We start from the raw sequence: 230,686 nt of genomic DNA, 5'->3' as shown, positions 1-230,686 counted from the left end.
ACTCATGGACTCAATAGGTTTTATACCGGATGGTAAACTTGAAACCAGTGACGTCTTGACGGCTTTAAGCGGCACCAAAGGAGTGTGGCTAGGCAAATCAGAATACGATGGAAAGGTCATGGCTATTTCCTATCCGTTGAAATCCGGTAATGAATTAGTTGGGGCGCTCAGATTTATAACTTCTCTCGGAGAGATTGACAAGACCATCAATAAAATATATATAATCTTTATCAGCATTGGTATTACTGCAATCCTTGCAGCAGGACTCGTCAGCGTTATACTTGCCAGAGGTATAGTTCTCCCTCTTAAAGCTGTTACAAAAGCTGCAGAAAAAATGGCTAAGGGAAATTTAAAAACAAGAATAGATACCGGGCGGGAAGATGAGATTGGTATATTGGCGGGAACTTTAAATTATATGGCAGAGGAGATACTAAAAAAAGAACAATTTAAAAATGAATTTATTTCTTCTATTTCACACGAACTAAGAACGCCGCTTACTTCCATAAAGGGTTGGGTAATTACTCTCAATACTGATGAACTGCAAGATAGGAATATATTGAAAGATGGTTTGAAAATAATTGAAAATGAGAGTGAAAGACTAACTGCCATGGTTGAGGAATTACTTGATTTCTCAAGGTTAGCTTCAGGTAAGATAAAATTAAGTACGGGCGTTGAGGATGCTTCAAAAATAGTAAGATATATAGAAAAATATATGGCTCCCCGCGCAGAAAGAGAAGGACTTCAGTTTATAGTTGAATGTTCACAGGAGCCCCTGCTGGCAAAACTTGATAAGGACAGAATAAAACAGGTCTTGATAAACTTGTTGGATAACGCTTTCAAATTTACTCCTGCTGGCGGCAGAGTTATGCTAAGGGCCTTCAGCAAAGAAGGCTGGATTATCTTATGTGTAACAGATAACGGAACCGGAATAGATGAGGTGGACTTGCCTAGGGTAAGAGAAAAATTCTATAAGGGCAAAAACATAAAATCCCATACCGGTATCGGTCTTTCAATTTGTGATGAAATAGTAAAGCTTCATGACGGAGAGCTTAAAATAGAAAGTAAGCTTAATGAGGGAACGTGCATCTCTGTTAAGCTGCCCATTGAAGAAGCTATTGAAGGAGTTGAATAAAATGGATTTGAAAAGGTTCCACATAATTTTAATTGTATTGATTGTACTTTTTTTACCGGGCTGCAATAAGATTTACTTAAATGTTGAAGAAAAAATTGCTACACCCACGATAGAAAAGTTGCCTATCCATGGAACCTGGGAGGTTCAAAAATTCATTCCAATAGACAGTACAACCGTTCCTGAAAACAACGAGAACTATTCAGGTGAAATTGCTGTTTTTGATAATAGTATTGCCTTGCTTGGTAAAGAAAGCATTACTTCTCCAGAATATAAAATCAAGAGTGTATCAGCAGAAAAATATTTTCTATACAAATATAAGGTGGATGCAGTTAAGCTTGGTATAAAGGAAAAAAACGTTAAGGTGGTCACTGTCAGCTCAAATGCACAGTCCTTCCACGATTTTATTAAAATTGACGAAAATTCATTGTTGGTATATGAAAATCATGGTTTTTTATATGTCAGCAAGGTCTCAGACTTAGTAGACTACGGCGTCTTGCCTAGTATTACCGACGGTGGCGCAAGCAGCGGCGGAAACTCAGCTGCAAATCAGGATTCTCTGTTAAGATCAGGTGTCTTTATTGGATTACGTACACCGGGCCCTGACAAAGAAACTGGCAGCAGTTATAGAACTTTATGGATTGCTTCTAAGGACAGAGAAATTAGGCCCATATTTGAGGTGAAACAACTTCTTGTACCCAGGAGAAAAGGATTCTGGGAGATTGGCTATTTGCCAAAGGCAGAGACAGGATTACCTAATGGAGCACTTTATTCTCATTCATTAGTTGATGATAATTCTTATAACAATTCAGATAACAATAATTCACTTAAGGAAGACGGTAAAAGGGATATCCTTTTCGTAGGAAATGATTATATTGGAACGGAATACAGGTATTCAGACCCGGTGACTTTAAAAGAGAGGTCCAGATTCCAAGTTCTGCCCATTGATAATATTAGAAGCGGAATGGGAATAAGCATCTTAGATATTGCTGGCGAAGAGGGTCTGAATGTGCTTACCCGTTCAAGCCAGGCTTATATTATGTCACTGGATAAAAGTAAATCCGAGCTTCTAGAAAAGCAACCTGCAGCCGATAACTTTTCACTTTCCCGCCGCAACGGACAATGGATTGTCACAGGCAGACTAAATTATGTAGCGCCTATAAATAATAGAACCTCCGAAGACTTTAATATTTATCTTATGCCCCCTCAAAAGCTTATTAGTTACGATACCTTGAAACATCCATGGAATTATATAAAAGAAATGGCACCGGAAGCAATAGATGTTTATACATCACCAAACAATGACTTAGCAATAATAGTCACAAGAACTTCTATTGATATTTACACCATAGATAAGGAAAGATTGTCGGAGAAGCCAGTCCAAAATATAAAACTTAAGAAAGATGAATCTGTAGTTATGGCTGAATGGGCTGTTGGAGGTTATATGGAAAAATGGGAAAAAGTAATAAAGTCCAGGGCTAACAATTCTCAAGTTAATTTTAGAAAATAAAGTAAAGTGGTATCAAATACAGATACCACTTTACTTTATTCTAATGCCTACTGCTAATTGTAATTATACACTTTCTTTACAGTTCTAACAGCATTGTATACCTTATTCTTGGCTGAACTTTCCGTTAAATTCATTATTCTTCCGATATCCTTAAATTTTAAGTCATGGAAGAACCTCATTACCAGCATTTCTTTTACTTCAACGGGCAGGTTTTGTGTTAAAGTCATAAATTCATCCCTCACTAATATGTTGTCATAGCCTATTTCGTGAACTGCTTCGTTGTCCACAATATCATCAAGTTTCACTTTATTATTTTTTCTATAATAATCAATTATTGTGTTATTTGCTATTTTTATTATCCAATATTTACTTTTATTAACATCACAAATTTCATCTCTATGTTTGTATATCTTTATAAATACTTCAGAGAGCAAGTCCTCAGCTATCCAGTAATTTTTCACCTTAGAAAAAATATATCTGAAGGACATTTGATAGTATTTTCTGTAGAGCTCCTCGAATAGCTCCTCTTTTACGTCATTCATCTTTCCCGCTTCCTCCAACATTTTCATCAATTATTAATTTATAAAACACCTAATCCTTCCTCATCGCCAATGATGCCAAAGCTTTTTTTCCCATCCCTTATAAACATTAATCTTTTAGCTTGCTTTATATAAATTATAATCTTCAGCTGACCTTAAGTTTTTACATTACAGTTACATAAAAGTTACAAAATAGTTAAATTGATTTTTATCTTCAATATCTTAATTTATCACTTCTATGAAAAGTCTCTCAAACTAATAGCTTGAGGAAACATACACCATAAAAGATGTAAAAAAGATTAAAGGCCTTAGCTTATTCTAATGAATAGCTCAAGGCCTTTCTTAATTATTCTACTAAATTATAGTACCCCATTACTTTTCAAATCTCTCACATCAGTTACGAAATGGTAGCTCTCCCTATTTGTAGCCTGCCAAAACTGTTGTTTTCCACTATTGCATTCCTTGCAAAAGAATTGCTTAAAGTTAATTCGTTAGCACTAATATATTTACATTCGCTTATCGAAGTATCTTAATGCGAATAATTCTATGGCATTACGCAAGCCAATGAATAATATGCCATAAATTAAAACGCGATTTAAAGTAAGGGTTATTTGAGCATTAGAAATTATTAATAGCGCTTCTCCCACAGCTAAAAATACTATCAAAATATAGTTTAAATAATTCGCTGCATTATTCGCTTTGTTCTGGATAAATTGCCAGCGTTCGTCTTTCATATAATCAACTTCTTTTTTAGCTTTCCATAGATAAAGAAAAAGAGTAATGCCGGTACCAAAAATAAGGAAAAATAAAATAGTGATTTGTTCATTCATGATTTTAACCCTCCTTGTATTCAAAAACTTCATTTATTGGAACATTAAAAACTTCTGCGATTTTGAAAGCTAATTCTAAGGATGGAGTATATTTATACTTCTCAATTGATATAACCGCTTGGCGGGAAATTCCTACCTTTTCAGCTAAATCAGCTTGTGTCCAATCACGCTCTGCTCTCAAAACCTTAATTCGATTATGTATCAAGGTATTGCCTCCTTAACAAAATGTAATCACTTGTTTACATCTATATTGTAATCTTCTCATTACATTTTGTCAACAGAGGAATACCTTCCTCATACAGTAATTTTACTTATAAAAATAGCTCTAGACAATCCATACGAATATCTAGAGCTATGATCTTATTTACTTATTTTTCGAGTGATAAAAAGCTATATACTTATCACTCCAGTTTTTAAGACTGTTTAAAACTTCTGTAAATTCCTTTCCCATATCACTGAGCTCATATTCTACCTTGGGAGGAATTTGAGCGTAAACGGTTCTAGTAATCATGCCATATTCTTCTAAAGTACGTAATTGTTTTGTAAGTGTTGCTTGTGTCATTTCTGGCAGCTGTCTCTGTAATTCATTAAATCTAAGTTTGTTTTCACTTAAATGATGTAGAATAATTAATGCCCATTTTCCTGATAATATCTTTTGAGCAGTGGCATAGGGGCATTTTCCGAATAACTCTTCTTGGGTTAACATATATCCTCCTCAATAGTATCTTTTTAGATACTATGTATTATAAATAATCGTACTTGTTGTAATTAATGTAAGCAAATATAATGTGTGTATACTTAATTATATCACTAAAATTTGCGATGAACAAATAAAACCTATATGGAGGGATAAACTATGAAAATATTAGTAACGGGTGCAACAGGAAAACTGGGATCAAAGGTTGTAGAAACCTTATTGAAGGTTGTGGCGGCAAGTGATCTTGCTGTTAGTGTTCGTAACCCAGAGAAAGCAGAAGGATTAAAGAATAGAGGAGTTGAGGTTAGACAAGGTGATTTCGACCATCCTGAAACACTAACTACCGCCTTTGCAGGAGTCGACAGGCTATTGATTATTTCAGCTGATGGTGATAACGAAACAAGAATCAGACAGCATACAAATGCAGTAGCTGCAGCTAAACAGGCTAATGTTAAGTTCATTGCTTATACAAGTTTAGGAAATGCAAGTGAGAGCTCATTGTTCCTTGCTCCAGTACATCGTGCAACAGAAGAGGCCATTCTGAAAACTGGAATCCCTTATTGCTTCCTAAGAAATAACTGGTACTTGGAAAACGAGATTGGAAGCATTCAAGGAGTACTGGCAGCTGCGCCTTGGGTAACCTCTGCAGGAACTGGCAAGGTAGGCTGGGCACTTCAGCAGGATTACGCAGAGGCTGCTGCAGCCGTGCTTTCAGGAAGTGGATTCGAGAATACAATATATGAACTTTCGGGAGAACCTATAACTCAAGAAGAATTGGCAGCTGCACTTGGATCTGTATTAGGAAAGGAAGTAGTAGTTCATCAGGTGGATGATGCTGCTTATGCTGACGCCATGAAAAGTGCTGGAGTACCAGATTTCGTTGTCCCTATGCTTGTTGACATACAGAAAGCCATTCGGGATGGAGCACTCGATATAGAGAGCGGCGATTTTGAAAAATTGCTTGGTCGTAAAGTAACTCCAATCGGCGAAGCTCTTGCACAAATTGTCAGTGGGCTCTCAAATAAATAGAGTAATCCTAATTATATACCGGCCTTCCTGATATTGGAGGCCGGTACTATAGTTAATATGATAATAAAGTAAAGATGAAGAATGAATTAATAGATTACAGGTTTATATCCAAGAATCCTTACTTCCTTATTCCAACTTTCAAGTTTTTTATTTAAAAGAAATTTCTTCAAAGACATTAGGAGATGATTGAAAATCATCTCCTTGCCTTAAAATTAGTTATACACCCTCATTTTTTTCGCCAGTCATTGGATTTATTTTTACATAAACGATTTTTTTAATAGTATTTTCAGAAAGATAGTATTTTTCAGCTAAGTCGCTTATTGAGGAACCATCTTTATGCTCTTTCCTAATAGTATCATTTCTGATAGAAAGATTGCGTCTATACCCAGAATTATCTCCCCATTTTTTCTTCGTTCCTTCAGCCTTAGGTATATATAGATATTCTCCTTGAATATACTTTTGAACCTCATCCATCAATTCTTTTGGCAAGATTTGTATTGCGTTTTTATATTTCAACCTTATTTCCTACTTATCCCTAAAATAGATTTCAAATTCTTCTACAGATTTAAAATCCAATAACTTTATCTGATTGTTCCTCATTAGTGAAACCAAGTCCTTTTCAAACTTATCAATTGCCATAAGAATTTGTTCATTGTCTTTTTGAGAAGTCAATTCTAATAAATCCAATCCAAATATATCCTTGAAATACTTACCGTACTCTACAAAAGCATTTCTATCGTCATACCATATACCCTCTTCGACTTTTGCAACAAACTGGCCCACTTCTTCTTGGATGTATGAAAAGAGCTCATATAATTTATAATAATCCTTTTGACTAACAGCAAGCTTACATTTATTAATACTTTTCTTCAATTCCTCATAGTATCCTGTAAAAAGTGTTTCAAATAACTCATTTTGTTTATTTTCTTTCTTCATAGCAAGCAGTAGTTCCCTTGTATTTTCAGCAAGACTTAATGAATTTAAATAGATTTCTTCACTAGAAGTTGAAAAAATTATATCATTTACTAGAACTTTATAATTCTTAGGTAATCTTTCTAGTTTTAAAGAATCCCTCAAAACAGAGCCATTTCCATTTTTATAATACTCCCTGTTTGCAAAGCCCAATGCATTTGCAATTTTATTGAGTAATTTTCCTGCTTCTAGCCTTACACTACTCATACTATCTTTGTACTTATACATATTATAAAGATAGATATAGCTCTCATTAAAGTATTCATAAGCTTTATTTACTAAAGCTTCATCATACTTGCCACTTAATACAGTTTTAAGACTATCTTTCATGTTTTCAAATCTATTAAGGGCTTCTTCATCGGAATAATAAATAACTTCTGTATCCAAAAGTAAATATCCTTGGGGACTATCCATGGCAGCATTGGCAATCAATCGTTCCCAGCTTATGGGAAACAAGTCATAGCTTACATCCTCTACAATGAATTGAGTCGAAAGGTTTTTTCCTCTCTCATTTTTAGGAATGAAATAAAACTGTATTCCCAAATTCTCATCTTCATCCGCCTTATCATTTCCATAAACTACAAGCAGCAAAATATCCTTCTTATACTCGTTCAAAATTTTATTTTTTACTATTTCTAATATCTTTTTATCTCTTTTCACAATAAAACCTCCTGATTATTTGCATCTTTTGAAATATTTAACGGATCCATTTATTTCATAATTTAATTATATATACAAAATCATATTAATTATATAGATAGTTCCTTTCTAGGTAATAATATACACACCTTATTAATAAATGTTTAATTCTAAATACACATATGGAGAAAATTTATACGCTGCTGGCATGTTGCAGTGTTTAACGGTAGAATAGGAGGGCTTGGAATATTGCAGTTGAACGAGGGAAAGCGGCAGGTTATAATATTGTAGATATGGGAGCAATTTATATTACTTTAGTATCTATCACTATGATGAACGCCTTTAATATTTACTCTAAAGGTATGAAATAAAAACACAAAACATAAATGAAGAGGTTTTTTATGCGTATTAGCAAGAGACTAACAGCACTGATATTTGTTTTACTTGTACTAAGTTTAGCAGGTTGTTCCTCTAGCACTTCTGCTGTAAAAATTAAATCAAGCAAAGATATTACTTTCTTCGTAGCAACAGATGTGCACTATCTCGCCGAAAGTTTAACAGATAAGGGTGAAGCTTATCAGAAATTTATTAGCAGCGATGGACGTCAATTAAATTATATTAGTGAAATAGTTGATGCCTTCTCTAATGATATCAAGAAGAAAAAAGCAGACGTTCTTATTGTCAGTGGTGATTTAACTACCAATGGGGAGAAGAAAAGCCATCTGGAATTTGCAAAAAAGCTTAAGAAAATTGAAGAAGGCGGCACCTCAGTGTTTGTTATACCAGGTAATCATGATATAATGAACCCTTTCGCTAGAGGTTTTAAAGACAGTAACCAATATGTGGTTGATTACATAAATGAAAAAAACTTTGAGAAAATTTATAAAGACTTTGGCTACAATGAGGCTATCTCCAGGGATACTAATACATTAAGCTATCTGGCATCACCCTCAGAGGATGTATGGCTGTTGATGCTGGATACTGCTCAGTATAAGGATAACCTAGAAAAAAATAGACCGGGACTTGATGGTGAAATTAATCCTGGAACCCTTGAATGGATAAAGAAATGTAGTGATTTAGCAAAGAAGAACAATGCACAGATTATTGCAGTTATGCATCATAATTTAATTGATCATAGCGAGTCAATTAAAGAGGGATTTACAATAAATAATAGCACTGCAGTGTTACAGCTGTTTAAAAACTGCGGCATAAAGCTTGTTTTATCAGGACATACTCATCAGCAGGATATAAAATCCTATAGCAAAGATAAATATAAAGTTTATGATGTCGTAACTAGCGCCCTTGTAGTCTATCCACAAAAATATGGCGTACTTAAATATTCACCAAAGGATGGCTTTGACTACAGCACCTCGTCTGTTGATGTTGAGGGCTGGGCAAAAGAACATGCTGTAAAAGATGAAAATCTCAATAATTTCAAAGTATATTCTGAGGAATATTATAAAGCTGCTCTGTATCACAACACAATTAACCGTTTTTTAATGGATGATAGCGCTACATCTGATGAAGCAAAGCTGATGGCTGAAACTTCAGCTCTTATAAGAACAAAATATCTTGGAGACACATCAATGTTTGATAAACAGGTAATTATGAATTCGCAGGGCTATAAGCTGCTTACAGAATTCGGAGCGCAGAAAAATCTGACGAGAATGCTTAATAGCGATAATACAGGTAATAACCGATTGCAGATTCCTGTTCCGTAATCGGTTATAGGTGACATAAATTCTGTGGTTTTGCTTTAGCTTTATCCGTTCATTTTGAATACGCTATTTCTGACACTTTATTACCTCAAATTAGGTAAAATTTGAACAAAAACATTTGGTTAACTGAATTTGCTATAACTGATTAATACTTGGGTTATTAAAATTTGCCCATGCTAAATTACTGTCAATGCATCTAGCCATTCTGTAAGCTATTGGTTTAAATCCACACTTCGGCCAAAATGTTGAGGATGCAAGGTTGGTTATTCTCCAATCTGTTATTATACTGTTATATCCCTTTTCTTTCATAATCCTATAGCCTTCATTCATCAACTTTTTACCAACACCATTTCCCATTTGGGAATAGTAAGTGCCCGCAATACTTAACTCTACCCCCTCATCAGGGGTCATCAAATCTGGAGTACTTGGCCAATATGCTTGAAATCCTAATCCCTTCATTTCTTTTTCAGCAATAAAGATCATTGCGTCGTTCTCCTCTACCGTACGCTTATACCCATTCTTTATGTCTGTTACAACTTCTGGCAAGGCAGGTTCAAAGGTCGGTGCTGAATTTTGATAGGATTGGATTATACTAGACATATTACCCATAATTTCACTATCTATTTTATTAGCAACTCTAATTTCTACATCAGATACATTATCAAAAGGCTTGTAATCCTCCATGCTCATTACCCCATGTACTTGTTGGATAAAAAAGCTTAATTTAAGGAATGCCTCATAATACACCTGATTTCCAAGAGGTATTATAGTATAGTGCATAAAGCAACCTTGTTCAAGCCATAGATTAGCAACCTTCGCATAGAGATGCCTTATAAGCTCAGAGGATTGATCCAATCTGATTGCAATCCCCTCATAGGGAACCCATACATGCCTGCCTCTTCTATTATCAATCTTTATCTCTCCCATTATATAACCTACTAGTTTATCATTAGCAAATGATCCTATCCCAATGACTTTACTATTAGCAAACATTTTTTCAAATGAATCTGTTATATATTTTGTATTAAGGCAACTGTTCTTCAGCAAGGGAAACACTTTACTCTCAAGGCTTTGCCTATTTATTAGCAAATCAACCATTGCAGGTATATCATCAATAGTAATTAATCTGAATTCATATTTGCTCATTTCTACCTCCAAATCCAATTTATATTATATTACATATTTTAACATAACAATTTACTATTAACTATGCAAAAAACAATTCATTACTGTTTTTACCACCTGGGATTGTAATGAAAACATACACCAAAGTGGATATTGGTTTATAGTGGAAAGTGTAAAATATATGCCCCAAAAAGAGCTTTTATATTTCATTATTCTTATTAATAAGCTTCCGTAGCAGCTTCAATTAATCTAACAGCATTCTCAAGCCCGTTTTCTTCTTGCATTTTTTTAGCCAAATCCTTAACACAATCATGTATCTCACTGTAATTAGCTTTTAACTCATTGATTGCGCTAATCAGCCTTTCTTCACTCAATTTGCTTGCCTTAATTGGCATTACACTTACCTTCAGTTTATATAGGTGTTCAGCAAAAGCAAATTGATCAAGTACATGAGGAACTGAAATGGTTGGAATGCCATAAAGTAGCGACGAAGCGGATGTACCAAAACCACAGTGATGAATTACACAATAACCTTGTTTAAACAACCAACTATGAGGAATTGAGCCAGCACTAATTATTGTTTCAGGAAGTTTATAATCAGTTAATGTTTTGTTAAAACCTTGAATAATAGCCCGCATTCCTGTTTTTTGAAAAGCACCTACAAATATATCTAGTTTTTCTTTTTCCTCCTTGCTCTCAAAAGACATTGCTCCAAGCGCAAGTATGATTGGCTTATCCCCTGCACTTAAGAACGCTTTTAGCCTTTCTTCAGGTTGATAGCTGTTATCATTATCGTACCAATAACCTACAATCTTATTTCTTTTATCCCAATATGGATTTTGCTCTACAATATAACGGCTAATCGGGATTAAATTAAGCTTCGGAGACATAACTTCGTCCATTGACTTAACCTTTGGTAAATTATATAGTTTTCTAATTTTGTTATAAGGTTTAACAATTTGAGGATTTATGAGTGCGCCGAACACTTTATCACGTAAGTTTTTCTTCCTATTTATTTCAGGAATCATCTCCGTTTGCAAAGTCACGTTAATGGTTTCAAGGCCTAATGCTTCTGCTTCAGTTGCTCCCATCTGACTGTGGGAAACTATCACAAGGTCTTTGTTCTTGCAATTTTCATATATATCTTTTGAAGAGTTTTCAACGATATTAAAAACAAACTTCATGGTTTTTAGCATACTGAATACTGGATTTTTTGTACGACCACGAATTATAGCGGCTTCGTATTCAATATCAATGTCAGGCCCTATTGGGGTGAATTCAATCTTTGCACTTGTTACAAGTTTTCTCCAACAAGGATGCGTACCGATCGTCACCTTATGTCCCTCTTTGATTAAAGCCTGTGCAAGATAAATATAGGGCTGAATATCCCCTCTTGTTCCCATCGTAAAAATAACTATATTTTTCAAGTTCACTCCCCCTTAAAACTTCAATGGTTACAAAGCTGTTGATTGAGCTTATATACTTCTTTTCTATTATAACAGATTTTGGAAGTCAATCATTGCTTAAATGCAGTATTTTAAAAAGCAGTCTTAGGTAAGTAGTTCTAATCTAAAACATAATCTTTATATAAATCATTTAAGGATTAAGATTAAATTCCTTGGTCTTGATATAGAAGTTAAAAGCAAAGAAAAAAGTGCCCTATCACTAAGATTAGCACCTTCTTCTTAACATATTTAGTTTTTAAAAATCTTTTGTAAAATTTTTAACTAGTAGATAAGTTGGAGTTTCTAAACCAGTAACAATTTGATATGCTGAATTAATCTAAATAAAAATACATTCCTATAGTGACAACTAGTGTAATCAACGCTGAAAAAATTACTGAGAACGCTTTTTGATATGGGCGTTTTCCAATCTCACAACTCTTTTCAATTTGATCAAGTTTTTTTCCCTCGGTAAAAGCAATGATTTCTCTGTATGTTTGAACATCGTGAGTTTTCTTTTGCTTTTCAACACTTAGTGCATAATACATTGTAATGCCAAATAGCACTAACCAGATTGCAACTCCAATAAAATTTAAGTAACGAAATAGTGGAACCACCAATACTACGGTTGCCATAAGTAGTATAGTAAAGATCATGCCGTCACGGTTAAATTTTTTAATGTCCACTTTGATATTCCTCCTGCTTACATTCTATCGGTTGAATCGTATTCATGCTATCAAACCTATTTTACATCACTACTTTTTAGTATGTAAAATGTATTTTACATGCCATTTATTATAACATATTTTGTAAATATAGTTATACTTGTGGTACGGCTCAGCGTAACACTTTCAAGTGAGGTTATTACACTTTTTAACTATAGGGATTAAGAACCATAGCTTTCCGTCATTCTTGTATCTGTCTCAAACTTCTACAGCCTAATTATATATACCATATATTAATTCTGTATCTTCTGAAGCTTCAACACCTACATATCCATTCCCCAAATCATAGTTTCCCATCTTGTAACATACTCCATTCTATCATTCCGATCACTTAACGGTATTAGCTTAAACTTACATCTAAGTTTAATATATTTATAAAGATATACCTAACCCCTTTAGTACTAATAACTGTAAATTATTGATTTCATTTATAACTTTCCAAAACTCTCTATGTGAATATAGTGCAACACCAAACTGCTTATAAGGAACCACTTATAATTGCCTCTAATCCCTATGTGTTTTTATCATATCATCAAAATTTGACTTATCTCCAAATAACCCGTAGTAAAAAAGTTTATTTATTCCAACAATATAGTCACGGTTTGCATCGTGCTTTCCCGGATTTAAAAGCGGTGTTATTGCTGAAATATAAGCTATTACTGCTTCTGTTGGTATGCTCGCATCTATATCGCCTTCTTTTTTTCCCTGCTCAAAGAAATCAAAAACAAAGGGCATAACATTTTTAGCTTTCTCGCTATAAAGCTGCTGCATCATGGGGTCCTCCCAAGCCTCTTTACTGAAAACATCCGTTGCAAAGAGGGACTGTTTTTCCTCAGCCATTCCAAATAGCTTCTCTAACTTTTTAGCAAAAGGAATTTGTTCTTTTAATATTTTCTCCCCAACTGAAACAATGTTACTAATATATCTTTGCAATACCTCACGAGCTAATGCCTCTTTACTTCCAAAATAATTAAAAATTGTAACCTTGGATACATTCGCTTTTTTTGCAATATCCACTACGCTGGTGTTTGCAATTCCATTATGAAAAAATAAATCCTGTGCCGCACTCAGTATTACCTCTTTCTTTTCTTCCGTTCTTTTTTCATATCCGTTCACAACTTTCTCTCCTACTCCATATGTTTATTAATCTAATATCAACTAATCATAGTATACCACATTTTTGAACCACATCAATACTTTTAGTTCATAATGTATTGACAAGCTTATTTAGGAGTGATATTCTGAACTCATAATAGCATTTTAGTTCAAAATATCACTAGGAGGGGTTTTCAATGAATATTATTGAAGTTAATAATCTGACCAAAAACTATGGAACTGCACGAGGTATCAATAATATATCTTTTAATGTTGAAGAAGGTGAAATTTTTGGTTTCATTGGTCCAAATGGTGCCGGAAAGTCTACTACAATCAGGACTTTATTATCACTCATATATCCAACCAGCGGCAGCGCTAAAATATTCGGTAAAGACTGTATAAAATATGGCGCTGAGATTAAAAGGGAAATAGGTTATTTGCCATCTGAAGTATTCTATTATGACAAGATGAAGGTTATAGATCTTTTGAAATACTCTGCTAGTTTCTATAAAAAAGATTGCAGTAAAAGAATGAAAGAATTAGCTGAAATAATGGACTTGGATTTGAATAAAAAAATTGATGATTTATCCTATGGAAATAGAAAGAAGGTGGGTATCGTCCAAGGTTTATTACATGAACCAAAGCTTGTGATCCTTGATGAACCTACCGGAGGGTTAGATCCATTAATGCAGCAAAGGTTCTTTGACCTTCTTCAGGAAGAGAATAGAAAAGGCACGACTATTTTATTTTCATCACATATTCTAAGTGAAGTACAGAGAATGTGCAACCGCGTAGCAATCATCAAAGAAGGAAAAATTATCCACATTCAGAAGATTAATACCTTAAGAGAAAACAGCTACAAAAGAATCAAATTAGAAACGCCGGTAAGGGTAAGCAGTGAATATTTTAGACTCAGTGGTGTAACTAACATAGAGGTACAAGGTAACACAATTGATTTCTTATTCAAGGGTGATCTAAATGTAATCCTTAAAAAACTTTCAGAATTAAGAGTCTCTAATTTACTTATAGAGGAGCCAAGCCTTGAAGAAATCTTCATGCATTATTACGGAAAGGAGAATTAAGAAGCTATGAATATATTTTGGCGTGAAATAAAAGCATTCAGTAAGTTTACCACTATATGGACCGTTGCAATATCTGCTTGGATTATTATACTCTCATTATTTTTCCCAGCATTTTATGATAACGCGGCTGTAATAACAAAGGCTCTTGAAAGCTATCCAGAAGCAGTTCGCAATCTACTTGGGCTTTCACCAGACAGTTTATCCAGCTTTTTAGGTTTTTACACCTTTGTATTTAATGGTGTAGTGGAACTTGGAATTATACAGGCTGTGATTTTAGGAGCTTCTGTTATTTTTAAAGAAGTAAGCGGAAAGACAGCGGACTTTCTTTTTACAAGGCCAGCAACGCGAAGACAAATTATCACCTCAAAGTTGGGTGCCTCCTGCATCTCTCTACTTATTACAACTATAGTTTGCTTTTTAATCTCCAGTTTAATGGCAGTATTTATGTCACAGGATACTGTAAACTTTAGATTGCTGTTTATGGTTTCTATTACGCTATTTTTTATTCAACTATTATTTATGATTATTGGAACCTTATTAGCAGTGGTATTTGTTAAAATGAAATCTGCTGCTGCTCTTGCTATTGGTGCTTTGTTAATTAATCAAATACTGTTTAGTATATTTAAGCCTATTTTAGGAGAGAAAGCAGTAAGATATATCATTCCAATAAAATATTTTAACAGTGAATATATAATAAAAAATGTATCTTATGAAGTTTCATTTATTATTATTACATTCCTGCTGATTATAGCTGGAGTAATATTAAGCCTAATTATCTATGAGAAAAAAGATGTACATGCTGCTTAATAGTTTAATTTTAGATTATAGCAATTAAAAGTAATTTAAAAAACAAGGAGGTCTCAATATGAATATATTTGTCAGAGAGCTAAAAGCACATAGAAAATCCCTAATTATATGGTGCATTGGCGCATTTTATATGGTTGCAGCAAGTATGTGGAAATTCGGAGCTGAATATAGTTCAAATCAATCCCTGAATGAACTTATTTCTCAATTGCCTGAAGCAGTGCGAGTTATACTTGGGATACGGGGTTCCTTTGATCTATCAACTGCCGGTGGATATTATGGACTATTATATTATTACCTTGTGCTCATGGCAACAATTCATTCAGCTATGATTGGAGCCAGCATTATATCAAAGGAAGAACAGAATAAAACAACAGAATTCATAGTTGCAAAACCTGTTACAAGAAATGAAATCATCACTTCAAAGCTGTTAGCAGGTTTTACAAATATCTTTATATTTAATATGGTTACGACCCTCTCTTCATTAATCATGTTGGAATATTACAACAAAGGTCAATCAATTACTAAAGAAATTATTATGTTAATGATTGGAATGTTTATTTTACAGTTAATATTTTTACTTGTTGGAACAGCATCCGCAGCAATCAGTAAAAATCCAAAGATGTCTTCGGTCGCAGCACTTACCATACTGCTAATTACATTGATGCTTGCAAAGATAATTGATATGAACAGCAAACTTGATGGCCTGAAATATTTCACCCCAATTAAATACTTTGAGGCAGAGCAACTACTCCTGCAAGGAGGTTTTAAGCCGATTTTTTTAGTTCTGTGTGTTGTGATTATAGCAATATTATTTAGCTCACCCTATGTCTTTTACAAAAAAAGAGATTTGAATGTATAGTCATAATATAAAATAGAGCCACCAAGTCCTAATCTGTGAAATATGTCAACTTATCGAAAAGCTTCTTGATTTTAATTCCATATTTAGGTAATATTGAATTAATACTTAGGTATATTTATAATGAACTCACAATTATATGTTTTTATTGAGGAGGTATCTTACAATGAATATTATAGAAGAAGTTAAAGGTTTATACCAGATCATTGAACTTAAACCGTTTCGAAAAACAGAAGGTGTGATTTTTGATCTTTTCCCAATGGACAGTATTTCACATATTGATTCCATTGATCGTGTACTTCATAACCATAGTGCAGTTTCTCCTGGACCTGTTGGTTCTGTCTCATATCCGTGGTACATGCACCCTCATCAAGATGATAACCTTTTAGTTCTTCATGGAAAACGTGAAGTTGACATTTATAACAAAGTACATGGCAAAGTGGAACATTTTACTGTATATCCAGACAAAATTTTAAAAGGTGGTAAGCTAATATACACTGGTGGTGCTATGCTTGTCTGGCCTGCAGGGGTCTTTCATCGCATTGTCAGCGGTGAAGACGGTTCCGCATCTATAAATCTGGCTGTTCATCATGAAGGTTTTGATATACGAAGCAATTTTAACATCTATGATTTAAACACAGAGACCGGAGAATATCACTTGATTCGTGAAGGATACAAGGATCAAGTATAGTAATATACTTGAGGTATACCCAATTCAATATGAGCTAAATCCATAATTCTTTTTAATGCACAGTTAATTCTCTTACAAATGTATCAAGGACTTACTTTATGACAGTAAGTCCTTTTTTATTAAGTCTATACTAGTAATATAAATAAAATTTTTAAAAACTTACCTAATTATACTACCCTAATACTTTTCAAACCTCTCTACATCAACTACAAAGATAGTGGCTCTCCCTATTGTTAACTTGCTAGAACTATTGTTTTCTACTTGTTGTTTTCTTTGCGAATTGTTTGCTATTATTTGGATAGCTGTATGAAGTTCATGATTTTCCACACCGGAAAGAAGCGTTGTATTTCCTAATTTCAAAAAGCCTCCAGTGGTGCTCATTTTAGTTATTCTGAGATTGTTATCACTAAATTCATCTAATATTCTGTTTACATCCTCATCGTGAACAATTGCAATTATAAGCTTCAAGGCAATTCCTCCTTATACTTCATTAAGGCTTTTAGCCCATATATTCGTGTTAATTTATTACAATTAACAACTTATTTATGTTACAGAGTTGTTAAAATCTGACAACTTAATAATAACACAAAGCTGCCTATTTGTTAATATTTCATTATGTTAAATAACTGTTACAAGCCAATGAGCAGCAAAGGTATAAAAAACATATCTCCCAGCAATTAAATAGCAATCCTTAAAAATTGGACCCTAGGACCCTATTCTAAATTCATTAACTTATTATACTATTTATTAGGGTATTACTTACCTTTACTCCCTTAATTTATACTTTTAAGGTTATATATAAAAATAGGGTCCCATAGGTCCAATCCCATTTGAACCTTTGATTTTCCTTGATTTAGCATAGGACCATTGCTTGGACCCTAAAATTTTTTTATGGTCCTATGGTCCCATGGCTTATTGGACCCTTGAGGACCAATTTTTAATTAGGGTCCTATTCTAAGCCCCCATTGTCTGACCTTACAAAGGCTCTTTGCTTACCGTATAGCTTTCCAAAATGGAGCCTGCCTCTATTTTTTGTATAGGGCTCCCAGCCTTCTATTTTTCGTATAATATAATTTATTTCCCGGGCCCTATAGGAGTCTATATCCTTATAATCTCCGTATAAAAGCTCCACGTATATTTCTGAAGCGCATACCTTGGTTCTAGGCACAGTGCCTTCTTCTGCTTCTCCAAAGTCAGTGCCATGAATGTAGCGTCTTCTTGCTCCAATATCCATATCGCCCCAGTTTATAGGCAAACCCAGCTCTAAATACTCTCTTATAGCTCCCTCCATGTTACTCTGCTCAGTATGGAGTTCCTGCACCTCACTGGCAAGATATTCAAGTTCTTCATTTAAAAACAGCTCTTCCCCCTGTTTCCAAAGTTCAAAAGCCTCAGCCCAAATCTGATCTATCTCAGTCTGATTCATAGAAAGCCAAAGATTCTTTTTGCGTTTTGAAGCATTAACTATCACAGGCCAAAATCTTCTGTTTCCTGTTTTGTCCTTTAAAAAATTATAGTCATTGGTGGTGCCAAAAAACACGCACTGCCTTGGAAACTTGGTTACTCTTCTGCCATAGGCTTCCCTGTAGCTGTCGTCGCATTTTGAAAGGAACTGCTTAACTGCCTCAGCTTCAGCCTTTCTGGTGGCCGAAAGCTCAGCAAGCTCAATAAGCCAGGCATTTTGAAGCTGCTCATAGGCTTCCTTGCCCTGCACTGTGGTAAAGGAATCAGAAAACCAGGACTGCCCTAAAAGTCTTATAATATGGCTTTTTCCTATGCCCTGTTTTCCAACTAAAACAAGCATGTTATCAAACTTTATACCAGGCTTAAAAACCCTGGCTACTGCAGCTACTAAAGCCTTTCTTGTTACAGTTCTTACATACTTATTGTCCTCTGCTCCCAAATAATCCATTAAAAGCGTATCTAGCCTGGGAGTGCCGTCCCAGGTTAAGGAGTTTATATAATCCCTTATTGGGTGATACTTGTTTTTCTCCTCAATAATTAACACCCCATCTAAAATTTTATTTGGCGAGCTTATATCATAGACCTTTTCTAAGTACTGCCTTAAGGCTGCATCATCCCTGTCTGAAAATATATCTCCCTCGCTTTTATTCTCCAGCTTATGCCAAGGCACGTCTCCTCTTAGCATTGTTGAATGTGAAAATTCATTTAAAGCTATCTTTCCTTTTATATAGGGATCATTTTCAAGAATTAAAACTATATTGGTTATGGTTGGCTTGTAGTTTCCTCTGTTGTCTGTCTCAAGCTTTTTAAGCCAAGCCACCTCAAGAGCTACCTCCTCTTCTACTACTTGAAAATCCTGTCTAACTAGCTTAAGCCTTTCCTGCCCAAGAGTAATTTTTACTGCCTCCAGCTCCTGCACAAAGCGAAGCATCGCAGCATAGGAAGGCGGCTTTGCTGAAGAAGCCTTCTCCTCCATGCCTTCATCTAGGTGTCCAAATTTATGAATTCTCACTAAATCAAAGGCATTGCACAGCTTGCCTCCTGCAGGATCTGTTGAATGATGAGAGTAGGCAAATTTACCTTCCTCATAAATTATTAGTCCTCCCCAGGTTGAGCCTTTCATATAGGTATACCTGCTTTGCTCCAAGGTTTTCTCATAAACCTCAGGAAGAAATTTATCTATAGCTTCAGGTACATTATAGGTGCAGCAAAAGGCTCCCACAAAGCCCTTTTTATCTCTTGGATTGCCTTGCTTGTCTTTAAGTCTTTTAATTTTGCTCTTTAATCTTGAAGCTTCAGGCCAAAGACTTCTATTCCTCCAATCTTCATAGCTTGCAAGTATGTCCTCAGGCTTCAACCACTTATCATCCTTAAATTCAAACTCAAATAAGCCGTCCTTGCTGGTAGAGGGCCAGTACATTAGCCTTGAAGGCTCATAGGTAGTGTCATCAAAATAATCAATGCCAATATCCTTAGCAACCTTTCTTGCCACAGCCTCATATTCCTCAGGAGTAACAGCTCTTTCTAAGGGAATAACCAACCTAAGCCTTGGCTTATCCTTTACATGCTTGTGAGTTGAATAAATGCAGCAGGCATAATTAAAGCTGTCAGCTAGAAGTCTCCAAAACCCTTCCTGAGCAAAATCTGCATCCAAAGTAAGCAGTGTCCTATTTAAAACACTGCAGCTGTTTCTTTTTCTATCCTTTAAGGTGCCTCCAACAAAGCCCCCAACATCTTTAATAGCATCCTGCTCCTTTTTAGGAAGGCTTCTATACTGCTCAGCGGTTTCATGGGTATAGGTGGTTTCACTTAGCCTTTCTAAAAGCTCAGACCACTTAAGCTCCTTGTTTATCCACACAGCTTCTTTTCTGCTCTTGCCTTCTGCTATAGCTATAATTCCATCATAATTTATGTTTATCATGCTTATCCTCCTTTGCTTATTTATTTTCTATAGTACTTGCTTTCAAAGGCCTCTGCGGTTAAATGCAGCCCCTTGGCCCAAGCTATTGGCTCAGCCATAGTTTCCTGCACCTCTTCAAGGGAGCCAAAATTCTCCGGCACCTCTAAAACCACCTCGTCATGAATATGCATAACAATTTTATAGCCATTCTCATAAAGCCTAAGCATTGCCTCTGCCAGACAATCTCTAGCTATAGCCTGCACTATATTTTCTACAAGCTTTCCTCCATAGGTCTTTAAGGTTGTCCAGAGCTTATTTGTTTGATCTATGCCCTCATAGGTAATTATGTATTTATTAAAATCAAAATCTAATTTAAGCCTTGCATTTATGTAGGAAAGCTTTCTGCCCGAGGGAAGCTTAATAAAAAGAATTCCCCTCTCAAAGAAAAATTCAAGCTTGTGCTGAAGCTTAACTGCTCTTCTTTGTTCTACTGCAGTAACTGCAGCCATTTCCACCTGCTGCCAAAGCTTAACTATATTTTTATTTGCACCCCTCCAGGCTGTAACAAGCTCTATAAGCTCTCTTTCCTTCAAGCCCATTTTTAAAGCCCCCATATTTATAAGAGCCCCCTTGCTTCCCTGATAGCCCAGCGCCAGTTCAGCTATTTTTCCCTTCTGCCTTAAAGCACTGTCTTTTCCAATAGACTCTATAGGCACCTTAAACATTTTTGCAGCAGAAGCCTCATATATCTTTCCATGAGCTTTAAAAACTTCTATTCTCCACTGCTCACCTGCAAGCCAAGCTATTATTCTAGCTTCAATAGCACTAAAATCCGCAGCTATAAATCTTGCCCCCTCCTCAGGCACAAAAGCTGTTCTTACAAGCTGAGACAACACCTGTGAGGAGCTGCCGGTTAAGCCTTCAAGTGCTTCAGTATTACCCTTTATTAACAGGTTTCTTGCCAAATCCAGCTCATCCATTTTGTTCTGAGGCAGGTTTTGCACCTGAACCAGCCTTCCTGCCCATCTGCCAGTTCTGTTTGCACCATAAAACTGAAACAAGCCTCGTACTCTGCCATCACTGCACATAGCTCTTTTCATTGCTTCATACTTTTTAATTGAAGTTTTGGAAAGCTCCTGCCTTAAACTCAAAACCCTTTTAGCTCTAGCGCTATTTTCCTGCTCCAAAAGCTCCTCAACCGCTTCCTTATTTAAAGAATCTGCCTTTAGCCCCTCATTGTCATAAAGCCATTTCTTAAGCTGAGCTGCACTGTTTGGATTTTTTACACCAGTTAATTCTATTAGCTCCTTTTCAATGCTCTCAGCATTTAAGGCATTGCAGCTTAAGGCCTTTTCTAAAAGTTCCTTGTCCACTTTTACCCCATAATCATTTATATGCTGGTCTAAAACCCAAAGCCTTTGCTCCTTATCTGTTATTTCATAGCTTTCAAGCTGCTTTCTAAGGCTTCTTTCCACCTCTACATCCTGCCTGCAGTAGCCTTTAAACTTCTCCCAGCTTTCTCTATCCTCAGCTTGAAGGCTTAAGCTTTTTCTAGCTGTACCATAATACTTAATAAGCTTTTTTCCTTCCGAAAGCTTCTGCTCCTTAAGCTTTAAAACCTGAGCTGCTGCCTCCAAGCTTGCTGGCAGACCAAGGCTTAGTGCCATTACCTGAGTGCATCTCCACTGCTCAGGAGGCATATCCGTTTTTAAATACCAGCTAAGACAGGTGCGCTCAAAATTTGCATTAAAGGCTGTTTTAATTACCTTTGGATCTACAAGTGCCTTTTTAACTTTTTCAGGAAGCTCTTCTCCGCTTTTTAAATCAATAACCTTTACTTCCTCTTCCTCAAAGGCATAGCCAAAAAGCAAAATCTCAAAGTCTTCATTCTGCACATAGGAATAGACCCCGCATTTTGCAAGGTCCAATCCTGAACAGGTTTCTATATCTATTGCTAAAACTCTTCTACCTTCTACCATGGCTTATCACCATCCTCTGCTCCAAAATCTTCTTCAGCACTAAAGCTTGTACCAATCGGTTCGCCATCTTCAAGCTTTTGAACATTTATAAGGCCGCAGCCAACACCCTTGTTGTCATTCCAGTTGAAGGGATAAAAGTTTATGGATACCCTTCCATAGCAGCCAGAATAAACTTCCTCTTCCTCCTTAATTTCAACAAGTTTTTTGTTTACAACCTCAGGCTTTCTCCTAGAAACAGCATTAAGAAAGTAGTGTCCTCTATAATCCTCATAATTAGGTTTTTCCAAATCCCCATCTCTTAAGGGAGTTTTTAAGTTGCTTGGCATCTCATATCCCCATAGTGAAATATCTGCTCTCTTTGCAGCCTCCACCGCCAAATTTATTTTGCTTACAGTTTCAATATCAGTTTTAGGAATAAGTATGCATACACTGTACTTCTGTTCCTCTCCAGGCATCATAGCCTTTGGAGAAAATAAATTCACATAATCCATTCTTATCTTTTTTGTTACTACTTTTATCATTTTCATCTAAAGCACCTCTCTAATTTTTAATAGCTCCTCGTTTAATAAATATGCAGCTTTTAGAGAGATTTCAAATCTGATGAAAAATTTTTTTAAAATTAAGCTAAGCTTAATAAATAATGTTGAATTCACGCAGGTTATTTGTTCTCTAGGAAAACGTTCGCTGCACATATAAGACTAAGACTTCTTTTATATAACTCTGCTAAAATTTTTAAACTCGCTTCGCTCAAACAGTAAAAATTTCTTAACGCAGAATTATATAAAAAAAGTCAAGTCTTATTGATGTTCGCTCAATGTTTTCTACGAGAACAAATAACCTGCTTACTTCAACATATTTATTAAACCTAACCAAAAAATTAGGCTCTGTTTAAGAACAGTGTTGATATGGAATAGGAACTTCCTCGTAGAAATCATTGAGCGAAGCCTAGAAAGTCTTAGCTTTCCGGCTTTAAAGGTCCGTTAAGAGCCGGCTACTGTTTAAAGCGAAGCGAGTTTAGTCGGCTTAGGACTTTTAAACAAAGGAAAGCTTAGAATTTCTTGCATAGCGAACGGTTTCCTAGAGGAAGTTCCTATTCAAAAATCAACACTGTTCTTAAACGTAACCTTATTTTAAAGTTTTAAAGTTATTCAGTAAGAGATAGCTTTTTTACAGAAGCTCTTTCTATTAGTTCTACACTTAACATTACATCTTCTAAGGGCTTGTTTGGATTTTCTACTCTGCTAATAAGCTGTTCAACAGCCTTTTCACCAATGCTCTGCTTTGGAACATCTATAGTGGTTAAATTTGTATAAATTAACTCTGAAATGTTATCAAAACCAACGATGCTGACATCTTCTGGAACTGATATGTTCATTTCAGTTAAAGCTTTTATAAAAGTAAGAGCTGTATTATCATTTACACAAATCCAAGCAGTAGGAAAATCTTTATTTTTAATAGAAGAAGAAAGCTTGTTTTTCAAGTAGTCAGTTTGGATATATTCTGCTTCCAGCCATAAATATTCATCCTTAACAGGAAGCTTAAAGTCCTTCATGTATTTTAAATAGGCATCAAATCTTTCTGTAAAGCTGTAGGCAGATATGGAGTTGCTTATAAAGCCTATATTTCTATGCCCGTTAGTATAAATGTGCTTCATTAATTTATAAATTCCTAGTTTGTTTGAAATATTAATATAATCACAATCTACTTCTTCGCTAAAATGGTCTACTACTACAAAAGGAATCTTTGAGGATTTTATCTTTTTTAGTAAAGTGTCGCTTATTGTGCCTGCAATAATAAAACCATCAGCTGTATAAGGCATAATTGATAATATAGTTTCGGCTTTTTCTTCTTTGCTGCCATCAATGCTTACTACGCTTAATTTTATATTGTTTTTGCTGCAATACTTACTTATGCCTGAGAATACCTGAGACCAAAAGGTTACATCGGATAAAAAACTGCTGCGGCATAGCAAGGTTATGTTTTTAACTGATATTTCAGCAGCCTGCTGAACTTTTTTATAACCCATTTCTGTTGCAAGGTTAAATATCTTAGCTCTTAGCTCATCGCTTACTCCTGGGGCTCCTCTTAATGCTTTAGAAACAGTGTTTTGAGATACATTTAAAATAGAAGAAATACTTTCCAAGGTTACTTTACTCATCTTAATCACCACACCCTAATTATTCATGATAATATTATCCTATATAGATAAAACAAATATAACTCTATATTAGGTTATTTATTTTATTTATAACACAACTGTTTTAGAGTTAATAATAAGTTAATTTTAACCTAAACAACAAGAAAGGTCAAGAAAAATACAGAGTTCGACAGAACAATTTTGTACAGCAGGAATATAGATTTAAAATCGAGTTTTTACAAAGGTGAAATAGTTTACAAAATTTAAAAAAATATTAAAAATTCTATTGAAATTTACGTTAAATGAGGTTATAATTTAATCATAGAAACGAGTTAAAACTAACAAATATGAAGGTTAAAAAATATAAAAAATAACCTTAGGTTTAGCGAGTTTTGAGTTAAATTATATTAAAATAGGGGGAAAAAACTATGAAGAGTAAAAAGTTATTAAGTCTAGTGCTTGTAGCAGCAATTTCTACTTCGTTGTTAGCTGGCTGTAAAAAAGCAAATCCAACAACAACTGAAGAGGGAAAACCTAAAATTTCAATAACTTTGATGGCAGGTCCTAAGAAACCTGACACTTGGCTTCAAAAAGAAGTGGGAAACAAGTTAAATGCTGAACTTGACTTTATCATGCTTCCAGGCTGGGAAGAAAAAAATACTAAGACTAATCTTTTAATGCAGGATAATGACAAGAGACCTGATGTACTGTGGTATAACGGAATGGGAACGGAGTACAAACAGTGGAAGGAAGCAGGACTTCTTGTAGATTTGATGCCTCTTTTAAAGCAAACTAAAGATAAGAATATGCTTAAAAAGTTTACACCAGAAATGTTATTCCCGTATTATGAAAACGGCAAATTATATAGGATTCCTACTGATATAAATGGAAACGGTTCAACAATGAGTACTTTTGTAAGAAAAGACTGGTTGGATAAATTAGGCTTAAAAGTGCCAACAACTCTTGATGAGTTTATAAATGTTGCAAGAGCATTTACTAAGAATGACCCTGATGGAAATGGAAAGGCAGATACATACGGATTTGGAGGACAAAACTCAGGTTCAGTGGATTGGAGAGCTTTTGCACCAGTATTCTATGCTTATGGTTATGCTCCTGATTTCTTTGGTAAATATAAAGACGGTACAGTAAAGTTTGGCGCAACTGTTCCAGAAACTAAACAAGCTTTACAGACACTAAGAGATATGTATAAAGAAGGTTTAATTGAGCCTACTGTATTTACTGGAAGCGATATTGGACAAATAATATCTAAAAATAAGATTGGATTGTTCTACAGCTGGCAGGGCTTTTATAGTCCAGATGATGGAACAAACAAAGCTTTAAAGGCTAATGTTCCAAATGCTGAGCTTTTACCAATAGATCCAATCAAAGGACCTGAAGGCTTAAGCGGAGATTATCCAGAACCACCAGGATCATGGTGTTATATAAGTGTAACAAATCATCCTAAAAATCCTCAAACTGTAGTAAACGTTCTTGACAAGATGATGACAAAAGAAATTGGTATGCTTAACGAGTATGGTGAAGAAGGAAAGCACTATAAGATGGAAAATGGTCAGGCTAAGAGACTTATATCCGAGGAAGAGAAGAATAATCTTGGATTAGGCTCACTTGGTTGGATTTGGTTCGGACCAAAGCTTGTTCCAGATCTTCCACAAATGGCTAAGCTTGCAGAAGCTAGAGTTAAGTCAGCTGATGCTACTAGAGATAGAATTCACCACTTCAGCATGAGCGTTAGAGACAATATGCCTACTTACATGAAGCATGCAACTGAAATTGATGATATGGCTAACGAAATATTCATTGGTATTATCACTGGTCAAAAAGATATAAAGGAATATGACAAATTTATCGATGCATACTACAACAAATTTGAAGGAAAACAAATTGAAAAGGAAGCTACAGAGCTTTACAGCAAGGAAAAGGGAGCTTTCGAAGACTTTAAAAAGGTTTATGAAAAAGAGTTAAAAGTTAACTAGTACTAAGGAAGTATTTTTATTGGAGCCTTTGTTTCAATAAAAATACTTCTTCTATAGATAAGTGACGCATTCCTGGTTATTTGCAATATTATTTTTCAATATTAAGGATGTGAATTGATAATGGGTGAAATTAACGCAACTATAAATAGCGATCCAATAAAGAAAACTCCTAATTCTAAATCGTTAAAAAAGCTGTGGGCTAATATATGTAAGCATAAATACTTATATTTATTAATACTTCCGGGTGTAATACATCTAATAATCTTTAGATATATAACCATGTATGGTTCAGTTATTGCCTTTAAAGATTACAATATGTTTAAAGGTATTATGGACAGCCCTTGGGTTGGGCTTAAAAACTTTAGGGATTTGTTTAATACTCCTAAGTTCCCGCTTGTTATGAAAAATACAGTAATAATAAGTTTGCTTAAAATGTTTTTCGGATTTCCTGCGCCAATAATACTTGCTCTACTTTTAAATGAGCTTAAGAATCTAAAATTCAAAAAACTAACTCAAACAATAGTGTATTTGCCACACTTTGTATCTTGGGTTGTTTTCGCTGGTATAATAAGAACTTTTCTTAATCCAGTTGATGGTTTTGTAAATGAAATAATAAGATCCTTTGGAGGGGCTTCTTTTGACTTTCTTGGAAGCAAGGAAAGCTTTAGAAGTATACTTGTAATTACTGATATCTACAAAGGCATAGGTTGGGGAACCATCATATACATGGCGGCACTAGCTGGTGTTGATCAAGAGCTATATGAGGCTGCCAAAATTGATGGAGCTAATTTATTCCAAAGAATGCTGCATATAACTCTTCCGTGCATAAAACCGGTAATAATGACCTTGTTTATACTTGGACTTGGTGGAGTGCTCAATGCTGGTTTTGAACAGATATTCCTTTTATACAATGATATGGTAATGCCGGTGGCGGATATTATTGATACTTACGTATATAGAAAGGGTATTAAAGAAGCGGCTTACAGTTTAGGTGCAGCTGCAGGTATGTTTAAATCGTTAATAGCATTGGTATTGATTATAGCAACTAATAAAATCGCTAATAAAGTTGGCGAAGAAGGCGTATGGTAGGAGGTGAGTATATATGGCAATTAAAGAATCGCGTAGTGAAAGAACCTTTCATGTAGTAAATGTTGTTTTGATGGCAAGTTTAATAATACTTATGATTTATCCATTTTGGTATGTTATTATGTACTCCCTTAGTACACCACACTTAGCAATAAGCGGTGGTGCCTTCATGAAGCCTAAAGGATTTACAGTAGATGCTTATAAAATGGTTTTAAGAAACAAGTCTATATTATCTGGCCTTAAGACTTCCTTTATAGTAACAGCAGGTGGAGCTGGACTTGGAACATTAATAGCAGCAATGACTGCTTATCCACTATCTAAAAAGGATATGCCGGGAAGAAAAATCTTCACTTACCTATTCCTTTTTACAATGTTCTTCGGTGGAGGATTAGTTCCTGAATATATACTTTTAAAGAAGCTTCATATGCTGGATACTTATTGGGCATTGTTTTTGCCAGGCTGTGTAAGCGTATGGAATATACTTGTTATAAAAAACTTTTATAAAGGTATTCCAGAAAGCTTGGAGGAATCAGCTAAAATTGATGGAGCCTCTGATTTGGTAGTATTTTTTAGGATAATAATGCCGCTATCAAAACCTATCCTAGCCACTATATCCCTATTCTTGGCAGTAGGTTTTTGGAACGACTTCTTTACTTCAATAATGTATATCTTTGATAGGGATAAATGGTCACTTCAGGCGGTTTTAAGAGAAATTATAACAAATACTCAAGAAGCTATGACCAGACAAGGTATAACTGTTAGAAATGAAAACGCAGCGGATGTTTCTCAAAAAACCCTTACCATGGCAACTATTATGGTATCAACTATACCAATATTAGTAGTGTATCCATTTGTACAAAAGTACTTTGTAAAAGGTACTATGGTAGGTTCTGTAAAGGGTTAATAGTTAGGTATAAAATCCTATAGGGTTTTAAATTCAACTATTAACTTATACATGTCCTAAAAAGGCTTAAAGCTGCCTGTTTTATGACATGTATAAGTTAAGTTTCACAATTAAAACCTTATATAGCGAAATAAGTATTACTAAAAGGGGAAAGTACATTATGTCAAAATATAAAATAATAGGGCAATCAATTCCAAATATACCGTGGGAGGAGAAACCAGCTGGCTGCAAGGATGTAGTATGGCGTTATAGTCAAAATCCTATAATTCCAAGAGATCTTTTACCTACCTCAAACAGTATATTTAACAGTGCGGTAGTTCCTTTTGAAGGTGAATTTGCAGGAGTTTTCAGATGTGATGATAAGCGCAGAGAAATGCTTGTGCATAGTGGAAAAAGTAAAGACGGAATTAACTGGAACATAGATGAAAAACCAATTAAGTTTAAATGTGATAATGAAGAAATTGGAAACTTTGTATATGCTTACGATCCTCGTGTATGTTTTATAGAGGATAGATATTATGTTACATGGTGCAATGGCTACCATGGACCAACTATTGGAGTTGCATATACCTATGATTTTAAAGAGTTTCATCAGCTAGAAAATGCATTCCTTCCATATAACAGGAATGGTGTACTATTTCCTAGAAAGATTAATGGAAAATATGCAATGTTAAGCAGACCAAGCGACACAGGCCATACAGCTTTTGGTGATATATTCTACAGTGAAAGTCCAGACATGGAGTACTGGGGACACCATAGACATGTTATGGGCAAAAGAGGCAGCTGGCAAAGCACCAAGATAGGTGCAGGTCCAGTTCCAATAGAAACCTCCGAAGGCTGGCTGCTTATATATCATGGCGTGTTAACTTCCTGTAATGGTTATGTCTACAGTGCAGGAGCTGCACTATTGGATATTAATGAACCATGGAAGGTTCTATATAGAACTGAACCATATATAATATCCCCTCAAACCATATACGAATGTGTTGGTGATGTGCCAAACGTAGTATTCCCATGCGCTGCACTTGCAGATGCTGATACAGGAAAAATTGCAATCTACTATGGTGCTGCAGATACTGTAACAGGCTTGGCATATACTCATGTTGATGAGCTTATAGACTTTATTAAAAATAATTCTAAGCTATAAAAGTATATAATTTTTTCTAAAAAAATAAGACTGACAATCACTATTGTCAGTCTTATACTGCAATTAACACAGTTAATGCTATGGAGTTGATTAGAGATGGATAAAATACTTGTTGAAGAATATAGAGGCGACATACTTGAATGTGTTCATAGAGGGCATATTTGCGGTATATCAGATGATGGAATTAAATATTCAGTAGGAGATATGGAGTTTTTAACCTTTTTCAGATCTTCTGCTAAGCCTATTCAAGCTATTCCTATAGTTAAGGAAGGGCTTTATGAAAAATATGGCTTTACAGATAGAGAACTTGCAGTGATGACAGCTTCACACAGGGCAGAACCTTTTCATGTTGAAGCAATAGAAAGTATCATTGTTAAATTAGGTATAAATGAAGAAGCTTTAATATGCCTTCCAACCTATCCTTTAGGGGAGGCTGCAAAAGAAAATTTAATAAGAGAAAATAAAAGCAGAAGACGTATTTATCACAACTGTTCAGGAAAACATCTTGGAATTATAACTCTCTGCCTTGGGCTTGGAATTGATATTGGCAACTATTTTGAAATTGGTAGTGCAGCTCAAGAAGAAATACTTAATTATATTTCTTTAATGACGGAATATCCTAAGGAAAATATAAAAATAGGTGTAGATGGATGTGGAGTGCCAGTGTTTGCAGTTCCGCTGAAGCATCTAGCAAAGGCTTATTTAAAAATGGCTTGCCCAGACTTGATTGAGGACATAGAGGTAAGGAAAGCTGTTGAGAAGATTACAAGGGTTATGAATGAAAACTATGAGATGGTTGCCGGAACTGATAGGATATGTTCTATTTTGCTTATGGATAAAAATATAGTTGCAAAAGGCGGGGCAAAAGGAGTATATTGCTTTGCTCTTAGAGAGGAAAGGCTGGGATTTGCCATCAAGGTTATGGATGGTGCAGAAGAACAGTGGCCTTTTATAGTGATTTCCATACTTGAGCAGATTGGATATAAAAATAAGGAAACTATAAAAAGGCTAAAAGAAAGCTTTCCAGCAGATATAAAAAATGATAACAAAAGAGTAGTAGGAACTAATAAAACCATATTTAATATGTTTGAAAAATAAAGAATTTCTTGTAAAATTAAAACAGAATGGAGAACAGCTATGAGCAGCGAGACGGCGACGAATCTGAAAAATAAAGAATATAAGGTTATGGCTTATCTAACAGATAACACTGAATGGCAGGAGCATGACATTGAGGCAGATAAGCTTACCCATATCAACTACGCCTTTGCCCATATTAGAGAAGGTGTTGTTGTTGGAAATCTTCAAAAGATAAATATTTTAAACAGCATAAAGAAAAAAAATCCACACCTTAAAACTGTTATTTCTATTGGTGGCTGGAGTGCAGACGGATTTTCAGATGCAGCTTTAAATGATGAAAGCAGAAAAGTATTTGCAGACAGTGCAATTAAATTTATGCTAGAAAATAATTTTGATGGCATTGATCTTGACTGGGAGTACCCATGCTGGGATCAAGCGGGAATAAAAGCAAGACCAGAAGATAAGGTGAACTTTACTCTTATGCTAAAGAGCCTGCGTGAAAAACTTGATTTACTAGAGAGTAAAAGTGGTAACCACTACATATTAAGCATCGCAATTGGAGCGGCAGAAGAAATAATAAATGATGTGGAAATGAATGTTATACATAAGTATTTGGATTTTATTAATCTTATGACCTATGACATGAGAGGAAGTTTTACAAATATTACAGGTCATCATACAAATTTATTTTCTCCTACTTTTGATTCAAATGGAATAAGTGGAGATAAAGCTTCTCAAAAGCTTTTGAGCCTTGGAGTTCCAAAAGAAAAAGTAATCTTAGGTGCAGCTTTTTATTCTCGTATATGGAAGGGTGTAACTGGAGAAGGTACAGGCTTAAATCAGCTTGCAGAAAGTACAGGAGGGACAACTTGTAATTATAAGGATATGCTTGAAAGCTATTTAAAGGATGACAGCTTTAAAAGATATTGGGATGACAGCTCAAAGGCTCCATATCTTTTTGACGGCAGCACCTTTGTATCCTATGATGATGAAGAGTCTTTAACCTATAAGGCTAATTACATAAGGTATGAAGACTTGGGAGGAATAATGTTTTGGGAATATTCCCTAGACAACAGCGGCAAGCTTTTAAATCAAATTTATAAGGTATTAAATAAAAGCTCGAAGGAGAATATAGCTTAATTTTAAGGAGTGATGGAGTTATGATTCAAAAATGGTTTGAAGAAGCAAAGCTAGGTATATTCATACACTGGGGTATATATGCGGTAAAAGGTGTATCAGAATCCTGGTCCTTTTATCACAACCGTATATCCTACGAGGATTATATGAAGCAATGCGAAGGTTTTACAGCACAAAATTACGATCCTAAAAAATGGGCGGAATTATTTAAAAAGATTGGTGCAAGATATTCTGTTATTACTACAAAGCACCATGATGGAGTAGCCCTTTGGGATACAAAGCTAAGCGATTTGAATGTTATAAATAAAACCCCTGCTAAGAGAGATTTAATAGAGCCTTGGGTAGATGCAATGAGAGAGCAGGGAATAAAAGTTGGCTTATATTTCTCTCACTTAGATTGGTCTCATCCAGATTATGCTTCAATATACAGGGAAGATGAAAGAGAAAATTTAGATAAGCTTGCTAGAAATAAATATACTCACCCAAGCGGAGCAGAAAACCCTGAGGCTTGGGAAAGATTTTTGAAATTCCACAGAGGTCAGCTAAAAGAGCTTATGACAAACTTTGCACCTGTTGATTTATTATGGTTTGACGGAGACTGGGAAAAAAGTTCTGAGCAGTGGAAAATGCCGGAGCTAAGAGAATTTTTACATAGCTTAAACCCAAATGTAGTTTTAAACTCAAGAATGTGGGGACTAGGAGACTATAAGACTCCAGAGCAGGGAATACCAATTGTCAGACCTAAAGGACCATGGGAATTCTGCGTAACCGTAAATGATTCTTGGGGCTATCAACATAGGGATAAAAACTATAAATCAGTTAGGCAGCTTATTAGAATGTTTGCAGAGTGCATAGGCATGGGAGGCAATATGCTTCTAGACATAGGACCTATGGAGGATGGAACTATTGACCAAGAGCAAGAAAGCAGGTTATTAGGTCTTGGAGAATGGATTAATGCGCATGAGGAAGCTATTTTTGGAACTGAAGCAGGACTTCCAGCAGGTCATTTTTATGGACCATCTACTGTTTCAAAGGATAGAAAAACTTTATATCTTTTCTGCTTTGATAGACCTTACGATGACATTGCAGTTAAGGGTTTAAGAAATAAAATAAAAAGAATATCAACTGTTGGAAGCAATATAGAACTTAAGCATGAAAGCATGGGGGGAGCACCATGGCTTAATATTCCAGGAATCCTTTGGATAAACGTACCTGAAGAGGCAATAGATAAAAACAGCACTGTTATAAAAATTGAGCTTGAAGAAGAACTGGATTTGTATCGCGGCGAAGGACATAATATTGAATTGAATTAGAGAGGCAGTGATTTTATGGGATATAGCGGGGTGCCAGAACCAATTATAAATTTTTCTCCAAAGCACTATATATGCTTAAAAGCAACTGAGAAACCAAACATAGATGGCAGGCTTGATAAAACCTTTTGGGAAAAGGCTTCATGGAGTGAGGAATTTGTTGATATTGAGGGAGCTTTAAAACCAAAGCCAGGTAAAAAAACTAGATTTAAAATGCTGTGGGATGAGGAAAACCTATACTTTGGTGCTGAATTAGAAGAGGACAAGATATGGGCTACACTAACTGAAAGAGATTGTGTAATTTTCCAAGATAACGACTTTGAAATATTTATTGACCCGGATGGTGATACCCATAACTATTACGAGTTTGAAATGAATGCATTAAATACAATCTGGGATCTTCTTCTTACTAAGCCCTATAGAGATAACGGAAAGCCTGTTAACAGCTTTGATATAAGAGGAATAAAAACTGCAGTACATATAAAGGGTGAGTTAAATAACCCGGCAGCAGAAAACATAAGCTGGAGTGTTGAAGTTTCAATGCCTTGGACTGTACTGAGGGAATGTGCAGAAGAAACGAGAGCACCAAAGCCTTTAGAATACTGGAGAATAAATTTTTCAAGAGTTCAGTGGAGAACAGAGCTTAAGGATGGAAAATATGTTAAGTGCATTAATCCTGAAACTGGAAGACCCTACCCTGAAGACAATTGGGTGTGGTCGCCAACAGGTCTTATAAACATGCATTATCCAGAGCTTTGGGGCTTCGTAGTGTTTGCAGAGGAACCAACTGAGTTTAGAATGAATCCTGACGAGAATATAAAGTGGGAGCTAAGAAAGCTATACTACCGTCAAAGAAATTATTATGCTGAGCATGGAAGCTACTGCACAAGCTTTGAGAAGTTAAAGGGAGAAGACAATTTCAGTATAATACCTCATATTGAAACAACAAGCAGTTTGTTTCAAATATCTGCAAAGTCCTTTGATGGAAAAAGCAGAATATGCATTAAGGAAGACGGCTATACCTGGAAGGAGTGATTAAGTTGGCTAATATGTTTGACCTAGATGATAAATATGTTGAAAATATTGAACAAAAATTTAACCTTAAGAGAAGCATAGCTAAGGAAAGAGAAAAAGAGCTTTTTTCTATTTTCAACGAAGACCTTACAGAGGAAGAAAAATTTGCTTTAAAGTTTTTATTTGCCTATATGCCATTAAATGATATGGCAGACAATAATGGAGAATTTTTTCTAAACCATGTTAGAAAAATCCTGAGCATAAGAGATAAAATGCCATGGGGAAAAAAGATACCAGGAAATTCTTTTATACATTTTGTTCTTCCCTATAGAATTAACAATGAAAATATAGAAAACTTTGTAGATGTAATATTTGATGAGCTCTATACAAGAATTAAGGATTTATCCATGTATGATGCAATTGCAGAAATCAATCATTGGTGTCATGAAAAAGCTACATATATAGGCAGTGATATTAGAACAATTTCTCCCTTAACCCTTATGAGAACAGCTATTGGAAGATGTGGAGAGCAGTCTACCCTATTAGTTGCTGCATTAAGAAGCTTATGTATACCTGCTAGGCAATGCTATACACCACGCTGGGCACACTGTGATTCAAATCATGCCTGGGTAGAGGCTTGGGCAGAGGATAATTGGTATTTCCTTGGAGCTTGCGAACCAGAACCAAAGCTTAATATGGGATGGTTTAGCGGACCAGCAAGGCGTGCAATGCTAGTTAATACTCGTGTTGCAGGAAATTATCCAGGACCTGAGGAAATTACCTTGGCTCATGAATGGTTTACAGAAATAAATTTATTAGATAATTATGCTCCAAATAAAACAATAACCGTAAAAGTAGTAGACGAAGAAGAAAAGCCTGTACAAGGAGCTACAGTTAATTTTGAGCTTTATAATACTGGACAATTCTATCCTATTTTAAAGCTTACTACTGACTCTAAGGGCGAGGCTTCAGTGACAACAGGCTATGGAGATATAATGCTTCATGCTTATAAGGGAAATAATTGGGGCTTTAACAAGATAAGCGTTAAAGACGGTGAAAGCTTTGAGGTGCTTCTATCTAACAAGCTTCCAGAGGACGGTGTTTTGGAATTTAAAATGGTACCTCCTCCAGAAAGGCACGAAGCAGAAACACAAGCTACTGAGGAAGAAAGAAAAAATAATGATTTAAGACTAAAAGAAGAAGATAGAATAAGAACTGCCTTTGAAAACACCTTTGTTTCTGAAGCTGAAGCAAAGGAGCTTGCAGCAGAGTTAAAGCTTTCAGAGGATAGAGTATGGAAGGTTTTAAAGAATGCCAAAGGAAATAGTCACGAGATTGCAGAATTTTTAAAGGAAGAAACAAAAAAGTTTGGAGAATGGCCTTTAAAGCTTCTTGAAAGTCTTAAAGAAAAAGATCCAACAGATACCTTTAGACCAGTGCTTAAGGATCACCTTATACATTCCCTGCCTTTAAAAGATGATTATTCAGAGGAAATATTTATCCCTTATATAATGTGTCCTCGTGTTAACTATGAGATGTTAGGTGCATATAAGGAATTTTTCCAAGGAAACTTTACAGCTAAAGAAATAAAAAGCTTTAAGTCAAATCCTTCTTTGCTTGTAAAATGGGTAAAAACTAATATAGAAGTTTTAAATGACTGCAATTACTATATTGGTTATGCGGCACCAAAGGGAAGCTTTGAACTAAAAAAAGCTGACACTCCATCAAGGCACATATTGTTTGTTGCTATGGCAAGAAGCTTTGGAATTCCTTCAAGACTAGAGCCATCAGACAAGAGACCGCAGTATCTTGAAAATGGACAGTGGAAGGATGCAGATTTTGAAAGGGTAGTGGATGAAACTGGACATAGACCAGCAGGAACTATAAAATTAAAGCTTGATTCAGCTGAAGCTCAAAAGCCTGAGTATTATGGGAACTTTTCTATTGCAAGATTTGAAGACGGAGTATTTAAAACTTTGGACTACTATGAAAAAGAGTTTAGCCTCTTTGAAAAGGGCATAGAAGTGATAGAAGGAAAGTATAGGCTTACTTCTGCAGTAAGGCTTACAGATGGTACTGTGCTAGTAAGATTTACCTTCTTTACTGTAAAAGAAAACGAAAACAGTACTATAGAGCTAACATACCTTGAAGAAAACAACGAAATAAATATCTATGGACAACTTCCGGAAAACTATGAGCTTATAGCAATGGATGGAAGAAAAGAAGATATAAATGAAAACCTTAAGGAAAAAGGTGCTGTAGTAGCCTTTATTGATCCTGACAGAGAGCCTACAAAGCATATTTTAAGAGAGCTCAAGGAGCTAGCTAATGAGTTTAACAGCTGGGGTGGAAAGATATATCTTATTATAGCAGAGGATAAATTAACTTCCTCCTTCAACCCTAACAGCTATAAAGAGCTGCCTTTAAATACTAGCTTTGCTGTGGACAAAGCTTATGCTAAGCTTGATAGCTTCACAAAGGCACTTAATAGCGATATTCCAAGAAAATATCCATTAGTGTTTGCTTTAGACAATAGTGGAGCTATAACTTATAAGTCTGCTGGCTATAAGCTAGGCATTGCCAGCGATTTAATAAAAACCTTAAAAGCTTAAATAATAAGAGTTGTCTCATAAAAAGAGGCAACTCTGCATTTATAAATCTCCAATATATATTATTTTATGGGAGGATAATTATGTTTATATTACCAACACCAAAAGAAATGAAAACAAAAGATGGGGTTTTCTACCTTGAAAGCGATACAGAAATTATTCTGCATAGTTCTTGTAGTTTTGAAAATCTTGAAATAGCAAAATTGCTGCAAAGGGAAATAGAAGAAGCTGTTGGCTTTAAGGCAAAAATAAACAAAGCCTTTAAAAGCCAGAAGGGGTCAATTTTTTTAAAGAAAACAGAGAAAGACGAAGAAGAAAGCTATTCAATTGATATAACAGAAGAGGGTATTACAATTAATGGTCAAGGCGATGCAGGAATTTTATACGGCATACAGACATTGCGTCAAATAATAAGACAGCAGGGCTGTGAGTTAAGCTGCCTGACTATAGAGGATTCACCATACTTTAAGTATAGAGGATACTATCATGATGTAACAAGAGGAAAGGTGCCAACACTGGAAACACTTAAAGAGCTTGCAGATAGATTAGCGTTTTATAAGATAAATCAGCTTCAATTATATATAGAGCATACTTTTGCTTTTAAAAATCTTAGCGAGGCTTGGACAGGAAAAGATCCGCTTACTGCAGAGGAAATACTTGAGTTAGATGCCTACTGCAAAAAAATAAACATAGAGCTTGTGCCATCAATAGCTACCTTTGGACACTTGTATGAAGTGTTATCCACTAAATCCTATGAGCATTTATGCGAGCTTGAAGACAGCTATGGCAAAGCTTACAGCTGGCATAAGAGACAAGCGCATCATACTCTAGATGTTTCAAATGAAGGCAGTATAAAGCTTGTAGAAGAAATGCTAAGTGAATTTGTTCCTTTGTTCAGCTCAGACAAATTCAATATATGCTGCGACGAGACCTTTGATTTAGGCAGGGGTAAAACTCAAAAGCTTGGTGAAGAGGTTGGAACAGGAAGATTATATATAGATTTTCTTAAAAAAGTAATAAAAGCTGTTAAGGGATATGATAAGACTGTTATGTTCTGGAGCGATATAATTCTTAAGTATCCTGAATACTTAAAGGAAATACCTGAGGATGCAATTTACCTTAACTGGGCCTATCATGCTGGAGTTGTGGAGAATGATACAAAAGCAATAGCTGAGGCTGGAGGAAAACAATATGTATGTCCAGGTGTAGGCGGCTGGAACATGCTTATGAATGCTCTAGATAATGCTTTTGAAAATATAAGAAAAATGGTAAGCTTCGGAAGAAAATATAACGCACTTGGAGTGTTAAACACTGACTGGGGCGATTATGGGCATGTAAACCTGCTTTCAAACTCCATGCCTGGAATGATATATGGTGCTGCATTATCCTGGAATCCAGATGAAAGCAAAACTATCAGTGAAATAGATGAAGCTATTTCTGTACTGGAGTTTGGCAGAAGCAATAAAAATATTGTAGCTCTTATGAGAGAGCTTTCAAGAGTTGATATGGGAAAGTGGGCACATGTAGTATGGTGGAGAGAATATAAGCTTGATGAGAGTGGACAATTGGAAAGACAAATGAAAACTCTTGCAGATATAAAAGATGAAACAAGCATAAAGGCCTATCATAAAGCCCTGCAGCTTGAGAAAGAAATAAGAAAGGCTGCTGAATTTGCAGCTCCAAACAGACGATTGGATATAGAAGAAATACTTGTTTCAGCAAAAGCTATAGCGCTAATGCATGGCTGCTTCCTTGCAATGAAAAAGTATGAGCTAGGCTGCAGCGATACACAGCTTTTAATGGATAATAGTGTTTTAGCTGCAAAATTAGAACACTGGTTTGTAGAATACAGCAAGGTTTGGAGAAAGAGAAACAAGGAAAGTGAATTGTTTAGAATTAAAGAAGAAATACAGTTCATATGCAGCCAGCTAAGAAGCCATCAAGAAAACTAATACTGTAGAAAATAATATAGGGGCTGTCTCAAAATAGGGTTAGCATAAAATTACCGCTGAAATATATAAAATATGCTTAGTGAGCTGACCGCTGTGCAAGAAGGTCTAAGCTTTGCTAAATGCTCATACAGCATATCTCATATATTTCAGCTGCTTTTGTGCTAAACCGCATTTTGAGACAGCCGCTTTATTTTAGTTAAGAGTGGGGTGGACAAGATTGAATTATAAGATTATACCTGAGATTAAAAGTGTAGCTATTAGAGAAGGCAGTGTAAGTTTAAAGGATTTCTACGCTGAAAAGGAATTAGTCGAGCTGGTACCTGCTGCTACGCAAATATTAGATGAAGCAGGTGTTGGAGATGGACAAAAACCTGTAGTCGGCAGTATAAAAACCATGCCTGAAGAGGCTTATGGTATATCAATAGACTGCGATAAAATAGAAATAAAAGCTTCTAATGCCAAGGGTATATTTTATGGGGTCATAACCCTTGCTGAGCTCTCAAAGCTTAATGATGGAATGCTTGGCTGCTGTGATATATACGACGAACCCAGCATGTCTATAAGGGCAGCTTCCGATGATATATCAAGAGGTCAAATTTCAACCCTTGAAAACTTTAAAGCTATAGTAAGAAAAATGGCACAGTATAAATATAATGTTTATATGCCTTATATAGAGGATGTATTTGCTTTTTCCTGTGAGCCTGAATCTGGCAAGTATTCTGATGCTGTAAAGCCTGAGGAATGGAAGGAAATAGTCAGCTATGCAGATAAATATTTTATTTCTGTAAGGCCTATCGTAAATATGCTTGGACATTGGAACAAAAACAGCAAACTAGAGGCTTTTAATAATGTGATGCTTAAGATTCCCGGAAAGCCTAACGACGGTATTACATCTGTTCTTGATCCTGTTAACCCAAAGGTTAGATTAATGCTTTCAAAAATGCTTGATGAAGTTGTAGAAACCTTTGGAAAGGGACCAATACATGTAGGAGGGGATGAACCCTGCGAGCTTACAGAGGCCTATGGAAAAGCTGAAGGTGGAAGGTTATTTGTAGAACACTATAGATGGCTTTCTGAGGAACTTAAAAAACGCGGCTGCACAATGCTTATGTATGCAGATATGTTTGCACCTCCTTGGGGTGATTATTCTGTATGCATAGAAAAAGCTTTAGAGCTTCCGGAAGGCACTACCTTTGTTTTTTGGGATTATGGTGTTCGTGACAGCTATCCCTATGTTGAAAAGCTAAATGACCTGAAGCTTAATATACTTGTTTCTCCAGGAACTTGGAGCTGGAATACTCTATCTCCGCAGCTTAAGGTTTGCTGGCAGAATACTAAAGGCCTTTTAAAGTCAGCTGACGGAAAATCTAAGGGAATAGTTATGTCAAGCTGGAACGATGGAGGAGATGGGCTAAGAGAAGCTAACTGGCCAGCTATTGCTATAGGAGCTTTATTTGGCTGGAGCAATAATTCAAACATGACCTTTGAAGAATTTATGCTTTCATTTTATAAATCATTTTTTGGATTGCCTGAGGTTAAGCTTGATAAACTTCTTCCTAAGTATCAGTTTGATGAAGGCATGAACACTGACAGCTATTGCGAGCTAAAAAAGGAATTTTGGAAGGATGCAAGAAAGCCCCCAGCAACAAAGCTTAAGCAGCTTGCACCAGAATTGCTTGAAAAACTAACTGAAACAAAGCAGTATATTGACAGCCTGAAGCCTGTCTGCAATCTTGATGCTTTTGAAGCACTTAGCTTTTGCTTAGAGCGTCAAATATACGTTTTAAAAAAGCTTATAGTTTTAAAAGCTGAAGCCTATAAAAGCAGAGAAGAGGCCTTAAGTCAAATAGATAGTCTAAAAAAGCTTTCCTGCTGCACCAAAGAGCTTAGAGAAAAACACAAAGAGTTTTGGCACAAGAGCAATAGAAAATCTGAATGGGGCTATGTAGAGGATATGTACATGGATTTGGAAGAATCCTATAATTCTTTAATAAGATACTGCAGGCATTCAAAGAGACTTTTAGAAAATAAATATTTGCTTGAGGAATAACAAAAGGCATACTAAAAAAAGAGCGTAAACAGACTTGTGCAAGACATGTATGTTTACGCTCTTATATTATTTTTAAAGCAGTTATCTTGTTATTTCAACAATAAATTTATTTCTCTCTCCTGGATATATACTCTCAGAGTATTCAATAATAGAACCGTCTTCAAGGTATCCATAGGAGGATAGCAAATGTATAGGAGAACCGTCATTAATTTTTAACAGCCTGCTTGTTTCTTTATCTGAAAGCTTTGCTTCTATTTCACGTACTACCTTTTTGGTATAAATGTTATTTTCTTCAAAAACCTCATAAAGAGAACGCTTTTCAAAATCGTACATTATAAGGTTAGGTATTTTACTATAAGGTATGTAGACTGTAGTTAAAAGAATAGGCTTTTTATCTTCATTCTCTCCAATATATGCATACCTAAGTCTGGTGAGTTTGATGACCTTAGCTCCTTCTTCAATGCCAAGCTTATTTACCAAAGAGTCAGGACAAATTTTAATGGATATTTCTAATACCTTAGTTTCTGGAATCAATCCCTTATTAGACATCTCTCTATTGTAGCTTTCAATAAAACGGGTATTTTCCTGAAGGATTTTAGGCTTTGTAACAAAAGTACCCTTACCTTTTATCCTTCTTAAGTAACCCTGTGAAACTAATGTGTTTAATCCCTGCCTCACAGTAGGGCGGCTCATGTTGAACATATTGCTTAACTCAACTTCTGTAGGAATTAAATCGCCTTCTTTTAGCTTGTTAGCCTTTATAAGCTCCAGTATGTAGTTTTGTATCTTATGGTACAAAGGTGTATTTGTTTTTGATTCCATATGCTCGCTCATTAAAATCTTCCTTCTATAAGTATTTTAAAGTTTATTGGTTAATCATAAAGGTTACAGCTCCGTAGTCTTTGTTTTTCATGGTCTTAAAGCTTTGCGCCGCATCAGTTGTTTTTACCAGGTCTAGAGTATAGCAGAACTCTGTAATGCCTGAAAGGTCCATCTTAAAGTTTGTTTCCCAGGTGTTAGTCATAATCCAGGAATAAATATCTCTTTTATTATTTTCCTTGTTATTGTCGCAAAGCAATATTGGGTGATGCTTTAACTCACCCATATAAACAAGAGGTGCGTCCTTAGTATTAATCAATATAGTGTTTTCTTTTCCTTGGTAAACTAAACCGCTGCTTATAAGGTAATATTCCATACAAGTGCCTGGAATTTGGTCAATGCCCGGCCTCATAGCTGCATCACTCTTATCTATATATAATTCTGACTCAAGAGTATTTAAGGTCAGCGGCAAGTAAATGCTTTCTATATCAGTAGACAAGGTCTTGGCAATTTTATACTTAAACTCCAGCCTTGGCAGAGTATTATAAAGCTTTATAACTACTGAGCTAAAATAAGTTCCCTCTAGTTCATAAATAAGCTCCACTGTTGTAAATATTTCGCCACTATCTATGATTTTTATATCAACCAGTTCGCCAATATGCTTTTTTGCATGAAGACCTCTTATGTTTCTGCCTAAAAGTCTTCTTTCTTCATATACATTTGTTCTAATTTTAGTATTTTCGTATATTGGGGTAAAGAATTTAGCATCGCCTTCCTTCAGCATTTCTACCTTGTCAACCTTATTATAGAAGGAAGTTACACCCTTGCCTATCTCATAGCTTATTTTAAAATAAGGATTTTCTATTTCATAAGGAAGCTTATAGCTTTTTGCATCATAATTATTGACAATATCCTTTACTCTCTCTGATCCAATATAAGCTACTCTGGAATTAATCACTTCCGGTTTTGCAGCAGCTTCCTCATAAGTATAAATTTTTTCTTCATTAGCCTCAAAGGTATCAATAAAGCTAATTAAAACTCCTCTAGGATGTGAAGACATTTGAACCTTCATCTCATGTCCTGTGCTTTCACAAACTACCTTTACCCCTTTGTAGCCCCAAACCTCTATATAGAATTCTACTATTTGCTCGCCTTTTTCCTGTGAGGCATTTATTGCTTTTATCTTGCCATTTAAATCATAGTATCTAAGCTTGTCACCTCTGCTGTGCATAATACGATTAAGGTTTTTAGCAGAAGCCTCGTGTGCTTTTGAGGCATAGCTTGTTTTTCTAATATCCAGGTTTTGCACCATTGTATCATAAGGATTTGTAATAGTAGCTGAATGTCCCCAAGTATGCTCTGCATATAGCAGTAAATTATCTTCAGCCTGTCTTACTAAATCTTTTCTTGCTGCATGACCTTGGCTATCAAGCCTATCGCACAAGTGATACATTCTTTGAGCTTCTCTATAATGCTTAACTGCATAAGGGGTGCTGGCTATTCCATTTGCCCACCAGTCATTGAGATCGCCTTTGTAAACAGGCACATCCTTTAGTTGTCCTTTAATTTTATCATAAAATTCCTGAATAGTTACCATTTCAAGACGCACTTCATGGCCATAAACTTCATTAAACTCTGTAATAGTTCTTATAATATCTGTGTTTGGAGGCGCATTATCACTAAACACTCCTGATACACAAGCAGGAATGAAATTGTAGGCATAACCATTTTCTTCGCAGGACTCCAAGTATTTGCATATGTTATCTTTAAGAGTCTCTATATGAGATTTTGGCTTAGCAGCTTTTCCTAGGTAATTCTCTGTCATAAAATTAGTGTTTTTATTATAAATTAAACCTAAAGCGTTACCTAAATTATAATGCTCTCCGCTGAACACAAGAAGCCTTTTGCCTTCTTTGTTTTCCCAGTAGTAAGGTTTTTGATTTTGATAAAGCGGATACATTCCATGATGGGTATGAATGTTTGTAAACAGAAATTCTATACCATTATCTAAAAGCACATCAAGAGAGCCTAGAGATATTCCATTTACGTCTGCATTCATAGCAGCCTTAACCGCTATTCCCTGAGCTTTAAAGTGTTCCACCATTTCCTTAGTTCTTTTGTTAAGTACCTTTTTATCTACCAAATCAGTAAAGTTAAGATAAGTCGCTGAAAGGCCTATGTTATTGGACTTGATCATTTCATAAAAGTCCTGCTTTTCTTCTTCTGTAGCTTCTTCTAGAAATCTTTCCACGCAGTAATAGGTCTCGCAGTTCCATTTAAAAGCTTTATCTACAGAGCCAGTTTCGTGGCCTTTTTTTGCAACTTTAACTGCTGATTTAATGTAATCGATATGATTATAAATTATTTTTTCCTGCAAATCTGTGTAGCCTATGTCTGTATGAGAATGATGCAGGATATACATTGTCCATTTTTTGTTTAGCATAATATTCTCCCCCTGAATTAACTTGCATTATAAGTAAATTATATGACGGATTTCACCATATATAAATACATATACGTACTAAAACTTGAAATATGTATTTACATATTATAATATATAAAATATATTTAGGTTTACATTAGGAGGGTGAAAATGATCAGAAAATATAATAACTATGATAAATATCCTGAAGTAACAGTAAAAGGCTATGATAAGGCTTCTTGGGAAGGCTACGACAATATATTAAAGGAAATAAAAAACTCTCTTTCAGCTTTTAAAAAAGAAAAAACTATATTGGTATTAGATTTTTATCCAGGGGTTAGGGAAGAAGAAGTATTAAAAGCTTTTTCAAAGCTTAATCCTGCTCTAACAATTAAAGCAGAAAGCTGTACTTACAGTGAAGATATAATAAACAGCCTTATAAAAGACAACTTAACAGAAGATAGGGTTTTTGGAGTGCTTACCACTAAAAAGCTGCAGGATTTTTTTATACAAGAAAAAATTGAGGAAGCCAGAAAAACTATAGATAGTTTAAAGGAAGGCTTAGTTTTAATTTATGGTGTAGGTGCATCATTAATAACTAAAGGAGATATACTTGCATACTTTGATTTGGCCAGATGGGAAATCCAACTTAGATTTAGAGCTGGTATGCCAAATTGGAAAGCTGATAACTGTAAAGCTCCTATACTTTCTAAATATAAAAGAGGCTACTTTGTAGAATGGAGATTGGCTGACAGGCATAAAAAGGCTATATTTTCCGACATAGACTATTTAGTAGATACAAATCAAAAAGATAATCCTAAAATGGCAACAGGAGAAGCTGTTAGAGAAGGACTTAAGCAAGTAGCTGAAAGACCCTTTAGAGTTGTACCTTATTTTGACCCAGGTGTTTGGGGCGGTCAATGGATGAAAGAGGTATGCAGCTTAGATAAGGAAGCATCAAACTTTGCTTGGAGCTTTGACGGAGTGCCTGAGGAAAACAGCTTATATTTAAGATATGGAGATGTAAGAATAGAAATTCCTTCAATAGATGCTGTATTTTTTCAGCCCCAAAAGCTTCTAGGAGACAAGGTGCATGCAAGATTCGGAACAGAATTTCCTATAAGATTTGACTTTTTAGATACTATGGGCGGAGGTAATCTGTCTCTTCAAGTTCATCCGCTTACAGAATATATTCAAGAAAATTTTGGCATGCATTATACGCAAGATGAAAGCTATTATATATTAGACTGCGAAGAAGATGCTTGTGTATATTTGGGAGTTAAGGAAGGCATTAATAAAAATGAAATGCTTGAGGACCTAAAAAAAGCAGAGAAGGGTGAAATTTCATTTCCAGACCATAAATATATTAATAAGTTTCCTGCAAAAAAACACGACCATTTTTTAATCCCCGCAGGTACAATACACTGTTCCGGAAAAAATGCCATGGTTTTAGAGATAAGTTCAACCCCTTATATATTTACCTTCAAGCTTTGGGACTGGGACAGAGTTGGTTTAGATGGACTTCCAAGACCAATCCACCTTCAGCATGGAGAAAAAGTTATTCAGTGGGATAGAGCTACAACATGGGTTCAAAATAATCTGGTAGATAAAGTAGAGCTTTTGAAAGAAGAAGAAGGAATAAGAATTGAAAAAACCGGATTGCATGAAAGAGAGTTTATAGAAACCATAAGACACTGGTTTTCAAAACCTGTACTACATGAAACCCATGGAAGCGTTAATGTGTTAAACCTTGTAGAAGGTGCAGAAGCTCTAGTGGAAAGTCCTTCTGGAAAATTTGAACCTTTTATAGTGCACTACGCAGAAACCTTTATAATTCCTGCAAGCGTAGAGGAATATACAATAAGACCTTATGGAAAAGCTGAAGGGGAAGAGATTGGGACTATAAAGGCTTATGTTAGGTAGGAAAAGAAATAAAATTTGCAGTATATATAAGCAACGAAATAGTGTAAAATTGAACTGATGGATAATTATTACTTTAAAGCAAGATAAAATAAGGGGGAAGGTAGTTTTGAAGAAAAAGTTGCTTATAATTTGTATTGCAATACTTATTTCACTATCAGTAATTAAAACAGACGTGTTTGCTTACAGCACTGTTTACTATAACAACCAAATAATTAAGGTTGCTCTTATTAGTCTTAGTTCGCAAAGCCTAAGCTTGACTGTTAATGGTGAGTACAGCTTAAATAATGAGGTGCTGCCAAGTGGGACAAGTATAACTGTTCAGCTTTCTGAAGGTAAACTTAAAATTGGAGACAAGGCATATGATACAATAACGCTTACTCCTAACGTTAGCAGCAACTTTATAGCTATAAATAAAGGTACTGAAATTAGAAGATATCGTGGGACTTTATTATTGAAAATTAAGGATGGAAAGATATATCCTATTAACACAGTAAACATAGAGGATTATTTAAAAGGCGTAGTAGGCTATGAAATGTCAGATTACTTTCAAATAGAGGCTTTAAAGGCTCAGGCAATTGCTTCTAGAACTTATGGTGTGTACAAGATTAATAAAGCTTCAGAGTTTGATGTTACAGATGAACAAGGACATCAGGTTTATAAAGGCTTTAATCCTGCCTTTAAAAATGTGGAACAAGCTGTAGAGCAAACAAAAGGGGAAATTTTGTTTTATAACGGTTATGTGCTTGCAGAAGCTTTATTCTCAGCAAATCATGGGGGATATTCAGAAGATGCCGTAAATGTTTGGGGAAATCCGGTAGAATATCTTAAATCAAAAAAAGATGATTATGACGACTACACAAAGTATGAGAACTCTAAGAGCTATGATTGGACAGCGACCTTTAATTCACAGCAGTTAAGCAGCCTAATTAATAAGTATCTTAAAACTGAAAACAATGAGTTTGTAAGAATGAGGATAGAAACAATGGGCTTTTATGTAAGCGGCAGAGTCAGCAAGCTTGAAATTGAATATTTAGACTCAGCTAAAAATGCGCAGCTTTTAACACTTTCAAGATATGATGCTAAAACCTTCTTTGGTGTTAATAGCAGCATGTATACTGTAAGCTTTGACAGCGTTAATAACAGCTATACTTTAACGGGACACGGTTCTGGACATGGATTAGGAATGAGCCAGATTGGAGCTCTAAACAGAGCTCGAGGTGGACAAACTTATAAGCAAATATTGACCTTCTATTACACTGGAGCAGTTGTAGATAAACGCTCAGCTAGCATTTCATCTGCTGCCATAAGTGCAGAGGCACTTCTTACAAGTCAGAATCTTAATGTAGAGGTCAAAGGTCAGGGAGGTTCCAGTGCATCTTACCAGTACAAATATGTAATAGAAAGAGACGGTCAAGTTGAAGCTGTAATTGATTATAGCGAAAATTCTACCTTGTCGTATCAAATAAATAAAATAGGAAACTATATTATAACTGTATTTCTAAAGGATGCTATGTCACAGGATGATTATGATGATAAGAGAACCTTATCCTTTAGCGCAACTGGCTTTGGTGATGTAAATACAGACAAAACAGTGGATATATATGACTTGGTTTCAATCTCTAAAAAACTGGATACAGTTAAGGACAATAATTCACAGTGGGATATGAAGCTGGATTTAGAAAGCGATGGAATAATAAACATGCGGGATTTGGCCAAGGCTGCGAAGAGTTATAATGTTAAATATTAATGAAGTGCAGTTAAAAAAGAAGCCCGCGAGGGCTTCTTTTTACTGGTTAAACAGCTTTTGTTTTATTTTTTAGCTTTAGAAATAGCTTATAGTATATTAAATAAAATAGTATTAATCCTATTAATGAACCGCTAAAATCTATAAGTACATCGCTTACCATGGAAGTTCTTCCAGGGACAAAATATTGATGAAACTCATCTATTACAGAATAAAATAGGCATATAAAAAGTATATAAACGATACTCTCTTTTCCTTTTTTATTAAAAACCAAGAAAGCGTTGCTGAGCAATATAGCTAATACTATATATTCAAAAGCATGAGCATATTTCCTGATAATTAAGTTAAGCTTAAATGTTTTCGATTGTTCAGCTTTAATAGATGCTTTAGGTTTGTTTTGCTGAGCTGGGGCATTAGTATTTGTAGCTTTTTGATAATAATTTGTTATTTGAAGACTTTTCTGATTGGACACTTTGGTGGACATACTAGACATATAAAATATAAAACCCATCCAAAATATGCATATTAAGATAGACAATTTCTTCATTGCTTATCACCTCACTATAATGGACCGCTAGCTACTGGATTTGTTTTATGGAAGAATAAATTGGGAGTAAATGTGGATAAATTTTCACTCGTACTCTTATATTAAATTACTCAGCTAGTGTAAGCTTTGCTTCTTGATCTAATATATGCCACCAGGTCTTGCCAGGATTTAATGGTACTATATTACCCTTTTCGTCCTTAAATACAGTTTGGGATTTGAGGTCTGATCTTGACCAGCTAACCTTTACTGCCTTTCCGTTACTTATAATATATCCATTACCCTGTCCTATAAGGTCAGCATCCAGATTAGGAGAGTTAACTCGTGATCTGTAATTTACATTCTGAATAACTACATTCTTTACTGCTATTGGCTTCGTATCCTCTTTATTCACTGAAGGCACATTATTCATGGCTTTATAGTATAGTCCATCCTTAAAGGTATATGAAGTAGTATAAGCCCCATTGAATCTTATAGATGCACTATTTGCAACAGAAGAGGAAATATTGTCCCAAAAACTCTTATCAAACTTTAAATTTGAAGAAGCAGGCTTAGCATAACCTTTTTTATTAGCAAGAGTTATTAGTTTCTCGGAAGAAGTATAAAGTCCATGCTCTCGAACCTTAATTGAAGGGTCTCTCCAGTAGTAGGAACCGTTAAACATTTCATTCATGGACATAAGATTTTCATTCTTTATTCTCTCATCAGCATCGCTGCTTCCACCACAATGACCAAAAGGAAGGTTGTACTCATAGGCTATATCAATGAAATACGTCCGTACACTTCTGACAGGTCCTATTTTAGGAGCGCTTTCCTTTTGAAATAAAGCAAAAAATCTTGTTACACCACCTTCGCTCATGAGTTCAAAAACAATATCCGCAGAGTTGAGTCCAGACTGTGGTCTTGCAGCAGGAGAATTTTCTACTGAAGTTAAAAATGGTACATTACTTAGTACTTCTTTATTTACCTCCTCTCCCGTATATGGAGCATAGTACTTTTGCTCTGAGGAGGTAACAGACTTAGGGTTTGTATCTTCTTGTGTGGTACTTGGTGTAGCGTCAGGCTTCACTGTACTTGCTTTTTTGCTTGAACAGCCAGTAAGCAGCACAACTACAGAAATTGCAGCACATAGTATATTCTTACTTCTCAATATTAATCATCCTTTCCAGAAATTATATGTTAATTTTATAGGAGGATGAACATTTTTGCAAATTAAAAAACATGGATGATAATGCATCCATGTTTTTTTAGATTCTATTTCTTATAAAAGTCTCTTATTGTTTGACAAACAAAATCAACTTCTGCTTCAGTAATTTCAGGATAAATAGGGAGTGCTAAAATCTTCTCCGAAGCTTTTTCAGAAACAGGGAAATCGCCTTTTTTATAGCCTAGATAGCTAAAGCACTTTTGAAGATGTAGTGGAACTGGATAGTAAATACTATATCCAATTTCATTCTTCTTAAGAGCCTCTGCAAGCTCGTCTCTTCTTTCAGCTAGTATATTAAATACATAGTAAACTGGCTTCTGATCCCCTTTGATTCCAGGAATTTTTATTCCTTCTATATCCTTTAATCTATCCTTATACCAGTTAGCGATGGTTTCTCTTTTAGCAATAGCTTCATTTATATATTTTAGCTTAACAGATAATACGGCAGCTTGGATTGTATCAAGTCTTGAGTTGTATCCAATATAATCATAGTGATACTTCTTTGATGCGCCGTGAACTCTGTAAATCTTAGTAAGCTTAGCAAGTTCGTCATCATTAGTTACTATCATTCCGCCATCGCCATAAGCACCTAGAGTTTTAGTTGGGAAGAAAGAGAATATACCCATATCTCCTACAGTTCCAGAATGATTATACTCTGAACCGTTTCCCTTCCATCTCATTCCAAAAGCTTCGGCAGCATCTTCTAAAACCTTAAGGTTATGTTGCTTTGATATAGCCATGATTGTATCCATATCAGACATTTGATCAAAAAGATGAATAGGAATTATACCAGCAGTTTTATCAGTAATTCTATCCTCTATTTTGTTCACATCTATATTAAAGGTTTCTTCATCAATATCTACAAATACTGGAACAGCTCCATGCTTTGCAATACAGGATGTAGAAGCGAGGAAAGTAAATGGAGAAGTTATTACTTCCTTTCCATGTTTAAAACCAAGTATATCAGAAGCTATAACTAAAGCATCTGTACCGGAAGCTACGCCAATGGCGTGCTTTGCTCCAGTAAAGGCTTCTACAGCCTTTTCGAAATTAACAACTTCTTTTCCAAGTGTTGAGATTCCGTTTTCAATTACGCTAGCTATAGCAGCATCAAATTCTAATTTTTTGTCGGTATACTCTCTTGTGGAAGTGTAGAAATTAACCTTCATCCTCTTAGCCCCTTCCCTTAATAATTTCTATACATTTGATAACCTCTGAAACGACATATTCTGCATCCTCATCAGATAGTGTGGAGTAAAGCGGAAGAGTAATCTCATTTGCATACTGAGCATAAGCATTAGGGTAATCCTCTATCGAATAGCCTAAGTTTTTATATAAACTGAACATAGGAAGAGGCATAAAGTGAACGTTAGTTGCAATACCCTTTTCGGCAACGGTTTGAATTAACTCATCTCTTTGAGCTTCTGTAAAGCCGCAAATTCTAAGTGGATAAAGGTGGTAAGAAGTTTCTGCGTCTTCATCTTTATTGAAAGGCAAAATTGCCCAGTCATACTTTGTAAGGGCTTTGTTATATATGCTAAATAATTCAGCTCTTCTAGCAAGCATAGGCTCATAACGTTCAAGTTGAACCAAGCCAATTGCAGCCTGTATATCGGTCATATTACATTTAAAACCATCAACAACTATATCATACTTCCAAGCTCCAGCCTTCATCTTGGATAAAGCATCTTTTGTTTGGCCATGTAATGAAGTGACCTTGAATTCTCTATATAAATCTTCTTTGCCAGCAAAGGTATTATTGTTAAAGGTAATAGCACCGCCCTCAGCAGTAGTGTAGTTCTTAACTGCATGGAAGGAGAATACATGGAAATCACATTGACCTCCAACCTTTTTGCCTTTATAGGATGCGCCGAAGGAGTGAGCAGAATCAGATATAAGAACTATATCCTCTCTACCTTGTTCCTTTAAAACAGCCTTTATAGCATCATAATCAACAGGCTCACCTGCAAAATCTACAGTTATAACAGCCTTTGTTTTAGGAGTTATAGCTGCGGCAAGCTTTTGTTCATCTATAAAAAAGCTGTCCTTTTTAGTATCAACAAACGTTGGTTTAATCCCTCTATGTACTATAATATTTGCTGTAGCAGCATAAGTATAAGTAGTAGTAATAACTTCATCACCCTCGCCAATTCCAAGAACTTTTAATATAAGCTCCATACCAGCTGTAGCACTGGAAAGCATTACTGAATAATTTGCATCACAGTATTTTGCAACCTCCTGCTCAAGTTTAGCAACCTTGGGACCAGAAGTTATCCATCCAGACTTTAAAACCTCAACAACTGCATCAATCTCAGCTTGAGTAATATCTGGTGGAGAAAATGGAATATTTTTAGGCATTTTAAATCCATCCTTTCCTTTTTCAAATCAATTTAGCATTCAATGACAATTGAAGTATACAATAAAATATTTTAGCACAATATGAAATACTTCACAAATAAGATGCCGAAGAAAAATAGCGAGATTTGACTGTATATGATAATTATTAGAAGAAAAGACGATGAATATTCATCGTCTTTAAATAGTCTATTTACTTACAGGGGCTATATCTTCATATATATAATTATGCAACTGTTCACGTGTCGCTTTCATATCTGCAACTAAGTACCAAACATCATTTATTGTCTTTCCGCTAGAGTATCCGTCTACAGGGAAACGAGCCTGGTCAAGATTTCTAATTCCTGAGGTAAGTAAACTAGTACCTGTAGAAACAATATCCATAGATGTCATACTAGTTTCTACATATGGTAGAAGCTGAGAAACTATCTGAGGGTATTTTGAAACACCCGCTGAGCTAATCTTTTGAAATATTGCATCAAGAACTCTACGTTGTCTATCACTTCTTTCATAATCACCATTACCAACAGCTCTTATTCTGGCATACCCAACCGCTTGTCTTCCGTTTAGAACCTGACTCCCAGTTTTAGTAACAGGCTTGAAGGTAGATTTAGATACTTGAGCAACCTCGTCCATGTTAAGATTAATCTGAGCGATTTCCACTTTCTTTACATCTATAGTAACTCCTCCAAGAGAATCTATTAACTTTTCTAAACTAAATATATCAACAGTAACATAATCCCTGATATCCATCTGGAAATTTTCGTTTAAGGTTCTAATAGCAAGCTGTGGACCACCAAAGGAATAAGCATGGTTAATCTTCGTTTCACCATGGCCTTTAACTTTTACATAAGTATCCCTCATAATTGAGGAAAGCTTTATCTTTTTATGTTTCTTATCTATAGAAACAATCATAATTGTATCTGAACGGCCGTTTTCTCCCTTTTCCCTTAAATCAAGGCCAAACAACGCAATATTTGTTACAGAATCCTCACTGCCTTTACCCTGTAATATTTTTTTTGTATCATCGCTTATGCCTAAGTCTTCATCTGTTTTGGAAATTTTTGTATTTTGAAGCTGGCTAAGCTGTCTCATGCCGTATCCAACCATAGCACAAATAAAAAATAATAAAACAAGTGATATAGAAATCAATATAACTCTAGTTCTTTTAACTTTCTTTTTAGATTTTTTATGTTTGCTGGATCTCTTTTCTTTCTCCATAAATTAACCTTCCTTCTATAATACTGTTTACCGAGTAATTATACTATAATAAAACTGTTATGGTAAAGCTAATTTAGAAGTTAGTATAGAAGATTTTTAATTATAATACATTTACCTGCAATAATGGGTTAAAGTAACAATGTTAGATAAAATATAATAGACAATTTATAACAAACAAAGTATAATATTGTGTTGTAATAACATGTTTCTTAAAATATATTGTAGACTCTTGGAAAGAATAAATTATAAAGATATTAATTTACTACACCTTCCGCAAATTCTTAGATATAGAAAGAGGGGGATAAATAATGAAAAACTACAGTAAGTTTATTGTTTATGACATAATTTTAACGATATTATCGCTGTATATAGCGCTTTTAATAAGGTTTGATTTTGGAAAGGTTTCAGGATTTATGAATTATATGCACTTTTTCAAAATTTCAGTTATTCCAGTAGTAATATTCGTGTTATTTTTCAATTACTTGTTTAATCTTTATAATAGGATGTGGAAATATGCATCTATAAATGAATTGTTATCTATAGCTTATTCAGTGACAATTTCAAATATAGTATTTATGTTTTATAGTTACTTTATAAATTATAAATTTTTCGAAAGTGGCTACTTTAGATTTCCTTTTACTGTTCACATTATATTCTGGCTTCTAACTGTAGTGTTTTTAAGCGGAGCAAGATTCGTTTACAAAGCTGTTTTGTATAATAGAAGAATACAAAAGTACGACGTTAGTGATTCTATAAACGTGCTTATTGTGGGTGCTGGAGAAGCTGCGGTATTACTTATGAAGGAGATTAGAAAGCATAAGGAACTTAATTATAATATTATAGGGCTCATAGACGACAATGAAGCAAAGCAGAATAGAGTGATAAATGGAGTTAGAGTAATAGGTACAAGACAGGATATAGTAAGAATATCCAACTCATATAACATTGATGAAATAATAGTAGCTATGCCATCTGTAGACGAAGATACCAAGCGAGATGTTTATAATATTTGCAAGCAAACAAAGTGCAAGCTAAGAACTCTTCCAGGTATATATGAAATTATTATTGCAGATAAAGTTACTATGGGAAGTATTAGAGATGTAAATATTGAAGACTTGCTAGGCAGAGAAGAAGTAAAACTCAATAATAGTGGTATAAGCAAGTATATAAATGATAAAGTGGTTTTGGTCACTGGCGGCGGTGGATCTATAGGCTCAGAGCTGTGTAGACAAATTTCTAAATTCAAACCTAAAAAGCTACTTATTCTTGACATATATGAAAACGGAGCTTATGACCTGCAGATGGAATTAAATAGATTATATCCTGATATGGATAAACAGGTTTTGATTGCCTCTATAAGGGATGAAAGAAGATTAAATCAAGTATTTGAAGAATATAAGCCAAATGTCGTCTTCCATGCTGCTGCGCATAAGCATGTTCCATTGATGGAGGAGAATCCCTCAGAAGTTATAAAAAATAATATAATAGGAACTTATAATTTGGCGAAAACATGCCATGAGCAAAAGGTTCAAAGGTTTGTTCAAATAAGTACTGACAAAGCTGTAAATCCAACTAATATAATGGGAGCAACAAAAAGATTCTGTGAAATAATTATACAGGCTTTTGATAAAATCAGTGATACAGAATATGTTGCGGTTAGATTTGGGAATGTTCTTGGAAGCAATGGAAGTGTAATACCACTGTTTAAAAAACAAATTGCGGCTGGAGGACCCGTAACTGTAACTCATCCAGAAATAAATAGATTTTTTATGACTATACCGGAAGCAGCACAGCTAGTACTGCAGGCTGGATCAATAGCACAAGGTGGAGAGATATTTGTCCTAGATATGGGTAAGCCAGTAAAAATAGCTGATTTAGCTAGAGACTTAATTACACTGTCTGGTTATAAGCCTAATGTAGACATAAATATTGAATATACTGGGTTAAGAGAGGGAGAAAAGCTATATGAAGAGCTTCTAATGGATGAAGTAGCTCTCACTTCTACTGAGCATGAAAAGATATTTATTGAGAAACCTATGGAATATGATATCAACTTTGTGAACAAATCCATTGAGGAATTTAGAGAAGTAGTTTATAAAGATAAAGAAAGTATATTTAAGCTTGTAGAACAAAAGGTTCCAACATATAACCGCAAGATGAAAGCTAACAATTAAGATGGAGGTATAAAATATGTCTAATTTAAAAGAAGAGCTATTAAAGAAGCTAAGTGATAAGACTGCAAAGCTTGGCGTAGTAGGGTTAGGATATGTAGGATTGCCTTTGGCAGTAGAAAAAGCTAAGGCTGGTTATAAAGTAATCGGATTTGATGTCCAAACACAGAAAGTTAATATGGTAAACAGTGGAGAAAACTACATAGGTGATATTGTAGATGAGGACTTAAAAGAGCTAGTATTAATGGGGAATTTGAGAGCTACAACTGACTTTAGTTTTGTTAAGGATGTTGATATAGTTTCTATATGTGTGCCAACTCCGCTAGATATATATAAACAGCCTGATTTATCCTACGTGGTAAATTCTTCAGAAAGTGTTGCAAAATATCTTCATAAGGGAATGCTCGTAGTACTTGAAAGTACTACGTATCCTGGAACAACAGAAGAAGTTCTAAAGCCAATATTTGAGAAAACAGGACTAAAATGTGGAGAAGATTTCTATTTAGCATTCTCCCCAGAAAGAGTAGACCCAGGGAATAAGCAGTTTAAAACAAAGAACACTCCAAAAGTAGTAGGCGGAGTAACTCCAGAATGTACAGAAGTAGCTGCAACCCTTTATAGAAATATACTTGAAGGGGATGTAATGGAAGTATCTTCACCAGCAGTAGCTGAAATGGAAAAGATTCTAGAAAATACTTTCAGAAATATAAACATAGCTCTAGCTAACGAAATGGCAATTTTATGTAAAAGAATGGGCATAGACGTTTGGGAAGTGATAGATGCTGCTAAAACAAAGCCTTATGGATTTATGGCATTTTATCCAGGGCCAGGACTTGGAGGGCACTGCATTCCTTTAGATCCGATGTATCTATCATGGAAAGCTAAAGAATATGATTATCATACAAGATTAATAGAGACTTCTGCAGAAATAAATGATTTTATGCCAGAATTTGTTGTTGAAAATGTTATGAAGCTTCTAAACACTCAAAGAAAAGCATTAAATGGAGCAAAAGTATTGCTTTTAGGCGCTGCTTATAAAAATGATATAGACGATTACAGAGAATCACCAACTCTTAAGGTAATAGAACACCTCGAAAAAAATGGCGCTGATATAGTTGTCAATGATCCTTTTATAGCAAAATTTAAGCATAACGGAAAGATGTATTTTTCTGTTGATTGGAAAGAAGTAATTGATAATGTAGATATAGTAATAATTACAACAAATCACAGCTGTTATGAATACCAAGAGATTGTTGACAGGGCACCACTGCTATATGATACTAGAAATGCTACTAAAAATGTTAAAAATAATAGACATAAGATAAATAAGTTATAAGAAACTTTGAAATTAAGAACCTCTATGTTTTTAACATAGAGGTATTTTATATTGATTCATAATGTCGAATTGTTTCAAAATAACTTATTATTAATTGGAGTTATTCTGTAAATGATGTATAATTATTTTAGTCGTATAGTGTATAATAACTGAATATTAGATAAACATAAAATGAATTATGGAAAAATGAGGATGTGAAAACTTTGAAGATAGCTATGATACTTACTAATGGGTTTGATCCAGATCCAAGAGTATACAAAGAAGCAAAATCTTTAGTTAAATTAGGTCATAATGTAGAAATTTTGTGCTGGGATAGGGAATCTAAATACAAGGATACACCTGAAGAATTATTAGATGGAATAGTTATAAAAAGGTTTTTTGGCGAAGCACAGTACGGAACAGGTTACAAGCAAGGTTTTAAGTTTTTAAGTTTTAAGAAAGATGTCCTAGATTATATGATGCATCATCATTTTGATGCAATACATTGCCATGATTTTGATGGACTATTTATTGGATATAGCATCAACAAAAAATTAAAATTAAAGTTAGTTTATGACGAACATGATTTGTTTTATATGTATTTTGCTGACAGGCCAGGTAAATTAAATAAAATTATATATAACTTTATTATTTCCTGGGAAAAAATGATGTTGAAAAATGTAGATAATCATATAGTAGTTACTTCAGAAATGAAAAAACTATACGAAAATATAAGTAAAAGTATATATGTAGTCACAAATGCTCCTTCAAAGGATATCTTTAGAGATATAGCAAAAACTCCGAGTAATAAACTAAGAATAGGTTATATTGGTTCTGTAAGATATCTTGAGGAGCTTAAGATATTGGCAGATATTTCTCAAAAGTTTGAAGAGAAAATAGAAGTTATTATATCAGGAAGGGGCATAGCGTTAGACGAACTAAAAGAATACTGTAAAGGTTATGATAATATAAAAATAACTGGAGCTTATAGTTTTAGTGATTTAGAGAATCTCTATAAAAATACAGATATTACATATGCATTTTATCCGAGTAGAATATCATCTATATCTATGCCAAATAAATTTTATGAAAGTATCATAACTGAAACGCCTATAATTGCTAATAAATTTATGGAGTTTGGAAGAGAAGTAGAAAAACATAAATTAGGATATGCTATAGATGAAGAAAATTTAGAACTGGACTTAGAAAAAGCTATTTTAGAATTAATTAGCGATGACAGCAAGGTTGAATATTTTAAGAATCAGATGAAAGCAATAAAAGAAGATTATTTATGGGAAGCAAATGAGAGAAGATTATCTGAAATTTATTCTAAATAGATGATAATATCAATAAGTGAAATGGAGGTGTATCTTAAATTGAGTGAAAAGAGAGATGTCACAGTTATAATGCCGGTATTCAATGAGGAAAAGCATATTTCAAACTCCATTGAATGTATTATAAATCAGGAGTGGGAAAACTGTATAGAAATATTGGTAGTAGATGGAGAATCAACGGACAATACTGTTAATATAATTAAGGAAATGTCTAAGAAATTACCACAAAATAGAACTATTAAGATCTATAGCAATCCAAAGAGATACATACCAGTATCATTGAATATTGCATGTGAAAATGCTTCTAATAACATAATAGTAAGAGTCGATGGACATACATATGCTCCTTCAGATTATGTTAAAGAGTCGGTTAGAGCACTCGAATCAATTGATTTTAATGGAACTACGGGTGGTAGATGTATTATTAAGGCATCTGGGAAAACAAAAATGGCTATAGCCATTTCTATAGGAGTAAGTAATAAGTTTGGAGTAGGTAACGCTTTATATAGAACTATAAATGAAGATAAAAAAACTTTGCTTGAAGTAGACACAGTCCCATTTGGAGCTTTTACTAAAGAATTATGGACTGAAATAGGCGGATATGATGAAGCCTTGCTATATGACGAAGACTATGACTATAACTATAGGATAAAGAAAAGTGGAAAAAAAGTAATACTGAATACAAAGATAGTTTTGGATTATTTTTCTAGAAAAGATATCAAATCTTTATGGGGACAATACTTTAGGTATGGTTACTGGGCAAACAGATTTTGTTTAAAACATAAAGTTATACCTTCAGTTAGAAGATTAATTCCGATGAGTTTTGTTATGAGTTTACTTGCTTGGCTTATTATCTATTTGCCAGCCTTTTATGCATTACTAGCTATATACTTAGTCACAATGCTAATAATATCCTTGTACGAGGGGGCATTTAAAAGAAAGGATTTAGCCTTAGGCATTAACCTTATGTTAGTATTTTTAACACTTCATTTTTCCTACGGCATTGGAGGATGGATAAGTTTATTTTATAAAGGATTGAGAAAATAGAAAATACAATTATAAATGAACATAGGGGGAAGGGAATTTTGAAAGAAAAATTAAAAAGATTTTTAGTATCTATTATAACCAGTAGCTTTATTTTAGTTTGTTTCTCATTTGTTGGTGTACAAGCTGCTACTAGAACTGCAGATGAGTATTACAATCTATACAAACAGTATAATCAATATGAACCATATAACGCTTTAAAACTATTAGTTGAGGCAAATGCTAACTACCCACAGGATGTAAGATTTATCAACGGAATAAATAAAGAATCTAAAACTATTATAGAATGGAGTATTGGAAGTCATAATAATAAAAACTTTGAGGGTGCAATATATGGTTATGATACTATACTAGGCACAAGTTCAGCTCATACTAGTATTAAGGATTTTGCTAAAAGGCAAAAGGTGCAGGCGCAAACTAGTAAGCTGCCTATTAGTGCTAATGAATACTACGCCTTAACAACAAAATATGATAGCTATCAACCTTATGCAGCTCTAACTATTTTAAGTGAGGCAATCGTTGGATATCCAAATGATAAGAGATTTATTAATGGGGTTAATGAACGAACCAACACTATATTTGAGTGGAGTCAAGGAAGTCACTCAAATAGACATTTCGATACTTCTATTTATGGATACCAAACTGTAATTAACACCTTAGAAGCGTCTTCCGAGCTAAAGTCAAAAGCAGAAATATTTATGTCTTATGCAAAAAATAATAAGATGTTTTACACTGCGGAACAATATAATTCAACTGCATCACAATATATTCAAACACAACCTTATGATGCCTTAAAAATATATTCTGAAGCACTTTTGGTTTATCCTGGCGATAAGAGAATTAAAGATGGGTCAGTAAAAAGTGCTAGAACTATATTAGAATGGTCATTAGGCAGTCATAGTAAAGGGAATTATGAGGCTGCGGCATATGGTTATCGCAAGGTGTTAGAAGCACAAGTGTTAGATTACTTAAAAAGTTATGCTCAAAAACAAAAGGATAGAGCTGATAGCAAGAAAGCGCCAATTACAGTTAAAGAATATACTTCACAAATTAATATCTTAGGCAGTGATAAACCTTACGATAAATTAAAGCTAAGCTCAGAAGCATTAATTATTTCTCCTAGTGAAAATACTTTAAAAACATCTTTAAATGAATCAGCAGCTACAATATTAGATTGGAGTTTTGGAAGTCATTTAAGAGGAAACTTTGATTCTGCGCTTTATGGATACGGGAGGATAATAGAAGCGCCAGATGTGAAGACTTATATATATAATGGTGCAGTAAGACAAAATCAGCAAGCAGTAAAAGTATTATATCCTTTAAAACTTAGCGATTATAATAAGATGGAAATGCCTAATGTAAATATATCGCCGTATAATGCACTAAACATATACTCAGAAATTTATACTATGTTTAATGATAGTAATGCAAAAACTAAAATTAATGATAGTGCAGCAGTAATTCTTGACTGGAGTAAGGGATCACATAAAAGAGATTATTACGGGGCTGCTATATATGGGTACGACGAAATAATAAGCAACCCATATGTTAACTCACAAATATATGGACAAGCAAATGCTCTAAAGGCTATAGCAGAAAAAGGTATTTCTTATAATGAAGATAGTCGTTACGTAATTAATACAAGCTACGGTATTACTTTCAATGAAATGGTAGATCTCCAAATGGCAAAAGGAGGGCCTCTTACTTATGTAAATGGTTCTGGTTGGGTGTCAGCTAATAGAACTGAGGTTGAGCATTATGCAAATCCTATGAATTTTATGACGGGAAACAATATTTATCAGTTTTTGGTTTTAAGTGGACAAGCTGGTATAAGCACTGAGGATTTAAATGCGCTTCTAGTGGATAAAGGAAATCTTAAAGGTACAGCAGCTGCCTTTATAGAGGCATCACGAAAGTATAATATAAATGAAATATATCTTGTATCACACTCTTTACTTGAAACCGGTAATGGTACTAGTTTACTTGCAACTGGAACTTCTTATAATGGCAAAGTTGTTTATAACATGTTTGGCGTAGGAGCTTATGACAAACCGTTCTACCCTACTGACACAGGAGCAAATCCAACTGCTTGGGGAGCAAAATATGCCTATGATAACGGATGGTTTACTCCAGAGGCGGCTATAATTGGCGGAGCTAAGTTTATTGGAAATGGTTATATAAATAAGGATCAAGATACTTTGTACAAAATGAAGTGGAATCCCAATAATGTTAGTCATCAGTATGCCACTGATGTTGCATGGGCAACAAAACAAATATCAAGAATAAAAAGCCTTTATGATAAGGCAAAAAATTATATACTCAGATTTGATATACCTATATATAAGTAGGCATTACAGTGATTTATAGCTGATTATATTAATATAATCAGCTATTTTAAAGCTTTGAGACGAGAAGCAAGGAGATATAAGAATGAAAAAAATACAGACTATACTATTGTTCATAGTATTATTAATAATACCTATAAATAGTATTCGTGCGGCAGAAAAAACTGCTAATGATTACTATGAGATAATAAAAAAATATGCAGATGAACAACCATACCAGGCTTTAATAGTTCTGAAAGAGGCAAATGCTGCATACCCTGAAGATCAAAGATTTATTAATGGAATAAAAGAAAGAACACTAACTATTGCAAACTGGAGTCAAGGAAGCCATGAAAGAGGAAATTATTTAGGATCAATATATGGTTATGATACTATTATTGATACTAAGGCTGCACCACAATACGTTAGAGATTTTGCTGTTAGACAAAAAGCATTGGCATCAGACAATAAAGGTATACTTTCTTTAAATGACTATATGTCGCTACTGTCTAAGTACAATGAATATCAACCATATGATCTTCTTAGAATTTATAGTGAAGCACAAGTTGGATATCCTAATGATAACAGGTTAAAAGACGGAATAAATAAAAATTCAAATACTATATTAGAGTGGAGTATAGGAAGCCACCAAAGGAAAAATTATGAGGCCGCAATATATGGATATAATACTATTGTAAATGCGCCTGATAGCGTTTATAAAGAAGTAAAGGATAAAGCGATTTTACTAATGGGATATGCAAAACAAGGAAAAGAGTATTATACTGCAGATGAATATTATGTGATGACTCAAAAGATAGACCAGGACCACCCATATGATGCATTAAGTCTAAGTGTAAGAGCAAATAGGGCATATCCTAAGGATAAAAGATTTATTAATTTAATTAATTCTAGTGCTGCTACAATTTTAGAGTGGAGCATAGGAAGCCATTCAAATAATAATTTTGAAGGTGCAATTTATGGGTATGATACAATAAAGGATATTTCCTTATTACCTCAATATATAAAAAATTTTGCTATTAGACAAGCTAAACAGGCAGTTAATCATAAACCAGTTATGACTGCAGATGAGTATAACAGTATAGCAATGCAATATGATAGCACAGAGCCTTACAAATTGTTAAAAATTTATAACGAAGCACTAGTAGGTTATCCTAAAAATGAAAAGTTTAAAGAAGAACTTTCCAAAAGTGCTAAGACAATACTGGAATGGAGCAATGGAAGTCACAGCAGGTTCTCCTTTGGGGCTGCAATTTATGGTTATGATACAATAATAAATTCTTATGCGCCAGCATACATGAAAAAATATGCAGAGAGACATAAGTTAAACGCAGAACAAAAGAAATTACCTTTAACTCTAGAAGAGTATTTATATTTAGTAAAACAAACCTCAATAAATACACCCTATGAACTCTTGATTATAAGTAATGAATCGTTAATAAGTTATCCAAATGAAGATAGATTTATTACAGCTGTAAATGATGCTGCTAGCATTATATTAGACTGGAGTATTGGCAGTCATATTAGAGGAAACTATAGCTCAGCAATATATGGATATAAATGCATATTAGATGCCTCATATATTAATGATACAATAAGAATGAAAGCAATTAAAAATATAGAAATGGCCCAAAAGGGAATATATAGTATTATAGGAAATAAAACAATTGTACTAGATGCAGGACATAATTTCGGTGGAGATGATGGTGCGTATGGCAATGGGTATGCTGAAAGAACCTTAAACATGCAAGTAGTAATGGAATTGCAAAACATACTTCAGGAAAATGGAGTTAAAACAATACTTACTAGAAAACCTGGAGAGGAAACTTACGAAAGTGCAGGAGAAAGTCTTGCACAGCGAGCTACAATTGCAAATGAATCTAATGCAGATCTATTCTTGAGTATACATCATGATAGCAACGATGATTCAAGAGCAAATGGCACTTCAGCCTTCTATAGCTCTTTTAGAAATCAATTGGACACTAGTGATGTATATGTAGAAATTACTGACACAGTAAATATAAGAAGGGGTAGTCCAGCAGCTCAGGTAATAGCTGTTGCTAAGCCTGGAGAGAGATATGCATATATTTCAGAGCAGGACAAGGGGTTTTTAATCAATTATAAAGGCACACAAGCTTGGGTTAGCAATGGTTACAGCAGAGCTTATGACCCTACTCCTTCAGAGGCTGCAAAATTAAGTAAAAATATTGCAGAAACTATTTCAGAAAATATAAGTTCACTTGGGTTAAGAAATAGAGGGATAACAGATAGGAATTTATACGTTACAAGAAGCACTATCATGCCATCAGTATTAGTAGAAGTGGGTTTTATTTCAAATACACAAGAAATAAACAAAATTGCTCAACCAAGTTTTCAAAAACAAGTGGCTATGAAAATCTGGAACGCTATTGTAAGTATATTTAAAGTATAATATTATAGAATACTTTGTAAATGAGGAGGCTATGCTAAAGGATTAGCATAGCCTCCTCATGTTTATGTATGAAATATTCCATGGGAAGCACTATAGTTTGTGAAGTGTTGAATTTTTACAGTATGTGTAGTAATATTGATATTGGTGTATTTTCTTATCATAACTTATATTTAATAACTTGAGAGTTTAATGGGGTGACTGTTTTGGAAATTAAGAATGCTAACGGATTGAGTATTGTCAATTTGGTGTTTTTATTATTAATTTTAATATCGACTATATTTTATAGTAATCAAATACTAGTACACTTAGCTGCGTTAGTATTTACATTGTTCGTATATAAATGTTTTGCAAAGGATATAAAACAGTACTTATATTTCATTTCAATATTTTTAGCACTCATAGGTTCAGGTGTAATGGTTCCAATTACAAAAACAATTGGTATTAATCTTTGGTATATAAGTGTTTTTGCTTATTACGTCTACTTTATTATTGAAATAATAAAAGATAAAAAATTCACATTAGACTTAAAAATCTTCAAAAATAAATTTGCCGTTTTTTTTATAATTTTTATTTGCTATATTTTAATCAGTTTATTTTTTGCCAGCGATTTACTGTTTTCTTTAAGAGCTTTAAAATTATTTATGGTAATGATACCACTAACAATAATGTTTATAATACAAAATCTTCAACAGGATATATTAAACAAAACATTCAAATTTCTATTATATGCCTATACTTTTGTTTTATTATTTGGAACCTTTGAAGTCTTTGGTTTTAAGTTTGGCTTGGACAATAGTTTGATTGCTCAAGGCAAATATAAATGGGATTGGAACTTTCATAAGAGAATACCAATAACTTTTTTTTATAATCAAAATAACTATGCTGTTCTTATGGTATTAGGGATGTTATTTTTATTAATTGCTGCATCATATCAAAAAAATAAGGCTAGAAAAAGGGTTTTAATAGTCTTATCAGTGATATCACAGGTAAACCTTATATTTACCTCATCTAGAACAGCGATTATAACAGTTTTTATTGTTTGCTTCTCATTATTTGTGCTTGGCGTTATTTTAAGATTAAAAGACTTATTTGTAAATTCTATAAAGTATACACTATTAATTTGCCTTACTTTTATAGTTGTGTCTCTCTTTAAAGTGACTCAACCTTATTATGGAAAATTTGATAGTTTACCAGGCATAAAGTTGTTAAATGCCTCCAATTATACTGTTTATGAAAAATATTTAGTAAATAATAAAATAGAGATTTTAAATAATATTAATCAAACAGAAAAGGATACTCAAAATTCAAACTCAAATAAAAAGAAAATAGAAGAGATTAAGAATCAAATAGAAGAAAATAAGTATATAGAGGAAAACAAAGAAAGATTATCTGAAGAAGGTAGTGCCTCAAATGATGTGAGATTAAACGTAATTAAAAATATTGTTAGAGGAGTTATAATCGATAAACATTACTTTGGTTTTGGTGTTGGTAATACGGGGTGGTACTTAAAGAATCAAGAAAATACTAAGGGTATAATAAATGCTCATAGCATGTGGTTTGAATTTTTAGGCGATTTTGGTATTTTTATGTTTTTATATCTTATATGCATATATTTGTATACCATACTAGAACTTATAGGAATATATAAGAGTTCTAGCGAAATCAAAAGTATGAGCTCAATAATGGCAGCTGTAGGTGTATTAGGCTTTGTATTTTTATCTTTTGGACCAAGTTCTATAGTAAATTATACTCCATTTTGGATGTTAATTGGAATATCAGGTTCAATTCTTTTAAACTACAGATATAAAAAAATAGACTAATTTTGATACTGAGAAGAGGTTAAGATGAAAGTTCTTGTATTATCACATTTATATCCTAACAATATGAATAAGGTTAGCGGGATTTTTGTCCATGAACAGGTAAAAGCTCTTAAAAAACTAGGCTGTGATATCAGAGTTATAAGCCCAGTTCCAGCAGTTCCATTTCCATTAAGTGTAGTGAGTAAAAAATGGAAAAGGTATTCTAAGATACAAAAGATTGAAGAAATCAGCGATATTAAGGCTTATTACCCAAGAATGATAATGCTGCCAAGAGATATTATTTTTCATAACAGCGGTAAAATATATTTTCATTCTATTAAACAATTACTTAAAGGCATTTATAAAGAATTTCCTTTCGATATAGTACACTGTCATACAGCTTTGCCAGACGGGTACGCTGGTTCATTAGTCGCTCAGCTGTATAATAAACCTATTGTTACGACTATACATGGAAATGACTTTCAAAATACTATTCATAAAAGTGAAAAAAGCAAAAATGCAATAGTTCATGCTATAAAATATAGCAATAAGGTTGTTACTGTTAGCAATAAGCTTAAAAATATTGGATTAAGCCTATTTCCTGATACTAATAAATTTATTACAGTGCATAATGGTGTGGACTTAAAAAATGTCCATAATTGCAATAAAGATTTATATGAAAAATATAAGAATAAGAAAGTAATTCTTTCTGTAGGAAATTTAATAAATTCAAAGGGACATGACATTACTATAAAAGCTTATAAAGAAATCTTAAAGACACATATTGATGTTCATTTAATAATAATTGGCGGCGGCGAGGAATTAACTAGTCTTAAAACCTTGATAAATGAGTTAGGTATCGAAGATAGTGTAGAGCTACTTGGACAAATGCCTCATGAAAAAGTCATGAGTTATATGGAGATATGCACTTTGTTTGTACTACCAAGCTGGAAGGAAGGCTTCGGTGTAGTATATGTTGAGGCTATGGCACATGGTAAGGCTGTAATAGGCTGCAAAGAAGAAGGAATACAGGATATTATAAATAACTGGGAAAATGGTGTGCTTGTAAATAAAAAGGATATAGAAGATCTGACTAAATCAATTACTGTACTTCTTGATAATAATAAATTAAGAGGAAATATTGAAGAAAATGCAAAAAAAACTGTGTTTGATAACCTCCAGTGGGAAAACAATGCTGAAAAGTATTTTAAAATATATAATGAACTAATTAATGATATACAGTCGCAGTTTTTGAAATTAAATATGGACTAAATAGTGTTTTGGAGGAATTATGAGTACTCGCAAGCTTGCTAAAGTTGCAGGATTATTAATGATTATAACTGTTTTAAGTAAAGCAGTAGGATTTATGAGGGAATCCCTTATAGCTAGTGCCTTTGGGGCTACATACAAAACTGATGCTTATAACGTTGCGATAATTGTACCATCTATGGTTTATGGACTTTTTGGAGGGGCTATTTCTACAACATTTATTCCTATATTAAATGAGAGTTTAGCTAAAAAGGGAAAAGAAGATTCTCTTGAATATGCCAATTCGGTGATGAATATACTATTCATTTTTTCTTTTATCTTATTTATAATAGGAGGGATTTTTTCTAGTGAACTGGTTAGCTTTATAGCACCAAAGTTTACAGAAGAAACCCATAAGTTAGCAGTAGTTCTAACTCAAATAAGTGTGGTTAATATTGTTTTTATTACACTTAATAGTGGATTTGAAGCTATCCTTCAATCCCTGGGGGAGTTTGTTGTACCTTCTTTAAGTGGATTTATAACTAGTTTACCTATTATTATCTATATAATGTTAGGTGCAAATTTTGGTATAGAAGGTCTAATAATAATATTTGTATTTGGAACATTTATGCAGGTATTAATACAGATACCTTGGTTGCTTAAAAATAAATATAAATTTAGGTTAAAAGTAAATTTCCGAGATAATAGACTTAAAACAATGCTGTTATTACTTGGTCCTGTTTTACTAGGATCTGGTGTTAGCCAAATTAATACTTTAGTAGATAGAAATATGGCCTCAGGCCTACCAGAAGGCAGTATAGCTGCACTAGGTTTTGCAAATGTTATTAGTAACATGCTTTATAGTATTTTTATAACTACTATTGTTACTGTTATTTACCCAACTATGTCAAAAGAAAGCGGCGTTGAAAATAGAGAGAAGTTTAAATATTTAATTTTAAAAGCTATTAACACAATTAGTATAATTATAGTTCCGGCTACAATTGGTGTAATGATCTTGAGAATTCCTATAATAAACATACTCTTTAAAAGAGGTGCATTCGATATAAGAGCGGTGAATATGACTAGTGAAGCTTTGCTATATCTTTGCATTGGACTATTATTTATAGGAATAAGAGATATATTAAGCAAAGCCTTTTACGCTATACAGGACACTAAGACTCCAATGTTCAATGCTATAATTGGTATAGTAATAAATATTATAGCTAATCTAATCTTAGTTAAAAGTATGGGAATTGGAGGATTAGCCTTAGGAACCTCCTTATCTTCAATTGTGTGCACCTTGTTATTAGGCAAGGATATAGTAAAAAAGATTGGCAATATGAATACCAGTATACTTTTAAAGACCGAATCAAAAATATTTGCAGCAACATCTATAATGGGAATATGTATTTATGCAGTAAATTACTTTTTATCAAGTATACGTACAAATGTAAAAGGTGAAATAATATCACTAGGTATAACTGTAGCTAGTGGTGTATTAATATATTCTGCCATGATAATGATACTTAAGGTTGAGGAGTTCGCTGACTTAATGTCTATATTAAAGAAAAAGATAAAAAAATAATTAAGAGGATGAAGATTAATGAATAGTGAAAGTAAAAAAATAGCTATACTGTCTCATATATTACCTCCTTCGCCCTCAGGGCAAGCAACAGTATTATATCAACTATTAAAGAACTATGTGAAAGACTCATATTGTCTTATTTCACTTAAAAGTCGAGCAGCTAGCACAAGAAATTCAGGTACTGAAAAGCTAAATGCAAATTACTACAACTTAAGTCATATAAGGCTTCCATATAGATTGTCATTTTTAAATACCCCATTTATGCCAATAACGAACATACTTTTAAGATTAATAAAAATGAAAAAAATATTAAAAAGTGAAAAATGTAGTGCACTAGTTGTTTGCACTGGTGATTTATATAATGTACCAGCAGCTTATCTAGCTAGCAAAGCATGTAAAATCCCCTTTGCTATTTATATGTTCGATGATTATGTTCATCAATGGACAGGATTAAATCGAATATTTTCTAAGTTTGTGGCTTCAATTATTTTTAAGAAGGCTAAAGGTATTATTGTACCAAATGAATTTTTACAAGCAGATTATTTAAAGGATTTTGAAGTTCAAACTAATGTTATTCACAATCCTTGTGAAATACCTGATGTGAACAAGCTTAAAAATAGTAAATATAAATTTGATACTAATGGGATTAACATAATATATACTGGAACAATCTACGCAGCACAGCTTAGTGCGGTGAAGAATTTAGTAGAAGCGGTAAACATGCTTGATGATAAAATAAAGGTATATTTTCATGTGTTTACATCGACTTCAAAAGCGTCATTAACTAAAGATGGCGTTGTTGGTAAAAATGTTATTTATCATGAACATGTTAAACAAGCTGATATAATGGATATTCAGGCTAGTGCAGATATCCTGTTCCTGCCGTTAGCATTTAATTCTGATTATCCAGAAGTTATAAGAACCTCTGCTCCGGGGAAAACGGGTGAGTATCTTTCAGTAGGGAAACCTATAATTGTACATGCACCGAAAGGGTCTTTTATAAGCAGCTATTTTAAGGAAAATAAATGTGGAATGGTTGTTGATGAAGACAATGTGGAACAATTGGCAAAAGCAATTTTAAAACTTGTCGAAGACAAGAATTTAAGTACACTATTAGGGGAAAACGCTAGAAGAGTATCAATAAACGATTTTAGTTTGAATATAATTCAAGAAAAATTCAACAAGTTTTTGAAGGCTCTCTAAGAATACATTAGTTACAATAGCAAATAATAACGAAAATGATGTTTAGTTTAAAGCGTCTTATTTGGCTAAGAATATATAATTAGTAAACGGAGGTAAAAAATGTTTAAAGATAAAATACTACTTATTACTGGGGGAACAGGCTCTTTCGGAAATGCAGTTTTAAAAAGATTTATTGATACAGATATTAAGGAAATACGCGTATTTAGCAGAGACGAAAAAAAGCAAGAAGATATGAGAATTGAATTGAATAATGAGAAAGTAAAGTTCTACCTAGGAGATGTAAGAGATTACGAAAGTATAAATTTTGCAATGAACAACGTAGATTATGTATTTCATGCTGCTGCCTTAAAACAAGTACCATCCTGTGAGTTTTATCCTATGCAAGCAGTAAATACAAATATCTTAGGTACTGAGAATGTAATAAGAGCCTGCATACATAATGATGTAAAAAGAGCTATCTTTTTAAGCACAGATAAAGCTGTTTATCCAATAAATGCTATGGGTATATCAAAAGCTATGATGGAAAAATTATTTGTGGCAAAATCTAGAACCTTAGATGAAAACAATACAATTCTTTGTGGAACTCGCTATGGAAATGTAATGGCATCAAGAGGATCAGTTATACCTTTATTTATTAAGCAAATAAAGGAAGGAAAACCGTTAACAGTAACAGACCCTAATATGACAAGATTTTTAATGTCACTAGATGATGCTGTTGATTTGGTATTATATGCTTTCCAATATGGAAAACAAGGAGACATATTTGTTCAAAAGGCACCAGCATCAACAATACTGGATTTAGCTGTAGCTATAAAAGAACTCTTTAATTCTGATAGTGATATAAATGTTATCGGAACTCGTCATGGGGAAAAATTATATGAAACTTTATTAACCAGAGAGGAAATGAGTAAAGCAGAAGATCTTGGTGACTACTTCAGAATATCTTCAGATAACAGAAGTTTAAACTATAATAAATACTTTGTTGAGGGAGAAGAAACAATCTCAACTTTAGATGATTATAACTCACATAACACTAAAAGATTAAATGTTGAAGAAATAAAAGAACTCTTATTAAAGCTAGACTATGTCAAAGAAGAATTGGAAAGCTGCAATAGATAGATTTATAATTAAAACAAGAAAGAGGTAATTATATGCTTAAAGTTATGACTATAGTTGGCACACGCCCAGAAATAATTAAATTAAGTCTTGTAATTAAAGAACTAGAAAAATATACAGAGCATATTTTAGTGCATACTGGTCAAAATTTTGATTATGAATTAAATGAAATATTCTTTCAACAGTTAGGTATAAAAAAGCCTGATTACTTTCTTAATGCTGTTGGTAAAAGTACAGCTGAGACTATAGCTAATGTAATAGCAGCATCTGATGTTATTTTTGAAAAGGTTAACCCGGATGCTTTGCTTGTTTATGGTGATACAAACAGCTGCCTGTCAGCAATCTCTGCAAAGCGTAGAAAGATTCCTATATTTCACATGGAAGCAGGAAATAGATGTTTTGATCTTAGGGTACCTGAAGAAATAAACAGAAAGATTATTGATCATATTAGTGATATAAATATGCCTTTAACAGAGCATGCTAGAAGATATTTGCTAGATGAGGGAATCAAACCAGAAACGATTATAAAGACTGGCTCCAGCATGAAAGAAGTATTAAACTACTACAAATCACAAATCGAAGAGTCAAATGTATTAGAAAATCTTAATCTTAAATCAAAAGATTATTTTGTTGTAAGCACTCATAGAGAAGAAAATGTAGATTCTGATGAAAACTTTAATAATTTATTGCAATCACTTCAAAGCATTGTAAATAAATATGATAAAAGAATAATTGTATCAACTCATCCACGCACTATGAAGAGACTGCAAGCTTTAGATATAAAACAGTTAGATCCAAGAATAGAGTTTCTCAAACCTCTAGGATTATTTGATTATATAAAACTTCAAATGAATGCCATTTGTGTTATATCTGATAGTGGAACAATTACTGAAGAATCTTCTATATTAAACTTCCCAGCAGTTACAATAAGGCAAGCTCATGAAAGACCAGAGGGAATGGATGAAGGTACACTAATAATGAGTGGATTAAAGAGTGAAAGAGTCCTTCAATCCATAGATATTGTTACATCACAATATGAGGAAAATAAACATTCCTTTAGAATCGTTCAGGATTATGATGTGGATAATGTATCAAAAAAAGTTGTTAGAATAATAATGAGTTATACAGACTATATTAACAGAACAGTGTGGCATAAATAATTTTAGGATAGGATGGTTATATAATGCTTAATGTATTAGTTTTAGGCTCATCTGGAATGGCGGGACATGTAATAACATTGCATTTGGAACGTAATGATAAACTAAATGTGTCAAACATATCTCATAGAAAAAGAATAAATGAAAAAACCGTGGTAATGGATGTTACTAACTTTAATTTGTTGAGTAAGTACTTAGATGAAACGAATCCAAATTTCATCATCAATTGTGTAGGTGTTTTAAACCAATTTGCGGAAGAAAATAAAGCAAATGCTATATTATTGAACGGCTATTTACCTCATTTTCTAGAAGAAAAATATAAAAATTCAACAACTAAAATAATTCATATAAGTACAGATTGTGTTTTCTCTGGAAAGGAAGGAAATTATTTTGAGGATTCCTTTAGGGATGGAGATACTTTCTATGCAAGAAGTAAAGCTATTGGGGAAATTGTAAACGAAAAAGACTTAACCTTTAGAACTTCAATAATTGGACCAGATATAAATGAAAGTGGCATAGGTTTGTTTAATTGGTTTATGAAATCAACCGGAGTAATAAATGGTTATGCAAATGCCTACTGGACAGGTGTTACAACTATAGAGCTTGCAAAGGCTATTGAAGCGGTTATCTTCAGTAATTTGACTGGGCTATACCATCTGGTTCCAGGTAATAATATAAATAAATACGACCTGACAAATTTATTTAAAAATGAATTTAATAGAGAAGATGTAGAGATTCAAAGGTATGAAAACTACTCTGTAAATAAAAGCTTGATAAATACAAGAAAAGACTTTAACTATGCAGTTCCAAATTATGAAGAAATGATATTAAATATGAGATTATGGATTGAATATAACAGGCATCTATATCCTCACTATAAGTTTTAATTATGAATAAACAATCTAAACTAAGTTATATAGAAATTAAGTAGGCTAGTCCTACTTAATTTCTATATTAGGATAATGAATGTTGGAGGGAGAGAAATGAAAAAACTAAAATTTGCCATAATAGGCTGTGGAAGAATCTCATACAAGCATGTGGAAGCTCTAGTACATAATAAAGAAGAAGCTGTTTTAGCTGCAACATGTGATGTGGTTTTAGAAAATGCAAAAGCAAAGCAGGAAGAGTACATTAAAAAGCTAGGTGAAAGTGTAGAAGTAAAGGTTTATGAGGATTATAAAGAAATGCTTGATAAGGAAGCAATAGATGTAGTAACAATCGCTACAGAAAGCGGTTACCATCCTGAAATTGCAATGTACTGCATGAATAAAGGTATACATGTTATTATAGAAAAACCTATGGCTTTATCAATAAAAGATGCCGAAGAAATGATAAAATGTGCAAAAGAAAATAATGTAAAGCTTTGTGTAAGCCATCAAAACAGATTTAACAAGCCAATTCAAATGCTTAGAAAGTCAATAGAAGAAAATCGCTTTGGAAAACTTACTAACGGAACTGCAAGAATATTGTGGAATAGAAATATGGGATATTATGAGCAGGCTCCATGGAGAGGAACTTGGGCACTAGATGGCGGAACGCTAATGAATCAATGCATACATAACATAGACCTGCTTCAATGGATGCTTGGTGGAGAAGTTGATACCGTGTACTCGCAATGCGATACTTTTATCAGAGATATTGAAGGCGAAGACTTTGGTGCAATAATAATAAGATTTAAAAATGGTGCTATAGGAATTGTAGAAGGTAGCGCCTGCATATATCCAAAGAACCTTAAAGAAACTTTAGACATATTTGGCGAAAAAGGTACAGTATGCATAGGCGGTCTTGCTGTTAACAAAATCGAATCGTGGAGATTTGAAAACAACAGTGAAGAAGAGGCTGCTATATTAAAATCACAAGAGGAAGATCCAGATAGTGTATATGGCTTTGGGCATACTCCTTTATTTAAGGATATGATAGATGCCATAAATAATGATAGAGAGCCTTTAGTAAACGGGGAGCAGGGAATGAAAGGCATGTCTATTATACTTGCTGCCTACAAATCAAGACTAACAGGGCTTCCAGTTAAATTCCCTATGGAAAACTTTTCAACACTAGATATGGTGGGAATTCAGGAGGAAGCATAATGAACTATATTTCTGAAAAAAGCAAGCTGGGTGTAAATGTTTCATTAGGACATTTCGTAGTTATAAAAGATGATGTAACTATAGGTGAAAACTGTCTTATAGGAAATAATGTTGTTATTCATGAAGGCACAGTTATAGGAAATAGCGTAAGAATAGATGATAATACAGTAATAGGAAAGCAGCCAATGAGAGCTGTAAACAGTATTTTTAAAGATGAAAAGAAGCTTCCATCTGCTAAAATAAATGATAATTGTCTTATCGGAGCAGGAGTAATCATATACTGTGGATGTGAAATAGGTAAAAACACTTTAGTTGCAGACCTTTCTACTATAAGAGAAAACGTAACTATAGGAGAGAAAACTATCATTGGCAGAGGAGTTGCTGTAGAAAACTTCTGTAAAGTAGGCTCAAACTGCAAGCTTGAAACCAATGTATATCTTACTGCATATTCTGAGGTAGAGGATAATGTATTTATTGCTCCAGGAGTAGTAACCTCCAACGATAACTTTGCAGGAAGAACTAAGGAAAGATTTAACCACTTTAAAGGTGTAACCGTTAAAAAAGGTGGAAGAATTGGAGCACAGGCAACAATACTTCCAGGTAAGATAATACATGAAGATGGATTTGTTGCAGCAGGAAGTGTTGTAACAAAAGATGTAGAGAGTGCGGTTATTGCAGTGGGAAATCCAGCAAAGGTTCTAAGAAATGTACCAGAGAATCAGCTTCTTAAAAACCAGTAGAAGGGGTAAGCAAATATGAAAATACTAACGGTAATAGGGGCAAGACCTCAGTTTATAAAGGCCGCTGCAGTATCTAACATAATTAGACAGCAGCATGAGGAAATATTAGTACACACAGGACAGCATTATGATGAAAATATGTCTAAGGTTTTCTTCGATGAACTTGAGATACCAAAACCAGACTATAATTTGTCTGTAGGCTCAGGGGGACATGGTTTTCAAACAGGAACCATGCTCATGAAGCTTGAAGAAATATACTTGAAGGAAAAACCTGATCTTGTATTAGTTTATGGCGATACAAATTCAACTCTTGCAGGAGCGCTTTGTGCAAGCAAGATGTTGATTCCAGTAGCGCACGTAGAGGCAGGTCTTAGAAGCTTTAATATGAACATGCCAGAAGAGCAAAATAGAATTCTTACAGATCATCTATCAAAATACCTTTTCGTACCTACTTCTTCTGCAGAGATAAACCTTAAAAACGAAGGTGTAATAAAGGGTGTTTACAATGTAGGAGACGTAATGTATGATGGAGTACTTCGCTTTAAAAAGCTAGCGGAGAAAAAGTCAAACATAGTAGAAAAATTAGGCTTATCCAAGAATGGATATATTCTAACTACTATTCATAGAGCAGAAAATACAAATGATATAAATAGATTAAAAAATATAATTGAAGCTTTAAATGAGAGCAATGAAAAAATAATACTTCCACTTCATCCGAGAACAAAAAAATATATTGAAGATTATGGTCTTAAGTTTTATGAAAACATTAAAGTAATAGAACCAATAGGCTACCTTGATATGATTTCACTAGAAATGCATGCTAAAAAGATAGTTACAGACAGTGGCGGAGTTCAAAAGGAAGCTTTCTTTATGGAAAAGCCCTGCATTACTATGCGGGATGAAACAGAGTGGGTAGAAACAGTTGAAAATGGCTGGAATGTAATAGTTGGTACAAACAAAGATAAAATACTAAATGCTATTATATCCTTTGTTCCAGAGCAAAAACAAAAGAATATCTTTGGAGATGGTTCTGCTGCAAATAAGATATTAGATATTATAAACAGCTAGAATTATAAAATTATTAAGGATGGTGGCAGTAAATGTATTGTATCGATACCAATACAGATATGGGGAAGTATTTAGAAAACAAAAAAATCCACTTTTTTCTAAAAAGAGCCATGGATATCTTTCTATCTTTACTAGGAATCATAGTGGCATCCCCTATATATATACTTACAATAATAGCAATAAAGCTTGATTCAAAGGGGCCTGCTATTTTTAAACAGGTGAGAGTAGGAAAAGACGGGAAAGACTTTGTAATATATAAGTTTAGAACGATGGTTGTTGGAGCGGATAAAAAAAGAGAGCTTGAGATAAACCCAGAAGATATAGGAAACTTTGTTTTTCAGAGCAAAAGCGATAATAGAATAACAAAGCTTGGAGCCTTTTTAAGAAGCTCCAGTATAGATGAGCTTCCACAGCTTTTCAACGTACTTAATGGAACCATGAGTCTTGTAGGTCCAAGACCGGAAATTCCGGATGTTGTTAAGTATTATCCAGAAAGCTACAGACAGCGTCTTTTAGTGCTTCCGGGCATAACAGGACTTGCACAGGTAAGTGGAAGAGGGGAAATAGAGCTTGGAAAAACTATAGAATATGATTTAACCTATATAAAAAATTTCTCCATATTCCTAGATATAAAAATATTATTTAAAACAGTAACTTCAGTATTTAATAAAGAGGGAGCTTTTTAAAAAGCTCTGATAAAAGTAGTTCTTTAAGCAAAGAACTACTTTTTTATATTTCTAATACTGAACGTCAAACAGATTACATTAACAATATCGATAATAAAACTAAATAGACCCGTAACCCCACCTTTTAACATTTTTCGTTGCATTCACGCAAAAGTTGTAAAAATATTTTGAAAAATATTGAAATACATAAAATACCAATGCTACAATTAATATACGCTGTAAATGCGGCGAAGAAATAATAGGAAGGATGGGGAATATATGAAATTCAATAATGAAGAATTTGCTGAGTTTGTACAGTCACATTTTGGAGGAAATTTTAATGAGTGCGGTAGAAAGATTAAGGTAGCAGCAAGCACAGCTTGGAGAGTAGCACATGGCTATAATAAGGCAGGACTTAAGTTTATTACCTGTGTAATAGATTACTGCAACGAAAATAATGTAAGCTACAGCCACATGATCTTTTTAGACAAACAATTTGCCCAGGCAATAAATTAAAGAAGCGCAGGTGGGTAAAATGGATAAACTTCAGTGGTTAAAAGAAAGGCAAAAAAGTATTGGGGGCTCTGATGTTGGAGCAATAATGGGGTTAAACAAGTGGAAATCAGCTTTTCAGGTGTATACTGAAAAAACAGAGACTATTAAAGAGGTGCCTGAAGCTGGGGAATCAGCCTATTGGGGGACTAACTTTAAGGAATTAGTTGCAAAGGAATTCATGAAAAGAACAGGCAAGAGGGTTAGAAGCTACAACAGGCAGATAGCTCATAAGAAGTATTCCTTTATGACTGCTAACATTGATAGGATGGTGCTTGGTGAAAACAGTCTGCTTCTTTGCAAAACTACAAGCATTTTTAGTGCTAAGGAGTGGGAAGGTGAGGAAGTGCCTCCAAGCTACATTTTGCAATGTCAGCATTATATGGCAGTTTCTGAATCGGACAAGTGTTACTTGGCTGTGCTGGTAGGTGGGCAAAAGCTTATAATCAAAGAGGTCTTAAGAGATGAAGAGCTAATTGAAATGATAATTGCTGCAGAGAAAGAATTTTGGGAGGAGCATGTAATGAAAAGAATACCTCCAAGCCTAGACAGCTCTACAGCAGCAGATAGTTATCTTAAAGAAAGATATCCAGCTTCAAACAGCTTGCTGGAAGTGAATTTGAAGCAAGAAAACAAGGAGAGGCTTACAAGGTATTTAAGCCTTAAACAAAACATCAAGGTTATGGAGGACGAGGCTAAAACCTTGGAGAATAATATTAAAAATGAGCTTGGTGAAGCTGAAAGAGGCAGAATTTCAAACTTCATTGTAAACTGGAAGGCTGTGGTTTCAAATAAGGTTGACAGCAAGATACTTAAGGACAAGTACCCTGGCATTTATAACGAGGTATGCAGAGAAATTACAAGCAGAAGATTTGAGGTAAGGGCTAGGGAGGTTATGTAAAATGGCTACAAATACAAGTGTAAAAAACCACCTTAGAAAGAGACATGCTGCTGCAAAGAGCCTGATAGAGCTGGAAATACCTAAAGCTGCGGAAGCAGTACAGACAACCTTTGACACCAATATAGAAAAGCCGTACCTTCAACCTATAATAAAGACAAGCATTCTTAGAGAAGAAAAGGGTTACAGCATAATACTTGATGTAACTATTAACTTAAAAGCATAAAAAATGTCCTTAAAAAAGGACACCTTTTGGAAATTATAGAATAAGGAGCTGGGCAAAGCTCCTTATTAAATTATAGCACTAATATGAAATGTAGTTAATATTCAGGAGGGCTGAATATGTCTGATATAAAAAAATATTATTTCTTAAAGCTTAAGGATAATTTCTTTGAAACTCAGGAAGTAAAAATTTTAGAGAGCATGCCGGATGGAATATACTTTTCAAACCTTCTCCTTAAGCTTTATCTTATAGCCTTAAGGAATAACGGAGCATTAAAGCTTAAGGAGGATATACCTTACGACAAGAAGATGCTTGCTTCTCTTACAAATCTCAGCATGAAAACTGTAAATAAAGGAATTGATTTATTAATTTCTCTTGGCTTTATAGAGGTGCTTCAGGATGGAACAATGTTTATGAAGCATATTAGTAACTTTATAGGAAGCTCTAACAGTGAAGCAGACAGAAAGAAAATGTACAGGAATAAGCTCAATGATAATGAGGATATTTTAGAGAAAATAAGCCCTAAATACATAACTAAACCTGGGACAAGTATAGATATATTTTTGGACAAATGTCCACCAGAGAATAGAGAGACAGATATTAAAACTAAGAATTCAGAGCTTAGAAGCTTAGATAATAGAGAGAAAGCCAATAAAGAAGATATAAACAGTCTCTCTGTCTGTCTTTTAAAGGACTTTGAAGCTAGAACAGGACTTGCTCAAAGCATTAATTTAGGCTCTCTTAAAAAGGCTGTACAGCTTCATGGCTTTAATAATGTTACAATGGCTATGGATAAGGCTTTGGAGAAAAACAAGCCTACCATGACTTATATAAATGGAATCCTTAAAAATTGGGTCCAGGAAGGTTACCCAAAGGAGGTTGTGCAAAGTGGCAATGGAGGCACTGTCAAGAATAATGCAGCAGATTCGCAGGAATTCTCCGGCTTTAAACCAAAGGAGCCAAGATGTCTTAGCCAAGGAGAACGAGAAGCCTTGGAGGGAGAGCTTTTATAAATGCTCAAAATGCCAGGATACAGGCTGGATTTTTACTCCCAGTGAAACTTCAGCACCCTTTGCTAAAAGCTGTGAATGCAGAGAGCTTGAAAAAATTAAAAATCAGTGGAAAGCCGCGGGTATTAATCCCGAAAAAAGCAAGCAGACCTTTGGAAGCTTCGAGGTTTGGAATGATTCTTCCCGCAAGGCAAAGGACACTGCCACTGCTTACTACAAGGATTTTCAAGGCATAAGCTCCATCAGAAGAAACAGCATTATGCTATGCGGACAGGTAGGCAGCGGGAAAACTCATCTCTCTATTGCTTTGGCACTTAACTTTTTAAACAAGGGCATCAAAGTTGTGTACATGCCTTACAGAGACAAAATTACAAGCCTAAAGCAAAACATGCTTGATGATGAGTATTATAAAAAGTTGGTGTCGAAGTATCAAACCTGTGAGGTACTGCTTATAGATGATTTATTCAAGGGGAAAATCAATGACTCCGACATAAACATTATGTTCGAGACAATTAATTACAGATACCTAAATCAGCTGCCTATAATTGTGAGCACGGAGTTTACAGTAGAAAAGCTTCTGACCTTTGACGAAGCTATAGGCTCAAGAATCTACGAGATGTGCAAGGATTATATTGTGGAAGTTGAGAAGGACAAGGACAATAATTACAGACTTAAGTAAAAAGGGTACCAGCGGTACCCTTTTTAAACTATCTAACCTCAAGTTCTGTAACAGTTCTTTCAGTTATTTGAGCTGACTGCTTGCCTATTAGATCGCCGCCAGCGGATTCAAATATGTTCTTAGCTATAATAGCGTCCATTACAGCTGAAACCTCAAGCTTTGTTATGTCCTCTCTAACATTTGGGACAGTTACAGCAGCTCTTGTGCCTGCTCTGTTTGTAAAGGTCATTACCAAACTTTTTTCTGCCATGCTAAAATCCTCCTTTCACTAATAATGGGGTGCAGCCTAAGACTACTGGTTAGCGATATCAGATTCATCAGTTCTTACTATTGAAAGAACTTCATGCTTCATAAGATCGCCTAACATGGTGCCGATAAAAAGCAAATCTTCACTAGGTGCAGAAAGCTTTATGTTTGAGTACTTCTTAGCTTTAACTACATCTTTGCCTAATGCGTCAATACCAGCTTTAAATCTTATGCTCATTGCTGAGTTAACAAGTGTGCTTTGTAGTGCCATGTGTATTCACCTCCTTGTTTTTGTTTGTGATTTAGTGTACATACATAAATATGCAGCAAAAAGCGTTTTTTAAGAAAAAGCAGAAAATAATTTTAATTTTTTTAAAATATTATTTCTTCTCTTGAAAGCCTCGAAATAATCCAGCTGTTTATGCTCTGCATAGGCTTTTAGAGAAGCACCAAGGTAATAAATCATTATTATAAGCCCCATATCCTCCTCTGAAAGCTTGGCCACAGCAGCTCTTAGCAGCTTTAATTCCTCAGAGGCTAATAAAGCTTCTTCAAGTTTTTCCTCTCCCTCTATGCAGTCTATAAATTCCGAGTGCAGGTTGTTTTCAGAATCTACAGGGAGGTTTAGGCTTAAAGCTTCACCGAACCTGGCATTTTGCCTTGCAGCGTGCTTAAAGGCGTTTTTAATCGAATTAAAGGCATAGGTGCTGAAGGTGTGAGAATCGGTTTTATACTTAGCCACAGCGTTTATAACAGCCATACAGCCAACCTGAAGCAAATCCTCAAGCTCGCAGCCTTTAATATTGTATTGACTAATCATTTTATAGATAAAAGGCTTATACTGTTCTATTACTTTTAACAAATCCTTTTGGTTTCCAGCTTTTGCACTTAGTACACAAGCTTCAATTTCATCATGTGACATACTATCCCTCCTTAAATTTTGTAGATAGTGTTTTGAGGTAGCGGTAACATACAGATGCTAAACTTCATCTAGGAAGTTGTTCGCTGTGCAAGAAAGTCTATGTCACCACTATCTCAAAACACTCTTACTAAATAAATATGCAATAAAAGAAGTTTTTTAAGGAAATTTCATAAAAAGCCTAAATTTTTGTGTATTTATTTTATGAATAAATTTTTAAAGTGAGGAGATGGAAATATGGACAAAAAACAGTTTATTGATTTAGTTAAGGACGGGGCTATAAAAGGGCAAAAGGACTATGGAATTTTGCCAAGCCTTATTATTGCTCAGGCAATACTGGAGAGCGCTTGGGGAAGCTCTGGGCTTAGCAAGAGGGCAAATAATTTATTTGGCATTAAAGCAGGGGCAAGCTGGTGTGGAAAGAGAATAATAATGGATACAGCGGAATGGTATGCTGACAAAAAGCAAATAGTTAAAGCTGAGTTTAGAGCTTACGACAGTTTTAAGGAAAGCATAGAAGATCACAATAAGCTTTTGTCTTATGCCAGGTACAAGCCTCTTGGACAGTGCAAAGATTATAAAGCAGCCTGTTATAAGGTTTATGACTGCGGCTATGCTACTGATCCTGAGTATCCAGAAAAGTTAATAAGGCTCATAGAAGAAAACAGGCTTTATGAGTTTGATGAAAGCAGAGAAGGAGTTATATTAAAGTTTCAAAGGCTTTGCAATGAACTAAATATTAAAGACAGTGAAGGTGAAGCTTTAAAAGAAGATAATATATTAGGCTGGAGAACAAAGAGCTGCATAGACAAGCTTCCCATGCTTAAACCAGGCTGCAAGGGTCCTTTAGTAGCATTTGTTCAAAGCCTTGTAAAGGCTGAGCCTGTTGATGGTATTTTTGGACCTGTAACTAAGAAATGCGTAATGGAGCACCAAAGAAACTGTAATTTAGATATAGACGGAATAGTAGGTCCTCGCACCTGGACAAGTTTAGTAATTTAAATTGTTGTGCTATTTAGACACTAACCCAGCACAACTGATTAACTTAATGATAGCATAAAACCCTCTTCTGCAGCTATGACTTTTGCAGGAGAGGGTTTTTGTTTAGGCTACTTGCTGTCATTGTCCAGGTTTAGTCTGACTGAGAGTATGGTGGATAACTGATTTATTGAAGTAACAAGGCTGGTTAGTTTGCTTTCAATTCTAATAAGCAGAAAAGCAGCAACTGCGATGGGAAAGCCCACATTTGCCACTGCCTTTAGTAAATCTTCCATGATGTAACCTCCTTTCTTATGTATCTATTAATAAATATGCAGCTGGCAATATAATTTTAGGTAAAAGAAAAATAAAATAATAAAAATTAAGCATCTTCTTTTCATGAAATCTTCTTATCATGATATCGCGATATCTTCTTATCGTGAAATCATGATATCTTCTTTTCGAGAAATCACGAAATCGTGATATCAAGATGAGGTTTTAGGAATATTAGCTGTTATTTTTGCTAATAACATAATTGTAGTAGAAGTTTATAGCCTCATCTAATATTGTGTTTAGGTATGCATTAACGTCTGAATGCTTTGATTTAAGCTCTACTAACTTTCTTAGGGTAGATGGCCTAAACTGATAGCCTCGCTTTATTGAAAAAGCTTCACCGTCTATGGTCGGTGTTAAGCCCAAGCCCTTTTGAGGGTTATTAAAACTATTTGCATTAGAGATTAATGGTGCAGGCTGCTCAAAGCTTTCACCAAAACTAAAGGTTGCTATAGGCGTGCCAAAATTAACCTCGCCTTCTATAAAACCTTCGTCTTCAGCTTCATTAAAATCAAGTTCTTCCATATTAAATGAGAGTTTTTTCTTTGACTTCATAGTAATCGTCTCCTTGTAAATTTTTATTGTATATATATAAATACACAAGTAAATTAAAAATTTATATTTTAATTATTTCTTAGTGTTTGATATAATGAAAGAAAGAGCGTTTTTGCTGTCTAACTTTATCAGACTAAAACAGATAAACGGAAAAGATTGCAAATTCTGTTTGTTTGTTGTATAATTTTCGAGGGTTGTAACTGTATAATAAGTATATTTATGGATAAATAGACAATAAACGCATGATTTAATAGGGGGGAGTAAGTTGCAGAACTTAAGAAATGACAGCTTGTTAAATGGTAACTATGACTTAAAAGAAGTAAAAAGGGATTGGACTTATTATTTTATTAAACGTATAATAGACGTTTTGGGTGCTGTGTTTGGGTTAATAGTTCTATCACCAGTTATGGCTATAACTGCGATTGCTATTAAATTTGAATCGAGGGGACCTATTATTTTTTCCCAAAAAAGGGTAGGACTTAATGGAAAGACCTTTCAAATGTATAAATTCAGGTCAATGGTAACAAATGCGGAAGAGCTTCTTAGCAAGCTTAAAGATAAAAATGAGATGTCGGGGCCAATGTTTAAGATAAAGGATGACCCAAGAATAACTAAAGTAGGCAGATTTATTAGGAAGACAAGTATTGATGAACTTCCACAATTATTTAATGTATTAAAAGGCGACATGTCTCTAGTTGGCCCAAGACCAAGTCTTCCCACAGAGGTTGCTAAATTTTCAAGCTACCATAAGTTAAGGCTTTTAGCAAAGCCTGGATTAACTTGCTACTGGCAGGTTATGGGGAGAAGTAGCATTGGTTTTAATGAATGGATGGAATTGGATATTAGATATGTAAAGGAAAGAAGTATTTGGTTGGATATAAAATTGATATTTAAGACATTTTCTGTGCTGTTTGGAGATGAGAATGCTAGCTAAGGAGTGTAAATAATGAAAGAAAAAATCAAAGTTATGACTATATTTGGAACAAGACCAGAAGCTATAAAAATGGCTCCACTGGTTAAAGAACTTGAAAAGAGTGAGGAAATTGAATCTAAAGTTTGTGTAACAGCTCAACATAGGGAAATGCTGGATCAAGTTTTAGAATTATTTGATATAAAACCTGATTTTGACTTAGATATAATGAAAACAAGACAAACTCTAACAGGAATAACTAATAAAGTACTTGAAGGCTTGGAAGAACTATTTGAAGCCTATAAGCCAGACATGATATTAGTTCATGGAGATACTACAACAACTTTTGCTGCTTCTTTAGCTGGATTTTATAAGCAAATAAAGGTTGGACACGTTGAAGCTGGTTTAAGAACCTATGATAAGTATTTTCCTTTTCCTGAGGAAATGAACAGGAAATTAACCGGAGCTATTGCAGACATACATTTTGCGCCAACTTCAGGCTCTAAAGGAAACTTGCTAAAAGAAGGCATAGAAGAAAGTTCAATATTTGTAACTGGCAACACTGTAATTGACGCAATGGATACTACTGTAGAAAAAGACTACGTATTTAAAACAGAAGAATTAAACAGAATAGACTTCGAAAACAAAAAAGTGATAATGGTTACTGCCCACAGAAGAGAAAACTGGGGGGAAGGTATTGAAAATATATGCAAAGGACTAAAGGAAATAGTTACAAGTAATAAAGATGTTGAATTAGTTTATTTAGTTCATTTGAATCCTATAGTTAAAGATGTGGTAGAAAAACATCTAAAAGATGTTGAAAGAGTACACTTACTGCCACCGCTTGATACAAAGGAAACTCATAATTTAATGAATAAGAGTTATATGATAATGACAGATTCCGGCGGGCTTCAGGAAGAAGCACCACATTTAGGTAAGCCTGTATTAGTATTAAGAAATGTTACTGAAAGACCAGAGGCAGTTGAAGCTGGAACAGTAAAGCTTGTAGGAACAGATTTCGATACTATAATTAGAAGTGCAAACGAACTAATCAATAATAATAAGCTATATAACAATATGGGATGTGCAGTAAATCCTTATGGAGATGGTAAAGCTTCAAAACGAATTATTGAAGCTATATTATATTATTTTAATAAAAATACAAACAGACCTAAAGATTTTATTTATTAGAACATTAGGCTAAATAAGTTAGACGATATATAGGAGGGTGTTAAGATGGGTGTTTTAAATGTTATTGGACTAGGTTATATAGGACTGCCAACAGCTATGATGTTTGCAGCGCATGGAATTGAAGTGGTAGGAACAGACTACAATAAAAAGTTAGTTGATACTTTAAATAATGGTAAACTTACCTTTGAAGAAGAAGGCTTAGAAGAACTGTTCAATAAAGCAGTTAGCGAAGGGATAAAATTTACTACAGAGTATATGAAAACTGATAGATATATTATTACTGTGCCAACACCCTACTTGAGTGACACTAAGAAAATAGATCCAGTCTATGTTGTAAAGGCTGTTGAAACTGTTCTTGATCATTGTGAAAAAGGTGCTATTGTTGTTATTGAATCAACAATATCTCCTGGAACTATTGAAAAGTTTGTTAAACCAATAGTAAAAGAAAAAGGCTTTACCCTAGGTGAAGATATACATCTTGCGCATGCACCTGAAAGAATAATTCCAGGAAGAATGGTAGTAGAACTAGAAAATAACTCAAGAACCATTGGTGCAGATGAAAGAGAAGTTGGAGAAGAAATTAAGTCTTGGTACCAAAGTTTTTGTAAAGGTGAAATAGTAGTAACAGACATTAAAACTGCTGAAATGAGTAAGGTTGTGGAAAATACCTTCAGGGATATTAACATAGCATTTGCAAATGAACTTGCAAAGATGTGCCATAGAGAAGGAATGGATGTTTATGAGCTTATAAGAATAGCAAACAAGCATCCTAGAGTTAACATTTTACAACCAGGGCCTGGAGTAGGGGGACACTGCATATCTGTTGACCCATGGTTCTTAGTTGGAGATTACCCAGATATAGTTAATGTTGTTTTAGGAGCAAGAGAGGTTAATGATTCTATGCCTCAATTTGTATTTGATAGAATACATGAAATTATGAGAGAGAACAATATAAAAGATTTTTCTAAGGTCGGTTTATATGGACTAACTTATAAAGAAAACGTTGATGATATGAGAGAAAGTCCAACAGAACAGCTGCTTCACATTATGTATAAATACAATATTGATAATGTTAAGATATATGATCCATGGATAAAAGATGACAAGGTAGCTAATCAATATCACGACTTACAAAGCTTCTTAGAAGAAGCGGAGTTAGTTATTGTTCTAGTAGGCCATAGTGAAATTAGAGAAAAGCAAGAGCTTTTAAGTGATAAGATTGTTTATGATACAAGAAACATTATTAGGTATGGTAAAAAGATATATAAGTTATAAAAGGTTACTCAAAAAAGACGAAATAGGCTGGTGGACTAATTGAATAATAGAGTTAAGTTGTTAGGAAGTAATTTAGACCCGCTCACTATGGGAGAAACGATAGAAAAAGTAGAAGAATTGATCAAGAGTGGAATATATAATCAACATGTAGTTATTAATGCTAGCAAAGTGAATTTAATGCAGGAGAACGAGGAACTAGCAGATATAATTAATAGTTGTCCTTTAATAAATGCCGATGGACAATCAGTTGTTTGGGCAGGTAGATTCTTAGGATATGAAATACCGGAAAGAGTTGCAGGAATAGATTTGTTTTTAAAATTAGTTGAATTGTGCAATGAAAAAGGATATAGACCATATTTTTTTGGAGCTAAACAAGAAGTTGTAGAAAAAGTCGTTGATATTTTCAAAAGTAAGTATAAGAATTTACAAGTTGCTGGCTATAGAAATGGTTATTTTAAAGAAGAAGAAAGCTATAGTATCGCAGAAGAAATTAGAAGAGTTAACACAGATATTCTTTTTGTAGCATTCTCTAGTCCTAAGAAAGAATTCTGGATAAGTAAGTACCAAGAAGTAATGAAGGTTCCTTTTGCTATGGGAGTTGGTGGAAGCTTCGATGTTGTAGCTGGAATTACTAAAAGAGCGCCCAAATGGATGCAAAAGTCTGGGTTAGAGTGGTTTTATAGATTTATTCAAGAGCCAAGAAGAATGGCGAAAAGATATATTGTTGGAAATTATAAGTTTATAAAACTTGTTGCAAAATATAAGAAGATAGATGTGAAAAAAGATAGAGAGGTATAGCCATGAAGGTATTAATGATAGGGCCGCATAGGAAACTAAAAGGCGGTGTATCTACTGTAGTTAACAACTATTTTAAAGCAGGTCTTCAAGAAAAGATAAATTTAAAATATATTCCAACATCTATCGAAGGGAGTATGCTTAAAAATATATTTTTTTTCATGTTTGCTCTTATAAACATAACATGTTACCTTGCGTTTAAAAAAATAGATGTGGCACATATTCACATGGCGTCTAGAGGGAGTTTTTACAGAAAAAGTTTAATTGTTTTGATATGCAGTGTGTTCAGAAAGCAAATAGTAATCCACCTGCATGGTGCAGAATTTGATGTTTTTTACCATAAGGAATCCAATGCATCTAAAAGAAAATATATAAGCTATATACTAAACAAAGCTGATTGTATTATAGCATTAAGTGAAGAGTGGAAAGAGAAAATATCTATATATTGCAATTCAAAAGTAGAAGTAGTATACAACTCCGTAGATATACCTAAAGCCAATTTTTATAAAAATGGCTCAAGAAATTTATTATTCTTAGGTAGAATAGGTAAAAGAAAAGGAGTTTTTGACATAATTAGAGCTCTATCTGAAGTAAAGAAATTAGGATATAATTTCAAGTTACTAGTTTGCGGTGATGGTGAAGTAGAACAGCTAAAAAATCTAACTAAAGAATATAATATGCAACAAGATGTAATTATTCATGGTTGGATTAGTGGTGACTCTAAGGATGAATTGTTAAAGAATATAGGAATAAATTTATTGCCGTCATATAACGAGGGTATGCCTATGTCTGTACTTGAAGCAATGAGTTATGGAATACCAACAATAGCATCAAATGTAGGGGGAATTCCAAAGATAATTGAACATGGGATTAATGGATATGTAATAGAGCCAGGAGATATAGAATTATTGAAAAAATATATAATTTTACTCCTTGGGGATCAAGATTTGAGAGAGGAATTAAGTAGGAAAAGTTATAATACCGTTAAAGGTAAATTTGATATAGAAGTCCAGTTAGATAAGTTATTAAAAATATACAAAAGTTTATAAATTTTATATATTTTGTTGATTTTATAAGCACTAATTTTATAAAATCATCGACTTTGATAATTTTAAGGTGAAGATATGAAAAAATCGTTAGGATTATTTCTGGTAACTATTCTAAGCATGTTACTAGGATTTATAAGAGAAAGTATTGTTGCTTATAAGCTAGGGGCTTCTTGGCAGGCCGATGTATTTGTCTTTGTAACTAGCCTTCCAGTAATAATTTTTTCTGCAATAGGGGGGGTTCTTTATACTACAATACTTCCTTTATACACAGATGCAAGAGTAAAGCATGGAAAAGAAGCTGCAAATTCCTTTATCGGATATGTGATTAAGCTAGTAGTCTTAGTTAGTTCTATTCTAGTATTAGGTGGATTGTTTTTTCCAGGTGTTATAGTAAAAGTTTTTGCGCCTGGTATACTTCAAACTGTACCGATTGATGTTTCTCCAATAGTAAGAATAGTTTTGCCTTCATTAATTTTCTTAGGTCTGGCATATGTATTTAATGGGATTTTAAACTCATATGGTGATGTAATAATTACAAGCTCTATAGAAATACCAATGAATATAATTATCATAATAGGCTTATTATTCTTATATGATATATTTGGATTAAAGGTAACTATTTTAAGTGCATTAGCAGGTAGTTTTGCAAAGCTGCTCCTGACGTATATTAGTGCTAAAAAGTGGGGATTTGCCTTTGAAGGCCCATCTAATATAGGCTCAGCATACTTAAAGAAGATGATGCATTTAATTATTCCTATGTTTATAAGCAATATGTATGTAGCTATTATACAAATGATTTCAATAAATATTGCATCTGGATTAGGAGAGGGTAATATTGCGATATACAACTTAGCAAATAAATTAAATAATGTATGCTATAGTACGGCAGGTAATCTAATTGTTGTAATTGTATTTCCCATATTAGCAGAGTTTGTTGCAAAAAAAGACTATAAAAACTTAAGTAATATAGTTACTAAAAGCTTAAATTTATCTCTTTTGATTATGTTACCAATTTCAATATTGTTATTTACATTTTCATACGAAGCAGTAGAAATATTATTCGGATACGGTAGGTTCAACTTGGAGGGAATCAGAAGAACAAGTGATATTGTCAAATATTTCTCAGTAAGCCTTGTTTTTCTGGGGTTAAAAGACATTTTGAATAGAGTATTTTATTCGTTTAAGGATAGAAGAGTATCACTTATTAATACGTGCTTATCAATAATAATATTTGTAGTATTTAGTTTTATGTTGGTTCCAGTAATGCAAATTAAAGCCCTGCCAATCGCAATGATAGTAGCATTGATTACATCTGTTTTTTTGCTTTTTAAATCATTGAAAAGGGTAAATATCTCAATTAATACTAAGTATATTAAAAAGAATAGTATAAGTATATTCATATCTGCTGCATTGTTGTTTTTTCTATCGAATATTTTAAAGGTAATTTATATAGATAAAATTGTTGGCTCTAAAATACATCTACTATTCATTTTAGGAATACTAAGTTTATTATTAATAATAATGTATTTATTTGTGCTGTATGTGTTAAATAATGACGAAATAATAATTCTTGTTAGTAAATTAAAAGACAAGATAAATGCAAAAAGAAGAAATTTATAAAATTAATTTAATTTCTAGTAGGTTTTATTGATGTTCGCATCTTACCCTTTAATTAAGGAGGAACTATGAAGAATAAAATACTTATAATATGTGCTTACTTTGGTAAATTGCCTAATTATATTCAATTATGGCTGAACTCATGCAGTTATAATAAAGAATTTAACTGGCTCGTTATTACTGACGATAATACTGAAAATTTAATTGTTCCTAGTAATGTAACCTTTGAAAAAATGACATTGCATCAATTAAAAAAACTAATATTTGAAAAAACAAAGTTAGCCTATAATAGTAATAAACCATACAAGCTATGTGATTATAAAATTGTATATGGAGAAGTTTTTGCTGACTATTTAAAGCAATACACTCATTGGGGGCATTGTGACATAGACGTAATCTATGGTGATTTGCCTAAATATATAACTGATGATTTATTAAATAAATATGATAAAGTTTTCAATAAAGGTCACTTAACAATATATAAAAATACTGAAGAAGTCAATGGAAGATATAAGTTAGATAATCCGTATTTTGATTATAAGGCTATATTGGAAAGTGAAAAACACTATGGCCTTGATGAGAACAGAGGTCTGCCAAGAATATATAAATTCTATAATATCAACTATATCGACAATCCAAAGCAAATAGTCGATATAAATCCAGTATATTCCCATTTCTCTACATTAGAAAATACTACAACTAAACAATGCTTTTATTGGGAAGAGGGTAAGTTATATAGAGCCTTAGAAGACAATGGAAAAATTATTATAGAAGAATTAATGTATATTCATTTTCAAAAGAGATATATGCCTGTTAGTTTTTCAAACCAAGAGAAATGTCAGTCTATGTTTATTACTAATAAGGGATTTTTAATAAAGGAAACCAATGAATTTAATTTTAATAGGTTGAATGAAAGAACTTTAACAGAAGATATAAAACGAAAATTCAGTTGGAGAAAGTTACAAACAAGAAACCTTGCGCACACCATATTTGTATTTAAGGAAAAGCCTAATTTTCTTAAAACATACGCTAAACTTAAATAATGAGTACTATACTAAAAAAGGATGAATTAAGATGGATTTTAAGCTAGTCAAAAAAATTAGTGAAATTTGCCCACAATCAATAAAAATATTATTAGCTCCTATTTTGCGAAAAAAACTAATAAATAATAAGGTGTTTCTTGACACATATAAAATGTTAGATAATTATGATACACTTAGTAATGAAAATAAGAAGAATTTACAATTTGAAAATCTAAAAAGTATTTTGATATATTGTAATGAGCATGTTAATTACTATAAAGAGGCTTTTAAAAATGCTAAATTTAATCCATCAACCATAAAGAGCTTTGAAGATATCAAAGCATTAGACTTTACTAATAAGTCTATATTTTTAAATAATGAAGCTTCACTTTTATCAGATGAAGACATAAATCATTATATTGCCTATACTGGCGGCAGTAGTGGTAAACCTTTAAAAATATATTTAGATAAAGACTCTATATATAAAGAAAGAGCCTATGTATATCATTACTGGGCCAAGTTTGGATATGATTATAAGACTTCGAGAATGATTACTTTTAGAGGATTAGAATTTAATGGCAAAATTTCTAAGTTTAATCCTATATATAATGAGATTGTACTTTCTCCATTTAAACTAAATGACGAAAGTTATGAAAAGTACATTAAAATAATAGATGAATTTAAAGCAGAATTTATTAGTGGATATCCTTCTGCGATTAAAAATTTTTGTGCTTTACTAGATAAAAATAAAACTAAATTAAATATTAAAAGTGTTTTTTATATCTCGGAAAGTTGTTCTCGAGAAGATGATGAGTATATTAAGAAGGTACTAAAGTGTGATACATGTATATTTTATGGCCATTCAGAGAGGGCTGTATTTGCTGAAAAGTATGATGAACAATATGTTTTTAATGATATGTATGGCTATACTGAATTTATCCCCACAGATAATCCTGATGAATTTAGAATAGCTTGCACTGGTTTTCTAAATTTTAAAATGCCGTTTGTAAGGTACTTAACTGATGATGTTGTTAGAGTTATTGATAACAAAGTTACCGAAATTATAGGTCATAATACTTCGGAGATGTTAATTGGAAAAAACAACGAAAAAATATCTATTGCAGCAATAAACTTTCACAGTGATGCATTTAATAAAATCAGACAATACCAATTCGAACAATTTGAAATTGGAAAGGTTAATTTGAATTTATTATTAGATAAAGACTTAATAGAAGAAGATATTAGTAATATAAAAAAAGCATTAAATAAAAAAGTAAAGGATATTTTAGATATAGAAATTAAAATTGTTAATGAAATCAAGCTAACTAAAAGAGGTAAGAAAAAGCTGGTAATACAGCACATTGATCTCTACAAATAAGAGCTAATAAATTATAATTGATAAGTATTATTAAGCACATATAGCTATTTCTTTCTGTTAGTGCATTAGTGCATTTAGGAGGTATAACTTGAAATTAAGTTTAAGCAGGTATTTAGTAGTTTTTGGAGCATTATTAGCATTTGCTTTCTCAGCATTAGGAGCATTTAATATTAAATTTTCAGCAGGTATTTTATTACTATTAATATCGATAATATTTATAAGTAAGCCTATTTTATGGATTTATTTCCTTTGTATTTATATTCCATTGGAAACTGTTATATTAAATTTTACTCCTAATAATATTGTTTCTCTAGTTAGATATGGTACAGAAGCATTTACATATGTAATTTTATTTTTCTGCCTAATTAGGTTTCTGAGAAACAGGAGAAATATTAAGTTGTATTCATATGATTTTTATATTTTTATATTTATTATTGTATGTATACTATCTATAGCTATAAATAGAGTAAATATTACAATTGCTATCCTAGGATTAAGATGGTTAATTAGATATGTTGCAGTTTATTTTATATTGAAGTTAGAAGATTGGCATTTATCTACACATAAAAAAATATTTAATGTTATTTACGTGACTATAGTGTTTGAATTAATTGTGGCGTTATTTCAATTTTTCTTTAGAGAGAGATTAGATATAATATTACAACCGAAAGTTTTAGACTTGGGTTTTGTAACAGTGTCAATAAATCAATTAGAATCAAGGTATGCAATATTTGCTACGTTTGGCAGATACGGTATATTTGGATACTTTATGACAATAGCAACCATAGTAGCTGCAGTGGACTATTTTTATAAAAATAGAAATAAAAAAAGTTTTATTCTATTACTTATTTCAATTATTGTTCTTATTTTAACTTATGCAAGGCAGGCTGTAATAGCAGTTATAATTTCAAGCATATATATGTTTTATTTCACAACGAAGTCTAAAAAAACCAAATTTAAGGTAACGGTAATATTAAGCGTTATTGCCATAATTTCTATTATGGGAATAGGTGCAGCAAATTTTGAAGCAGGAAAAGGCATACTTAATGAAAGTATCTCAAAAAGATATCTATCTATCTTTACTAAAGAATATATACAAGCAGATTACAGTGGAAGAGGTAGAACATATTTTATAACAAAAGTCAATAAAATGTTTCTCACAACAAAGCCTTTCATTGGATATGGTGTTGGAATGTATGGCACTAGAACTGCTATAGATTATGATAGAAAAGTATATGCTCAATTAGGAATACCAATCGAATTTTCTATGGACGTATACTGGACTTCAATTTTAGGTCAGATAGGGGTATTCGGCTTAATTTCTTTAATACTCATATTTTATAAATTTTTTAAAGCTTCTAAAAAAATATATACTGTTTCAGGAGGCTTTCAAAAAAGGTTTAGCTTAATAGTTGTGTTATTAATAATAGCCGTTATTTTTGAAAGTTTTTTTGGTTCTAATTTAAGTGATAGGTATCAAGCATTTTATATATGGTTATTTTTTGGTATGTTGACTAGTTTAGAAAATAAATTAGAAGTTAATTAGATAATTAATTGAATTGATAGTAAATTAGATTTATGAACTATTACAAGTTCTTTGCTAATACTTTGAATCTTAAAAAAACATATAAAGTTTAATAAAACTAAGTTAGATTAAGCTGGTAATTATTAAATTATATTTTATAATAATGAGGTAATTTATGTTGAACGCTATAGTGTTTTATAGATTTGCAAGAAAACTTTATCTTTTTAATATACCACTTCTACCAAAGTTGATAAAATTGATTATATTTTTATTATATAATTCCTCAATACCATATGAGGTACGAATTGGAAGAGGTACAAAGTTCGGATATGGAGGAATTGGTGTAGTTATTCATAAAAAAGCTGTAATAGGTGATAATTGCACTATATCACAAAATGTAACTATAGGGGGAAGAAGTGGCCTTACTGAACTTCCTATAATAGGGAATAACGTATATATAGGTGCTGGTGCAGTAATTTTAGGAAATGTTAAGATCGGTAATAATGTTGTTATAGGGGCAAATGCTGTGGTGATAAAAGATATACCTGATAATGCTGTCGCGGTAGGTGTACCTGCTAAAGTGATAAAATATAATAATAGTAAAGGTAATGATTAGAATAATGAATACAAAACGAGTTAAATGGTTTTATCATAGACTAAAAGCAATGTCTTTACAAGAAATTGTATTTAGAATTAAGCAAAAGCAAAAAATTAAGCAGTATGAAAAAAATTTTAAAAGTAATAAAACTGTTTTAGGATTACCTTTAACTGAGTTAAAGTTAAATAATTTGAATTTGGTGAATAACAAAATTGATGCTATATGGACATTTTCTAATATAGAAGTTAAATACGGATATGATTTCGTTGTTAATATTTTTAGTAGTGATGTTGATTTAAATAAAGAGTTTTCATGGCATGGTTTTAATGAAATAAAATGGGAGAAAGATATTTTTTCTTGGAATATAGATTTTAAAAATAAAGATAAAATTGGTGAAGTAAGGCTAACATGGGAACTAAATAGGCATTTGTTTTTGCCATATTTATTATTAAAGGCAAAAAATAATAATGATAAGATGTATTATGATAAAGCTAGGGCTTTATTTTATAGTTGGGTAGATGATAATTTTTATTTAAGAGGTGTAAATTGGTCTTCACCAATGGAGATAGCAATTAGGGCATATCAGTGGTTAATTTGTTATGCGATAATTAAGGATAATGATGATAAGAAGTTTAAAAAAGATTTAATTATAGCAACTATAAATTCAATGAAGTATGTCTCTGAAAACTTATCTGGATTCTCCTCAGCAAATAATCATTTAATATTAGAAGCTGGATTGATTTCAATAGTTGGAGAGGTTTTACAAGATATTTTTGAACAAGATTGGTTTAAAAAAGGATATACCATATTAAATCATGAGTTTAAGAGGCAATTTTATCGTGATGGAGTCAATAAAGAGCATGCAGCTCATTATCATGGTTTTGTAGTTGATTTATGGTTACAATATAATACGTTTTTGAAGTCTTTAAATAAGAAGCCTTTACTAGAAAATCTGTTGCTCAAAGCTGTTGAGTTTATTGGATATATAAAATATAGTGATGAATATATTGAATTTGGAGATAGTGATGATGCGAGAATTATTAATGTAACTGGGAAAAAATATAGTTACTATGATTATCTGCTTAATTTTGGGTCAATTTATTTCAGAACAAGTATGGTTGATAGTGTTGGCAAAACTATTAATGATGAAGTAGCTTTATGGAAATATCTTAATGTAACTAACAAGCTAAAAAGCTTTGAGTATAGTAAAATAAAGATGTATGAAGAAGCAGGGTATTTTGTATATAGGTCAGAGCAAGTTCATTTATTTTTTGACATAGCTGATTTGGGCTTTGGCAGTATTGCAGCACATGGACATGCAGATTGCTTAGCATTTGTTTTATCGATAGATAATGAGCCTATTTTTATTGATTCCGGAACATATATTTATAATATTGAAAAAGAATACAGAGATTATTTTAGAAGTACTGAAGCACATAATACGTTATCTTATGATGGCGTATCACAATCAATTATGGAAGGTCCTTTTTTATGGTCTAAGAAGGCAAAGGTTATAGAAAAAGGATTTTACGAAGATAAAGATTATTTTGTGATTTATGGATCACATGATGGATATCAACCATTAATCCATAGAAGAACAATATATATTAGTAAAATGCATAATCTTATTATTATAAAGGATGAATTTAACGGTGATGGTAAGATAAACTTTATTTTAGATTCTTGCTGCAAGTTTGATAAAATCAATAGTAAAGAATACAGCATTAATAATAAACTTTATTTTTACTCAAACAGAGAAATATTTACTAGTTCTAGATTTGTATCCAAAAACTTTTTACAAAAGGAAAAAACTAATAGTTTCTATTTAAATACAAGTAAAAATGATCCTACTATATCTATTATTACAAATAACGATAAAATAACTATTGCAGAAAGAACTGTATTAAGCGGCAAAGATGTTGTTTTTAAGTATTAAGTAGGGTATAAATGAAATCTAAATAAAAATAATAACTATCTATTTATATTTAAATAAAAAAGTAATTATTTTTATTATTGTGTAGTGGGTGAAAGTGATGAATCAAAAAATCGTTAATTTACTAGAGAGAATTATTGGTGCTATTATATCTATTTTAATTATTTTACGAAGGGTCCCGATAATAGGTGTAGTTGCTTACTTTATTTTTAAATTTATAGGCGTGGAAATTCCTATATCTGCAAGAATTGGAAAGAATGTAAAACTTGTACATTGGGCTAATGGATAGTAATTCATCCAAATACAGTTATAGAAAGTGATGTGAAGTTATACCAAGGTGTGACTTTCGGGAGAGCTGATATTTATAAACCAATAAATGATTCAGAAATGAATGGTATTTATGTAAGACAAGGTGCAGTTATTTGTGCAGGCGCTAAAATTTTATGCAAAGAAGGAATTCTAACAATAGGTAAAAATACAGTAATAGGTGCGAATTCTGTCTTAACCTGTTCAACTGGGGACAATGAAATCTGGGCAGGAGTACCTGCGCGTAAAATTAAAGATTTATAACAATTAGATTGAATAAGCTAACAGACAACATGATATTTAATGAAAAAATGTTATAATATATAATGTTGATATTCAAATTGAAGCTTATATATTAATATAAAAATGATATGAACGTGAAACGCTATGAGTTGGTAAATTATATTAATGGTTGACCAACTCATAGCGCTTTTACTTATTATACTAAAATAGGAAGGCATACTTTATAGCGTTATTATAAAGTATGCCTTCAAATAATTAATTAGTTTGTGTAAAAATCCTAATAAAAAAGTATCTTCTTAATTGATAACACTAAACTTCATGCTGGTGGAAACATCAAGAGCTTTGGTAGAATTAATATCTTTAACATAAACAGCTACAGTATAATTTCCAATAGCAGAAGGATTAAAGATAAAAGTATTTTTTGTTGAATAGTTTTGAACCATAGTCCACTTAGCACCATCATAAACCCAGAACTGATAAAGCAGTGATGTACCACCAGTAGCAGTAGCAGTAAAGGTAGTTGCAGTGCCAAGAACCTGAGGAGAAACCTTATCGGCGATGAAAGATTTCAGTTGAACAGGGTCTGGAGTATTGATAACACTAAACTTCACGCTGGTGGAAACATCAAGAGCTTTGGTAGAATTAACATCTTTAACATAAACAGCTACAGTATAATTTCCAATAGCAGAAGGATTAAAGATAAAAGTATTTTTTGTTGAATAGTTTTGAACCATAGTCCACTTAGCACCATCATAAACCCAGAACTGATAAAGCAGTGATGTACCACCAGTAGCAGTAGCAGTAAAGGTAGTTGCAGTGCCAAGAACTTGAGGAGAAACCTTATCAGCAATAAAAGATTTTATCTGAACAGGTTCTATAGGAGCATTAAATATAGAAATGGATTTTTGCTCAATAGTAAAATTAATAACTCCTTCCCCACTATCCGCCAACTTAACCCTACTATTAACCTTCTCAGTCTCAACAACAGGATCACCAGCAACAAAATTCAAAGCTAAATTTCCAGCCTTCAAAGCCTTAGCCTTAATCACAAACAAGCTCTTAGGAGTAGCGTCAATATTTATTCCTGTTTTATGCTTGTCGCCTAAAAGTAGTGAGAAAGTCGCAAGTCCATCGGCGGTAGCATCTTGCACTCCGAAGGAGTAATCATCACCTTGTACCATATTGGCAAAGACATCACCAACTTTAACTTGATCATTGTAAATTTGAATCATTGTGTTATCATACTTTAATGTCAAGTCAGCTCCGAATAAATCAGCTACATTTTCAGCGTTTACATTAATGTAGAAGTCTTGTCCAACAGCAACGCTGCCGCTGACTGAATAGGTTATCTTTGGAGTGCCTGCTGCTTTTACGTTAAAACTTGGAAGCTCTAGTATGTTAAGTAGAAACAAAAAACATACAATAAAAGCAGTAAGCTTTTTTAATTTCATTAATTCATTCCCCCTTATGTTCCTTATATTTAAGGTCATTTAATACCATTTTACTACATTTTATTCATATTGTTAACAAAAATGTTATTAATTATTGATATATTTATTTTTGTAAAATATAATAGTATTTAGGAATAAAGTTAACAATATGTCAAAATTACAAGAAACGTAAGGATTGATAATTCTTGTGTAGAAAAAAGGAATGCAAGGGGCGTAAGAATTGATAATTCTTACGTTCAAAAAAGGAATGCAAGGGGCGCAGGAATTAATAATTCATGCGTTCAAAAAAGGAATGCAAGGGGGAACATAATGAAAAAATTTAAGAAGCTTATTAGTATGGCCATTACATACATATTTGTAATGACTATTATTTTGCAAGCTTTGCCATCTAGTGTTAGAGCAGCTGGAAAAGCTGTTAAGCCTTTAAAAGCTGTAGATGGACAAGTTGTATTTAAGCTTAAGGATTCAAAGTATGCAGGGTACAATGAATTGTTAACAAAGTTTGAAGGTAAAGTCCTTAGTAAACAGGACACACGTATCTTGGTTCAGGTTGATAAGAAAGCTGCAAAAGATTTAATCAGCCAGCTTCAAAAGGATACAAATATTGAATATGCAGAGGTAAATGCATTGGGTACAAAACAAGGAGCCTCTAATGATCAATATTTGAGTACTCAGGACTACTTATATTATTCTCATGTATTAGAAGGTTGGGATAATATAACTACTGTAACTGCTGATGCGATAAAGGTTGCTGTTGTAGATAGCGGTATTGAAGGTACACATCCAGATTTAACAGGTAAAGTACTTACTGGTTTTAATGTTTTAGATGGAAGCACCAATACTTCTGATGAAAACGGTCATGGAACGCAAGTGGCAGGTATTATAGCAGCTAATTATAATAATTCTATTGGTATTGCAGGGGTATCTGGTAAGGCCAATGTTAAACTTATTCCTATTAAGGTTACAGATGCGTCTGGAAATGGTACAAGCTTTAATGTTGCAACTGGTATTGATAAAGCTGTTTCTTTAGGTGCAAGCATTATTAACATTAGTATAAATGGTGAAGGCTACAGTAAAGATGTAGAACAAGCTATTAATAGGGCTTTAGCAGCAGGCAAGGTGGTAATTGTTTCAGCAGGAAATCAAAGTGATTATGCTGAAAATTATTGGCCTGCCAATGTTCAGGGAGCTATAGCAGTTACTCAGTTAAGAGGAACAGAGGATTATGCTCTTTATGGTGGAAGCAACTATGGCAAGATGATAGCCTTATCTGCTTTAGGCAGTGGAAATACTACAACTATAAATAAAGGATACACTTCTGTTAAAGGTTCTTCTTTTGCAGCGGCTGTTGTAACTGGAGCTGCAGTATTGGCAAAGACTAAGAATCCAGGCTATAACAAGGATCAAATTGAAAGCTTATTAAAAAAGTCTGCTGATCCAAAAGGTTTTAACGGATATAATCACTATACTGGTTATGGTGTTGTGGATGTATTAAAAATGACAAATACAGCAGCAGGTTTTGTTGAAATTGTTTCGCCAAGCTCAGGAGAAGCAGTAACTGGAAGTACAATTGCATTAAAGTTTAAGGCATTGGCTCCAGTTGAATTAAAAACCTATTCTGTTTTAGTTAATGATGATGATGCAGGCATTAATAATGTGGTTTCAAATGGAGGCGGCACTTATACAGTTAATATTGATGCTGCAAAGCTTAAAGAGGGCAGCAATAAAATTATAGTAAATGCAGTGTCTAGCAAGGATTCAAAAACCTATACAGACTATAGATACATAAGAAAGTATACTGCAAGTTCTGGTTCAATAAATATAAAGCTTATTAACAAGGACGGAGCAAAGCTTGAAAAGGGTACTAAGGTATATTTGACAGATGAAGAGGGTTTTGGAGCAACTGCTGCTTTAGCAGATGAGAATGGAGCTGTAAGCTTTCATAAGCTTAATCCTAGGGAAAACTACAGAGTTTCTTATACCTATGACAGCTATGTAAATGGTGTGAGAAAACCTGTATTCTATTCCAAGCTTATAAATGGTACAGGTACAGGAGAGCTAACTTTAGACGCTAGCGGCACTAATTCAAAGAGTGTTGCTTTATCTGCACTAAAGAGCGACCAAACTTTGCTTTTAAACTCTAGGCTTCATGTGAATCTTTACAATGTAAATTACGAATATGAGGATGTTTTCGTTAATGGAATAGCAAATATCTACGTTAACAATGACCTGAGCCTTCAAATGAGAGTTATAAATGACAATGAAGGGTATTTGTATCAAAAGGATATACAAAGCTTCTCAGGTATTAGTAGTATTGTATTTAATACAGATACAACAGTTGCTAAAGTTAATATGACAAATGATGATAAGTTGAAGCTTTCAGAGCAGTTATTATCCATAACTGGTTATGGAAATTATAATACATACTTTACATCAACTATAAATGTTAAAAAGGACTTTATATATGTAACAAAGGGCTCTTATTATTGGAACTACGAAACCAATGCAAAGGATTCTTTAGGGAATGATTGGAACTACCCCTACAGTGAGCGAGTTTTAGATATAAGCGCTGATACAGCTCTTAAGTATGGAAAATTTAATGTTAATTTAACTATGGTTGAAAATGATGTTAATAAAGAAGCACCTTTAAGGTTTAAAGTTGAGGTTAAGGATAGCTACAATAATTTTATACATGAGAAATCTATCTTAACTGAAGATGTTTATAACAATATAAAAATATTGGATTCAACAGGTAAGGAAATAAGTAATGCAGTTAAAAGCGTAAGTTATATCAATGGACAGACAGTTGAGCTGGAATTTAATTCATCGCTACCTTCAGCTGTTTATTACGTTCAATCTTCAATGGATCTAGGCCCACTTGGAATTTCGGCTTCCAACAAATTAGCCTTTAATTACGTGAATTCTCTTTCCAAAAATATAAGCGTAAATATCAAAGCGCCATATGCAAAGCCATATGATTTGCATTATAAGATTTATGATAAAGCTACTAAGGGAGTTCTTATTGATGGATGGGATTATTCTACAGGGCAGAGCATTACAATAGATGTTGATAGGTCAAAGCTTGCTGCAAGCAATGAAATTGTGATTTTTGGAGAATCTCCAGATAATTATAAGTTTATATATTGCAGAGATTTACCAGTAACTTCAACTAATCAAATAACAATTGACGGCAGCGATACTGGTGCTGTAAAAGCTAAAAGGTTAAATATTAAGCTTGATGATATTACAAAGAATAAAGTTTTAACTAATTCTGATATTAAAATATTTAGCAGCTTAAATGCTTACGAGGAGCTTCTTATAAGCGGTAGTGAAATAGCTGCAGATGGTACAACAAATGTTTGGCTTGATAATGGTTCGTATAACGTGCTTGCTACCAGCACTGCTGACAAGTATCTTTTAGGCAGCGATGTAACTATAACTGATACCAATAATAAGCTTGTGCTATCTACAACAAACTTAGCTAAGGTATCTTCTAATGTTACAAGCTTTATATCAGGCTATAAGAAAACAGGCCTGTCATTTGAGCGTAGAGGAGAAAACAACTATGAGCAACGCAGCTTTGATATAGCTCAAGGAGAAGTTGCTTATGTATCTCCAAAGGCTGGTTTTACACTAACAAATGTAGTTGTTAATGCATATGACGAAGCTTCTGGTAAAAATTATTTTTATAATTTCATGAGCAATACTGCTATGACAGAAAATTTGGTAAAACAATTTAATTTTACAGATTTTACACTTGAAAACATTTATTATAGGACAGATGTTGATCTTCCTAGTGAAATAAGTGCAAAATATACTATAAGATCAGGTGGCATGGCATTAAATCATATTCAGGCAACAGATAATTATGACTTTATGAATGAGTACTGGTCAGGTCGTGATAGAAATGGAATGTACCTTAATTTAGTAAATGAAACTGGAAAAGTAGTTAGTACAAATAGAGAAAACAACAAGGGATATACGGATACAATGGAGGGATACCTATCTGATTATACACTGACAGATGGAACCTATTATTTAAAGGTTATGCTTCCAGACAACGTAAAACAGATGACTAACTATAGCATGCCGGTTAATATTACAGCCACTAATCTTAAAAAGATAAAGGTTATGGATCCGTTTAACACAACAAAGGTATTGGTGAATAACCCGGTTACTGTTAATGGACGATATTATTTTACTGATGATTTAGGGTACATATACGTAAGCAGTAATGAGGTAACTAATGCTTCTAGTGTTGTTGTTCAAGTTGACAATGCAAATGGCATTGCAGTATATTCGCCTAGCAGTATTGAGGGCAGTGAGGTTATAATAGCTAAATCAATTTCTCAGCTTAAGAATGTAACTGTTAAGCAGGCTAATGTATCTGGTAAGATCAATCTTGCAAATGAAAGAGTTGATTTGAAAAATGATGCAAATAGGCAGATATTTAGCTTTAACTTAAATTCAGAAGGACAAAGAGCTATTTATGTTGATACTGCTACATATTCTGTTGTAGTAGATCAATATGGAGATGGAATTCCAGCTCAATATGAGCTAAGGACAAGCTTTGATGCTGGTACTCAGTCTGAAGCTGTAATAGAAAATAACAAGGTTGCAACAATTGAGAGCAATGACTATGTTTATATGACAGTGGGACCTTATGAATATAGCTACAATCACAATTTTAAGGGTACTATGTATGTATCTTTAGGCTCTAATGTAAGGTACAATTATTCTAAAAATGTGGGAAATGAGAATGAGTACGGCAAGTATGTACAGTATAACAATAGTTTTACACCAACTTTAGAGCAGGTTTACACAGTTGGTTTAGGCAGTACTTTTACTATTACTGCTCAGCCTGAAAATATAACTGCCGATGCTAATGGAGTTTATAATCTTCAGCCAAACTCATATATTAGGTCAAGACTTACCATAAAAGATGAATACAATAATGACATAACTTTAAGCTATGGTATAGCTGTTAAGGCAGTTGTAAGTCAAAGCAATGGGGAAACCTCCTATTTTAATTGTTATGAAAACGGTCAAAATGCTTACAGCTTTACTGTTACTAGTGGAAACGGTGCCTCAAAGCTTAAATACGAAGTTGATTTTGGTACTCTTGGGAAAGTTGTAAGCCAAAATGATGTGAATATTAACATGGACTTGACTAATTATTATGAGTTTACCATAAAGGATATGTCAGGCAGTTTGTCTAATGGTGGACAAATCATGATAAGTTCTGAACCTGCAAACAGCAATGATTCACCTTGGATTAGAAGCACTGCTACTATTACAAGCAATGGTAAGGCCTATTTACTAAAAACAGATTTAGATATCAATACTAAATATTTCTTATATATTCAAGGCAACACCAAAGCAGCCAATGAGCCATTTATATTTTCAAGAGCCTTTAACAAGGATTCTTTAACTTATACTGCAAACACTAATATGTCAAAGGTAAACCTAACAATACCAAGACCTGCAGCAGTAAACTATGATAATGCTAACATAACTATAAATAAAAATAAGCTTAATATCTTCAATAAGGGCACCTATGATATTAGAGGTGATGTAAATCAGATTGTGTGGCTGGAAAATGGAGAATACAGCTTCCGTGGAAGTTTATCCAATTATAGCACTTACTATGACTTAAGAAGCCTAAAGCAAAATATTTCAGGTAGTAAAAACATATCGCTTTCAACTACTAATGTATCAGAAATTAAGGCTGTGAGTTCTGCTGGTGATACGCTCAATAATATTAGCTTGTCAGACAGCGAGTTTAGCAGTGGATATGGTTTTGGCGGTCGTAATGTGAAAATCTATGCAACAAAACAAATATATGACTCAGTCAATATTAACTTTAGTACAGACAAGTTTGAAAGTTACAATTTCTATAAGAATTATTTTATATTAAAGGATGATATAACTGAAATCCATTTTGGAAATAAGCCTTATACTCTTATGAATGGTTATGATGATAGAGAAGTGAAACTTCCTGGATACATTCGAAAGGGAGAAAATTTGTCTATTAATGCCTATAGCGCTAAAGATGAAAATGGGTATAACTTTAGCCTTTATCAAGTGAATAGTGTTGAATTATCACTGAACTTATATAAAGGTGGTATACTCGTAAAATCAATTAAAGGTGATAATAGAAATGGCATATTAATACCAGCTGATACTGCTGATGGTATTTACGACGCTGAAATTACAGGAACAATTCCTAAAGTAGGTACAGTAAAAACAAACAGACAAACAGTCAGCATAGGCTTAAATAATGCATTATCAATATATGTACCTAATGATTATTACTATGTAAATTCAGGTGTGATAAAGATATTAGATGGAACAAATGAAGTAGCTACACTTGAAATTACAGGCGGAAGGATAGATATAGTTAAAAGTGCTCTTACAGATAATAAAAAGTACACTGTAGCTGTGGCAACAAAAGACTATAGTAACAAATTTGAACTTTATAACTCAGAGTTTACTTATACCTCGGACATGAATATGTTTTACTTAACTAAACCAAGCAATATGAAGGAAGTTACTGTTAAGGGAGTTCCATCTGCTAAGCTTAAAATAACAAATTCCAAAGGCACTAATGTGGAGCAGACAATAGGAACAGAAGGACAGACTATTGCTTCACTGCAGCCAGATAACTATACTCTTAACGTAAATGATTTAAGTAAGGCAAACAATAATTATTATATTTTAGCCGCTCAGGCAACAGTAACAGCTGATACTGCAATTATTGGAGTTGATTACAGCAATGCAAGTCAAATAACTGTTGGAACTGAGTTTGCTAAAAAGCCTTATGACATAACCTATGAATTTAAAAAGGAAGGTAGCTCTATTGTAAATAAGGTGAGCTATTCTAACCTAGCAAACAACAAGATATACGTAGACAAGGCTAAGTATAACGCTGCAGTAACTATAGGCGCCGGCAGCAAGACAATTACAGGCAGCTATGAAGTCGATGCTTCTGGTACTGCAGCGCAGCTAATAATTGGTAAGAATTTAACTGCTAAGGTTAATCTTAATTCTGCAGCTTATAATGTTGATAGTGCTATAAGTTTAAGTGGCGCAGCTTTATATGATGGAACTACATTATTAAGCGGCTTAAGCCTTTCAGACTATACAATAAGCAGCTATGATTTAATGCATGGCAGCAAGGTTATTAAAAACTTTACTGGCGGGGTAAGTTCAATGCTTCAGGGCGACACAAGCATAAGACTTAACTTGACTAGTGAGGATCTAGGAAATATTGCTTCTGAAGCTAAGTCTATAGTTGTAAATAACCCAACCTTTGCAGCTGTTGGTGACATAAACTTAGATAGAACAGTTGATATTTACGACTTAGTGCTTATATCCAAAGATATGGGCAACAAAAAAGGCGTAACCCCTGATTGGGATGGAAGATGCAATCTTGACAATCAAGATACCCTAAACATTATAGACATTAAAGATATTGCAAAAGCAGCGCAAAACTATAATAAGAAGTATTAGTTAAAGGGGCTCGGTTGAGCCTCTTTTTCATGTTATTTACACTCGCTTGGCAGTTTGTTTTGTTGTATAATTAGATAGAAAAATGATTTGTTTACATAGGAGAAAGATATGGAGATAATTTTTTTATTGCTTCCTTTAATTCCTTATTTTAAAGTGCTGCCTGAGGTTATAAACCCAGTTGCATTTATTTTTATTTCTTTTTTTATTTTTAAGAATAGAAAGGAAGCAGATAGCTTTGACTTGATTTTAAGCTCAGTGCTTGTCTTAGGAGTAGTTAGTACATTCCTGTCAAAAGACAAGCTAATAAGTCTGCTGAATTCTCCCTATATTCTTATTTTTATTCCGGTTTTTATTTTGGCTAGAGGATTTTCTAAGGAACAGATTAGTAAAGCAAATAAATATATTTTTTATGGAGGAAGCATAGCAGCTTTTTTATCTATAATTAGATTTCTGTTTAATACAGATTCAGTGCTGGATGGGTTGTTTAATTATGCTAATGCTTCAGCAATTTACTTTGGAAGCTGTGCTTTAATATTTTTCAGCCAGGAGCTGGATTTTGAAAGCAGCCTGGAAAAGACTGCTTCAAGGCTTGGTATTATAGCTTTGACAGCTGCACTTTTGCTGACACAATCCAGGGCTGGGCTTTTGGTTTACGCTGCAGCTATAATAATAACTGCTATATCTAAAGGCAAGGTTATGCAAAACTATCTTATTAACGTATTTAATTATAGCATTTTAGGTCTTTTGGTTGCTGTAATGTTGTATTACAGGCAGTATGTAGTCTTGCTGCTAGCCTTACCTGTAATTATATATTTGGCACTAAAGAGTATAAGCTTTAAGGTTAAAGGCAATCTGTTTAATTACTTAATCAGTGGCTTTGTTGTTATAGGAGCTTTTGCTGGGCTTAGAAGGTTAAATCTTGAATCCTTTTATGAAAGACTAGTGTTTTATGAGGATGGATTGAAGCTTTTAAAGCATAATTTGTTTGGAATAGGGGCAGGAAGGTTCAGCTATGAGCAGTTTGCTTATCAGACTGCAATGTATGATGTTAAGTATATTCATAATGGTTTTCTACAGGTTGCTATAGATTTTGGAATAATATTTTTTCTTATTTATTTTGGTCTAATATTTTATGTACTGTTTAGGAATTTTAATAGGCAAAAGCTTGGCACTTTACAGTTTGTTATACCCATGATGATATTAGTTCACTCTCTCATAGACTTCAGCATGAGCTTTATACTTCTAAATATTATTTTGTGGTTTTACTTAGGGACAGGCTTTAAAAAAATTGGCAGAAAGACAGCTTACTATAAAGGCGCCATAGCATTATTTTTAGCTTTTGAAATAGCCCTAGCAGCATTTTTGCCAGGTGAGCTTGTGTACAATATGGCAAGCTTCAGTACTAACAGCAATTATAGTCTGCTAAAGGTAATAGATAAATTTCCTGTAAAGACAGTAAGATATTACGATAAGCTTTCTGTGGCGGCTTATAGCATGTACAAGAAAAGCGGAGATATAAATTATCTTAAGGAAGCAGAAGAAGGACTTAACAAATGTCTTAACGAGCATGGAGCTGATGGTAGAATATATGAGCTATTGGGAAAGGTCTATTTTGCTCTTGGAGATTATGACAAAGCGGTTGAGGCTCTTGAAGATAGTGTAATGGAGAGAAAATATTATATTGTTAGTTATGATGCTTTAATTGAAGGATATTATAATATGTACAAAAAGGATAAGCTTACTAAGGAACAGTATGCTTATAAGCTTAAAACTATAGAAGATAGAATAATTTCCTTGGGAAGCAGTATAAATAACAAGAGCAAATATATGAAAAATCAGGCAGATGGCAGTTTAAATGCTTATGAAAAGATGAGAATAGAAGAAATAAAAAAATAGCGAGGGTCATTTTATGATAAATAAAAAAAGTATTATGGCAGGGATTATGGGGCTTTTTATGTTTGCAGGCTCAAAGGTATATGCCGCTTCAACTCCTGATGTGCAAGCTGTTGTGAACGGGAAAATAGAAAAAGGTGAAAATATTCAAATACTTATTAATGTAAAAAACATAGACAGCCTATATGCTGGTGATATGGAGTTTAAATATGACAATACAGTGCTTAAAGTTAAGAGCATTGAGCTTGGAGATTTAATAACCAAGCCTGGGGTTTCAAAGTTTGATGCTATTAAAAGAATCAGTGAGCAAAATGGAACTGCTAGGTATGCTTTTAGCTGTACAGGACAAATTGATGGCTTTTCGGGCAGTGGAACTTTTGTGAAGATTAATGCAGAGGTTTTAAAGAAAGACGATAAGTTTTTTATAAATAGCAAACCGTTTTTGAAGGCTTTTGACAATGATTACAACCTTAAGCTTCAGCTTTGTGATAAGGACATAAAGGAGCTTGAGTATAAATTTATACCATACGGTGTTTCAGCGCCTTCAGCTCCAGATAGCAATACTGGAAATTCTGGTTCAAGTGGCAGCGGTTCAGATAATAACTCTGGCGGTACTAACCCTGGAAGCAATGATTCCAGCAGCAATACTTCTGGCTCTGCAAGCCCAGGCACTTCAAATTCGGGCAATACAGCTAACGGAGATTCAGGCAGCAATGTAAGCCAGAATGCTGGAGGCAGCGATAATTCAAATGCAAACGGTAATAACTCAGGTAATGATAAAACAAACAATGACACTAATAAAGACACAGCAGTTAATACTGCAAATGGAAGTACAGACAATAAGTCAAACAGTGCTGCAAATGTTGAGAAACCAGAGGCAAAGACTGAAGTTGATAAACAGCAAACCGAAAGTTCAGCTTCTAAAAATAAGAATACAGGTACAATAGCAATATCCATAGTCTGCCTTGCAGCAGCTGGAGCAGGCGCATATTACTTTATAAGAAAGAAAAATAGAAATAAGGATAATAATTCGGCAGCCTTATAAATATATTAGGGGGAAGTATATGGGGAAAAGGAAAAAACTTTTTGCAGCAGTGCTGGGCGTAATGCTTATAATGTCTCAAACTATGATTTCCAGGGCTGAGGGTACAGAAGTACGCAAGGAGCCTAGTAAATCAAAAAAGAAATATGTAGAAGGACAAATTCTTGTAAAGTTTAAGTCTGGCGTAAGCTTGGAAGAAAATATAAACACAATGTCTAACAAATATTATTTTAAGAAAGTGGGCAGTATAAATTCTCTAAAAATACAGGCTTTTAACATACCTAAGAATACAAATCTTGAAAATATCATCAATAAGCTTAAACTTGAGAAAAATATAGAATTTGCCCAGCCTAACTATATATATTATCCTGATAGTTTTTCTACTGACCCAAGAGCTTCAGAGCTTTGGGGGCTTGAAAATAATGGACAAGGCATAAATGGAAGAGCTGGAGTAAGCGGCGTAGACTTAGACATAACAAAAGCCTGGACTCAAACTAAAGGTAGTGAGTCAGTTGTTGTTGGAGTAATTGATACAGGCATTGATATAAACCATCCAGATTTAAAAGACAGAATATGGACTAATACTGGTGAAGTGCCTGGAAATGGTATTGATGATGATGGAAATGGCTATATAGATGACGTTAACGGATGGGATTTTTATAATAATGATAATAGTGTGTATGATGTAAAAGATGGGGACAAGCATGGTACACATGTAGCTGGAACTATTGCTGCAAGCTTGAATAACGTTGGAGTAGTTGGAGTTGCTCCAAAGGTGAAAATTATGCCTTTAAAATTTCTTGGACCCTTTGGTGGTTCAACTTTTGATGCAGTTAAGGCAATAAGCTATGCAAAAAATAAGGGAGTTAAGGTTTTAAACAACAGTTGGGGAGGCAGTGGTTATGACTACCTCTTAAAAGATGCCATAGATAGCTGTAACGCTTTATTTGTTGCTGCAGCTGGAAACGAAGAAAATAATAATGATGTAACTCCTTCTTATCCAGCCTCTTATAGCAGCAGCAATATACTATCAGTAGCGGCAATTGATAATAGAGGTAATCTTGCAAGCTTTTCTAACTTTGGGGCCACTTCAGTTGACGTTGCAGCACCTGGGGTTAATATATTAAGTACTATTCCAAAACCAGCTGAGCTTGGTTGTGCGGTAAAATATCAAAGTTCTGATTATAAAGCTTTTACTCAAGGCATAAGTATGCTTAATGTGAATGCAAGTCAAAGAGATGGCCTTATTAAAAAGGTTATGGATTTTTTTGGTGCAAATGAAAATAGTAAAATCTTATTGGTAGAAGATAATGGGCAATGGGATAATACTGCTGTAGAAAATATATATCAAACCAGCCTCTCTAATTTAGGCTTTAAAAATATAACAAAGTACCCGGTAGAATTAGCACAAGATGGGCCTGATATAGCTGCTTTAGCAAGCTACGATGTAGTTATTTGGGATACCGGTGACTCTGAATATTGGACTATTACTGAAGCTGATAAGGTTAATTTATCAGAGTATCTTAAAGGTGGAAAAGGACTCTATCTTTTAGGGAATACATTAGTTGAAGGCTTATTAAACCAGGATTTCACAAGAAACTATCTTCATATTAAATACCTGTTTAACGACGATAATGTAAAACAGCTAAAGGGTATTTCAGGAAATGAATTTGACGGCATGACAATTGAAGTTAGCAATAACTATGTGGACAGAATTGAGCCTATAGATGAAACTGCAAAACTGGTGTTAAATTATTCTGGAGACAGCGATTACAATAGTTCCTATCAATACCTGCACGGAACTTCCATGGCGACACCCCATGTAACTGGAGTTGCAGCTTTGCTAGCCAGCAAGGGAATTAATGATCCGATAACAATACGGGACAAAATTATTTCAGGAACCGTTAGTCTTTCTGGTGTGAACGGATATGTAGCAACTAATGGAATGGTGAATGCGTACAATTCTTTAAGACTTGTTAAAGACTATAATAACGATAAGGTTATTGACATATCAGATTTAGCTGCAGTATCCAGACGTTACAATGTGAATATAGCAAATAGTGCAGCAGACAAGGTTTATGATTTGAATGAAGATGGAGTTGTAGATGTTTTTGATTTAGTATCAGTTTCTAAGGATTTTAATAGGTAAAGCTTGAAGTTTATTTTAAAATAAAAACAAGGCGGTTAATAATTTTAACCGCCTTGTTTTTTCTATTTTAACTAGTTTAGATTTTTAGAAATAGTAACTAAATCATAAATATCAATAATATCATCATAATTTAGGTCAATTGATACATCAAAGTTTTCGTTGCCTTTATTAGCATTATAGGATTTTGCTGCAAAGGCAAGATCTTTTATATCTACTAAGGCATCACAATTAGTATCTCCAGCCTTAGGTATAATATAGTACAGGCTGTTATTGTTAAGCAAATAAAGAACTCCTGTATTTGAGAAAAATTTTACGTCATACTCTCCTTCAGGAATAAACTTAAGGTAGATGTCTCTAGTTAAATCATATATCCCCCGCTTACTTGAAACAAAGGTATTTGTACTGTTTCTAGCGTAAATTGCTTCAGGAAATATGGAAGTATTAATGGATAGATCGTCCAGATTGAAGATGCAGCCTTTAGATATTAATATGTTTTCATCCTCAACTAGAAGTATAGGTGTATTTAAAGGGTCCCTTTGAAAGTTTACATTATTACCTTCTGACAACTGAATAAGGCTTGTATCAGTAATTTGATACTTTGTCATATAGGAATTTGCACTTCCAGCATTCCATCCATATTGATACCAGGTATACAAGTACTTTCCGTCACTAGAAAAAGCTAATCCTCCTACCCCTTCCAGCTCAGGACAGGAACTTAATCTTTCGAGAGTAGAAGAGTTGAACACTAATAGTTTAGGAGCCCATTCACCTGTGAGTATATACAGTTTATCGCCTTTTTGATAAATTTTTTTATTGGCATAGTCTGCGTAATTCATAGGAGTACTATATTTTACTGATTGCACGGTATAGTCTTTTAAATCGACTACGGTTATTAAGTAATTTGAGTCATTATTTGCAATGTATAGCTTGGTATAATCCTCTGAAAGAGAAATAGCAGAGGGCTTGTAGGGCAATTTAATTGTTTTTTCTACTGAATTGCCGCTTAAATTTAATACAAATAAATTATTTAAGCCAGTATCAATAGAGTAAGCCTTATTGCGGCTTGAATCATAAACTGTGTCTATTACCGTTCCATACATTTTTATGCCATCGTCTTTATCTGCTATTATTGGCTTCATAGATGAAACAGGGATGGTTTCAACAGAATAAGAATTATTAGAGTTTGTAACTGCTACTAAGTTATTGTCTCTATAAAATAAGTACTCACACTCTGCTGAGGTATCTATAGTTCCTTTAATAGTGAAGGTTTCATAATTGTACACATTAATTAGGTTCTTATCTAAAGCCGCTGTAAAAAATAAATTAGAAGTCAAATCAAAAGCAGCATCATTAAATTTACTATTTAAGTTAAGAACAAACTTCATATCTGATTCCTTGACAGGAGAACTGCTAAATATTGTTCCAGCACCATTTAAAATATACTTGCCGTCTGGAGAAATCTTAAATACAGTGCTCATCTCGTAATCGCCGTGGTAAGGTGAATCGTAGCCTTCACCAAATACTCCGCTGTCATTAAATGTATTAACTGAGATGTCTCTTGGTGAAATAGCAGTGGTTATAGTGTAGAGCTTGTTCAAGGTTGGGTGCATAAGTGCTAAATTGCTCATGTACGCAGTAATAGAGGATATTTCTGTAATATAGCCTAAGGTTGAAGGTTGTGTAGGGCTGCTGGAATAACTTTTAATTTTATTCCATTGATTTGAGCCAGGGGTGAGATAAATATAGCCATTTTTATCTACTGCGATATCGTAGGGGTCAAAGTTCATTTTTAGAAGCTGAGTTTGTGTAAAGGTATCTAAATTAATTATGGCAACAGCGCCTTTTTCTGGTGTTTCAGAATAGTATTGATGCCCAGTAATTAAAAGTGTTACATAAAGTTGGTTATTGAAAATGACCATTCTTTCAGGCTTTAAATCAAATTGAATGAAAGTAGTTTGCCTTGTTAGATAGTTAATTGAATATAAGCGTTTTCTTCCGCTGTCTGTAAGATATATTATTGGTTTAGTTAAATCAATGACCGAATCACTTGGAACAAAATCTAAAGCTATTGGTTGATAGTTTTGGGTATTTTGAGTCGATAGGCTTTTTATAGATGCGTTTTTTAAAGTTATAGGACTTTCAGCATTAATACTAGTTGTATTAATGAAAATAAAAACAAAAAATAAGAACAAGGATAAAAATCTCTTTATGTGCAAAAGTATCTCCCCCATTTGTAAACTTATAATTCATTATAGCATGTATCACGTTTACGATTAAGAAGAAGATGTTTTTTATTGCTTTTTTAATAATCAGTGGTACAATTGAAATATATTCAATAAATGAACATCAGATTTTCAACGAAATTTTATATAGGATTTGCTCATGAAGGAGGTGCTTAAATGATATCTAAAGAGCTTAAGGTATTGGAAATACTTAATAAGGACAGCTCCAGCACTCAAAGGGATATTGCAGAAAAAGCAGATATATCCGTTGGAAACGTAAATTATATAATAAAGAAGCTTTTTGAAGGCGAACTGATAAAAATTCAAAAGATATCGAGAAAGTCTTACTATATGGTTACTGATAAAGGTATAGAGGCTTTAGAGGAACACCTAAAAACTTCTATTGATAAAAAAATCATAATACCTCAGGGAGAGGGAAGAAGGGTAAATCAGGCAGTTATACTTGCAGCTGGTCAGAGAGCAGGTTTTGACATGCCTGTTGGATTTTTGAAGCTTGGAGATACAACTGTAATTGAAAGAACTATTAATATATTAAAAAAGCAAGGAATAGGAAAGATTATTATAATTACAGGCTATGAAAGCAACTACTACAAGGAGCTTGCTGAGCGCTATGAGGTACAGCTTGTTAATAATGAAAAATATAAATATTCCGGAACAATGTATTCTTTGGCTTTAGTTGAGGAACTTGTAGACGAGGATTTTATTTTAATAGAAAGCGATTTGATTTTTGAAGAAAAAGCTATAGCTGAAATTATTGGTAATGAAAACAGAGATTGTGTGCTTATAACTTCTGAAAGCGGTTCAGGTGACGAGGTGTTGGTTGAAATACGAAATGGATTTTTATTTAAAATTTCAAAGGATATTCATGCCTTTAGCAATATAGAAGGTGAAATGATAGGAATAACTAAGATATCCATAGATATTTACAATAAGATGCTTGAGGATTTCAGAGGCAGCAATAATGCTTACCAGAATTATGAATATGTTCTTTTAGATGTAGCCAGGACTTATAATATAGGCTATGTAAAACTTGAAGATTTGATATGGACAGAAATCGATACTACTAGAGATTATAAAAATTTAACTAATTATGTATATCCAATTTTAAAAGAAAAAGAGAAAAGCTAGTACAGGAGGCACAGAGATAAAATGCAGGCACTAATTTTAGCAGCTGGTATGGGAAGAAGACTAGGAAAACATACAAAAGGCCAGACAAAATGTATGGTTAAGGTAAATGGAAAGACTCTTATTGAACATTCTTTAGATGCACTAAAGGATGCTGGAATAACAAAGGTTGTTATGGTTATAGGCTATGAGGGTGAAAAGCTTAGAGAGTTTATAAATGAAAGATATAGTGATATAAATATAAAATATGTTGTTAACGACAGCTACTATAGAACAAACAATATATATTCCTTGTGGCTTGCCAGAGAGCAGCTTACCGATGAGGATACTATACTTTTAGAGAGCGATTTAATTTATGATGCAGAAATATTAAAAAATATTATCGCTGATCCAGATGATAATTTGGCTGTTGTAGCTAAATACGAGTCCTGGATGGACGGTACTGTTACTGTTTTAAACGAGGAAGGCAGCATAATAAACTTTATTCCAAAGTCTGCTTTTAAATGGCATAAGCGTGACAACTATTATAAAACAGTAAATATATATAAGTTTTCAAAGGAATTTTCAACAAATTGTTATGTTCCATTTTTAGAAGCCTATATTAAGGCTTTAGGTGAGAATGAATACTACGAACAGGTTTTAAGGGTTATGACTTATATAGATAATATTAATCTTAAGGCCTATAGGCTTACAGATGAAAAATGGTATGAAATTGATGATATTCAAGATTTAGATATTGCTGAAGCTCTTTTTGCAGACTCAGAGTCAGAGTTAGGCTTATATCAAAGAAGATACGGAGGTTACTGGCGTTTCCCAAAGCTTAAGGACTTTTGCTATCTAGTAAACCCATACTTTCCTAATGAAGAAATGCTTAACGAGTTAAAGTCCAATTTTGATGTGCTAATTTCTGAATATCCTTCAGGACTTAATGTGCAAAACCTATTGGCATCTAAAATGTTTGGCTGCGATACTTCTGAAATTCTAGTTGGAAATGGAGCTGCAGAGCTTATTAGAGGATTAATGAAGTCAATTGACGGGGAAATAGGTGTAATATTCCCAACCTTTAATGAGTATCCAGAAAGCGCTGGTTATGATAGGGTAAAGCAGTTTATTCCGTCAAATCCTGACTTTAAATACGATGTTGAAGAATTAAAGGAATTTGCTCAAGGGGTTAAGGCGCTGCTTCTAATAAATCCAGATAATCCAAGCGGACACTTCTTAAAGGAAGCAGAGGTTAAGGAGCTGCTGGACTATTTGAAAGAGCAAAATATATATCTAATCTATGATGAATCCTTTGTAGATTTTGCTGGAGAGGATTGCAGATATTCTCTTATAGATTCAGAATTATTGCAGCAGTATAAGAATTTAATTGTTATAAAGAGCATTAGCAAGAGCTATGGAGTTCCTGGAATAAGATTAGGAGTTTTAGCAAGCGGCAATGAGAATATAATTAAAAAGGTAAGAAGTGAAATATCAATCTGGAATATAAATTCCTTTGGCGAGTATTTCCTACAGATTATTGGAAAATATCAAGGAGCTTATTTAAAGGGCTGCAATAAAATTGCTGCTGAAAGAGATAGATTCTTTAACGAGCTTTCAAAAATTGATTATTTAAGAGTTATACCTTCTAAGGCAAACTATTTCCTATGCGAGGTAACTGGAAAGTTCACTGCTAGAGAGCTTACACAGGTTCTTCTTAATAAATATAGAGTATTTATTAAAGACTGTTCAGGCAAAATAGCCTTTGAAAACAAGCAGTATATAAGAATTGCAGTCAGAGACTTTGCTGACAACAACTTTATACTCGAAAAGCTAAAAGAGCTAGGTTCACTAGAATAGGTAAAGCTGCTGTTCTAGTTTAGTCTCTAATCTCCGCGAGGATGTATAAAATATGCTTCATGAGCGGTTCGCTGCACATGAAGTTCTAAGGCTCGGAGTAAGCATAAATCCAAGTGTTTTCGTGAAACTCGTACCTCAAACAAACGAACAACACTAAGGTTTTATGCTTACTCCTTCGCCAAGAACTTCTAGTTGTTTGCTCAATGCTCATCTCAGATATTTTATACATTCTCGCTTGGTTAGGTCTTAACCAGTACAATAGGTTAAATTATGATGAAAGCAGCGCAAATATAAAAAATATGGTTTTTGAGCATTTAGTGAGCAGTTAGAAGATCTTAGCGAAAGAAAAGCCACAAACTTTAGTGTTGTTCGTTTGTTTGAAGCAAAGCGAGTTTTACGAAAACACTTAGTTTGTGGCTTTTCTGAGCTTAGAACTTCTTGCACAGCGGTAAGCTCGAAAACCATATTTTTTAATATTGGAGCGGTAATTTCAGCATAAATTTTGTATTGATACAGACTTTTTACTAAGCTAGAATATCTTCTTTTAAGACGTCTGCCATGAGCTTGTTGGCTTGGATGGATTTTAGAAGCTTGATGGATTTTTTAGTGTCACCCATTAGTATGCCGCCTACTAGCTTCTTGTCTTTGAAGAATAGCTTTTTGTAAATCTTCTTATCAGGATTTGCAGAGGATAATACCTCAACTCCGGCTTCTAGCTTAACTTCACCCACACTGAAGATGTGTGAGTTTATAGCATTGAATACTATTGAGTTTACAAAATCCTTAAATTCTGCCTCGTCTCCAACTGCATTAGCACCTGCAACCTTGCCCATTTCAGTAGCTGCTGGCCAGTTGCCATAGATTCTGCCGTTAAGCTCAACATTATCACCGCAGGCATAAATATTTTCTATATTTGTCTGCATTTTTTCATTTACAATAATACCTTTGTTAACTTCTATACCGGATTCTTTAGCAAGGCATACATTTGGTCTTATTCCAACTGAGAATAGTACTAAATCAGCCTCTATAGTTTTTCCGCTCTTTAGCTTAAGTCCATTTACTGAACCTTCGCCAAGAACCTCACCAGCGCACTCTCCAGTTAAAATGTTTATACCTGCTTCGGCAACTGTCTTTTCAAACAATTCTGAGCCTTCCTTATCTAATTGAAGGGATAGAAGGTTTGGAACAAGCTCAACTACGGATACGTTCATGCCCGCATTTTTCATTTCCCAAGCTGCTTCAAGTCCTAGAAGTCCGCCGCCTACTACAACTGCATTTTTAGCATGTTTCATTTCTTCTTTAATCTTTTTACCATCTTCTAAATCTCTTAGTACATATACACCTTTCTTCTCATAGCCTTTAATAGGAGGAAGGAAGTTGCTTGCACCAGTTGCAAGTATTAGCTTGTCGTAGGATAATTCTGTGCCGTTATCTAAAGAAACTGTATTTTTATCTTTATTTATTTTTTCTACTCTAACGCCAAGTGTAACCTTTATATTGTTCTTAGCATAGTAATCTTCAGGTGCAACAAAGAATCTCTTGTCCGCTATATCCTTACTTATATAATCTGACAGCTGTGGTTTATAATAGGTCAGCACTTTTTCGCTGGATACCATATTAATATCAGCCTCGGCATTTCTCTTTCTTATGGAGTCAGCAGCATAATAACCAGCTGCACCGTTTCCTATTATTAAATATTTTTCTTTCTTGCTTTGCTTGAATTCTACTTCTTCCTTTTTAACTTCTACAAATTGTTCCTTGGTAGCGCCGCAAGCTGGGCAAACCTCAGGAGCCTTTTCACTTTCAAATTCTTCACCGCAAACTATGCATTTCCAAATCTTTAAATTGGATTTTCTTAAAGTCTTAACGCCTTTGCTTATGTTTTCTTTAATCTTTTCTGCTACTGTTTCACCAAACTTATAGGCTTGCTGTAATTCATCTTCGTTTGGCTTAAAGTTTATTTTTAGTCCAGGGGTTACAAGCTTCATTCTTAAAGCCTTTAATCTTGCTTCAATGTTTGGTACAGCTTCACCGCTCCAGCCAAAGGAACCAAAGGCCGCTGCAACCTTGCCGCCGTGAACTAGAGGATTCATTTTAATGAGAATATCTAAAATTGGATAAAGTGCATCACCATTTATTGTTGGTGAACCAAAAAGTACTGCATCTGCCCAGTAAATTTTGTCGAGAATTTCTTCCTGTTTATGCTCTATAACATTGTAAGGTTCAATTATAGCATCCTCAATCTTCGACTTTATTCCCTGGGAAATGCTATTGGCTAATTGCTCTGTAAAACCGTAAGCTGACACATAAGGTATAACAACTCTTGTTTTTCCGTCAGCAGGTGCATCTTCTGTGCTCCATTTTCTGTAGATTTCTCTGTAAAAGTCGATATTTCCTCTTAATATAGGACCATGTCCTGTGCAGATAGTGTCTATTTCCAAATCCTTAATTTTATCTAAGGCTTTTAGTACATATGGCTTAAAAGGTCCCATTATGCAGTCATAGTAGTACTTTAAGGCATCCATATACTCATTTTCTTTTTCCGCTGGAATCATATCTCTAAACATTTCGTCGAAGCAGTAGTGGCTTCCAAAGGAGTCGCAAGTCATCAGCACATGATCTTCTTCGACATAGGTGTAGATTGAATCTGGCCAATGCAAAAATGGTGCTTCGATAAATCTTAATGTTTTATCTCCAAGGCTTAAGGTATCACCATGCTTTACTATAACTTCCTGGAAAGGTCTGTTTGCAATTTGTCTTAAGAATCTGATTGCAGGAGCAGAACCAACTACCTTTGCATTTACAGCATAGTCTAAAAGCTTAGCAACTGAGCCTGCGTGGTCTGGTTCAGTGTGGTCTACAACTATATAAGCTATCTCTTCAAAATTAACATTGATAGATTTTAAACGTTCAAGATACTGTTCAAAAGTTTTTTCTTTAACAGTTTCAAAAATTGCAGTTTTCTCGCTGCCTTTAACAACATAGGAATTATAGGTTGTTCCATAGGGAGTGTACATTATTACATCGAATACTCTTAATTCCGGATCAAGAGAACCCACCCAATATATATCTTTTTTTACTTCTAAAGCTTTCATCATTTTTCATCCACCTCATTAAACTTCACTAAATTCTTATATAAATTGTTAAATAATAATCATTATTGTTAACTTAATTATAGTATATAAATCCGAGTAAATCAATAGGAAATAGAGCAATTAATATATATTGTTCAATATATATTATTATTACAAAAGTTAGCCTATTATATTTTAAAATTAATAATTTTAATTCACTTCCAGCTAATTTTTAATGGACGATTCAAAAGTTATCTTTAAGAATGGCTTATTTGTTTTACCAAATTGTATAAATTTTTGACAATATGTAAAAAATTCAAATGGGTTATTTATCGGTTTTCTACTTATATATACTATTTGGAGGCGAATTAAATGCACAAGTACATCTTAGAACCTCTTATTCCCAAGGCGCTTCATGCAGGAAGCAAGGCTAGAGAGGATATTAATTTTTTTCTACAGAACACGGATTATAAGCCAATTGTTTTTAAGGTAAATGATTCTCAAAAGTTTATTTTCAAGCTTAAAAACTATATGGCTTGTATCCTAAATCTAGACAGGATAATAAGCAGAATTGAATCAGATTCAATTGTGCTGCTTCAGTATCCTTACATATATAATTCCATGGTTTTAGAGTTTATACTTAGAAGGCTGAAGGGCAAGGGCGTAAAGGTTGTAGCGTTGGTACACGATATTGATTGTTTAAGATTTACTAGGGTACAGGAAGAGGTTGACAAGGAAATCAATTATTTAAATTCTTTTGATTCGGTTATTTCACATAACCCTTCAATGACTCAGTGGCTTAAGGAGCACGGCTTAAAAACAAGAGTTATAGATTTAGATGTATTTGATTACAGAATGAAAGAAGTGGAAAAGGCTATTGAGAGCAATACCCAAAACAATAAATCAATTGTGTTTGCGGGAAATCTTTCAGTTAATAAGGCTAAATTTTTATACAGCTTCAGTGATGAGCTTCTTAAGGACTGCAGCATGAATCTGTATGGAATAGAATTCGATCAGGATAATTTTAAGTGCAAAAATGCCAGCTATAAGGGTGCTTTTCAGCCAGATGAACTGCCAGGAATTATGGAGGGTAATTTTGGTTTGATATGGGATGGTACTGAGCTTAACACCTGCTCAGGACATTATGGTCAGTACATGAGGTACAACAATCCTCATAAGCTGTCTCTATATATAGCAGCTGGTATTCCAGTAGTAACCTGGAAGAACGCAGCTATAGCCAACTTTATTTCAAAAAACAAAATCGGTGTTTTAGTAGACAGCTTAACAGAAATGAGCGATGCTATTTCTGAAATAGGCAATGATAAGTATTTAGAAATAAAAGAAAATGTTCAAGACCTTCAAAAGAAGGTTACAAGCGGTCATTATGTACAAAGTGCCGTAAAAAGTATAGAAGAGAGTTTTAACAAGGGTGAAAATTATGCAATATAAATATGTAATAGTAGGTGCAGGCTTAGCAGGCCTTACTATAGCAGAAAGAATAGCCAGCGTATTTAATGAAAAGGTACTTGTAATAGAGAAAAAGAACCATATAGGTGGCAACTGTTATGACTCCTATAATGAGCATGGAATATTAGTGCACAATTATGGGCCACATATATTTCACACAAACTTAAAAGAAGTATGGGATTACCTAAGCAGCTTTACTGACTGGAGCTATTACCAGCATAGAGTTCTTACCTATGTGGATGGTCAGCTTATTCCAATGCCTATTACTACAGAAACTATAAATAAGCTTTATAATCTTAATCTTTCTAACTTTGAAATTGAAGAGTTTCTAAGCAAGCAGGCTGAGACGGTTGATGAAATAAATAACTCTGAGGACGTGGTTATTAGCAAGGCTGGCAAAGATATATACGAGAAGTTTTTTAAGAACTACACTAAAAAGCAGTGGGACGTTTACCCAAGCGAGCTTGATAAATCCGTTATTTCAAGAATTCCAGTAAGGTATACAAGAGATACAAGATACTTTACCAATAGGTATCAGGGTATGCCGAAGCTAGGCTATACAAATATGTTTTTAAAGATGAGCACTAATCCTAATATACATATTTTATTGAATACTGATTATAAAGAGGTTATTAACAGCATTCAATATGAAAAGCTTATATACACTGGTGCTGTGGACTATTTCTTTGATTATAAGTTTGGCAGACTTAAGTACAGAAGCTTGCGTTTTGAATATGAAACCGTGGATTGCGAAAGCTACCAAGAGGCTTCTGTTGTAAATTATCCTAATGATTATGATTTTACAAGAATAACCGAATTTAAAAAGCTGACAGGACAAAAATGTGATAAATCAACAATCATTAGGGAATACCCAACCTGGGATGGCGAGCCTTATTATCCATATCCAACAAAAGCCTGTGCTGATGAGTATTTAGTGTATAAAAGGGAATGCGAAAAGCTTAGCAATGTTGTTTTTGTAGGTCGTTTGGCTGAGTATAAGTATTATGATATGGATGCGGTAGTCAAGAGGGCTTTAGAGGTATTTAATGAGTATTGCAGCTAATTATATTTACAACGCCTTGTATCAGTTACTGCTGATGATTATCCCTTTTATCACTGTTCCATATGTATCTAGAGTACTTGGTGCTGAAGGGGTAGGGATAAACGCCTATACAAGTTCTATACTGCAGTATTTTGCTTTGTTTGGCTCCATTGGTATAGGGTTGTACGCAGGTAGAACAGTTGCTTATGTTAGAGACGATAGAAAAAAGCTGTCAAAGACCTTTTGGAGCATTTTTCTTCTGCAAGCAAGCTTATGTACAGTAGCTTTAATTGCATATTTGATATTTACTTTATTTTTTATAGAAAAGTATAAGCTTATCCAGTTGATTCAAGGACTAAACCTAATATCCATTGCTATAGATATAGGATGGTTATTTGTAGGTATAGAGGATTTTAAAAAGCTGGTAGTAAGAAGCGTAGTTTTAAGAATATTAGGAGTGGCGGCTATATTTATTTTTGTAAAGCAGCCCTCAGATTTATGGAAATATACTGCATTATCCTGCGTTTTTGGCGTTTTGGGGCAGGCAGTAATGTGGATTTATTTAAATCAAATAGTCGATAGCTATAAGGTCAGTTTTAGGGATGCTATAGGCCACTTTAAACCCTCCTTGGAATTATTTATTCCGCAAATTGCTATACAGATATATTTGGTTTTGAACAAAACCATGCTTGGAGTTATGGCAAATAAGCAGGAAGTAGGGTTTTATGAAAGCTCAGACAAAATAATTAAAATGACTTTAGCCCTTCTTACAGCTACTGGAGGAGTTATGCTGCCTAGGGTTGCAAACAGTTTTGCCAAAGGTGAGCTCAACAAGGTGGAGCACTATATATATACTACCTTAAGCTTTGTGGCTTATCTTGGAATTCCCATGATTTTCGGCTTGATAGGAATATCTAGTAAGTTTGTACCATGGTTTTTTGGAGGAGAGTTTACTAGGTGTATCTACTTAATAATAATTTTAAGTCCTATAATAATCTTAATATCACTAAGCAATGTATTAGGTTTTCAATATATGATTCCTACAGGGAAAACCAGAGAATTCACAATTTCTGTTTGTGTTGGTGCTGCTGTAAATCTTGCTTTGAACCTTATTTTAATCAGAAAATTTTACTCGATAGGGGCTGCAGCTGCAACGGTTGCCGCAGAAGCAGCAGTAACAGGCACGCAGATATATCTTCTTAGAAAAGAAATTAAAATGTTTGTGCTAAATAGAAAGCTAGTTAAATATTGTGCAGCTTCTCTTATTATGTTTGTACCTATATCAGTCTTAGGATACTTTTTAGAAGCTTCAGCCGCAACTACAGTTCTTCAAATTGTTGTTGGTATAACAGTATATATTGCAGCATTATTTTTCTTAAAGTCTGATATTAACAGCTATATATTTAAGCTTGCTTATAATAAGTTAAGAAAAACTTTAGTTAAAAAAGAAGCAGGGGTTTAAGTTATATATAATGCAAAAGTTCTAATACACTAGCAGTGTCCCAAAAATCCTTAAAACCTGGATATTTTGTGACATTGCTAGTGTAAGAACTTTATCGCATTATATATATAACTGGTTTACTTTAGAGGTGAAAAAACAAAAAATACAATAGTTTTTGAGTGTAAAATTACATTGATTTTTGCACTCTTTTATTTTGGATTAAATCAACGGTTTAGGGGTAATTTTTCACAGGTTTTTGCAACGCAAAAAACTCATGTAGTAAAATCTCTACAAGTGAAAAAATGCTTGTAAAAATGTATGGAAAAATCAATATATACATAATTATCCAACTTAGCTATAATTGAGTCAGAAGGCAATTGTAATCTAATACGATTTAAATGCAATTTTGATGGGGGAGAATAACAATGGGATTTACACTAATAACTTTAACACTTTGGGCATTATACACTTTTCTAATGAAGAGGAACTTGGGGAATGAATTTATGTTTTCTAAATCATTAATACCTTTAATTCTGATTTGTCTTATATCGACAATGTGTCTTGGTATAAACTATGTTGCTTCTGCTGTTCCAAGCCTTAATGATGGTATAGGAATACATAATTTTTGGGCAGGTTTGATTATAGGTGAGGATAGCTGGAGTGTGCAATTATTTAAAACTTATTTCAACCTTTCGGTTTATGCAAGTCTATTCTTGACCTTTATATATTCCATATCAGCACTACTAAAGAAATAGAAATAACTAATGGAGATATACCCTCAAGCAACAGCAATCTATACCTGCTAAAATGAATTCAATGAGCTTATTCTCTCGCAACAGAAAAAGTTAACAATTTAACTTTTTAACAATTTAACTTTTTTCTCTGCGAGGAATTTGTGCTGCGTAAAATATTTAAATGTGCCTGGCTATTAGATGCACTAAAAAATATTTTGAATTTTTTAAGTGGAGGCAGCAAATTAAGAAACAAAAAAATATGAGAGTAAAGATCACTACTTTAAATGAGTTGGATTGATTGCAAAATAACTATAAATTAATATAGAAAGAAGGAAGAAGTATGAGGGCACCGTATCAAGTTTTAGTTTTTCCTTATTATATGAGTGATAAGGGTATAGAATATGCCGTATTTCGCAGAAGTGATGCAAACTGGTGGCAAGCTATTTCTGGTGGTGGAGAGGATGGAGAAACGATAATTGAATCAGCTAAAAGAGAAGCCTGGGAAGAGGGGGGAATTTCTAAGGATTCATTGTACATAAAGTTAGATACAGTTAATTCAATCCCTGCTGAAGAATTTGCGGATAGTATCTATTGGGACAAAAATATATATGTTATACCTGAAAATTGTTATGGAGTTGAATTATTGGACAAACAATTAACACTTTCACACGAACATACAGAATACAAGTGGATGAATTATAATGATGCTATTACATATTTAAAATGGGACGGAAATAAAGTAGCACTATGGGAACTTAACAAAAGACTTAGCCAGAAGCTTTAATTTTTAATACCGAATATTCTTATATGGTTCGCTAAGTCTTCGAACAACTACCGAATCATCGTAAATTATGGTGTAATAAAGAAAATAACAAGTTGGGGGAGAGGTAAAGTATGGAGGAGTTAGTTTTATTAAAAGTTAATAAACATATTATTGGCGAGTGCGTGGATTTATTTCTAGATACATTCACAAAAGAACCATGGAACGATGTATACGAATCAAGAGAACAAGTAATGAACATTTTTAACAACCATTTTAATAACAACTATTTTGTAGGTTATGCAGCAATGTCAGGGGGTAAGGTAGTGGCTTTAAGCCTTGGTATGAAAAAGCCTTGGATAGCGGGGCTTGAATATTATATTGATGAATTTTGCGTAAGTTACAAAATGCAGAGAAAAGGTATTGGAAGTTGGTTTATAAAGGCAATTGAAGAGGATATTCGTGAGCAAGGAATGAATGGAATAATATTAATCACAAAGAAAGATTATCCATCGCAGAAGTTCTATGAAAAGAACGGATTTAAAGCTTTTGGTGAGTTAGTAGTTCTAGGTAAATAGTCTTTCATTCGTTATGTTTTAGCACGAACTGAACAATATTTATATTTTGAGGAGATCAATCATGCCTCCAATTGCTATTTAACTCCAGAATAGTTTTATAATTGAGCAAATAGCAGAGTAACTTCAGCTTAAAAATGAAATATCTGGCTATACTACGATAAAGCGAGTTTTGTGTGTCTATTTTATTGGGGAAATGGCAGTTCTTCCTAGGCCCAAGAAGAAAACAAACTTCCCAATGTACTTAGTTTTGAAGAAGTTAAAAGAATTTTAGATGCCCTTGACAATGAGAAGCATAGAACTATGATGTTTTTGATATATTCTGCAGGGCTTAGAGTAGGCGAAGTTGTAAGGCTGAAAATTCAAGATATAGACAGCGACAGAATGCTTATACATGTAATACAGGGCAAGGGAAGAAAAGACAGGTATACGCTTTTATCAGAAATTGCACTGGCACAGCTAAGAAAATACTACAGCCTGTATAAGCCTGAAACTTGGCTTTTTCCAGGTCATGATAAGAGGGAATTTCTAACCGAAAGGACAGTGGAGAGAATATTTGAAAAAGCTTGCCGCCTAGCTAAGATAAATGAAAAAGCAACAGTGCATACCTTNAAGCAGCTGAAATATATAAAATATGCTGTATGAGCATTTAGCGAAGCCTAGAAGGACTTAGCGAAAGAAAAGCCACAAACCTTAGTGTTGTTCGTTTGTTCGAAGCAAGGCTAGTTTTACGAAAACACTTGGTTTGTGGCCTTTCTGAGCTTAGATCTTCTTGCACAGCGGTCAGCTCACTAAGCATATTTTATATATTTCAGCGGTAATTTTATTCTAAACTATATTTTGAGACAGCCCCTTTTTTAATATTCTTTTGAATAAATAGTCGATGGATTAGGTGTAATAACAACAAAGCAGGATATATCCTTGTCTCCCGTATTGGTAAAACCAAATACTTCTTCACCCTTTAAATAGATAACATCTCCCTCTGAAAGCTTGTGAACATTTCCGTCAACAGTTGCTTCTCCCTCACCGGACAAGATGTAAAGTACTAGGTCGCTTTGCTCATGAGTATGTGCTGGAAGCCCCTGACCAGGCTTCATGTTTAAAACAAAGGCAAGCACCTTGTCTTCAACAAACAGCATTCTTTTTGTAAAAGTCTTATCTGAAAATGCAATTTTATCTGATATTTTTTCTAGCTTCATAATAAAGCCCTCCAAACTTAGTTAAATTTGTTATGGCTTTATTATGTACCAGAAACATAAATAAATATGTGATTATAATCAAATATAAAAAGATTATTTTAATTCATAAGCTGAGAGCTTTACAAACTTGAAGCCCTTTTGCTTAAGCTCAGGAATAACAAGCTTAATTCCCTCAAAGGTTTGCTTTTCGGGATGATTCATATGAAGAAGAATTATAGAGCCTGGCATTGCCTTTAAGCAGGACTCTCTTATTTGATTTTTGTTGTAGGTTGCACCTGCGTCACCTAAAACATTGTAGCCCACTACTTCTTGTCCAAGTTCCCTAACCAAGCTTACGGCAACCTCATCACCGTAGGCTGTTCCAGGTCTGAAAAAGCGAGGCTTTCTTCCGGTTAGCTTTTCTATTTTTTCAGTATTCAGCAAGACTTCCTCCATAATTTCTGCAGCATCTTTAGTGCCTTTTATTCCATATACAGATTTGCCATTCATAGACAAGGGCTTATGCTGGTAACCGTGGTTTTCTATTTCAAAAAGTGGATTAGAAGAAAGCTTCATGAAAGTATCTTTATTAGCATCAATCCACCTGTAGTTAATGAATAGGGTTGCAGGTATCTGCTGTTCAACAAGAAAGCTTATAAGCTCTTCGTCATAGCCGTTGCTGCCAGCACCACCACAGGCATCAAAGGTTAAGGCTATTACCTTATCTGTTGTGTTAAGGCTTATCTTAATTCCATCAACTCTTTCCCCCCACTGCTTAGGAGTTTTAGCTTTATATTTTTTAGCAAGGGAGTCAAGCGGAAGAGGCTTTACCTGCTCTTTTGGTTCTTCTGCTTCAATGGGCTTTACTTCTTTCTCAGTCAAGTTTACGTTATTATTACTGGAAGGAGGCTCTGCTTTCACAGGCTCAGCTTTATTAGAACATCCTGCCGCTAAAGCCATCACAGCAGCTAAAGAAATAGCTTTTATAAATTTACTTCGCATTTTAAAGTCCCTTCTACTCAATAAACTTTTTCTCTCTCATTAAAGCTTGATTTTTAAACCTAGCCATTCCAGTCAGCATCTTTGAATAACCAAGCCTCTTGTAGAACTCAACAGCTGTCGGATTGGCATATAAAATAATGTTAATGCCTTCTAAGTTTTTATGAAGCTCTTCCATTATAAGCCTTCCAATTCCTTTGCCTTGATAATTAGGAAGCACAGCAATATCATAAATTCCAGCCTGATAAACTCCATCTGAGATTGCTCTTCCAGTGCCTATAAGCTTATCACCATCAAAAACAAAAACTGTAAGGTAGCTGTTTTCAAAAGCCTTCTTGGTAAGGTCAACCGCATGAGTTGAAAGACCAGCTTTATGTATAACCTGGCAAACCTCTTCAAAATCTATATCAGTTAAATCATGTTTAATTATAAAGTCCATAGTTAGCCTCCAAAGATAAAAATACTACTGCTTAAATTATACAACACTTAAAGCAGATTTAAAAAACAAAATTAAATATAAAAGCTCTAAAGCCTCATATAAATATAGGGTGCCAGCAATGCATATGGTTGATAATTTAAACTTTGTGCTATAATACTATCTATAGGTTTATTTATGAGAGCAAGGAGGATATTTAAAATGGCAAATCTACTAAAACCACTTGAATCAAAGCATATAAGCTTAAAAAATCGTTTGGTAATGCCTCCAATGGCTACCTCAAAGGCTGAAGAAGACGGAAAGGTAAGCAAAGGAATATTGGATTATTATAAAGAAAAATCAGAAGGCGGATACATAGCTTTGATTGTAATAGAGCACAGCTTTATAATGCAGCAGGGCAAGGCAAGCAACCTTCAGCTTTCCATAGCAGATGACAGTGTAATAGAAAGCCTTAAAGATTTAGCTCACATAATACATAAGAACAGTTCAAAAGCTGTTATGCAGCTAAACCATGCGGGAAGTGCTGCAAGCCAAGAGGTTACTGGAATGGAAGTGGTTGGACCTTCAGCAGTAGAAAATCCACGCAAAGGCAACATACCTAAGGCGCTCACAAAGGAAGATATAAAGGAAATTATAGAAGCCTTCAGACAAGCAGCTCGTCGTACTAAAGAAGCAGGCTTTGATGGAGTTGAAATTCACTCCGCTCATGGATACCTTTTAAATCAATTCTACTCACCTCTTTCAAACAAGAGAAGCGATGAATATGGCGGGGATGTGCTAAGCAGAATCAGAATTCATTTGGAAGTAATCAAGGCAGTCAGAGAAGAAGTTGGGGAGGATTTTCCGATACTCCTAAGACTTGGTGCAGCAGATTACATGTCAGGCGGTTCAACTGTTGAAGATGCAGTGGCAGCCTGTAGAGAATTTGAGAAGGCCGGAGTAGATATATTAGATATTTCAGGAGGCTTTAACGGATACATAATTCCGGGAAACAATGAGCAGGGCTACTTCTATCCTGTAACAGAAGAGATTAAAAAAGCTGTGTCTATACCTGTAATCCTAACTGGTGGAATAACAGAGGCAAGTGCAGCTGAAAGACTTCTTGCTGAGGGCAAGGCTGATTTAATCGGTGTTGGAAGAGCAATTTATAAGGATTCCAACTGGGCTAGGAATGCAGTTGAAGCATTAAAATAATTGGTAAAATAAAAATATAAAGCTTAAAAAGCAAGTATATATCTACATATTCTTATATTTATTTATTTATTTATGGAGGGCTCCACTATGAATGAAACCTTAGAAGTAATTAGAAGCAGAAGAAGCATAAGAGCATTTAAGCCAGAGCAAATAAACGAGGAAGAACTAAAGGAAATATTAGAAGCAGGCATCTACGCGCCCAGCGCCACAAACAAACAGCCCTGGCATTTTACAGTAGTTCAGAATAAAAAACTTTTGAATCGCCTTAGTGAAAGCTTCAAAGAGCTAGCTAGAAAGTCGGAGGATGACTATGTAAAAAGAGTTGGGGAAAATGAAAAGTTCCATGTGTTTTACAATGCACCAACTGTTATACTGATTTCTGGCGACAACACAAATCATTATGCTGCAGTAGACTGTGCAGCAGCAATGGAGAACATGCTTCTAGCCGCAGAAGCTTTAAATATAGGCTCCTGCTGGATTGGATTTATTGCATATCTTTTAAACAGTGAGGAAGGCAAGGAATATCTAAAGGAATTAGGAATTCCAGAAGGCTACAAGCAAATTCATGCGGCGGCTATCGGTTATAAAAAGGTAAATATATCAAAGGCCTTGCCAAGAAAAGAGAATTCTATTAATTATATTAGGTAATAGCTATGTTCAAGTGTAATGTTGAATTACGCAGTCAAGTGATCTAAATCAGTACAGATAAAAGGAGAAATAAAAATGATAAATGTAACCTTTGGAGTAGCAAAACAAAACCTTGAAGTTTTGCATAGAATAATAAATGAAGCTGCAGGCTATGGAATATGGTCCGTATTTTATGGAGATGAAGAAATAGCAGCAGTAGAAAGCATAAAGAGCAAGGTTGAGGCAATGCATAAGGAACAGCCTGAAAAGCAAAGCTATCCGCTAGAGTTAAACTTTAAAGAATGTCAGGTGTTTAAAAAGATAATAGTATTTTACCTCACTAACAATTTTAAAAGCTTAAGCAGAGGTGAATTTGAAACTATAAGTGATTTTATTTTGTTCGTAGACGACAGCTTAGCTTTTGAACTTGAAGATAACGGTATATAAATCAATAATCCGAGGCTAATCAAAGGATATAAGGGTTCTTATGAGGGGGAATAAACTCCCCCTCATTTTATATTGAAAGAGAGGTGAAAGTCGGTATTGTCTACCCGACATTCATATGAAAAATAAGCTCATAAGCTTTTGTAATTCAATAAATATTGACCATGTGGGTATAGCAGCGGCAGAACCATTTTATGATTTTGAAGAAATTTGGAAAAAACAAATAGCTCGAGGTTACATAACCGGCTTCGAAGAAAAGGACTTTGAAAAAAGAATCTACCCTAAACTCACCTTAGAGGATGCTAAATCTATTATAGTTTGTTTATTTCCATACTACATAGGGAAAAAAGAAGATGCAAACCTGTCAAAATACACCTACAGCTTGGACTATCATAATATTGCAAAGGCTAAGTTGGAGGAAATAGCGGCTTTTCTAAAGGAAAACATAGAAGGGTTCAACTATAAAGCCTTTGTAGATACAGGCCCCTTCAGCGACAGATATTTAGCTTACAAGGCTGGAGTGGGTTTTTTTGGAATCAATAATCATATAATAACAGATAAGTATGGCTCCTATGTTTTTATTGGATATATCATAAACAACTATGCCTTTGAAGCTGATAAACCTCAGGATAGAACCTGTTACCAGTGCTTTAATTGCGTAAGGAAGTGTCCTGGTCAGTGTATTCTAGGTGATTTCACAATAAATCCCTTAATGTGCAGATCCTATATAACTCAAAAGAAAAGGGACTTAACCGAGGAAGATATTGAAATCCTTAAAAAGCATGAATTGATATGGGGCTGCGATGTTTGTCAGGATGTTTGTCCGCACAATAGAAATATTCAGGAGACACCAATAAAAGAATTTAGAGAAAACCTAAAACACAGGCTGGAATACGACGAAATAAAAGATATATCTAATAAAGAGTTTATTAGAAGGTACAAGGATAGAGCTTTCAGCTGGAGAGGCAGACCAGTTCTGGTTAGAAACCACGAGCTTTTAGACATAAACGACGAGGATAAGGAAAACACATAGGAATTACCTATGTGTTTTTTCTATTTTGATATTTCGCTTAAAAGATTTACTGTATACTGAACAGCCAAGCTTTGCTGTTCCAAGCTAGAAATCTTTGCTTCCTTGTCGCCCTTTTGAAATCCATAGCTTCCAAACTGAGCGTGATTGCCTCCGGAAATTTCCTTAAATACTGAGGTTTTAGGCAGAATATTTTCAGCTGCTTTTATTTTGCCTATATCAGCACAGCCGTCTTCGCTGCCCCAAACAGATAAAACCTTAAGCTCTGCAGAAGACAAATCATCCTTGTTTTGAGGATAGCTTGCAAAAAGAGCTAGAGCCTTCACTTCGTTTAAATGCTTTTTAGCAAAGCTGGCAGCCATTACTCCACCTAGAGAATGTCCTCCAACAGCCCAATTTTTTATGCTAGGATAAGCCTTAATAACCTCATCAGCCTTCTCAGGACTTAATACGGCTAGATTCAAGGGCATGGAAGGAATTATTACCATAAAGCCTTGAGCTGCAATCTTGCTGCATAGAGGCGCATAGGCTTCAGGCTCCACCTTGCCGCCAGGGTAAAATATAAGCGCTGTATCAGGTGTTTTGTTTTTTGGAGTGAAGGTAATATATTTGTCTAAAGAAACCTCTACATTGCTGCTGTTAAAAACCGCAACAGCCTCATCAGCTGGTTTATAGGAGCTAAACAGCCAGTTTGCTGCAAAAGCGATTAATACTGCAAAGGCTAGAAAAGCAATAATCCTAAACTGTCTTTTTCTTTTCATAAAATACTCCTTAAGAAATAATTAGCTATAAACCAATTATACAGCACTATATTTAATTTTAAAATCTTCTTTTTTCCCCAGGTACACTGTTTCCGCCGGGAATTCTCTCTCCACTAGTACCTCTGCCGCCGCCGGGGCCTTTCTCATGTCCACGATTCTGAGGCAAAGTCTTGCTGTCAGGAAGGGTACCGCTAACTAAAGCCTCCGATAAAGCGTCATTTACCGCGTTCATTATTCCAATGGAAGTAAAGGTCGCTCCTGAAACAGCGTCTACAGAAGTACTCTGACTGTCCAATATTTCTTGGGGAACACCATCAAGTGCCTTTTGATAGAATTTAGAATTAACTTCATTATGTGAAACAATCTCAATAGAAGTAATTGTATTATTCTTAATTTCAACTGATACTTTAAGTCCAGGTCTATAGCCGTCAGCCTCACCCTCATAGGTACCATCCTTGAAGGTTGCTCCTTGTATTTTATTATTAAAATCATCAACTGAAACCTTTTGCCCAGAAGCAGTGCCAGTGCCTAATAAAAGCTTATGAACCTGGATTCCGCCTACATCTACTATGTGGAGTATTATTGTAAGTATAAATGCTGCTGTCAAAAGCCTGTGATAAAAAATCCAACCCTTATATTTTGACAGGGACTTTCTAAGCATCCAATTTAAGCCCAAAAGAATAGACACCACCCAAGCTACTGTTCCTAAGTTAAGGCTTAGAAGCTTTTCTGAAGAAAAATAACCGTGTATAAGTCCTGCAGCAACTAGAAGCATTCCCATAATTTTATGGTGTTTTCTAAGACTTTTGTTTAACTTTATAAAAAATGAATTCTTGCCCTTAGATATAATAATTGCTTTTCTAAGTACATATACAATGCTTAAAGCCACTGCTAATAAAATAGATATCCATGCAAAACCAAAATTTAAAAATAGCTTCATATAATCTCTCCTTATGTTTAGTTCGTTACCTTATTCTAAAATCAGTTTATGACGACAAAGAGGCAACTTTATTAATTTTTTATGAAGCGGCATAAACATCATTATTCTCAAGATAGAGCTAATATGTTACAATGTTTTTATATTATTGAGTTTTAACTACATATTTAGATAAGTTTTGGAGGCATAATAGCTTATAATTGTTACGTACAAAAAAGGAATACAGGAGGCATACCAATTAATAATTGGTATGTGCAAAGAAGGAATACAGGAGGCATACTAATTAATAATTAGTATGTGCAAAAAAGGAATACAGGAGGTACAAATGATTTGCAACAGCTGTAAAAGCGAATTTGACAATATTAATGGTCTAAAGTTTTGCCCTTACTGCGGAACAAAGATAGAAGAGCCAACTGCTGTAATAACAGAACAGGTTGAACTGCAGCAGGAGGAACAGGAAAAAATAACTGAAACAGTAGAACAGTCTAAACAAAGAGAAAAATTCGATACTTTAACTATGCCCGCAATAACAGAGGAGCAGATAAAAGGGTATAAAAAAGACAAGTTCTTCGGAAAATTAAAAGCAATATTTAAAAAAAGAAAACTAGTTATTTCAATAGCAACCGTAGTTTTAATGATAGCAGTAGGAGCCTTTGGATACTCATATTTAATTGGACAGCCTGTTGATGAAGGAAGAATAAAAGGGGACATTACAGGTAAGACAATAGTACTTCCGAAGGGTACAAACCTTGAAATTAAGAAAAACTATATTAAGAGCTTCAGTATTAAGGAAAGAATCACTAACAAAAGCGAGAAAAAAGACGATATCAAGGCAGCTGTAGTCCTAAACAATGGCAGCCTTGAAGTTAATACTTTATTATCGCTTCAATACATTTATGAAGGAAAGGACAAGTGGACTATTAGCGATAAAATAGAGCTTGTTGGAGAAACTGCTGTAAAGCCCTTGGTAGGAATGGATGAAAAGCAGATTCTAGAGGAAGTTAAGAAAGCAAATATAAATGTTTCTGGTGCAGAAAAATCCTTAAGCGGGGAAGATGTTAAAACCCTTGCTATAGCTTCAAGAACACCAGATTATGATAATTTCAAAGAAGAAGTGATGATAGATGCAGCTATAGACAGCGGCCTAGTGGCAGCTTCCGGAAAAGTAAAATGTCAGCTTAATTTTGAAGATGAAGTTTGGAAAGTGGCATCCATTGAAAGAAACAGCAGTGATGATTTTGCTCTGGCTTTATCACCAGCCTTCTCTCAGGATAAGCTTCTTGAGGTTATTAAAAAGGATACTATCAATCAAACGGTAACCCATCCAGATGTATTTGGAGGAAAAGGTTTTTATGTAAGTGACAGTTTTACTAAAAGCATTAATGTGGGAGATAAAAGGTTTGACGCACAAAATGGAACTATTAATGTTTCTGTAAAAAAGCAAAATGAAGCAGGGGAACTTAAGTCTACTCTATCAACAGACTATACCTTTGCAGTATCCTTCACTAAAGTGGACTTGCTTAAAAAAACAAAGCCTGTAGTTGATGGCGTTACAGTAAATGAAATTTCAAAGGACTTTATAGTTTCAAGTATTGCAAACCGTGAAATAGAATCAAATAATATATTCTTCTGGTACTCAAACAGCCATAAAATAACACCAGAAGAAGCAAAGAGCTTTAAGACTGATAAGGTTGCGTCTCCAAAAGGCCTTGCCAATGCTAAATATGTTTATGGAAGTGTTACCTATAAAGACGGAAGCAAGCAAAAGACCACTAATGTTGTGGCAGTCTACTACCTTGTGTATGACAGTGCAAAGGGCTACAACTGGAAGCTTGATAGAATAGTTGGCGAGGACTCGTCAAATTATAAGATGTATAACCCTTAGTATGAAAGCCTATGATATATGTTCATAGGCTTTCATTTTTATATATAATCTTTTAATACCTTTTCAATTTCTGCCTCATCAGTAGTTATATCCTTTAATTCTTCAACCCAGGTATCAGTAAACCATTGCTCAAAGTTTGTTATTGTGTTTTTAGAGTGCACATGCCATACATAATTCCTTCCCATCAAAATTTCACGGGGAAAATAGCTCCAGGCAAACCACATCTGAGAGTCTATCTGATCTGTTACCACATTATAGGTTTTGCCTTCAAGATAGTCCTTGGAGTTAAATATTAGAGTATAGCAGGAAGTAACCCTGGCTTTACACTTAGCAAGCTTGTTGTTGGTTGAGTCATATAAATAGCCATAGGGATTTATAAGAGCTGTAGTATATTTTTCAGGAGTGTAATCCTGCATCCTTTGAATATAGGTTTTATGATACATATCGTCAGAATCAGTTCTTACAAAATAAAAATACTTGGATTTCTTTATAGTTTTTTTTATCTCATCCTCTAGCAAGCTAAATTCAATAAACTTTATATTTGAAGGAAGAGGGTCATATTTATTGAGCTCTTGAAGCACAAGTTCTTTTGTAGCTTCGCTGTAAACTACAAGTGCTTTAAAGTGTTGATTTGTTTGCAGCTTAAGGCTTTTGAGAGTATAGTTCATAAATATTTTTATTCTGTTGCAAATCCATTCCTCATCATTTTTTTCTCTATTAAGATGGTTTCCAAATTCCTGAAGATTTTTATCTTCCTTACCAGTTTCATAGTAATGGGAGATATTTAAAGGAACCATGACAATTATACTTTTTTCCTTCATTTTATTCCTCCTAAGTCGTGAAAAAATCACATATTAAGGAGCTTTTCAGCTGCCTTTTTTCCACTCATAAAGCTTTGATCGCTCCACAGGTAGTCCCACTCGCCAAACCTTCCTATTGATTGGATTCCAAGATTATTCAGATACTGGCGAACCAAATTTCTATTAAAATATAGCTTTTTATCAAATATTACATTGGCATAGGGTATATTTTTTATATCAACAAACAGCACGTCTTTTCTATTAGCCAGTTTTAATTTTTCTATAACACGAATCAAATGTTCAGCCAAGGCTTCCTTTCTCATACTTAATGGTTTGCTTCTTGAATAATATATTTCAAATTGAAGAGAGCTTTGGTGGGAAGGTATATTGCTTTTGGATTTTAACCCTGGATAATAGGCTCTTGCCGGAAGAAAATCCTTATCATAGATATAAAACCAAATGCTTTTGCTTTCATCCTGTGGTACGTTAAGCCCTATTGATATTAGAATTAAAGAGGTAGCTGAAAGATTTTCAGAGGCTTCCTTAACAGCGCTGGGAACATCCTTCATTATCTTAATAAGCGCTGGAAGAGGAAGACTGCTGATTAAATTTTCATAATAAACCTTGCTACCATCCTCGAACTCAACGAGCTTGTGACTGCTGTCAAGCTTTACTGCTCTTTTATTAAGGTTGATATTTACTTTGGAAAGCATCGGTTTCAGAAAGGCTTTGTAGCCTCCTTCCTTTGGATATCTCATTTCCTGAGCATAGTACCTGTTAGGGGTTGCGCTGCTCATAGCCCCATATAAAACCTCATCTATTTCAGGCAAATAGAGCCTATTACCTATCCAGCTTGTCTCCATATTTTCTGCCCTTTCACACCAGTACTTTTCAGTATAAGGAAGAAAAAAATGTTCTGTTATATATTTGCCGTATTTGCTGTAAAGCCAGCATTTGTAGTTTTCAAAATCATCAGCTTGTACAGGTTTATATATATAATCCTTAACAGCCTTAACCTTTTCCTCAGGAGTTAGTGGAAAAAGGTTGTTTTGAATAGGCTGCTTAAGCCAAAGTCCTTTGTAATAATTCATTGGCTCAGGGCTATAAGTGTAGTAGGGAGTCATATCAAAAACCTCCCTTACTTCCTTAAAGCTTGTAAAAGATAGATGAATGCCTGTATCAAACTTAAAAGCTCCTATAGAAAAGTTATCGCATAGCCCACCCATGCTGTCTCGTTGTTCATATATGATGGCTGCCTTATCCTTGCCTAAAAAATAGTTTGCAGCAATACCGGAAATACCTCCACCTAAAATTACTGTTTCTGTATCCATGTTTCCTCCAAGAGCTATTTAAAAAACTCGTCAATGCAGTCAGTTATATATTCTAACTTTTCCTGGGTAATTCCGGGATACACGCCAAGGAAAAAGGTTTTATGAAGCACCTGATCAGAGTTAGTAAGCTGCCCAGAAATCCTGTGATTAATATTTTTATAGCCCGGCTGATTCAAAATATTGCCTGCAAACAGCATTCTTGTTTCAATGTTTTTGGATTCTAAGAAAGTAACCAGAGCCTTTTTTGTAAACCCTGCATCCTCTCTAATGGTTAATGGAAAAGCAAACCAAGAGGCATCAGCTTTAGGAAGGGATCTTGGTAGAATAAATTTATCCTCATACTTTTTCATAAAATCATACAATAAATTGAAATTTTTCTTCCTTGCTTTAGTAAAATCAGGCAGCTTTTTAAGCTGTTCTAAGCCTATTGCACACTGAATATCCAAGGGCTTTAAATTATAGCCTATATTGCTGTAGACATATTTGTGGTCATAGCCCTCAGGCAAGCCTTTAAATTTAAAGTCAAATCTGTGTCCGCAGGCGCCATTAGGATTCTTTTCTCCAGTTTGGCAGTAGCAGGCTCGTCCCCAGTCTCTATAAGACAATGCAGCTCTATAAAGTTCAGACGAATTTGTGCACAATGCGCCGCCTTCACCCATGGTAATATGATGTGCTGCATAAAAGCTAAAGGTTGAAAAATCTCCAAAGCTCCCACAGTATTTACCCTCATAAATAGAGTCAAGGGCATCGCAGGTATCCTCAACTACATAAAGCTTGTACTTTTTAGCAATAGCCATTATCTTATCCATTTCTGCAGGATTGCCAAGAGTATGAGCAAATACAATAGCTCTAGTTTTACTTGAAACAGCAGCTTCAATAAGAGAGGCATCAATATTGTACGTATCCTCTTCTATATCTACAAATACTGGTGTAAGCTTGTTCTGAATAATAGGGTTCAAGGTAGTTGGAAAGGTTACTGCTGTAGTTATTACTTCATCCCAAGGCCTTATTGGGTTAGCTATGCTGTCAGAACACAGGGCTGATATTGCTAATAAATTTGAGGAAGAACCTGAATTAGTTACAAGGCAATGCTTGTTTCCCAGATAGTTTTTAAAGCTTTCGCAAAATTCTATGCCCTTAGGGCCAAGAGTAAGCCAAAAATCCAGCACAGCATCAACCGCAGCCAGCATTTCCTTCTCATCAAAGCAGCGTCCGGAATAACCGATTCTAGTTTTACCCTTTACAAAGGTCTCTTTAGCTTTTCTTAACTTGTATATTTCTTTAACCTTGTCCATAATCTCTTGTTTCAGTAGTTTTTCATCTGCCATTGTTATACCTCCATGTCTATAAGTTAACTGCAAGGCAAAGTCTTGTCCTCTTTCCATACCAGTATATGTGCATCAGTAATTTTGGTGAGGCTATGAACGTTTAAATTAAAGGTGCATACTATGGCAATATAAGGGACAAGCAAATTTTTATAGGGGAGAGAAGAAATATGGATTGTGAAATAATTTACGACTTTTATGCAATAGGGGGGATATTAATACCTAAAGGAACTACTGCTAGAATCTTAAGGCTGGAAAGCAACCACCTTTGGATAGACGTTTATATTGATGAGATCGGTGAGCCAATTCCTATACCGATATCTTATCTATATGTAAAAATAATTAATCCAGATGACGCTGCTCAAGAGAGTACGTACTGCTATTAGACTAAAAAAGAAGTGTGCGCAATGCACACTTTCTTATTTTTCAGGAATACCTATAAAATCTTTTAATATTTCGTTTACTATATAAGGATTATCTGTCCTTTCCGTGGTAAAGGTAAACCAGTTTTCAAACTTGGTAACAGTATTTGCAGAATGGGTATGCCACAAATAGTTGCGTTTTGTAATAAACTCATGAGGTACCCTTAGTGCTATATACTGCTCATTGTCTACATCCGTGCTGTCAGCATTAAATACATTACCCTGAAGATAATCCTTTACCTTGTATATAAAAGTATAAAAGGTTACAGCCTTACAGTAGCACTTTGCAACCTGTTTGTTAATAGAGTCGTAGATAAAACCATTTCTATTAATTAATGCTACAGTAGTTTTTTGCGGGTTATAATCAAACATCTGCTGAACATAAGTTTTGTGATACATGTCATCTGAGTCAAGTCTTATAAAATAAGCAAACTCATAATTTTTAAGCTCCTTAGCTAGCTGCTCATCATATTTTGTAGTCTGAATAAATTTAACATTGTCAGGAAGCTTTTCATGTTTGTCTAAGGCATCAAGAACAAAAGCTTCAGTGGTATCGTCATAGCGAAGGTAGCAGGTGAAGTTTTGATTGGTTTGAGCTTTTAAGCTCTTGAGTGTGTAATCGTAGAAAATATCAATTCTCTTGTCAATCCATTCCTTGGTTAGTCTCTGTGTATCCTCCTTAAGACGAGGATTAACATTAAGAGTACTATTTATAATTATTTTCTTGCTTTTCATTCCAGGCCTCCTTAATCCATCCCCAAAAGATTTTCATAAAGCTTTATTTGTTTAACGCACAAATCATAAGGATTCTGAGTTTTATAGTTTTTATACCATTCAGCAGTATAGTCAATAGCCTCATCTATATTAAGCTTTGGCTGCCATTTTAAATAAACCTTTGCCTTTGTGCAGTCAAGCCTTAGTATATTTGCTTCATGAGGCTTTTGCTCTTTAGAAATATCCTTCCAAGTACCGCTTCCCCATTTGTTAACAAGCTTATTTACAACTGTTTCTACAGTCACGATAGATTCATAATCAGGTCCAAAGTTCCAGGAGCCGGAATAGAGAGTTCCATGCTTATACATTTTAGCACCCAGAAGCATATATCCGTAGAGCGGCTCAAGCACGTGCTGCCATGGGCGAACTGCACTAGGATTTCGCAGCTCAATATGCTCATTTTTTAATAAAGCCCTAATGCAGTCAGGTATTATCCTGTCCTTTTGCCAATCTCCACCGCCTATAACATTTCCAGCACGAACGCTTGAAATAACCTTGCCATGGGTCGTAAAATCCTTTGGATTAAAATAGGAGCTTCTATAGGAGGCAATCAATAATTCTGCGCAAGCCTTACTGGAGCTGTAGGGGTCGTATCCACCCAGAGCATCTGTCTCTTTATAGCCCCAAATTTGCTCTAGATTCTCATAGCACTTGTCTGTTGTAATCATTACTCCAACCTTAACAGAAGGATAGTTTTTAATACCCTCCAAAACATTTAAAGTCCCAATCACATTAGTTTCATAGGTTTCCCTAGGATTTTCATAGGACAGCCTAACTATAGGCTGGGCAGCAAGATGAAAAACTATCTCAGGCTTATAGGTGTCAAACACAAGCTGCAGCTTTTGAGAATCTCTTATATCTCCTCTAATGTCTGTAATTTTTTCCGATAAATGTGAAACAGAAAAATTGTCCTCATTTGAAATAGGGTCCAAGCCATATCCTATAACCTTAGCGCCAAGAACTTGAAGCCATATAGAAAGCCAGGAGCCCTTAAAGCCTGTGTGTCCAGTTACAAGGACAGTTTTGTCCTTGTATATTGAAAGCAAATCCTTTGAATTTTCTATTCCCATACTTTCCATGGTCTTTCACCCTTGTCCCATAAATTATTAACTCTTTCAATATCCTTAATAGTATCTATAGCAGTCCAGAAGCCCTCATGATTAAAAACTGCCAATTCTCCAGCAGCTGCAATTTTTCTCATAGGTGCTTCCTCAAACATGCAGTCTTCTTCCGGGATATAATTAAACACTTTTTTATTCATAACCATAAAGCCTCCGTTAACAGTGTCAGCAGTTTTGGGTTTTTCAATAAAGCTTTTTGCTAAGCCATCTTTCACATCAATAATTCCATAGGAGGATTCAGGATGAATGCCAGTAAGTGTAACAGTCTTTCCCATTCTCTTATGATAATCTAAAAGGCCTCTAATATTTACATTGCTAAGGCCATCTCCATAGGTCATGAAGAAATCCTCCTCATCAATATACTTTTGTATTTTTTTTAATCTGGTAGCTGTTAAACTGTTTGAGCCTGTATCCACTAAAGTAACCTTCCACTTTTCATTGTTTTTATCTGTAGTATGATACTCAATACTGCTTGGACTTTTACTAGTCTGCATAGTACAGTCATTATTTATCCAAAGCGTATCCTTAAAATATTGTTTAAGCATATAGCCTTTATAACCTAAACACAAAATGAAATCATTTATCCCATAATGAGAATAGATTTTCATTATATGCCAAATCATTGGCTTGTCCCCAACTTCAACAAGTGGCTTAGGTTTATATTCTGTTTCTTCCTTCATTCTGGTGCCTTTCCCACCGCATAGTATTACTGCTTTCATTTTCTTACCTCTCTTTTTGTTTTTTATTTTCATATTTTCATATGTATTCAAATTTATTGCTTAGAGCCCTGTTCATTAAATACTATGCTTGTACATATGAATTGGATACTAAGGAATTTTTAACTTATGATAAAAATTAGAACACAGAAATAGTCAAATTTATAAGTCTAGCATATTGTGTATTAGAAGTTGGACAAGCTTCTAATATTTTTAATGGAGATGACAATATGCCTCTAGATAACTTTAACAAAATCACACCAATAAACGGCTTTGACACAGATAAAAACAATGCCATGCAAAACAACTACGCCTGGTCAATGTCTGAGCTTGGGGAATATCTTTATGTAGGTACAGGCAGAAACATTCTGTACGGTGTATTATTGGCCATACAGAGAAGAATACCTGGCTTTCAAATACCAGAAGATATTGTACCCGACCCTGTAGACAACAGAGCAGAAATTTGGCGCTATAACAAAGCTCTTCCAAACGCTGGTTGGACTAGAGTTTTTAAAGCACCTGAAGGTGTATCAGGCTTCAGATTTATGATTAGATACACCGACCCACAGGGACGTACAGCACTTTACGCCGGTGCATTTTCTTCTCCGAAAGTAAAGGTTTATAGATCAGTTGATGGACTAAACTGGATTGAAATGCCTAATGATGTTCTTGAGGGAACCTCCACAAGGTCTATGGTAATTCACACAAATGGAAAGCTTTATATGTCAACTGTAGCTGAAGGGGCTTCAACTCAAGAAGCTTTTATCTATGAATATATTCCGCCAACAGCAGGCTTCCCACAGGGAAACTGGCTTAGAGTAACAGCAGATTCAAATTCCGACAATTTTGATCCAAATAGAAACCCTACAGGTCAAATTGCAATAATGGAAAGCTTCAATGGGCATATCTATGCTGGAAATACTACTGAAGAAGGCTTTGAACTTTGGAGGACTATAGGAACTGAACCAGCTGTTAATGGATGGAAGCTAGTAATTGATAAAGGTGCTGGAGACTCCATTAATATGATACCGCTTACCTTAGGAGTTTTTAAGGATCATCTCTATGTAGGTGCTATTATGTTCCCGCTTTTTGCTCAAAATCTCTTTAGCCTTGAGGCTTTCAAGCCTTTCGATTTAATTAGAATAAACAAAGATGACAGATGGGAATTAGTTATTGGTGGACAACCTTATCAGCCCACAGTTCCAACAACACCAGGACCTAGAGGTACACCTATAAGTCTGCTTCCATCTGGCGCAGGTAACTTCTTCAACCTTTACTGCTGGCAGCTTGTGGAGTATAACGGAGAGCTATATTTAGGTACCTTTGACTGGCTTGTTGTATTTTTCAAGGTGCTTCGACTTCCATCTTCCAGCCCTTACAGCGGCTTCGACTTATTAAAATCATCAGACGGAATAAGTTGGGAGTCCGTTACCAGCAATGGCTTCGGCAACCAAGACAACTATGGAGCCAGACTTTTATTTAAGTCAACCAATGGACACTTGTATGTAGGAACAGCTAATCCTTTTGAAGGCTGCGAGGTTTGGGAGAATATCCTTTAAAATAAACTAAAGTTAAAGCTAGTGGCATTTAGCCGCTAGCTTATTTTTATAATGCTTGAAACTTCTCAATAAATCCTTTGAAAGTCAATAAGGAGCGGTCTCTTTCTGAAACGATAGGTTTTTCAATCTCCCAGTCAATAGAGATATCCTTATCATTCCATACAATTCCGCTGTCAGAACCCTTATGATACTTGCCTACGCATTTATAGGAAACTATAGCGGTATCAGAATGCACGCAAAAGCCATGTGCAAAGCCCTTTGGAATAAAAAGGCTTCTTCTGTTTCCTTGCGATAAATAAAAGCCAGCCCATTGTCCAAAGGTTTCAGAACCTTTACGCAGGTCCACAATAACATCAAAAATACTGCCTGTCACTGCACGTACCAGCTTTGCCTGAGGTTCGCTGGTTTGAAAGTGAAGTCCACGTATAACATTCCTCCAGGAAAAAGACTCAAAGCTTTCATAAAAGTCTATATCAAGCCCATTTTCTTCAAATATGGATTTTTCAAAGTCTTTAACAAAATACCCTCTGTTATCTTCTGTTGAAAATGAGGTAATTAAATATACTCCTTTAAACCTTGTCTCTTCAAACGAAAATGCACTCATTTTTATCCCTCAACATTATTTTATTTTGTCTAGTATTATTCTTGCTAATTTTGAAGCCAAGTTGATGTTCTTCTAATGCCTTCCTCAAAAGCTACTTCCGACTCAAATCCAAATTCCCTTAGCAATTTTTTTGTATCAAACTCATCATATTTTAGTAAAGCACCCTGAAAGGGTATTTCACCGAAATTAAGTTCAATAGCTTTATCAATTATATTTCTTATGGCTATAACATAATTTTTAAGAGGCTCAGGCGAAGGATTGCCTATATAGTAGCTTGTATAAGGCTTTCCTTTTTCTCCAATCATATAAAAGGCTCTAGCTGCATCAGAAGCGTAAATGAAGTCGTACATCTGCTCTCCATGAGTAAAGCTTACTTTTTCCTTATTTAAAAACTTTCTTATAGTAGAATTTATAAACCTAGGTGATTTTTCTCCGGGACCGTATATATTTGAAATAATGCCATTTATATAGGGCAACTTTAAATCAACCGCCAGAGTCTTTGCCATGAAATCTGCTGTCTGCTTTGCTGTGCTATATATATAGCCAAGCCCAGGCTTTGAGCTATCAGCAGGGACATACTGCATTGCCTCATATTCCATAATGCTCCCAGCATTAATAAATTTCCTGCAGCCTATTTCAGCAGCAGCTTTTACAGCAGAGCAGCCAGCTTCTATATTACTAAGCTGAAGCTTTACATCACCTCTATCAGAGCCGGAAGTACCCGACCAAGCAAAATGATAGAATACATCTATGTCCTCCTCAGTTATTTTTGAAGGAAGCTTATCAATCTCATCGAGAGTACAAGCTACGATTTTTACATTATTAAACTTTCTAAGGGAGCTTATATCGGAACGCTCGTTACGAACTACTGCAATTACATTAACATCCTGTGAAGCAAGCTCCTTTATGAGCCATTGGCCCACAAAGCCAGAAGCCCCGGTGACGATAGCCTTTTTCATCTTTAAAATACCTCCTAAGGAATCACGAAACTATAGATTTTAGTATTATTAATAAGCCATTATCAATATATTTGTATTCAGCTGTTATGAATTTGACACCAAATTCCTTGGCAGCAGTTTCAGCTTCTAAGTATATAAAACACCTCTTTTAGTCAATGATAAAGACTGGAGGTGACTTATGCTAAAATTTATAAGAAACCCTGATGTATATCATGGTAAAGATAAAAACACTAATTTTTTCGAAGGCTGGTATTTTAAAATAGTAGATCCAAATAAAGAATATACCTATTGCTTCATACCTGGAATCTTTCTTTCAGAAAAACAGGAGAACTCTCACAGCTTTATTCAGGTAGTAAAAGGACATGAAGCTGATTTTAAATATTTGAGCTTTAAGAAAGAGCAGTTTGAAGCAAAATCTAATGAATTTAATATAAAGGTAAATGGAAGTACATTTTCGCTAAAGGAGATTAACTTAAACCTAAAGGAGCAGGGCGAGAAAATTTATGGAAGACTTGTCTTTAAAAATATTATAAAATGGCCCGATAGTGCAATTAATCCTGGCAGCATGGGCTTTTACAATTACCTAGACTTTATGCAGTGCTACAGTCAGGTTTGTGCTGTGGATGGTCATATTGAAGGAAAGCTAAATATTAATGGCAATGATGTGGACTTCACAGACGGAAAGGTATATATTGAAAAAAACTGGGGCAAAGCCTTTCCCTATTCCTACATATGGGTTCAAGGAAACTCCTTTGAAAAGGAGGAAACAGCCCTTACCTGCTCTATAGGGCATATACCCTTTCCAATTAAAAGCTTCACAGGTTTTTTAATAGGAATACATGCAAAAGGCAGGTTTTATAAATTTACAACCATAAACAGAAGCTCACTTGCAATTAACTGTGAAAAAGAAAAAATAATTTTAGAAACAGAAAATAAAGACTATGGGCTTAGAATTGAAGCTGTCTACAAGGAAGAAGACTTTATTGACTTGCTTGCACCTAGAGACGACAACATGGTTCCAATAGCCAGAGAAACTCTTCAGGGAAAGCTTACAGTAATCTTATATGATAAAAAAAGCAGCAGTGTTATTTTAAGCGATGAATGTTCTGCTGCGGGAATTGAGTTTTCAGGGGACTATAAAAGCTTGTATAAGAAAAAGGAAACGAAATAATGCAGGGTTTCAAAACTGCAAGTATGCTTAAGAGGCGGAGTAAAGTCCGCCTTTAATTATTTTTAATTAACTTATATTGCAGCAAGCAGGGAATCTTTATTTGTTAGCGAAATATAATAGTATATGATTTACAAATTATAAGGGGTGGATGAAATGATATTAATTAAAAATGGAACAGTACTTACAATGGCTGGGGAGCCAATTGAAAATGGACAAGTTTTAGTTAAGGAAGGAAAAATTGTTGCAGTAGGCAAGGACATAAGCCTTACTGAAAACTGCCAAATAATCGATGCACAGGGCGGCTTTATTATGCCTGGAATAATTGATGCTCACTGCCACATAGGCATGTGGGAAGAAGGTATTGGTTTTGAAGGAGACGATGGAAATGAAATAACAGATCCAGCAACTCCACAGCTTAGAGCTATAGATGCAATCAACCCTTTTGATACAGCCTTTCCGGAAGCCTATGAAAATGGAGTTACCTGCGTGTGCTCAGGTCCTGGAAGCGCAAATGTTATAGGGGGACAATTTACAACCATTAAAACAAAGGGCAAAAGAATAGACAACATGATAGTTCAGAAGTCTGCCTCCATGAAGGTTGCCTTTGGCGAAAACCCAAAGAGATGCTACAACGCGAAAAAGCAAGCTCCATCAACCAGAATGGCAACAGCAGCTATACTAAGAGAATACCTTTTTAAAACAAAAAACTATATGGAAAACAAAGAAAAGAACTCTAGCTTTGATATGAAGCTTGAAAGCCTTATACCCGTTGTAAAAGGTGAGTTAAATGTGAAGGCTCATGCCCACAGAACAGATGATATATTCACGGCCATCCGCATTGCAAAGGAGTTTGGCTTAAAAATGACTCTTGAGCACTGCACAGAAGGACACTTAATTGCAGACGAACTAGCAAAGGAAGGCTTAGCAGTAATAGTTGGCCCAAGCTTTGGCAGCAAAAGCAAGGTGGAGCTAAAGGAAAAGACCTTTGAAACCGCAGCTGTATTACATAATGCAGGTGTAAAAATAGCCATAATGACAGACCACCCAGTAATTCCTGTACACCACCTTCCAATGTGCGCTGCTTTAGCAGTAAGAGCAGGACTAAGCGAAGAAGCCGCACTCAAGGCAATAACCATAAACCCAGCAGAAATACTTGGAATTGCAGACAGAGTAGGTTCCTTAGAAGTAAACAAAGATGCGGATATTGTTGTGTTTGATAAGCATCCTTTTGATATTCAGGCTAAAACCACCTGTGTATTGATAGATGGGGAAATCGCTTTTAAAAAATAAATATAGTAGGTGTAAATATGATATTTTACTTTTCAGGTACCGGAAACTCTTTATATGCAGCCAAGAAAATTGCAGAGTATAATGGCGAAAAGCTAATCTCAATAGCCTCAGAAATGAACCAAGCAGGAAATTCTTTTAAATACAGCTTAAAGGAAAATGAAGCCATAGGCTTTGTTTATCCTGTCTATGCCTGGGGACCTCCAGAAGTGGTTTTAAGCTTTATAAGGAAAATGAAGCTAGATGGCTATAAGGACAACTACACTTTTTCAGTAGCAACCTGTGGAGACAACATAGGCAATACAATGAAAGTGCTTAAGTCAGAGCTTAACAAAAAGAACTTAAACTTAGATAGCGGTTTTTCACTTCAAATGCCAAATAATTATATTATTATGTTTAATGTAGATTCCAAGGAAGTAGAAAACAAAAAGCTTTCAGCTGCGGAGGAAACCTTAAAGGACATAAACAAAACAATTGAAAGCAGAACAAAAGGCGTATTTAAAATTACAAAGGGTATGATTCCTTTTATTCTAACCTCTGTAATAAATCCCGGCTTCAACAAAGGTGGCAAGGATATTAAAAAGTTCTACGCCACAGACAGCTGCACAGGCTGCGGCATATGCGAAAAAGTCTGCAACGCCCAAATCATAAAGGTAGACAAAAAGCCAGCCTGGAAAGAAGGCTGCACCCAATGTCTTGCCTGCGTCCACCTCTGCCCTGTGAAGGCTGTGCAGTATGGCAAAAGCATGGAGAAAAAGGGAAGGTACAGCAATCCTAATGTAAAGATTAGTGAAATGATGATTGGGGTATCAAAGTAGGCAATATATTAGTTAAGTTTCTGGAATTCAGTGAGATGCCACCGAAAAAGAACATATGTTTGCATAAAGTTAATTTTAATGTCAAGAATAGTAATATACAAATATATTTGTTATAATTAGACTAACTTAAGCTACCTAGGAGCTAAGACTAAGAGGAGAGAAAAACATGGAAGATAAAACCTTTGCTTTGCTGGAAAAAATATATGCAGAATTTCTAGGCTTCAAGGAAGAAATGACTGGTTTTAAAAAAGATATGCTTGATTTTAAAGAAGATATGACCGGTTTTAAAGGAGATATGCTTGGCTTTAGAAAGGATATGACTGGCTTTAAAGGAGATATGCTTAGCTTTAAAGAAGAAACTAGGAGCGGCTTTAGAAGAATAGAAAATAAAATAGACGGGGAAATCACACCAAAGCTTGATGCCTTGTTTGACGGCTACAAAGCAAACTCTCAGCTTCTAGAAGAGTTAAATGACAAAACTGACAACCTTCAGGTTGATGTAAACAACCTCTCCATTAAGGTTGTGAACAATGATAACAGAATAATAGAAATTAAGCGTAATTTAAGAAGCGTAAAATAAAGGCTTATATACATAAAAGAACAAAGCACCTAAATTCTAGGGTGCTTTGTTCTTTATTTTTTATTTTTGAGCTGTGAATTAGTGTTTCTTAGAAGGAAGGCTGCACGCAATGTCTTGCCTGCGTCTCTTGGAAACAACTATTCCTTAGCTTTATACTGATTTATAATACACCCAAAACAATCAATAGCTGTGCAAGAATATAGGTTGTCATAACTGCTGTATCGCTTTTCTTAGGTCTTACAGTAAACAAATCAAAAGCCAGCAGGGAATCAGATAAAATAAAGGACAGAGACCCTGCAAAAGTTAGAAGAAAAGATAACAAAGAAACAGTCCAAACTCTTAATATACTTGAAAAGCTCATTAATAAAATTACACTCATATAGACTATAACCGGCAATTTTATGAACTGTATTGAGGAAAAAAGTTTTTTTAAAATCAATAGTGCCCCACCAATATAAGGGAGAAGAAATAATAAGGACCATACCGGGATATCTAGAGTGTTGTAATAATTTCCTGCAAATGTAGAAATGTAAAAAATATGCCCTGTTAAAAAAGAAGCAATCCCAGCTAAGATACGGCGTTGATTTACATCTTGTAACAAAAACACATCACCTAAAAATCCAAAGGCTAGAGCAGCTAGTATGGAATAATTTATAACCGATGCGTTTAGTAAATAAAAAAGCATTAAAAGTGGCATGAGCAGAGGTTTAGTAACAAATATTCCAAGCCTGTTGTTCTTTCTTACATAGATTATATTAAGTATAGAAAAAAGTAAAAAGGGTATAAGAAAAATTGCATTAGTAATCATAATGTTAATATATCACTATCCTAAGAATTACTATCTATTATTATATATATTCCGGTTAAGTTTTAAGGATGACATATAATTAACCAGCTTAGTGAAGCTTCTTAAAATACACTATAGGTGTTATTAGTTTGCTGAAATAACAAACATATATATCGAGTATAATCGAATAATATCGATTAATCGATTAATATATTTGCTGAAAATAAATCGATTATACAATATAATAGAGGGAAGAAGGTGATAGGATGAAAGTTATAATTGACAGGTTTGAAGGTAACTTCGCTGTATGCGAAAAAGAAGATGAGGAAATGATTAATATAGAAAAAAGTAAGCTCCCTTCAAATTCTAAAGAGGGAGATGTGTTAATAATAAATGGTGAAAACACAACTTTTGATGAAGAAGAAACTAATGCACGTAGAGAGAGAGTGAGAAAACTCATGGATAGTTTATGGGAATAGTAAAGGCAGGGGCTTAGACCTTCTGGTGTTGCATTTAGGTAGTATCTATCTATTAACAAAAATAATTAAATAGAATAGAGATGTGACCTAGTGTCAAAATGGTTACTTCGATGGTCTCCATCATACTTTCGTATGGTTTTATCTAGAAAAGCACCTCATTTCCGCTATTAACCTATGGAAAACTAATTTATTATTATTTTTGAACTTGAAAAAACCTCCTTATGTTTGGTTTCTAGGCAAAACCATTAAAACATAAGGAGGTTATTTTTTAAGTTTTAAATATTACCAGCTAGCGCTGTCAAGAAGTAAGTTTTACTTTAATGCAACACTAGAAGAGCAAACCTCTGACTTTAACTATTTTTTGCATGATCATCTGGTGGATAGTATACACCTTGGTCTGTGGTTTTGTAGCTAAGTTCATTTGTTTTGTCCTCTTTGTTGTCTAAGCTGAAGCCATCGACCTTTTGTCTTAGTTCATCCTGAGGTAGTTTACTTTTGTTTTTAATAGTGAAGACCTCCTTGGTGAGTATGATACATATAGTTTACCTGTTGAAACGAAGAATATGAGTGACTAATTTAATATTTGAACTTTAAAGATATTTTTATAAGATATACACTGAATAGAAAATAAAGTTTTCTATAGTTCATGCGGCATTTGTATAAAATTGAAGGAATTAACAGATTTGTGAAGAATATAATAAGTGAGTGTTTAAGAAGATTTGGAAGAAAATTATTTTATTAAGCCCATAATAGATTTTAGTCAAAGCTGTACATTAAAAAAGTAGATATGCAGCATAGGATAAGTTTAAGGGTAAATAGGGGGATAGTATTACAATGCCAAATACATATAGTGCTTTTGCATTACCAGATCAGTTAAGAGGTAAAAAAATAAACTCTAAAAGAATAATACCAACAGTTTGTAATATTAAAAATATGGTAAACAAGTTAACACAAGAATCTGGTGAGTTCGCAAATTTAGAGCAATGGGAAAAAAGCTGTTATAAGCATTACAATATAGGTGCAATACAAACTGTACTATTAGCAGGAACTGAAGAAGAGAAAATAAAAGCTATAAGGACACATATTATAAATAGTGATTTTAATACCCTTGGAGCAAATCCCTTCGATATTTATATAGTTGCTTATGTTGCTGAAAAAATAGGAATTGGAAGAGATATTTTTATTGAATACTGTATGAATAATGAAATGGCAGGGAAAGAAGGATCAGCTAATGCAATTTATCAGGTTGGAAAAGGTGATGGAGTTTATTTAAATATCCTTAATAGTGATGGTACAGTTAGGGATTGGGAGTTTATGCATAACTGGGTATATGGGAAAAATCACGATTTAAAGGTCAAGATTTATAATAAATTAGTCAGAGATAACATACCAGAAATCATAATTAAGAGCGGCAGGAGCTGCATTATTAGAAGAGCAGGAGCCGAAGATAAGTACGAGCTTCTTAAATATAAGCTTCGAGAAGAAGTAGAAGAATTTTTAGAAGAAGACAATTTAGAGGAATTGGCGGATATTATGGAAGTGTTATTTAGTCTTGCAGATGGCCTAGGCTACAGAGAAAAAAATTTAATTGAGAAGAGAGAAGAGAAAAAAGCTGAACGTGGTGGATTTAAGGAAGGTATAGTTTTAGAAAAAGTGTATTAGTGAGCAGTAATTATAGCTCAAAGATTTATAAATAGTATTGAAAAGTAGGAAATAATACATAAGTATTAGTTTGAGGAGTGAAACAAAACTTTATGAACAGCGTACAAAAGAATTTTCATAAGCAGATGAAAGAAAGCTTAAAGAAAATGAAAAAAGAAAATAAAGATATGTATTATAACTATCTAAGAAAAAATCATATTCATGATCCAGAGATTGAAGAAAGAGAAAACGGAGTACTGAAAGGGGTTTTAAAGTTTGCAAGAAGATCACTTTCGGCTATATGCATATTTTTTATTATAGTGCTGGGAATTGCTTTCTTATCCTCCTTTGCAGAAAATAAAATGGAAGCTAACAAGAAAAATAATAACGTATCTACATCTAAAGGTATCGGAAGCAACCTTTCTATAAGCAATCAACAAGAAATTATAAATTATTTAAACCAGGTAAGTAAAATTGAAAATGAAATAATAAGTGATCTAAATAAAAGAGCAAGCGATATTAACTCCTATAATAGCAAGACGATGACTTCCAAGGAGTATTTGAATAACATAATAGTTTATCAAAATAGAATAAATGATAACATCAGCCAGGTAGTTGAAATATCTAGTCCCAATGAATTAACAATTTATAAGACTGAACTACAAAACACATATAAGTTAATTTTAACTGCCTTGCAAAACGAAGTTAAATATTTTCAAACTAATAATGTTAACAACCGCAACGAATTACAAAAGCAATTTAGAGCTTTTGATGAGGCATTTAAGAATAAAAAGTCGCTATTGAATAGTATCTTAGATAAGAATGGTATAAGACATAATTAGTAAGCTAAAATGGAAATAAGAGGAGATTTTCTTTTATATGAGTGTAACAAATAAACAAGATAATTCAACAAGATTAATTTTGCCAAAGGATATACAAGACAATGTACCATATAGCGATAAAGTAAGTTCTAGAATTTTTTGTAGACTCCTTGATGATGATAGAGTAGTTGCCAGCTACAAGATGTACTGGCTGCTAGGTATCTTAGATGAAGTTAGTATAGGACATGAAGAAATAGATTTTGAGCGTATTGTAGCTAGAATGATAGTAAATGCTTGGTATCCGATACTTCAATTTAAGCTTAGCTTTGGAAGATTCGACAATTTGGGCAAACCTGTGAACTATGTGTTTAAAAAGGAAAAGTTTTCAACCAATTATGATGATGGAAAGCTCTTAGACTATATCATCAAAAGTAAAGATACAGAGCTAAAGTTAATGATGAAAGAGTTAACTTACAACGTCCCTTATAGGCTGTTAACCCCATTTTTCGCAGAGGAGCTTTATGGGGTTAAGGATAGTTCTAAAAATAAAATGATTACATATTTATCTCAGGATAATAACAATTGTTTATATAAGATTATTAAAGGAGAAAAAGATAAAATTGTCTTAAATGAAGGATGGGGACAGTACTTAAAGGATAATTACAAATTGATTAAGTCGTGGATATACTTTAAATTAGTATGTTTTATTCAAAAGAGAAATCCAAATGTCCCTGCCATTGCTTTTAAGCTTGAAGCTCCAAGAACAAGGAAATTAAATAATGCTACAAAGTTGTGGAATCAAATTATCACTAATGTTGAAATAAAGGACATATATACAGGTGAGGATTTTGACAGTGTAAACTATAAGAAATATGGAAGCTTAAGTATAGATCATTTTATACCGTGGAGTTTTGTTTTGCATGATGAGATGTGGAATCTAGTTCCAACGTTTAAAAATATAAATAGTAAGAAGAGCGATAATTTGCTACAGTTTGAAAGCTATTTTAATGATTTTTGCAGTATTCAATATAAAGCTTTTTCATATTTATGTGATAATAAGATAGAGACAGCATTAGAGCAGTATATAGATGTGATGAGATTGGATAACCCCTATGATTATTCTAGGCATAGTTCACATGAGAACTTTAATTCTAAGATGAGGCAATGCATATATCCTTTGTATCAGATTGCAACTAATCAGGGGTTTCAGGTAATTAGCAAACTCATTTTAAATTAATTTATACTAAAAATATTTTTTATGTGGAAAGTAATATCCTAAAAATTTGTATATATAGATGTAAAATACAAATGTGTTAAATAGAAATAATTTTTTACTGTAGGTTACTTAAGATAGTCTGAATGACTATCTTTTTTTATATAAATTATTAGGAGGGATTTTATGAGAAAAATATCAGATAACGTAACATCCTATGACATTGCTAGAATTTATCAATTAGGGTATGTGTTGATTAATACTTCTGATGAATACAGGAGAAGGATACTTATTGATAAAATAATACCAGAACTAGGAGTACAAAAAGCTATACGAATTCTCAGCGAGATCTTAGTAAGAGAAATAAGAAGCAGCAAAGGGAGAGATGACTGTCTGGGGAGATTAAATAAATTAGAAAAAGATATTAATTTGTTAGAAGCATGTTCAACGAATTCAAATAAAAACGCTAGTAGAAAAGAATTTATCATTAATGATGGATGGGTTGAGAGGGTGAGAAACTGTGATTAAAAAGGGATTATTTGAAATAAATGTAGAGCATGCTTATGCGATAATATGTGGTGGTTTATAATAAATTTTTTATTAGCTTGCAATAATGCAAGTTTTTTGTTTTTATTGTCCATTAAGAAAGGATTTTAATAATAAATGTAGAAAATAGTAATAATATACTAATTTTACTTACCAAAGGGGATGTAAAACTTGGGGAATTCAAATGAAGAAAGTACAATTGATTTTAGTATTAGATTTGGCGGGGAAAATTCCATTGATTCATATGAGTTAATCAATTCACTAGCTGCTACAGCTGGGCTTGTAGAACACATTTCAAGCAGAGTTTATTTCAACTCAATAACTAAGATTGAAGTAAAGGGCACTAGCGAAGGAAGCTTTGTATTACAATTAAGTGCGCTAATAGGTATGATGCCTTCTTTAATAACTCCAGATAACGTAGGCATGGCAAAAAATGGTCTTGATATATTTTGCAATCTACTGAAAATGAAGCAACATCTTAAGAGAAGTTCACCTAAGAGCGTACAAGTAGGGAGCGAGCTTGTTAAGATTGAAAATAAGGATTGCGAGAGCACCTCATTTAATATTAATGTTTATAATTTATATGATACTGAAACAGATTCAAAAATTAGACACTTATTTGAATCCAATAAAAGAGATTTTATTGAGATAAAGTCTAAAGATGAAACTAAAGTAAAGATAGAAAAGAAAGACTTTGATAACATGAGTAAACCTGTTGAAATTTTGAAAAAGGAAGATGTAAAGATAATAAAAAGCGCTTTTAGAACTACTTTAGGCATTAGAAAACCTGATTTAATAGGAGATACACAATGGGAACTCATTTTTAATAAGAAAATAAAAGCATATGTATTGGACAAAGATTTTATGGACAAGGTTCATGATGGGCAAATTTCTATTAATCCAAGAACTTTATTAGAAGCCCAATTAGAGTACGAAGCACATTATGATAATAATAATAAAGTAATAAAAGAGGAATATTTTGTAACTAAAGTGTTTGACATAATAGACGAGAAAATAGAACAGATGACTATATAGATTCGAGGGGATAAGATTTATGCCTAATAAATTTATTGATAATAAAAGGACAGGCCTTGTAGGAGATGTGCTGAAGGATAATATACAGGAAGGTTCCAAAGTATCCATTGCAGCAGCTCATATGACTTTGTATGCTTTTAATGAGCTTAAAGAAGCATTATCAAAAGTGGAACACTTTAGATTTATATTTACTGACCCGGTATTTATAGAAGCCAACAACAATACTATGGAGTTTAAGATTAAAGAAAATGAAGCATTAATTTATGGGAATGATGATGAAAATGCATATAAGTGCAATTTGAATCAATCTTATATTGCTAAGGAGTTTGTAGAGTGGATTAAAGAAAAGGGAGAAGTAAAACTTTATAACGGCAAAGGAATGAAAGGAAACCTATATTTAATTGATAATAAGGATGATGAGGACGTAGCCCTATTAGGAGGATCTCCTTTCTCTACATCAGGACTTGGAATAGGGGGAGCCAATTATAACTATGTTAACAGTCTCATAGACGATGAAAGAGAAGTAAATAAGGTTAAGATGTGGTTTGATGCTATTTGGAGTGATAAGAAGTCTTTAAAGGACGTTAAGGACAATTTAGTAAAGAAGATAGAGCTTCTATATAAAGACAATACACCACAGTTTTTATATTTTGTTACTCTATTTAATTTGTTTAAGAATTTTTTAGAAGAGAATGATAGCAGGGAAATTATACAATCAAGGACTGGCTTCAAAGAAACTATAGTATGGAATAAGTTATATAACTTTCAAAGAGACGGTGTAATGGGTGCTATAAATAAAATAGAGACTTACGGAGGCTGTATTATAGCTGATAGTGTAGGACTCGGTAAAACCTTTGAAGCACTTGCAGTCATCAAATATTATGAACTTAAAAATAACAGAGTACTGGTACTGGCACCGAAGAAGCTGCGTGAGAACTGGGAGATTTATAGACGTAACGACAAAAGAAATATCCTTCTTAATGACAGATTTTCTTACGATCTTTTAAATCATACTGATTTATCAAGAAAAGGTGGAAAGAGTGGAGATATAGATCTTGACTATGTAAATTGGGGGAATTATGACCTTGTTGTTATAGATGAATCTCATAACTTTAGAAACAATGTAGCTAGAAATGACAGAGAAACTAGATATGAGAAGTTTATGAAACAGATTATAAAAGCTGGAGTTAAGACAAAGGTACTTATGCTGTCAGCCACACCAGTTAATAATAAACTACAGGATTTAAAGAACCAGATAAGCTTTATAACAGAGGAAAAGGATGATGCTCTTTTTAAAGCTGCTAGTATACCAAGCATATCTCAAACAATAATAAAGGCTCAAAGACAGTTTAATAAGTGGTCAGAGATGGATGAGAAAGAAAGAACCACAGAAAAGCTTTTAGACATGCTTAATTGGGATTATTTTAAGCTTCTTGACTCTTTAACTATTGCTCGTTCAAGAAAACATATTGAAAAATATTACGACGTTAAAGATATAGGAGAATTTCCAACTAGATTAAAGCCTAGAAACCTTAAAAGTGATATTGATGAGTATAATGATTTTCCAGCACTTCAGACAATAAATAATGATATATTAAGGCTTAGACTCGCTGTGTATTCACCAATGAAATATATATTGCCTACAAGGGTTTATGCCTACAATGAAAAATATGATACAAGGGTTAGAGAAGGGAAAGGTGTATTTAAGCAAAGCGATAGAGAAAACAGCATTATATACTTAATGAAAGCAAGTCTTCTAAAGAGACTTGAAAGCTCGGTACACTCTTTTGCAATCACTCTTAGTAATATTATAAGCAGGATCGATTTCACACTTGAAAGATTACAGTCAATATCTGATGAGTACTCCATTAGGATGGATGAATTTGAATCCTATGATGAAGATATAGAGGATATGGCTATTGGAGATATAATTAAAGTCTTTCTAAGGGATATGGATATTATTAGGTGGAAGCAAGATCTTGAAATGGATAAGGAAGTTCTTGTATCCCTCCTTCAAAAAGCAAAGGAAGTTGATGCAAAGAGAGATAAGAAGCTTAATAACCTAAAGAAAGAAATAGAGTATAAGATTAATAATCAAATAAATAAAAACAACAAAAAGCTAATTATATTTACAGCCTTTGCTGATACAGCAGGATATTTATATGAAAATATAAGCACCTGGGTTAAACAGAAATATGGAATACACTCAGCCCTTGTAGTAGGCTCTGGAAATCCTAAGACTACATTGAAGTTAGACAGAACTGACTTTAATAGTGTTCTTACAAACTTTTCACCTGTATCTAAAGAGAGAAATAAGTTAAACACTAATATTACTGAAGAGATAGATATATTAATTGCTACAGATTGTATATCAGAAGGCCAGAACTTACAGGATTGCGACTATCTCGTAAATTATGATATACATTGGAACCCAGTTAGAATAATACAGAGGTTTGGAAGAATAGACAGACTAGGGAGTAAAAATAAATATATACAGCTTGTTAATTTCTGGCCATCTATAGAACTAGATGAGTATATAAACCTTGTAGGCAGGGTAAAAGAAAGAATGGCTATGGTTAACCTCTCAAGTACAGGTGAAGAAGATGTTATAGATGAAAAAGGCAATGAGATGAAAGACTTAGAATACAGAAGAAAGCAGCTGGAGCAGCTTCAAAATGAAGTTATTGACCTTGAAGATGTCTCAGGTAATATTTCTCTAACAGATTTCACAATGGATGACTTTAGAATGGATTTAATAAATTACCTTGAACACAACAAGGAAGCACTTTCAGAGTCACCAAAGGGTATTTATTCAGTAGTTACTAATGATAATGAGAATATACAGGATGAGGTACAAAGAGGAGTTATCTTCTGTTTAAAGGCACTAAACTATGATGAGAATGATTTAAAAGAAAACCCATTATATCCTTATTATATTGTTTATGTTAATGAAGTTGGCGAAATATTATATGGATTTAATCAAGTAAAGAAGATATTAGATTTATACCGCTCACTTTGCAGTAAAAAAGAATTTATACTTGATAAAATGGTAGCAGATTTTAATAAAGAAACAAGGTTTGGCAAGAAGATGGAGAAGTATAAAGATTTATTAGTAAAAGCTGTAGAGGCTATAAGTGGTAAAATAGAAGAGGAGACAACACTGAGTATATTCTCCTTAGGTGATTTAAGTGATTTAATGAGTGATACAGCTGTTACTATTGAAGATTTTGAAGTTATATCATATTTGATTATAAGGTGATGAATATGGATATATTTCAACAATTAGAACTAAATACTATAACACCTGTAAGTAAGAAGATAGACAAAAAAGCTTTCTATGAACAAGGAGATTTCAATAAGAATGAAAAGAAGCTTTTCATAGAAAGTGTTGAGAAGATTGAAGTCTCTTATATACTCAACTCCAGAAACATAAATGTACCATCCTATGAAGATGAAATAGTAAGCTATCAAAGTATAATGTTTATAACAGTATTATTTAGGAACATAGGACATGAAGATAGTATTGCAGAGATAATTAATGAATTAATACCTAATCCAGCAGTATTAATTTTTAAATATAATGATGGTATTAATGTCTTTACAGCTCTAAAAAGGCTTAATAAAGCTGATAATAATAAAGTTGTAATAGAAGAGATAAATTCTACTGAATGGATTAATTTAAGTAATGTGAAGTCAGAGCAGCAGGAGTTTATTAATTCAATTAAACTTTCTAATTTATCTTATATCAACTTTTATGAGTTTTATAAGAAGATTCATGAAAGTATATATGTGTACAATAACAGAAAGCATTTTAATAGCTTTAATGAGCTTAGTAATAATGATAATCTAGAATTAAAGAAAATCAAAATAGCGGAGCTGCAGGAACTAGAGTTACAGTTAGAGAAGATAATAAAAGCTATAAGAAAAGAAACGCAGTTTAATAAAAAGGCGGCTTTAAATGTTAAAGCTAAAGAGATAAAACAAACAATAGAGAAACTAGAAAATGAAATAAGAACGGAGTGTTAAGATGGAGAAGATGAACGGAAGTTCAATGAATTTAGTGGATGAAAATATTCAAAGTCTAAAACAACTATTTCCAGAAGCTTTTACTGAAGGGAAGATAGACTTTGAAAAATTAAAGCTACTTCTAGGTACAATCATTGATGAAAGAGAAGAAAGATATGAGTTAAGATGGAATGGTAAAACAAGTGCTGTAAAACTAGCACAGACCCCTACTATGGGGACATTAAGGCCAGATAAGTATATTAGTAAGAATTGGGATAGTACAGAGAACTTATACATTGAAGGTGATAATCTTGAAGTTTTAAAACTGCTTCAGAAATCGTATTTTGGAAAGGTTAAGATGATTTATATAGATCCTCCTTATAATACTGGGAATGACTTTGTGTATAAAGATGATTTTAGAGATAATATTAAAAATTATAAGGAAGTAACAGGTCAATCTACAAAAGCAAATACTGAGTTGAACGGTAGATATCATACAGATTGGCTCAATATGATGTATCCGAGAATCAAATTGGCAAGGAATTTATTAACTGAGGATGGAGTAATATTTATTTCCATAGATGACAATGAGCTTACCAATACAAAAAAAATCTGTGATGAGATATTTGGTGAGGATAATTTTGAAAGCATTGTGAGTTGGCGAAGGCGTCATAATCAACCTAATGATAAGACTAAGATGATTGCAAAAGTAGCAGAGTTCTTAGTTGTTTACGCAAAAAACTCCAATTCTTTAAAAGCTAATAAAGCTTTTTATGGCTTACCACTTACTGAAGATAGAATTTCTGAATATAGAAACAGCGACAATGATCCTAATGGTCCTTGGGCAACCAACCCGTGGAAGGCTGCAGTTGGACGTGGAGGTAGCAAATATAAAATTTCAACTCCAACTGGTAAAGTATTCGATGAAGTATGGTATGGCAATGAAAGTACTTTTAATGAACTATTGAAGCAAGGCAGAGTGCATTGGACGGATAGTGGCAATGGTTATCCACGAATCAAGATTTATTTATCAGAAGCAATGAAAGAAGGGCAAGCGGCTATTAATTTCTTTACTCATGAAAGATTTGGTAACAATCAAGAAGCTAGTGCTGAATTAGAATCTCTTATGCAGGAAAAAGGAACCTTTGATAATCCTAAGCCTACTAGATTATTGAAATCACTGCTTAAATTATCAACTAAAGATGATGATTACGTAATGGACTTTTTTTCAGGGACTAGTTCCTTAGCTGATGCAGTATTTCAAATTAACAGTGAAGACGGAGATAACCGTAAATTTATTATGATTCAATTACCTGAACTAACGGATGAAAGTTCTGATGCTTATAAAGCAGGCTATAAAAATATCTGTGAAATAGGCAAAGAAAGAATAAGAAGGGCTGGAGAAAAGATAAAAGAGGAAAATAAAGATAAAGAAGGGATTGATAATTTAGATATAGGTTTTAAAGTATTTAAGCTGGATGATTCTAATATTAAAACATGGAATCCAGACTATAATGAGCTAGAACAAGATCTTTTAGATATGCAAGATAGTCTTAAAGAAGGAAGAACTAATGAAGATTTATTATTTGAAATAATTCTTAAGATGGGCTTTGAACTTACAACTCCTATAGAAGACGTTAAGGTTGGAGATAAGGTTATCTATAACATAAGTGAAGGTGCTCTAATTATTTGCCTGGAAGATAGTATAACAGAAGATATTTTGAATAAAATACCAGGACTTAAATCAGAATTTATGAGAAGTGATGAAGTGAAAGTTATATTTAAGGAGAAAGGCTTCAAAAATGATAAAGAAAAGATGAATGCCATTCAGAACTTAAAGCAGCAAGGCATAACTAATGTAAGGAGTGTATAGCATGAAACTACAGTTTATTTCCAATCTACCCTATCAGGATTCCGCTGTAAACTCCATAGTTAATATATTTAAAGGTCAGAGCACTAAGCAGTCTAATTTTACTGTTCATAGCGGGGAATTATTCGGTGTTCTTCAAACAGAGTTAGGTATAGGTAATAGATTAGACCTTACTTATGAAGAAGTGCTTAAGAATGTACAACAGGTACAGATGAATAATAATCTCCCTAGAAGTGAAAAGCTTGAAGGTATGAATTTTACTGTAGAGATGGAGACTGGAACAGGTAAGACTTATGTTTACTTAAAGAGTATATATGAACTCAATAAGAATTATGGATATACAAAGTTTGTTATAGTTGTACCTTCTGTAGCTATTCGTGAAGGGGTAAACAAGAGTCTTCAGATAACCAAAGAGCACTTTCAAAGCATATTTGACAATGTTCCTTTTAATTACTTTGTATATGACTCCTCTAAGCTTGGTGAGGTAAGAAATTTTGCAACTTCAAACACAATTCAAGTAATGATAATTAACATAGATGCCTTTAGAAAGAGCTTTGTTGATCCTTCAAAGGAAGATAAGGCTAATGTTATTCATAGAGCCAATGATAAAATGCAGGGGTATAGGCCTATTGAGTTTATATCGCAGACAAATCCTATAGTTATAATTGATGAGCCTCAAAGTGTTGATACCACTGATAAGTCAAAAGAGGCTATAGCTTCACTTAAGCCACTATGTACACTGAGATACTCTGCAACACATGTAGATAAATATAATATGGTTTATAGATTAGATGCCGTTGATGCTTATGAGAATAAGCTTGTTAAAAGAATAGAGGTCATATCTGTAAAGGAAGAAGAATCCTTTAATAAGCCTTATGTAAAGCTAATGGAAGTTGCACCCCATAAGGCTAAGATTGAAATTGATGTTGTAGATAAGGGGAAACCTAAAAAAGTAGCAAAGTGGGTAACCCTAGGAAATGACTTAAAAGAGATTTCCGGAGGTAGAGATGTCTATGAAGGTTACCTTGTAGATGATATCAGCTGGGGGGAAGGCCAAGAATATATAGAGATTAATGGAAACTTAATATATCTTGGGGATGTTTTGGGGGAAGTTTCGGAAGATGAATTAAGAAGACATCAGATTAGGAAAACTATTGAGCAGCATCTTGATAAAGAGCTTCGATTAAATCATAAAGGTATAAAGGTATTAAGTTTGTTCTTTATAGATAAAGTTGCAAATTATAGAGAGTATGATAGTAAAGGGAATCCCCTAAAAGGTAAATATGCTTTGATTTTTGAAGAAGAGTATAGTAAGCTTATCAATAAGCCAAAGTATAGAACACTGTTTAATGATATAGATACATTAACTGAGGTAGAGAAAGTACATGATGGTTACTTTGCGGAAGATAAAAAAGGTAGAGTAAAGGATACAAAAGGTAATACAGCTGCAGATGATGATGTGTATAATAAGATAATGAAAAATAAAGAGCAGCTTTTAAGTCTAAATGAGCCGTTAAGATTTATATTCTCCCACTCAGCATTAAGAGAAGGTTGGGATAATCCTAATGTATTTCAGATATGTACTTTAAAGGATTCAGCAGGAACATATATTAAAAGACGACAAGAGATAGGGAGAGGTCTTAGACTTGCTGTAGAGCAGTCTGGTAAGAGAGTTGAGGACTATAATGTAAATGTACTTACTGTTATGGCTAATGAATCTTATGAGGACTTTGTTAGAAATCTACAGACAGAGATTGAAGAAGATACTGGAGTTAAGTTTGGTGTGGTTGAAAAGCATATGTTTGTCAGCCTTGCTTACGGAGATGCTGAAGGTAATGCAGTACCTTTAGGTTATGAGAACTCAGAAAAACTATATAACTTCTTGAAGGAAAATAAGTATATAAATGACAAAGGTAAAATTGAACAAAAACTTAAAACCGACTTAGATAATAATGCTTTCGCTTTACCTTATGAATTTAGTAATTGGCAAGCACCTATTGCACAGGAATTAAAACGTAGAATAGATAGACTCAAGATTAAAGACGGAAGTAATAAGAAGAAGGTAGAGATTAATAAAGGGATTTTAGAAAGTGCTTGCTTTATAGAGTTATGGGACAGAATAAAATATAAGACTACTTACTCTATAGACTTCGATAGTAACAAGTTAATAGAAAACTGCACTGAGAAGATAAAGACAATGCCAGTAATTCATTATCCAAGGTGGTACACGTCAAAGTATGGTATTACTATTCATAAGGAATCTGGAGTTGAAGCAAATATACTTGGAGAAAGTTTTGGAGATGAGGTTAGGGATGAAATAACTCTTCCGGATATCATTACTGAGCTTCAAAATAAAATAAATTTAACTCGAAAAACCATAATTGATATACTTGTTAAATCTAAAAGACTTGATGATTTTAAAAGAAATCCTCAGAAGTTTATAGATGCAGTATGGGATATAATTAAAAGAGAAATAAGATTATTTATAGTAGATGGTATTAAGTATCACAAGATTGAAGGAGAGGACTTCTATACTATAGAACAGTTTAATAATGAAGAGCTCCTGGCTTATTTAAAGGAAAATGCTGTTGAAAGCACAAAGTCACCATTTAATTATGTTCTCTATGATTCAGATATTGAATATGAGTTTGCAAAGAGATTTGAGTCAGATGAGCATGTAAAGGTATATGTAAAGCTTCCTAACTGGTTTAAAATTGACACACCACTAGGAAGTTATAATCCAGACTGGGCAGTGCTACTTGAAAAGGATGGAGAAGAAAAGCTTTATTTCGTGGTAGAGACTAAGGGAACAAATATCCTGGAGCTTTTAAAACCAGAAGAACAGGCAAAGATTAAATGTGCTAAAGAGCACTTTAAGGCGCTAGGAACGGATATGGAGTTTAGAGCACCTGAGAATGACCCTTCAAAGTTTATTAGAGAAGCGATTAGTTAAAATAAAAATTTATTTGTAATCAGCACTGGATATGTCATATCTAGTGCTACTTTTTTTGTGTAGTGGTATAATTTGTATATATTGATTTTTCGAGGTGAGACAAATGCAAGATAAATATCGTTTACGCCATGTATCATTAAGAGTTCCATGGCATGACGGCGGCTGGAAGGGATGTGTATGTGAAAACCCTAAGAATAACCTAGCATGTTTAAGATTGAAAAATATTTTACTTAGTAAGGATGAAGTCAAAGAAGATGAAATTAAAGGAAGGGCTTTCTCTGAACTTGATGAAAATGAAATTCCTCCTTGTCTTGGTGAGAGAGGAAGCTTTATGGCTGATTTCAGCCTGGTTAAAAGCAAGGTTCATCCATATGCTTCTATGAAGAAAAAAACACATGAACATTTTTTGCCTACAGAGTTTGAATATCCTCCATATTCAGCTGTTGGTGTACCATATAGATGGATGCTAAAGAGTAATTTAGGTGAGTTCAAGAGTTCATATGGTTTAAATTTAGACGAGTATTGGGAACCAAATTTAGGTTTTAGTACAAGCTGGGTTCAGGCAAGAGAAAATCAAAAGGAATTGCTTGATACATTTTTTGGACACATTAAACCACAGGAATCCATTTGTATTTTCTACGCAAAAGAAGTGCCCTTTGTTGAGGATTCAAGAAGAGTAATAATTGGAGTTGGAAGAGTGCTAAAGGTAGGGGAATGTGTAGAATACAAGTATACTGAGGATAAGGATATGAAGTCTGTCCTCTGGGAAAGAAACATAGAACATTCCATAAGACCAGACTTCAAGGATGGTTTTTTAATGCCTTATGATGAAGTTGTAAAGTTTGCAGAAAAAAATATTAACTTTCCTATAAAAGAAATGGTAGCCTTTGCTCCTGATGACAAATTTGATGAGTACTCTTATGGAACGGAACATATGAGTAACGATACCGTTATTGAATCTCTTTTAAATTGTTTAAAAACATTAAAAACTATTGAGCAACATATAGAAATAGACCTTTCGAATCAAATAAAATGGATTGACAAAATACTTGAAGAGATTTGGAGGTTTAGAGGAGCCTATCCTGGCTTAGGTTCTGTTCTGTGTGCATTAGGAATTCCTCTAGGAAATATTGTTGCTAAGGACATTCAGGATAAAATAAATGAAGACGAAGATCCATGGGAGTATTTAAATTATGTTTTTAACAACCCTAGCAAATACTTAACTGGAAATATTATAAAATGCATACCTAAGTTCCTTTGTGAGATATGGAAGACTATGCCAAATAACAGAAAAAAGTATCTTAAGCTTCTAAGCCGATTTGAAATAAGTAGCAGTGAAGCAGCAATGCTGCTTGATAAGACAAATAGACAGAAGCAAGGCATAAACTGTGAGGATGATGATCTTATTGAAAATCCTTATAGGATATTTGAGGTAACTAGAGAAGGCGAGTATCCCATAAGTATTGGAACTATAGATAGGGGTATATTTCCATTTGAAGCAATAGCTAATAAATTTCCACTTGAAGAGCCATCTTATCTAGATAGCGGTCTGGATAAAAGAAGAATAAGAGCACTTATTATAGAGATTTTAGAAAGGACAGCAGATGAAGGACACACCTTGCTGCCAGTTGAGCAGTTAAGACAAAGATTTGAAAGGCTATCTATAAGACCAGAGTGTATTATACATGAAGATATCCTTAATTCAGTTGAAAGCTATTTCCAGGATGAAATATACATAATACCTCTAAAAAATGGAACAAAGGCTTATCAATTAAAAAGGCTATATAGTATGGAAACTTTCATTAGAACGGTAATTGAGAAAAGAGCTAAATCAGTAAAATATCAACTAAATTTTAATTGGTTCAGGATAATGGATAAGAAATTTGGTAAGCTTGAGGATTTCCAAAGAGGGTATAAAAGAGAAAATGAAAAATTAGGGAGAGAAGAAAAAAGTAAGGCTTTAGATATTCTTTCTCAAAACAAGATATCCACTCTTATTGGACCTGCCGGTACAGGTAAAACTTCTGTTATTGATGTTCTTTTGTCAGTTGATGAAATAAAAAATGAAGAGGTATTACTTTTAGCTCCTACTGGTAAAGCAAGAGTTAGGATAGAGGAAGCTAGCAAAGAGCTTAATATAAAAGCTTATACTATTGCTCAGTTCTTAACAAAAAGCAAAAGATTTGACTGGAAAACCTTCAGGTATAAGATGCTGGGAAAGTCTGACGAAAGAAGCTATGGAACTGTTATTGTTGATGAAGCATCTATGCTTACAGTTGATATGGTGGCAGCTCTCTTAGAATGCATTAAGAAGGCAAAAAGAATCATATTTGTTGGAGACATAAGGCAATTACCACCTATAGGAGCTGGAAGACCGTTTGTAGATATTGTTGAGTATTTAAAGACAAAGGATTCCCTATGTGGTGAACTTACCGTTTTAAAAAGACAAGAGGATAATAAAGATGAGGAAAGGGATGACATTGCTCTAGCAAGATGGTTTAGTGGACAATTATTAAGTCCAGCTGAAGATGAAATATTTGATTTACTAGAAAGCAGGAAATCAACTCAATATATTGACTATGTAGAATTTGATGGCGAGGAAGATTTTAATGATAAGCTGATGAAAGTATTAATAGAAGAACTTAAACTTCAGAATGAGGAAGATATTAACGGCTTCAATAAATCACTTGGAGCAGTAGAAGTAAGTGGTAAAACCTATTTTAATCTTGGTTCAGCTGAGAAAATTGAAGAGTGGCAAATTTTATCTCCAGTAAGAAACCCTGCCTTTGGCTGTAATTCGATAAATCATTGGATACATAATACTTTTAGAAACAGCACATTGGAGTACAGTAAGAGCAATAGAAGAAAAATACCTAAACCTATAGGCAATGATGAAGTGGTTTATGGAGATAAAGTAATAAATGTGATGAATCACGGAAGAGATTGTTTTCCCAAGGATGCGGGGAAAGGTTATCTAGCTAATGGAGAGATAGGTATTGTAGTAGATGGCTTTAAGAGTAAGGATTTCACAAATATCGAATTTTCATCTCAGCTTGGAGCAAAATATGGTTTTAGTTATAGAGATTTTTCAGATGAGAATGACACTAATCCAATAGAGTTAGCCTACTCAATTACAGTACATAAGGCTCAGGGAAGTCAGTTTGATACTGTAATATTAGTAATACCTAAAAACTGTAGGATTTTGTCTAGAGAACTTATTTATACAGCACTAACAAGGCAAAAAAAGAAGATTGTACTTCTATGTCAGGAAAATATTCATGAGCTGAAAAAATATACATTAGATAATTCTTCAGAAACGGCACAAAGATTAACAAATTTGTTTGTTGAGCCTGACCCAATATATAATGAGGAAAGGCATACATTCTTAGATGTTAATTTAGTTCACAGAAACTCAAAGGGTGATTTATTTAGGTCCAAGTCCGAAGTTATAATTTCAGAGAGGCTTATTGCACATGGAATAAGCTATAGTTATGAACAGCCTTTAAAGCTTAACGGAAGTACTAAATATCCAGACTTTACTTTTGAAAATGATTATGGAGACAAATATTACTGGGAACACTGCGGGTTAATGAATGATGAAAATTATAAGAGAAGGTGGAATGCTAAATTGGGTTTGTATAAAAGAAATGGCATAAAGCCAATTAATGAAGGCGGAAACTTGATTATTACTTATGAGTTTGGCTCCAGTGGCATTGATGTACAAAGTATTGATAATCTGATAGAAAAGATAGTTTAGAATAATTATAAGTTAAATCTATAAAAAGTAGCTACGACCATATATTAATAATTATGGTTGTAGTTGCTTTTTTTATGATAAAATAAATATGTAAATATATGTAAGGGGGCGTGGTGTGTGGAGAAGTTATATCTAATTTATGAGGGAAGAAAAGTAAAAGAAGAAATAGTTGAGGAAATTTTTGATGAGAATGGACTAGGCAGCGATAATTATATGTATGCGTTTGGAGAAGATGAAGATTATGACTTCTTTGAGGATATATACGAAGAAGGTGATGAAGACATGAGTCGGAGCCTTAGCTTTAAAGTTAAAGATGGACGAATGACAGATGTATATTTCACGAAGTATTATGAAACTGGTGGAAGACCAGCAGCTATATATGAATATAAGAAGAAAGAAGTTGTTCGAGTAAGGCAGTTGCTTGACAAAGTTACATATGACGATGCAAGTAAAAAGACGGAAAAGGTAATTGATAAAGCACTAGAAGTTGAATTTAAGTATAATGATATGAGTATATCTAGTTTTAAAGGAAGCTATGTTGTCTTTAAGAGTATAACTAATAATAAATCTATAAAGTTAAATAAACAGTATATTAAGGATGCTATAGATATCTTAAAAAATGATTTAAGATTATATAAAGACTTAAAGCTGACGGAAAAGTATTTTGGAACAAAATATTCGCCCTTTATATTTAAATTATTAAATTTAGTAGAATTAGAAAATTTAGTAGAAGAAGATTTTATTGTTTTGTTCTTTAAAAAAGAGAGATCAGAATACCTCATTAATGCTATAAAGGAAGAGGATTATGAAAAGTGTAGAGAATTAATAATTGAGGGGGTGGATTTAGATTATACAACTGGTCGGTATACACCTCTGGACTGTGCTATTGCAAATGGGAACAAAGAAATTTGTGAATTACTTATAAAGAATGGGGCAAAAGTAGATTCTGGGAATATAGCTTTAGCTATAACGAAGGGTTATAAAGAGATATGCGGTATTCTAATAAAGGCAGGTGCAAAGCCAAGTACAACTACATTAAATTATGCGATTCGGTCAAAAGATATGAAGTTATTTGATTACTTATTAAAAAATGGAGCGATCCCGGATAAAGAAACGTTAGAAGAGGTTGTAAGGCTTGGAAACATAGAGATTTTTGAAAGGACTCTACCAATGGTAAAAGATTTGCATGTTGATTACTTAGGTAGATTGCTGCATTATGCGGTATCTTCGAATAATGAAATAATGTGTAAGTGCTTAATTGCAAAAGGTGCCAATGTTAATTATGAAGGTGCAAATATCTTTAGCTCTATACTTTCTACCGCTTCATCTAGTGGTAACCTAGACATAGTTAAGATGCTAATTGATGCTGGAGCGAATATAGAAGGATTCAGCAACGGAAGTGACTCTCCAATCTATGCAGCTTCATCCAGTGGTCATCTTGATATAGTTAAACTACTTATTGGTGCTGGGGCCAGTATAGAAGGATCCAGCATAACAACAAGACCTATAGCTGGGGCAGTAAGCAGAGGACATTTAGAGGTTTGTAAGCTGTTAATTGAAAATGGGGCGTGCTTAGATTTTTGTGATGATAAGAATCAATCTCTTCTGCTAATTGCTATAGGAACATGTAATATTGAACTTATTAGCTATTTGCTTGAGATGGGTGTTGATGTAAATAGTCAAGATAAATATAAACACTCAGCATTACACGATTTATTTTATAAGAAAAAAAATAAGGTTGAGATATGTAAGTTACTAATTGATTATGGTATAAACGTAAATCTTAAAAATGATAATGGACAAACTCCATTGTTTTGTTTTACTACCTACTATGCAGATGAAGAGATTTGTAGACTGCTAATTAATTCTGGAGCAGATGTAAATATTCACGATAGATTTGGCAAGACTCCTCTTATGAATATATTACGCTTAAAGAATGATGAGTTTTATAACAAATATAATGATCAGATTTATGAAAATATCTATAATATGCTTATTGAAGCGGGAGCGAAAGAATAGGGGGCAATAAATATAATTTAGAGAGATATCTATACAATGGAATTATTGAGGCTATTAGTGATAATCTAGATGAAGCAGTTTAAATGCATAGTGAATTATCAAGTATTATTAATTAGACACAAAGTAAAAGTTTAAAAAATGCATAAGTATAAAGTTTGAAATCAATGTTTGGGGGAAGGGTTGTAATGAATTTTTTTAAAAAGAAAAAGCAGAATTTAAGTTTAACACAGAAAATGGTGAACTCAATGGTTTCATTAGGAATTATAGATACATTTGAGGGTTTACCATACTCACCGGAAATTGTAGCTAGTTATAAGGATAATGTAAGTGCCATTTTTCATTCAGATTATATGAAGAAAATACCTGTGTCCGAATATACCACTGGGGTTTATAATGCTATGAGATTTGCTTTTGCCTTCGGGGTAATATCTGCTTCCGAGTGGAATAATAGTTTAACTTCATTTGAAAATTTAAGTTTTAAGGTTGATATCAGTGAGATTTTACTTGCAATGAAGTTGCTTGATATTGATAAAAATGAATACGAGAGTATTATAGGTAAGCTTATGGAGGTGTACATAGAATATTTAAACCAAATTAATAATCCTGATATACCTTCAGAAACCAATTATGTGCTAATTAATACACAAACTATAGGAACTGCTGCTATGATGAAGAAGCTTGGATATAAATAATTCGTATTGATAATTTTAAAAATACATGGTAAAATCTAAATAATGGAATAAATTAACTCCATTTAAAAACTAAATACATCACTCAAATATCAAGAGTTAGGGTAGAGAGTTAGCTCGTTGACCCTATACCAACCTGCTTATTAAGTAAGGTGGTTCTGCTAACAGCGATAAGGAGGTGGATACTATGATGAATTGATATCTTCTTATCTTAGGGTAAGAAGATTTTTTATTTGCTTAAAAAACTAAAATAAATTGAAATGAGAGGTATAAGTAATGAATAGTACAGGTTATATTAGAGGTTATATGTCAAAGAATATGAGTGCAGAGAGGTTTATACAAGTTGTTGCTGAAGCGCTATCAAAGGAATTTGAAGAGGAAGTAAAAGTAAATACTAAATTGAAAGATGAATATGAAATACTATTTAAGGACTACAAGGCTTCTATCAATACAGAATTAATTAATGAGTTAAAATCAAAATCACCCTATGCTGTAGATAAATTTTTGCTTCAGGAATTTAAAAAACAAGGCTTCACTTTTGATGAAAACAGAAGCCAGTATATAAGCTATTGCTGGCTCTAATTTAATTAGCAGTTATACAGAGTTCATAAATCATAATTTCTAAAAAAAGATCATTAGATTTGTCTTAAGAAGGTTGAAGCAAACGACTACCATAGACTAAATACTCTACGCTATAAATCCTTGCAAAGCCCCCAAGCCAGCAGCAAAGCCTCTACCGCTTCTCCACTGCTAGCTTTTCACTCTTCTTAAGACTTTTAAAAACCAAGTCATAGGACAAATCGATTAAAAATAGCAATTTATCTTCTGGTACAGTTCCATCAACGGTTACGGTGTTCCAATGGGTTTTGTTCATGTGGTAGCCGGGCTTTATGGAGCTGTATTCTTTTCTTAAATCCTGGGACATGAAAGGATCGCATTTTAGGTTAACTTCAAGAATAGGCTTGTTGATGTTTGTTAAGGCAAACATCTTTGAGCCAACCTTAAGCACCAAGGTCTCTTCGTCGAAGGGAAAGGCTTCGGATACTCCTTTTTTGCTCAGGCAATAGCTTTTGAATTGTTCTAAATTCATTTCATAACCCCCATAAAGTTATTTTTGCATAATATTTATTATAACATTATCAGAAAAACTTAGTATAAATTATTTGCATATGATTAATAACTGTGTTGAAGTAAGCATGTTATTTGTTCTCGTAGAAAACATTGAGCGAACATCAATAAGACTTGACTTCTTTTATGTAATTCTGCGTTAAGAAATTTTTACTGTTTGAGAGAAGCGAGTTTAAAAATTTTAGCAGAGTTATATAAAAGAAGTCTTAGTCTTATATGTGCAGCGAACTTTTTCCTAGAGAACAAATAACGTGCATGATTTCAACGCTATTCTTAAACCTAGCCAACTATCTAAATACTCTCCTGTTTTGAGAAAATAAATTCATAATAATGCCTTATTGCCGCGTCTACAATAGTATTCATATAAACATTCACATCTGGGTGCACTGCCTTTATTTCATTGAGCATTCTTGCTGTAGATTCTCTGAGCTTGTAGGTTCTTTTTATATCAAAGCCTTCACCGTCAATTAAAGGAGTAGGCACATTGGCAGAGAGTCTAAACCTTCTGTTGTCAATGAGGGGAGGCTTCACAGCCTCCGCCATAAAGTCAAAGCTTGCTACGGGTTTGCCAATAGGAGCTTCAATAAAGCCATCCTCTTCAATTTCCTCGTCATCGCCAAGATCAAATTTGTCTATTTTCTGTTTCACTTCTAAACCTCCTGTATTAATTTTTAAGCCTATTTTATCTATAAATGGTTATATGGCTAAATGGTTATATGGTTAACCATATAAATTGTTCCTATAAATAAATATGCAATCTTTGAAGGAATATCGAAAACTATGCAGAATTTAATTATTGCAGAACTTAATTTAGCAGCAGTATATGTATTTGTTATATCCAATATTTGTTTAACTTATATAGGGGGGAGATAATATGAATTTAAAGGAACAACTCTATATCTGTACTTTAGCTGAGCAAGGAAGTATTTCAAAGGCAGCAAAAAAGTTATTTCTTTCCCAGCCTGCCTTAAGCCAGTATATCAGCAATTTAGAAAAGAATTTAGGCACTAAATTATTTATAAGAAAAGATAATTTTTATGCACTTACCTATTTAGGTGAGAAGTATGTTGAGAAGGCAAAGGAAATGCTTTTGCTGGAACGGGAGTTTAAAATAGAACTGCAGAATCTGTTAAATGGCAGTATTGGAAGGTTAAGAGTAGGAGTACAGCTGAGACGCTCCCCATATATTGTAGCTCAAATTGCGGGTTATTTTAGAGACAACTATCCAGGCATAGAATTGGAATTTAAAGAATCAAATACAGCTGTGCTTGAAGCTATGATGGCCAATGATGAAGTGGATATACTCATTTATAGCTGCATGAAAAGAAGAAAAGATTTAAACTATGTGCATATTTTAGATGATAATTTATTCCTGGCTGTTAATTCAACTAGCAAGCTTAGAAGAATGGCAAAATGGGAGGAAAATGGTGATTTTCAATATATAGATTTTAAGGATTTAAAGGAAGAAACCTTTATTTTGCCTCAGAAGGGGCAGAGTTTAAGAGAAGTTAGTGATATTTTGTTTGAAAAAGAAAGAATGGTTCCTAAAAAAATTATGGAAATAAGAAATATTGAAACCATTATGAATCTGGTTTCAGCAAACTTTGGAGTTGGTTTTAACCGAGCTAGTTATATAAACTATATGTCACATATAAAAAATGTGGAATACTATAAGGTGCCGCACAATGGAGTAAATTCAGAATTAGTTATAGCTTATTCAAAGGTTTCAGCAACAATTACAAACTTCGAGGAAATCGTTAATTCAATAAAAAATATATTTAGTGAAAAAGTATAAGTTTAGCTTATACTTTTTATAACTTTTCAAACGTTTACAGTGAAATATTGCACCAGTATAATTACAGTAAGCTATATGGCCATATACGCTAATTCATAAAGTATAAAGGAGTGTTACTTGGATGAGCGATACCAAGATAGTACAGGATGTAAAAAAGAAAAAAAGCTTTAAAATGCCGCACTCATTAGTAGTTATTGCATTCATTGTAGTGGCAGCAGTCATTGCTACCTGGATAATACCAGCAGGGGAATATGCCAGAATAAAAAATGCTGCTGGAAAACAAGTAATTGACCCCCTATCCTTTAAGCTTATAGCTAGATCACCTGTTAACTTTTTTAAACTAGGTTATTTTGCAATTAGCGGTTACATTGGCACAGCAGATCTTATTTTTGTTATTTTGCTCTCGGGAGCGGCCTTCAATGTAATCGTAGCCAGTGGTGCACTGCAGTCGCTTATTGCCATGGTTTCAAGAAAGTTTGCATCAAAGGAAACAATATTTATTCCTATAGTTACTTTGATATTTGGTTTAATTTGTACAACCCAAGGAGTTAATACCTTTATAGGCTTTGCTCCAGTAATGGTAATGTTCGCTAGGTCCTTAGGCTTTGACTCTGTTGTAGGAGCCGGAATTATACTTTTAGGTGGTGCCGTAGGATTTTCAACAGGAACCTTGAATGTCAACACTACTATTGTTGCCCAGAATATAGCGGGTTTGGCACCATATTCAGGCATAGGCTACAGAGCTTTTTGCTTTGTTGTGTTCTATATAGTAACTAATATTTATCTTATCAGATACGCAAAGAAAATAAGGGTTAATCCAGAATTAAGTGTAATGTACGACTTGGACTTAGTTAATGAAACAAACAAGTCTGAAGCTGAAGAATTTAACAAGCCAATGGATACAAGAAAGTGGCTCGTAATAACTACACTGTTTGTATTTCTTGGTGTCATAGTTTATGGTGGAGTAAAACTTGATTGGGATTTAAAAGAAACTGCTTCAGTATTTATTTGGATGGGTATAGCAGCGGGTGTTCTTGCTGGCTTTACACCAAGCAAGATTGCTAAATGCATGGTAGAGGGAGCTAAAAAAATGATAGGTGCAGCACTTATTATAGGACTAGCTCGTTCAGTTTCAAGTGTACTAACTGAAGGTAAAATAATGGATACATGTATTTATGGCATGGCTCAGGTGTTAGGATTTTTACCATCTTATGTACAGGGAGCGGCGATGTATATAGCAAACCTCATAATGAATTTATTTATAACTTCAGGAAGTGGACTAGCAAATACTGTTATGCCTCTATTTGTACCTTTAGCAGACCTTGTAGGCCTTACAAGACAGTCAGCAGTTTTAGCCTTTAACTTCGGTGATGGCTTTGGAAACTATGTTCTGCCTACATCAACAGCACTTATGGGTATACTTGGCGCAGCAAATATACCATATGACAGATGGATGAAATTTATGTGGAGACTATTCCTTATATGGGTAGGAGTTGGATGCGTTTTAATGGTAGTTGCACAAATAATAAATTATGGTCCTATGTAAGGGGAGATTAGATTGAAAGAGAATTTATTTAAGAATATCGATGATAGAAGCAGTGATTTAATAGCTATGGCTGATTATATTTTTGATAATCCAGAGCTTGCCTTTAAGGAATATAAGGCTAGTAAGCTGCTTGAAGATTACTTAGAGAAAAATGGTTTTACTGTTGAGAGAGGCTTGGGAAGCTTGGATACAGCATTTAAGGCTGTGTATGAAAACGGAACTGGCGGACCTAATATAGGGCTTTTGTGTGAATATGATGCATTGCCTATGGGACATGGATGCGCACATCATTTGCAGGGACCTGCAATAGTTGGGGCTGCAATAGCACTAAAAGAATTATATAAGGGTAAACCCTATAAATTAATTGTTTACGGAACTCCCGCGGAAGAAGGCGGCGGTGGAAAGATAAAAATGCTGAATGAAGGCTATATTAAAGAATTAGATGTTGCACTTATGGCCCATGGAGGCCCTGCAACTCAGGTAGATGTTAAGTCCTTAGCTGCCAGCAGCATCAAAGTAATCTATCATGGCAAAAGCGCACATGCTGCATTGAAGCCGGAGCAAGGTAGAAGTGCATTAGATGCACTGTTGTTAACCTTCCACGCAGTTGAATTTTTAAGAGAGCACGTGCTTGAGGATACAAGAATGCATTATACAGTAGTTGATGCAGGAGGCCCTAATAATGTTGTACCTAAAACCGCAGCTGGTTCCTTCAGCTTAAGATCCTATAATTCTTCATACTTAAAATCTGTAATATCACGCTTTGAAGATATTGTGAAGGGTGCAGCACTAATGACAGGAACTACCTATGAGATTATAAGAGAGAAAGACCTTGATAGCAAGGTGCCGGTATATAGCTTAAATGATGTTGTCATGAATAATGCTAAATTAATAAATGCACCTAATATCAAGCCGGCTAGAGAGAAGACAGGCTCTTCAGATTTCGGTAATGTTATGTACGTTATACCTGGTTCATGCATAAGAATTTCTTTTGTAGATGAAAATGCCTCATCTCACTCACAGGAATTTTTAGATGATGGTAAATCAGAAAGGGGTCATGCAGCAGTGATATATGCAGCTAAAATATTAGCAGGAACTGCTTTTGACTTAATTGATGATGCTAGTAAACTGCTTGAAGTAAAGCAGGAATTCAATGCTACAAAGGCTAAGATGAGCTTAGAGTAAATAATTTACAAAGTTTGACCTGAGGTGGCCAATTGCCATTTCAGGTCAAACTTTTTTAATATAAAGCAACAACTTCTAGTGCTTTTTTCTTAATTTCAAGGATAGCTTCAATAGGTTCAATAATTTCAATATCCTTGCCATATCCAAAAGCAAATTCTATGCCCTGCCATATTGCTTCAAAAGTTATTTTAAGATAAATTTCATTATCTTTAACAATAGTTTCAGTAATAGTTATGAATTGTCTTTCTTTTATAGGATTTAAGATATTAGGGTTAATTTTGAAGGTAAAAGTATGTTTAGGAATTAAGCTTTTAAAATTGCTGGTAGAAGTGTTCCAGTAGCTTTTAAGATTAAAGTCCTCTGGCCTAACAAAGGTATAATCCATTAAGAATGCAGACTCAATAGAGGTAACCTTATAGGTTTTAATTATGTCGTTGTTTATAGCAACTAAATACCAAATGCTTCGCTTGCAAACCAAGCCAAGTGGATTTACATCTACTTCTTTTGTTTCATTTGCTTTTCTGTAGAGTATCTTTAATGATTTAGAGTTCCATATAGCATTTTGTAATATAGAAAGAATATCTGTATTTACTGTAGTGTTAGTCTTGTTCCAAGTATGCATATCTATATAAATGTAATTTTGAATATTTTCGATTTCTTTTACTTCATTAGGGGCAGAATCTCCTAAAATTTTAAGAAGTGTAGAATATTTAAGGTTTTCCACGCCTAAATCCTCTAAAATTTTATCACTAGTTGGAATTAATAGAGACATAAGCTCGTTTTTGTTTATTCCGGTAAGTGAGGTTTTATAGTCTCCTAGAAGAGTTATTCCGCCATTTACACCTTTCTCAGCAGCAATAGGAACTCCAATACCGCTAAGTGCATCAATATCTCTGTAAATAGTTCTTATAGAAACCTCAAGTTTTTCTGCTAATTCAGAAGCAGTTAATTTTTTATTTATTTGCAATAGCATCAGTATAGAAATTAATCTGTCTGCTCTCATAAATTTCCTCCTGTTATATGACATAGGATGTCAACTATTATAGCTTATAATTAATTATGAATCAAACAATAATAACAATAAAATATAGCCTTAGATTATAGGAGGAATATAATATGAAAAGAAAAGTTATTTTACATTTAGCAGTAAGTTTGGATGGTTATATTGCATCAGAGGATGGCAGCTATGACTGGATAGTTGGAGATGGGGACGCTGCATTAAACACTGAAAACAAGCTCAATTTTGATAAATTTCTAGAAGATGTTGACATAGTAGTTATGGGCAAAAATTGTTATGACCAAAATATGCATAATGAATATAAAAATAAAAAAGTATATGTAGCAACATCACAAAAACTTGAAAATCAGGATAATCTCCATTTTATAAGCGGAGATATAGTTAAGATAATACAAGAAGAAAAAGAAAAGGAAGGTAAGGATATATTCCTATTTGGTGGTGGAAAGCTTATAGATAGTTTTGTTAAAGCTGATATTATCGATGAATATATTATTGGAATAGTTCCAATAATTTTAGGCAAAGGAAGACCTTTATTTTTAGGAAATAATCCGACAATAAAGCTGCATCTATATGAGTATGTTATAGAAGAGGGTATCACTATTTTAAAATATTCAAAAAGAAAAACTGAAGATAGTAGCATATAAAGTCAATTTGAAAATATAGATAAAATACTCTTGCTTATAGTAATGATTTAAGCTTTAAGGGTGCAAAACTCAAAATTGTAGGCGTTTTTGCCTACAGTTTTGAGTTTTTGCACTTTTTTTATTTTGGCTTATATCAGAGCATTAAGGCTATTTTATATATAAAATACATTGATTTTTACATAGGTTTTTGCAGCACAAAAAACACTTGTAATAAATTTATTACATCTGCAAAATGCTTATAAAAGTTATAGTTCAGTACATAAATCTTTGAAAATATTGGAATTGTTTTTGTAATTAAGATACAATAGTAATGAATAGTTGTGAATTATTGTGCAACAAAACATATGGGGGGATTTTTGTGAAGAATTTAAAATTATCTCGTAATTTATGCTTATTTTCAGGATTTTGTTTCTTAATATCTTTTATGCTTAACGTATCAGACAAGAAATCAACACCTTCGATTGTTTTAAGTATGATCGCAAGCATTTTAATGTTTATCAATGCTTATCTCAATCATAAAAAAATTATAAATAATGATAAGAAAAAGACTAATAATGATTAATATAATGAACAGTTTTCTTTTAAGACGTAATAGTAAACAAATGCGAATTAAATGGAGGATGTTATATGGCACAATTTTATTTAGTTAGACATGGACAACCAGATTATAGCCCATGTAATGAAAGAGGATATATAGGACATGGCAAAGATTTGGCGCCTTTATCAAAAGAAGGTATAGCACAAGCATTGGCAACAGCATTAGACCCGAGATTAAAAAGTGCAGATATTATTGTATCTTCCCCATATACAAGGGCTTTACAGACTGCTGCAATTATTTCTCAAAAGACAAATATTGATATAACAGTAGAGATGGACTTACATGAATGGATGCCTGATTTAACCTTTCAATTACGTGCATTTGAAGAATGTTTAGACTTAACAAAAGATTTTAATAATCATAAAGGTATCTATCCTAACGGAGAGACAAGACGATGGGAAGACTTAAATTCATTAAGAAGTAGAGTTAAAAAGGTTGCTGATAAGTACGCTAATTATAATAAAGTGATAATGGTATGCCATGAAATGGTTATAAGAACATTGACATATGCAGAAAGAATTGCACCTGGTGAAATAATTGAGTGTCATTATGAAATAGGAAAAAGTGATGAACTTTATTCTTTCACATAATAAACAAGAATTAATTCACAACTTTCTTATAAGACGTAATAGTATTAAATTTCGAGCTAATTATATATTTAATGAGGTAAAAAAATGAAAGGTGATGAGAATAAAGTATTCCAATCATTTGAATTTTGGTGCAAGAAATTGAGGGTATCTCCATACTGGGATATTCGACTTGAATTTGTTGATGATTTTAACTGGAGAAAAACAGGAGACATAAAGATTGATTGTGATGATAGAAAAGCTGTTCTGCTTCTCAATAGAGCTAATCCCAAACAAGAAAACCTTGAAGAAGTAATTGTTCACGAGTTGTTTCATTTAAAAATGTACCCACTTGACCAAGTTACAGAATCTCTAATTACTGCTAATTTTGAAAAAGGAACATCAGCGTATGATTTTGCATATAATCAATTCTTTATATCATTGGAACAAACAGTAGAAGAATTGGCAAAGTGCTTTCTTCTTGAGTTTGGTGATAATAAAGAGCTGTCATATGGCAGATGCAAAAATCAAAAATCATATAACGAGCTTTTTGAAGGGCTGAGAAAACTTGAGTAACCTCCCAAATGAACATATCTTTGATATACAATCCTAAACTACGAAATAAATTTCAAGCTTATTATAAGAGGTTCTATTCAAAGTGCAGTGGCTAAAACTACATTTAACAAAATATTTCCGCTCAGCTTGACTTGAAAGGATAGCCAAGCTACACCTGTGACACCAAGCCAAGTATGGCTAAGTGTCTCGGCGTCGGCAATACGAAACGTTATACGTCATTAATTCAAGGATATTTAATTTGAGATATCAAAGAACACTAGTGTAAATATCTAGATAAAAATAGGGGGAATCAATATGGAAAAGGATATTAGAGATGATATTATAAAAAAAATAATAAGCGAATTAGCGGAGAGATATGCTATAAGACATGATGACTTAGAGTCCATTACAGGTGGTTACCAGAATTTAATTTTTGAGTTTGTTCAGAATGACAAGCCGCACATTTTTCGAATATCAGATTCTGTTACTCGTAGTGAAGAAATGATTAAAAGTGAACTTGAATGGTGTATTTATCTTTTTGAACATGGAGTTCCGTTATCAAGACCACTAAAATCTACAGCTGGACATTTAACGGAAACAGTTTATAGAGATGGAATTAAAATGACTGCAACTTTATTTGAGAAAGCACCAGGTAGAAAAATGGCATATCCAGAATATCTAAATAATGTTGAAGTGTTTAAACGGTTAGGTCAAATAACAGGAAAAATTCATAAAGCATCTAAGAACTACAATTCTCCAAATATCAAAAGAAATAATTGGTTTCAAAACTATTATTTAACAAACCTCTACAAGTATGTTCCCGAAACTGAAATTAATATAAGAAATGCATATGAAGATCTAATGAAGAAGTTAAATTTGCTAAATTGTAACCAAAATTCGTTTGGACTTATTCATGGTGATATCAACGTAGGTAACTTTTGTATTTCAGATAATCAAATAACTCTTTTTGATTTTGATGAGTGTCAGTATAGTTGGTTTGTAGAAGATATAGCAATACAACTATTTTATACTGTATATGTGTTTGGAGATGATTCAATAAATGAACGTCAAGAAATGGCGGATAAATTTATGAGTAATTTTATGAGTGGATACAATAGTGAAAACTATTTAGATAGTTATTGGATTGAAAAAATTCCAGAATTCTTAAAACTTAGAGAGTTAATTGTTTATATTGGAATATATAAAAAGTGGAAGCTTAATAATTTAAGCGAATGGCAAAGAGATTATTATAATCAAAGTACTAATAGAATAAAGAGTGGAATTTCATTGGTTGATTATAGAGATAACTGGAACAAATTATCAATATGAATTCATTGTGAAATAACCTAACTAAATTATTTCTTTATAGTATAGGTACAATAATGCACTATCTTACATTATATGGTACAATTAATTGAAAATTCCGAAATAGTGCGCTGCAGGGATTATAATAAAAAACAACGAACCTGAGGAACGTGAAAATTACGAATAATGAGTGTATCCCCCTAATTCAATTTTTTAAAGAAACGGGATATTATGTGATTTTGTAGAATACAGTTTAAGGTAAGTTAGCGGCGCTACATAAATCTAAACAAACTCTAGGAGGTTTGAAGGTTATGAAGTTTAAACTAGGTATTATTTTAATATTAAGTTTTTTACTTTTTGGGTGCGGTAATAGTAATCTCACATCTGAACAAAAGGGAATACTATCCGCTAAATTTAATAAATTATCGCCTCATGAACTTGGTATGTTTGAGGATATGGTTAGAAAAAAGGATTTGACTGAAAGTGATAAGAAAAGGTTAAAAAGTTATGTTGATTCGAATTTTTCAAATGATGAAGTACTTAAAAAAGATTATTATGCAATTATAGATGGTACTAAAGCTTCATCAAATACCCAGAAAAATAGTGATACACCAAAGCAGCCTGAAAATAGTAAAGCTACAACCCCCACGGATCAATCAGAAGATAACTATAAGAAGGGTGTAGAGGCCTATAAAAATCAGCAATATGATAAAGCCATAGAATATTTGGGGAAGGTTAGTGCTTCGAGTAAATATGCTAGTGAAGCTTATAACGTTGCATCAGAGGCATATAAGAAGATGCCAATAACTAATGATACTATAAAAAATAAAGGTCAATTTTTCTTAAATAAATGGAATATAGTTGATGTTATAAACTATAGATTAAATTCGGTGCAGGCATATACATCATTAAACGGGCATAATGCTGCTGAAGGAAGAGTATTCCTTGTATTAGACATATCTGTTAAGAATATGTCCGGACAAGGAAAGCCTGCTGATGGTTACGGTGATGCCAAAAATATCAATATCGATGCTAAGACAACCTTTAGGTTGTACGACAGAGATAAACATATTTACATGAATACGCAAATAGAGAGTCACTCTTTAAATGGTAAGCTGTCTTCGGGTTCTGAAGTTAGGGGAGAAGTAGTTTACGAAATTCCGATTAGTATTGGGAGCTATTACTTAGACACTATGATGGGCGATTATAAACATACATTAGGATTAGTGTTAAAATAATATTTATTAAATATTTCATGCAATAAATTATAATGAGGCTATTATATACGAAAGAAGAAAGTAAGAGTAAGTTTTAATGAATCATTTTCTTCTATTCTTCATTAACAACTATAACAAGAAGTGAAAAATTAGGCGTCTTGTTGTTTGCAACCAGTGATTCTTAACGATATCAACGAACTTGCAAAAGTTGCAGAAATGATTAATAAATCCAAATCCCTAACTCTAGTTGAAAGAACGTTTTGAGAAAAACATGAACCGTCATGAAGGTCTTGAGTGGGATAAAGTGCAAGCAAAGTTGGAAGCTACTATGGAGTAAGGGATTCCGTGGCTCGCTTAGGGGCTAAATTTTGAACATACAACAACAAAGTCAGTAATTAGCAAGCTCTTCACTTCACTCCATGATAAAAAGTTAGCTGAACTACCAAAACGGTAGTTCAGCTGCAAATTGGCAATCATAAAGCTATACATTTATTTATGTTTCATATGTTGTTTTTTCATTCCTCATTAGCAAAGCTTCCATGTTTTCTGCATTAACAGGTTTGCTAAAATAGTAGCCTTGGCCTATATCGCAGCCCATATCTTTTAAAAGTTTTAGCTGCTCTTTAGTCTCTATTCCTTCTGCTATAACTTTATAGCCAAGCTTATGAGACAGGCTTATTATAACATCCACTATTAATCTTTGTTCAGCGTTATCACATATCTCCTGCACAAAGGATTTATCAATCTTCAATACATTTATAGGCAGCTGTCTTAGATAATTTAGAGAAGAGTAACCTGTTCCAAAATCATCAAGGGCAATTTTTATACCCATAGATCTTAAATAATTTAACTTATTAATAATATCTTCAGTTGAGTCCATAAGTAAACTCTCTGTTATTTCTATTTCTAAGAAAACACTGGGTAGATTCTCTTTAGTTAATATATCTTTTACGTTATCTAAGAAGTTAGGTTTTATAAATTGAATACTGGATACATTTATGGCAATAGAATTATAAGTATGGCCATTATCTATCCAAATTTTATTTTGCCTACAGGCAGTCTCTAATACCCAATTACCTATAGGGACTATAAGTCCTGTTTTTTCAGCTATAGGTATAAAATCATTAGGGGAAACAAAACCTAATTCCGTATTATTCCATCTAATTAAGGCCTCCATACCTTCAATCTTTCCAGTAAATAAATTTACTTGAGGTTGATAATATAATTCGAATTCCTTATTTTCCAGGGCAGGCCTAAGATTATTTTCTATGGTTATTCTTTTTATGAGTTCCTTTCCCATGGAGTAGCTGAAGAAGCAATATTGATTTTTACCTTGTTCCTTTGCTCTATACATTGCAGTATCAGCATTTTTTAAAAGCATTTCAGGGTTTTCACCATCTATAGGGGCTATAGAGATCCCGATGCTTGTAGTGACGTAATTTAATGTACCATCTATAATAAAAGGGTCTTTAAACACATTTAATATGTTGCTTGAAATCACTTCTAATTCTTTTATATTATCAAATTCTGGGACTAAAACTAAAAATTCATCTCCGCCAAACCTGCCTGCTATTGAATTTAATGGTAAAGAAGCTTTAAGCCTTATAGAAATTTCTTTTAAAACATAATCCCCTTTATCATGACCTAGAGTATCATTGATTCTTTTAAACTCATCTAAATCTAAAAATAATAAGGCTGAATTTTTATTAAATAAAGTATTTGAATTTAATATACCTTCAAATTGTTGCATAAAATAGTATCTATTTGGCAAATTTGTAACCACATCAAAATAAGCTATTTGTTCGATTTGCTGCTCATTAGCCTTTCTTTCTGAAATATCAGTAGTAGAACCAGCCATTTTTACAGCCCTTCCATCAGAATCTCTCAATAGCTTTCCTCTATTTAGAAGCCATTTAATAGAACCATCTTTTGCAATTACTCTAAATTCACTTTTATATATTTTATTATTATCTATAGCCTCAGTTAAATCTTTTTCTGCAGAAGCTTTATCTAATTGATATATGTATTTGTTGTATATATCATTAAAGTTAGAAAATATATCATGGCCAGTTATCTCTGTCCATTTTTCTGAGATAAAGAAAGAATTATTCAATAAGTTCCATTCCCAAATGGCATCGTTGGCTCCTTCTATAGCAAGTCTATAGCGCTCCTCATCATTTCTTATGATCTCTTCATTTTCTTGTAGTTCTTCATATTGAGTTCTAAGCTCTTCTTCGGTGGCAGCAAGTTCTTCATAAACTGCACTTAGTTCCTCATAACTATTATTTAGTTTTATCTCATTCTTTCTTTTTTGATTAATAATTATGGATAAAAGAGAAATTGTAGTGATAAGAAATAAAAAAAATATTCCCGTAACAATAACTAATTTCTTGTATTTTTGAAAAAAAGAATAATCTTCATTTATAATGATGCTGCCTTTTGGAAGTATGCTCTGATTTATTTTAAAGTTTTTTAATTGAGTATAATCAAACATATATTTATTGGGACTCTCAGATACTTGAGGTATGGATTCTAGAGGAGAGCCGTTTATTATTTTTAGAGCAATTTTTGCAGCTTCCTCTCCTTGATAAAATCCACTGGTAACTTTTCCTCCTATGGTTCCGTAGCCCAAATCAAAATCCCAAAAAGAAAAAAGAGGAACAGGAGAATTTTTAAAAATATTATCCTTTACATCGTTTATATATCTATAACATTCAGACTCATCTAAAAATGGGTCAGTAGCAAATATAAAAGCTGTATTTTTATTTGAACTTTTTATAGTATCCTTTAGCTTCTCTATAGAAGTGTTTTCATAAAAATTAAATTTATATTCGTTAATATATTTGTTCGAAATTTTTTTGATATTATTGAAATCATTTTTTCCAGAGGCACTATTACTTCCATATATGTTGAAGGTATTAGTATTAGGAAAAATTGATAGAATGTTTTTTATCATTTCTTCTACTTCAATATTTTCTTTTACTATTTTGTATTGAGGTTTGTTTAAAAGAATAGAGGCGTTTATTTCGTTTATACCGCAAAAGACTACGGGAGTGTTTGGAAATAACTTATCACCATATTTAAGTAGATAATCCATAGCGCCATTATCGGATGCTATAATAACATCAAACTTAATATGAGAATATTTCATCTTTTGAAGATTAAAAAAGTTATCTAAATAATCAGCATTAGAGGTTTCTTTTAAATCCATATAATCATATTTTATATTCATATTTGTAGAGTTTTCATCAAAAATTGAACTGATTCCCTTAGAGATTGATTTTGTCCATGAGAAACCTTCGTTATAAGAATGTAATACTAATATATTTATATTTTCTGCTGCGCTTACTGAACTGCTTTTAAATGCTGCAAAAATTACAAGGAAGAATATACAGACAAAAAGCTTAATTTTTTTCATATTCTCGCATCCACCTCCTGATATTTATTACAATTATAACATATTTATCTATTTTTATAACCTTTAAAAATGAAAATATAGAAAATTTATGCAGAGTTATAGGGAATTATGTAATTTTTTAATATAAAGCGCCTCAGATGAGTTTTATTCATATGGCAGCCAGGTTTGATTTGTTTGTTTTTAAAATGCAAGAATACAAGTGAAAATATTTCATTGTGCATATAAAAAATCTTATTGCAGTAGCATGCAACAGATAATAATTATTTTCTTAAACGTATTGATGTAGGCTGAATTAGAAAGGATTAAAGCTCAAAAAGCTTGCAATCGTTATCATTTACACAAACATGAATTTTGTGTAAATTGAATATTGACAAGTAGTAAAATTGCAATTATTATTATATATAACAGTTCGGTGAAGTGTTAAAGCTTCACTGTAATGTACTATGTTTGATTGATAGGAGGGGGCAAAATGAAAAGTGTTAAAAGGATGATGGCTGTAGCTTTAGCGATGTCAATGACATTAGGGCTTGCAGCTTGCGGAGGGGGCAAAACCGCAAGTACTAATACTACAGCAAACACTGCAAAAGCTACAGGCAAAACTTTGAAGGTGCAGCTTGATGTTGAGGTGGCGTCAATGGACCCGCAGATTGCAACTGATGGTGCTTCTTTTGAGGTTATGGCAGCAATTACAGAAGGTTTATATTCTGTTGATAAAAACGGTTCTCCAATTAAAGCAATGGCTAAGGAGGTTGTAAAAAGTTCAGATGGACTTACCTATACCTTTACTTTAAAGGATGCAAAGTGGTCAAATGGGGCAGCAGTAACTGCCAAGGATTTTGTATTTGCCTGGAGGCGTTTGGTGGATCCAAAGACAGCCAGTGAGTATGCTTTTATAGCTGGTGTTGCAGGAATTAAAAATGCTGATGATATTGCAGCAGGCAAGAAGAAGATAGAGGAGCTAGGAGTAACAGCTAAGGACGATAAGACCTTAGTAGTACAACTGTCTCAGCCAGTTACTTTCTTTGAATCTTTAATGGCTTTCCCGTCTTTCCTGCCTGTTAATGAAGAATTTTATAAACAAGCTGGAGATAAATTTGCTAGTACAGCAGCTACTATATTGAGCAACGGTCCCTTCAAGATTAAGTCCTATGAGCCGGCCGCTACTTCTATAGTGCTTGAGAAAAATGCAGACTATTGGGATGCTTCAGCTGTAAAGCTTGAGGGAATACAATACCAGGTTATAAAGGAAGCTCAGCAGGCTATACTTTCTTACAAGAATGGTGATTTGGATGTGGCAAACCTTTCTGGAGAACAGGTAGAGCAGTTTAAAGGTGATAAGGAGTTTAATACAGTGCCTGCAGGATATCTGTGGTATATATCGCCAAACACAAAGGTTTCTGGACTTGAAAATATTAATCTGCGTAAGGCATTAGCTTTAGCTTATGACAAGAAGGCAGTAGTTAACAACATATTAAAGGATGGTTCTACTGAGGCCAATTTTGCAGTACCAGCTCTTCTTGCAACAGGACCTGATGGAAAGGACTTCCGTGCTACAGCAGGCACTTATTTTACTGCAGATAAGGCTAAGGCTTTAGAATACTACAACAAGGCAAAACAGGAGCTTGGAAAATCTTCCTTCAGCTATACTCTTCTTGTAGAGGATACTGAATCTGCGCAAAACGTAGCTCAATTCATACAGTCTGAAATACAAACAACACTTCCAGGGGTTACTATAAAGCTTGAAGTTATGCCTAAGAAGAACAGACTTGAGAGGATGAGGGAAGGCAAGTACGAGTTAGGCTTAACAAGATGGGGCCCAGACTATGCTGACCCAATGACTTACCTAGATATGTGGATTACAGGTTCTTCAAACAACAATGGAAAGTGGTCCAATGCACAGTATGATGCAATAATAAAATCTGCTAAGACTGGGGAGCTTTCCTTAGATGCCAAGAAGAGATGGCAGGAGCTGCAGAAGGCAGAAGGCATTGTTATGGAGGAGGCTGCAATACTTCCGGTTTATCAAAAGGGTAATGCGGTTATGATTAAAAACAATGTTTCTGGCATAGAGTTCCACTCAGTTGGCATAGGAAGAGTATTTAAAAATACAGTTAAGAATTAAGTTTTATTTGACTATTGCATTACAGTGGTTAGCTTATTAGCCACTGTAATTTTTTAAAGACAGGAAGGGGGAAGGGTTAGTGAGAAAGTATTTGCTTAAAAGAATAGGGATTTCTGTGGCTACTTTGCTTGCAATTTTATTAATATTATTTTTAATGCTTGAGTTTATGCCAGGATCTCCTTTTAATGATGAAAAACTCACAGCTGATCAGATTGCGCTATTAAATGCAAAATATGGCTTGGATAAATCGGTTTTTATAAGATTTTTTAATTATGTAAAGAACATGCTTACAGGTGACTTTGGGGTTTCTTATACAATTTCAAAGAACACTCCAATTTCTACGCTGCTTCAAACAAGGCTGCCTGTTTCTACAAGAATAGGAGGTCAGGCAGTGCTGCTTGGAACTTTGGTAGGACTCATTTTGGGAATAACTGCTGCTTTAAAGCACAATACAGTTTGGGATACCATAACCACAATAATTTCTGTTTTAGGTGTAAGCTTGCCTTCCTATGTTTTTGCGCTGGCTTTATCTTATTCCTTAGGCTACAAGCTACAGGCACTGCCTCTGCTTTATTCACTGGATAATCCCTTTGAATCCTCTGTACTGCCTACTATAGCTCTGGCTATGTTTACTGTAGCTACCATAGCTCGTTTTACAAGAACGGAAATGCTGGAGGTGCTTGGCACAGATTATATGCTTTTAGCAGAGAGCAAAGGAATAAGCGGCATAAGGCTTATAGTAAGACATCAGCTTAGAAATGCTTTAATACCGGTTATAACTGTACTGGCTCCACTTGTTGTAGGGCTTATGACAGGTAGTCTTGTAATAGAAAAGATTTTCTCAATTCCCGGTATAGGAAGCCTTTTAGTAACTGCAATACAATCAAATGACTACAATGTTATAGTTGCAATTGCTTTTATTTATAGCGCTATGTATATTGCTATCATGCTTGTAGTTGATGTGTTGTATGGAGTTATTGATCCTAGAATAAGACTTGCAAAGGAGGTTAGCCATGAGTAAGGTAGCTTATAACAATATTGAATTCTTAGAAAAGGATTTTGAACTGGTTGGTGAAGAGAATTTATCACTGCTTGATAAGGTTTATGCAAGCCAATCCTATTGGAAGGATGTGTTTAACCGTTTTAAAAAGAACAAAGGGGCAATATTTGGCCTTGTGTGTATAGTTCTCATAACCCTTATGGCTGTTATTGGGGTAGGATTAAATGGGCATACTTATGCTTCACAAACAATAACCCATCAGAATCTTGCTCCAAGAATTCCAGCAGTTGAGAAGCTTGGGATTTTTGATGGCAGTGAAAGCCTAAGCACCTCAACAGGCACTGTGAAAATAAATAAATATGTAGCGTCAGATGGTAAAAAGACAGGACTTGAGAACGTGTATTACTGGTTTGGAACAGATGTTTTAGGCAGAGATATTTTTACAAGAACTTGGATGGGAACTAGAATTTCTCTTTATATAGCTTTAATTGCTGTTGTTATCGACATGCTCTTTGGCTTAAGCTATGGTCTTATTTCGGGCTATTTTGGAGGAGCTGTAGATAATGCCATGCAGCGTTTTGTTGAAATACTAAACGGAATACCTAACTTGGTTATAGTTACACTACTAATTTTGGTATTAAAGCCTGGGCTATTAACTATTACCTTTTCCCTTATGATAACCGGTTGGATAGGTATGAGCCGTATTGCAAGAGCTCAGATGCTTAAGCTTAAGGAACAGGAATTTGTTCTTGCCTCAAGAACCTTAGGAGCAAGAGATTTCTTTATTATTTTTAAGGAGATTCTGCCTAATATACTAGGAGCTATCATAACAAATACCATGTTTTCCATACCAAACGCCATATTTACTGAAGCTTTTCTGGCTTTTATAGGCTTAGGTGTACCAGCGCCGATGGCATCTTTAGGTTCTCTAATAAGCGATGCCTTTAAGTCCTTTACAACTCATCCCTATATGATAATGCCGCCAGTATTTGTGCTTGCAATACTAATGCTTAGCTTCAATCTTTTGGCGGATGGCCTGAGGGATGCTTTCGATCCTAAACTGAAGGAAATGTAGGAGGTTTTAATATGGAAAAAGAAAAAGTGTTATCAATTAGAGATTTGTCTATATCCTTTAAAACTTCTTCGGGAAGCGTTAATGCAATAAGAGGGGTGAAGCTTGATTTATACAAGGGTGAAACCTTGGCTATTGTAGGAGAGAGCGGAAGCGGAAAGTCTGTTACTATGAAGGCTGCCATGGGAATACTAAGCAGTAATGGACAGGTAAACTCAGGCTCAATCAACTTTACTTATAATAGAAATAATGAAAAAGTACAGGTTGATATTTTAAAGCTTTCAAAGAAGGAGCTTAGGCAGAGAATAAACGGAAAACGTATGGCTATGATTTTTCAAGACCCTATGACTTCTTTAAATCCTACTATGACTATTGGAGCACAGATAGTTGAGGGGATGATCTGGCACTATAAAACTCCTAAGCAGGAAGCCTATAAAAAAGCTATTGAGCTTTTGGAGCTTGTTGGAATTGTAGATGCGAAGAAGCGTATTAAGAATTACCCTCATCAGCTTTCAGGTGGCATGAGACAGAGGGTTGTTATAGCAATTGCTCTAGCTTGTAACCCTGAGGTGCTAATTTGCGATGAGCCTACAACTGCCTTGGATGTTACTATACAGGCAAAAATACTTGAGCTTATTAAGGATATTCAAAGGAAAATGAATATTTCTGTTATATACATTACCCATGACCTTGGGGTTGTTGCAAAGGTTGCGGACTATGTGGCGGTTATGTATGCAGGAAAGATTGTTGAAAAGGGAACGGTAGAGGAAGTGTTTTATGAGCCTAAACATCCATATACTTGGGGACTTCTATCTGCTATGCCTGATTTGGAAACAAAGGACGATAAGCTGTACACCATACCAGGAACACCTCCTAACCTTGCATGTCAGGTAGTAGGAGATCCCTTTGCTCCAAGAAACCTTTATGCTTTAAATATTGACAACCGACTTGAACCTCCAATGTTTAAGATATCAGACACCCATTACGCTGCCACTTGGCTTTTGCATGAGAAAGCTCCAAAGGTGGAGATGCCTGATGCCCTTAGAAACAGAGTAGACAGAATGCTTAAGGAGGCGAGAGAGTATGCAAAATAAGAAACCTCTGCTTGAAGTAAAGAACCTAAAACAGCATTTTAAAATAAACAGAAAGCATACTGTTAAGGCTGTTAATGGAGTTTCCTTTGAAATATTTCCCGGAGAAACCTATGGGCTTGTGGGTGAGTCTGGTAGCGGGAAGTCAACTATTGGGCGTTCAATTATAAGGCTTTATGACCCAACAGAAGGCAAACTAAGCTTTGATGGAGTGAATATATCAGGAAAGCTTTCTGATAAGGAAAGAAAACATCTTAGAATTAATATGCAGATGATTTTTCAGGACCCAATGGCTTGTTTAAACCCTAGAAAAAAGGTGCTTGATATTATAGCTCAGGGTTTGGATATTCACAAGCTTTATAAAAGCAAGGAGGAACGTGAGGAAATGGTATATAAAATCTTGGAGAAGGTAGGGCTTTCAAAGGAGCATGCCACAAGATTTCCACATCAGTTTTCCGGAGGACAGAGACAGCGTATAGGAATAGCAAGAGCTCTTATAATGAATCCAAAGCTTATAATAGCTGACGAGGCTATAAGTGCTCTGGATGTATCTATACAGTCTCAGGTTGTAAACTTAATGAAGGATATACAAGCGGAAACTGGTTCTGCGCTGCTTTTTATTGCTCATGATTTATCCATGGTAAAGTATATATCTGACAGAATCGGGGTTTTGCATCTTGGTTATCTTCTTGAAACAGGAACTACTGAAGAAATATTTCGAAATCCAATTCATCCCTATACAAAATCGCTGCTTTCGGCAATACCTCATCCTAATCCAATTGTGGAGAAGAAAAGAGTTTCTGAAAGCTATGACTATGGAACCAGCGGCATAGACTATGCTGAAGGCACAAGCAGGCATGTAGAAGGCACTCACTATGTGCTTGCCACAGAAGAAGAATTTAATAAATGGATGTAAAAAGCAAGGCGAACAGAGTATAAACTGTTCACCTTGCTTTTTAATTTTTGGTTATGGTTAAGAACAGTGTTGATTTTTGAATAGGAACTTCCTCTAGGGAACCGTTCGCTGTGCAAGAGAGTCTAAGCTTTCCTTTGTTTAAAAGTCCTAAGCCGACTAAACTCGCTTCGCTTTAAACAGTAGCCGGCTCTTAACGGACCTTTAAAGCCGGAAAGCTAAGACTTTCTAGGCTTCGCTCAATGATTTCTACGAGGAAGTTCCTATTCCATATCAACACTATTCTTAAACAGAACCTAAAATAAAAGAGCTGTCTAAAAATATGGTTTAGCATAAAATTACCGCTGAAATATATAAAATATGCTTAATGAGCTGACCGCTATGCAAGAAGGTCTAAACTCAGAAAAGCCACAAACCAAGTGTTTTCGTAAAACTCGTACCTCGAACAAACGAACAACACTAAGGTTTGTGGCTTTTCTTTCGCTAAGACCTTCTAGGCTTCGCTAAATGCTCATACAGCATTTTTTATATATTTCAGCTACTTTTATGCTAACATATTTTCTGACAGCTTCTTTATTTTTCACTTAAGTTTTTACTTAAGTTTTTATTTTAATTTTAACTTAAAAGTTTTAATTTCAAAGGGTTTAATTTCAAAGCTGAAATTGTTTTTATCAAAAGCTACAGGCTCTAGATCTCTCTCCATAAGGTTACATTCTACAACACTTTCAAGTTCATTTGATAAGGTTAAATTAACCCTGCTTCTGTTGTTGTGACATTCATATAATCTTAGGATTAAGTCCTCGCTGTCTTCAGCTTTCTTTATAACTTCTATTATTACATTATCTTTGTCAGCCTTAACTAAAGATAATTCTCTTGGAAGTTTACCTTCATGCTTATCTTCAACTGCAGTGTATAAAGGCACATTTAAGCCATATGCACTTTGAACAGTTTTAGCTTCCTTCCAATCTCCACTATGTGGGTATAGTGAATATGTGAAGTAATGTTCTTCTTGGTCTGTAGTTGGATTTGGCTCTATACCACTCTTTATAAGTGTAAGTCTCATTAAGCCGTCCTTTATGTCATGTCCATACTTGCTGTCATTTAATAAGCTTACTCCAAATTCTCCTTCAGACAGGTCAGCCCACTTTTGTCCTGCAACTTCAAATCTAGCTACATCCCAGGAAGTATTGTGGTGAGTTGGTCTTTCTACACTTCCATATTGAATTTCATAAGTAGCCTTGCTAGTGTTAACATCAATCGGGAAAGCTGCCTTTAAAAGCACTTGGTGTTCTTTCCAGTCAACATAGTTGTTGAAATCAATTCTTGGAATATCATTGTAAACATAGATTTTTTGAACTATTGTAGAATCTGAGAATTTTCTCTCAACCTTTAGTGTAGCTCTTACAGGACCAGCCTCAACTACTTCTACCTTTTGTATATCATCAACTTCCCACATTTTTTCTTGGTAGTAGATGTCTATATCCCAGTTATCAAAGTTCATTGGCTTATCTTCAAAGGCTTGAAGAGCATTACCTACTTGACCTTCCTTTAAAACTTCTCTCATATTCTTCTTATCAAACAAGGATTTTATTTGTGCTTTTTCATCAAATAGGATTTTATAGAACTTGTTCTCTGCTCCATCCTTGCTTAACTTTAACGCTGTTTCCTGATTAGCTGTACCTTCAGCTATTTTGTAGGTTTTATAACCTGATGCAGGTACCGCTTCTGCAAAGAATATAGCTTGATTTCCTTCTATTCTTTGGCAAACTATTTCTTTGCCTGCTTCGTCTATTAAAGCTGGATTTTCAAATCCCTCTGGCACTGTAAAGCTTGCTATATCATTTCTTTCAAAGGATAATGTATTAAATACAACCACAGATTTTTCATTTAAATTTATATTGGAAACTATAGTCTTCAATGCACTGTTAAGCACTTCGCTGCCGTTATTAATTATTTCCTTATATTCTTCTTTTGTAACTTCATATACTTCCTTTATTGATGAACCAGGAAGAATATCATGAAACTGGTTTAGAAGTATATTTTCCCAGCCTTTGTTTAGCTTTTCTTGTGGATAAGCCTTGCCAAGAAGCATTGCAAGTGAGCTCATTTTTTCTGCAGAAGCATATAAATTCTCACTTATTCTGTTATCTCTCTTGTTTCTTGCCATTGATGTATAGGTACCTCTATGATATTCAAGGTATAATTCTCCAACCCATTTAGGAAGTCTTCTGTTCTTTCTTACTTTAGTTTCTAGCTTCTTAAAGTACTCCTTTGAAGTTGCCATTTTAACTTTTGGACATCCTGGTATACCCTTGTTTAATCTTCTACCTACCTCAAGCATTTCATAAGTAGCTCCACCGCCACCATCTCCAAAGCCGTAGGATACAAGCACATCGTTATTTATATCCTTTTGCTGATATCTGTCCCATGCTCCAATAATAGCACCTGGGTGTATTTGACCATTGTAGGTTGTAAAGTGTGAATTTGGATCTTGATATGGATCCTTTGTAGTTATAAAGTGTGTTAACACTTCTGTTCCATCTATTCCTTGCCACATAAATGTATCATATGGCATCTTGTTAAATTGATTCCAAGCAATCTTGGTAGTCATAAAATAATTTACATCTGATTTCTTTAATATTTGTGGAAGAGCTGCACTGTAGCCGAATACGTCTGGAAGCCATAGTATTTCACTTTCAACTCCGAATTCCTGCTTGAAAAATCTCTTTCCAAATAGAATTTGACGTACTAAGGATTCTCCTGAGGTTACGTTACAATCAGCTTCAAGCCACATGGCTCCTTCAGTTTCCCATACCCCTTCTTTAACCTTTTCTTTTATCTTTTCATATACATGAGGATGGTCTTCCTTTAGGAACTTATAAAGCTGTGGCTGGCTAGACATAAACACATATTCAGGATATTCTTCCATAAGCTTTAATACTGTTGAAAAGCTTCTAGCTACCTTTTCTCTAGTCTGTGCTACAGTCCAATGCCAAGCAACGTCTATATGAGTATGCCCAACACAGGTTGCAATAGTATCTTCATGCCCACATAGCTTTTCATAGAACTCAACTCTTAAATACTCGTTGGCTTTTGCAACACTTTCATTAAATTCCTTTGAAAATGGCTTTCTTAAATCTAATATATTTACAGCTTCATTTAGTACAGTAAGCATATCAATTCTGCGCTTATCTTCTTTAGCAAGCTTTTCGCATACCCAAGCAGGTACTTGAAGATTATAGAATAACTCTCTTAGGGACTTATCTATAACAACTAATTCACCAAACAGCTTAGCTTTTCTATCAACTAATCCACTGTAGGCATGTAAATCTATTTCATAGGTTTTTCCTGCTTCTGCATTGTCTGATATAATAACTTCTCTGTGATTTATATCAATACCTTGTATGTGCTCTCCATTTATATAAAGTATAAATTGAGGATTAATAGCATCCCAACCTTCATCAAAGGTTTTAAAGCTTAAAGCAGCTACCTTGCCTGCAAAATCTTCAGGTATAGTAACACTTGTCTTAAACCAGCAGTGATAGTCTCTTCCTCCCCATTCATCGCCTTTATGGAATTCCTTCCATTCACCAGAAGCATTCTTCATTGCTTCCAAGCCAATATAGTTGCCTTCAAGCATCTTATAATCATTAATTTGAAGTCTGTTTGTGTAAACATAGTTTTTTAATTCCCAGCATATTTTTTGAACTCTTTCCAAAGCATAAAACATAATTTTTCTCCTTTTAATAAATTATCTAGCAGCCTTGCTAGTAGAATTTCTTTCAATAAGTTTAATTGGGGTAATTTCTTTAATCTGTTTACGATTTTTTCCCTCTATAGCATCAACAACAATTACTGCTGCTTTTCTTCCAATTTCATAAAAATCCTGTTCTATAGTGGTTAACTGTATATTCATTTGACTTAATATTGGTATATTATCAAATCCAATTAATGATATATCATTAGGCATTTCTACCTGTATTGCTTCCAAAGCTTTTATAATGTCAAGAGCAATGTAGTCATTTTCAGCTATTACAGCAGTTACCTCTTTGTCTATTAATTTTTCAAGCAGGCTTGGGGTATAATCAATGTTTACCTCCCCTGCAGTTTCTGTGGCTATGCCATCTAAAAACTCTGTTAGTATAAAATCACTGGTAATCTTAAGGCCGTTATCCTTTAATGCCTTACAATATCCAAGAAATCTTTCTCTTACGGAAGATACCTTTTCTATATTTATACTAGACATAAAGGCTATGTTTCTGTGTCCAAGGTCAATAAGGTGTTTGCAGGATTCATATCCTCCAGCAAAGTTATCTGATACAGAATAGCTTAAGGGTAAGGAATCAAAGTATTTGTCTATTAGAACAATTGGATACTCATTCATATAAAGAGCACTTAGTATATCAAAGTTATTTATTCTATTGGTTGGATAATATATTATACCGCTTACCCCCATACCTGACATACTTATTAAAAAATCTCTCTCTTTAGCCTCATAGCCATCAGTACAGTTAATAGACAACAAATATCCTTTAGAGTAAAGATAATCCGCAGCGCCTCTTATATAGTCTATAAATCTTCCAGTGGAATTTTCATAAGGAATGATCATAGAAATAATTTTCTGCTGAATATTATTTTCTTTTTCCAAAGTCTTGCTTAGGAAGCTTCCATGACCTTTTTTTCTATATATCAAGCCTTTATTTTTCAGTTCCTCCAGAGCTCTCTTAGCAGTAATTCTGCTTACATTAAATTTTTCCATAAGCTCTAATTCTGTAGGAAGTCTATCGCCAACCTGTATTTCCTTATTCTCTATCATGCCTATCAAATAATCTACTATTTGGCTGTAAAGAGATTTTTTGTCCTCAGTCATATATTCCTCCACTTGTAAATGATATATCATTTAAGTCATTATTGTTTACGTATATTATATCTTATACATTTTAGGTTAGCAATATACCTGTTAAAATAAAATCCCTTTTGCAAATAAATTTATTAAAATTACATCTACAAAAGGGATTTTTAAATTCAATATTAAAAGCTATCCTTATTTATTTCCTGATGCCTTCCATGCATCTATTTGCTTTTGCATTTCAGCTAAAACTTTTTCTAGGCCTGAAGCTTTAAGCTTAGAATTCATTTTATCTAAGTATTCAGTTGGCTCTACAGTTCCGCTATATAATGATGCTGAGAATTCGTCTATAACATTTTTCATTGCAGCTATTTCAGTATTTACTGAAGTAGTGTCAAACTTAAATCCAAGTATTGGTGACTTCTTTGAGGCTTCATTAAATTTCTTGAATTCATCCCACTTATTTGCTGGGTCACCCTCTAAAGTATAAGTTATGAATAAGTTACCTAGAGCAAAGTAAGGTACTGAGTAATTCTTTTGTCCTGGTAATATTTTAATTTGATTATCAGCAATTTTCTCGTAATGAGTTCCTTCTAAACCGTAGTTAACAAGGTTTCTTAGCTTTGGATCTGTATTTAAAAGATTTAAAAACTGCATAGCCTTGTCTGGATGCTTTGAAGTTACTGATATAGCCTGCATTGCTCCTGTAGTTGATCCATTTGTTATATAAGTATCCATAATAGGAGTAGAAACTACTGGGTAGCCTAAATCCTTTGACCATAATGCATCAGCAAATGGCTGTCCATCAGCTTTAGTTACAAATCTCTTAACTGCTTTGTCATCTTTAGCAGTAGCAGCATCCTTATTGATATATCCTGCTTTGTAATATTTGTTCATTGTTGCTAATTCTTTTTTAAGTACGTCTGTTTCAAAAGTATTTACTGCCTTTAATCCACTATCATCTAAAGCTACTCCAACTGGTTCAACAGTCTTATCAAAATAGTTTGGAACTGAGTAGTCTTTTGTAATATAGAATGGAACTACATCTGGTTCTTTTTCTTTTATTATCTTAAGATATGGCTCTAAGTCTTCTAATTTCTTTATCTTTGTAACATCTATCTTATATTTATCAACATATTCCTTAGTGAAAACCCACATTGGAGCTACACCAAGTTCTTTATTGGTAGGTACAGCATAAATTTTTCCGTCAATCTTTGCGCCTTCCCAGAAGTTTTTATCTACTGCATTGTAGGTTTCCTTTCCATACTTATCTAAAAGATTATTCTTTTCATCATTTAGTGCAAGAAAGGCTCCTTTTCTGGAATTTGTTAAGTAATCATTAGCCCATGAGCAAGTAAATGCTATATCATACTCTTCTCCTGAATTAACTACAACTTGCATTTTCTGAGTATAATCACCCCAGTCAATTTGCTTAATGTTAATAGTAGCACCAATTTTTTCTTTAGTATACTTGTTTATCTCTTCTTGAACCTTTGGTGTATCAGCTTGAGGTGCTCCTATGGTATACCAAGTAAGCTCAACTGGTTTATCCTTTGAATTATTAGTTGTTTCTGAACCCTTTTCTTTTCCACAGCCAGTTAGTACAACAGATGATGCTACTAAAACTCCCATGGTTAATGCCATTAGTTTTTTAAATCTTAACATGTACTTCCCTCCATCTAACTTTTTATTGCTCATCGTTTACAGTTTTATTATAGATTTGGGCAAATATTTTTTATAGTGTATTAATTATACATTTACTGTGAAAATTTCATATGTATATTTTCACCTTTTTATTATAATAAACTCTAATATTTATATCCATAAATCATTTTCATCAGCTAAAAAGTGTCCTATTAAACCTTAATCTAATAGGACACTTTTATTAGGACTATAATTTTGAATTGTTTTTAATATATTCTATAAGCTCATCAACTTGAGTAAAGGCAATGCCTGTTACGGTATCTGCAGCCCCATAGTATATAGCTATTCTTCCTGTTTCACTGTCAGCTAAAGCTGCACAAGGAAACACTACGTTTGGTACGTCTCCAACACACTCATATAGTGTTTGAGGGGACATTAAATATGGCTCAGTTCTATATAAAACCTTCCAAGGCTGCTCCAAATCCAATAGTGCAGCTCCAAAATGATATACGTATCCATTACAGGAGGTTAAAACACCGTGATAGAATACAAGCCATCCTTCAGTAGTTTCTATAGGCGTTGGTCCAGCACCTATTTTAGTGCTCTGCCACCAGCCTCTTGGTGCCATAACATGACGATGCTTACCCCAGAAAACTAAATCAGGACTCTCGCTATAAAATATATCTCCAAAAGAGGTATGTCCGGTATCACTAGGTCTGCTCAGCATTGCATAATTGCCGTTTATCTTTCTTGGGAACATAACTCCATTTCTGTTATAAGGCAAAAATGCATTTTCAAGCTGATGAAATTCTTTAAAATCATGAGTATAGGCTACCCCTATAGTTGGTCCGTGATATCCATTGCACCAGGTAACATAGTATCTATCTTCTATAAAGCAAACTCTAGGATCGTAGGCATATTCAAACTGCCCTATTTCCTTATCTTCACATTGGAATTTTATTGGATTAACATCTATATTCCACTTTAATCCGTCTTCACTAAAGCCAGAATGAATTCTCATTTCACGTCTTTTATCATCACATCTAAATACTCCAGCAAACTTGCCTTCATAAGGCACTACAGCGCTGTTAAATATGCTGTTAGAAAAAGGAAGCAAATTTCTTGGAATAATTGGATTATTAGAATAACGCCAAACGGCATCATTACATCCCTCTGGTCTTTCTTCCCATGGAATATTAGGAAGTGCTGGTCCTATAATAGTTTTTTTCTTCATTTTTCTTCTCCTAACCTTATTAAAATCAACTTTTAAAACTCCGTACTATTCTTTAACAGCTCCTATTGTTAACCCATTTACAAAATACTTCTGGAAAAATGGATATGCAAAAATTATAGGTGCTGTAGCTAGAACAACCATAGCCATCTTTGCAGTTTCCTTTGGAAGATTTGCAGCTGCTGCAACCTGCGTAGCTCCGAGCTTAGTAGCATTTTGTGTCAAAAATTCTATACTGTTTTCTATTCTCATAAGCATGTATTGCAGAGGCACTAAAGTAGGTTTGTCTATAAATAACATTGCATTAAACCAATCATTCCAATAACCTAAGGTCAAAAACAAAGCTATAGTAGCCATGCCTGGCAAGGATACCGGCAAAACTATTTGAAAGAAAATTCTTAGCTCGCTGGCTCCATCTATTTTGCCTGACTCTATTACTGCATCCGGTACCGAAGTTTTAAAGAAGGTCCTAAGCACAATTATGTACCAGGAGCTTACACACATAGGAAGTACTAATGCCCAAATACTGTTCTTAAGCTGTAAAACTCTAGTAACCACTAGATAAAAGGATACCATACCGCCTCCAAACAGCATTGGTAAAAAGGACAGCATTGTAAAGAACTTTTTATATGCAAAGCTGCTTCTTGATATTGCATAAGCATAAGTTGATATCAACAGCAATCCTATAATTGTACCAAGTACTGTTACTAAAATAGTAACTCCATAGGATTTAACCAGCTGGCTGGTAGAACCAATTACATACTTGTATGCCTCAAGGCTAGTTTCTTTTGGAAAAAAGCTATATCCGTTTTTTCTCAAAGCTTCTTCGCTTGTAAATGATATGATTACTACGAAGATAAACGGTAAGACACTAAACAAACCAAGGACGGACAGAAAAATATTTGCTGCTATATTTGACTTCTTAGATATGGATCCAAATCTGTTGTTTTCATTAAAATCTACACTATCTTTTTTCTTAAATAACATACTTTTCCCCCCTCACCTAAAACAAAGAATTTTCACTATCAATTTTCTTAACTATATAGTTAGAAAGCAAAATCAATATAAGTCCCACAAAGGATTGATAAAGCGCTGCAGCTGAACTCATACCCATTTCACCTAGTGACATTAACCCTCTATATACATAGGTATCAATTACATTTGTTACAGGATAAAGAGGTCCTGAATTTCTAGGAAGCTGATAGAATAATCCAAAATCCGCATTAAAGATTTTACCTATAGATAATATAAATAATATAGTTATAACTGGTTTTAATAATGGCAGAGTTATGCATTTAATTTGTTGCCATTTCGTTGCACCATCTATCATTGCCGCTTCGTAGTATGTTTTGTCTATGCCAGTTACAGAAGCAAGGTAAACTACTGTTCCATAACCTATACCTTTCCATTGACTCATAAGTATAAGTATATAAGGCCAGTATTTTGGTTCACTATACCAGGAAATTGGCTTGCCTCCAAATTTAATAATTAAGCTGTTGATGTATCCCTTATCCACACTTAAGAAAGCGAATAAGCAATAACTAACTACAACCCAAGATAAAAAATATGGCAAAAACATAGCACTTTGATATATCTTAGCCATTCTTTTATTTAAAAGCTCATTAAGCATAATAGCCAAGCATACCGGAATAACTATTCCAAGCACTATGAATACCAAATTATACAAAATAGTGTTCCTTGTTATTATCCATGCATCGCTAGTTTTAAAAAGAAACTCGAAATTTTTAAAGCCTACCCATTTGCTATCAATAAGACTTTTTATAAAACCTTTTCCTGTTATCCTTAGATTTTTAAAAGCTATCACTACTCCAAACATAGGCAGATAGCTGAAAATTAAAAACCATATGGCAGCTGGTGCTGCAAGCAAAAGCAGTTCTCTATTAGCCTTAAAGGTTTTGATAAATTTACGCATTGCTCATCCTCCCCTAGTAAACGTTATCCACAGATAAACTATACCATGTCAGAAAAGCCTCATAAAGCTGACTAAATTCAGATTTAATGTAAAAATTACAGTTTATAATTTTTTGAGCTTCTCATAGTGTTAGGCGAAATGCCAAAGTAATCCCTAAACTTTCTATAAAAGTAGCTGGTATCTATATAGCCTACCTTTACAGCTATTTCATTAACCTTTAAGTTTGTATTTAATAAAAGCTCTTTTGCTTTTTCATTTCTAATTTTATTTAAGTAGTCTGAAAAAGACTCACCAATTTCTTTATTGAATACTTGACCTAAATAGGATGGGTTTATGTTATATTTTTGCGCCAGGGTCTTTAGAGAAAGTTCTTCACCATAATGCTTATCTATATGGGAAATAACCTGCTGAACTATTGGACTTATACTGCTCTGTTCCTCATTCACCAAATTTATAAACTCTCGGCTCTTTAATAAAACTACTTCCTTAATTTCTTCTGTAGTCTTAAAGCTAAGTACCTCAGTAATTAGACTTTTTACATTTTCTTTCTTATCCCATCCTGGCAATTTCAGTTCATCGCTTAACTGAGTTATCAAAAATATCATTTTTATTGCTATATCATAAATTCCTTCTGGAGTTATCCTTGCCTGAGTGGTAAGATTATCAAAAATTTTACCTATATACGTCTCAACGCTTTCTAAATCCTTGCTCAAAAATACTTTATTGAACTCTTTGGCATCAAGCTGTGAGTCTTCTATAAAGCCTTCCATGCTGCTAAACATATCATAAGTAATAATTTTGTTGTATCCATATATCAATAAATAATCTTGTATTTTACTTGCTGTCTGGTAGCTCTTATGTGCATTCTCATGTCCGTTTTCAATGCTGCCTAAAGTAATGAAATAAAATATGCTATATTTTTCCTCTAAAATTGTTTCAACACTTTCAATCATATCTTGAAAATCTTTATTTATAGTCTCATAGTCATTGCTGCCATAAATTATAACTATATTGTTGTCTAAATCTCTAAAAACTGAGCAATCTAACATTTTTTCAGCTAAGTCTTTTATAGCCAGGTAAATTTCATAAGTCTTATGATTATCGCACTTTTTAAGGTTGATAATACCTGCCATATAAAAGCTGAGTCCAAGTTTTATGTCTAAAACAAACTCTCTCTCCTTCAATTCGTAGGAGCTGATATTGTTAGTTACCCACCTATATAAAATATTTTCCTTTAATATTTCAATCTTTTTTTTTTCTAAAACAGGTAATTTTGAACTTAACTTTAATTTTTCAATGGTATTTTTTAGAGTAGCTTCTAGCTCTTCTTCATTAATAGGCTTTAGTATATAGTTTTCTATGCCTAATCTAATTGCTTCCTTTGCATAATTAAATTCATCATATCCACTAAGAATTATAAATCTTGTCCTATCGCTTATTGCTTTTATTTCTTTTATTAGCATTAACCCATTCATTTTAGGCATGCTTATGTCTGTAATTACAATATCAGGATTAACCTCAGTAAACTCCTTTAAAGCTTCTTCTCCATTAAGAGAAGTATTAACTATTTCAAGTCCAAGAGTTTCCCAGTCAATAAGTTCTTTTAAGCCATCTAAAATTAGTATTTCATCGTCTACAAGCATTACTTTATACATTTACTGCAACCTCCTTTACTGGAATCCTTATGCTGATAGTAGTTCCCTGAGGGCTCCTGCTTTTTATTGTTAATCCATAGTTTTCTCCATAGGTTAACTTTATTCTTTCATGAACATTAATAAGCCCAATGGAATCACTATGTTCAAGCTTTTGCATTTTCTCATTAAGCTCTTCAGCTTTCTCAGGATCAATACCTTTCCCATTGTCTTCAATATTTATAATTATATCCTTATCATCTTTTTCTCCAGTAATTAAAATATAATTATCATCTTTATCTGTGTCAATTCCATGAACTATAAAGTTTTCTATTAGAGGCTGAAGAGTAAGCTTAATTATTTCTTTTGACTTAAGCTCTTCCTGAAAATCTATGCAATAATCAAATTTTCCTGCATATCTAAATTTAAATAGCTCTAAGTACAACTTGCAGTGCTCCAGTTCCTCACTTATAGCTATAAAAGTTTTTCCCTTTACCATATTTCTATAAAGTACGGATAAATTATAAAGCATCTTAGCAGTATCTCTGTCCTTATTACTTACAGCTTTCATCCTTATAGCTTCTAATGTGTTGTACAAAAAATGAGGATTTATTTGGCTTTGAAGCGCCAGCATTTCTGCATCCTTTTGCTTTATTTCTGAAAGATAAACTCTATTGATATATCCATCCAGCTTCTCGCACATCTTGTTGAAGCTATCAGATATCAAAGCAAATTCATCATCTTCATTTCCGGTGTTTATTTTTACCTTTAGATTACCCTTTTGAACCTCTTTCATTGCCTGTATTATGTTGTACACTCTATTAGACAGTTTCTCTATTTTGAAAAACACAATCAGCTCTGCGAGAATAATTAATATAAATGCCAGAATGTAGCTTGTAGTAATTATAAATGAGTTATTTTTAAGTGCATTATCTACTGGCAAAATTCCTAGTACACTAATACCTGTAGTGCTGGAAGCAAAATCTACATAACTATATTTATCAAGATAAACAGGCTTGTCTGATACTTCTAACATATTTATATAAGGATAAATCTTGCCCGTATATTTGCTTGAAGAATCATATAAAACCTCTCCATCTTTATTCACTGCAACAATATAGTTCTCCGCTTCTTCGTATTTTGAAATTATATCTTTTAATGAATTTAATCTGTATTTTATTATAACAAGACCTATGGAATCCAACTTATTCGGATCTTTTATTTTATTTAATGTGTAGTAGTATGAATCCTGACTGCCAGATTTGTCGTATGACTTTAACAAGCTAATAAAATCTTGTGTCATCTTTTCCTCACTTGCGTAAGGATGCATACTTTTACTTACACCATATTCATAGGATATAGTTCCTAAGGAATCAAAAATAGCAAATTTATCGCTTTTAGTACTATAAAAAACAATATTTTCAATATTTTTGTTTAAATTAAAGCTGCTTTTTAAAAAGGAATTTACTCCCCCATAGATATAACCTTCATAGTTATAGTAATTATCTAATCGCCGTTTTATATATGTTTCGTAGTCATAGTTTAAAAAATTTATTATATCCCATAGTTCAGCATTATTGCTGTAGAGCCTATCCACAATATTTTTTGTAGCATCATTTTGATTTTTAAAATATTGGTTAACATCATCCACCATCTTTTCATTCAGATAAAGCTGATTTCTTATTAAAGTTTTTCTTATGCTCTGAGTAACAAAAACAGATAGGGTTAGCATAGCAGTTATAATGACTGCTGAATATATGATAAATACTCTTCTGAATACCTTATTTCTAAAAAATTTCAACATAATCTCCTGCCTTAGTACATTTTTAGATAAACTTATACATTATTATATCATAATTTAATTTTGCTGCACCCAAGTACTAAATTAAATAAAACAACCAGGTAAGAAACTAGAGTAAAGCTCTTATTTCTACCTGGTTATCAAATATATTTTCATAGTTATTCCTGTCTTTTCTTATCCTTTGTATTTAATAAGTCCGGTCTCTCTTTTGTTGTAACTATATTTGAAGAAATATAATTTTTCAAATCCTTAATTTTGAAGGGAGCCACTGGTGAAGTGAATGGCATTCCAAAGTTTTCTACAGACGTAATTTTTATTAATATTATGCTTAATCCCATAATAAATCCGAATAAGCCCAATGTTGAAGAAAGAAAAATCAACAGGAACTTTAACAATCGCATTGTATTCATAACTGTGTAGTCCGCTACTGCATAGGAGGCCATGGCAGAAAGCGATATAATTATTACCATAAGGGGACTAACTAGTCCAGAACTAACCGCTGCCTGACCAATAACAATCGTTCCAACTATGCTTATTGAGGAACCTATTTGCTTTGGAAGTCTTACATTTGCCTCCCTTAAAAGTTCTATTACTAATTCCATTAATATAGCTTCTGTAGCCGCATTTACAGGTACTTCTACTCTTGAAGTTGCAATAGTTAGAATATATAGCGACGGAAGTATTTCAGGATGGAAACCAACAACAATAATATATAAGGAAGATAGAGTTAGCGTTATCATTAGTGATGAAAATCTAATAAACTTAATAAACCTTCCTAAATAAACATTGTCATAATGATCATCTCCTGCATCTAAAAAAGCTATAAAATTTTTAGGTGCAATCAGGGCTAAATTACTGCCCTCCACTAAAATACATACTCTTCCCTCTAAAATATTTGCGCAGGCTGAATCAGATCTTTCACTTATACCAATTTGTGAAAACAAATTGCTGCTGCTACTTAAGAGATATTTTTGTATATGTCCTGATTCTAAGATGCCATCAACCTTTATAGCCTCTAATTTGTCCTTAATCTCTGCAACCAGCTTTGGATTAGCAACATCCTGAAGATAAACCAATACAACAGAGGTTTTTGTTCGCACTCCAACAGTGCAATAGTCTGTTTTTAAAGAAGAATCTTTTATTCTATAACGTATTAAAGACAGATTTGAGGTTAAATTTTCATTGAATGCATCTCTTGGAGCTCTAATGGAGCCCTCAACCTCAGGTCCTTCAATCCCTCGTTTCTCAACCTTAAATGTATTAGTCACCAAATATTTATTGCTGCTACAGACAAGAATAAGAGATTTTCCAGCTGTAAGATAATCTGTCATTTTATTTATATCTGCTTCCGCAAAAACATCATCTATATAAATAATTGAATTCATGATTAAGTCAGCTGTAAGAATCTGATTTTCATTATACTGCAGTAATGGCTTTATAATATTTTCCGACAGAGTATTCTTGTCTGTCAGCTCTGGAATATACATTATATAAATACTCTTGCCTTTTACAACTAGTTTTCTTACAGATAGCCCTGCAATATTATTTTTAAGGTCATTTATATTCCTTATTTCATGTATTTCCTCTGACATAAGAATCCTTCCTTCAGCTTCTTCTTTTTTTCTCTAAATCAAATACTGATGTGGTCTTAATTGTAGCTTTCACATTAACATTAACTGTAGCTCTTAAATATTCTTCTTCCCATTTTATATTTTTGTATTTCTGAGGATTATCTGCCTTAAAATACCGAGCAAAACCAAATACATCACATTTGAATTCCTCCTGAGAACGCTTTACTGCGGAAATTATATCTTCTTTTACCCTATTTGAAATTATTTCTTCAAGCTTACTTATATCATCTTTAGTTATTAAATCATTATTAGAATATTCATATTCTATCTTTGAATTCAGCTTTAAATCTATATCAATATTGATATTGCCATCTTTATAACTAGTTTTTATCTTTCTTTTACTAAAATTATTTATAATAGAAACTAAATTATCTCCATTACGAGGATGAGGAAAAGTATCGGAGTAGTTAATCTTATTAGATAACACAAATAAAAATCCATTGCTATCTTTCTCATTGATTATTCCTACTAATTTATCGTCCTTCATGGCACTCATACCCAAATATTTAACGGTGTTTCCTTCACGCTTTATATATGGCAGCAAATAACCTATAGCTTCAACTGACATATCAGAATTTATTTCCTGTATAGTTTTATATAACGCAGCTCCCTTTTTATCTAAATATCTAATAGTATCTTCAATTCCGTATCCCACAGTTATCGCATTTTCAACCTTGCCCGAAAACACCTCCCGCGGTGGTTCTGAGCTTATAACTGTAAGAACAGATCTTCTAAACTTAGGAGAGGAGGCAATACGATTTATATAAGCTTCAATACCTTTCTTTTGGGCATATTCTTTGCTAAAAACAATAACCCTTAGTGCTCCTGAAAAATCCTCAGCAGAAACTTTAGCATTAAAATCTGCTCTTGCAGCTTCAAAGGTTTTTCCTAAAGCTATGTAGTTATAAAAATTAGAGGATTTGTCTCCTGATTTCTTATCAGACGAGTTAGGGGCTAGCTTAGCAATCTCACCACTAAATTCTATATTATCCCTTACATCATCTACTCCTATAGATAGTGTGATGCTAGTCTTATTCACATCATTATAGTCCCAGCAGCCTGATAAAAGGGCTGGTAAAATAAATATACATATTGCTTTTTTATATCCTCTTGTCATATTTTTTCACCTTCGTAATGGCTAGTAATATGCCTGGTATCACAATACAGATTACTATTCCTAGATAAGAATTGTATTTAAGAGCCAGTTCAATTTGTTCCTTTGATTTAGGAAGTTGTGAAAGTATAAATGCTAAGATAGCAGCAGCAACTGCAATATAATTAGTCTTAACTTTTGGCACTATCTTACTTGTAAAAGTCATTATGCCATACCCCCATAAGCTTACGGCACATATTATATTCATTGTCCAGAAAATCATATAAACCCCATCTAATCTTCTTAAAAACTCAAGGTAGTATATATCAACCCCTCTAACTACTGAAAACAGAGACTCTTTTAAAAATACAACATACTCAACTCCAACTACCGATGCAGTAGACTCAGCTACAAAAATATACATAATCCCAATAATCCCTATCATAAAAGTTGTATACCTAAATATTTTTTTGTTGCTGCCTTTACTAATTGGAAGAAAAAGCAGCACCTCCATTCCTAAAAAAGTAGGTATCATTTTAGGCAATCCCTTTAAATAAGATGTTAATTCCTCCTTGACAAACAGAGGCTGAATATTTATAAATTTGCCCTTTGTAACTAAAAGTGAGTTAATAAATATAAAGCCAATTAAATTTAAGAAACCATATATCTCACATATCCTTGCTATAACTTTAATTCCCTTGGTCATTGCATAGCATACTACTCCAAAAAATACTAAGCATATAACAGCAATAGGGGTCCTAAAAAGCAAATTCAGCTTAATAATTTCTCCATAGAATCTAATAATCATTGCAAAGTGAACTAAAAAATAAATCAACATTATGATTGTTAACAAATAAGTTATTGGTTTGCCAACAAGGTCTTTGCCATATTCGAATATAGTTTTACCCTCATAAACATACTGAAGATAAGTAATCATATATGTTATAAGCATAAAAATAACAGTTAAAATAATTAATGTTACCCACATGCCTGTGCCAGCAATCTCAGCAGCATTTTTAGGTATATTTATGATGCCGTAGCCAATAATAATACAGTATAGAATGAATGCTATTTGCCTATTCGTTAGGAAGTTGTTCATGAAAGTTCCTCCTAATAAGATATATCTGTATATAAGTTTTCCATTCTTAGTTTTGGATATACCGTTGGCATTTTTGCATAGAGCTTAACATTATAAAACAAGCCTCCATTTCTAGTCAGTGTAAATTCCTACATATCTAAGAGTCGGGCTGATACGTGAAGCTATTATATTAAGAGTTATCTTCTTTGTTTCTACCGCATGGAATTTACATATCTTTCTTGACCCTACTACAGTTCCCTTATATATCATTTTAGGACCTGAATCAGTTTCAGCTATAATATTGAAGGCTTCTATTCTCTGACTTAATGCTAGCTTTTCCATTAGTACTACATGCTTGACTAGTTCCTTTGCTTCAAATTCAAAAGTCAATGTAACCCTCTCCTGCCCATCACAAGCTTTATAAAAACTGCTATCTTCAGTCTTTACATTCTCCAAAGGAAAGTCATTATGCTGTGAAGACGCTGTAATTCTTGACTTTGAAGTAATACAATCAGAAAAAGCTTTCTTTATGTATTCGCCTATATCTTTTAATCTTAAAACATCATTTTCATGAATCAAGCCCCTTTTATCCGGAGGTATATTTAAAAGCAGCGATGCATTTCCACCTACAGAGTTATAATATATATTCATGAGATGCTCAAGAGATTTTACTTTATCGTCCTCATCTTCATGATAAAACCATCCTGGTCTTATAGATGTGTCTACCTCAGCAGGATACCAAATCAAGCTTTTTTCATCCTTTAGTGCATATCTGCTGCCCAAATCCTCATCCTGAAATGAATATTTTTTCTCTCTAAATTCAGCATCATCCTCCTTTTGCGAATTCTCTGCTACGTAATCCGGTAAGGACAACTTTTCTGCAACAACATTCCACTCTGATGCTCTGCAATGACCTGCTTCATTACCGCACCACCTTACATCTGGTCCCGAAATAGCAATGACAGCCTCTGGTTGAAGCTCTCTTATAACGCTATAATAACGCTGCCAATCATAGCTTTGTCGTTTTCCATTTGGGCCTTCACCGCAGGCACCATCAAACCATACACTAAAAATTTCTCCATACCCTGTTAGAAGCTCTGTAAGCTGGCTAACAAAATACTCATTATATTTGGGAGAATCTCCATATCTCTCATCATGCATATCCCAAGGAGAAAGATAAAATCCAAATTTGAGCCCATACTTTTTACAAGACTCAGCCATTTCCTTAACGATATCGCCTTTACCTTGCTTATAAGGACTATTTTTCACGCTGTGCTCTGTGTATTTACTTGGCCATAGGCAAAAGCCGTCATGATGTTTGCAGGTTAGTATAGCTGCCTTTATACCTGCTGCTTTAAGACTACTAATCCATTGATCCGTATCTAGTTCCGTTGGATTAAACATAGCTGGATTTTCTTTTCCATTTCCCCATTCTGAATTATAAAAAGTGTTCATGCCAAAATGAATAAAAGAGTAAAATTCTAATTCATGCCACTTAAGTTGTCTTGCTGAAGGTACTACTTTTATTAATCTTTCTTCTAACTTATCCATAATATCCTTCCTTATTTTCATAAATAAAATGTAGGCATTAGCTTCATTTACTGTATAGTTATTTCAAATACTAGCTATAGAACTTCTACTATAATTTCCTCTGCCTCAAACCTGCTGCTTCTCGCCTTTAGTTTTATGCTTCCTTTTTCTCCAGTAGTTCTTACCCATACAGCAATGCAGCCTCCAATAAATGCTGTAAGCTTAGGACCTATTATTTCTCCTGGCCCGGATATTTCAAATTCAATGCTTTCGTTAATATAGGGTACTAAATTTCCGGCTTGATCAACAATCTTATAAGTTATTCTTGTGGAATCCATATCTCCGGAATGTAATGTTAGGTCATCGGCAGCAGCAGTAATGGCTTTTGGCACTGGATTTCTTGAGAATATTTTGCTTACTGCTTCCTTACCATTTATATAGCCCTTGAACTCAGCATCTCCCCAGGAAACTCCCCAATCTCCAGGAATCTCATGAATAAACACCGGTGGATATTCTAATCCTGCAAAATTCTCCTTATCAGGATAATACTTTCCTAAAAGCTTACCTTCAACATAAAGCTCCACAGCCTCACAGTTTGTACAAACTACTTGAGGTACAATTAATCCCTCATTACGCTCACCACGACTCCATAGTGTTAATGGTTCCAGCACAAGCTCCTTCTCAGGGCTTACTTGACTCTTATACATAAAGGCTGCAAATTTTGGAATTCTAAACATATCCATAACACCGTGATAACAAATTCTGTCTCCTGAACCGAAATCAAAATGGGTGTTATAGTCAAAAGCACACCAGCCTATAGCTCCAGAAATATTTTTATCCAAAGCCATTCGGTTTTGAACCCTGAAATGCCTTAGCGCATGCTCTATTAAACGTTCCTCATTGTCAAATCTTTTTGTTGGATATATATGTCCACAATATTCTGTTACCAGATAAGGTACATTTTTATCTAATCCTGTTATAGCTTTTTGATTCCTTAAAACAATTTCTTTTCCTGTATGAATAAAGTCATTGTTAGTATAAACATCTTCTAAGAAATCGCTGTTAAGTATATATCTAACTCCGCCAGTTTGTCTTGTATTGTCCAATTCATGAGCAATAGCATTAGTTCTTGAATAAAAATCATGATCATCCTGAGACTCGTTAATACGCACTCCCCATAGGAATATAGAAGGATGATTCCAATCTCTTGTAATCATTTCTCTTACATTTTCGCAGGCTACAGCTTTCCACTCTTCATTTCCTATATGCTGCCAACCAGGTATTTCCTCAAATACAAGCAGTCCAATTTCATCGCATCTGTCAAGGAAGTGTTTCGATTGAGGATAATGTGAAGTTCTTACTGTATTGATGTTAAGTTCATATTTTAATATATCAGCATCTTTTCTTTGTGCTCTTTTAGGCATAGCATAGCCAACATATGGGTAGGATTGATGTCTGTTGAGTCCTCTGATTTTCAGCATCCTTCCATTAAGATAAAAGCCTTCTTCTGTAACCACTGCTTCCCTAAAACCTACTCTTACATTAAAGCTGTCCTTATAACCCTCGCAGCCTTCAATGGATATTTTAACTTCATAAAGGCTTGGACTATCAATATCCCAAAGCTTAATAGCTTTAAGTTTATCAAGCATAATTTCATATTTATTATTTAATCCATCTCTAAGCTCTAGTACTTCTTCCTTTTCTGCTATAACTTTATTGTCAGCACAAAGCGAAACTTTCAAATTAAAATCGCCCTTTAAGTTACCTTGGTTGTTTACATATACTTCTGCTAATACTTTTTTATCTTCCTTAAGAGCATCCAAGGTTTTAGCAAATACATTGTTTATATAGACTTTATCCACTATCCTTAAGCTTACTTCCCTGTATATGCCTCCAAAGGTAAGATAGTCTATAACATATCCAAAAGGCGGAATATCTGCTCTTTCAGTAGAATCTACCATTACAGTTATAACATTTTCCTCATCAAAGTTAACTTTTTCAGTAATTTCAACAGAAAATGGAGTATAGCCGCCTTTGTGTTCTCCAACATATTGTCCATTACAGAACACTTTTGCATAGGTCATGACACCTTCAAAATCTATAAATAAAAGCTTATCCTTGTTTTCGCTGCCTATTACAATTTTCTTTCTATAACAAGAGATAAATTGATAGGATCTCTCATCAAAATAGTTGTACGGAACTTCCTTGTTGGCATGCGGAAGATTTACTGCTGTAAAGCTAGAATCATCATAATATCTGTCAATATATTCTTCCTTAAAATTGTCTATGTATAGCCAATCTCTGTTTAATGAAATATTTTCTCTTGACATCGTTTACCCTCACCTCTTAGTAATTCTCTAATTGTATGAAATTTTAATGTAGTTTTCTTAAAACTTGGTTTTTAATCTGCTATTCGATTAAATTTATAAACTTACTGTAATATCCCTCACATCCTTGTATGTTTTTCTTAATCTTCCAGGCGATGTACCCATATATTTGCGAAAAACCTTGTTAAAGTAGTTTGAGCTGGAATATCCAACCATACTTGCTATCTCTTCTACAGTAAAACTAGTAGATACTAGTAATTCTACAGCCTTCTCAATCCTAAGCTTTGTGATATAGTTCCAGGCTGATATTCCCATAGCCTTTGTAAATAAATGATTAAAGTGAAATTTAGACATATTAACTTCGAATGCAATATCATCTAGGCAAAGCTCCCTATGAAGATTATCCTTCATAAAGGTTATGGCTTCATGAAGGGTATTATTATTGGGCATATCCTTTGTTGCCTGTGCATTCAAACTTGTATATAGCTTCATAATAAATTCATAGGCTTTTCCTGAGGTTTGATAGCCATCGGTTATTTTATTGTTAACTGCATCCCAATAAATTTGCCATAAATATTTTATTACCTCTTCCTTCTCGCTAAACTTAACAACTGCTCCAAAATTGTCCTGTATTTTTCTCCATTCTGAAATAGTGTATTCTCCTGTTAATGTAATATAAATAAACTCCCACTTTTGCCCATTCTTTGGAATGTAATAGCGATGCTTACTTGGAATAGTTGAAAGAAATGCAGAGCCTTCATCAAGTATGTAACGCTCATTGTCAAATTCAATGACCCCGGCTCCTGATAGTGTATACTGAAAAATGCAATTCCCTGCTTCATCAGGTCTTCTCATACCATCAAAATTATATTCTGTTGAATTTTGTATTTGCCAACCTAAAGAATGCACCTGTGCTGGCGGAGATTGAGGTCCTTTTATATACCGATAGCTAAAATTTTTATAAAACATTTCTCTATCACACTGCAGCAAGATTTTACCCTCCATTCAGCATTATATTGATATTGTTATGGTCCGAAACCGATGCTAAGATAATTATAATACATGTATAAGTACTTATATAGAGTTAATTTAAAGTAATATTACAATTCAGCCACATTTTGTATGTGGAAAGTTTGACTAAAGATAAATAGCAAAAGGATGAGTTAAAATGAATAGTTATATGGAAATTGATATTCTAGAACAGGAATACTGGTGGGGTGGAACGGTTCAAGATGGAGTCTCTATGCCCTATACGAAAACAAACTTTAAAAGGGACCTTTCTAAGGAACAGCTATACAATCAGAGTGTTCCTATTTTATTATCAAATAAAGGTCGATATGTTTGGTGCGAGGAACCTTTTTCTTTTTCTTTTATAGACAATAAACTTATTATAACCTCAAACAGTAGTGATATCATAGTAAGCAGCGGTCATGAAAATTTAAGAGGAGCTTTTTTAGATGCCTCAGGTAAATACTTCCCACCTGATGGAAAGTATCCTGACCAATTAATGTTTACTGCACCACAATATAATACTTGGATTGAGATGATGTACGAACCAACACAGGAAAAAGTATTAGCTTATGCCAAAGCAATTATTGATAACGGTATGCCTCCAGGAATACTTATAATCGATGACAATTGGCAAGAGGATTATGGGGTCTGGAGCTTCCATCCTGGTCGCTTCCCCCAGCCTAAGGCTATGATTGCGAAGCTTCATGAAATGGGTTTTAAAGTAATGCTTTGGATTTGCAACTTTGTTAGCGCAGATAGCCTTACAGCAAGAACTATTGATAAACTTGGCTATCTTGTAAAAAATCAAGCTGGTAAAGCTGCAATGGTAGAATGGTGGAATGGCCGCAGTGCTATGCTAGACCTTACAAGGGAAGCTGCTCTTGAGTGGTTTAAGCTGCAGCTTAATAGCTTGATGCTTAATTATGGAGTAGATGGCTTTAAATTTGACGCAGGTGATTTAGCTCATTTCAGTGACAGCTTTATATTAAGCAAAGCAATTAACGGTAATCAATATTCCGAAGCTTGGGGGAAAATAGGTTTAGATTATGAGCTTAATGAATATCGAGCTTGCTGGAAGCTTGGAGGCAAAGCATTAGCACAACGGCTTAGTGATAAAAGCCACTGCTGGGAACTAATCAATGGACTTGGCAGTCTTATACCCAATGGACTTGCTCAAGGCCTTATGGGCTATGCATTTACCTGCCCTGATATGATTGGCGGTGGAGAATACCTTAACTTCCTTGAAAATAGTAATAATTTAGATAAGGAATTAATAATTCGTAATGTAGAATGTGCCGCTTTATTCCCTATGATGCAGTTTTCTGCAGCTCCATGGAGGGTATTGGATAAAGAACAGCTTAATATTTGCGTTGAAATGGCAAAGTTGCATGTGCGTTTTTCAGACAGGATTGTTGAACTTGCTAAGGAAGCATCAAAAACTGGAGAGCCAATAATCAGACATATGGAATATGTTTTCCCTGGAAATGGCTACGAGAAAATAATAGATCAGTTTATGCTTGGAGATAAGATACTAGTAGCACCTGTATTAAAGAAGGGAGCCACTAGTAGAAGCATTGTTTTTCCTAGAGGTAAATGGATTGGTGATGACAAAACCGTAGTACAAGGTCCTTGTACTATAACTGTAGACGCACCTATAGAAAGACTGCCTTGGTATGAAAAAGTAGATACCAGTATATAGTATTAGGTCTAAATAAATATCTAGAAAATAGTTGAGAAGGGAATGTGATAATTATGGGGATATGTTTTAATGAAAAATCAAACTCCTTTAAACTTGATGCAAAAGATACAAGCTATATAATTGCTATTGTTGATGAAGAACAATTTTTGGGACATGTTTATTTTGGACAAAAATTGCCAGACGATGATGTGAATTATTTAATGGGTCTCGAGGAATCGCCCTTTGTGCCATCAAAAAATAATAGAAATAGAATGTCCTTCTTAGATAGTTTTCCTACAGAATATTCTACAAGCGGATTAGGTGATTTTAGAGAGTCCTGTCTTAAAGTTATGACGAAATCAGGTATAACTGCTTGCGGGATTAACTATGTTACCCATAAGATTTACAGCGGTAAGCCTAATTTACAAGGCTTGCCGGCTACCTTTGGAGAGGAAAAAGAATGCTCAACTTTGGAGATAACTTGTTTAGATAAGCATTTAAATTTAGAAGTCATCCTAATATACACTGTTTTTGAAAATTTAGATGTTATAACAAGAAGTGTACAGGTTAAAAATTGTTCTAATGAAGCTATACAACTAACAAAGGTTTTATCTGCTTGTGTGGATTTCGATAGAATTGATATGGATATGATTACTCTTCACGGTTCTTGGGCAAGAGAACGCCATATAAACAGAAGAAGTATAACTTTAGGAAAACAAGCTGTTTCCTCTGCCAGAGGTGAATCAAGTCATCAAATGAATCCCTTCCTGGCAGTAATGGATAAAACTTCAACTGAAGATGCCGGTGAAGTATATGGATTTAATTTTGTGTATTCAGGTAATTTTATAGCTCAAGCTGAAGGGACCCAATTTGATACTACTCGTGTTGTAATGGGTATTAATCCTGAGGATTTTGCCTGGAACTTAGAGCCTGATGAGGAATTTACAGCACCAGAAGTTGTTATGGTTTATTCAAATGAGGGTATAGGAAAAATGTCCAGAACCTTTCATGATCTTTATAGAAATCATCTTATTCGTGGACAATATAAGGATAAAAAGAGACCTATTTTAATAAACAATTGGGAAGCAACTTATTTTGATTTTGATACGGAAAAGTTAATTTCTATAGCAAAAGAAGCTTCAAAACTCGGTATTGAAATGCTTGTTATGGATGACGGATGGTTTGGAAACAGAAGCAGCGATAATATGGCACTAGGAGATTGGATAGTTAATGAAGAGAAGATAAAAGGAGGCCTTAAATACCTAGTAGATGAAGTAAATAAACTTGGTATGAAGTTTGGAATTTGGTTTGAGCCTGAGATGGTTTCTCCTGATTCTGATTTATATAGAGCACATCCTGATTGGGCTTTACATATTGAAGGCAGAACTGGAACTCTTTCTAGAAATCAATACGTGTTAGACTTTTCTAGAAGAGAAGTTAGGGATTATATATATGATAGTTTAAGAAAGATTTTAAACAGTGCAAATATAGAGTACGTAAAATGGGATATGAACCGCCAATTAAGTGATGTAGGCAATGCTATACTTCCACCACACAGGCAAAGAGAAATTTGGCATAGATATGTTCTAGGTGTGTATGAGCTTATGGAAAGGCTGACCACGGAATTTCCACAGGTGCTTCTTGAAAATTGTTCAGGCGGAGGTGCCAGGTATGATGCAGGCATGCTTTACTATAGTCCTCAAATTTGGACTTCAGATAATACAGATGCTGTTGAAAGACTTAAGATTCAACATGGTACTTCACTAGTATATCCTGTATCAGCAATGGGAGCTCACGTAAGTGATGTTCCAAATCACACTGTTGGTAGAGTTACTCCTTTTGAAACCAGAGGTTTTGTTGCGCTTTCAGGAACCTTTGGCTATGAATTAGATGTTACGAAAATCCCACAAGAGGATAGAGCTATGATACCAGAGCAGGTAACATTGTACCATAAGTATAACGATTTAATTCGAACAGGTGACTTGTATCGTATAGGTAATTTGTTTGAAAACCCAGAGTTTGACTGCATCTCATATGTTTCAAAAGATAAAAGCGAAGTACTTGTAACATATGTTCAGGTTTTAAACAGGCCAAACTATCACAGCAAAAGAATTAGGTTAAAGGGACTGCAAAAGGATGCTTACTATAGAAATGAAGAAACAAACGAAGTATATTCCGGCGCTGCCTTAATGAATGGCGGTGTGCTTATAAAAGGATTATGGGGAGATTTTAAAGGTAAATTAATTCATTTTGTACTTGAAGCATAATATCTAAAATAGGAGTAAGGGCAAAAGAAAAAGGAGTAAGAATTTTATTTTCTAATATTCTTACTCCAATTCCCATTCTATATTCCTAGGTTTAATATCATTTGTAATCCAAGCTCTAATTGCCTTCTAACCTTTAGTACGCATAGCTCTAAAGGTTCCTACCCTTTAGATTTTCTTGTTAAAATATATGTTAGTGCTACTATGTTAGCAGCAGAGAGCAATATAACAGCCATCTTTAATCCAGTGTGCTTGCTAGATTTAGAAACAATTGCAGTCTTGTCCTTTTCTTGTGGTGAATTAGTGCTCATATTTTCTCCACTGTCCTTACTTGGATCGTATGTATCTGTTTTTGCTTCCCCCGTCATTGCCAAGCGAATAAAACTTGGCCTATAACAATCTGCATTATTAACATGCCCTGCTAAATCACCATTATAGTTTACATTATAGGATATAAGAAGCTCACCTTCTTCAGATAATACAGGATGACCTTTAGCATTATAAGAGAAGGCATTCGCGCCAAGCTTGGAATCAAGAGTTATATAGTATAAATCCTGAGATTCATGAAATGGGCCTACTGGTGAGTCGCCAATTCTAGCAACAATTCTGTTGCCTGTTGTCATATGGGTATATACAAGCAGGTACTTTCCAGCGTTTTTCCCTGTATATATAGGGGTAACACTCATTTCAGGTGCTACATCCTCTGCTAACCCCTTTACACCTTTAATATCCTTCACCCAGGCTTGCCCATTGTAATATTCATAGCTCTTAAAATCTTCTATTTTATCAGCTTTCACCCTTGAAACCACCAATTGTCTTTTTGCCCCCTTACTATCCATATATCCGTAGTTATATATATAACCATCAGGGTTCTTAACTCCTGCTTCCTTTGTATTAACAAGCACTGCACTGCCAAATATTATGGAGCCTCCATCAAAGTTTGAAAGATACCTTTTGTCCAAATCATTCTGTAACCTTATAGTTGAATGATCCAGATTTCCATTTTTTATATCAAAGCTTGCTAAATCTTCTCCTCGTTGCTCAAAACCAAGCCCACTTGAGGTCTTTTCAATATATAATGGAAATGTATATGCTTTTCCGTTGCTTATAAATACATCTCCAAGCCAATAGTAACCACTTCTTTCGCTATTTGGTTTGATAGGCACACCATTTTCTTCTGTAATAAAAGTCATCTTACCATAATAGGGGTCATTTCCTTCAAAAACTGCAGAAGTATTATTAAGCATTTGCATACCTTGTCTCTTCCTAGTTATAGGGTTAACTTTAGAAATGAAGGTATCAGAAAAATTAAAATAAGTTTTATTGTTGCTTGATCTCTTGCTAAAGCCCTGCGTCTCTATTCCATCTAAAGCAGCAGCAAATATACCATCTGCGCCGCTCCAGCCCTGATAATTTGAAAATAAGCCTGTCCATTCGTCTGCTGGTTCTGAATAATATCCATCTCCTGCATAAAATCTTACAGCTGATAGTCCGTATTTATCTCCTCCGTAATTGCTCTTTATATCTAGCCTTATAAATCTAGCTTCCTTGTTATTAAAAGAAATGCTGTCTGTGGCACTTAATTTACTAGCCCCGTCTGCCTCTTTAAGTGAGGCATCAGTTAGCTTTTCCCACTTGCCATACTCAACAGCTGTTGAAATAGTTACATCCTTAAGACCTTGCTTTGTATTAGAAGATTCATTGTAATTATAAATATTCATAGCTCCTATAGGGTATGTCCCCTTAAGGTCAAACACGATATAGCCAGCTTTATCAGCTAGATACATATCCTCAGGATTGTTGCTATGAAAAGCCTTTGCACTGCTTGGATTCGATAACCCCACTCCATTTACAAGCCTGTGTTGTTCTTTTGTAACTTTTGAACTTACAGGATTATATATTGAAGCTGTAAGATAAGAGCCATTTACTGCTGCTTCCTTGTACTGATAAAATCTTACCTCGGAAAGTCCATAGGCCTTTCCACCCCAATTTCCATCTTTCTTTTGAGGTACAAACTTAATGTATTGAGCAGTTACACCCTTTAGGTCAATTAAATTTCCATCATTAAGATTTGTAGCCTTAATATTATTTTCATCGCTGCTTTTCTTTAATTCGAAATTTTTAAATGACTTCCACTTTTCACCATCAAGGGAGTAATAGACATCAATCTTTCTTAGGCCATTATCTGTATTTCCAGCAGAATTATAATTCCACACAAATATCTTTCCAACTTGAAATGCCCTTCCTAAATCGAAGGAGATAAAGCTGTTTTCAAGCTCATTTTCCTTCGATAGCCACATTGTTTCCTGAGCATTTTCTGCGGTATGAGTATGGATAACACTATCAGTACCACTCATTCCCGAATTGTTGGCTGCATTTTTTGCATCATAAGCAGATGATGGTGAAGAACTTTCTGCTGACAAAAAGCTTCCTATCTCCTTATAAGGCATTTTCTTATTGCTTTCTTCCTGTGCTGCTGCATTTATATTTGTACTCATAATAATCATCCCTAGTAGCATAGTAAAAAAAAGTTTTCTGCTTTTATACTTCTTCATTTCATCACCCTTTTATTCTTTTTTCCTGAAGCTATTATATAAATGACCATTGCTGACAGTGAAATACTAAGGACTATAATTGCAATAACATATGGCATTGCACCCTTGGTACCACTGCTTACTGCAACTTCCTTCTCTTTAGGCTGAGGCTTGGCATCCTCCTGGGTTGCCTTACTGCCATCTTGTTTTTCAGAGCTTTTATATTCTGTTAGTGCCTTACTGTCATTTGCAAGCTTACTTATTTCGTCATCAGCTAAGGCTCTGCTATAAATACGGACATCATCCATAAGTCCGCTAAAGCTTCTTATTTTCTTCTTTCCATCAGCATACCCACCAATTAGAAAATCTCCGCCATTATTACCTGCCCCAGGCTTATAGCCCATCTGTATAGGTATGCCAATTCCCTTTACCATGTTATTTTCTGAAATTTTTTGTCCATTGATATAAAGAAGCTGTTTCTCTGAATCATGATTGTATACAACAGAAATATGTATCCAGGTATTAAGATTTTCCTGAGACTTTGAAGCGGTAACACGATCTCCTTCCGTCCAGGAATTTCCGCACATGTAGGATGTTAGTTTATGTTCTGCATCAAAGGAAAAGTCAAAAGCTCCCTTTCCCAATGCGCTCAAGCCATCATTGACAAATAAATTAGTAAATTTATTATCACTTTTATAAAATTCTTTTATGTTTATAAAGGCTGTAACAGTTATATCAGTACCGCTTATTGCCTTAGTGGCTGAAAGCCTGAGCACTGTATTGCCATCAAACTGAAAAGCCTTACCTTCCTTACCCTCTCCATAGGAGGCAGTACCATCAATTTTTAAATTTCTGCCCTTGCTTGAGTAATCTTTAACAGTTTTATTATCTTCCTCATTAAATATATAGTGAGCTTCTAGTCCCTTATCGTTCTCAGCATTTATCCTAAGAGCACTCACATTAAAAATAAGCAGTGCGCAAATAACACCTGTAACTAACTTTTTCATTTTCCACCTCTTGTTTTTATATTATATTTCTACTTTCAATTTAACAGTCTTTATCTCACAGGGTCTAAAGCTCATTTTAATTTTCCTATCCTCAACCTGTAAAGGATTTATAATTTCCTCCAACATGTTAGTTTCCCATGCCTGAAGTATCGGCTTCCAACAAGTAAACACCGCGCTTGAAGGGTTGTTGCTGTAATTTACAAACCTGACTACAACAGTATCCTTCTCTCTATCTTCAGGCAACTTCAAAATAGACATAATAACTTCTGAGCCCTCAAGTGAAAAATAAGACTGACTCTGCTTTATTTCATAATTCTCCTCAGCAGCAAAGGAATCAAACTTTATGCCAGACTGAAGTGAATCCTTTATTTTTATTAATTCTGCCGCATTAATCCCCTCTGAAAAAGGCATTATTCTGTAAGAAAATTCTAGAGGCTTTAATAGTTGTCCATCAATTTCACCATTAGTTAAAAAGGTCTTGGAAAAGCTTCGATATAAAGTAATCATTACACTGCCCTTCTCATCATCTAAGGCTCCGCACTCATGAAGTCCATAGGCGCTTATAAAAGCTATCCCACATCCGTCAATATTCTTTTTATAAACTATATTTTCAAATTGCTTTTCGTACTTTTCATGTTCCTTCCAATCACTTGTACTGTAGTCGATTCCAATTTTTCTTTCTACAAAACCAAAAGCCTGGCTTACGGAATAAGTATCAGAATTGATGCTTGTAGGCAGACAGAGCCTTAATCTGTGATCTCTAATATTGTTTACAATGTGAGTTTTTACATCTACATATCTTGCTGTGCTGGTTAAGGTTAAATAGGTAATGATTTTAAGCTCTTTTGTTTCCTCTGACCTCAGCCAATGCTGAGTATTGTTATTAACCCCTTCAGGAAGTCTCATATAAGTAGTCACCCTGAAGCAAGTACTATCTTGTCCATCATAAATTCTCTCTATGCTTGTTTGAAAACCAGTGCTGCTTATGGCCCTATTTGCTGTAGGATTAATGTGGAACCATCCATCTCCAATCTCACCATCACTTATATAACTCAATAAATCTGTATAAGTATTGCCACTTCTTTTATCAAAGATATCCAAAGTGCCATTATCATTAATACTCATACGTATATACTTATTTTCTGCAGTATTATAACTGGTTGATAATCTTCCTAAATATCTGGTAGGTTTATCACTTGGAACAAGCTTATATTCCGTCTTTGAGAAGGCTTTCATTTCAGCCCTAAAGGTAATAGTATGGCTGTCCACCTTTTGACGGTAGTTAGAGTCAAGTACATTCACATATTCTCCCCTATATACATCTACTAATGTATATGGAATTTCTCTTCCGCTATGGTCTAATAAGATAAAAGCATTCTTAAGTTCTTGAGGAGCCTGCTCTGAAAATTTGTCTTTATATTCTTGTTTAAAATATACTTTTGCCATGACAACTTCTTCTCTGTCATATGGCATAGGGTTAAACAGCGACAGTATATATGCAGCAGAATCGTTCTTCCTTGCTGAATTGCTTAACTCGCTGTACATTGCATCATTTATTAATTCAGTACATATTGACTTTGCTTGTCTAAACCTATAATGCATGTCGCTATGAACTTCATCTATAGAACAGCCGCAAATTGAATCATGAGGATGGTTTTTAATTAGATAATTATAAGCTCTGTCTATATAGGTCTTTTGAAGGTTATATCCCTTTAAATTAGCTAATACAGCATATGGTTCAGCCCATTTTTCAAGTAATATTTGCGTTTCATCATTTTCCTTCTTTAGATCATACCTGCTGGATAAAGTATGGGTAATAAGCATATTATGCTCAACTACATCCTTGGCAGTCTCATTTAATTCTCCCTGTCGGATGCTTAAGCTATCAAGCGACTTCTCAAGCTCTTTAACCATATTATCTAGAGCTTCAAAAACTACAGGACATTTATAGTGTTCCTCTAGCTTATGTACCAAATATGGAGCCATTTCGTGAATTCCTTCATGATCCATGCCATCCATAAGTACAATAAACGGTGCATTTGATCTTTCAAGCTCTGAATCTACATATTTAATAGCTCTGGAAACAAGATTATCAAGAGATAAATCCTCACCTAATATATACGGAATCCAGACGTCCAGCCAGAAGCTGCCATAACCGCAAGTCTCAGGCACCTTAAATGTTATGCATTCGCTGCCGTCTAAAGCCTGCCACCTAAAATGCATATCTGTAGTATGGTTATTGGTACCGCGTCCTAAAAGAGCACCTTTTATGTTAAAGCCGTTAAATATTTGGGGCATTTGAGCAATATGTCCGAATATATCACAGATGTAGCCATATTTCATAGCCTCGCCACCAAACTCTGAGGCAACCTTATGTCCAAGCATAAGGTTTCTTATGATACTTTCCCCTGATACAAGGAATTCATCAGGCATTACATACCAAGGGCCAACCTTAAGCCTGCCTTCTTTAACAAGCTTTCTAACAACCTCTCTTTTCTCAGGTTCTATTTCACAATAATCCTCTAAAACCACGGTTTGTCCATCAAATATAAAGGAATGAAATTCTTCATCTTTAAGAAGTGTATCTATTATGCCATTTGTAATTTTAACCAATCGATATCGAAAGCCTTGGAAACTCCTGTACCATTCTCTATCCCAATGAGTACTGGCAAAATAAAATATTTTTTTAATTTTTCTATTTTGAGCTTCTAAATTCGCCACTTATTATCACCTGCCTGTTAAATAATAAAAAGCTCAAATATGAGACCTTAATATACTGAGGTAACCCATATTCAAGCTCTCTCCATCTAGATATATTTTTTTAAACTATCAATAACTACTCTGTAACCCTCAGGTCTAAGGTGTAGACCATCTCTCGTAAGCTCAGGCTTCAATCTGCCTTCCTTACCCTTTAATTTTGAATTTATATCTATATAAGTAACCTTTAATTCCTCACAAAGTATTTCAAGCCCTTGATTTATTACATCAATAGCATAGTTTGATCTATTTTTGATAGCTTCTTCTGATAAGTTATCATAACCTTCTGTACCTGTTGGATACAGAGATTCAACATAAATCTCTGTACTCTTGCACTTCTCTTTGGTCGCTAAAATTATTTTTTTAATATTTTCAACTATTTTTTCAGGCTTGGATACATTGACTGCAAGATCATTCGTTCCTATTAAGAGAAACATTTTTGAAGGTTCAAGGTCATAAATACTTTCCTTCATCCTCTTTAAAAGTCCTTCTGTAGTATCTCCACCAATTCCTCTGTTGTAAACCAAACTATCACTATAATATTCCTCCAGCAGAAACTCCTGAGTTAAAGAATCTCCTACAAAAAGCACTCCTCCCTTTTGCACTGAAGCGTTTAAAAATCTGAACCATTCAAGCCTGGACTCATGCCCTTGGTCAATAAGCAGCGATAGAAACTCCTCCATGCCTTTTTGTTCTGCAGCCTTAACCCTTTTTTTAATGCTTTGGCCTTGTGCTGCGGCATACGCTGCCAAAACAGCTATAATTATGATTAGCAATACATAAATCATGTTTTTCTACCTCCTTAGTGACTCTGGAAGGTTGGCAGTTCATAGTACAGTTCTTCCAGTTTCTTGAGAGAATTATCTACACTATTCAAATCCTTTCCCCATCTAAAAATATACTTATATTCATAGAAGCCTCCTAAAGAGGTTGCAAAATTCGTCTCCCAATAGTTATTCATATTCCAGGAATATAGTATCTCATTGTTTTTGCTATTCTCATCCTTCAGCTCAATTTCTCCAGGGTGAAGCGAACCCATATAAATGATTGGGGAATCCTGAGTAGTAACCACTAAGCCTCTTTCTTTATTAATAAGAGCAAAACCCTTGTGTGCAGTATAGAATTTGGTCAGCGTACCAGGGAGCTGGTCAATACGCGGTCTCATAGGTTGCCCCATTTTATCCAGCCACAACTCATCTATAGTACTTCCAGCAGATATAGGTAGCGCAAGATAAACGCTTTCCGGCTCCCACACCGTCTCCTTACCCAGAATAAAGGAAACATCTACCCTAGGTTCATCTACATAGGCAGTAAGCATTATAGTTGTATATATAGAACCCGGCATTTCATATTTCAATTCTACTCTTCCAAACAGAGGTCCATTTGCAAGCACTCTTACATTAATCAATTTACCTTCATATCTTTCAGAGCTTATCAGCTTTCGATTTCTTCCAAAATTCGCGCGTATTTCCTTTATCTCAGACTGTGCAAATTGATACTTATTCAAACATGGTGCTACCTCATAAATAGGGGTAAGCATATTTTGAACTTTGTCACTTCGTATTAATTCCACATTATCAGCCTTGTCAAACCAGGAATTTATTCCCAAATCCTTTTCCCAGGTTATTCTTATATAAGGGGTTTCCAGCTTAAATTGATTTGCTGTAATCTCATTATTAAGATAAGGACTTATATAGTCATAACGTGTATCTCTTGTAAATAAAGGATCCAGAGGTATTCTTCGTTGCCTCTCCACCTTCGGCTTAACAGCAAATATCTTACTGCTGTTTGCCTTTATTAGTGCATTAAAATTAATTTCTCTTCTTGCCTTTTCATCTACCAGTATTTCCTGATGAACAAGCACCTCTCCGGTCTCCTCATCTATAACCTCATAGCCTTCTTTAATAAGGTATTCATCCCACCAATTGATATAAACCTTAACTCTTTCTTTTCTATCATAATTATAGGGATTTACCGCCTTATATCTTAAGGGCCTTCCTATAGCCTTCAAAAATTCCCCATGGTACTCTGAAATGTCATCTAGTAGTTCGTAAGCAAGCTTGTTGGCACTGGCCGCAAACCACTCATTTCTGGAGTCCAGTATGGTTGTCATCCTATTCCAAGGCTCAGAAACAGAGGTAAAGTATCCCCAAGTGTGTTCTGAAAAACAAATCATGTTGTCTTCTAGAGCTTCAAGCTTTTCTTCATTCACAGGCATACCCTTGCCCTTAAATTCCAGTATCTGACGGTATAATTTCTGTGCTTCTCTATATAGCTTTACAGCCTTAGGGCTTGACATGAAGCCGTCGCTCCACCAATCTGTCCAATCTCCTTCATACTCAGGCAGCTCTAAATTTAAACTTTCTACCATATCAAAGAAATCATTTATGCCTATCATCTCCAACTCATAGTCTTCACCGTATTTTTCATTGAAAGCTTTTATGGATTCCATTATATAAGGGTTAGCAGGAGCATTATCTACCAATATTCCCTTTGTTGGAATTGGTATAAAATCATAGCTATAGCCTTGCAGACGTACACTTTCCATGTAGTCATCCAGCCATTCCTTGGCATACTTCAGCTGGCTTTCATTTACATGAGCTTTTAAAAGATATTCGCCATTTTCCACTACACCCTCTACATCAGGTGTAATTTTTGATACATTACCTTGGTTGTATACATCTCCGTTCCAAACAAGAATTTTATCTCCCTGTGGTGTCTTCCAATAAAAAGGGGTATGTTTTCTTTTAAAAGGGACAAACCCATGATGATTGTGGATACAGGTGTAAAATCTTCGTATTCCGGCATTATATAAAAGCTGAGAGTATCCCCAGCTCCAGCCGTTAATATCCATGGATATTGCTGAGTTAATATTTACTCCTACTTTCTCTCCAAAAGCTTTAACCTTCTTCAGCTGGTTTTCAAGTACCTTGGAATCTGCAAGATCAGTGAGATTCAAGTAGTTTCCTGTAACTTGAATATGCTTTCTCTTTATTGCAGCCTCTAAACGACTGTGCCAGGAAGCATCTGTATTTTTAAAAAATCTATCTATAATCCAAAAGGATTCATTATTCCAAACAAAGCCGCTCCATTCCGGATGGGCACCATTAGCTATAGCTTCACTGTAACTAATGGCCTGCTTCAGATAATCTATGTGATATCTTGTTATTTTCTCTTGTCTGTCGGTATATCCAATATCCGTATGCGTCTGCATCATTAAGTAAACTTTTATTTTGTTAGACATTATTGATCCTCCATGCTTAACTTGTTGTTTTTCCTGTATTCCTTAGGTGTAATTCCAATAAACTTTTTAAAACTTTTATTAAAGCTTATAGGGCTTTCGTATCCACATATGGAACCTATTTCACTTATTGCAAGTTTTGTTTTTATAAGTAAATGCTTTGCATAGTTAAGTCTTCTGTGAATTAAATATTCGTAAGGCGCCATGCCTGTCTCATTCTTAAAAACCCGTGAAAAATAGTAGGGACTATACATAATATTTTTACATATATCCTCTAGAGTTATCTGTTTCATAAAATTCTGCTCTATAAAATCTATGGCTAATGTAACCATATTAACGTGCTTTCCAATAGCTTCATTAAAATTATTAATAGTATAAACCTCTGCCAATATGCAGCATAAGCTAACTGAAATATAGGCCTCGTTTATCTTTTCATTAGAGGTTAAACATTCCTTTATTTTATAAAAATGCATTACTATATTAGAATCATCTGTAAACTTAACAAACTTTTTGTCGCCTTTCAGATAGTTATAATATTCATCAGCAGCATGTCCATTAAATACGATATAGACAATCTCTGCACAATCCGAAAGAATCTGTACATCCATATCAGTAGATAAAACTAACGAGTCATTTCTTTTAAGTCCCATGGTTTTATTATTTATTGTTACTATTGCATTGCCTTTAGTAAGCTGCATATAAAGAAAACATTTTTCACTAAAATTTTGTTTTAGTTGAAAATCTAAATAAACAGAATTCTGAAATACAACCTGTCCTATCTCTGACAAAGTATAAAATATTTTATTTGCTAAATCCGTTGGTACTATTTCTTCGTAGTAAAGTACATCTATATTGCTATTATTAAATATCATTTTAATCCCGTCCTATTGTAATATTTATTTTGGTTACTCTTTCTTTAAATACTAGGCAATGCTCTTTTTGTAGCCTTCCAATATTCCCTTTGCCCAATAGGAGCTCGACAGGAAAAAAATTCCCCAGACAATCAGGTTTAAGAAACTGCTTACATAGAAAGTCAAAAATATAGTTCCTATAAGACTTGATATTATCAATATCGTAGAAGGGATATGCCTGTTTGCTATTATTAAACTGTTGATAATATATGTTGTAATGCTCCCTTCAAAGGCTGCTATTACCATAAATACATAAAGGGAAATAATAATAAGCTGAAATACAGATGCGTAGAAAATTACAGTAACTAAAAAAGAACCTGTATTTACTGCCAGACTATAATTATAGGCGCTCAGTGCCCCAAGTGAACCAAGTATAAGCCATACTATAGTTGCCTGCTTGAAATTTCTTTTAAACTCACTAAAAAAGTCTTTAAACACAGAATAGTTCTTCTTATTTACTATTTTGCTCATAACCGCATAGCATGCAGAAGTTGCAGCTCCAAAGGTTATTCCTGCACCAATAAGAGTGACTGCAAGCCATAAAAGATTTAATATGATAATATCACTTATGAAACTCCAATATTTATAGAAACTGCCATTTAGGTTCATGCTATCACTCCTGTTTTTTTAAATTAGGGCTGCTGCAAAACTGCACTAAACCTCCGCACATTTTTTGCAACAGCCCCTCCATAATTTATTTGCTTTTCTTTTTAGAAGCTATAACTGTTAATACTGCAATCACCACTATTACCGCTGCTCCAATTCCTATGTAAAGTGGGGTTTTATCTGCAGGCTTAGCCGCAAATCCTGCTAAGGATACCTCCGTAAGACTTGCATTCTCTTCCTTCGTTAAATCAAAATCCTTTGTAGTATCGCCTATTTTTAGCTTAATGCTCTTAAGCTGATATATGTCAGTCATACCAATAGCTCCTGTTTTATGAGGGTCCGGATCAAAGAGATTGGTATCGTTAAATATACCTTCTACTGCCCAAGCTGAAGATGCGTATAATACATCTTTGCTCTCTGTAAATGTAAGCTTGTATGCCTTTTTTCCATTACTGTCTTTTGCTTCTTCCTCATTTAAGGTTGATGGCTTAAGACCTAATTCCTCATATTTAGCGTTACCTATAAGCTTTTTAGTTTTTTCGTTGTATTCGTTTATGTCTTTAAAGGAATAAGTAATACTGTACACATATTTTGTTGCTTCTTCCTTTACATCAACCTTGAAGCCCTCAGGAACATTTTTCTGCAACCAGGCAGCAAGTGCTGGGAAGCCACCCTTAAAGAATTGTGAATTATCTTCTACATTACCTTTTCCATCAGGTTTAGGCTGATTATCCTTTAGAAGTTCCATAGTAATAGTCTTTGTACCTTCGCCACCTCTGTTCATTGCTGTGTCAGAGCTTATATCACCCTTCCAGCATCCTGTAAGCAGCATTGATACCACAAAAATTAAAACAATTAATCTTGAAAGCTTTTTCATTTTCCCATCTCCCTTTAATTTATTCTCCTAGATAAAATACCCATCTTTTACTAGATTTGAAGATAATCCATGTTATAAGCATTGTTATTGCCAGCAGCAGCCATGACATGGCACTAGCCATACCCATCTGATAGTCACTGAAGGCCTTATTGTATAAATAGTAGCCAAAATAGTAGGTAGAGGTTCCAGGACCGCCGTTCGTCATAATATATGACAGGGTAAACATCTGGAAGCCACCAATTACTGTAGTAATTAAGTTGAAAAATATAGTAGGAGTTATTAAAGGCAGAGTAATTTTAAATAGCTTTCTGAAATAGCCAGCACCATCTAAAAGAGCTGCCTCATAAATTTCTCCCGGTATATCCTGCAGTGCTGCCAGGTATATTACCATAGATCCACCCGCTGTCCATAAGCCCATGAGTATAAGTGTAAGCTTAGGTATTATGGTGCTGGTGTTATCCATATACCATCCCGGACCCTCGATACCAAAGAAACCTAGAATTTGGTTTATAAGCCCGAAATTAGGTTGAAATATCCACATCCACAAAAATGCCATAGCCACTATTGATACTACATTAGGCAAATAATACATTGTTCTGTATACGGATATTCCCTTAACCTTGCTGTTTAGAAGCAAGGCCAAGGCTATTCCTACAATTATGCCCAGTGGTGTTGAAACAACCACATGGAACAACGTGTTCCACAAACTTGTATAAAACAGAGGGTCTTTAGTAAAAAGTATCTTATAATTTTGTAAACCAATCCATTTAGGAGTACTTATCATATCGTAGTTGGTAAAACTCAGATATAATGATGCTATAAATGGAAAGGAGGTAAAGACTATCATTCCTATTATAAATGGAGCTGCAAAAGTAATTCCGCTTACTGCCTCTTGTCTCTCCAATCTAGACATGTTTTTAAATCCAAGCATATTTATCACTCCAAGTCTTATTTCTGAGTTGTCTTATAGTTCTCTCTCTTTTGTAAGTAGTAGGCTTGCGCATCTTTAAGCGCCTTTCTTACTTCATCCTTATCCTCATTTAAAGCCTGCTTGTAGAATGGCTGCCAATCATTTGCGTGCCAGCTTGGTGCATAATTCACATATACCTTATCCTTTGCATACTGAAGTTCTTCAACTAGCCTAGCAATAATAGGATCACTCTTAGAAGGTTCTTCCATGGCCTTTTTGTTAGCCATAAGCCATCCTGAAATATCATAGTATTTCTTCTGAGTTTCCGCCTTCATTAAGAACTTATAAAATTCCCAAGCAGCTTCTTTTTTCTTTTCATCACCGTTATTAAACATCTCCAATGAGAAGCCTGAACCCCAATTAACTCTTGTTCCCCCTTCAGGTATAGGCATTGTAGCAACTCCGTATTTAAAGCTAACTTTTTTCTGCTTTAAAGTATAATTAAGTCCATCGCTTCCTATATACATCGCCATACGTCCTGCAGTGAAGGCATCTAGTCCAACCATTTTGTTCGCATCCGCAAAGCCCTGTTTTTGCTTTGAAGTAAAGTTCTTGTTAAAATCTCTCATCCATCTTAATACAGCTTCATGTTTGTCATCGTCTAAAACAGGATTCAAATCCTTATCAAAGAAATCCAGCCCATTTTCCCATAACCAGTTATGATAGGTTGCATCACCAGCTGTAGGATCAAACCCCATAACCTCTATGTTTCCATTAGCACCAGCCTTATCCAGCTTCTTAGCAACTTTGTATAATTCATCCCAAGTCTTAGGTACGTCCGCCTCTGTTAATCCTGCCTTCTGGAACAAGTCCAGATTGTAATAAAGCATTCTTGTAGTAGCAGTGAAAGGCAGTGCATGTATATCACCTTTGTAGGTTCCAAAGTCTACCTGACTTTTATAAAATTCATCCACATTTAAGTTATCTCTCTTTATTAACGGTGACAGGTTATATATTAGTCCTGATTCAGCTCTTCCAGCTGAGTTATCAAGTGTATTAAGTCCAACATCCGGAGCACTGCCGTTCTTTGCTGCTACTATAATGTTTAGCTTATCCCAGTAATCCCAAAAGGAGTAACCTACATGTTTTACTTCTACCTTATTCTGACTTGCATTAAACTCTTTCACCAAATTTGAAACCTTAGGATAGTTTGGATCTCCAACAGGTATCGTATCCCAAAAGGTTATTGTAACCTTTTCCCCATTATTTGTTGCTGCAGGTTTATTTCCGCAGCCTGCTAAAGTTGTCAATAAGCATGCCGACATAACAATACTAACTATTTTTTTCATATCCTATTCCTCCTTTTTATCCCTTAATTCCTGAAAATTTTATTCCTTCAATAAACTGTTTTTGTGCAAGCAGGAAAAT

Annotated in this window: 184 protein-coding genes and 1 pseudogene (2 of these 185 running past the window's edge); 112 read left to right on the top strand and 73 right to left on the bottom strand. The window is 34.0% G+C overall.

Annotated features, from left to right (window positions below):
• Window positions 1-1,132: the 3' portion of a sensor histidine kinase gene (locus NBE98_RS03735; protein WP_250812749.1), read on the top strand. The gene continues 302 nt to the left of window position 1, outside the view; the window shows 1,132 of its 1,434 coding nt (coding positions 303-1,434); its start codon lies beyond the left edge, outside the window; it ends in the stop codon at window positions 1,130-1,132.
• 1 nt (window position 1,133) lies between these two features.
• On the top strand, window positions 1,134-2,639 hold the full coding sequence (locus NBE98_RS03730) for a hypothetical protein (RefSeq protein WP_250812748.1): 1,506 nt from the start codon (window positions 1,134-1,136) through the stop codon (window positions 2,637-2,639).
• Window positions 2,640-2,692: 53 nt separating this feature from the next.
• Here NBE98_RS03730 and NBE98_RS03725 read toward each other — a convergent pair whose 3' ends face one another.
• From NBE98_RS03725 to NBE98_RS03710, 4 genes are all read right to left on the bottom strand, one after another.
• On the bottom strand, window positions 2,693-3,181 hold the full coding sequence (locus NBE98_RS03725; protein ID WP_250812747.1) for an RNA polymerase sigma factor: 489 nt from the start codon (window positions 3,179-3,181) through the stop codon (window positions 2,693-2,695).
• 503 nt (window positions 3,182-3,684) lie between these two features.
• Window positions 3,685-4,008, bottom strand: a complete 324-nt coding sequence (locus tag NBE98_RS03720; RefSeq protein ID WP_250812746.1) for a hypothetical protein — start codon at window positions 4,006-4,008, stop codon at window positions 3,685-3,687.
• 4 nt (window positions 4,009-4,012) lie between these two features.
• Window positions 4,013-4,213, bottom strand: a complete 201-nt coding sequence (locus tag NBE98_RS03715; protein WP_250812745.1) for a helix-turn-helix transcriptional regulator — start codon at window positions 4,211-4,213, stop codon at window positions 4,013-4,015.
• A gap of 159 nt (window positions 4,214-4,372) precedes the next feature.
• Window positions 4,373-4,714, bottom strand: a complete 342-nt coding sequence (locus tag NBE98_RS03710; RefSeq protein WP_250812743.1) for a winged helix-turn-helix transcriptional regulator — start codon at window positions 4,712-4,714, stop codon at window positions 4,373-4,375.
• A gap of 150 nt (window positions 4,715-4,864) precedes the next feature.
• Here NBE98_RS03710 and NBE98_RS03705 point away from each other — a divergent pair, with 150 nt between their 5' ends.
• Complete coding sequence (locus tag NBE98_RS03705) at window positions 4,865-5,734, top strand: SDR family oxidoreductase (RefSeq protein WP_250812741.1); 870 nt, start codon at window positions 4,865-4,867, stop codon at window positions 5,732-5,734.
• Window positions 5,735-5,950: 216 nt separating this feature from the next.
• Here NBE98_RS03705 and NBE98_RS03700 read toward each other — a convergent pair whose 3' ends face one another.
• Both NBE98_RS03700 and NBE98_RS03695 read right to left on the bottom strand, forming a co-directional pair.
• Window positions 5,951-6,250 (bottom strand): CD3324 family protein, encoded by a 300-nt coding sequence (locus NBE98_RS03700; protein ID WP_250812739.1) that lies wholly within the window; start codon window positions 6,248-6,250, stop codon window positions 5,951-5,953.
• Window positions 6,251-6,259: 9 nt separating this feature from the next.
• Complete coding sequence (locus tag NBE98_RS03695) at window positions 6,260-7,366, bottom strand: kanamycin nucleotidyltransferase C-terminal domain-containing protein (RefSeq protein ID WP_250812737.1); 1,107 nt, start codon at window positions 7,364-7,366, stop codon at window positions 6,260-6,262.
• Between the two features lie 380 nt (window positions 7,367-7,746).
• Here NBE98_RS03695 and NBE98_RS03690 point away from each other — a divergent pair, with 380 nt between their 5' ends.
• The gene (locus NBE98_RS03690; RefSeq protein ID WP_250812735.1) at window positions 7,747-9,066 is read left to right on the top strand and encodes a metallophosphoesterase; all 1,320 of its coding nucleotides are present in this window, start codon (window positions 7,747-7,749) and stop codon (window positions 9,064-9,066) included.
• A 132-nt stretch (window positions 9,067-9,198) separates the two neighbouring features.
• Here NBE98_RS03690 and NBE98_RS03685 read toward each other — a convergent pair whose 3' ends face one another.
• From NBE98_RS03685 to NBE98_RS03670, 4 genes are all read right to left on the bottom strand, one after another.
• Window positions 9,199-10,209 carry a GNAT family N-acetyltransferase gene (locus NBE98_RS03685; RefSeq protein WP_250812733.1) on the bottom strand — a complete coding sequence of 337 codons (1,011 nt, stop codon included), beginning with the start codon at window positions 10,207-10,209 and terminating at the stop codon, window positions 9,199-9,201.
• Window positions 10,210-10,406: 197 nt separating this feature from the next.
• Entirely contained in the window at window positions 10,407-11,615 is a 1,209-nt protein-coding gene (locus NBE98_RS03680) for a glycosyltransferase (protein WP_250812731.1), read from the bottom strand.
• Window positions 11,616-11,965: 350 nt separating this feature from the next.
• Window positions 11,966-12,316: a hypothetical protein gene (locus NBE98_RS03675; protein WP_250812730.1), complete on the bottom strand. Its 351-nt coding sequence runs from the start codon at window positions 12,314-12,316 to the stop codon at window positions 11,966-11,968.
• Between the two features lie 543 nt (window positions 12,317-12,859).
• Window positions 12,860-13,471 carry a TetR/AcrR family transcriptional regulator gene (locus NBE98_RS03670; protein WP_250812728.1) on the bottom strand — a complete coding sequence of 204 codons (612 nt, stop codon included), beginning with the start codon at window positions 13,469-13,471 and terminating at the stop codon, window positions 12,860-12,862.
• Window positions 13,472-13,647: 176 nt separating this feature from the next.
• Here NBE98_RS03670 and NBE98_RS03665 point away from each other — a divergent pair, with 176 nt between their 5' ends.
• From NBE98_RS03665 to NBE98_RS03650, 4 genes are all read left to right on the top strand, one after another.
• A complete protein-coding gene (locus tag NBE98_RS03665) occupies window positions 13,648-14,532 on the top strand; it encodes an ABC transporter ATP-binding protein (protein WP_250812727.1) in 885 nt (294 codons plus the stop codon).
• A gap of 6 nt (window positions 14,533-14,538) precedes the next feature.
• Entirely contained in the window at window positions 14,539-15,339 is an 801-nt protein-coding gene (locus NBE98_RS03660; protein ID WP_250812725.1) for a DUF2705 family protein, read from the top strand.
• A 58-nt stretch (window positions 15,340-15,397) separates the two neighbouring features.
• Entirely contained in the window at window positions 15,398-16,198 is an 801-nt protein-coding gene (locus NBE98_RS03655; RefSeq protein ID WP_250812723.1) for an ABC transporter permease subunit, read from the top strand.
• Between the two features lie 163 nt (window positions 16,199-16,361).
• Window positions 16,362-16,886 carry a hypothetical protein gene (locus tag NBE98_RS03650; protein WP_250812721.1) on the top strand — a complete coding sequence of 175 codons (525 nt, stop codon included), beginning with the start codon at window positions 16,362-16,364 and terminating at the stop codon, window positions 16,884-16,886.
• Window positions 16,887-17,063: 177 nt separating this feature from the next.
• Here NBE98_RS03650 and NBE98_RS03645 read toward each other — a convergent pair whose 3' ends face one another.
• The 5 genes from NBE98_RS03645 to NBE98_RS03625 all read right to left on the bottom strand — a co-directional run bounded on the left by NBE98_RS03645 (window position 17,064) and on the right by NBE98_RS03625 (window position 24,387).
• A complete protein-coding gene (locus NBE98_RS03645; RefSeq protein ID WP_250812719.1) occupies window positions 17,064-17,354 on the bottom strand; it encodes a cyclic-di-AMP receptor in 291 nt (96 codons plus the stop codon).
• A 481-nt stretch (window positions 17,355-17,835) separates the two neighbouring features.
• A complete protein-coding gene (locus NBE98_RS03640) occupies window positions 17,836-20,271 on the bottom strand; it encodes a virulence-associated E family protein (RefSeq protein WP_250812718.1) in 2,436 nt (811 codons plus the stop codon).
• Between the two features lie 20 nt (window positions 20,272-20,291).
• Window positions 20,292-22,229, bottom strand: a complete 1,938-nt coding sequence (locus NBE98_RS03635) for a DNA polymerase (RefSeq protein WP_250812716.1) — start codon at window positions 22,227-22,229, stop codon at window positions 20,292-20,294.
• On the bottom strand, window positions 22,223-22,756 hold the full coding sequence (locus NBE98_RS03630; protein WP_250812713.1) for a DUF2815 family protein: 534 nt from the start codon (window positions 22,754-22,756) through the stop codon (window positions 22,223-22,225). Before NBE98_RS03630 ends, NBE98_RS03635 begins: the two co-directional genes overlap by 7 nt.
• Before the next feature lie 617 nt (window positions 22,757-23,373).
• Window positions 23,374-24,387, bottom strand: a complete 1,014-nt coding sequence (locus tag NBE98_RS03625; protein WP_250812709.1) for a LacI family DNA-binding transcriptional regulator — start codon at window positions 24,385-24,387, stop codon at window positions 23,374-23,376.
• Between the two features lie 407 nt (window positions 24,388-24,794).
• Between NBE98_RS03625 and NBE98_RS03620 the strand changes: the two genes are divergently transcribed.
• The 11 genes from NBE98_RS03620 to NBE98_RS03570 all read left to right on the top strand — a co-directional run bounded on the left by NBE98_RS03620 (window position 24,795) and on the right by NBE98_RS03570 (window position 40,646).
• Window positions 24,795-26,360: a type 2 periplasmic-binding domain-containing protein gene (locus NBE98_RS03620; protein WP_250812707.1), complete on the top strand. Its 1,566-nt coding sequence runs from the start codon at window positions 24,795-24,797 to the stop codon at window positions 26,358-26,360.
• A 120-nt stretch (window positions 26,361-26,480) separates the two neighbouring features.
• Window positions 26,481-27,449 carry an ABC transporter permease gene (locus tag NBE98_RS03615; protein WP_250812705.1) on the top strand — a complete coding sequence of 323 codons (969 nt, stop codon included), beginning with the start codon at window positions 26,481-26,483 and terminating at the stop codon, window positions 27,447-27,449.
• Between the two features lie 13 nt (window positions 27,450-27,462).
• Window positions 27,463-28,350 carry a carbohydrate ABC transporter permease gene (locus NBE98_RS03610; RefSeq protein ID WP_250812702.1) on the top strand — a complete coding sequence of 296 codons (888 nt, stop codon included), beginning with the start codon at window positions 27,463-27,465 and terminating at the stop codon, window positions 28,348-28,350.
• Between the two features lie 160 nt (window positions 28,351-28,510).
• Entirely contained in the window at window positions 28,511-29,497 is a 987-nt protein-coding gene (locus NBE98_RS03605) for a glycoside hydrolase family 130 protein (RefSeq protein WP_250812697.1), read from the top strand.
• 96 nt (window positions 29,498-29,593) lie between these two features.
• Window positions 29,594-30,595 (top strand): asparaginase, encoded by a 1,002-nt coding sequence (locus tag NBE98_RS03600; RefSeq protein WP_250812696.1) that lies wholly within the window; start codon window positions 29,594-29,596, stop codon window positions 30,593-30,595.
• A 39-nt stretch (window positions 30,596-30,634) separates the two neighbouring features.
• Entirely contained in the window at window positions 30,635-31,714 is a 1,080-nt protein-coding gene (locus NBE98_RS03595) for a glycoside hydrolase family 18 protein (RefSeq protein WP_250812694.1), read from the top strand.
• Between the two features lie 20 nt (window positions 31,715-31,734).
• Entirely contained in the window at window positions 31,735-33,024 is a 1,290-nt protein-coding gene (locus NBE98_RS03590) for an alpha-L-fucosidase (RefSeq protein WP_250812693.1), read from the top strand.
• 15 nt (window positions 33,025-33,039) lie between these two features.
• The gene (locus tag NBE98_RS03585; protein ID WP_250812690.1) at window positions 33,040-34,056 is read left to right on the top strand and encodes a carbohydrate-binding family 9-like protein; all 1,017 of its coding nucleotides are present in this window, start codon (window positions 33,040-33,042) and stop codon (window positions 34,054-34,056) included.
• A 14-nt stretch (window positions 34,057-34,070) separates the two neighbouring features.
• On the top strand, window positions 34,071-36,647 hold the full coding sequence (locus NBE98_RS03580; protein ID WP_250817457.1) for a transglutaminase domain-containing protein: 2,577 nt from the start codon (window positions 34,071-34,073) through the stop codon (window positions 36,645-36,647).
• Between the two features lie 80 nt (window positions 36,648-36,727).
• Window positions 36,728-38,596 carry a beta-N-acetylhexosaminidase gene (locus NBE98_RS03575; RefSeq protein ID WP_250812688.1) on the top strand — a complete coding sequence of 623 codons (1,869 nt, stop codon included), beginning with the start codon at window positions 36,728-36,730 and terminating at the stop codon, window positions 38,594-38,596.
• Between the two features lie 217 nt (window positions 38,597-38,813).
• Window positions 38,814-40,646: a family 20 glycosylhydrolase gene (locus NBE98_RS03570; protein WP_250812687.1), complete on the top strand. Its 1,833-nt coding sequence runs from the start codon at window positions 38,814-38,816 to the stop codon at window positions 40,644-40,646.
• Window positions 40,647-40,727: 81 nt separating this feature from the next.
• On the opposite strand, the gene NBE98_RS03565 is transcribed toward NBE98_RS03570, so the two are convergent.
• Both NBE98_RS03565 and NBE98_RS03560 read right to left on the bottom strand, forming a co-directional pair.
• The gene (locus NBE98_RS03565; RefSeq protein WP_250812685.1) at window positions 40,728-41,480 is read right to left on the bottom strand and encodes a GntR family transcriptional regulator; all 753 of its coding nucleotides are present in this window, start codon (window positions 41,478-41,480) and stop codon (window positions 40,728-40,730) included.
• Window positions 41,481-41,511: 31 nt separating this feature from the next.
• Window positions 41,512-43,908 (bottom strand): glycoside hydrolase family 38 N-terminal domain-containing protein, encoded by a 2,397-nt coding sequence (locus tag NBE98_RS03560; protein ID WP_250812683.1) that lies wholly within the window; start codon window positions 43,906-43,908, stop codon window positions 41,512-41,514.
• A gap of 150 nt (window positions 43,909-44,058) precedes the next feature.
• Between NBE98_RS03560 and NBE98_RS03555 the strand changes: the two genes are divergently transcribed.
• Window positions 44,059-45,810 (top strand): class I mannose-6-phosphate isomerase, encoded by a 1,752-nt coding sequence (locus tag NBE98_RS03555; protein ID WP_250812681.1) that lies wholly within the window; start codon window positions 44,059-44,061, stop codon window positions 45,808-45,810.
• Window positions 45,811-45,916: 106 nt separating this feature from the next.
• Window positions 45,917-47,557 carry a SpoIID/LytB domain-containing protein gene (locus tag NBE98_RS03550; protein ID WP_250812679.1) on the top strand — a complete coding sequence of 547 codons (1,641 nt, stop codon included), beginning with the start codon at window positions 45,917-45,919 and terminating at the stop codon, window positions 47,555-47,557.
• A gap of 46 nt (window positions 47,558-47,603) precedes the next feature.
• On the opposite strand, the gene NBE98_RS03545 is transcribed toward NBE98_RS03550, so the two are convergent.
• The 5 genes from NBE98_RS03545 to NBE98_RS03525 form a co-directional block, all read right to left on the bottom strand.
• Complete coding sequence (locus NBE98_RS03545) at window positions 47,604-48,101, bottom strand: VanZ family protein (RefSeq protein WP_250812677.1); 498 nt, start codon at window positions 48,099-48,101, stop codon at window positions 47,604-47,606.
• 106 nt (window positions 48,102-48,207) lie between these two features.
• Window positions 48,208-49,248, bottom strand: a complete 1,041-nt coding sequence (locus NBE98_RS03540; protein ID WP_250812676.1) for a DUF3048 domain-containing protein — start codon at window positions 49,246-49,248, stop codon at window positions 48,208-48,210.
• A 104-nt stretch (window positions 49,249-49,352) separates the two neighbouring features.
• Complete coding sequence (locus NBE98_RS03535; RefSeq protein ID WP_250812673.1) at window positions 49,353-50,474, bottom strand: DegT/DnrJ/EryC1/StrS family aminotransferase; 1,122 nt, start codon at window positions 50,472-50,474, stop codon at window positions 49,353-49,355.
• A 4-nt stretch (window positions 50,475-50,478) separates the two neighbouring features.
• On the bottom strand, window positions 50,479-51,663 hold the full coding sequence (locus NBE98_RS03530; RefSeq protein WP_250812671.1) for a DegT/DnrJ/EryC1/StrS family aminotransferase: 1,185 nt from the start codon (window positions 51,661-51,663) through the stop codon (window positions 50,479-50,481).
• Window positions 51,664-51,849: 186 nt separating this feature from the next.
• Window positions 51,850-52,881, bottom strand: a complete 1,032-nt coding sequence (locus tag NBE98_RS03525; protein WP_250812669.1) for an LCP family protein — start codon at window positions 52,879-52,881, stop codon at window positions 51,850-51,852.
• 308 nt (window positions 52,882-53,189) lie between these two features.
• On the opposite strand from NBE98_RS03525, the gene NBE98_RS03520 reads away from it, so the two are divergent.
• The 22 genes from NBE98_RS03520 (at window position 53,190) to NBE98_RS03415 (ending at window position 79,548) form a co-directional block, all read left to right on the top strand.
• On the top strand, window positions 53,190-55,055 hold the full coding sequence (locus NBE98_RS03520) for a polysaccharide biosynthesis protein (protein WP_250812668.1): 1,866 nt from the start codon (window positions 53,190-53,192) through the stop codon (window positions 55,053-55,055).
• Window positions 55,056-55,071: 16 nt separating this feature from the next.
• Entirely contained in the window at window positions 55,072-56,388 is a 1,317-nt protein-coding gene (locus NBE98_RS03515; protein WP_250812667.1) for a nucleotide sugar dehydrogenase, read from the top strand.
• 194 nt (window positions 56,389-56,582) lie between these two features.
• Window positions 56,583-57,704 (top strand): glycosyltransferase, encoded by a 1,122-nt coding sequence (locus NBE98_RS03510; protein WP_250812666.1) that lies wholly within the window; start codon window positions 56,583-56,585, stop codon window positions 57,702-57,704.
• A 39-nt stretch (window positions 57,705-57,743) separates the two neighbouring features.
• A complete protein-coding gene (locus NBE98_RS03505; protein WP_250812665.1) occupies window positions 57,744-58,748 on the top strand; it encodes a glycosyltransferase family 2 protein in 1,005 nt (334 codons plus the stop codon).
• A gap of 38 nt (window positions 58,749-58,786) precedes the next feature.
• Window positions 58,787-61,093 (top strand): N-acetylglucosaminidase, encoded by a 2,307-nt coding sequence (locus tag NBE98_RS03500; RefSeq protein ID WP_250812663.1) that lies wholly within the window; start codon window positions 58,787-58,789, stop codon window positions 61,091-61,093.
• 82 nt (window positions 61,094-61,175) lie between these two features.
• Window positions 61,176-63,518 (top strand): N-acetylmuramoyl-L-alanine amidase, encoded by a 2,343-nt coding sequence (locus tag NBE98_RS03495; RefSeq protein WP_250812661.1) that lies wholly within the window; start codon window positions 61,176-61,178, stop codon window positions 63,516-63,518.
• A gap of 203 nt (window positions 63,519-63,721) precedes the next feature.
• A complete protein-coding gene (locus NBE98_RS03490; RefSeq protein WP_250812659.1) occupies window positions 63,722-65,338 on the top strand; it encodes an O-antigen ligase family protein in 1,617 nt (538 codons plus the stop codon).
• 24 nt (window positions 65,339-65,362) lie between these two features.
• Entirely contained in the window at window positions 65,363-66,589 is a 1,227-nt protein-coding gene (locus tag NBE98_RS03485) for a glycosyltransferase (protein ID WP_250812658.1), read from the top strand.
• 19 nt (window positions 66,590-66,608) lie between these two features.
• Entirely contained in the window at window positions 66,609-68,150 is a 1,542-nt protein-coding gene (murJ, locus tag NBE98_RS03480; RefSeq protein ID WP_250812655.1) for a murein biosynthesis integral membrane protein MurJ, read from the top strand.
• 18 nt (window positions 68,151-68,168) lie between these two features.
• Window positions 68,169-69,353, top strand: a complete 1,185-nt coding sequence (locus tag NBE98_RS03475; protein ID WP_250812651.1) for a glycosyltransferase family 4 protein — start codon at window positions 68,169-68,171, stop codon at window positions 69,351-69,353.
• Between the two features lie 99 nt (window positions 69,354-69,452).
• Entirely contained in the window at window positions 69,453-70,472 is a 1,020-nt protein-coding gene (locus NBE98_RS03470; RefSeq protein WP_250812649.1) for a nucleoside-diphosphate sugar epimerase/dehydratase, read from the top strand.
• A 32-nt stretch (window positions 70,473-70,504) separates the two neighbouring features.
• On the top strand, window positions 70,505-71,629 hold the full coding sequence (gene wecB, locus NBE98_RS03465; RefSeq protein WP_250812647.1) for a non-hydrolyzing UDP-N-acetylglucosamine 2-epimerase: 1,125 nt from the start codon (window positions 70,505-70,507) through the stop codon (window positions 71,627-71,629).
• Between the two features lie 23 nt (window positions 71,630-71,652).
• Window positions 71,653-72,513 carry a sugar nucleotide-binding protein gene (locus tag NBE98_RS03460; protein ID WP_250812645.1) on the top strand — a complete coding sequence of 287 codons (861 nt, stop codon included), beginning with the start codon at window positions 71,653-71,655 and terminating at the stop codon, window positions 72,511-72,513.
• Between the two features lie 96 nt (window positions 72,514-72,609).
• A complete protein-coding gene (locus NBE98_RS03455; protein WP_250812644.1) occupies window positions 72,610-73,713 on the top strand; it encodes a Gfo/Idh/MocA family protein in 1,104 nt (367 codons plus the stop codon).
• Window positions 73,713-74,453: an N-acetyltransferase gene (locus NBE98_RS03450; protein WP_250812643.1), complete on the top strand. Its 741-nt coding sequence runs from the start codon at window positions 73,713-73,715 to the stop codon at window positions 74,451-74,453. Before NBE98_RS03455 ends, NBE98_RS03450 begins: the two co-directional genes overlap by 1 nt.
• Before the next feature lie 15 nt (window positions 74,454-74,468).
• Entirely contained in the window at window positions 74,469-75,521 is a 1,053-nt protein-coding gene (gene wecB / locus NBE98_RS03445; RefSeq protein ID WP_250812642.1) for a non-hydrolyzing UDP-N-acetylglucosamine 2-epimerase, read from the top strand.
• Window positions 75,522-75,553: 32 nt separating this feature from the next.
• Window positions 75,554-76,207, top strand: coding sequence for a sugar transferase (locus NBE98_RS03440; RefSeq protein WP_250812640.1), 654 nt, complete (start codon window positions 75,554-75,556; stop codon window positions 76,205-76,207).
• A gap of 258 nt (window positions 76,208-76,465) precedes the next feature.
• A complete protein-coding gene (locus NBE98_RS03435; protein ID WP_250812639.1) occupies window positions 76,466-76,702 on the top strand; it encodes a hypothetical protein in 237 nt (78 codons plus the stop codon).
• Between the two features lie 19 nt (window positions 76,703-76,721).
• Window positions 76,722-77,639: a YqaJ viral recombinase family nuclease gene (locus NBE98_RS03430; RefSeq protein WP_250812638.1), complete on the top strand. Its 918-nt coding sequence runs from the start codon at window positions 76,722-76,724 to the stop codon at window positions 77,637-77,639.
• A 1-nt stretch (window position 77,640) separates the two neighbouring features.
• Window positions 77,641-77,862 (top strand): hypothetical protein, encoded by a 222-nt coding sequence (locus tag NBE98_RS03425; RefSeq protein WP_250812636.1) that lies wholly within the window; start codon window positions 77,641-77,643, stop codon window positions 77,860-77,862.
• A 116-nt stretch (window positions 77,863-77,978) separates the two neighbouring features.
• Window positions 77,979-78,872 carry a phage replisome organizer N-terminal domain-containing protein gene (locus tag NBE98_RS03420; RefSeq protein ID WP_250812635.1) on the top strand — a complete coding sequence of 298 codons (894 nt, stop codon included), beginning with the start codon at window positions 77,979-77,981 and terminating at the stop codon, window positions 78,870-78,872.
• Window positions 78,754-79,548 (top strand): ATP-binding protein, encoded by a 795-nt coding sequence (locus NBE98_RS03415; protein WP_250817455.1) that lies wholly within the window; start codon window positions 78,754-78,756, stop codon window positions 79,546-79,548. Before NBE98_RS03420 ends, NBE98_RS03415 begins: the two co-directional genes overlap by 119 nt.
• 28 nt (window positions 79,549-79,576) lie before the next feature.
• Here the strand turns inward: NBE98_RS03415 and NBE98_RS03410 are convergent, their stop codons facing one another.
• The 3 genes from NBE98_RS03410 to NBE98_RS03400 all read right to left on the bottom strand — a co-directional run bounded on the left by NBE98_RS03410 (window position 79,577) and on the right by NBE98_RS03400 (window position 80,716).
• Window positions 79,577-79,798, bottom strand: coding sequence for a DUF2922 domain-containing protein (locus tag NBE98_RS03410; RefSeq protein ID WP_250812634.1), 222 nt, complete (start codon window positions 79,796-79,798; stop codon window positions 79,577-79,579).
• Between the two features lie 42 nt (window positions 79,799-79,840).
• A complete protein-coding gene (locus tag NBE98_RS03405) occupies window positions 79,841-80,065 on the bottom strand; it encodes a DUF1659 domain-containing protein (RefSeq protein WP_250812632.1) in 225 nt (74 codons plus the stop codon).
• Between the two features lie 69 nt (window positions 80,066-80,134).
• Window positions 80,135-80,716, bottom strand: a complete 582-nt coding sequence (locus tag NBE98_RS03400) for a sigma-70 family RNA polymerase sigma factor (protein WP_250812627.1) — start codon at window positions 80,714-80,716, stop codon at window positions 80,135-80,137.
• Between the two features lie 234 nt (window positions 80,717-80,950).
• On the opposite strand from NBE98_RS03400, the gene NBE98_RS03395 reads away from it, so the two are divergent.
• A complete protein-coding gene (locus NBE98_RS03395; RefSeq protein ID WP_250812624.1) occupies window positions 80,951-81,715 on the top strand; it encodes a glucosaminidase domain-containing protein in 765 nt (254 codons plus the stop codon).
• Window positions 81,716-81,822: 107 nt separating this feature from the next.
• Here the strand turns inward: NBE98_RS03395 and NBE98_RS03390 are convergent, their stop codons facing one another.
• Complete coding sequence (locus tag NBE98_RS03390; RefSeq protein ID WP_250812621.1) at window positions 81,823-81,987, bottom strand: YvrJ family protein; 165 nt, start codon at window positions 81,985-81,987, stop codon at window positions 81,823-81,825.
• A gap of 211 nt (window positions 81,988-82,198) precedes the next feature.
• Window positions 82,199-82,579 carry a hypothetical protein gene (locus NBE98_RS03385; RefSeq protein ID WP_250812619.1) on the bottom strand — a complete coding sequence of 127 codons (381 nt, stop codon included), beginning with the start codon at window positions 82,577-82,579 and terminating at the stop codon, window positions 82,199-82,201.
• A 289-nt stretch (window positions 82,580-82,868) separates the two neighbouring features.
• Here NBE98_RS03385 and NBE98_RS03380 point away from each other — a divergent pair, with 289 nt between their 5' ends.
• The 13 genes from NBE98_RS03380 (at window position 82,869) to NBE98_RS03320 (ending at window position 96,442) form a co-directional block, all read left to right on the top strand.
• Window positions 82,869-83,513: a sugar transferase gene (locus NBE98_RS03380; protein WP_250817453.1), complete on the top strand. Its 645-nt coding sequence runs from the start codon at window positions 82,869-82,871 to the stop codon at window positions 83,511-83,513.
• Between the two features lie 12 nt (window positions 83,514-83,525).
• Window positions 83,526-84,680 (top strand): non-hydrolyzing UDP-N-acetylglucosamine 2-epimerase, encoded by a 1,155-nt coding sequence (gene wecB, locus NBE98_RS03375; RefSeq protein WP_250812617.1) that lies wholly within the window; start codon window positions 83,526-83,528, stop codon window positions 84,678-84,680.
• Between the two features lie 45 nt (window positions 84,681-84,725).
• Window positions 84,726-85,955 (top strand): nucleotide sugar dehydrogenase, encoded by a 1,230-nt coding sequence (locus NBE98_RS03370; RefSeq protein ID WP_250812615.1) that lies wholly within the window; start codon window positions 84,726-84,728, stop codon window positions 85,953-85,955.
• Window positions 85,956-85,994: 39 nt separating this feature from the next.
• Window positions 85,995-86,753 carry a WecB/TagA/CpsF family glycosyltransferase gene (locus NBE98_RS03365; RefSeq protein ID WP_250812612.1) on the top strand — a complete coding sequence of 253 codons (759 nt, stop codon included), beginning with the start codon at window positions 85,995-85,997 and terminating at the stop codon, window positions 86,751-86,753.
• A 2-nt stretch (window positions 86,754-86,755) separates the two neighbouring features.
• The gene (locus NBE98_RS03360; protein WP_250812607.1) at window positions 86,756-87,799 is read left to right on the top strand and encodes a glycosyltransferase family 4 protein; all 1,044 of its coding nucleotides are present in this window, start codon (window positions 86,756-86,758) and stop codon (window positions 87,797-87,799) included.
• A 75-nt stretch (window positions 87,800-87,874) separates the two neighbouring features.
• Window positions 87,875-89,419 carry a murein biosynthesis integral membrane protein MurJ gene (gene murJ, locus NBE98_RS03355; protein ID WP_250812602.1) on the top strand — a complete coding sequence of 515 codons (1,545 nt, stop codon included), beginning with the start codon at window positions 87,875-87,877 and terminating at the stop codon, window positions 89,417-89,419.
• Window positions 89,420-89,484: 65 nt separating this feature from the next.
• Entirely contained in the window at window positions 89,485-90,459 is a 975-nt protein-coding gene (locus NBE98_RS03350; RefSeq protein WP_250812595.1) for a DUF6625 family protein, read from the top strand.
• Window positions 90,460-90,490: 31 nt separating this feature from the next.
• Window positions 90,491-91,816: a phenylacetate--CoA ligase family protein gene (locus tag NBE98_RS03345; RefSeq protein ID WP_250812593.1), complete on the top strand. Its 1,326-nt coding sequence runs from the start codon at window positions 90,491-90,493 to the stop codon at window positions 91,814-91,816.
• 88 nt (window positions 91,817-91,904) lie between these two features.
• Window positions 91,905-93,362 carry an O-antigen ligase family protein gene (locus NBE98_RS03340; RefSeq protein ID WP_250812590.1) on the top strand — a complete coding sequence of 486 codons (1,458 nt, stop codon included), beginning with the start codon at window positions 91,905-91,907 and terminating at the stop codon, window positions 93,360-93,362.
• Window positions 93,363-93,516: 154 nt separating this feature from the next.
• A complete protein-coding gene (locus NBE98_RS03335; RefSeq protein WP_250812588.1) occupies window positions 93,517-93,957 on the top strand; it encodes a serine O-acetyltransferase in 441 nt (146 codons plus the stop codon).
• A 4-nt stretch (window positions 93,958-93,961) separates the two neighbouring features.
• Window positions 93,962-95,875 (top strand): heparinase II/III family protein, encoded by a 1,914-nt coding sequence (locus NBE98_RS03330; protein ID WP_250812587.1) that lies wholly within the window; start codon window positions 93,962-93,964, stop codon window positions 95,873-95,875.
• Between the two features lie 97 nt (window positions 95,876-95,972).
• Window positions 95,973-96,161, top strand: coding sequence for a hypothetical protein (locus tag NBE98_RS03325; RefSeq protein ID WP_250812583.1), 189 nt, complete (start codon window positions 95,973-95,975; stop codon window positions 96,159-96,161).
• Between the two features lie 32 nt (window positions 96,162-96,193).
• On the top strand, window positions 96,194-96,442 hold the full coding sequence (locus tag NBE98_RS03320) for an LbetaH domain-containing protein (protein ID WP_250812581.1): 249 nt from the start codon (window positions 96,194-96,196) through the stop codon (window positions 96,440-96,442).
• A gap of 275 nt (window positions 96,443-96,717) precedes the next feature.
• Here NBE98_RS03320 and NBE98_RS03315 read toward each other — a convergent pair whose 3' ends face one another.
• Entirely contained in the window at window positions 96,718-97,872 is a 1,155-nt protein-coding gene (locus NBE98_RS03315; protein ID WP_250812579.1) for a triple tyrosine motif-containing protein, read from the bottom strand.
• 309 nt (window positions 97,873-98,181) lie between these two features.
• On the opposite strand from NBE98_RS03315, the gene NBE98_RS03310 reads away from it, so the two are divergent.
• The 4 genes from NBE98_RS03310 (at window position 98,182) to NBE98_RS03295 (ending at window position 110,468) form a co-directional block, all read left to right on the top strand.
• On the top strand, window positions 98,182-105,384 hold the full coding sequence (locus tag NBE98_RS03310) for a S8 family serine peptidase (protein ID WP_250812577.1): 7,203 nt from the start codon (window positions 98,182-98,184) through the stop codon (window positions 105,382-105,384).
• A 108-nt stretch (window positions 105,385-105,492) separates the two neighbouring features.
• Window positions 105,493-107,280 carry an O-antigen ligase family protein gene (locus NBE98_RS03305; RefSeq protein WP_250812575.1) on the top strand — a complete coding sequence of 596 codons (1,788 nt, stop codon included), beginning with the start codon at window positions 105,493-105,495 and terminating at the stop codon, window positions 107,278-107,280.
• A 13-nt stretch (window positions 107,281-107,293) separates the two neighbouring features.
• Window positions 107,294-108,322 carry a cohesin domain-containing protein gene (locus NBE98_RS03300; protein WP_250812572.1) on the top strand — a complete coding sequence of 343 codons (1,029 nt, stop codon included), beginning with the start codon at window positions 107,294-107,296 and terminating at the stop codon, window positions 108,320-108,322.
• A 19-nt stretch (window positions 108,323-108,341) separates the two neighbouring features.
• Window positions 108,342-110,468, top strand: a complete 2,127-nt coding sequence (locus tag NBE98_RS03295; protein ID WP_250812570.1) for a S8 family serine peptidase — start codon at window positions 108,342-108,344, stop codon at window positions 110,466-110,468.
• A 71-nt stretch (window positions 110,469-110,539) separates the two neighbouring features.
• Here the strand turns inward: NBE98_RS03295 and NBE98_RS03290 are convergent, their stop codons facing one another.
• A complete protein-coding gene (locus NBE98_RS03290; protein ID WP_250812568.1) occupies window positions 110,540-112,684 on the bottom strand; it encodes a hypothetical protein in 2,145 nt (714 codons plus the stop codon).
• Between the two features lie 183 nt (window positions 112,685-112,867).
• Here NBE98_RS03290 and NBE98_RS03285 point away from each other — a divergent pair, with 183 nt between their 5' ends.
• Window positions 112,868-113,839 carry an NTP transferase domain-containing protein gene (locus NBE98_RS03285; protein WP_250812567.1) on the top strand — a complete coding sequence of 324 codons (972 nt, stop codon included), beginning with the start codon at window positions 112,868-112,870 and terminating at the stop codon, window positions 113,837-113,839.
• Between the two features lie 21 nt (window positions 113,840-113,860).
• On the top strand, window positions 113,861-115,675 hold the full coding sequence (locus tag NBE98_RS03280) for an aminotransferase class I/II-fold pyridoxal phosphate-dependent enzyme (protein WP_250812564.1): 1,815 nt from the start codon (window positions 113,861-113,863) through the stop codon (window positions 115,673-115,675).
• A 524-nt stretch (window positions 115,676-116,199) separates the two neighbouring features.
• Here NBE98_RS03280 and NBE98_RS03275 read toward each other — a convergent pair.
• Entirely contained in the window at window positions 116,200-118,773 is a 2,574-nt protein-coding gene (locus NBE98_RS03275; RefSeq protein WP_250812562.1) for an FAD-dependent oxidoreductase, read from the bottom strand.
• Window positions 118,774-119,121: 348 nt separating this feature from the next.
• Here NBE98_RS03275 and NBE98_RS03270 point away from each other — a divergent pair, with 348 nt between their 5' ends.
• The 7 genes and pseudogenes from NBE98_RS03270 to NBE98_RS03240 all read left to right on the top strand — a co-directional run.
• Window positions 119,122-120,198, top strand: coding sequence for a glycosyltransferase (locus NBE98_RS03270; RefSeq protein WP_250812558.1), 1,077 nt, complete (start codon window positions 119,122-119,124; stop codon window positions 120,196-120,198).
• Window positions 120,188-121,279 carry a UDP-galactopyranose mutase gene (gene glf, locus NBE98_RS03265; RefSeq protein ID WP_250812557.1) on the top strand — a complete coding sequence of 364 codons (1,092 nt, stop codon included), beginning with the start codon at window positions 120,188-120,190 and terminating at the stop codon, window positions 121,277-121,279. The genes NBE98_RS03270 and glf overlap by 11 nt, the downstream gene beginning before the upstream one ends.
• Window positions 121,263-122,720: an oligosaccharide flippase family protein gene (locus NBE98_RS03260; protein ID WP_250812554.1), complete on the top strand. Its 1,458-nt coding sequence runs from the start codon at window positions 121,263-121,265 to the stop codon at window positions 122,718-122,720. Before glf ends, NBE98_RS03260 begins: the two co-directional genes overlap by 17 nt.
• Before the next feature lie 404 nt (window positions 122,721-123,124).
• Complete coding sequence (locus tag NBE98_RS03255) at window positions 123,125-123,454, top strand: hypothetical protein (protein ID WP_250812549.1); 330 nt, start codon at window positions 123,125-123,127, stop codon at window positions 123,452-123,454.
• Between the two features lie 319 nt (window positions 123,455-123,773).
• The gene (locus NBE98_RS03250) at window positions 123,774-124,217 is read left to right on the top strand and encodes an NUDIX hydrolase (RefSeq protein WP_250812546.1); all 444 of its coding nucleotides are present in this window, start codon (window positions 123,774-123,776) and stop codon (window positions 124,215-124,217) included.
• Window positions 124,218-124,327: 110 nt separating this feature from the next.
• On the top strand, window positions 124,328-124,771 hold the full coding sequence (locus tag NBE98_RS03245) for a GNAT family N-acetyltransferase (protein WP_250812544.1): 444 nt from the start codon (window positions 124,328-124,330) through the stop codon (window positions 124,769-124,771).
• A gap of 249 nt (window positions 124,772-125,020) precedes the next feature.
• A pseudogene (locus NBE98_RS03240) lies at window positions 125,021-125,413 on the top strand (tyrosine-type recombinase/integrase); the annotation flags it as partial.
• Window positions 125,414-125,625: 212 nt separating this feature from the next.
• On the opposite strand, the gene NBE98_RS03235 reads toward NBE98_RS03240, so the two are convergent.
• The 3 genes from NBE98_RS03235 to NBE98_RS03225 all read right to left on the bottom strand — a co-directional run bounded on the left by NBE98_RS03235 (window position 125,626) and on the right by NBE98_RS03225 (window position 127,384).
• A complete protein-coding gene (locus tag NBE98_RS03235; protein WP_250812538.1) occupies window positions 125,626-125,967 on the bottom strand; it encodes a cupin domain-containing protein in 342 nt (113 codons plus the stop codon).
• 93 nt (window positions 125,968-126,060) lie between these two features.
• The gene (locus NBE98_RS03230; RefSeq protein ID WP_250812534.1) at window positions 126,061-126,948 is read right to left on the bottom strand and encodes a polysaccharide deacetylase family protein; all 888 of its coding nucleotides are present in this window, start codon (window positions 126,946-126,948) and stop codon (window positions 126,061-126,063) included.
• A gap of 13 nt (window positions 126,949-126,961) precedes the next feature.
• A complete protein-coding gene (locus NBE98_RS03225) occupies window positions 126,962-127,384 on the bottom strand; it encodes a GNAT family N-acetyltransferase (RefSeq protein WP_250812532.1) in 423 nt (140 codons plus the stop codon).
• A 198-nt stretch (window positions 127,385-127,582) separates the two neighbouring features.
• On the opposite strand from NBE98_RS03225, the gene NBE98_RS03220 reads away from it, so the two are divergent.
• From NBE98_RS03220 to queG, 4 genes are all read left to right on the top strand, one after another.
• The gene (locus NBE98_RS03220) at window positions 127,583-128,575 is read left to right on the top strand and encodes an oxidoreductase (RefSeq protein WP_250812531.1); all 993 of its coding nucleotides are present in this window, start codon (window positions 127,583-127,585) and stop codon (window positions 128,573-128,575) included.
• Between the two features lie 87 nt (window positions 128,576-128,662).
• On the top strand, window positions 128,663-129,223 hold the full coding sequence (locus NBE98_RS03215) for a nitroreductase family protein (RefSeq protein WP_250812530.1): 561 nt from the start codon (window positions 128,663-128,665) through the stop codon (window positions 129,221-129,223).
• Between the two features lie 75 nt (window positions 129,224-129,298).
• Window positions 129,299-129,649 carry a hypothetical protein gene (locus tag NBE98_RS03210; protein WP_250812528.1) on the top strand — a complete coding sequence of 117 codons (351 nt, stop codon included), beginning with the start codon at window positions 129,299-129,301 and terminating at the stop codon, window positions 129,647-129,649.
• 115 nt (window positions 129,650-129,764) lie between these two features.
• Window positions 129,765-130,679 (top strand): tRNA epoxyqueuosine(34) reductase QueG, encoded by a 915-nt coding sequence (queG, locus tag NBE98_RS03205; RefSeq protein ID WP_250812526.1) that lies wholly within the window; start codon window positions 129,765-129,767, stop codon window positions 130,677-130,679.
• A 20-nt stretch (window positions 130,680-130,699) separates the two neighbouring features.
• On the opposite strand, the gene NBE98_RS03200 is transcribed toward queG, so the two are convergent.
• Together NBE98_RS03200 and NBE98_RS03195 are read right to left on the bottom strand one after the other, a co-directional pair.
• Window positions 130,700-131,437 (bottom strand): alpha/beta hydrolase, encoded by a 738-nt coding sequence (locus tag NBE98_RS03200; RefSeq protein WP_250812523.1) that lies wholly within the window; start codon window positions 131,435-131,437, stop codon window positions 130,700-130,702.
• A gap of 58 nt (window positions 131,438-131,495) precedes the next feature.
• The gene (locus NBE98_RS03195; RefSeq protein WP_250812518.1) at window positions 131,496-132,377 is read right to left on the bottom strand and encodes an FMN-binding protein; all 882 of its coding nucleotides are present in this window, start codon (window positions 132,375-132,377) and stop codon (window positions 131,496-131,498) included.
• Between the two features lie 322 nt (window positions 132,378-132,699).
• On the opposite strand from NBE98_RS03195, the gene NBE98_RS03190 reads away from it, so the two are divergent.
• Complete coding sequence (locus NBE98_RS03190; RefSeq protein WP_250812515.1) at window positions 132,700-134,259, top strand: hypothetical protein; 1,560 nt, start codon at window positions 132,700-132,702, stop codon at window positions 134,257-134,259.
• 38 nt (window positions 134,260-134,297) lie between these two features.
• Here the strand turns inward: NBE98_RS03190 and NBE98_RS03185 are convergent, their stop codons facing one another.
• From NBE98_RS03185 to rfbH, 3 genes are read right to left on the bottom strand one after another with little or no spacing between them, the layout of a single operon-like run.
• Window positions 134,298-135,080 (bottom strand): glycosyltransferase family A protein, encoded by a 783-nt coding sequence (locus NBE98_RS03185; RefSeq protein ID WP_250812511.1) that lies wholly within the window; start codon window positions 135,078-135,080, stop codon window positions 134,298-134,300.
• Between the two features lie 26 nt (window positions 135,081-135,106).
• Window positions 135,107-136,390 (bottom strand): protoporphyrinogen/coproporphyrinogen oxidase, encoded by a 1,284-nt coding sequence (locus NBE98_RS03180; RefSeq protein ID WP_250812509.1) that lies wholly within the window; start codon window positions 136,388-136,390, stop codon window positions 135,107-135,109.
• Between the two features lie 14 nt (window positions 136,391-136,404).
• The gene (gene rfbH / locus NBE98_RS03175) at window positions 136,405-137,718 is read right to left on the bottom strand and encodes a lipopolysaccharide biosynthesis protein RfbH (RefSeq protein WP_250812506.1); all 1,314 of its coding nucleotides are present in this window, start codon (window positions 137,716-137,718) and stop codon (window positions 136,405-136,407) included.
• Between the two features lie 167 nt (window positions 137,719-137,885).
• On the opposite strand from rfbH, the gene NBE98_RS03170 reads away from it, so the two are divergent.
• Window positions 137,886-138,101 (top strand): hypothetical protein, encoded by a 216-nt coding sequence (locus NBE98_RS03170; RefSeq protein WP_250812504.1) that lies wholly within the window; start codon window positions 137,886-137,888, stop codon window positions 138,099-138,101.
• A gap of 33 nt (window positions 138,102-138,134) precedes the next feature.
• On the opposite strand, the gene NBE98_RS03165 is transcribed toward NBE98_RS03170, so the two are convergent.
• From NBE98_RS03165 to rfbF, 3 genes are read right to left on the bottom strand one after another with little or no spacing between them, the layout of a single operon-like run.
• Window positions 138,135-138,872 (bottom strand): glycosyltransferase, encoded by a 738-nt coding sequence (locus NBE98_RS03165; protein WP_250812503.1) that lies wholly within the window; start codon window positions 138,870-138,872, stop codon window positions 138,135-138,137.
• A gap of 11 nt (window positions 138,873-138,883) precedes the next feature.
• Window positions 138,884-139,990 (bottom strand): CDP-glucose 4,6-dehydratase, encoded by a 1,107-nt coding sequence (gene rfbG / locus NBE98_RS03160; RefSeq protein ID WP_250812502.1) that lies wholly within the window; start codon window positions 139,988-139,990, stop codon window positions 138,884-138,886.
• Window positions 139,972-140,751, bottom strand: coding sequence for a glucose-1-phosphate cytidylyltransferase (gene rfbF, locus NBE98_RS03155; protein ID WP_250812497.1), 780 nt, complete (start codon window positions 140,749-140,751; stop codon window positions 139,972-139,974). Before rfbF ends, rfbG begins: the two co-directional genes overlap by 19 nt.
• Window positions 140,752-140,978: 227 nt before the next feature.
• Between rfbF and NBE98_RS03150 the strand changes: the two genes are divergently transcribed.
• Window positions 140,979-142,307: a hypothetical protein gene (locus NBE98_RS03150; RefSeq protein ID WP_250812496.1), complete on the top strand. Its 1,329-nt coding sequence runs from the start codon at window positions 140,979-140,981 to the stop codon at window positions 142,305-142,307.
• Window positions 142,308-142,353: 46 nt separating this feature from the next.
• Here the strand turns inward: NBE98_RS03150 and rfbC are convergent, their stop codons facing one another.
• Window positions 142,354-142,911: a dTDP-4-dehydrorhamnose 3,5-epimerase gene (rfbC, locus tag NBE98_RS03145; protein WP_250812495.1), complete on the bottom strand. Its 558-nt coding sequence runs from the start codon at window positions 142,909-142,911 to the stop codon at window positions 142,354-142,356.
• A 44-nt stretch (window positions 142,912-142,955) separates the two neighbouring features.
• The gene (locus NBE98_RS03140) at window positions 142,956-143,870 is read right to left on the bottom strand and encodes an NAD-dependent epimerase/dehydratase family protein (RefSeq protein WP_250812494.1); all 915 of its coding nucleotides are present in this window, start codon (window positions 143,868-143,870) and stop codon (window positions 142,956-142,958) included.
• 178 nt (window positions 143,871-144,048) lie between these two features.
• Here NBE98_RS03140 and NBE98_RS03135 point away from each other — a divergent pair, with 178 nt between their 5' ends.
• From NBE98_RS03135 to NBE98_RS03120, 4 genes are all read left to right on the top strand, one after another.
• Entirely contained in the window at window positions 144,049-145,041 is a 993-nt protein-coding gene (locus tag NBE98_RS03135) for a tocopherol cyclase family protein (RefSeq protein ID WP_250812492.1), read from the top strand.
• 153 nt (window positions 145,042-145,194) lie between these two features.
• Window positions 145,195-146,331, top strand: a complete 1,137-nt coding sequence (locus tag NBE98_RS03130) for an amidohydrolase (protein WP_250812489.1) — start codon at window positions 145,195-145,197, stop codon at window positions 146,329-146,331.
• 17 nt (window positions 146,332-146,348) lie between these two features.
• The gene (locus NBE98_RS03125) at window positions 146,349-147,146 is read left to right on the top strand and encodes an EFR1 family ferrodoxin (protein WP_250812486.1); all 798 of its coding nucleotides are present in this window, start codon (window positions 146,349-146,351) and stop codon (window positions 147,144-147,146) included.
• A gap of 166 nt (window positions 147,147-147,312) precedes the next feature.
• Window positions 147,313-147,726 (top strand): hypothetical protein, encoded by a 414-nt coding sequence (locus NBE98_RS03120; protein ID WP_250812483.1) that lies wholly within the window; start codon window positions 147,313-147,315, stop codon window positions 147,724-147,726.
• Window positions 147,727-147,886: 160 nt separating this feature from the next.
• Here the strand turns inward: NBE98_RS03120 and NBE98_RS03115 are convergent, their stop codons facing one another.
• Window positions 147,887-148,534, bottom strand: coding sequence for a lysoplasmalogenase (locus NBE98_RS03115; protein ID WP_250812479.1), 648 nt, complete (start codon window positions 148,532-148,534; stop codon window positions 147,887-147,889).
• 245 nt (window positions 148,535-148,779) lie between these two features.
• Between NBE98_RS03115 and NBE98_RS03110 the strand changes: the two genes are divergently transcribed.
• The 14 genes from NBE98_RS03110 to NBE98_RS03045 all read left to right on the top strand — a co-directional run bounded on the left by NBE98_RS03110 (window position 148,780) and on the right by NBE98_RS03045 (window position 170,123).
• Window positions 148,780-148,992: a DUF3006 domain-containing protein gene (locus NBE98_RS03110; protein ID WP_250812478.1), complete on the top strand. Its 213-nt coding sequence runs from the start codon at window positions 148,780-148,782 to the stop codon at window positions 148,990-148,992.
• Between the two features lie 1,314 nt (window positions 148,993-150,306).
• Window positions 150,307-150,654 carry a nucleoside triphosphate pyrophosphohydrolase gene (locus NBE98_RS03105; protein WP_250817449.1) on the top strand — a complete coding sequence of 116 codons (348 nt, stop codon included), beginning with the start codon at window positions 150,307-150,309 and terminating at the stop codon, window positions 150,652-150,654.
• A gap of 92 nt (window positions 150,655-150,746) precedes the next feature.
• Window positions 150,747-151,475 (top strand): hypothetical protein, encoded by a 729-nt coding sequence (locus NBE98_RS03100; protein WP_250812477.1) that lies wholly within the window; start codon window positions 150,747-150,749, stop codon window positions 151,473-151,475.
• Window positions 151,476-151,512: 37 nt separating this feature from the next.
• A complete protein-coding gene (locus NBE98_RS03095; RefSeq protein WP_250812476.1) occupies window positions 151,513-152,691 on the top strand; it encodes an HNH endonuclease domain-containing protein in 1,179 nt (392 codons plus the stop codon).
• Window positions 152,692-152,853: 162 nt separating this feature from the next.
• Entirely contained in the window at window positions 152,854-153,195 is a 342-nt protein-coding gene (locus NBE98_RS03090; RefSeq protein WP_250812473.1) for a hypothetical protein, read from the top strand.
• Between the two features lie 189 nt (window positions 153,196-153,384).
• Window positions 153,385-154,248, top strand: a complete 864-nt coding sequence (locus NBE98_RS03085) for an LAPAL motif-containing putative phage structural protein (protein ID WP_250812472.1) — start codon at window positions 153,385-153,387, stop codon at window positions 154,246-154,248.
• A 19-nt stretch (window positions 154,249-154,267) separates the two neighbouring features.
• Window positions 154,268-157,507 (top strand): helicase-related protein, encoded by a 3,240-nt coding sequence (locus NBE98_RS03080; RefSeq protein WP_250812471.1) that lies wholly within the window; start codon window positions 154,268-154,270, stop codon window positions 157,505-157,507.
• A 5-nt stretch (window positions 157,508-157,512) separates the two neighbouring features.
• Window positions 157,513-158,274, top strand: a complete 762-nt coding sequence (locus tag NBE98_RS03075) for a DUF4391 domain-containing protein (protein WP_250812469.1) — start codon at window positions 157,513-157,515, stop codon at window positions 158,272-158,274.
• A gap of 1 nt (window position 158,275) precedes the next feature.
• Entirely contained in the window at window positions 158,276-160,126 is a 1,851-nt protein-coding gene (locus tag NBE98_RS03070; RefSeq protein WP_250812467.1) for a site-specific DNA-methyltransferase, read from the top strand.
• Between the two features lies 1 nt (window position 160,127).
• Window positions 160,128-163,076 carry a type III restriction-modification system endonuclease gene (locus NBE98_RS03065; RefSeq protein ID WP_250812466.1) on the top strand — a complete coding sequence of 983 codons (2,949 nt, stop codon included), beginning with the start codon at window positions 160,128-160,130 and terminating at the stop codon, window positions 163,074-163,076.
• 103 nt (window positions 163,077-163,179) lie between these two features.
• A complete protein-coding gene (locus tag NBE98_RS03060; RefSeq protein ID WP_250812465.1) occupies window positions 163,180-166,833 on the top strand; it encodes an ATP-dependent DNA helicase in 3,654 nt (1,217 codons plus the stop codon).
• Window positions 166,834-166,950: 117 nt separating this feature from the next.
• A complete protein-coding gene (locus tag NBE98_RS03055; protein WP_250812463.1) occupies window positions 166,951-168,852 on the top strand; it encodes an ankyrin repeat domain-containing protein in 1,902 nt (633 codons plus the stop codon).
• A 185-nt stretch (window positions 168,853-169,037) separates the two neighbouring features.
• On the top strand, window positions 169,038-169,544 hold the full coding sequence (locus NBE98_RS03050; RefSeq protein WP_250812461.1) for a hypothetical protein: 507 nt from the start codon (window positions 169,038-169,040) through the stop codon (window positions 169,542-169,544).
• Window positions 169,545-169,817: 273 nt separating this feature from the next.
• Complete coding sequence (locus NBE98_RS03045) at window positions 169,818-170,123, top strand: hypothetical protein (protein WP_250812458.1); 306 nt, start codon at window positions 169,818-169,820, stop codon at window positions 170,121-170,123.
• A gap of 151 nt (window positions 170,124-170,274) precedes the next feature.
• Here NBE98_RS03045 and NBE98_RS03040 read toward each other — a convergent pair whose 3' ends face one another.
• Both NBE98_RS03040 and NBE98_RS03035 read right to left on the bottom strand, forming a co-directional pair.
• On the bottom strand, window positions 170,275-170,631 hold the full coding sequence (locus NBE98_RS03040) for an MmcQ/YjbR family DNA-binding protein (RefSeq protein WP_250812455.1): 357 nt from the start codon (window positions 170,629-170,631) through the stop codon (window positions 170,275-170,277).
• Window positions 170,632-170,960: 329 nt separating this feature from the next.
• A complete protein-coding gene (locus NBE98_RS03035; protein WP_250812453.1) occupies window positions 170,961-171,317 on the bottom strand; it encodes a hypothetical protein in 357 nt (118 codons plus the stop codon).
• Window positions 171,318-171,543: 226 nt separating this feature from the next.
• Between NBE98_RS03035 and NBE98_RS03030 the strand changes: the two genes are divergently transcribed.
• The 3 genes from NBE98_RS03030 to NBE98_RS03020 all read left to right on the top strand — a co-directional run bounded on the left by NBE98_RS03030 (window position 171,544) and on the right by NBE98_RS03020 (window position 175,195).
• Window positions 171,544-172,464: a LysR family transcriptional regulator gene (locus tag NBE98_RS03030; protein WP_250812449.1), complete on the top strand. Its 921-nt coding sequence runs from the start codon at window positions 171,544-171,546 to the stop codon at window positions 172,462-172,464.
• A gap of 121 nt (window positions 172,465-172,585) precedes the next feature.
• Entirely contained in the window at window positions 172,586-174,010 is a 1,425-nt protein-coding gene (locus tag NBE98_RS03025; RefSeq protein ID WP_250812447.1) for a YfcC family protein, read from the top strand.
• A gap of 12 nt (window positions 174,011-174,022) precedes the next feature.
• Window positions 174,023-175,195, top strand: coding sequence for a M20 family metallopeptidase (locus tag NBE98_RS03020; RefSeq protein ID WP_250812445.1), 1,173 nt, complete (start codon window positions 174,023-174,025; stop codon window positions 175,193-175,195).
• 55 nt (window positions 175,196-175,250) lie between these two features.
• Here the strand turns inward: NBE98_RS03020 and NBE98_RS03015 are convergent, their stop codons facing one another.
• Window positions 175,251-176,198: a helix-turn-helix transcriptional regulator gene (locus NBE98_RS03015; RefSeq protein WP_250812443.1), complete on the bottom strand. Its 948-nt coding sequence runs from the start codon at window positions 176,196-176,198 to the stop codon at window positions 175,251-175,253.
• Between the two features lie 113 nt (window positions 176,199-176,311).
• Between NBE98_RS03015 and NBE98_RS03010 the strand changes: the two genes are divergently transcribed.
• From NBE98_RS03010 to NBE98_RS02980, 7 genes are all read left to right on the top strand, one after another.
• Window positions 176,312-176,857 carry a dihydrofolate reductase family protein gene (locus NBE98_RS03010; protein WP_250812439.1) on the top strand — a complete coding sequence of 182 codons (546 nt, stop codon included), beginning with the start codon at window positions 176,312-176,314 and terminating at the stop codon, window positions 176,855-176,857.
• A gap of 358 nt (window positions 176,858-177,215) precedes the next feature.
• A complete protein-coding gene (locus NBE98_RS03005; protein WP_250812437.1) occupies window positions 177,216-177,419 on the top strand; it encodes a hypothetical protein in 204 nt (67 codons plus the stop codon).
• A 65-nt stretch (window positions 177,420-177,484) separates the two neighbouring features.
• On the top strand, window positions 177,485-178,045 hold the full coding sequence (locus NBE98_RS03000; RefSeq protein ID WP_250812435.1) for a histidine phosphatase family protein: 561 nt from the start codon (window positions 177,485-177,487) through the stop codon (window positions 178,043-178,045).
• Between the two features lie 84 nt (window positions 178,046-178,129).
• On the top strand, window positions 178,130-178,597 hold the full coding sequence (locus NBE98_RS02995; protein WP_250812432.1) for a hypothetical protein: 468 nt from the start codon (window positions 178,130-178,132) through the stop codon (window positions 178,595-178,597).
• A gap of 294 nt (window positions 178,598-178,891) precedes the next feature.
• Window positions 178,892-179,905, top strand: coding sequence for a phosphotransferase enzyme family protein (locus NBE98_RS02990; RefSeq protein ID WP_250812430.1), 1,014 nt, complete (start codon window positions 178,892-178,894; stop codon window positions 179,903-179,905).
• 287 nt (window positions 179,906-180,192) lie between these two features.
• Window positions 180,193-181,119 (top strand): DUF4352 domain-containing protein, encoded by a 927-nt coding sequence (locus NBE98_RS02985; protein WP_250812428.1) that lies wholly within the window; start codon window positions 180,193-180,195, stop codon window positions 181,117-181,119.
• 226 nt (window positions 181,120-181,345) lie between these two features.
• Window positions 181,346-181,435 carry a DUF4256 domain-containing protein gene (locus tag NBE98_RS02980; RefSeq protein WP_284703593.1) on the top strand — a complete coding sequence of 30 codons (90 nt, stop codon included), beginning with the start codon at window positions 181,346-181,348 and terminating at the stop codon, window positions 181,433-181,435.
• Between the two features lie 156 nt (window positions 181,436-181,591).
• Here NBE98_RS02980 and NBE98_RS02975 read toward each other — a convergent pair whose 3' ends face one another.
• A complete protein-coding gene (locus NBE98_RS02975; protein WP_250812426.1) occupies window positions 181,592-184,516 on the bottom strand; it encodes an EAL domain-containing protein in 2,925 nt (974 codons plus the stop codon).
• Between the two features lie 469 nt (window positions 184,517-184,985).
• On the opposite strand from NBE98_RS02975, the gene NBE98_RS02970 reads away from it, so the two are divergent.
• From NBE98_RS02970 to NBE98_RS02950, 5 genes are all read left to right on the top strand, one after another.
• Complete coding sequence (locus NBE98_RS02970; protein ID WP_250812423.1) at window positions 184,986-186,638, top strand: peptide ABC transporter substrate-binding protein; 1,653 nt, start codon at window positions 184,986-184,988, stop codon at window positions 186,636-186,638.
• 79 nt (window positions 186,639-186,717) lie between these two features.
• Window positions 186,718-187,659 (top strand): ABC transporter permease, encoded by a 942-nt coding sequence (locus NBE98_RS02965; protein ID WP_250812422.1) that lies wholly within the window; start codon window positions 186,718-186,720, stop codon window positions 187,657-187,659.
• Complete coding sequence (opp3C, locus tag NBE98_RS02960) at window positions 187,652-188,713, top strand: oligopeptide ABC transporter permease (RefSeq protein ID WP_250812421.1); 1,062 nt, start codon at window positions 187,652-187,654, stop codon at window positions 188,711-188,713. Before NBE98_RS02965 ends, opp3C begins: the two co-directional genes overlap by 8 nt.
• Window positions 188,714-188,724: 11 nt before the next feature.
• Window positions 188,725-189,804 (top strand): ABC transporter ATP-binding protein, encoded by a 1,080-nt coding sequence (locus NBE98_RS02955; RefSeq protein ID WP_250812419.1) that lies wholly within the window; start codon window positions 188,725-188,727, stop codon window positions 189,802-189,804.
• On the top strand, window positions 189,794-190,717 hold the full coding sequence (locus NBE98_RS02950) for an ABC transporter ATP-binding protein (protein ID WP_250812415.1): 924 nt from the start codon (window positions 189,794-189,796) through the stop codon (window positions 190,715-190,717). The genes NBE98_RS02955 and NBE98_RS02950 overlap by 11 nt, the downstream gene beginning before the upstream one ends.
• A gap of 601 nt (window positions 190,718-191,318) precedes the next feature.
• Here the strand turns inward: NBE98_RS02950 and NBE98_RS02945 are convergent.
• The 14 genes from NBE98_RS02945 to NBE98_RS02880 form a co-directional block, all read right to left on the bottom strand.
• Window positions 191,319-194,444, bottom strand: coding sequence for an alpha-mannosidase (locus tag NBE98_RS02945; RefSeq protein WP_250812413.1), 3,126 nt, complete (start codon window positions 194,442-194,444; stop codon window positions 191,319-191,321).
• Between the two features lie 21 nt (window positions 194,445-194,465).
• Window positions 194,466-195,584 carry a GntR family transcriptional regulator gene (locus NBE98_RS02940; RefSeq protein ID WP_250812411.1) on the bottom strand — a complete coding sequence of 373 codons (1,119 nt, stop codon included), beginning with the start codon at window positions 195,582-195,584 and terminating at the stop codon, window positions 194,466-194,468.
• Between the two features lie 174 nt (window positions 195,585-195,758).
• Window positions 195,759-197,228: an ABC transporter substrate-binding protein gene (locus NBE98_RS02935; protein WP_250812408.1), complete on the bottom strand. Its 1,470-nt coding sequence runs from the start codon at window positions 197,226-197,228 to the stop codon at window positions 195,759-195,761.
• A 226-nt stretch (window positions 197,229-197,454) separates the two neighbouring features.
• Window positions 197,455-198,441, bottom strand: a complete 987-nt coding sequence (locus NBE98_RS02930) for a glycoside hydrolase family 130 protein (RefSeq protein WP_250812406.1) — start codon at window positions 198,439-198,441, stop codon at window positions 197,455-197,457.
• Window positions 198,442-198,486: 45 nt separating this feature from the next.
• Window positions 198,487-199,425, bottom strand: a complete 939-nt coding sequence (locus NBE98_RS02925) for a carbohydrate ABC transporter permease (RefSeq protein WP_250812405.1) — start codon at window positions 199,423-199,425, stop codon at window positions 198,487-198,489.
• 16 nt (window positions 199,426-199,441) lie between these two features.
• Window positions 199,442-200,371 carry an ABC transporter permease gene (locus NBE98_RS02920; protein WP_250812403.1) on the bottom strand — a complete coding sequence of 310 codons (930 nt, stop codon included), beginning with the start codon at window positions 200,369-200,371 and terminating at the stop codon, window positions 199,442-199,444.
• A gap of 95 nt (window positions 200,372-200,466) precedes the next feature.
• The gene (locus NBE98_RS02915) at window positions 200,467-202,026 is read right to left on the bottom strand and encodes a response regulator transcription factor (protein WP_250812402.1); all 1,560 of its coding nucleotides are present in this window, start codon (window positions 202,024-202,026) and stop codon (window positions 200,467-200,469) included.
• Window positions 202,019-203,806 carry a sensor histidine kinase gene (locus tag NBE98_RS02910; protein WP_250812401.1) on the bottom strand — a complete coding sequence of 596 codons (1,788 nt, stop codon included), beginning with the start codon at window positions 203,804-203,806 and terminating at the stop codon, window positions 202,019-202,021. Before NBE98_RS02910 ends, NBE98_RS02915 begins: the two co-directional genes overlap by 8 nt.
• 155 nt (window positions 203,807-203,961) lie before the next feature.
• Window positions 203,962-205,395 carry a spore germination protein gene (locus NBE98_RS02905; protein WP_250812400.1) on the bottom strand — a complete coding sequence of 478 codons (1,434 nt, stop codon included), beginning with the start codon at window positions 205,393-205,395 and terminating at the stop codon, window positions 203,962-203,964.
• Window positions 205,396-205,408: 13 nt separating this feature from the next.
• Complete coding sequence (locus NBE98_RS02900) at window positions 205,409-206,551, bottom strand: Ger(x)C family spore germination protein (protein WP_250812397.1); 1,143 nt, start codon at window positions 206,549-206,551, stop codon at window positions 205,409-205,411.
• Window positions 206,535-207,626 carry a GerAB/ArcD/ProY family transporter gene (locus NBE98_RS02895; RefSeq protein ID WP_250812395.1) on the bottom strand — a complete coding sequence of 364 codons (1,092 nt, stop codon included), beginning with the start codon at window positions 207,624-207,626 and terminating at the stop codon, window positions 206,535-206,537. Before NBE98_RS02895 ends, NBE98_RS02900 begins: the two co-directional genes overlap by 17 nt.
• Window positions 207,627-207,737: 111 nt before the next feature.
• On the bottom strand, window positions 207,738-209,156 hold the full coding sequence (locus NBE98_RS02890; protein ID WP_250812393.1) for an alpha-L-fucosidase: 1,419 nt from the start codon (window positions 209,154-209,156) through the stop codon (window positions 207,738-207,740).
• Between the two features lie 74 nt (window positions 209,157-209,230).
• A complete protein-coding gene (locus NBE98_RS02885) occupies window positions 209,231-211,465 on the bottom strand; it encodes a glycoside hydrolase family 2 TIM barrel-domain containing protein (protein ID WP_250812390.1) in 2,235 nt (744 codons plus the stop codon).
• A 93-nt stretch (window positions 211,466-211,558) separates the two neighbouring features.
• Window positions 211,559-212,452: an AraC family transcriptional regulator gene (locus NBE98_RS02880; RefSeq protein ID WP_250812388.1), complete on the bottom strand. Its 894-nt coding sequence runs from the start codon at window positions 212,450-212,452 to the stop codon at window positions 211,559-211,561.
• A gap of 178 nt (window positions 212,453-212,630) precedes the next feature.
• Between NBE98_RS02880 and NBE98_RS02875 the strand changes: the two genes are divergently transcribed.
• Window positions 212,631-214,172: a glycoside hydrolase family 31 protein gene (locus tag NBE98_RS02875; protein ID WP_250812387.1), complete on the top strand. Its 1,542-nt coding sequence runs from the start codon at window positions 212,631-212,633 to the stop codon at window positions 214,170-214,172.
• Window positions 214,173-214,225: 53 nt separating this feature from the next.
• Entirely contained in the window at window positions 214,226-216,418 is a 2,193-nt protein-coding gene (locus NBE98_RS02870; RefSeq protein ID WP_250812386.1) for an alpha-galactosidase, read from the top strand.
• A gap of 158 nt (window positions 216,419-216,576) precedes the next feature.
• Here the strand turns inward: NBE98_RS02870 and NBE98_RS02865 are convergent, their stop codons facing one another.
• The 11 genes from NBE98_RS02865 to NBE98_RS02815 form a co-directional block, all read right to left on the bottom strand.
• Window positions 216,577-218,913, bottom strand: coding sequence for a DUF5005 domain-containing protein (locus NBE98_RS02865; RefSeq protein ID WP_250812384.1), 2,337 nt, complete (start codon window positions 218,911-218,913; stop codon window positions 216,577-216,579).
• 53 nt (window positions 218,914-218,966) lie between these two features.
• Window positions 218,967-219,956: a LamG domain-containing protein gene (locus NBE98_RS02860; protein ID WP_250812383.1), complete on the bottom strand. Its 990-nt coding sequence runs from the start codon at window positions 219,954-219,956 to the stop codon at window positions 218,967-218,969.
• A 21-nt stretch (window positions 219,957-219,977) separates the two neighbouring features.
• Window positions 219,978-222,677, bottom strand: a complete 2,700-nt coding sequence (locus NBE98_RS02855; protein WP_250812382.1) for a glycoside hydrolase family 38 N-terminal domain-containing protein — start codon at window positions 222,675-222,677, stop codon at window positions 219,978-219,980.
• Window positions 222,678-222,763: 86 nt separating this feature from the next.
• Window positions 222,764-223,501: a GDSL-type esterase/lipase family protein gene (locus tag NBE98_RS02850; protein ID WP_250812381.1), complete on the bottom strand. Its 738-nt coding sequence runs from the start codon at window positions 223,499-223,501 to the stop codon at window positions 222,764-222,766.
• 14 nt (window positions 223,502-223,515) lie between these two features.
• Entirely contained in the window at window positions 223,516-225,957 is a 2,442-nt protein-coding gene (locus tag NBE98_RS02845) for a glycoside hydrolase family 38 N-terminal domain-containing protein (RefSeq protein ID WP_250812377.1), read from the bottom strand.
• Window positions 225,957-226,826 (bottom strand): helix-turn-helix domain-containing protein, encoded by an 870-nt coding sequence (locus NBE98_RS02840; protein ID WP_250812375.1) that lies wholly within the window; start codon window positions 226,824-226,826, stop codon window positions 225,957-225,959. The genes NBE98_RS02845 and NBE98_RS02840 overlap by 1 nt, the downstream gene beginning before the upstream one ends.
• Before the next feature lie 51 nt (window positions 226,827-226,877).
• A complete protein-coding gene (locus tag NBE98_RS02835; protein WP_250812374.1) occupies window positions 226,878-227,474 on the bottom strand; it encodes a YesL family protein in 597 nt (198 codons plus the stop codon).
• An 85-nt stretch (window positions 227,475-227,559) separates the two neighbouring features.
• Window positions 227,560-228,348, bottom strand: coding sequence for a hypothetical protein (locus NBE98_RS02830; protein WP_250812373.1), 789 nt, complete (start codon window positions 228,346-228,348; stop codon window positions 227,560-227,562).
• Between the two features lie 19 nt (window positions 228,349-228,367).
• Window positions 228,368-229,279, bottom strand: a complete 912-nt coding sequence (locus NBE98_RS02825) for a carbohydrate ABC transporter permease (protein WP_250812371.1) — start codon at window positions 229,277-229,279, stop codon at window positions 228,368-228,370.
• A gap of 17 nt (window positions 229,280-229,296) precedes the next feature.
• Window positions 229,297-230,607, bottom strand: coding sequence for an ABC transporter substrate-binding protein (locus NBE98_RS02820; protein WP_250812369.1), 1,311 nt, complete (start codon window positions 230,605-230,607; stop codon window positions 229,297-229,299).
• Between the two features lie 16 nt (window positions 230,608-230,623).
• Window positions 230,624-230,686: the 3' end of a carbohydrate ABC transporter permease gene (locus NBE98_RS02815; protein WP_250812368.1), read on the bottom strand. Its footprint extends 834 nt past the window's final position; only the last 63 of its 897 coding nucleotides appear in the window; its start codon lies beyond the right edge, outside the window; it ends in the stop codon at window positions 230,624-230,626.

The sequence above is a fragment of the Clostridium swellfunianum genome (assembly GCF_023656515.1).
Taxonomy (GTDB): Bacteria; Bacillota; Clostridia; order Clostridiales; family Clostridiaceae; genus Clostridium_AT; species Clostridium_AT swellfunianum.
The sequence above is the reverse complement of the archived record's forward strand: the minus strand, read 5'-3'. Positions and strand labels throughout refer to the sequence as shown.

What these genes read in the sequence shown, in the direction of transcription:
- NBE98_RS03305 (WP_250812575.1), top strand. Translation starts at nt 105,493, where the DNA reads ATGGAGATAATTTTTTTATTGCTTCCTTTAATTCCTTATTTTAAAGTG.
- NBE98_RS03275 (WP_250812562.1), bottom strand. Translation starts at nt 118,773, where the DNA reads ATGATGAAAGCTTTAGAAGTAAAAAAAGATATATATTGGGTGGGTTCT.
- NBE98_RS03215 (WP_250812530.1), top strand. Translation starts at nt 128,663, where the DNA reads ATGAATGAAACCTTAGAAGTAATTAGAAGCAGAAGAAGCATAAGAGCA.
- NBE98_RS03105 (WP_250817449.1), top strand. Translation starts at nt 150,307, where the DNA reads ATGCATAACTGGGTATATGGGAAAAATCACGATTTAAAGGTCAAGATT.
- NBE98_RS03405 (WP_250812632.1), bottom strand. Translation starts at nt 80,065, where the DNA reads ATGGCACTACAAAGCACACTTGTTAACTCAGCAATGAGCATAAGATTT.
- NBE98_RS03115 (WP_250812479.1), bottom strand. Translation starts at nt 148,534, where the DNA reads ATGATTACTAATGCAATTTTTCTTATACCCTTTTTACTTTTTTCTATA.
- NBE98_RS03040 (WP_250812455.1), bottom strand. Translation starts at nt 170,631, where the DNA reads ATGAATTTAGAACAATTCAAAAGCTATTGCCTGAGCAAAAAAGGAGTA.
- NBE98_RS03025 (WP_250812447.1), top strand. Translation starts at nt 172,586, where the DNA reads ATGAGCGATACCAAGATAGTACAGGATGTAAAAAAGAAAAAAAGCTTT.
- NBE98_RS03665 (WP_250812727.1), top strand. Translation starts at nt 13,648, where the DNA reads ATGAATATTATTGAAGTTAATAATCTGACCAAAAACTATGGAACTGCA.
- NBE98_RS03615 (WP_250812705.1), top strand. Translation starts at nt 26,481, where the DNA reads ATGGGTGAAATTAACGCAACTATAAATAGCGATCCAATAAAGAAAACT.
- NBE98_RS03260 (WP_250812554.1), top strand. Translation starts at nt 121,263, where the DNA reads ATGAGTATTGCAGCTAATTATATTTACAACGCCTTGTATCAGTTACTG.
- NBE98_RS03640 (WP_250812718.1), bottom strand. Translation starts at nt 20,271, where the DNA reads ATGATAAACATAAATTATGATGGAATTATAGCTATAGCAGAAGGCAAG.
- NBE98_RS03110 (WP_250812478.1), top strand. Translation starts at nt 148,780, where the DNA reads ATGAAAGTTATAATTGACAGGTTTGAAGGTAACTTCGCTGTATGCGAA.
- NBE98_RS03100 (WP_250812477.1), top strand. Translation starts at nt 150,747, where the DNA reads ATGAACAGCGTACAAAAGAATTTTCATAAGCAGATGAAAGAAAGCTTA.
- glf (WP_250812557.1), top strand. Translation starts at nt 120,188, where the DNA reads ATGCAATATAAATATGTAATAGTAGGTGCAGGCTTAGCAGGCCTTACT.
- NBE98_RS02990 (WP_250812430.1), top strand. Translation starts at nt 178,892, where the DNA reads ATGGAAAAGGATATTAGAGATGATATTATAAAAAAAATAATAAGCGAA.
- NBE98_RS03620 (WP_250812707.1), top strand. Translation starts at nt 24,795, where the DNA reads ATGAAGAGTAAAAAGTTATTAAGTCTAGTGCTTGTAGCAGCAATTTCT.
- NBE98_RS03315 (WP_250812579.1), bottom strand. Translation starts at nt 97,872, where the DNA reads ATGAAATTAAAAAAGCTTACTGCTTTTATTGTATGTTTTTTGTTTCTA.
- NBE98_RS02995 (WP_250812432.1), top strand. Translation starts at nt 178,130, where the DNA reads ATGAAAGGTGATGAGAATAAAGTATTCCAATCATTTGAATTTTGGTGC.
- NBE98_RS02850 (WP_250812381.1), bottom strand. Translation starts at nt 223,501, where the DNA reads ATGATTTATGTATTGCTAATCATAATTATAGCTGTTTTGGCAGCGTAT.
- NBE98_RS03565 (WP_250812685.1), bottom strand. Translation starts at nt 41,480, where the DNA reads ATGAGCGAGCATATGGAATCAAAAACAAATACACCTTTGTACCATAAG.
- NBE98_RS03350 (WP_250812595.1), top strand. Translation starts at nt 89,485, where the DNA reads ATGAAGAATAAAATACTTATAATATGTGCTTACTTTGGTAAATTGCCT.
- NBE98_RS03450 (WP_250812643.1), top strand. Translation starts at nt 73,713, where the DNA reads ATGAACTATATTTCTGAAAAAAGCAAGCTGGGTGTAAATGTTTCATTA.
- NBE98_RS03685 (WP_250812733.1), bottom strand. Translation starts at nt 10,209, where the DNA reads ATGAGCAAATATGAATTCAGATTAATTACTATTGATGATATACCTGCA.
- NBE98_RS03295 (WP_250812570.1), top strand. Translation starts at nt 108,342, where the DNA reads ATGGGGAAAAGGAAAAAACTTTTTGCAGCAGTGCTGGGCGTAATGCTT.
- NBE98_RS03285 (WP_250812567.1), top strand. Translation starts at nt 112,868, where the DNA reads ATGATATCTAAAGAGCTTAAGGTATTGGAAATACTTAATAAGGACAGC.
- NBE98_RS02975 (WP_250812426.1), bottom strand. Translation starts at nt 184,516, where the DNA reads ATGAAAAAAATTAAGCTTTTTGTCTGTATATTCTTCCTTGTAATTTTT.
- NBE98_RS02860 (WP_250812383.1), bottom strand. Translation starts at nt 219,956, where the DNA reads ATGAAAAAGTTAGTTACAGGTGTTATTTGCGCACTGCTTATTTTTAAT.
- NBE98_RS02820 (WP_250812369.1), bottom strand. Translation starts at nt 230,607, where the DNA reads ATGAAAAAAATAGTTAGTATTGTTATGTCGGCATGCTTATTGACAACT.
- NBE98_RS03235 (WP_250812538.1), bottom strand. Translation starts at nt 125,967, where the DNA reads ATGAAGCTAGAAAAAATATCAGATAAAATTGCATTTTCAGATAAGACT.
- NBE98_RS02865 (WP_250812384.1), bottom strand. Translation starts at nt 218,913, where the DNA reads ATGAGTACAAATATAAATGCAGCAGCACAGGAAGAAAGCAATAAGAAA.
- NBE98_RS03030 (WP_250812449.1), top strand. Translation starts at nt 171,544, where the DNA reads ATGAATTTAAAGGAACAACTCTATATCTGTACTTTAGCTGAGCAAGGA.
- rfbG (WP_250812502.1), bottom strand. Translation starts at nt 139,990, where the DNA reads ATGGAAAGTATGGGAATAGAAAATTCAAAGGATTTGCTTTCAATATAC.
- NBE98_RS03360 (WP_250812607.1), top strand. Translation starts at nt 86,756, where the DNA reads ATGAAGGTATTAATGATAGGGCCGCATAGGAAACTAAAAGGCGGTGTA.
- NBE98_RS03725 (WP_250812747.1), bottom strand. Translation starts at nt 3,181, where the DNA reads ATGAATGACGTAAAAGAGGAGCTATTCGAGGAGCTCTACAGAAAATAC.
- NBE98_RS03390 (WP_250812621.1), bottom strand. Translation starts at nt 81,987, where the DNA reads ATGGAAGATTTACTAAAGGCAGTGGCAAATGTGGGCTTTCCCATCGCA.
- NBE98_RS03150 (WP_250812496.1), top strand. Translation starts at nt 140,979, where the DNA reads ATGCCTCTAGATAACTTTAACAAAATCACACCAATAAACGGCTTTGAC.
- murJ (WP_250812655.1), top strand. Translation starts at nt 66,609, where the DNA reads ATGAGTACTCGCAAGCTTGCTAAAGTTGCAGGATTATTAATGATTATA.
- NBE98_RS03255 (WP_250812549.1), top strand. Translation starts at nt 123,125, where the DNA reads ATGGGATTTACACTAATAACTTTAACACTTTGGGCATTATACACTTTT.
- NBE98_RS02940 (WP_250812411.1), bottom strand. Translation starts at nt 195,584, where the DNA reads ATGACTGAGGACAAAAAATCTCTTTACAGCCAAATAGTAGATTATTTG.
- NBE98_RS03015 (WP_250812443.1), bottom strand. Translation starts at nt 176,198, where the DNA reads ATGAGAGCAGACAGATTAATTTCTATACTGATGCTATTGCAAATAAAT.
- NBE98_RS03370 (WP_250812615.1), top strand. Translation starts at nt 84,726, where the DNA reads ATGGGTGTTTTAAATGTTATTGGACTAGGTTATATAGGACTGCCAACA.
- NBE98_RS03425 (WP_250812636.1), top strand. Translation starts at nt 77,641, where the DNA reads ATGGCTACAAATACAAGTGTAAAAAACCACCTTAGAAAGAGACATGCT.
- NBE98_RS03585 (WP_250812690.1), top strand. Translation starts at nt 33,040, where the DNA reads ATGGGATATAGCGGGGTGCCAGAACCAATTATAAATTTTTCTCCAAAG.
- NBE98_RS02900 (WP_250812397.1), bottom strand. Translation starts at nt 206,551, where the DNA reads ATGACAAGAGGATATAAAAAAGCAATATGTATATTTATTTTACCAGCC.
- queG (WP_250812526.1), top strand. Translation starts at nt 129,765, where the DNA reads ATGAAAAATAAGCTCATAAGCTTTTGTAATTCAATAAATATTGACCAT.
- wecB (WP_250812647.1), top strand. Translation starts at nt 70,505, where the DNA reads ATGCTTAAAGTTATGACTATAGTTGGCACACGCCCAGAAATAATTAAA.
- NBE98_RS03395 (WP_250812624.1), top strand. Translation starts at nt 80,951, where the DNA reads ATGGACAAAAAACAGTTTATTGATTTAGTTAAGGACGGGGCTATAAAA.
- NBE98_RS03280 (WP_250812564.1), top strand. Translation starts at nt 113,861, where the DNA reads ATGCAGGCACTAATTTTAGCAGCTGGTATGGGAAGAAGACTAGGAAAA.
- NBE98_RS02945 (WP_250812413.1), bottom strand. Translation starts at nt 194,444, where the DNA reads ATGTTTTATGCTTTGGAAAGAGTTCAAAAAATATGCTGGGAATTAAAA.
- NBE98_RS03195 (WP_250812518.1), bottom strand. Translation starts at nt 132,377, where the DNA reads ATGAAGCTATTTTTAAATTTTGGTTTTGCATGGATATCTATTTTATTA.
- NBE98_RS03595 (WP_250812694.1), top strand. Translation starts at nt 30,635, where the DNA reads ATGAGCAGCGAGACGGCGACGAATCTGAAAAATAAAGAATATAAGGTT.
- NBE98_RS02875 (WP_250812387.1), top strand. Translation starts at nt 212,631, where the DNA reads ATGAATAGTTATATGGAAATTGATATTCTAGAACAGGAATACTGGTGG.
- NBE98_RS03180 (WP_250812509.1), bottom strand. Translation starts at nt 136,390, where the DNA reads ATGGATACAGAAACAGTAATTTTAGGTGGAGGTATTTCCGGTATTGCT.
- NBE98_RS03720 (WP_250812746.1), bottom strand. Translation starts at nt 4,008, where the DNA reads ATGAATGAACAAATCACTATTTTATTTTTCCTTATTTTTGGTACCGGC.
- NBE98_RS03590 (WP_250812693.1), top strand. Translation starts at nt 31,735, where the DNA reads ATGATTCAAAAATGGTTTGAAGAAGCAAAGCTAGGTATATTCATACAC.
- NBE98_RS03075 (WP_250812469.1), top strand. Translation starts at nt 157,513, where the DNA reads ATGGATATATTTCAACAATTAGAACTAAATACTATAACACCTGTAAGT.
- NBE98_RS03635 (WP_250812716.1), bottom strand. Translation starts at nt 22,229, where the DNA reads ATGGTAGAAGGTAGAAGAGTTTTAGCAATAGATATAGAAACCTGTTCA.
- wecB (WP_250812617.1), top strand. Translation starts at nt 83,526, where the DNA reads ATGAAAGAAAAAATCAAAGTTATGACTATATTTGGAACAAGACCAGAA.
- NBE98_RS03050 (WP_250812461.1), top strand. Translation starts at nt 169,038, where the DNA reads ATGAATTTTTTTAAAAAGAAAAAGCAGAATTTAAGTTTAACACAGAAA.
- NBE98_RS03600 (WP_250812696.1), top strand. Translation starts at nt 29,594, where the DNA reads ATGGATAAAATACTTGTTGAAGAATATAGAGGCGACATACTTGAATGT.
- NBE98_RS02840 (WP_250812375.1), bottom strand. Translation starts at nt 226,826, where the DNA reads ATGATATTTAATAATAGCAATATAGATGTACTTTACTACGAAGAAATA.
- NBE98_RS03420 (WP_250812635.1), top strand. Translation starts at nt 77,979, where the DNA reads ATGTCTGATATAAAAAAATATTATTTCTTAAAGCTTAAGGATAATTTC.
- NBE98_RS03515 (WP_250812667.1), top strand. Translation starts at nt 55,072, where the DNA reads ATGTCTAATTTAAAAGAAGAGCTATTAAAGAAGCTAAGTGATAAGACT.
- NBE98_RS03400 (WP_250812627.1), bottom strand. Translation starts at nt 80,716, where the DNA reads ATGTCACATGATGAAATTGAAGCTTGTGTACTAAGTGCAAAAGCTGGA.
- NBE98_RS03090 (WP_250812473.1), top strand. Translation starts at nt 152,854, where the DNA reads ATGAGAAAAATATCAGATAACGTAACATCCTATGACATTGCTAGAATT.
- NBE98_RS03525 (WP_250812669.1), bottom strand. Translation starts at nt 52,881, where the DNA reads ATGGAGAAAGAAAAGAGATCCAGCAAACATAAAAAATCTAAAAAGAAA.
- NBE98_RS03270 (WP_250812558.1), top strand. Translation starts at nt 119,122, where the DNA reads ATGCACAAGTACATCTTAGAACCTCTTATTCCCAAGGCGCTTCATGCA.
- NBE98_RS03430 (WP_250812638.1), top strand. Translation starts at nt 76,722, where the DNA reads ATGGATAAACTTCAGTGGTTAAAAGAAAGGCAAAAAAGTATTGGGGGC.
- NBE98_RS03335 (WP_250812588.1), top strand. Translation starts at nt 93,517, where the DNA reads ATGTTGAACGCTATAGTGTTTTATAGATTTGCAAGAAAACTTTATCTT.
- NBE98_RS03045 (WP_250812458.1), top strand. Translation starts at nt 169,818, where the DNA reads ATGAATAGTACAGGTTATATTAGAGGTTATATGTCAAAGAATATGAGT.
- NBE98_RS03095 (WP_250812476.1), top strand. Translation starts at nt 151,513, where the DNA reads ATGAGTGTAACAAATAAACAAGATAATTCAACAAGATTAATTTTGCCA.
- NBE98_RS03630 (WP_250812713.1), bottom strand. Translation starts at nt 22,756, where the DNA reads ATGAAAATGATAAAAGTAGTAACAAAAAAGATAAGAATGGATTATGTG.
- NBE98_RS03545 (WP_250812677.1), bottom strand. Translation starts at nt 48,101, where the DNA reads ATGAAGAAATTGTCTATCTTAATATGCATATTTTGGATGGGTTTTATA.
- NBE98_RS03385 (WP_250812619.1), bottom strand. Translation starts at nt 82,579, where the DNA reads ATGAAGTCAAAGAAAAAACTCTCATTTAATATGGAAGAACTTGATTTT.
- NBE98_RS03655 (WP_250812723.1), top strand. Translation starts at nt 15,398, where the DNA reads ATGAATATATTTGTCAGAGAGCTAAAAGCACATAGAAAATCCCTAATT.
- wecB (WP_250812642.1), top strand. Translation starts at nt 74,469, where the DNA reads ATGAAAATACTAACGGTAATAGGGGCAAGACCTCAGTTTATAAAGGCC.
- NBE98_RS03535 (WP_250812673.1), bottom strand. Translation starts at nt 50,474, where the DNA reads ATGAAGGTTAATTTCTACACTTCCACAAGAGAGTATACCGACAAAAAA.
- NBE98_RS03530 (WP_250812671.1), bottom strand. Translation starts at nt 51,663, where the DNA reads ATGCCTAAAAATATTCCATTTTCTCCACCAGATATTACTCAAGCTGAG.
- NBE98_RS03140 (WP_250812494.1), bottom strand. Translation starts at nt 143,870, where the DNA reads ATGAAAAAGGCTATCGTCACCGGGGCTTCTGGCTTTGTGGGCCAATGG.
- NBE98_RS03000 (WP_250812435.1), top strand. Translation starts at nt 177,485, where the DNA reads ATGGCACAATTTTATTTAGTTAGACATGGACAACCAGATTATAGCCCA.
- NBE98_RS03495 (WP_250812661.1), top strand. Translation starts at nt 61,176, where the DNA reads ATGAAAAAAATACAGACTATACTATTGTTCATAGTATTATTAATAATA.
- rfbC (WP_250812495.1), bottom strand. Translation starts at nt 142,911, where the DNA reads ATGAGTGCATTTTCGTTTGAAGAGACAAGGTTTAAAGGAGTATATTTA.
- NBE98_RS02955 (WP_250812419.1), top strand. Translation starts at nt 188,725, where the DNA reads ATGGAAAAAGAAAAAGTGTTATCAATTAGAGATTTGTCTATATCCTTT.
- NBE98_RS03650 (WP_250812721.1), top strand. Translation starts at nt 16,362, where the DNA reads ATGAATATTATAGAAGAAGTTAAAGGTTTATACCAGATCATTGAACTT.
- NBE98_RS03070 (WP_250812467.1), top strand. Translation starts at nt 158,276, where the DNA reads ATGGAGAAGATGAACGGAAGTTCAATGAATTTAGTGGATGAAAATATT.
- opp3C (WP_250812421.1), top strand. Translation starts at nt 187,652, where the DNA reads ATGAGTAAGGTAGCTTATAACAATATTGAATTCTTAGAAAAGGATTTT.
- NBE98_RS03485 (WP_250812658.1), top strand. Translation starts at nt 65,363, where the DNA reads ATGAAAGTTCTTGTATTATCACATTTATATCCTAACAATATGAATAAG.
- NBE98_RS03470 (WP_250812649.1), top strand. Translation starts at nt 69,453, where the DNA reads ATGTTTAAAGATAAAATACTACTTATTACTGGGGGAACAGGCTCTTTC.
- NBE98_RS03475 (WP_250812651.1), top strand. Translation starts at nt 68,169, where the DNA reads ATGAATAGTGAAAGTAAAAAAATAGCTATACTGTCTCATATATTACCT.
- NBE98_RS03345 (WP_250812593.1), top strand. Translation starts at nt 90,491, where the DNA reads ATGGATTTTAAGCTAGTCAAAAAAATTAGTGAAATTTGCCCACAATCA.
- NBE98_RS02920 (WP_250812403.1), bottom strand. Translation starts at nt 200,371, where the DNA reads ATGCGTAAATTTATCAAAACCTTTAAGGCTAATAGAGAACTGCTTTTG.
- NBE98_RS03605 (WP_250812697.1), top strand. Translation starts at nt 28,511, where the DNA reads ATGTCAAAATATAAAATAATAGGGCAATCAATTCCAAATATACCGTGG.
- NBE98_RS03080 (WP_250812471.1), top strand. Translation starts at nt 154,268, where the DNA reads ATGCCTAATAAATTTATTGATAATAAAAGGACAGGCCTTGTAGGAGAT.
- NBE98_RS03610 (WP_250812702.1), top strand. Translation starts at nt 27,463, where the DNA reads ATGGCAATTAAAGAATCGCGTAGTGAAAGAACCTTTCATGTAGTAAAT.
- NBE98_RS03310 (WP_250812577.1), top strand. Translation starts at nt 98,182, where the DNA reads ATGAAAAAATTTAAGAAGCTTATTAGTATGGCCATTACATACATATTT.
- NBE98_RS03730 (WP_250812748.1), top strand. Translation starts at nt 1,134, where the DNA reads ATGGATTTGAAAAGGTTCCACATAATTTTAATTGTATTGATTGTACTT.
- NBE98_RS03060 (WP_250812465.1), top strand. Translation starts at nt 163,180, where the DNA reads ATGCAAGATAAATATCGTTTACGCCATGTATCATTAAGAGTTCCATGG.
- NBE98_RS03300 (WP_250812572.1), top strand. Translation starts at nt 107,294, where the DNA reads ATGATAAATAAAAAAAGTATTATGGCAGGGATTATGGGGCTTTTTATG.
- NBE98_RS03520 (WP_250812668.1), top strand. Translation starts at nt 53,190, where the DNA reads ATGAAAAACTACAGTAAGTTTATTGTTTATGACATAATTTTAACGATA.
- NBE98_RS03170 (WP_250812504.1), top strand. Translation starts at nt 137,886, where the DNA reads ATGGATTGTGAAATAATTTACGACTTTTATGCAATAGGGGGGATATTA.
- NBE98_RS03065 (WP_250812466.1), top strand. Translation starts at nt 160,128, where the DNA reads ATGAAACTACAGTTTATTTCCAATCTACCCTATCAGGATTCCGCTGTA.
- NBE98_RS03010 (WP_250812439.1), top strand. Translation starts at nt 176,312, where the DNA reads ATGAAAAGAAAAGTTATTTTACATTTAGCAGTAAGTTTGGATGGTTAT.
- NBE98_RS02845 (WP_250812377.1), bottom strand. Translation starts at nt 225,957, where the DNA reads ATGTCTAACAAAATAAAAGTTTACTTAATGATGCAGACGCATACGGAT.
- NBE98_RS03245 (WP_250812544.1), top strand. Translation starts at nt 124,328, where the DNA reads ATGGAGGAGTTAGTTTTATTAAAAGTTAATAAACATATTATTGGCGAG.
- NBE98_RS02885 (WP_250812390.1), bottom strand. Translation starts at nt 211,465, where the DNA reads ATGTCAAGAGAAAATATTTCATTAAACAGAGATTGGCTATACATAGAC.
- NBE98_RS03660 (WP_250812725.1), top strand. Translation starts at nt 14,539, where the DNA reads ATGAATATATTTTGGCGTGAAATAAAAGCATTCAGTAAGTTTACCACT.
- NBE98_RS03165 (WP_250812503.1), bottom strand. Translation starts at nt 138,872, where the DNA reads ATGAAAAGCAAGAAAATAATTATAAATAGTACTCTTAATGTTAATCCT.
- NBE98_RS03580 (WP_250817457.1), top strand. Translation starts at nt 34,071, where the DNA reads ATGTTTGACCTAGATGATAAATATGTTGAAAATATTGAACAAAAATTT.
- NBE98_RS03200 (WP_250812523.1), bottom strand. Translation starts at nt 131,437, where the DNA reads ATGAAAAGAAAAAGACAGTTTAGGATTATTGCTTTTCTAGCCTTTGCA.
- NBE98_RS03705 (WP_250812741.1), top strand. Translation starts at nt 4,865, where the DNA reads ATGAAAATATTAGTAACGGGTGCAACAGGAAAACTGGGATCAAAGGTT.
- NBE98_RS03125 (WP_250812486.1), top strand. Translation starts at nt 146,349, where the DNA reads ATGATATTTTACTTTTCAGGTACCGGAAACTCTTTATATGCAGCCAAG.
- NBE98_RS02915 (WP_250812402.1), bottom strand. Translation starts at nt 202,026, where the DNA reads ATGTATAAAGTAATGCTTGTAGACGATGAAATACTAATTTTAGATGGC.
- NBE98_RS03410 (WP_250812634.1), bottom strand. Translation starts at nt 79,798, where the DNA reads ATGGCAGAAAAAAGTTTGGTAATGACCTTTACAAACAGAGCAGGCACA.
- NBE98_RS02925 (WP_250812405.1), bottom strand. Translation starts at nt 199,425, where the DNA reads ATGTTATTTAAGAAAAAAGATAGTGTAGATTTTAATGAAAACAACAGA.
- NBE98_RS02935 (WP_250812408.1), bottom strand. Translation starts at nt 197,228, where the DNA reads ATGTTAAGATTTAAAAAACTAATGGCATTAACCATGGGAGTTTTAGTA.
- NBE98_RS03690 (WP_250812735.1), top strand. Translation starts at nt 7,747, where the DNA reads ATGCGTATTAGCAAGAGACTAACAGCACTGATATTTGTTTTACTTGTA.
- NBE98_RS02985 (WP_250812428.1), top strand. Translation starts at nt 180,193, where the DNA reads ATGAAGTTTAAACTAGGTATTATTTTAATATTAAGTTTTTTACTTTTT.
- NBE98_RS03325 (WP_250812583.1), top strand. Translation starts at nt 95,973, where the DNA reads ATGAATCAAAAAATCGTTAATTTACTAGAGAGAATTATTGGTGCTATT.
- NBE98_RS02895 (WP_250812395.1), bottom strand. Translation starts at nt 207,626, where the DNA reads ATGAACAACTTCCTAACGAATAGGCAAATAGCATTCATTCTATACTGT.
- NBE98_RS02905 (WP_250812400.1), bottom strand. Translation starts at nt 205,395, where the DNA reads ATGTCAGAGGAAATACATGAAATAAGGAATATAAATGACCTTAAAAAT.
- NBE98_RS03460 (WP_250812645.1), top strand. Translation starts at nt 71,653, where the DNA reads ATGCTTAATGTATTAGTTTTAGGCTCATCTGGAATGGCGGGACATGTA.
- NBE98_RS03440 (WP_250812640.1), top strand. Translation starts at nt 75,554, where the DNA reads ATGTATTGTATCGATACCAATACAGATATGGGGAAGTATTTAGAAAAC.
- NBE98_RS03130 (WP_250812489.1), top strand. Translation starts at nt 145,195, where the DNA reads ATGATATTAATTAAAAATGGAACAGTACTTACAATGGCTGGGGAGCCA.
- NBE98_RS02910 (WP_250812401.1), bottom strand. Translation starts at nt 203,806, where the DNA reads ATGTTGAAATTTTTTAGAAATAAGGTATTCAGAAGAGTATTTATCATA.
- NBE98_RS02835 (WP_250812374.1), bottom strand. Translation starts at nt 227,474, where the DNA reads ATGAACCTAAATGGCAGTTTCTATAAATATTGGAGTTTCATAAGTGAT.
- NBE98_RS03230 (WP_250812534.1), bottom strand. Translation starts at nt 126,948, where the DNA reads ATGCGAAGTAAATTTATAAAAGCTATTTCTTTAGCTGCTGTGATGGCT.
- rfbH (WP_250812506.1), bottom strand. Translation starts at nt 137,718, where the DNA reads ATGGCAGATGAAAAACTACTGAAACAAGAGATTATGGACAAGGTTAAA.
- rfbF (WP_250812497.1), bottom strand. Translation starts at nt 140,751, where the DNA reads ATGAAAGCAGTAATACTATGCGGTGGGAAAGGCACCAGAATGAAGGAA.
- NBE98_RS02870 (WP_250812386.1), top strand. Translation starts at nt 214,226, where the DNA reads ATGGGGATATGTTTTAATGAAAAATCAAACTCCTTTAAACTTGATGCA.
- NBE98_RS03555 (WP_250812681.1), top strand. Translation starts at nt 44,059, where the DNA reads ATGATCAGAAAATATAATAACTATGATAAATATCCTGAAGTAACAGTA.
- NBE98_RS02825 (WP_250812371.1), bottom strand. Translation starts at nt 229,279, where the DNA reads ATGCTTGGATTTAAAAACATGTCTAGATTGGAGAGACAAGAGGCAGTA.
- NBE98_RS03135 (WP_250812492.1), top strand. Translation starts at nt 144,049, where the DNA reads ATGCTAAAATTTATAAGAAACCCTGATGTATATCATGGTAAAGATAAA.
- NBE98_RS03330 (WP_250812587.1), top strand. Translation starts at nt 93,962, where the DNA reads ATGAATACAAAACGAGTTAAATGGTTTTATCATAGACTAAAAGCAATG.
- NBE98_RS02970 (WP_250812423.1), top strand. Translation starts at nt 184,986, where the DNA reads ATGAAAAGTGTTAAAAGGATGATGGCTGTAGCTTTAGCGATGTCAATG.
- NBE98_RS02890 (WP_250812393.1), bottom strand. Translation starts at nt 209,156, where the DNA reads ATGGATAAGTTAGAAGAAAGATTAATAAAAGTAGTACCTTCAGCAAGA.
- NBE98_RS03455 (WP_250812644.1), top strand. Translation starts at nt 72,610, where the DNA reads ATGAAAAAACTAAAATTTGCCATAATAGGCTGTGGAAGAATCTCATAC.
- NBE98_RS03185 (WP_250812511.1), bottom strand. Translation starts at nt 135,080, where the DNA reads ATGAAGGAAAAAAGTATAATTGTCATGGTTCCTTTAAATATCTCCCAT.
- NBE98_RS03210 (WP_250812528.1), top strand. Translation starts at nt 129,299, where the DNA reads ATGATAAATGTAACCTTTGGAGTAGCAAAACAAAACCTTGAAGTTTTG.
- NBE98_RS03435 (WP_250812639.1), top strand. Translation starts at nt 76,466, where the DNA reads ATGAAATTCAATAATGAAGAATTTGCTGAGTTTGTACAGTCACATTTT.
- NBE98_RS03710 (WP_250812743.1), bottom strand. Translation starts at nt 4,714, where the DNA reads ATGTTAACCCAAGAAGAGTTATTCGGAAAATGCCCCTATGCCACTGCT.
- NBE98_RS03625 (WP_250812709.1), bottom strand. Translation starts at nt 24,387, where the DNA reads ATGAGTAAAGTAACCTTGGAAAGTATTTCTTCTATTTTAAATGTATCT.
- NBE98_RS03225 (WP_250812532.1), bottom strand. Translation starts at nt 127,384, where the DNA reads ATGGACTTTATAATTAAACATGATTTAACTGATATAGATTTTGAAGAG.
- murJ (WP_250812602.1), top strand. Translation starts at nt 87,875, where the DNA reads ATGAAAAAATCGTTAGGATTATTTCTGGTAACTATTCTAAGCATGTTA.
- NBE98_RS03560 (WP_250812683.1), bottom strand. Translation starts at nt 43,908, where the DNA reads ATGCTAAACAAAAAATGGACAATGTATATCCTGCATCATTCTCATACA.
- NBE98_RS03220 (WP_250812531.1), top strand. Translation starts at nt 127,583, where the DNA reads ATGGCAAATCTACTAAAACCACTTGAATCAAAGCATATAAGCTTAAAA.
- NBE98_RS03575 (WP_250812688.1), top strand. Translation starts at nt 36,728, where the DNA reads ATGTTTATATTACCAACACCAAAAGAAATGAAAACAAAAGATGGGGTT.
- NBE98_RS02950 (WP_250812415.1), top strand. Translation starts at nt 189,794, where the DNA reads ATGCAAAATAAGAAACCTCTGCTTGAAGTAAAGAACCTAAAACAGCAT.
- NBE98_RS02930 (WP_250812406.1), bottom strand. Translation starts at nt 198,441, where the DNA reads ATGAAGAAAAAAACTATTATAGGACCAGCACTTCCTAATATTCCATGG.
- NBE98_RS02830 (WP_250812373.1), bottom strand. Translation starts at nt 228,348, where the DNA reads ATGAAAAAGCTTTCAAGATTAATTGTTTTAATTTTTGTGGTATCAATG.
- NBE98_RS03190 (WP_250812515.1), top strand. Translation starts at nt 132,700, where the DNA reads ATGATTTGCAACAGCTGTAAAAGCGAATTTGACAATATTAATGGTCTA.
- NBE98_RS03415 (WP_250817455.1), top strand. Translation starts at nt 78,754, where the DNA reads ATGGAGGCACTGTCAAGAATAATGCAGCAGATTCGCAGGAATTCTCCG.
- NBE98_RS03120 (WP_250812483.1), top strand. Translation starts at nt 147,313, where the DNA reads ATGGAAGATAAAACCTTTGCTTTGCTGGAAAAAATATATGCAGAATTT.
- NBE98_RS03250 (WP_250812546.1), top strand. Translation starts at nt 123,774, where the DNA reads ATGAGGGCACCGTATCAAGTTTTAGTTTTTCCTTATTATATGAGTGAT.